The organism is Rhizobium sp. G21, from assembly GCF_014158035.1.
In the GTDB taxonomy this organism is placed as follows: domain Bacteria; phylum Pseudomonadota; class Alphaproteobacteria; order Rhizobiales; family Rhizobiaceae; genus Rhizobium_E.
The window spans coordinates 394,398-624,232 of sequence record NZ_JACFXW010000001.1; the positions used below are offsets into that span (position 1 = coordinate 394,398).

194 protein-coding genes, 12 tRNA genes, 30 pseudogenes and 1 riboswitch (2 of these 237 cut by a window edge) are annotated in these 229,835 nt (G+C 62.8%); of the genes and pseudogenes, 89 read left to right on the forward strand and 147 right to left on the reverse strand.

From position 1 onward, the window contains the following. The 3 genes from H2O14_RS27020 to H2O14_RS02065 all read right to left on the reverse strand — a co-directional run. Positions 1–87, reverse strand: partial view of a hypothetical protein gene (locus H2O14_RS27020; protein ID WP_246697271.1) — the 5' portion only. Its footprint begins 165 nt before the window's first position; the window shows 87 of its 252 coding nt (coding positions 1–87); it begins with the start codon at positions 85–87; the stop codon falls past the left edge of the window. Positions 88–236: 149 nt separating this feature from the next. Then, the gene (gene yidD / locus H2O14_RS02060) at positions 237–593 is read right to left on the reverse strand and encodes a membrane protein insertion efficiency factor YidD (protein ID WP_182826324.1); all 357 of its coding nucleotides are present in this window, start codon (positions 591–593) and stop codon (positions 237–239) included. Between the two features lie 50 nt (positions 594–643). After that, on the reverse strand, positions 644–1,336 hold the full coding sequence (locus tag H2O14_RS02065; protein WP_263822177.1) for a GntR family transcriptional regulator: 693 nt from the start codon (positions 1,334–1,336) through the stop codon (positions 644–646). An 81-nt stretch (positions 1,337–1,417) separates the two neighbouring features. Here H2O14_RS02065 and H2O14_RS02070 point away from each other — a divergent pair, with 81 nt between their 5' ends. The 8 genes from H2O14_RS02070 (at position 1,418) to H2O14_RS02105 (ending at position 9,523) form a co-directional block, all read left to right on the forward strand. Beyond that, positions 1,418–2,554 carry a mandelate racemase/muconate lactonizing enzyme family protein gene (locus tag H2O14_RS02070; RefSeq protein ID WP_182826325.1) on the forward strand — a complete coding sequence of 379 codons (1,137 nt, stop codon included), beginning with the start codon at positions 1,418–1,420 and terminating at the stop codon, positions 2,552–2,554. A 58-nt stretch (positions 2,555–2,612) separates the two neighbouring features. Beyond that, on the forward strand, positions 2,613–3,875 hold the full coding sequence (locus H2O14_RS02075) for an ABC transporter substrate-binding protein (protein WP_182826326.1): 1,263 nt from the start codon (positions 2,613–2,615) through the stop codon (positions 3,873–3,875). Positions 3,876–3,930: 55 nt separating this feature from the next. Then, positions 3,931–4,668 (forward strand): sugar ABC transporter permease, encoded by a 738-nt coding sequence (locus H2O14_RS27025; protein WP_312858535.1) that lies wholly within the window; start codon positions 3,931–3,933, stop codon positions 4,666–4,668. A 136-nt stretch (positions 4,669–4,804) separates the two neighbouring features. After that, complete coding sequence (locus tag H2O14_RS02085) at positions 4,805–5,638, forward strand: carbohydrate ABC transporter permease (RefSeq protein ID WP_182826327.1); 834 nt, start codon at positions 4,805–4,807, stop codon at positions 5,636–5,638. Positions 5,639–5,641: 3 nt separating this feature from the next. After that, positions 5,642–6,703, forward strand: coding sequence for an ABC transporter ATP-binding protein (locus H2O14_RS02090; protein WP_182826328.1), 1,062 nt, complete (start codon positions 5,642–5,644; stop codon positions 6,701–6,703). Position 6,704: 1 nt separating this feature from the next. Then, the gene (locus H2O14_RS02095) at positions 6,705–7,034 is read left to right on the forward strand and encodes an L-rhamnose mutarotase (RefSeq protein ID WP_182826329.1); all 330 of its coding nucleotides are present in this window, start codon (positions 6,705–6,707) and stop codon (positions 7,032–7,034) included. A gap of 11 nt (positions 7,035–7,045) precedes the next feature. Then, complete coding sequence (locus tag H2O14_RS02100; RefSeq protein ID WP_182826330.1) at positions 7,046–8,038, forward strand: aldo/keto reductase; 993 nt, start codon at positions 7,046–7,048, stop codon at positions 8,036–8,038. A gap of 264 nt (positions 8,039–8,302) precedes the next feature. Then, positions 8,303–9,523 (forward strand): calcium-binding protein, encoded by a 1,221-nt coding sequence (locus H2O14_RS02105; protein WP_182826331.1) that lies wholly within the window; start codon positions 8,303–8,305, stop codon positions 9,521–9,523. 12 nt (positions 9,524–9,535) lie between these two features. On the opposite strand, the gene H2O14_RS02110 is transcribed toward H2O14_RS02105, so the two are convergent. Then, positions 9,536–9,709, reverse strand: coding sequence for a hypothetical protein (locus H2O14_RS02110; protein WP_210275395.1), 174 nt, complete (start codon positions 9,707–9,709; stop codon positions 9,536–9,538). Between H2O14_RS02110 and H2O14_RS02115 the strand changes: the two genes are divergently transcribed. The 6 genes from H2O14_RS02115 (at position 9,708) to H2O14_RS02140 (ending at position 16,122) form a co-directional block, all read left to right on the forward strand. Beyond that, positions 9,708–10,868, forward strand: coding sequence for an ABC transporter substrate-binding protein (locus H2O14_RS02115; protein WP_182826333.1), 1,161 nt, complete (start codon positions 9,708–9,710; stop codon positions 10,866–10,868). The genes H2O14_RS02110 and H2O14_RS02115 overlap by 2 nt on opposite strands. Positions 10,869–10,988: 120 nt before the next feature. Then, positions 10,989–11,990, forward strand: coding sequence for an ABC transporter ATP-binding protein (locus tag H2O14_RS02120; protein ID WP_182826334.1), 1,002 nt, complete (start codon positions 10,989–10,991; stop codon positions 11,988–11,990). Between the two features lie 32 nt (positions 11,991–12,022). Beyond that, positions 12,023–12,928, forward strand: a complete 906-nt coding sequence (locus tag H2O14_RS02125) for an ABC transporter permease (protein ID WP_246697502.1) — start codon at positions 12,023–12,025, stop codon at positions 12,926–12,928. After that, positions 12,918–13,733 carry an ABC transporter permease gene (locus H2O14_RS02130; protein WP_182826336.1) on the forward strand — a complete coding sequence of 272 codons (816 nt, stop codon included), beginning with the start codon at positions 12,918–12,920 and terminating at the stop codon, positions 13,731–13,733. Before H2O14_RS02125 ends, H2O14_RS02130 begins: the two co-directional genes overlap by 11 nt. 25 nt (positions 13,734–13,758) lie before the next feature. Next, complete coding sequence (locus H2O14_RS02135) at positions 13,759–15,183, forward strand: gamma-aminobutyraldehyde dehydrogenase (protein ID WP_182826337.1); 1,425 nt, start codon at positions 13,759–13,761, stop codon at positions 15,181–15,183. Positions 15,184–15,237: 54 nt separating this feature from the next. Then, a complete protein-coding gene (locus H2O14_RS02140) occupies positions 15,238–16,122 on the forward strand; it encodes an MBL fold metallo-hydrolase (protein WP_182826338.1) in 885 nt (294 codons plus the stop codon). A 3-nt stretch (positions 16,123–16,125) separates the two neighbouring features. Here the strand turns inward: H2O14_RS02140 and H2O14_RS02145 are convergent, their stop codons facing one another. The 12 genes and pseudogenes from H2O14_RS02145 to H2O14_RS02200 all read right to left on the reverse strand — a co-directional run bounded on the left by H2O14_RS02145 (position 16,126) and on the right by H2O14_RS02200 (position 28,961). Further along, positions 16,126–17,247, reverse strand: a complete 1,122-nt coding sequence (locus tag H2O14_RS02145) for a fumarylacetoacetate hydrolase family protein (protein ID WP_182826339.1) — start codon at positions 17,245–17,247, stop codon at positions 16,126–16,128. Between the two features lie 26 nt (positions 17,248–17,273). After that, positions 17,274–18,046, reverse strand: a pseudogene (locus H2O14_RS02150) (enoyl-CoA hydratase/isomerase family protein). Then, on the reverse strand, positions 18,043–19,200 hold the full coding sequence (locus H2O14_RS02155; RefSeq protein ID WP_246697272.1) for an ABC transporter substrate-binding protein: 1,158 nt from the start codon (positions 19,198–19,200) through the stop codon (positions 18,043–18,045). The pseudogene H2O14_RS02150 and the gene H2O14_RS02155 overlap by 4 nt, the downstream one beginning before the upstream one ends. Next, positions 19,185–19,939, reverse strand: a pseudogene (locus H2O14_RS02160) (SDR family NAD(P)-dependent oxidoreductase). The gene H2O14_RS02155 and the pseudogene H2O14_RS02160 overlap by 16 nt, the downstream one beginning before the upstream one ends. Then, on the reverse strand, positions 19,936–21,117 hold the full coding sequence (locus H2O14_RS02165; RefSeq protein WP_182826340.1) for an aldose 1-epimerase family protein: 1,182 nt from the start codon (positions 21,115–21,117) through the stop codon (positions 19,936–19,938). The pseudogene H2O14_RS02160 and the gene H2O14_RS02165 overlap by 4 nt, the downstream one beginning before the upstream one ends. Positions 21,118–21,193: 76 nt before the next feature. Continuing rightward, positions 21,194–22,108: a sugar phosphate isomerase/epimerase family protein gene (locus H2O14_RS02170; protein ID WP_182826341.1), complete on the reverse strand. Its 915-nt coding sequence runs from the start codon at positions 22,106–22,108 to the stop codon at positions 21,194–21,196. A gap of 26 nt (positions 22,109–22,134) precedes the next feature. Next, entirely contained in the window at positions 22,135–23,226 is a 1,092-nt protein-coding gene (locus H2O14_RS02175) for a Gfo/Idh/MocA family protein (protein ID WP_182826342.1), read from the reverse strand. After that, complete coding sequence (locus H2O14_RS02180) at positions 23,145–24,293, reverse strand: ABC transporter ATP-binding protein (protein ID WP_182826343.1); 1,149 nt, start codon at positions 24,291–24,293, stop codon at positions 23,145–23,147. The genes H2O14_RS02175 and H2O14_RS02180 overlap by 82 nt, the downstream gene beginning before the upstream one ends. A gap of 2 nt (positions 24,294–24,295) precedes the next feature. Next, the gene (locus H2O14_RS02185; protein WP_182826344.1) at positions 24,296–25,384 is read right to left on the reverse strand and encodes an ABC transporter ATP-binding protein; all 1,089 of its coding nucleotides are present in this window, start codon (positions 25,382–25,384) and stop codon (positions 24,296–24,298) included. Next, positions 25,381–26,307, reverse strand: a complete 927-nt coding sequence (locus tag H2O14_RS02190) for a carbohydrate ABC transporter permease (RefSeq protein ID WP_246697504.1) — start codon at positions 26,305–26,307, stop codon at positions 25,381–25,383. Before H2O14_RS02190 ends, H2O14_RS02185 begins: the two co-directional genes overlap by 4 nt. A 35-nt stretch (positions 26,308–26,342) precedes the next feature. Continuing rightward, complete coding sequence (locus H2O14_RS02195) at positions 26,343–27,203, reverse strand: carbohydrate ABC transporter permease (protein WP_182826346.1); 861 nt, start codon at positions 27,201–27,203, stop codon at positions 26,343–26,345. A 72-nt stretch (positions 27,204–27,275) separates the two neighbouring features. Further along, on the reverse strand, positions 27,276–28,961 hold the full coding sequence (locus H2O14_RS02200; protein ID WP_182826347.1) for an extracellular solute-binding protein: 1,686 nt from the start codon (positions 28,959–28,961) through the stop codon (positions 27,276–27,278). Between the two features lie 209 nt (positions 28,962–29,170). On the opposite strand from H2O14_RS02200, the gene H2O14_RS02205 reads away from it, so the two are divergent. Then, positions 29,171–30,178 carry a LacI family DNA-binding transcriptional regulator gene (locus tag H2O14_RS02205; protein ID WP_182826348.1) on the forward strand — a complete coding sequence of 336 codons (1,008 nt, stop codon included), beginning with the start codon at positions 29,171–29,173 and terminating at the stop codon, positions 30,176–30,178. Between the two features lie 75 nt (positions 30,179–30,253). Beyond that, positions 30,254–30,499, forward strand: coding sequence for a hypothetical protein (locus tag H2O14_RS02210; protein ID WP_182826349.1), 246 nt, complete (start codon positions 30,254–30,256; stop codon positions 30,497–30,499). Positions 30,500–30,555: 56 nt separating this feature from the next. Here H2O14_RS02210 and H2O14_RS02215 read toward each other — a convergent pair whose 3' ends face one another. The 5 genes from H2O14_RS02215 to H2O14_RS02235 all read right to left on the reverse strand — a co-directional run bounded on the left by H2O14_RS02215 (position 30,556) and on the right by H2O14_RS02235 (position 34,106). Continuing rightward, a complete protein-coding gene (locus tag H2O14_RS02215; RefSeq protein ID WP_182826350.1) occupies positions 30,556–31,449 on the reverse strand; it encodes an NAD-dependent epimerase/dehydratase family protein in 894 nt (297 codons plus the stop codon). A gap of 127 nt (positions 31,450–31,576) precedes the next feature. Beyond that, positions 31,577–32,362, reverse strand: a complete 786-nt coding sequence (gene pdxY / locus H2O14_RS02220; protein ID WP_312858536.1) for a pyridoxal kinase PdxY — start codon at positions 32,360–32,362, stop codon at positions 31,577–31,579. A gap of 150 nt (positions 32,363–32,512) precedes the next feature. Continuing rightward, positions 32,513–33,688 carry an elongation factor Tu gene (tuf, locus tag H2O14_RS02225; RefSeq protein ID WP_182826351.1) on the reverse strand — a complete coding sequence of 392 codons (1,176 nt, stop codon included), beginning with the start codon at positions 33,686–33,688 and terminating at the stop codon, positions 32,513–32,515. Between the two features lie 240 nt (positions 33,689–33,928). Then, positions 33,929–34,002 (reverse strand) — tRNA-Gly (locus H2O14_RS02230). Positions 34,003–34,021: 19 nt separating this feature from the next. Then, a tRNA-Tyr gene (locus H2O14_RS02235) sits at positions 34,022–34,106 on the reverse strand. Between the two features lie 174 nt (positions 34,107–34,280). Here H2O14_RS02235 and rlmB point away from each other — a divergent pair. Continuing rightward, positions 34,281–35,144, forward strand: a complete 864-nt coding sequence (rlmB, locus tag H2O14_RS02240) for a 23S rRNA (guanosine(2251)-2'-O)-methyltransferase RlmB (RefSeq protein WP_182826352.1) — start codon at positions 34,281–34,283, stop codon at positions 35,142–35,144. 39 nt (positions 35,145–35,183) lie between these two features. Here rlmB and H2O14_RS02245 read toward each other — a convergent pair whose 3' ends face one another. Then, the gene (locus H2O14_RS02245; protein ID WP_182826353.1) at positions 35,184–35,753 is read right to left on the reverse strand and encodes a hypothetical protein; all 570 of its coding nucleotides are present in this window, start codon (positions 35,751–35,753) and stop codon (positions 35,184–35,186) included. Positions 35,754–36,361: 608 nt separating this feature from the next. Here H2O14_RS02245 and H2O14_RS02250 point away from each other — a divergent pair. The 4 genes from H2O14_RS02250 to H2O14_RS02265 all read left to right on the forward strand — a co-directional run bounded on the left by H2O14_RS02250 (position 36,362) and on the right by H2O14_RS02265 (position 38,136). After that, the gene (locus H2O14_RS02250; protein WP_182826354.1) at positions 36,362–37,285 is read left to right on the forward strand and encodes an alpha/beta hydrolase; all 924 of its coding nucleotides are present in this window, start codon (positions 36,362–36,364) and stop codon (positions 37,283–37,285) included. A gap of 73 nt (positions 37,286–37,358) precedes the next feature. Next, positions 37,359–37,434 (forward strand) — tRNA-Thr (locus H2O14_RS02255). Between the two features lie 206 nt (positions 37,435–37,640). After that, positions 37,641–37,976, forward strand: coding sequence for a hypothetical protein (locus tag H2O14_RS02260; RefSeq protein ID WP_182826355.1), 336 nt, complete (start codon positions 37,641–37,643; stop codon positions 37,974–37,976). Between the two features lie 10 nt (positions 37,977–37,986). Beyond that, positions 37,987–38,136, forward strand: a complete 150-nt coding sequence (locus H2O14_RS02265) for a hypothetical protein (RefSeq protein WP_182826356.1) — start codon at positions 37,987–37,989, stop codon at positions 38,134–38,136. 45 nt (positions 38,137–38,181) lie between these two features. Here the strand turns inward: H2O14_RS02265 and cobM are convergent, their stop codons facing one another. Continuing rightward, positions 38,182–38,946, reverse strand: coding sequence for a precorrin-4 C(11)-methyltransferase (cobM, locus tag H2O14_RS02270; RefSeq protein ID WP_182826357.1), 765 nt, complete (start codon positions 38,944–38,946; stop codon positions 38,182–38,184). Then, positions 38,943–40,190: a precorrin-6y C5,15-methyltransferase (decarboxylating) subunit CbiE gene (cbiE, locus tag H2O14_RS02275; protein WP_409526895.1), complete on the reverse strand. Its 1,248-nt coding sequence runs from the start codon at positions 40,188–40,190 to the stop codon at positions 38,943–38,945. The genes cobM and cbiE overlap by 4 nt, the downstream gene beginning before the upstream one ends. Between cbiE and H2O14_RS02280 the strand changes: the two genes are divergently transcribed. After that, complete coding sequence (locus H2O14_RS02280) at positions 40,189–40,947, forward strand: cobalt-precorrin-6A reductase (protein WP_182826359.1); 759 nt, start codon at positions 40,189–40,191, stop codon at positions 40,945–40,947. The genes cbiE and H2O14_RS02280 overlap by 2 nt on opposite strands. Here H2O14_RS02280 and H2O14_RS02285 read toward each other — a convergent pair. Genes H2O14_RS02285 through cobF form a run of 5 tightly spaced genes read right to left on the reverse strand, consistent with a single transcriptional unit; the run spans position 40,923 to position 45,280 of the window. Beyond that, positions 40,923–41,696: a precorrin-3B C(17)-methyltransferase gene (locus H2O14_RS02285; protein ID WP_182826360.1), complete on the reverse strand. Its 774-nt coding sequence runs from the start codon at positions 41,694–41,696 to the stop codon at positions 40,923–40,925. The two genes, H2O14_RS02280 and H2O14_RS02285, sit on opposite strands and share 25 nt — an antisense overlap. After that, on the reverse strand, positions 41,693–42,424 hold the full coding sequence (locus tag H2O14_RS02290) for a precorrin-2 C(20)-methyltransferase (RefSeq protein WP_182826361.1): 732 nt from the start codon (positions 42,422–42,424) through the stop codon (positions 41,693–41,695). Before H2O14_RS02290 ends, H2O14_RS02285 begins: the two co-directional genes overlap by 4 nt. After that, entirely contained in the window at positions 42,421–43,056 is a 636-nt protein-coding gene (locus tag H2O14_RS02295) for a precorrin-8X methylmutase (protein WP_182826362.1), read from the reverse strand. The genes H2O14_RS02290 and H2O14_RS02295 overlap by 4 nt, the downstream gene beginning before the upstream one ends. Beyond that, positions 43,053–44,447, reverse strand: coding sequence for a precorrin-3B synthase (cobG, locus tag H2O14_RS02300; protein WP_246697506.1), 1,395 nt, complete (start codon positions 44,445–44,447; stop codon positions 43,053–43,055). Before cobG ends, H2O14_RS02295 begins: the two co-directional genes overlap by 4 nt. 56 nt (positions 44,448–44,503) lie before the next feature. Further along, positions 44,504–45,280, reverse strand: a complete 777-nt coding sequence (gene cobF / locus H2O14_RS02305) for a precorrin-6A synthase (deacetylating) (protein ID WP_182826364.1) — start codon at positions 45,278–45,280, stop codon at positions 44,504–44,506. Positions 45,281–45,467: 187 nt separating this feature from the next. Here cobF and H2O14_RS02310 point away from each other — a divergent pair, with 187 nt between their 5' ends. Next, a complete protein-coding gene (locus H2O14_RS02310; protein WP_182826365.1) occupies positions 45,468–46,241 on the forward strand; it encodes an NAD kinase in 774 nt (257 codons plus the stop codon). Between the two features lie 146 nt (positions 46,242–46,387). Continuing rightward, positions 46,388–47,020 (forward strand): GntR family transcriptional regulator, encoded by a 633-nt coding sequence (locus H2O14_RS02315; protein WP_182826366.1) that lies wholly within the window; start codon positions 46,388–46,390, stop codon positions 47,018–47,020. 270 nt (positions 47,021–47,290) lie between these two features. On the opposite strand, the gene H2O14_RS02320 is transcribed toward H2O14_RS02315, so the two are convergent. The 4 genes from H2O14_RS02320 to H2O14_RS02335 form a co-directional block, all read right to left on the reverse strand. Beyond that, the gene (locus tag H2O14_RS02320) at positions 47,291–48,280 is read right to left on the reverse strand and encodes a hypothetical protein (RefSeq protein ID WP_182826367.1); all 990 of its coding nucleotides are present in this window, start codon (positions 48,278–48,280) and stop codon (positions 47,291–47,293) included. Further along, positions 48,253–48,891, reverse strand: coding sequence for a hypothetical protein (locus tag H2O14_RS02325; protein WP_182826368.1), 639 nt, complete (start codon positions 48,889–48,891; stop codon positions 48,253–48,255). The genes H2O14_RS02320 and H2O14_RS02325 overlap by 28 nt, the downstream gene beginning before the upstream one ends. A 48-nt stretch (positions 48,892–48,939) precedes the next feature. Next, a complete protein-coding gene (locus H2O14_RS02330) occupies positions 48,940–49,290 on the reverse strand; it encodes a DUF1491 family protein (RefSeq protein WP_182826369.1) in 351 nt (116 codons plus the stop codon). Positions 49,291–49,412: 122 nt separating this feature from the next. Next, positions 49,413–50,225 carry a ferredoxin--NADP reductase gene (locus H2O14_RS02335; protein ID WP_182826370.1) on the reverse strand — a complete coding sequence of 271 codons (813 nt, stop codon included), beginning with the start codon at positions 50,223–50,225 and terminating at the stop codon, positions 49,413–49,415. 290 nt (positions 50,226–50,515) lie between these two features. Here H2O14_RS02335 and H2O14_RS02340 point away from each other — a divergent pair, with 290 nt between their 5' ends. After that, entirely contained in the window at positions 50,516–52,498 is a 1,983-nt protein-coding gene (locus H2O14_RS02340) for a bifunctional 2',3'-cyclic-nucleotide 2'-phosphodiesterase/3'-nucleotidase (RefSeq protein ID WP_182826371.1), read from the forward strand. A gap of 106 nt (positions 52,499–52,604) precedes the next feature. Beyond that, the gene (locus H2O14_RS02345; RefSeq protein WP_182826372.1) at positions 52,605–53,366 is read left to right on the forward strand and encodes a class II aldolase and adducin N-terminal domain-containing protein; all 762 of its coding nucleotides are present in this window, start codon (positions 52,605–52,607) and stop codon (positions 53,364–53,366) included. Between the two features lie 87 nt (positions 53,367–53,453). Here the strand turns inward: H2O14_RS02345 and mfd are convergent. Together mfd and H2O14_RS02355 are read right to left on the reverse strand one after the other, a co-directional pair. Further along, positions 53,454–56,954, reverse strand: a pseudogene (gene mfd / locus H2O14_RS02350) (transcription-repair coupling factor). A gap of 99 nt (positions 56,955–57,053) precedes the next feature. Next, entirely contained in the window at positions 57,054–57,353 is a 300-nt protein-coding gene (locus H2O14_RS02355) for a succinate dehydrogenase assembly factor 2 (RefSeq protein WP_182826373.1), read from the reverse strand. A gap of 98 nt (positions 57,354–57,451) precedes the next feature. On the opposite strand from H2O14_RS02355, the gene recG reads away from it, so the two are divergent. Next, positions 57,452–59,557: an ATP-dependent DNA helicase RecG gene (gene recG, locus H2O14_RS02360; protein ID WP_182826374.1), complete on the forward strand. Its 2,106-nt coding sequence runs from the start codon at positions 57,452–57,454 to the stop codon at positions 59,555–59,557. Here recG and H2O14_RS02365 read toward each other — a convergent pair whose 3' ends face one another. The 9 genes and pseudogenes from H2O14_RS02365 to ytfQ form a co-directional block, all read right to left on the reverse strand. Beyond that, entirely contained in the window at positions 59,558–60,253 is a 696-nt protein-coding gene (locus H2O14_RS02365; protein ID WP_182826375.1) for a DUF502 domain-containing protein, read from the reverse strand. A 50-nt stretch (positions 60,254–60,303) separates the two neighbouring features. Next, a complete protein-coding gene (glmS, locus tag H2O14_RS02370; protein ID WP_182826376.1) occupies positions 60,304–62,130 on the reverse strand; it encodes a glutamine--fructose-6-phosphate transaminase (isomerizing) in 1,827 nt (608 codons plus the stop codon). Positions 62,131–62,574: 444 nt separating this feature from the next. Further along, positions 62,575–63,942, reverse strand: coding sequence for a bifunctional UDP-N-acetylglucosamine diphosphorylase/glucosamine-1-phosphate N-acetyltransferase GlmU (gene glmU, locus H2O14_RS02375; protein ID WP_182826377.1), 1,368 nt, complete (start codon positions 63,940–63,942; stop codon positions 62,575–62,577). Between the two features lie 106 nt (positions 63,943–64,048). Further along, on the reverse strand, positions 64,049–65,350 hold the full coding sequence (locus H2O14_RS02380) for a hemolysin family protein (protein WP_182826378.1): 1,302 nt from the start codon (positions 65,348–65,350) through the stop codon (positions 64,049–64,051). 57 nt (positions 65,351–65,407) lie between these two features. After that, a complete protein-coding gene (locus tag H2O14_RS02385) occupies positions 65,408–66,178 on the reverse strand; it encodes a FadR/GntR family transcriptional regulator (RefSeq protein ID WP_182826379.1) in 771 nt (256 codons plus the stop codon). Positions 66,179–66,188: 10 nt separating this feature from the next. Continuing rightward, entirely contained in the window at positions 66,189–67,154 is a 966-nt protein-coding gene (yjfF, locus tag H2O14_RS02390) for a galactofuranose ABC transporter, permease protein YjfF (RefSeq protein WP_182826380.1), read from the reverse strand. Further along, positions 67,151–68,135 (reverse strand): annotated as a pseudogene (locus H2O14_RS02395) (ABC transporter permease). The gene yjfF and the pseudogene H2O14_RS02395 overlap by 4 nt, the downstream one beginning before the upstream one ends. Next, positions 68,132–69,658, reverse strand: coding sequence for a galactofuranose ABC transporter, ATP-binding protein YtfR (ytfR, locus tag H2O14_RS02400; protein ID WP_182826381.1), 1,527 nt, complete (start codon positions 69,656–69,658; stop codon positions 68,132–68,134). The pseudogene H2O14_RS02395 and the gene ytfR overlap by 4 nt, the downstream one beginning before the upstream one ends. Positions 69,659–69,763: 105 nt before the next feature. After that, on the reverse strand, positions 69,764–70,726 hold the full coding sequence (gene ytfQ / locus H2O14_RS02405) for a galactofuranose ABC transporter, galactofuranose-binding protein YtfQ (protein WP_137156115.1): 963 nt from the start codon (positions 70,724–70,726) through the stop codon (positions 69,764–69,766). Between the two features lie 277 nt (positions 70,727–71,003). Between ytfQ and H2O14_RS02410 the strand changes: the two genes are divergently transcribed. The 5 genes and pseudogenes from H2O14_RS02410 to glp all read left to right on the forward strand — a co-directional run bounded on the left by H2O14_RS02410 (position 71,004) and on the right by glp (position 76,450). Further along, positions 71,004–72,890: a peptidylprolyl isomerase gene (locus tag H2O14_RS02410; protein WP_182826382.1), complete on the forward strand. Its 1,887-nt coding sequence runs from the start codon at positions 71,004–71,006 to the stop codon at positions 72,888–72,890. A gap of 14 nt (positions 72,891–72,904) precedes the next feature. Next, entirely contained in the window at positions 72,905–73,915 is a 1,011-nt protein-coding gene (trpD, locus tag H2O14_RS02415; RefSeq protein WP_182826383.1) for an anthranilate phosphoribosyltransferase, read from the forward strand. Positions 73,916–73,922: 7 nt separating this feature from the next. Next, positions 73,923–74,735 (forward strand): indole-3-glycerol phosphate synthase TrpC, encoded by an 813-nt coding sequence (gene trpC, locus H2O14_RS02420; RefSeq protein ID WP_182826384.1) that lies wholly within the window; start codon positions 73,923–73,925, stop codon positions 74,733–74,735. Position 74,736: 1 nt separating this feature from the next. Further along, positions 74,737–75,221: pseudogene (gene moaC / locus H2O14_RS02425) on the forward strand (cyclic pyranopterin monophosphate synthase MoaC). Position 75,222: 1 nt separating this feature from the next. Next, positions 75,223–76,450, forward strand: a pseudogene (glp, locus tag H2O14_RS02430) (gephyrin-like molybdotransferase Glp). A 3-nt stretch (positions 76,451–76,453) separates the two neighbouring features. Here the strand turns inward: glp and H2O14_RS02435 are convergent. Further along, the gene (locus H2O14_RS02435; RefSeq protein WP_210275396.1) at positions 76,454–78,844 is read right to left on the reverse strand and encodes a ComEC/Rec2 family competence protein; all 2,391 of its coding nucleotides are present in this window, start codon (positions 78,842–78,844) and stop codon (positions 76,454–76,456) included. A 281-nt stretch (positions 78,845–79,125) separates the two neighbouring features. Here H2O14_RS02435 and gltA point away from each other — a divergent pair, with 281 nt between their 5' ends. Next, the gene (gene gltA / locus H2O14_RS02440; protein WP_182826385.1) at positions 79,126–80,415 is read left to right on the forward strand and encodes a citrate synthase; all 1,290 of its coding nucleotides are present in this window, start codon (positions 79,126–79,128) and stop codon (positions 80,413–80,415) included. A 141-nt stretch (positions 80,416–80,556) separates the two neighbouring features. On the opposite strand, the gene H2O14_RS02445 is transcribed toward gltA, so the two are convergent. Together H2O14_RS02445 and cysE are read right to left on the reverse strand one after the other, a co-directional pair. Then, positions 80,557–80,760: a DUF3126 family protein gene (locus tag H2O14_RS02445; RefSeq protein WP_182826386.1), complete on the reverse strand. Its 204-nt coding sequence runs from the start codon at positions 80,758–80,760 to the stop codon at positions 80,557–80,559. A gap of 89 nt (positions 80,761–80,849) precedes the next feature. Beyond that, positions 80,850–81,629, reverse strand: coding sequence for a serine O-acetyltransferase (gene cysE / locus H2O14_RS02450; protein ID WP_246697507.1), 780 nt, complete (start codon positions 81,627–81,629; stop codon positions 80,850–80,852). Between the two features lie 122 nt (positions 81,630–81,751). Between cysE and H2O14_RS02455 the strand changes: the two genes are divergently transcribed. After that, positions 81,752–82,546, forward strand: coding sequence for an enoyl-CoA hydratase-related protein (locus H2O14_RS02455; RefSeq protein ID WP_182826388.1), 795 nt, complete (start codon positions 81,752–81,754; stop codon positions 82,544–82,546). 9 nt (positions 82,547–82,555) lie between these two features. Here the strand turns inward: H2O14_RS02455 and H2O14_RS02460 are convergent, their stop codons facing one another. Then, positions 82,556–83,338, reverse strand: coding sequence for an alpha/beta fold hydrolase (locus H2O14_RS02460; RefSeq protein ID WP_182826389.1), 783 nt, complete (start codon positions 83,336–83,338; stop codon positions 82,556–82,558). Positions 83,339–83,462: 124 nt separating this feature from the next. On the opposite strand from H2O14_RS02460, the gene H2O14_RS02465 reads away from it, so the two are divergent. From H2O14_RS02465 to H2O14_RS28720, 3 genes are read left to right on the forward strand one after another with little or no spacing between them, the layout of a single operon-like run. After that, positions 83,463–83,708, forward strand: a complete 246-nt coding sequence (locus tag H2O14_RS02465; RefSeq protein ID WP_182826390.1) for a zinc-finger domain-containing protein — start codon at positions 83,463–83,465, stop codon at positions 83,706–83,708. A gap of 50 nt (positions 83,709–83,758) precedes the next feature. After that, complete coding sequence (locus H2O14_RS28715) at positions 83,759–84,196, forward strand: FAD-dependent monooxygenase (protein ID WP_312858537.1); 438 nt, start codon at positions 83,759–83,761, stop codon at positions 84,194–84,196. Between the two features lie 41 nt (positions 84,197–84,237). Next, positions 84,238–84,912, forward strand: coding sequence for an FAD-dependent monooxygenase (locus H2O14_RS28720; RefSeq protein WP_312858652.1), 675 nt, complete (start codon positions 84,238–84,240; stop codon positions 84,910–84,912). A 19-nt stretch (positions 84,913–84,931) separates the two neighbouring features. Here the strand turns inward: H2O14_RS28720 and H2O14_RS02475 are convergent, their stop codons facing one another. After that, positions 84,932–86,116: a cystathionine beta-lyase gene (locus tag H2O14_RS02475; RefSeq protein WP_182826391.1), complete on the reverse strand. Its 1,185-nt coding sequence runs from the start codon at positions 86,114–86,116 to the stop codon at positions 84,932–84,934. Between the two features lie 331 nt (positions 86,117–86,447). On the opposite strand from H2O14_RS02475, the pseudogene H2O14_RS02480 reads away from it, so the two are divergent. The 5 genes and pseudogenes from H2O14_RS02480 to H2O14_RS02500 all read left to right on the forward strand — a co-directional run bounded on the left by H2O14_RS02480 (position 86,448) and on the right by H2O14_RS02500 (position 92,445). Further along, positions 86,448–87,472: pseudogene (locus tag H2O14_RS02480) on the forward strand (amino acid ABC transporter substrate-binding protein). A gap of 94 nt (positions 87,473–87,566) precedes the next feature. After that, positions 87,567–88,759 (forward strand): annotated as a pseudogene (locus H2O14_RS02485) (amino acid ABC transporter permease). A 1-nt stretch (position 88,760) separates the two neighbouring features. Then, positions 88,761–89,918 carry an amino acid ABC transporter permease gene (locus H2O14_RS02490; protein WP_182826392.1) on the forward strand — a complete coding sequence of 386 codons (1,158 nt, stop codon included), beginning with the start codon at positions 88,761–88,763 and terminating at the stop codon, positions 89,916–89,918. 13 nt (positions 89,919–89,931) lie between these two features. Beyond that, on the forward strand, positions 89,932–90,705 hold the full coding sequence (locus H2O14_RS02495) for an amino acid ABC transporter ATP-binding protein (RefSeq protein WP_182826393.1): 774 nt from the start codon (positions 89,932–89,934) through the stop codon (positions 90,703–90,705). Positions 90,706–90,900: 195 nt separating this feature from the next. After that, positions 90,901–92,445, forward strand: a complete 1,545-nt coding sequence (locus H2O14_RS02500; RefSeq protein ID WP_182826394.1) for a M10 family metallopeptidase — start codon at positions 90,901–90,903, stop codon at positions 92,443–92,445. A 60-nt stretch (positions 92,446–92,505) separates the two neighbouring features. Here the strand turns inward: H2O14_RS02500 and ilvD are convergent, their stop codons facing one another. The 8 genes and pseudogenes from ilvD to H2O14_RS02540 form a co-directional block, all read right to left on the reverse strand. Then, a complete protein-coding gene (gene ilvD / locus H2O14_RS02505) occupies positions 92,506–94,347 on the reverse strand; it encodes a dihydroxy-acid dehydratase (RefSeq protein WP_182826395.1) in 1,842 nt (613 codons plus the stop codon). Between the two features lie 154 nt (positions 94,348–94,501). Next, entirely contained in the window at positions 94,502–95,296 is a 795-nt protein-coding gene (gene exoR / locus H2O14_RS02510; protein WP_182826396.1) for an exopolysaccharide production regulator ExoR, read from the reverse strand. A gap of 362 nt (positions 95,297–95,658) precedes the next feature. After that, a pseudogene (locus tag H2O14_RS02515) lies at positions 95,659–98,485 on the reverse strand (valine--tRNA ligase). A gap of 122 nt (positions 98,486–98,607) precedes the next feature. Beyond that, positions 98,608–99,409: pseudogene (locus H2O14_RS28365) on the reverse strand (PopZ family protein). A gap of 166 nt (positions 99,410–99,575) precedes the next feature. Then, positions 99,576–100,904, reverse strand: a complete 1,329-nt coding sequence (locus H2O14_RS02525; RefSeq protein WP_182829249.1) for a TolC family outer membrane protein — start codon at positions 100,902–100,904, stop codon at positions 99,576–99,578. A gap of 307 nt (positions 100,905–101,211) precedes the next feature. Next, the gene (locus H2O14_RS02530; RefSeq protein ID WP_182826397.1) at positions 101,212–101,856 is read right to left on the reverse strand and encodes a protein-L-isoaspartate O-methyltransferase; all 645 of its coding nucleotides are present in this window, start codon (positions 101,854–101,856) and stop codon (positions 101,212–101,214) included. Between the two features lie 175 nt (positions 101,857–102,031). Further along, a tRNA-Asn gene (locus H2O14_RS02535) sits at positions 102,032–102,106 on the reverse strand. 44 nt (positions 102,107–102,150) lie between these two features. Continuing rightward, a tRNA-Asn gene (locus H2O14_RS02540) sits at positions 102,151–102,225 on the reverse strand. Positions 102,226–102,519: 294 nt separating this feature from the next. Between H2O14_RS02540 and H2O14_RS02545 the strand changes: the two genes are divergently transcribed. The 10 genes and pseudogenes from H2O14_RS02545 to H2O14_RS02590 all read left to right on the forward strand — a co-directional run bounded on the left by H2O14_RS02545 (position 102,520) and on the right by H2O14_RS02590 (position 110,399). Beyond that, a tRNA-Cys gene (locus H2O14_RS02545) sits at positions 102,520–102,593 on the forward strand. Positions 102,594–102,885: 292 nt separating this feature from the next. Next, complete coding sequence (locus H2O14_RS02550; RefSeq protein WP_182826398.1) at positions 102,886–103,068, forward strand: hypothetical protein; 183 nt, start codon at positions 102,886–102,888, stop codon at positions 103,066–103,068. Further along, on the forward strand, positions 103,065–103,364 hold the full coding sequence (locus H2O14_RS02555; RefSeq protein WP_182826399.1) for a hypothetical protein: 300 nt from the start codon (positions 103,065–103,067) through the stop codon (positions 103,362–103,364). Before H2O14_RS02550 ends, H2O14_RS02555 begins: the two co-directional genes overlap by 4 nt. A gap of 284 nt (positions 103,365–103,648) precedes the next feature. After that, positions 103,649–104,122: a BA14K family protein gene (locus H2O14_RS02560; RefSeq protein WP_182826400.1), complete on the forward strand. Its 474-nt coding sequence runs from the start codon at positions 103,649–103,651 to the stop codon at positions 104,120–104,122. A 122-nt stretch (positions 104,123–104,244) separates the two neighbouring features. After that, positions 104,245–105,715, forward strand: a pseudogene (locus H2O14_RS02565) (cryptochrome/photolyase family protein). 86 nt (positions 105,716–105,801) lie between these two features. Next, positions 105,802–107,055 carry an SAM-dependent methyltransferase gene (locus tag H2O14_RS02570; protein WP_182826401.1) on the forward strand — a complete coding sequence of 418 codons (1,254 nt, stop codon included), beginning with the start codon at positions 105,802–105,804 and terminating at the stop codon, positions 107,053–107,055. Between the two features lie 117 nt (positions 107,056–107,172). Further along, positions 107,173–108,212 (forward strand): annotated as a pseudogene (locus H2O14_RS02575) (cysteine synthase A). 7 nt (positions 108,213–108,219) lie between these two features. Beyond that, the gene (locus tag H2O14_RS02580; RefSeq protein WP_182826402.1) at positions 108,220–108,951 is read left to right on the forward strand and encodes an alanyl-tRNA editing protein; all 732 of its coding nucleotides are present in this window, start codon (positions 108,220–108,222) and stop codon (positions 108,949–108,951) included. 26 nt (positions 108,952–108,977) lie between these two features. Beyond that, on the forward strand, positions 108,978–109,832 hold the full coding sequence (gene sseA / locus H2O14_RS02585) for a 3-mercaptopyruvate sulfurtransferase (protein ID WP_182826403.1): 855 nt from the start codon (positions 108,978–108,980) through the stop codon (positions 109,830–109,832). A 58-nt stretch (positions 109,833–109,890) separates the two neighbouring features. Beyond that, positions 109,891–110,399 (forward strand): annotated as a pseudogene (locus H2O14_RS02590) (GNAT family N-acetyltransferase). 83 nt (positions 110,400–110,482) lie between these two features. Here the strand turns inward: H2O14_RS02590 and ald are convergent. Next, positions 110,483–111,598 (reverse strand): alanine dehydrogenase, encoded by a 1,116-nt coding sequence (ald, locus tag H2O14_RS02595; protein ID WP_182826404.1) that lies wholly within the window; start codon positions 111,596–111,598, stop codon positions 110,483–110,485. A gap of 155 nt (positions 111,599–111,753) precedes the next feature. Between ald and H2O14_RS02600 the strand changes: the two are divergent. After that, positions 111,754–112,214 (forward strand): annotated as a pseudogene (locus tag H2O14_RS02600) (Lrp/AsnC family transcriptional regulator). Between the two features lie 175 nt (positions 112,215–112,389). Here H2O14_RS02600 and H2O14_RS02605 read toward each other — a convergent pair. From H2O14_RS02605 to cysG, 4 genes are read right to left on the reverse strand one after another with little or no spacing between them, the layout of a single operon-like run. After that, on the reverse strand, positions 112,390–112,884 hold the full coding sequence (locus H2O14_RS02605; RefSeq protein WP_182826405.1) for a DUF934 domain-containing protein: 495 nt from the start codon (positions 112,882–112,884) through the stop codon (positions 112,390–112,392). A gap of 10 nt (positions 112,885–112,894) precedes the next feature. After that, on the reverse strand, positions 112,895–114,565 hold the full coding sequence (locus H2O14_RS02610; RefSeq protein ID WP_182826406.1) for a nitrite/sulfite reductase: 1,671 nt from the start codon (positions 114,563–114,565) through the stop codon (positions 112,895–112,897). A gap of 28 nt (positions 114,566–114,593) precedes the next feature. Further along, the gene (locus tag H2O14_RS02615; RefSeq protein ID WP_137156154.1) at positions 114,594–114,872 is read right to left on the reverse strand and encodes a DUF2849 domain-containing protein; all 279 of its coding nucleotides are present in this window, start codon (positions 114,870–114,872) and stop codon (positions 114,594–114,596) included. A 1-nt stretch (position 114,873) separates the two neighbouring features. Further along, positions 114,874–116,310, reverse strand: a complete 1,437-nt coding sequence (cysG, locus tag H2O14_RS02620) for a siroheme synthase CysG (protein ID WP_182826407.1) — start codon at positions 116,308–116,310, stop codon at positions 114,874–114,876. A 197-nt stretch (positions 116,311–116,507) separates the two neighbouring features. On the opposite strand from cysG, the gene H2O14_RS02625 reads away from it, so the two are divergent. The 4 genes and pseudogenes from H2O14_RS02625 (at position 116,508) to mazG (ending at position 118,501) form a co-directional block, all read left to right on the forward strand. Continuing rightward, on the forward strand, positions 116,508–116,702 hold the full coding sequence (locus H2O14_RS02625; RefSeq protein WP_182826408.1) for a hypothetical protein: 195 nt from the start codon (positions 116,508–116,510) through the stop codon (positions 116,700–116,702). Next, on the forward strand, positions 116,699–116,986 hold the full coding sequence (locus H2O14_RS02630; RefSeq protein ID WP_182826409.1) for a type II toxin-antitoxin system RelE/ParE family toxin: 288 nt from the start codon (positions 116,699–116,701) through the stop codon (positions 116,984–116,986). Before H2O14_RS02625 ends, H2O14_RS02630 begins: the two co-directional genes overlap by 4 nt. Positions 116,987–117,066: 80 nt before the next feature. Beyond that, a pseudogene (locus tag H2O14_RS02635) lies at positions 117,067–117,520 on the forward strand (deaminase); the annotation flags it as partial. Between the two features lie 147 nt (positions 117,521–117,667). Further along, complete coding sequence (gene mazG, locus H2O14_RS02640; protein ID WP_182826411.1) at positions 117,668–118,501, forward strand: nucleoside triphosphate pyrophosphohydrolase; 834 nt, start codon at positions 117,668–117,670, stop codon at positions 118,499–118,501. Here mazG and H2O14_RS02645 read toward each other — a convergent pair whose 3' ends face one another. The 9 genes and pseudogenes from H2O14_RS02645 to dusB all read right to left on the reverse strand — a co-directional run bounded on the left by H2O14_RS02645 (position 118,502) and on the right by dusB (position 129,879). Beyond that, entirely contained in the window at positions 118,502–119,758 is a 1,257-nt protein-coding gene (locus H2O14_RS02645; protein WP_182826412.1) for a diguanylate cyclase, read from the reverse strand. A 111-nt stretch (positions 119,759–119,869) separates the two neighbouring features. After that, positions 119,870–121,180, reverse strand: a complete 1,311-nt coding sequence (gene hflX / locus H2O14_RS02650; RefSeq protein ID WP_182829250.1) for a GTPase HflX — start codon at positions 121,178–121,180, stop codon at positions 119,870–119,872. A gap of 150 nt (positions 121,181–121,330) precedes the next feature. Then, positions 121,331–121,573 (reverse strand): RNA chaperone Hfq, encoded by a 243-nt coding sequence (gene hfq, locus H2O14_RS02655; protein WP_137156161.1) that lies wholly within the window; start codon positions 121,571–121,573, stop codon positions 121,331–121,333. 101 nt (positions 121,574–121,674) lie between these two features. Continuing rightward, positions 121,675–122,538: a D-amino-acid transaminase gene (locus H2O14_RS02660; protein ID WP_182826413.1), complete on the reverse strand. Its 864-nt coding sequence runs from the start codon at positions 122,536–122,538 to the stop codon at positions 121,675–121,677. Between the two features lie 20 nt (positions 122,539–122,558). After that, complete coding sequence (locus tag H2O14_RS02665; protein WP_182826414.1) at positions 122,559–123,923, reverse strand: sigma-54-dependent transcriptional regulator; 1,365 nt, start codon at positions 123,921–123,923, stop codon at positions 122,559–122,561. Beyond that, a pseudogene (locus tag H2O14_RS02670) lies at positions 123,913–126,152 on the reverse strand (ATP-binding protein). The gene H2O14_RS02665 and the pseudogene H2O14_RS02670 overlap by 11 nt, the downstream one beginning before the upstream one ends. 123 nt (positions 126,153–126,275) lie before the next feature. Further along, a complete protein-coding gene (gene ntrC, locus H2O14_RS02675; RefSeq protein WP_182826415.1) occupies positions 126,276–127,730 on the reverse strand; it encodes a nitrogen regulation protein NR(I) in 1,455 nt (484 codons plus the stop codon). 1 nt (position 127,731) lies between these two features. Further along, positions 127,732–128,826, reverse strand: coding sequence for a nitrogen regulation protein NR(II) (locus H2O14_RS02680; protein WP_182829251.1), 1,095 nt, complete (start codon positions 128,824–128,826; stop codon positions 127,732–127,734). A 51-nt stretch (positions 128,827–128,877) separates the two neighbouring features. Further along, positions 128,878–129,879 carry a tRNA dihydrouridine synthase DusB gene (gene dusB, locus H2O14_RS02685; RefSeq protein WP_182826416.1) on the reverse strand — a complete coding sequence of 334 codons (1,002 nt, stop codon included), beginning with the start codon at positions 129,877–129,879 and terminating at the stop codon, positions 128,878–128,880. A gap of 201 nt (positions 129,880–130,080) precedes the next feature. Between dusB and H2O14_RS02690 the strand changes: the two genes are divergently transcribed. Together H2O14_RS02690 and H2O14_RS02695 are read left to right on the forward strand one after the other, a co-directional pair. Beyond that, positions 130,081–131,268 (forward strand): bifunctional 2-C-methyl-D-erythritol 4-phosphate cytidylyltransferase/2-C-methyl-D-erythritol 2,4-cyclodiphosphate synthase, encoded by a 1,188-nt coding sequence (locus tag H2O14_RS02690; protein WP_246697273.1) that lies wholly within the window; start codon positions 130,081–130,083, stop codon positions 131,266–131,268. Continuing rightward, entirely contained in the window at positions 131,268–131,765 is a 498-nt protein-coding gene (locus H2O14_RS02695; RefSeq protein ID WP_182826418.1) for a CinA family protein, read from the forward strand. Before H2O14_RS02690 ends, H2O14_RS02695 begins: the two co-directional genes overlap by 1 nt. A 15-nt stretch (positions 131,766–131,780) precedes the next feature. On the opposite strand, the gene H2O14_RS02700 is transcribed toward H2O14_RS02695, so the two are convergent. The 4 genes and pseudogenes from H2O14_RS02700 to H2O14_RS02715 form a co-directional block, all read right to left on the reverse strand. After that, on the reverse strand, positions 131,781–132,233 hold the full coding sequence (locus H2O14_RS02700; RefSeq protein WP_182826419.1) for a type II toxin-antitoxin system RatA family toxin: 453 nt from the start codon (positions 132,231–132,233) through the stop codon (positions 131,781–131,783). Between the two features lie 173 nt (positions 132,234–132,406). Beyond that, positions 132,407–132,483: transfer RNA gene (locus H2O14_RS02705), tRNA-Asp, on the reverse strand. Between the two features lie 208 nt (positions 132,484–132,691). Then, positions 132,692–132,768 (reverse strand) — tRNA-Asp (locus H2O14_RS02710). Positions 132,769–132,927: 159 nt separating this feature from the next. Beyond that, positions 132,928–134,111: pseudogene (locus H2O14_RS02715) on the reverse strand (CaiB/BaiF CoA transferase family protein). A gap of 135 nt (positions 134,112–134,246) precedes the next feature. Between H2O14_RS02715 and H2O14_RS02720 the strand changes: the two are divergent. The 5 genes from H2O14_RS02720 (at position 134,247) to H2O14_RS02745 (ending at position 137,120) form a co-directional block, all read left to right on the forward strand. Next, positions 134,247–134,933 (forward strand): DUF1045 domain-containing protein, encoded by a 687-nt coding sequence (locus H2O14_RS02720; protein WP_182826420.1) that lies wholly within the window; start codon positions 134,247–134,249, stop codon positions 134,931–134,933. Positions 134,934–135,055: 122 nt separating this feature from the next. Then, positions 135,056–135,130, forward strand: a tRNA-Glu gene (locus tag H2O14_RS02725). Between the two features lie 1,393 nt (positions 135,131–136,523). Then, positions 136,524–136,598 (forward strand) — tRNA-Glu (locus H2O14_RS02735). Between the two features lie 144 nt (positions 136,599–136,742). Further along, positions 136,743–136,817, forward strand: a tRNA-Glu gene (locus tag H2O14_RS02740). A 108-nt stretch (positions 136,818–136,925) separates the two neighbouring features. After that, positions 136,926–137,120: a hypothetical protein gene (locus H2O14_RS02745; RefSeq protein WP_182826422.1), complete on the forward strand. Its 195-nt coding sequence runs from the start codon at positions 136,926–136,928 to the stop codon at positions 137,118–137,120. A gap of 3 nt (positions 137,121–137,123) precedes the next feature. Here H2O14_RS02745 and recJ read toward each other — a convergent pair. From recJ to H2O14_RS02765, 4 genes and pseudogenes are all read right to left on the reverse strand, one after another. Then, positions 137,124–138,922 (reverse strand): annotated as a pseudogene (gene recJ, locus H2O14_RS02750) (single-stranded-DNA-specific exonuclease RecJ). Between the two features lie 63 nt (positions 138,923–138,985). Continuing rightward, positions 138,986–140,308 carry a homoserine dehydrogenase gene (locus tag H2O14_RS02755; RefSeq protein WP_182826423.1) on the reverse strand — a complete coding sequence of 441 codons (1,323 nt, stop codon included), beginning with the start codon at positions 140,306–140,308 and terminating at the stop codon, positions 138,986–138,988. A 28-nt stretch (positions 140,309–140,336) separates the two neighbouring features. Next, a complete protein-coding gene (locus tag H2O14_RS02760; protein ID WP_182826424.1) occupies positions 140,337–141,560 on the reverse strand; it encodes an LL-diaminopimelate aminotransferase in 1,224 nt (407 codons plus the stop codon). Between the two features lie 138 nt (positions 141,561–141,698). Next, entirely contained in the window at positions 141,699–142,064 is a 366-nt protein-coding gene (locus tag H2O14_RS02765) for an SHOCT domain-containing protein (RefSeq protein WP_182826425.1), read from the reverse strand. A 108-nt stretch (positions 142,065–142,172) separates the two neighbouring features. On the opposite strand from H2O14_RS02765, the gene H2O14_RS02770 reads away from it, so the two are divergent. Continuing rightward, entirely contained in the window at positions 142,173–144,011 is a 1,839-nt protein-coding gene (locus H2O14_RS02770) for an alpha/beta hydrolase (protein WP_182826426.1), read from the forward strand. A 16-nt stretch (positions 144,012–144,027) separates the two neighbouring features. Here H2O14_RS02770 and H2O14_RS02775 read toward each other — a convergent pair whose 3' ends face one another. Beyond that, positions 144,028–145,104, reverse strand: coding sequence for a YeiH family protein (locus H2O14_RS02775; RefSeq protein ID WP_281410004.1), 1,077 nt, complete (start codon positions 145,102–145,104; stop codon positions 144,028–144,030). Positions 145,105–145,121: 17 nt separating this feature from the next. Between H2O14_RS02775 and H2O14_RS02780 the strand changes: the two genes are divergently transcribed. The 3 genes and pseudogenes from H2O14_RS02780 (at position 145,122) to radC (ending at position 147,761) form a co-directional block, all read left to right on the forward strand. Next, complete coding sequence (locus H2O14_RS02780) at positions 145,122–146,000, forward strand: LysR family transcriptional regulator (protein ID WP_182826428.1); 879 nt, start codon at positions 145,122–145,124, stop codon at positions 145,998–146,000. A 117-nt stretch (positions 146,001–146,117) separates the two neighbouring features. Next, positions 146,118–146,942 (forward strand): type I methionyl aminopeptidase, encoded by an 825-nt coding sequence (gene map / locus H2O14_RS02785; protein ID WP_182826429.1) that lies wholly within the window; start codon positions 146,118–146,120, stop codon positions 146,940–146,942. A 10-nt stretch (positions 146,943–146,952) separates the two neighbouring features. After that, positions 146,953–147,761: pseudogene (gene radC, locus H2O14_RS02790) on the forward strand (RadC family protein). Positions 147,762–147,782: 21 nt separating this feature from the next. Here the strand turns inward: radC and H2O14_RS02795 are convergent. From H2O14_RS02795 to H2O14_RS26725, 5 genes are all read right to left on the reverse strand, one after another. Next, on the reverse strand, positions 147,783–150,656 hold the full coding sequence (locus H2O14_RS02795; protein ID WP_182826430.1) for a patatin-like phospholipase family protein: 2,874 nt from the start codon (positions 150,654–150,656) through the stop codon (positions 147,783–147,785). A gap of 23 nt (positions 150,657–150,679) precedes the next feature. After that, complete coding sequence (locus H2O14_RS28725; protein ID WP_210275399.1) at positions 150,680–151,117, reverse strand: GMC oxidoreductase; 438 nt, start codon at positions 151,115–151,117, stop codon at positions 150,680–150,682. A 44-nt stretch (positions 151,118–151,161) separates the two neighbouring features. Further along, positions 151,162–152,595 carry a GMC family oxidoreductase gene (locus H2O14_RS02800; RefSeq protein WP_312858539.1) on the reverse strand — a complete coding sequence of 478 codons (1,434 nt, stop codon included), beginning with the start codon at positions 152,593–152,595 and terminating at the stop codon, positions 151,162–151,164. Positions 152,596–152,656: 61 nt separating this feature from the next. After that, on the reverse strand, positions 152,657–153,856 hold the full coding sequence (locus H2O14_RS26720) for a c-type cytochrome (protein ID WP_210275400.1): 1,200 nt from the start codon (positions 153,854–153,856) through the stop codon (positions 152,657–152,659). Continuing rightward, positions 153,808–155,109 (reverse strand): hypothetical protein, encoded by a 1,302-nt coding sequence (locus H2O14_RS26725; RefSeq protein WP_210275401.1) that lies wholly within the window; start codon positions 155,107–155,109, stop codon positions 153,808–153,810. Before H2O14_RS26725 ends, H2O14_RS26720 begins: the two co-directional genes overlap by 49 nt. A gap of 365 nt (positions 155,110–155,474) precedes the next feature. On the opposite strand from H2O14_RS26725, the gene H2O14_RS02810 reads away from it, so the two are divergent. The 3 genes from H2O14_RS02810 to H2O14_RS02820 all read left to right on the forward strand — a co-directional run bounded on the left by H2O14_RS02810 (position 155,475) and on the right by H2O14_RS02820 (position 158,436). After that, complete coding sequence (locus H2O14_RS02810) at positions 155,475–156,584, forward strand: hypothetical protein (RefSeq protein ID WP_182826431.1); 1,110 nt, start codon at positions 155,475–155,477, stop codon at positions 156,582–156,584. After that, positions 156,554–157,426: a DUF4198 domain-containing protein gene (locus H2O14_RS02815; protein ID WP_182826432.1), complete on the forward strand. Its 873-nt coding sequence runs from the start codon at positions 156,554–156,556 to the stop codon at positions 157,424–157,426. Before H2O14_RS02810 ends, H2O14_RS02815 begins: the two co-directional genes overlap by 31 nt. A 449-nt stretch (positions 157,427–157,875) precedes the next feature. Further along, positions 157,876–158,436, forward strand: coding sequence for a HupE/UreJ family protein (locus H2O14_RS02820; RefSeq protein ID WP_182826433.1), 561 nt, complete (start codon positions 157,876–157,878; stop codon positions 158,434–158,436). Between the two features lie 6 nt (positions 158,437–158,442). Here H2O14_RS02820 and H2O14_RS02825 read toward each other — a convergent pair whose 3' ends face one another. Together H2O14_RS02825 and H2O14_RS02830 are read right to left on the reverse strand one after the other, a co-directional pair. Then, positions 158,443–159,549 (reverse strand): hybrid-cluster NAD(P)-dependent oxidoreductase, encoded by a 1,107-nt coding sequence (locus H2O14_RS02825; RefSeq protein ID WP_182826434.1) that lies wholly within the window; start codon positions 159,547–159,549, stop codon positions 158,443–158,445. 16 nt (positions 159,550–159,565) lie between these two features. After that, entirely contained in the window at positions 159,566–160,813 is a 1,248-nt protein-coding gene (locus tag H2O14_RS02830) for an aromatic ring-hydroxylating oxygenase subunit alpha (protein ID WP_182826435.1), read from the reverse strand. Positions 160,814–160,931: 118 nt separating this feature from the next. Next, a riboswitch (cobalamin riboswitch) is annotated at positions 160,932–161,139 on the reverse strand. A 129-nt stretch (positions 161,140–161,268) separates the two neighbouring features. Here H2O14_RS02830 and H2O14_RS02835 point away from each other — a divergent pair. Then, positions 161,269–162,444, forward strand: a complete 1,176-nt coding sequence (locus H2O14_RS02835) for an NADH:flavin oxidoreductase/NADH oxidase (RefSeq protein WP_312858540.1) — start codon at positions 161,269–161,271, stop codon at positions 162,442–162,444. Between the two features lie 61 nt (positions 162,445–162,505). Here H2O14_RS02835 and H2O14_RS02840 read toward each other — a convergent pair. The 4 genes and pseudogenes from H2O14_RS02840 to H2O14_RS02855 all read right to left on the reverse strand — a co-directional run bounded on the left by H2O14_RS02840 (position 162,506) and on the right by H2O14_RS02855 (position 166,671). Further along, positions 162,506–164,133, reverse strand: a pseudogene (locus tag H2O14_RS02840) (CTP synthase). Between the two features lie 139 nt (positions 164,134–164,272). Then, complete coding sequence (gene secG / locus H2O14_RS02845) at positions 164,273–164,812, reverse strand: preprotein translocase subunit SecG (RefSeq protein WP_182826437.1); 540 nt, start codon at positions 164,810–164,812, stop codon at positions 164,273–164,275. A 131-nt stretch (positions 164,813–164,943) separates the two neighbouring features. Then, on the reverse strand, positions 164,944–165,711 hold the full coding sequence (gene tpiA, locus H2O14_RS02850; RefSeq protein ID WP_182826438.1) for a triose-phosphate isomerase: 768 nt from the start codon (positions 165,709–165,711) through the stop codon (positions 164,944–164,946). A gap of 79 nt (positions 165,712–165,790) precedes the next feature. Continuing rightward, positions 165,791–166,671, reverse strand: a pseudogene (locus H2O14_RS02855) (hypothetical protein). A gap of 140 nt (positions 166,672–166,811) precedes the next feature. On the opposite strand from H2O14_RS02855, the gene parE reads away from it, so the two are divergent. The 3 genes from parE to H2O14_RS02870 all read left to right on the forward strand — a co-directional run bounded on the left by parE (position 166,812) and on the right by H2O14_RS02870 (position 170,673). Continuing rightward, positions 166,812–168,845 carry a DNA topoisomerase IV subunit B gene (gene parE, locus H2O14_RS02860; RefSeq protein WP_182826439.1) on the forward strand — a complete coding sequence of 678 codons (2,034 nt, stop codon included), beginning with the start codon at positions 166,812–166,814 and terminating at the stop codon, positions 168,843–168,845. A 91-nt stretch (positions 168,846–168,936) separates the two neighbouring features. Next, entirely contained in the window at positions 168,937–169,539 is a 603-nt protein-coding gene (locus H2O14_RS02865; protein ID WP_246697275.1) for a PilZ domain-containing protein, read from the forward strand. 549 nt (positions 169,540–170,088) lie between these two features. Then, complete coding sequence (locus tag H2O14_RS02870; protein WP_409526938.1) at positions 170,089–170,673, forward strand: transglutaminase-like cysteine peptidase; 585 nt, start codon at positions 170,089–170,091, stop codon at positions 170,671–170,673. Positions 170,674–170,780: 107 nt separating this feature from the next. Here H2O14_RS02870 and H2O14_RS02875 read toward each other — a convergent pair whose 3' ends face one another. Then, positions 170,781–171,098, reverse strand: a complete 318-nt coding sequence (locus tag H2O14_RS02875; RefSeq protein WP_182826441.1) for a hypothetical protein — start codon at positions 171,096–171,098, stop codon at positions 170,781–170,783. Between the two features lie 142 nt (positions 171,099–171,240). Here H2O14_RS02875 and H2O14_RS02880 point away from each other — a divergent pair, with 142 nt between their 5' ends. The 3 genes from H2O14_RS02880 to H2O14_RS02890 all read left to right on the forward strand — a co-directional run bounded on the left by H2O14_RS02880 (position 171,241) and on the right by H2O14_RS02890 (position 173,981). After that, the gene (locus tag H2O14_RS02880) at positions 171,241–171,972 is read left to right on the forward strand and encodes a hypothetical protein (RefSeq protein ID WP_182826442.1); all 732 of its coding nucleotides are present in this window, start codon (positions 171,241–171,243) and stop codon (positions 171,970–171,972) included. Between the two features lie 251 nt (positions 171,973–172,223). Next, entirely contained in the window at positions 172,224–173,633 is a 1,410-nt protein-coding gene (locus tag H2O14_RS02885; protein WP_182826443.1) for a D-alanyl-D-alanine carboxypeptidase, read from the forward strand. An 81-nt stretch (positions 173,634–173,714) separates the two neighbouring features. Continuing rightward, entirely contained in the window at positions 173,715–173,981 is a 267-nt protein-coding gene (locus tag H2O14_RS02890; RefSeq protein ID WP_182826444.1) for a hypothetical protein, read from the forward strand. 58 nt (positions 173,982–174,039) lie between these two features. Here the strand turns inward: H2O14_RS02890 and H2O14_RS02895 are convergent, their stop codons facing one another. Together H2O14_RS02895 and H2O14_RS02900 are read right to left on the reverse strand one after the other, a co-directional pair. After that, on the reverse strand, positions 174,040–174,471 hold the full coding sequence (locus H2O14_RS02895; protein ID WP_182826445.1) for a DUF1489 family protein: 432 nt from the start codon (positions 174,469–174,471) through the stop codon (positions 174,040–174,042). Between the two features lie 85 nt (positions 174,472–174,556). Then, positions 174,557–175,957, reverse strand: a complete 1,401-nt coding sequence (locus H2O14_RS02900; RefSeq protein WP_182826446.1) for an L-serine ammonia-lyase — start codon at positions 175,955–175,957, stop codon at positions 174,557–174,559. Between the two features lie 179 nt (positions 175,958–176,136). On the opposite strand from H2O14_RS02900, the gene H2O14_RS02905 reads away from it, so the two are divergent. From H2O14_RS02905 to H2O14_RS02915, 3 genes are all read left to right on the forward strand, one after another. After that, on the forward strand, positions 176,137–176,829 hold the full coding sequence (locus H2O14_RS02905) for a DUF599 domain-containing protein (RefSeq protein WP_182826447.1): 693 nt from the start codon (positions 176,137–176,139) through the stop codon (positions 176,827–176,829). Then, a complete protein-coding gene (locus H2O14_RS02910) occupies positions 176,826–177,800 on the forward strand; it encodes a heparan-alpha-glucosaminide N-acetyltransferase (RefSeq protein WP_182826448.1) in 975 nt (324 codons plus the stop codon). Before H2O14_RS02905 ends, H2O14_RS02910 begins: the two co-directional genes overlap by 4 nt. 122 nt (positions 177,801–177,922) lie before the next feature. After that, positions 177,923–178,297 (forward strand): methyltransferase family protein, encoded by a 375-nt coding sequence (locus H2O14_RS02915; RefSeq protein ID WP_182826449.1) that lies wholly within the window; start codon positions 177,923–177,925, stop codon positions 178,295–178,297. A 35-nt stretch (positions 178,298–178,332) separates the two neighbouring features. Here H2O14_RS02915 and H2O14_RS02920 read toward each other — a convergent pair whose 3' ends face one another. Then, the gene (locus H2O14_RS02920; RefSeq protein ID WP_182826450.1) at positions 178,333–178,725 is read right to left on the reverse strand and encodes a MerR family DNA-binding transcriptional regulator; all 393 of its coding nucleotides are present in this window, start codon (positions 178,723–178,725) and stop codon (positions 178,333–178,335) included. Between the two features lie 63 nt (positions 178,726–178,788). Beyond that, positions 178,789–180,216, reverse strand: a complete 1,428-nt coding sequence (mgtE, locus tag H2O14_RS02925) for a magnesium transporter (protein ID WP_182826451.1) — start codon at positions 180,214–180,216, stop codon at positions 178,789–178,791. A 327-nt stretch (positions 180,217–180,543) separates the two neighbouring features. Between mgtE and H2O14_RS02930 the strand changes: the two genes are divergently transcribed. The 4 genes from H2O14_RS02930 to H2O14_RS02945 all read left to right on the forward strand — a co-directional run bounded on the left by H2O14_RS02930 (position 180,544) and on the right by H2O14_RS02945 (position 183,100). Beyond that, on the forward strand, positions 180,544–181,113 hold the full coding sequence (locus H2O14_RS02930) for a Spy/CpxP family protein refolding chaperone (protein ID WP_182826452.1): 570 nt from the start codon (positions 180,544–180,546) through the stop codon (positions 181,111–181,113). A gap of 24 nt (positions 181,114–181,137) precedes the next feature. Further along, positions 181,138–181,833, forward strand: a complete 696-nt coding sequence (locus H2O14_RS02935; RefSeq protein ID WP_182826453.1) for a response regulator — start codon at positions 181,138–181,140, stop codon at positions 181,831–181,833. A gap of 3 nt (positions 181,834–181,836) precedes the next feature. After that, the gene (locus tag H2O14_RS02940; protein ID WP_182826454.1) at positions 181,837–182,205 is read left to right on the forward strand and encodes a hypothetical protein; all 369 of its coding nucleotides are present in this window, start codon (positions 181,837–181,839) and stop codon (positions 182,203–182,205) included. Between the two features lie 181 nt (positions 182,206–182,386). After that, positions 182,387–183,100: an ATP-binding protein gene (locus H2O14_RS02945; protein ID WP_182826455.1), complete on the forward strand. Its 714-nt coding sequence runs from the start codon at positions 182,387–182,389 to the stop codon at positions 183,098–183,100. Here H2O14_RS02945 and H2O14_RS02950 read toward each other — a convergent pair. The 5 genes and pseudogenes from H2O14_RS02950 to H2O14_RS27040 all read right to left on the reverse strand — a co-directional run bounded on the left by H2O14_RS02950 (position 183,083) and on the right by H2O14_RS27040 (position 186,561). After that, positions 183,083–183,520, reverse strand: coding sequence for a hypothetical protein (locus H2O14_RS02950; protein ID WP_182826456.1), 438 nt, complete (start codon positions 183,518–183,520; stop codon positions 183,083–183,085). The genes H2O14_RS02945 and H2O14_RS02950 overlap by 18 nt on opposite strands. Next, positions 183,520–183,786, reverse strand: coding sequence for a hypothetical protein (locus tag H2O14_RS02955; RefSeq protein WP_182826457.1), 267 nt, complete (start codon positions 183,784–183,786; stop codon positions 183,520–183,522). Before H2O14_RS02955 ends, H2O14_RS02950 begins: the two co-directional genes overlap by 1 nt. Before the next feature lie 86 nt (positions 183,787–183,872). Continuing rightward, positions 183,873–184,810: pseudogene (locus tag H2O14_RS02960) on the reverse strand (DMT family transporter). A gap of 141 nt (positions 184,811–184,951) precedes the next feature. Continuing rightward, positions 184,952–185,689: a GMC oxidoreductase gene (locus tag H2O14_RS27035; protein WP_312858541.1), complete on the reverse strand. Its 738-nt coding sequence runs from the start codon at positions 185,687–185,689 to the stop codon at positions 184,952–184,954. Then, positions 185,614–186,561, reverse strand: a complete 948-nt coding sequence (locus H2O14_RS27040) for a GMC family oxidoreductase (RefSeq protein WP_246697276.1) — start codon at positions 186,559–186,561, stop codon at positions 185,614–185,616. The genes H2O14_RS27035 and H2O14_RS27040 overlap by 76 nt, the downstream gene beginning before the upstream one ends. 179 nt (positions 186,562–186,740) lie before the next feature. On the opposite strand from H2O14_RS27040, the gene H2O14_RS02970 reads away from it, so the two are divergent. Together H2O14_RS02970 and H2O14_RS02975 are read left to right on the forward strand one after the other, a co-directional pair. After that, complete coding sequence (locus tag H2O14_RS02970; RefSeq protein WP_182826458.1) at positions 186,741–187,868, forward strand: S-(hydroxymethyl)glutathione dehydrogenase/class III alcohol dehydrogenase; 1,128 nt, start codon at positions 186,741–186,743, stop codon at positions 187,866–187,868. A 2-nt stretch (positions 187,869–187,870) separates the two neighbouring features. Further along, positions 187,871–188,197, forward strand: coding sequence for a hypothetical protein (locus tag H2O14_RS02975; RefSeq protein ID WP_182826459.1), 327 nt, complete (start codon positions 187,871–187,873; stop codon positions 188,195–188,197). Between the two features lie 480 nt (positions 188,198–188,677). On the opposite strand, the gene H2O14_RS02980 is transcribed toward H2O14_RS02975, so the two are convergent. The 32 genes and pseudogenes from H2O14_RS02980 to rpsL form a co-directional block, all read right to left on the reverse strand. After that, positions 188,678–189,202, reverse strand: coding sequence for a GNAT family N-acetyltransferase (locus tag H2O14_RS02980; protein WP_182826460.1), 525 nt, complete (start codon positions 189,200–189,202; stop codon positions 188,678–188,680). Between the two features lie 70 nt (positions 189,203–189,272). Beyond that, complete coding sequence (gene rplQ, locus H2O14_RS02985) at positions 189,273–189,695, reverse strand: 50S ribosomal protein L17 (protein ID WP_182826461.1); 423 nt, start codon at positions 189,693–189,695, stop codon at positions 189,273–189,275. 116 nt (positions 189,696–189,811) lie between these two features. Continuing rightward, the gene (locus H2O14_RS02990; RefSeq protein WP_182826462.1) at positions 189,812–190,822 is read right to left on the reverse strand and encodes a DNA-directed RNA polymerase subunit alpha; all 1,011 of its coding nucleotides are present in this window, start codon (positions 190,820–190,822) and stop codon (positions 189,812–189,814) included. 97 nt (positions 190,823–190,919) lie between these two features. Then, positions 190,920–191,309: a 30S ribosomal protein S11 gene (gene rpsK / locus H2O14_RS02995; RefSeq protein ID WP_137156057.1), complete on the reverse strand. Its 390-nt coding sequence runs from the start codon at positions 191,307–191,309 to the stop codon at positions 190,920–190,922. A gap of 125 nt (positions 191,310–191,434) precedes the next feature. Beyond that, on the reverse strand, positions 191,435–191,803 hold the full coding sequence (rpsM, locus tag H2O14_RS03000; RefSeq protein WP_137156058.1) for a 30S ribosomal protein S13: 369 nt from the start codon (positions 191,801–191,803) through the stop codon (positions 191,435–191,437). Between the two features lie 229 nt (positions 191,804–192,032). After that, a complete protein-coding gene (locus tag H2O14_RS03005) occupies positions 192,033–192,683 on the reverse strand; it encodes an adenylate kinase (protein WP_182826463.1) in 651 nt (216 codons plus the stop codon). Beyond that, a pseudogene (gene secY / locus H2O14_RS03010) lies at positions 192,683–194,024 on the reverse strand (preprotein translocase subunit SecY). Before secY ends, H2O14_RS03005 begins: the two are co-directional and overlap by 1 nt. Positions 194,025–194,241: 217 nt before the next feature. Then, the gene (gene rplO, locus H2O14_RS03015; protein WP_182826464.1) at positions 194,242–194,718 is read right to left on the reverse strand and encodes a 50S ribosomal protein L15; all 477 of its coding nucleotides are present in this window, start codon (positions 194,716–194,718) and stop codon (positions 194,242–194,244) included. Positions 194,719–194,733: 15 nt separating this feature from the next. Beyond that, positions 194,734–194,928: a 50S ribosomal protein L30 gene (rpmD, locus tag H2O14_RS03020; protein ID WP_182826465.1), complete on the reverse strand. Its 195-nt coding sequence runs from the start codon at positions 194,926–194,928 to the stop codon at positions 194,734–194,736. A gap of 11 nt (positions 194,929–194,939) precedes the next feature. After that, positions 194,940–195,514: pseudogene (rpsE, locus tag H2O14_RS03025) on the reverse strand (30S ribosomal protein S5). Positions 195,515–195,647: 133 nt separating this feature from the next. Next, complete coding sequence (gene rplR, locus H2O14_RS03030) at positions 195,648–196,010, reverse strand: 50S ribosomal protein L18 (protein ID WP_137156064.1); 363 nt, start codon at positions 196,008–196,010, stop codon at positions 195,648–195,650. A 12-nt stretch (positions 196,011–196,022) separates the two neighbouring features. After that, a complete protein-coding gene (rplF, locus tag H2O14_RS03035; protein ID WP_182826466.1) occupies positions 196,023–196,556 on the reverse strand; it encodes a 50S ribosomal protein L6 in 534 nt (177 codons plus the stop codon). A gap of 42 nt (positions 196,557–196,598) precedes the next feature. Continuing rightward, a complete protein-coding gene (gene rpsH, locus H2O14_RS03040; RefSeq protein WP_182826467.1) occupies positions 196,599–196,997 on the reverse strand; it encodes a 30S ribosomal protein S8 in 399 nt (132 codons plus the stop codon). 12 nt (positions 196,998–197,009) lie between these two features. Further along, positions 197,010–197,315 carry a 30S ribosomal protein S14 gene (rpsN, locus tag H2O14_RS03045; protein WP_182826468.1) on the reverse strand — a complete coding sequence of 102 codons (306 nt, stop codon included), beginning with the start codon at positions 197,313–197,315 and terminating at the stop codon, positions 197,010–197,012. A gap of 32 nt (positions 197,316–197,347) precedes the next feature. Next, positions 197,348–197,904: pseudogene (gene rplE, locus H2O14_RS03050) on the reverse strand (50S ribosomal protein L5). Next, positions 197,897–198,208, reverse strand: a complete 312-nt coding sequence (gene rplX, locus H2O14_RS03055; RefSeq protein ID WP_182826469.1) for a 50S ribosomal protein L24 — start codon at positions 198,206–198,208, stop codon at positions 197,897–197,899. The pseudogene rplE and the gene rplX overlap by 8 nt, the downstream one beginning before the upstream one ends. 19 nt (positions 198,209–198,227) lie before the next feature. Beyond that, on the reverse strand, positions 198,228–198,596 hold the full coding sequence (gene rplN, locus H2O14_RS03060) for a 50S ribosomal protein L14 (protein ID WP_003536525.1): 369 nt from the start codon (positions 198,594–198,596) through the stop codon (positions 198,228–198,230). Between the two features lie 202 nt (positions 198,597–198,798). Then, positions 198,799–199,035: a 30S ribosomal protein S17 gene (gene rpsQ, locus H2O14_RS03065; protein ID WP_137156070.1), complete on the reverse strand. Its 237-nt coding sequence runs from the start codon at positions 199,033–199,035 to the stop codon at positions 198,799–198,801. Between the two features lie 11 nt (positions 199,036–199,046). Then, positions 199,047–199,247 (reverse strand): 50S ribosomal protein L29, encoded by a 201-nt coding sequence (rpmC, locus tag H2O14_RS03070; protein ID WP_137156071.1) that lies wholly within the window; start codon positions 199,245–199,247, stop codon positions 199,047–199,049. A gap of 11 nt (positions 199,248–199,258) precedes the next feature. Continuing rightward, a complete protein-coding gene (rplP, locus tag H2O14_RS03075; RefSeq protein WP_182826470.1) occupies positions 199,259–199,672 on the reverse strand; it encodes a 50S ribosomal protein L16 in 414 nt (137 codons plus the stop codon). A gap of 33 nt (positions 199,673–199,705) precedes the next feature. Beyond that, positions 199,706–200,416: a 30S ribosomal protein S3 gene (rpsC, locus tag H2O14_RS03080; RefSeq protein WP_182826471.1), complete on the reverse strand. Its 711-nt coding sequence runs from the start codon at positions 200,414–200,416 to the stop codon at positions 199,706–199,708. Next, the gene (gene rplV, locus H2O14_RS03085) at positions 200,416–200,805 is read right to left on the reverse strand and encodes a 50S ribosomal protein L22 (RefSeq protein WP_182826472.1); all 390 of its coding nucleotides are present in this window, start codon (positions 200,803–200,805) and stop codon (positions 200,416–200,418) included. Before rplV ends, rpsC begins: the two co-directional genes overlap by 1 nt. A gap of 2 nt (positions 200,806–200,807) precedes the next feature. Continuing rightward, positions 200,808–201,086, reverse strand: a complete 279-nt coding sequence (gene rpsS, locus H2O14_RS03090) for a 30S ribosomal protein S19 (RefSeq protein ID WP_137156075.1) — start codon at positions 201,084–201,086, stop codon at positions 200,808–200,810. 20 nt (positions 201,087–201,106) lie between these two features. After that, positions 201,107–201,938: pseudogene (rplB, locus tag H2O14_RS03095) on the reverse strand (50S ribosomal protein L2). An 11-nt stretch (positions 201,939–201,949) separates the two neighbouring features. Continuing rightward, positions 201,950–202,243: a 50S ribosomal protein L23 gene (locus H2O14_RS03100; protein ID WP_182826473.1), complete on the reverse strand. Its 294-nt coding sequence runs from the start codon at positions 202,241–202,243 to the stop codon at positions 201,950–201,952. After that, the gene (rplD, locus tag H2O14_RS03105; protein WP_182826474.1) at positions 202,240–202,860 is read right to left on the reverse strand and encodes a 50S ribosomal protein L4; all 621 of its coding nucleotides are present in this window, start codon (positions 202,858–202,860) and stop codon (positions 202,240–202,242) included. The genes H2O14_RS03100 and rplD overlap by 4 nt, the downstream gene beginning before the upstream one ends. 10 nt (positions 202,861–202,870) lie before the next feature. Beyond that, on the reverse strand, positions 202,871–203,548 hold the full coding sequence (gene rplC, locus H2O14_RS03110; protein ID WP_137156079.1) for a 50S ribosomal protein L3: 678 nt from the start codon (positions 203,546–203,548) through the stop codon (positions 202,871–202,873). Positions 203,549–203,704: 156 nt separating this feature from the next. Continuing rightward, complete coding sequence (rpsJ, locus tag H2O14_RS03115) at positions 203,705–204,013, reverse strand: 30S ribosomal protein S10 (RefSeq protein WP_137156080.1); 309 nt, start codon at positions 204,011–204,013, stop codon at positions 203,705–203,707. Positions 204,014–204,128: 115 nt separating this feature from the next. Further along, positions 204,129–205,304, reverse strand: coding sequence for an elongation factor Tu (gene tuf / locus H2O14_RS03120; RefSeq protein ID WP_182826351.1), 1,176 nt, complete (start codon positions 205,302–205,304; stop codon positions 204,129–204,131). A gap of 60 nt (positions 205,305–205,364) precedes the next feature. Further along, positions 205,365–207,463 (reverse strand): annotated as a pseudogene (gene fusA / locus H2O14_RS03125) (elongation factor G). A gap of 24 nt (positions 207,464–207,487) precedes the next feature. Continuing rightward, positions 207,488–207,958, reverse strand: coding sequence for a 30S ribosomal protein S7 (rpsG, locus tag H2O14_RS03130; protein WP_137153565.1), 471 nt, complete (start codon positions 207,956–207,958; stop codon positions 207,488–207,490). Positions 207,959–208,019: 61 nt separating this feature from the next. Continuing rightward, on the reverse strand, positions 208,020–208,391 hold the full coding sequence (rpsL, locus tag H2O14_RS03135) for a 30S ribosomal protein S12 (RefSeq protein WP_137153564.1): 372 nt from the start codon (positions 208,389–208,391) through the stop codon (positions 208,020–208,022). A 575-nt stretch (positions 208,392–208,966) separates the two neighbouring features. Between rpsL and H2O14_RS03140 the strand changes: the two genes are divergently transcribed. Further along, positions 208,967–209,257, forward strand: a complete 291-nt coding sequence (locus tag H2O14_RS03140) for a transcriptional regulator (protein ID WP_182826475.1) — start codon at positions 208,967–208,969, stop codon at positions 209,255–209,257. Here H2O14_RS03140 and H2O14_RS03145 read toward each other — a convergent pair. From H2O14_RS03145 to H2O14_RS03210, 14 genes and pseudogenes are all read right to left on the reverse strand, one after another. Beyond that, the gene (locus tag H2O14_RS03145) at positions 209,241–210,260 is read right to left on the reverse strand and encodes a calcium-binding protein (RefSeq protein WP_182826476.1); all 1,020 of its coding nucleotides are present in this window, start codon (positions 210,258–210,260) and stop codon (positions 209,241–209,243) included. The two genes, H2O14_RS03140 and H2O14_RS03145, sit on opposite strands and share 17 nt — an antisense overlap. Before the next feature lie 80 nt (positions 210,261–210,340). Next, the gene (locus H2O14_RS03150; RefSeq protein ID WP_182826477.1) at positions 210,341–210,766 is read right to left on the reverse strand and encodes a hypothetical protein; all 426 of its coding nucleotides are present in this window, start codon (positions 210,764–210,766) and stop codon (positions 210,341–210,343) included. 513 nt (positions 210,767–211,279) lie between these two features. Further along, positions 211,280–215,473: pseudogene (gene rpoC, locus H2O14_RS03155) on the reverse strand (DNA-directed RNA polymerase subunit beta'); the annotation flags it as partial. Positions 215,474–215,671: 198 nt separating this feature from the next. Continuing rightward, the gene (rpoB, locus tag H2O14_RS03160; protein WP_182826478.1) at positions 215,672–219,808 is read right to left on the reverse strand and encodes a DNA-directed RNA polymerase subunit beta; all 4,137 of its coding nucleotides are present in this window, start codon (positions 219,806–219,808) and stop codon (positions 215,672–215,674) included. A 194-nt stretch (positions 219,809–220,002) separates the two neighbouring features. Further along, positions 220,003–220,374, reverse strand: coding sequence for a 50S ribosomal protein L7/L12 (rplL, locus tag H2O14_RS03165; RefSeq protein WP_182826479.1), 372 nt, complete (start codon positions 220,372–220,374; stop codon positions 220,003–220,005). A gap of 59 nt (positions 220,375–220,433) precedes the next feature. Further along, positions 220,434–220,952 carry a 50S ribosomal protein L10 gene (gene rplJ / locus H2O14_RS03170; RefSeq protein WP_137153694.1) on the reverse strand — a complete coding sequence of 173 codons (519 nt, stop codon included), beginning with the start codon at positions 220,950–220,952 and terminating at the stop codon, positions 220,434–220,436. Between the two features lie 326 nt (positions 220,953–221,278). Further along, the gene (gene rplA, locus H2O14_RS03175) at positions 221,279–221,974 is read right to left on the reverse strand and encodes a 50S ribosomal protein L1 (protein WP_182826480.1); all 696 of its coding nucleotides are present in this window, start codon (positions 221,972–221,974) and stop codon (positions 221,279–221,281) included. Between the two features lie 3 nt (positions 221,975–221,977). Then, positions 221,978–222,406: a 50S ribosomal protein L11 gene (gene rplK / locus H2O14_RS03180; RefSeq protein ID WP_182826481.1), complete on the reverse strand. Its 429-nt coding sequence runs from the start codon at positions 222,404–222,406 to the stop codon at positions 221,978–221,980. Between the two features lie 184 nt (positions 222,407–222,590). Continuing rightward, positions 222,591–223,121 (reverse strand): transcription termination/antitermination protein NusG, encoded by a 531-nt coding sequence (gene nusG / locus H2O14_RS03185; protein WP_182826482.1) that lies wholly within the window; start codon positions 223,119–223,121, stop codon positions 222,591–222,593. Between the two features lie 19 nt (positions 223,122–223,140). Next, positions 223,141–223,332 (reverse strand): preprotein translocase subunit SecE, encoded by a 192-nt coding sequence (gene secE, locus H2O14_RS03190; RefSeq protein ID WP_182829253.1) that lies wholly within the window; start codon positions 223,330–223,332, stop codon positions 223,141–223,143. Positions 223,333–223,496: 164 nt separating this feature from the next. After that, positions 223,497–223,572 (reverse strand) — tRNA-Trp (locus tag H2O14_RS03195). Between the two features lie 220 nt (positions 223,573–223,792). Beyond that, a protein-coding gene (gene prfB / locus H2O14_RS03200; protein ID WP_182826483.1) for a peptide chain release factor 2 occupies positions 223,793–224,924 on the reverse strand; the annotation gives its coding sequence in 2 pieces (ribosomal slippage) (positions 223,793–224,854 and positions 224,856–224,924; 1,131 coding nt in all). Between the two features lie 99 nt (positions 224,925–225,023). Continuing rightward, positions 225,024–227,476 (reverse strand): annotated as a pseudogene (locus tag H2O14_RS03205) (penicillin-binding protein 1A). A 183-nt stretch (positions 227,477–227,659) separates the two neighbouring features. Then, positions 227,660–228,841 carry an N-acetylmuramoyl-L-alanine amidase gene (locus H2O14_RS03210; RefSeq protein WP_246697277.1) on the reverse strand — a complete coding sequence of 394 codons (1,182 nt, stop codon included), beginning with the start codon at positions 228,839–228,841 and terminating at the stop codon, positions 227,660–227,662. Positions 228,842–229,546: 705 nt separating this feature from the next. Here H2O14_RS03210 and H2O14_RS03215 point away from each other — a divergent pair. After that, a pseudogene (locus H2O14_RS03215) lies at positions 229,547–229,835 on the forward strand (ribonuclease E/G); it runs 2,683 nt beyond the window's last position.

Below are 229,835 nucleotides of genomic sequence, written 5' to 3' on the forward strand. Positions count from 1 at the left end.
AGCCGGAAAAGTAGGCCCCCGCGGAGCCGAACCGCTCGCCGCGCGCCACAGCCCCATGCCGGCGAGCCCGGCGCCCGCACCCAGCAAAAACCCTCTCTTCGTCGTTTTCGCCATCTTTCGCCCACTCCATCCGATTCGTTCCGCGGATGATGATCACGGAACGGTTGACGATGGGCAAATATTCATGAAAGGGCGGCCAATATTCGCGTCCGAAACGCTTGGGCCGTGCAAGAATGTCACCCCCTTCGCCAGTAGCTCCATGGTAGATACCAGCGCATGGCGGGCGTCAATTCTTGCGGAACCGGATCGACGCCCCAAGTGCCGCCCGGGCCGCATCGCGCGACGCGGAAAAGGGTGAGGAAGCCGCCGGCCCAGAGCCCGTGCCGGGCGACGGCCTCGTAGCCGAATTCCGAACACGTCGGCATGTGGCGGCAGGAATTGCCGATCAGGCTCGACAGCGTCAATTGATAGAGCCGGATGACGCCCATGCCGAAAAGCCTGCCCGGCGTCTTGCGAAACGGTCCATGCCAGTTGCGGCCACGGCGCGGACGCTCCTCGTCGTCGTCATCGAGATTGTCACAGTGCCGGCACATGCTGAGCCCCTTTCCGCCGCGATGTGGGGACGATACTGGCGCGGAGCAAGTCAGATCAGGCCGAGATTGCGGCTCATCGCCGCCTGAAAATGCGCGTCCAGCGCCTGTTCGGCCTTGTCCGCATCGCGCGCCCGGCAGGCTTCGATGATCTCGACATGCTCCTTCAGCGTCCGAAGCGCCACAGGCGCGGTCAGTTTGCGGTCGAGCCGCAGTAGCCGGAGATAATTGTGCATGCGGCGGTAGCTGCTGTCGATCAGCGGATTGCGGAACACGCCGATGACGGCGTTGTGCAGCATCTGCTCGAGAGCTTCCATTTCAATGAGTTCGGCGGCGCCGAGGCCTTCGGTCCCGATCGCCATCATCAGCCGCAGATGACGCTCCAGCATGGCGGTCACCAGAGCCTCGTCGCCCTGCTCGGCGAAAACCCGGATCGCAGCCTTTTCGATGATCGAACGGAATTGGTAGGTCGAGCGCGTCAGCTCCAGGCCGGGACGGACGAACTGGATGCCCGAGCGGGGATGGATGGTGAGGATGCCCTCCGCCTCCAGCACCCTCAACGCATCGCGCAGCGGCGCGACGGGCACGTCGACCAGATCGGACAATTCGCCTTGGGAAACGAAGGCGCCGGCCTGCACCTTGCGATCGAACAGTGCTTCGAGAATCCGTTCATAAGCGATGTCGCTCATGCGCTGGGCGCTGCCGTTTTCTTCCACCGGGTCTAGGTTTTTTGTTTTTCGGGCCACTTGCACGCCATCCTGTTTTGCCATATCAGATACGGCAACTGATAGATCAGTTCAACGATTTAATCGATCAGAGATTAGTTCATGACGCTTGTGGCCTTTCGCATCACCCGTTTTCAATTCGCCCGCGACCGCGTGATCGGCGACAGCCAGGTGCGGGCGGACGATGCTAATGTAGCAGCCCTCGAACTGATCTCCAAAAGCGGCGCGGTCGGTCTCGGCTTTATCCAGACCCTTTTTACGCCGCTTCCGGGCGAAGAGGAAATTTCCCGCGTCTTCGCGAGCGAAATCTGGCCGGTCATCGAAGGCCAGCCGGCGATCGCGCTGGCGCATCGGCAGAGCCGCCCGCGCGGCGGGAATCAGCGCGCCTTCTCTCTTCCGTTTCATGAAGCGCTGCAGGTGGCGCTCTGGGATCTCGCCGCCAAGGAAGCGGGCCTGCCGCTGCACAGGTTGCTCGGCGGCCGCCGCGACCGGGTGAAAGCTTACGCGAGCGGCCTCGACTATCACCTCTCCGACGACCAGTTTCAGTCGCTCTTCGCTTACGCCGCCTCGATCGGCTACCGCGCCTTCAAGATCAAGGTCGGTCATCCCGATTTCGAACGCGACCTGAATCGCATGAGGCTGCTGAAGGCCGTCGTTCCGGCAGGATCGGACATCATGATCGACGCCAACGAGGCCTGGAGCGCCAAGGAAGCGTTGATGAAGATCGAGTGGATTCAGAAGGACGGCCACGATCTGCTCTGGGTCGAAGATCCTATCCTGCGCAGCGATTTCGACGGCCTCAGGCTGTTGCGCCGCTCGGCTTCGCGCACCCAGATCAACACCGGCGAATATCTCGACCTCACCGGCAAGCGGCTACTTCTGGAAGCCGAGGCCGCCGACATGATCAATGTCCACGGCCAGGTCGGCGATGTCATGAAGATAGGCTGGCTGGCGGCCGAAAAGGCTGTGCCCGTCAGTCTTGGCAACACCTTTCTCGAGGTCGGCGTGCACATGGCCTGCGCCCTGCCCGAGGTCGAATGGCTCGAATATTCGTTCCAGAATTTCGATCATCTGGTCGACGAACCGGTGCGGATCGAGAATGGTTGGGCTTACGCGCCGGAGAGACCGGGCCATGGTCTCGTGCTCTCCGAAACAGCGCGGCGCGACTGGGCGCGGCCGTCGCTTCTGGCGCGGCAGGATCTCGGGCCGGCGCCGGCCAACCCCAGACTGCCGATTTGAATGCAATGACGTCATGCCGGCGCGGGAGGCGCGGCATCATCCTTGGGAGGAACTCGACATGCTGAAGACAATCAAGGCGCTTATGATGGGCGCGTCGCTGGCGGTGATCGCCGGCCACGCGCTCTCCGCCGAACTGACGGTGTGGGACTGGAAGTCCGGCGACCCCGCCACCGCGAGCTATTACCAGAAGGCCAAGGAGCTTTTCGAGGCCAAGCATCCGGATGTGACGGTCAATTACGTCATGCAGCCCAACGATCAGTATTACACGCTGCTCGGCACGGCGCTGTCGTCGAATTCAGGCCCGGACCTCTTCCTGATGAATGGCGGCGCGCAGGCCAAGGCCCGCTTCCCCGCTCTCGTCAAGCTCGACGACAAGGTGGCCGACATCAAGGCCGATCTGGTCGGTTGGGAAGAGTTCTCCGACGCGAGCGGCGTCTACGCCATCCCGCTCTCCATCCAGGGCTTCGTGGTCTATTACAACAAGAAGCTCTATCAGGACGCCGGCCTCGATCCCGCCAATCCTCCCAAGACCTGGGCCGATCTCTCCAAGATGTGCGAAGCCATCAAGACCAAGGGCGAAGTTCCCTGCTTCGCGATGGGCAACAAGGAAGGCTTCGGCATCGAATTCTGGTTCTCGGCGCTCGCCGCCACGCAGTGGACGGCGCTGGAGCAGGCCGATTTCGCGGCAGGCAAGGTCAAATGGTCGAGCGAGCCGGTGAAATCCATCCTGCAGGCCTGGGTCGACGCCAACAAGTCCGGCTGGTTCCCGCAGGGCGCCAATTCCACCTCCAAGTTCATGGACGAATATGAAGGCTTCATGCGCGGCGAAGCGGCGAACACCATCGGCCTGATCTCCGACGTCGCCCATTGGAAGCAGTTCGACGAGTTTCTGGGCCCCGAAAACGACGGCGTCTACATCATGCCCTCGCCCAAGGTCGCCTCGGACAAGACCGAGGGGCAGCCGAAATTCCCGCTGTCCGGCGGCATCGGCTATGGCGTCAACAAGGCCTCGCCCAATGTCGATCTCGCTCTGGAGTTCGCCAAGGTTCTCGCGTCAGCCGAGCCGGCGCAAATCTTCTTCAACGACGCCGGCGCGATTTCGTCCAACTCCAAGATCGACACCAAGGGTGTAAAAAGCCCGGCCGGTCTCGAAATCCTCGGCTGGATGGCCTCGTCGGGCGCTCCGACCGCCCACACCAATTCCTCCGCCAAGGAGCTCGAGGAAATCCATCGCGTCAGCCAGCTTCTCTTGAATGGCGAGACGACGGTGGATGAAGCAGCGGCCCGGATGGACGCCGTGCAGGCCGAGGCGCACAAATAAGCAGGACATTCGCGCCGGGGCGACCCCGGCGCCCGCATTGCAAGGGACGACACGCGTGGGCAGCGCCACAGAACGACGCATCGCTTATCTGTTCATCGCGCCGGCGATTCTGCTGGTCGCGCTGTTCAGGATTTTTCCGCTCATCTGGGGCTTCGTCCTGTCGTTCTTCGACACCGACGGCATGTCGACCTTCACCTTTGTCGGCGTCGACAATTATGTCGCCATCGCCTCCGATAGCGCCTTTCGCGACAGCGTCGAAAACACCCTTATCCTGATCGCCACTCTCCCTGTCTGGGTGGCGCTGCCGATGGTGCTCGCCATCCTCATCCATCAGGGCGTGCCGGGCGGCCGGTTCTTCCGCGCCGTCTATTTCCTGCCCGCCGTGCTGTCCTCCGTCATCGTCGGCTCGATCTTCAACATGGTGCTGCGCTATGACGGCAGCCTTAACGCCATGCTGAAAGCGGTCGGCCTTATCCCGGTCGATTGGCTCGGCTCGGGCTGGACGGCGCTGTTCTGCCTGTTCGCCGTGCAGCTCTGGTCGACCTTCGGCATGAGCCTGCTGATCTTCATGGCCGGCCTCTCCACCGTGCCCAAGGAACTCGTCGAAGCCGCTCGCCTCGATGGGGCAAAGCCGCTGCAGGTCTGGATCCACGTTATCATTCCGGCGCTGAAGCCGATCATCGAATTCGTCGGCGTCGTCACCACCATCGGTGCGCTGACCTCGATGTTCGGCCTCATCTATGTGCTGACCGCCGGGGGCCGGGCACGTCGACCGCGCTGCCGGAATTCCTGATCTGGCTGGAACAGGGCAAGATGAACCGTCCGGGTTATGCGGCGGCGATCTCCATGCTGCTGTTCTCGCTGATGGCGGGCCTCGCTTATATCCAGATCAAGATCATGTCCAAGAACGCCAACCTCTGAGGATCGCCATGGCCATTTCCGGAAAACGCGAAAAGACGCTGCTCCGGCTCGCGTCGATCCCGATGTGGGCCCTGGCGCTGACCTGCCTCTACCCGATCTATTTCGCCGTCAACAATGCGCTGAAAACCGACAAGGGCTATATTCTCAACCGCTTCTCGCTGGTCGACGATCCGACCTTCGTCAATTTCGTCAATGCGTGGAACCGGTCGAAGCTGTCCGAATACTTCCTCAATTCCGTCGTCACCACATTCGGCGCGGTGGCGCTGCTGCTGCTCGTCTCATCGCTCGCCGGCTTCGCCTTCGCCATGCTGCGCTTTCCCTATCGGAAACTGCTGTTCATGGTCGTGCTGGCCTCGCTGATGATCCCGGTGCAGGTGGTGCTGGTGCCGTTCTACCGCACCATCGTCGCGCTCGATCTGGTCAACACGCGCATCGGCCTGATCATCTCCTACACGGCTTTCTTCCTGCCGTTCTGCGTCTATCTGATGACCGCCTTCTATTCCGGCCTGCCGCGGGAATTGGTCGAGGCAGCGCGGATGGATGGCGCGAAACTCCTGCAGATCTGGTGGCATGTGATGCTGCCGCTCGGCCGTCCGGCGCTGATCACGCTCGGCATTCTCAATACGCTCTATTGCTGGAACGACGTGCTGATCTCGCTGCTCGTGCTGCAGAAGGAGCGGACGCTGATGGTCGGCATCGCGGCGCTGAAGGGCGAATACACCACCAATGTGCCGCTGCTGATGGCCGGCATCGTCATCGCCGCCGCCCCCATCGTTCTCATCTACCTCATTTTCCAGCGGCGCATCGTCAATGGCATCGCCACCGGCGCCGTGAAGGGTTGAACCATGCATCAGATCGAACTCGCCAACGTCACCAAGTCCTATGGCGCGGCTCACGTCATCCACGGCGTGTCCATGCAGATCGAGCGGGGCGAATTCACCGTCTTCGTCGGCCCGTCCGGCTGCGGCAAATCCACTCTGCTGCGCATGATCGCCGGGCTCGAGGAGATCACCGGCGGCGACCTGTTCATCGGCGGCGTCAGGATGAACGATACCGAGCCGTCCGAGCGCGGCGTCGCCATGGTCTTCCAGTCCTATGCGCTCTATCCGCATATGACGGTGGCCGAGAACATGAGTTTCGGCCTGCGCATGGCCAAAGCGCCGAAGGCGGAGATCGAGGAGAAGGTGGCGCGCGCCGCCAGCATCCTGCAACTGACGCCGTTGCTCGACCGCAAGCCCGCGGCGCTTTCCGGCGGCCAGCGCCAGCGCGTCGCCATCGGCCGGGCGATCGTGCGCAATCCCGATGTCTTCCTGTTCGACGAGCCTCTCTCCAATCTCGATGCGGAACTGCGCGTGCAGACGCGGGTGGAGATCGCCAAGCTGCATCAGACGCTCAAGAACACCATCATCTATGTCACCCACGACCAGACGGAAGCGATGACGCTCGCCGACAAGATCGTCGTGCTGCGCGCCGGCCGCGTCGAGCAGATCGGCTCGCCGGTGGCGCTCTATGAGGACCCCGACAACGCCTTCGTCGCCGGCTTCATCGGCTCGCCGCGGATGAATTTCCTGCAGGCGACGGTGTCGGCTGACGGCCAACGCCTCGAATTCGCCGCCATCTCCATGCCCTGCCCCGCTCTGTCGACGCCGCTTGCGCCGTCGTCGAAATTGCTGATCGGCCTGAGGCCGGAACATCTCGACGAGGGCGACGGCGTCGCATTTCCGGCGCAGGCGGATGTGGTCGAGCATCTCGGCGCCACCGCCTATGTGCACGCCGCGCTGCCGGACGGCGCCATCGTCGTGGCGGAAAAGCGCAAGACGGCAGCCCGCGTCGGCGACGCGATCGACATGCGCTTCGACCCGGCCAACGCCCGCTATTTCACCCTCGACGGCGCCCGGATCCGCTGACATGGCCAAGATGGGCATGGCCATCCGGCTGAAGCCGGAGATGGTGCAGACCTACAAGCAGCTTCACGCCCAGCCCTGGCCGGAGATGGACGCCGCGCTGAAAGCCGCCCATATTCGCGACTACTCCATCTTTCTCAAGGAGCCGGAGAACATTCTGTTCGGCGTCTGGGTTTACGTCGGAGACGACTTCGAAGGCGACATGAAACGGCTGGGCGATCTGGATGTCACCAGGCGATGGCTCGCCCTTACCGACGCCTGCCAAACGCCGTTCGACACGGCTGCGCCGGGCGAATGGTGGTCGTTTCTGCCCTGCGTCTATCATCTCGATTGAAAGGATACGCCATGAAGACCCGCCGCGTCGGAAAGACCTCGCTCCAGATCTCGGAAATCGGTTTCGGTTGCGCGCCGCTCGCGGGCCTTTACCGGCCCTGCTCGGATGAGCAGGCGCGCGAGGTGCTGCAGACCGCTTGGGACGCCGGCATTCGCTATTTCGATACCGCGCCGCATTACGGCGCGGGCCTGTCGGAAGAGCGCCTTGGCAAATTCCTCTCCGACAAGACGCGATCGGACGTCGTGATTTCCACCAAGGTCGGTCGCCTGTTCACCCCGGTCCCGCGAGAGGAAGCGCCGGATTACGGCTTCGTCGACGCCAATCCAGCCGTCATGCGCTACGACTACAGCCGCGACGGCATCCTTCGCAGCCTGGAGGAAAGCGGCAAGCGCATGGGCGTCGACCGCTTCGACGTCGTCTTCGTCCACGATATCGGCCCCTATACCCATCAGGAGCCGGAGAACTCCAGACATCTCGACGACTTCCGCCGCAGCGGCGGCGCAGCGCTGGAAGAGTTGAAGGCGCAGGGCGTGATCGACGCCTGGGGCGTCGGCGTCAACGAGACGGCGATTTGTATCGATCTGATGGGTGATTTCGACATCGACGTCATCCTGCTCGCAGGACGCTACACGCTGCTCGACCGATCTGCGGAGCGCGATCTCTTGCCGCTTTGCCGTAAGCGCGGCACGTCGCTCGTCATCGGCGGCGTGTTCAATTCCGGCATTCTGGCCACAGGCCCCTCGCCAGACGCGACCTTCGACTATGCGCCGGCCTCCGACGACATCCAAACCCGGGTCGGCGGCATGAAAGCGCTGGCCGAACGGCAGGGATTTGATCTGGCCACACTGGCGCTTCGATTCCCGCTGGCGGAATCATGCGTCGCGAGCGTGCTCATCGGCACCGCCAAATCGGCGAGTCTGATGCGGAATCTGCAAAGCCTGGATCGCGTGATCGGTCCGGAAGCCTATGCAGACTATGACACTTTCAGCCTGCGACCCTTCTGAGAGGGAAATGCTGATAAAAAATGTCATATTTAATGACGTCCAAGCCGTCGTAGATGTTGACTGAAATATTCATGTTTACTAGAACCACCGCCGGAGCCGCCGAGGGGTTGCTCCCGCGGCCTTTGCAGAGCGCGATCACGCGCTGAGATCCGCGCTTCACCCACACAAAAAGAGATTGAGCGGCCCGGCCATGCCGGCGCGCCGCCCCGATTCCCGCGCGCCGTCCGCGGACGGGGCGCTTTGTGGACGTGCAAGGAGAGAAAAATGGCAGACATGATCACCATCGATGCGAGCGCAATGTCCTCGATCGACTACAAGCAATTTATCTATGACTACTTCGCGACCACGGCGGTGGGCTCCACGGCCGGCGCATCCACCTATTACGGCGGCACGTATCAATCGCCCTACGGCTATTTCAACGGTTCTCAGGTGGGCTTCCGCTATGCGGGGACCGACAACGACGCGCAGGTGGTGATCGAAGGCGCCGACCTCGCTTATGATGGACTGCTCGGCCCAAGCTATGGCCACGGCATTTCCGGCTCCGTCTCGTCGATCTCTCTCGGCTCCTATGATGAAGGCACCACCTATACGCAGGACGACACGGCGGGAGTCCGCGGCGAACTCACCGGCGTTTTGCAGGGACTGGTGATCTCCGGGCTCGACTATTCCGCCGCAATCGGCGCCGGCACCGGTGAAGACAATCTCGTCTATCAGATCTACAACGCTTTGCGGAAGGCGAACTCGGTGCTCGACTTCGACGGCGACGGCGACAGCGGCTACGAATATATCGACTATCTCTACGACCTTCTCGACAACCAGGCCCAGCACTTCGTCGGCTCGGCCGGCGCCGACACCTATACCGGCACCGACTTCGCCGACCAGATCGACGGCAATAACGGCAACGATATCCTCAACGGCGGGGCCGGAGCGGACGTGATCGCCGGCGGCCTCGGCGGCGATGTGATGGATGGCGGCGACGGCGCCGACAAGCTCGACGGCGGCGCAGGCAACGACACGCTCGCCGGCAGCGCCGGCAACGACACATTGAGTGGCGGCAGCGGCAAGGACACCCTGTCGGGAGGCGAGGGACGCGACGTTCTCATCGGAGGCGGTTGGGCCGACATTCTCAACGGCGGCGCTGGCATCGATACGCTCACCGGCAATTCCGGGGCCGACACCTTCGTCTTCGCGCTCGGCGACAGTTCCGCAAACCGCGCCAGAGCAGACACGATCACCGACCTGAACGGCAAGCAGGGCGACGTGATCGATCTCAGCGGCATCGACGCCAACGAGACGAAGAAGGGCGATCAGGCCTTCTCCTTCATCGGCGACGATGCGTTTTCCGGCCATGCGGGTGAATTGCGCGCTTACACGTTTAAGGACGAACGCTATGTCGCCTTCGACAATGACGGCGACAGCAAGGCGGATTTCACGATCCATATCGACCGCAACGTCAACTTCAGGGCCGAGTTGTTCGACCTCTGAGCGGATCTCTGGCTACTCGAGTGTACGGGGACGGCGCTGCGCCGTCCCCGTTTTCGTTTCGGACAGGCGCGCGCGATAGAATTCGGTTTTTCCGATAGCGATATTCTTGATAATAAATTTGCGAATGCCGTAAAACTTTGGCTCAATGGAGACCGGGAACACAATCACAAACGGGAGAACGACCATGAAGACCTTCTTGAAGTCCACGACCGCTCTCATGCTTGGCCTGTCCGTCTCTGGACAGGCGATGGCCGCCGAAATGCTCAAGGAAATCGGACCTGGCGAAGGCGAAGTCTCGATCGTCGCTTGGGCCGGCTATGTCGAGCGCGGCGAGACCGACAAGAACTACGACTGGGTGACCGCTTTCGAAAAGGAGACCGGCTGCAAGGTTTCCGTCAAGACCGCCGCCACCTCCGACGAAATGGTCACCCTGATGAACCAGGGCGGCTTCGACCTCGTCACCGCCTCGGGCGACGCCTCGCTCCGCCTCATTGCCGGCGGCAAGGTGCAGCCGATCAATGTCGATCTGATCAAGAGCTGGTCGACCGTCGACGATCGACTCAAGGATGCGCCCTGGCACACGGTGGACGGCGCCCATTACGGCACGCCCTACCAGTGGGGCCCGAATGTGCTGATGTACAACACCAAGGTGTTCGGCGATAAGGCGCCGAAGAGCTGGTCGGTGGTGTTCGAGGAACAGAACCTGCCCGACGGCAAGACCAACAAGGGTCGCGTCCAGGCCTTCGACGGCCCGATCTACATTGCCGACGCTGCGCTCTACCTCAAGGCGCACAAGCCGGAACTCGGCATCAAGGATCCCTACGAGCTCAATGAAGAGCAATATGCCGCCGCGATTGCGCTCCTCAAGGGCCAGCGCTCGCTGATCGGCCGCTACTGGCACGACGCCATGGTGCAGATCGACGACTTCAAGAACGAAGGCGTCGTGGCGTCCGGTTCCTGGCCGTTCCAGGTCAACCTGCTGGCAGCGGACAATCAGCCCGTCGCCTCCGTCTTCCCCGAGGAAGGCGCGACCGGCTGGGCCGACACCACCATGCTGCATGCCGAAGCGGCGCATCCCAACTGCGCCTATATGTGGATGGAGCATTCGCTGTCGCCCAAGGTGCAGGGCGATCTCGCCGCCTGGTTCGGCTCGGTGCCTTCAGTTCCGGCCGCCTGCAAGGGCAATGCGCTGCTGACCGACGAAGGTTGCGCCACCAACGGCTTCGACAACTTCGAGAAGATCAGCTTCTGGAAGACGCCGACCGCAAAATGCGCCTCGCAGGACGCCTGCGTCCCCTATAGCCGCTGGACCTCGGACTATATCGAAGTGATGGGCGGCCAGTAATCCGCCCTCTCCCGCCGCCTCGCCGGCGGAGCGCCCTATTCCTCCGCCCCTTGCCGGGGCGGAGCAAGCGCAGGGCATGGCCGGCAAGGCCGCATTCCTTTCTATGACGGAGACTTCACTATGGTAGCGGCTGTATCCTTCCGCGCCGTGTCGCGCCATTTCGGCAGCGTCAAGGCGGTCGACGGGGTCGATCTCGACATTGCCGAGGGCGAATTCTTCGCCATGCTCGGCCCCTCCGGTTCAGGCAAGACCACATGTCTCCGACTGGTGGCCGGCTTCGAACAGCCGACCGGCGGCGAAATTTCCATCTTCGGCGAAAGCGCCAACGGCGTCCCGCCCTGGAAGCGTCAGGTCAACACCGTCTTCCAGGACTATGCGCTCTTCCCGCATATGACGATCCTCGACAATGTCGCCTATGGCTTGATGGTCAAGGGCGTCGACAAGGCGACGCGGCTGCGCGAAGCCGAAAAAGCGCTGGAGCTCGTGAAACTCGGCGGCTATGGCGCCCGCAAGACCGGCCAGCTCTCCGGCGGCCAGCGCCAGCGCGTGGCGCTCGCCCGCGCGCTCGTCAACAAGCCGAAGGTGCTGCTGCTCGACGAGCCGCTCGGCGCGCTGGATCTCAAGCTGCGTGAGGCCATGCAGGAAGAGTTGAAGGCGCTGCAGAAGAGCCTCGGCATCACCTTCATTTTCGTCACCCATGACCAGGGCGAAGCGCTGTCCATGGCCGATCGCGTCGCCGTGTTCAACAATGGCGGCATCGTCCAGGCCGGCACGCCCGAGGACATCTACCAGCGGCCCAAGGTGAAATTCGTCGCCGATTTCGTCGGCTCTTCCAATCTCCTGCCGCCGGCGACGACGGAGAAGCTGATCGGCCAGCGCCGCTGGTCGAGCCTGAGGCCCGAAATGATCGGCCTCGGCGACGCCGGCGTCGACCATGGCGTCCTCTCCGGCCGCCTCGCCAACCGCGCCTTTCTCGGCTCGGTGACCCGCATCGCGGTGGACACTGGCGATGTCAGGCTGCACGCCAATCTCGCCCCGGGCGCCGTCGTGCCGGGCGAAGGCGAAGCAGTGACGCTCAGCTTCCCGAAATCCGCCCTTCACCTTCTGGATGACGCGGCATGACCGGCGCGGCTGTCTCTCCATCCCAAGACGGAATGATCGGCAGGGCGACGGCGACGCTGTGGCGGCGGCCCAAGCTCTTGCTCGCGTTGATGCTCGCCCCGCCGCTGCTCTGGCTCGGCGTCATCTATATCGGCTCGCTGCTCACGCTGCTGCTGCAGAGTTTCTTCTCGCTCGACGATTTCACCGGCCAAGTGAAATACGAGCTGACGCTCTCGACCTATAAGGAACTGACCCGCGCCTCCAACATCGACATCATCCTCCGCACGGTGACGATGGCGGCGCTGGTGACCATCGCCTCGGCCATCATCGCCTTCCCGATCGCCTACTTCGCGGCGCGTTACGCCAAGGGCAAATGGAAGGCGCTGTTCTATCTCGGCGTGATGCTGCCGCTGTGGTCATCTTATCTGGTCAAGATCTACGCCTGGAAGATGATCCTCGCCAAGGAAGGCATCATAAGTTGGGCGCTCGAGAAGATCGGCCTGAGCTTTCTGCTCGACGCCTATCTGGCTTTGCCCGTGGTCGGCGGAACATCGCTGTCGATCAGCTTTACCGGCACGTTTCTAGTCTTTGTGTATATCTGGCTGCCCTATATGATCCTGCCGATCCAGGCGGCGCTCGAGCGCGTGCCGGGCAATCTGATCGAAGCCTCCTATGATCTCGGCGCGGCGCCGGGCAAGACCTTCCGCCATGTGCTGCTTCCGCTCGCTTTGCCCGGCATCGTCGCAGGCTCGATCTTCACCTTTTCGCTCACGCTCGGCGATTACATCATTCCCGGCATCATCGGCTCGTCCAGGCTGTTCATCGGCCAGGCGGTCTACACCCAGCAGGGCACGGCCGGAAACATTCCGCTCGCCGCCGCCTTCTCCGTCGTGCCGATCGTAATCATGGGAATCTATCTCTGGGTCGCCAAGAAGAAGGGAGCATTCGATGCGCTCTGATCGTCTCAACGCGGCCCCTGCCGGCCTCAAGATCGCCGCCGGCGCCGGCCTGCTCTTCCTGCAGCTTCCGATCCTGCTGATCTTCGTCTACGCGTTCACGACCGAAGAGAAGAGCTTCAAATGGCCGCCGCCGGGCTTCACCCTGCAATGGCTCGGCAAGGCCTGGGACCGGCCCGACGTCTGGGCGGCGCTGACGCTGTCGGTGCAGGTGGCGGCGATCGCCACGGCCATCGCGCTGGTGCTCGGCACGCTCTGCGCCGCTGCCGTGTCGCGGGCGAATTTCTTCGGCAAGGAGGCGATCTCGCTGCTCGTCATCCTGCCGATCGCCCTGCCCGGCATCGTCACCGGCATCGCGCTTCGCTCCGCCTTCGGCATCATGGAGATCCCCTTCTCCTTCTGGACCATCGTGCTGGGCCACGCCACATTCTGCGTCGTCGTGGTCTACAACAATGCCGTCGCCCGCTTCCGCCGCCTGTCGGGCTCGCTGATCGAGGCGTCCTACGATCTCGGCGCCAATTCCTTCCAGACCTTCCGCTATGTCATCCTGCCGAATATCGGCACGGCGCTGATGGCGGGCGGCATGCTGGCTTTCGCTTTGTCCTTTGACGAGGTGATCGTCACCACCTTCACCGCCGGCCAGCAGGAGACGCTGCCGATCTGGATGCTCGAAGAACTTATTCGTCCGCGCGAGCGGCCGGTCACCAATGTCGTCGCCATGTTCGTGGTGCTGGTGACATTCCTGCCCATCCTGGGCGCCTATTACCTGACCCGCGACGGCGCAGAAACCGCCGGCGCCGGCAAATAACCCGGCAATCAAGAGGGAGAACATCATGGATACCGAATTGCTGATCGGCGGAAAGTTCGAAGCCGGCACCGAGACGGAGGAGCAGATCCTCAACCCGCGCACCGGCGAAACCATCGTCGCCATTCCCGAGGCCTCGACCGCCCAGATCGACGCCGCCGTCGACGCGGCCGACAAGGCCTTCACGACATGGTCCGAGACGACGCCAGCCCAGCGCGCGTCCTATCTCCTCAAGATCGCCGACGCCATCGAGGCCGACGCGCTCGGCTTCGCCACACTCGAATCGCTGAATTGCGGCAAGCCGATCAATGCGGCGCTGAACGACGAGATCCCGGCCATCGGCGATTGCTTCCGCTTCTTCGCCGGCGCTGTCCGCAGCCAGCATGGCCCCGTGGCCGGCGAATATCTGCCCGGCTTCACCTCGATGATCCGCCGCGACCCGATCGGCGTCGTCGGCTCCATCGCGCCGTGGAACTATCCGCTGATGATGACCGCCTGGAAGCTCGCGCCCGCGCTCGCCGCCGGCAACACAGTGGTGTTCAAGCCCTCCGAGCAGACGCCGCTGACGGCGCTGAAGCTCGCCAAGGTATTGGCCGATATTCTCCCGGAAGGCGTGGTCAATGTCGTGCTCGGCCGCGGCGAAACCACCGGCAACCACCTCATAAACCACCCCAAGATCAAGATGGTGTCGATCACCGGCGATGTCGCCACCGGCAAGAAAGTGCTGGTCGCCGCCTCCAAGACGGTCAAGCGCACGCATCTGGAACTGGGCGGCAAGGCCCCGGTGATCATCTATGACGACGCCGATATCGACGCCGCCGTCGGCGCCATCAAGATCTTCGGCTACTACAATGCCGGCCAGGATTGCACCGCCGCCTGCCGCATCTATGCGCATGAGAAGATCTACGACAAATTCGTCGCCGATCTCGCCAGCGCCGTCTCCTCGATCAAGTACAATCTCGCCGACGACACCGAAAACGAGATCGGCCCGCTGATCTCCAAGCGCCAGCGCGACCGCGTCGCGAGCTTCGTCGAGCGCGCCGCCGAACTCGGCCATATGGAGATCGCCGCCGGCGGCAAGCTCGGCTCGGACCAAGGCTTCTTCTACCAGCCGACCGTGGTCGCCGGCGCGCGCCAGGATGACGAAATCGTCCGCCGCGAAGTGTTCGGTCCGGTCGTTTCCGTCACCCGCTTCGGCGGCGACGACGATGTGGTCGCCTGGGCCAACGACAGCGATTACGGCCTCGCCTCCTCCGTCTGGACCAAGGACGTCTCCAAGGCGCTGAAAGCGACCGCCAAGCTGCAATATGGCTGCACCTGGGTGAACACCCATTTCATGCTGACCAACGAAATGCCGCATGGCGGCGTCAAGCAATCCGGCTACGGCAAGGATATGTCGATGTATGCGCTTGAGGATTACACCGCCGTCCGCCATGTTATGATCGCTCACTGATCACAGCAGATCTCCCCGCATCCGCGCGGGGAGATCCCTTCCGCGGAGGCTCCCATGCCCGATCTTGCCGAGACCATGCGCGTGTTCGAGCCCTATCCGGGGCTTTTTGCATTTTATGACGGCCGCATCGCCGGCAAGCGGCTGCATTCGCAAGAAGAAAACTGGCTCGACGACGGCGCCTATGGACTGGGCATCGCGGCCTATGCGCTGGTCGACGGGACCGAGGCCATCGTCTATGACAGCCACACCAGTCTCGACCACGCCCGCTTCATGCGGCGGTATCTGGAAAACATGGGCGTGACCTCGATCCGTCTCGTGCTCAGCCACTGGCACACCGATCATGTCGCCGGCAACGAGGTCTTTTCAAATTGCGAGATCATCGCGCTCGGATTGACGGCGCAGGCCATGGAAGAGCATCGCGAGGAGTTGGAAGGCGGCTCGCCGCCGATTTCGCCGCTGGTGATGCCGACGCGCCTGTTCGACACGCGGCTCAACCTGACGCTGGGCGCCCGCCGCATCGAATTGCATCACTTCGACATTCACAGCGCCGATGGTTGCGTGCTGTGGCTGCCGGATGAAGGCCTGCTTCTGGCCGGCGACACGTTGGAAGACACCGTCACTTATGTCTCCGAGCCCGAGCATATCGACACGCATATCGCAGAACTGGCGCGCATGTCCCTATGGCCGATCCGCCGCATCCTGCCCAATCACGGCGATCCCAGGCGCATCGCCGAGGGCGGCTACAAGAAGGGCTTGATCGACGCCAACCGCGCCTATCTCGAACGGCTGATCGATCCGCTCGACCGCCGCATCGCGGCTTCGTCGCCGCTGGTCGATTTCGTCGCCGAGGATTGCGCCCGCGGCGCTATCGTCTATTTCGGGCCCTACGAGGCGGTCCACCGCCGCAATGTCGAGGCGGTGGAGAAGGTTCACGGCTGAGGTTTAGAGCAATCCGCGTGCGGCGAGATTGGCCATCAGGGCGCGGACGCCGAAAGTCCAGGGCTTGCATTCCGTCGACAGCCGGACGGTGTTGGTCAGGCTGCCGAGCTCGGGATTGGCGATGGTCACGACGTCGCCGAGCTTGTGGGTGAAGCCCTGGCCCTTGTGGTCGCGATCCTCGACAGGCGCGAACAGCGTGCCCATGAACAGCATGAAGCCATCCGGATATTGATGATGCCGGCCGATGGTCTGGCTGACGAGATCGAGCGGGTCGCGGCTGATCTCCTTCATCGAGCTCTTGCCGTCGAGCACATAACCGTCCTCGCCTTCCACCCGCAGCGTCAGGTCGGCATTGCGGACATGGTCGATCGTGTAAGTGGCGTCGAACAGACGGATGAACGGGCCGATCGAGCAGGATGCGTTGTTGTCCTTGGCCTTGCCGAGCAGCAGCGCCGAACGGCCTTCGACATCGCGCAGATTGACGTCATTGCCCAGCGTCGCGCCCTGCACCACGCCCTTGGAGTTGACCGCTAGCACGACTTCCGGCTCGGGATTGTTCCATTTGGAAATTGGATGCAGGCCGACCTCGGCGCCATAGCCGACAGAGGCCATCGGCTGCGCCTTGCTGAACACTTCGGCATCCGGGCCGATGCCAACTTCGAGATATTGCGACCAGACGCCTTCCTCGATCAGCGCCGCCTTGACCTTCATCGCCTCGTCCGAGCCGGCCTTCAGATTGCGGAGGCTGTCGCCGATGATCGACGTGACGCGTTCGCGGATCTTTTCGGCCAGCGCCGGATTGCCCGCCGCCTTCTCCTCGATCACACGCTCGACCATCGAACGGGCGAAGGTCACGCCGCAAGCCTTGACCGCCTGGAGATCGCAGGGCGCGAGAAGCAGGCCGCGACTGGCTGCATCCTCCAGCGACATCACCGGCGTCCCCGGATTGGCGGAAAGCCAGGCGACGGGATCGTCCATTTCCAGGAGATCGCGCATGGTCGGCGCCGCCTTCGAGGTCACGTCATGCAGCATGCCGTCGCGGAGAACCACGAGCGCCGGGCCATCGGCCGCTTCCAGCCAGATCCGCCCGACGAATGTTCCGCTCGCGAAATGTTTCGCAGTCAAATTCACAATCCTCACTCCCTGACGTCTCAGCGCCGCTTGAACACAGGCTGGCGCTTTTCCTTGAAGGCGGCGCGGCCCTCGGTCGCGTCAGCCGTGGCGAAGCAGATGGTCTGCAAATCGCGCTCATATTCGATAGCCTTTTCGACCGGCATGGAAAAGGCCGCTTTCAGATTGACCTTGGCCGTTTCCGCCGCGATCGGCGCCCGCGCAGCGATGGTTTTCGCCAGCGCCCTCGCCCGCGTCATCAATTCCGCCTGGCTCACGACTTCGCTGACGAGGCCCCAGCCGAGCGCGCGCTCGGCGCTGACCGGATCGCCGGTCATGATCATCAGCGCCGCGTTCGACGGGCCGACGGCATGGGCGAGATGAACGGCCATGCCGCCGCCGCCGATCCAGCCGAGCTTGATTTCCGGCGCGGCGAACTGGGCGTTGTCGGAGGCCAGCCGGATATCGCAGGACATCGCCGTCTCCAGCCCGCCGCCGAAGGCGTAGCCGTTGACGGCGGCGATCGAGGGCTTCAGCAGCGCCCTGATGGCGTCGCAGTAGTCCGGCCGGTTGCGAAACTGCCAGGGCGTTTCATACGCATCGAGCTCGCGGATATCGGAGCCGGCGCAAAAGGCGCGCGCTCGCCGGCGCCGGTGACGATGACGCAGCGGATCGTGTCGCTGTCATTGCATTCGGTCACCGCCGCCACGATGGCGTCTGCCATTTCGGGCGTCACCGCGTTGAGCTTCTGCGGACGATTGAGGGTGATGACGGCGATGTCGTCCTCGATCTCAAACAGGACGTCTTCAGTCATGGCGCGTAATCCTTTTCAGGCGCATGCTTTACAAACAGCGCATTCAGCGCGGCGATGGCGGCTTTTCCGTTGGTTTTGTTGGCGAAACAGTCGCGCAACAGCGCCGAGGCTTCGGTCTGGAAGCGGATATAGCCGTTGAAACGCGGCCGGACATAGGCGCTATCGAGCGTTGCGGCCGTGTTGCGATAGAACTGGCCCCAGCGCCCATTCACCGCCTCGTCGCTCCAGGCCGACCGGCGCGACGGCTGGCCCTCATGGTCGGGAATGAAGCGCGTCTGCGCCTCCTCTCCCATCAACCAAGTAAGATGTTCGACAAGCTCCGGCGTCACCTCGCAACGGCGGGACACGGCGATGCCGGTGCCGCCCAATGTCGATCCGGGCCGTACGCCGAGGCTCGCCACCGGCGCGTTATGAAAGCCGAGCGCGCGGCCGGCGTTCGGAGCGGCGTAATTGACATAGCCATAGATCAGCGGACACAACGCGACATCGTCATGCGCCGCCATATGGCCGAGAATGCCGATGGGATTGAGGCCGCGCGCGGATGCTGGGCTGCGGCTCGCGAGAAGGCTCATGAGATCATAGACGATCAATCCCGTTTCTTCCGTCACCAACTGGTGACCTTTGCGGCCGGCCTCTTCGCCATAGGCGGAGGCGATCGACAGGAAGCTTAGAATCGCATGCGGTCCCGCCAGCGACAGCGCCACCTTGCCGCCGGACCAGGAGAGATCCACCACCTCTTTCCAGGTCCGCGGCGGCTCATCCACGAGGTCGGGCCTGATCGCCATCACCTGCGTTGCGGCGTCCAACGGCAGCGCCCAGGTCTTTTCCTGGTAATGGTAACTCTCGAGGCACGGACCGATCGTCGCCGCGCCGATTTCCTCCAGCGCCACCGCGCCGAAAACCTCCTCCAGCGGACGCAGGCAGGTCTCCGCTACGGCCTCGCCGACATGGGGATGATCGAGCACAACGAGGTCGTAACGTGCGCAGAGATCGGCGATCGGATGGGATTCGAAGCCTTCGAGCGGCTGCTTGTCCCAGACGATGTCGACCAGTCCCTCGGCGCGCGCCTTATCCGCCGCGGCCGCCAAGGCGTTGTAACCCCGGGGATGATCCCAGGTCAGGGCGTGATAGCGCTTCATCACTGCATCACCCATCCGCCATCGACATTCAGCGTCTGGCCGGTGATGAAGCCGGCCCCGTCCGAGGCCAGGAACATCAGCGCATTGGCGATGTCGGCGGGCGAGCCGCGCCGTTTCACCGCCTGGTGATCGAGCACGTGGCGCGTATAGCCTTCGGGATCCGGATGGATCTTTTCGGCGTCGGTCGGAAAGGCGCCGGGGAAATCGCGTTGACGGTCACCCCATACGGGCCGAATTCCCGAGCCCAGGCGCGGGCTAGGCCCACCAGCGCGCCCTTGGATTGAACGTAAGGCGACAGCATCGCCCAGCCGCCGTAAAGGGTGATCGAGGCGATGTTGATGATCCGCCCCCATTGCCGCGCCTTCATGTGTGGCAGCGCCGATTGCACGCAGACGATCGCGGCGTCGACATTGACGCGCTGGACCAGCTGATGCTCCTCGATCGTGTAATCCTCGAAGGGCTTGGAGGGGTAGATCGCGGCGTTGTTGATCACCACGTCGAAACCGCCATGCTTCTCCTGCAGAAAATCGAGTTCGCGCTTCAGCCCAGAGAGATCGGCGAGATCGAAATCGCGCACCAGCAGCCGTTCGGCGTGATGCGCCTTGGCCGCCTCTTCCAGCGCCGCCATCTTGGCGGCGTCACGGTCGATCACCACAACGCGCGCCCCGGCGTCGAGGAAATGCATCGTCGTCTCGAGCCCCAGACCGCCGGCCCCGCCGGTATAGAGAATGGTCTTGCCGTTCATGTCGATCATGCGCGGCCTCCGATCGGCAGATGGTTTCCGGAAGGCAGCGGATAGTCCTCATCGGGCTGCGCGGCGATGGCGCGGATCCGGCCTTCGCTGGCCGCGATTTCCTCGGCGCTGGTGAGAATGCTGAAGGTGGATTGATAGGCGCGCTCGTCGCCATTTTCCAGCCAGATCAACTCGCCTTTCTCCCTCGCATAGCCCTTACCGAGCACGTGATTTGTGGAAGGCTCGATCCCCAGGGCATATTGTCCGGCTTGCAGGTTCTGCCATTCATATTGACAGGGAAACTGGTCCTTGCGCGTCGTCACCTGAAAGCCGAGGCCGAGCGCGTCGTTGACCAGCGCCACCGGAACTTCGCCTGCGGCGTCGGCGCCCAGTTCATGCTGCCAGACCTGCTCGTGAAAGCCCAGTTGCGGAGCGGGCATCGTGCGGTAACCGGCGGATTGCTTGCGGAAATCGTCGCCCGCATGCGCCGCCCAGACCACGTCCCTGATCGGCGCGATGTAACGCGAGCCCTCGGCCAGAACCGGATGCCCGACATTGATGTGATAGCAATACATATGCGGCGTGCGATAGAAGCCGCGATTGACGACCCGGTCGGAAATTCGGATATCGTTGGTTCCGGCGGTGATCTCGATGCGGCGGATGAGTTCCAGGTGTTCGCCGAAGACGGCGCCCTGGATCACCGAACCCTCGCACCACAACACCAACTCGTCACCGTCCCAGCGCTCGCCGTAACCGGTGAGCTTGCCCGGGATCGTGCCGATGCGGCCGTGAATGGAGTGGCTGACGGTCTTGCGCGGGCCGTAGACATAGTGATCCGCCGGCTCGTCATGCATGAACAGGATATGGTCGAGCCCGCAGGTCACCATCAGGCCGGAGAAGGAGCGCAGCCAGGCGAGCCCGCCCTCGCCTTCATATTCATGCAGGCCAGGATGGCGAAACCCGGCCGGCGAATGCCAACCCACCGCCATGCCGCGATAGTCGCAATCGGCGATGTCGAAGGCGCGGTCGATGAGCACGGTGAAGCGCAGCCCGGTGCCGCTGCGAAATTCCAGCATTCGGATGCCGCGTTCGACGCCGTCGCCCAGCGTCATCAGCCGCACGCCGGCGAATTGCCCAAACGATCCCGCATGCGCCGCGAGGTCACGGCGTGACCGCTGGCCGCCATAAAGTTCAACCATGTCTGCATTTCCTTCTTGTCTGTCGCCCTGGTCGGAGGCGACCGGCCGGATCGTCTCCGGCCGGTCCTGTCACTGATCAGAGACCTTGGGCCCTGAGCTTGCCGTCTAGGAATTTCTTGGCGCGCGGCACGTCCGATTCTTCAAGATGTTCGATAATCATCGGAATATTCGGATGCTTGCGCGAAAGAAGCTTCAGGTAAAGATCGTAGTTCAACGATCCCATGCCGGGAGCCGGCAGTTCGATCTCGCCGACGCCGCGGAAGGTGTGGCTTTCCAGCGCGTCCTCGTCACCGATATCGGCATGCTTTTCCGACTTGTCGTCGCCGGAGCGCTTGACGTCCTTGGCGTGGCCGATCTTGATCTTGTCCTGCAGCGTGTCGAACACCTGGTGAAGGATCTCGTCCATGCGATCGATATTGTGGGTCTCGAAATAGTTGGTCGGGTCCATCAGCAGTCCGAGGCCGGGATGATCGACCTGGGCGAACATCTTCACCGTCTCTTCGACAGAGCCGACGACATTGTTCACATAGGTTTCGAGCAGGAAGACGGCGCCGTGATCGTAAGCGAACTGCGACAGATCGGCGATGACCTTGCGGCACTCCTCGAAGCCTTCCTCCGTCTTGTTCTTGGGGTGATGCACCCAGTCGGATTCGGTGTTGAAGGTGCCGGTTTCGGAAATCACATAGGGCGTGCCGAGATATTGCGCATGCGCGATGATCTCCTTGAGATAGCCCACGCGCTTTTCGCGCTCTGCCTTGTCGGGATGGATAATGTTGGTGTAGCCCGAAATGCAGCAGATCGGCAGATTGTGATCGCGGAACGTCTCGCGGATCGTCACGCATTTGTCCTTGGTGATCTGCCCGGCCGACAGGTCGATGTCCTTGAAATGCATGTCGAGCTGGACGGTGTTGAAGCCGATGTCGCGGATCTTCTTGGCGGTTTCGTCGAGGCCGTAGGGGAAATAGCCGGTGAAAATACCTGTTTGCATCATGATGGTGATCCTCCCTTTTCTGATGGTCAGTCGATTGAGATTTCGGCGAGCTTGACGGCCCGGCCTTCATCCATGGAGCGATAGCCGGCTTCGACCAGCGCCATGGTTTTCACATTGTCGGCGACGTTGAGCGCCGGTGGTTCTCCGGTTTTGACGGCGTATTGCAGTTGCTCCATCACGCCGATAAAGGCGTGCGGGAACCACATCGTGTCCCAGGTCGGGGTCACCCATTGGCCGCCGGTGGTGGTCTTCGAGGCGTAGGTCAGCGTCGAGGCCGAACCGTCGGGCCAGCCGATCGTGCCTTGGGCTACGCCATCCGTGCCTTCGACACGCCATTTGATGTAGAAGTCACTGTCGAAGCCTTCTTCGCGCGGACCGGCCCAGACATCCTCCATCGACACCGCCAGCACATTATCGGGGAACTTGATGGTGGAGACGGTGATGCCGTCCTTATGGGCGAATTGCGTGCGCGGGTCGGATCGCGTCGCGGTGTAGATTTCTTCCGGGTCGCCAAACAGGAAGCGCAGCACGTCGAGATGATGGACGCTCATATTGGCGAGCGTCAGCCGGTCCAGACCTTCGAGGAATGTCTGCCAATGCGGGATGGCGCGCATGTCGATCGTGGCCAGCACCACCTTGCCGAGTTCGCCCTTGTCGAGGATCTGCTTGAGCACCCGCATCGACTGGTCGTAGCGCATGTTCTGGTTGACCGAGAGGATCTTGCCGGCGGCTTTCGCCTCGTCGCGCAGCTTGCGCGCCTCGTCGAGCGACAGCGCTAAGGGCTTCTGCGCCAGGATCGCCTTGATATGCGGCTCCTTCAGCGCCGCGCGGATCAGCGCCGGCTGCTGGTCGGGCGGATAGGCGATGTCGAGGATCTCGACATCGGTATCCTTGATCAGCGCTTCCGGCGTGTCGTGTACCTTGGGAATACCCCAACGGCTGGCGACGCCTTCGGCGCGGGATTTAGTCCGCGAAGCGATGGCCGCCACTTGAAAGCCGGCTTCCTTGTAAGCGGCCAGATGGCATTCGGCCATGATCATGCCGGCGCCGATCGCGCCGATCCTGTAGTCTTTGACCCGGACCTCCACATCCGGTTTGAAACCCTTGGCGTCAGCCATGTTCTCCTCCCATCATGCGCCGGCGGGGGCGAGCGAGCGCCCGTCCGGACCAAAAAGTGAATGCGGCGCGGGTCGCAGCTGAGTGCGACGGCGCTGTCGATTTCGATGCTGGGTTGGCCGCGCAACAGGGCCCGCAAACGGCCCTCCCCGACGGCAAATGTCACCACCGTGTAGCCGCCGAGCGGCTCGACCTCGAAGACCCTGGCCGGGCGGCCGGGTTTCTCGTTGCTCCAGGGTTCGGGACGCAGGTCCTCGGGCCGAATGCCGACGCTCGACGCGGCAGGCGGCGCGAGCCCGGCGAGAGCGATGGCGCCGGAGGCTGCGGAACCGGCTTCGATCGGCAGGATGTTCATCGCCGGCGAGCCGAGCAGGCGCGCGACATAATCGCTGGCCGGCCGGTCATAGATCTCCGAGGGCGCGCCCATCTGGCGGATCGCGCCGTTCTCCATGATCGCCATGCGGTCGGCGATCGACATCGCCTCTTCCTGGTCATGGGTGACATAGAGGAGCGTGTGGCCGAGTTCGCGCTGGATACGTTTCAGCTCGACGCGGGTCTCTTCGCGCAGCCGCGCATCGAGCGCCGAAATCGGATCGTCCATCAGATAGGCGGCGGGATCGCGCACCAGCGCACGGGCGATGGCGACGCGCTGGCGTTCGCCGCCGGAGAGCTGCGCCGGCGGCTTGTGCAGGAGATGGCCGATATGGAGCTTCGCCGCCACCGCCGCCACGCGCGCCTTGATCTTGTCTTCCGGCACGCGCCGCTCGACCAGCGGAAGGCGGACATTCTCCTCCGCCGACATATGCGGAAACAGCGCCAGGTTCTGGAACACCATGGCGACATTGCGCTCGGCCGGAGACAGCGCATTGGCGAGTTTGCCGCCGATCAGAATCTCTCCCGCATCCGGCGCCTCCAGCCCGAGGATGAGCTTCAGGATGGTCGATTTGCCAGACAGCGGCGGCCCGAAGAAGCAGAAAAACTCGTTGTCGGCGATCTCGAAGGAGACATTGTCGACCGCGACCGTATTGCCGAACCGCTTGGTGACATTGCGAAATGCGATGCTGGCCATGATCACGCCTCCCTGATTGCGAGACCGGTCTCGCCGTCGAACAGGCGAACCGAACCGGGATTGACCGTAAGCCGCGCCGTCTGGCCGACTTCGAAACCGGCGTCGTTGCCGAGCACGAGCTTGATCACGGCGCCCTCGCCTCCCAGATGGACGATGGTGCGCGAGCCGATCCGCTCGACGAAGAACACCGGCAAGCCCGATGACGACGCCTCGAGTTGCGCCTGTTCCGGCCGGAAGCCATAACTGACGTTGCGGGTCCTGCCCGCTTTCGCCGCTCGCGCCAGAGACGGCTCCAGCGCCTCCGAAAGGCCAAAGGCGCCAAGATCGACATGCAGCGCATCGGCGCGGTCGACGAGTTCGCCGCGGATCAGGTTCATGCCCGGCGATCCCAGAAAGCCGGCGACGAACGTGCTGCTCGGATTGTTGTAGACATCGACGGGCGAACCGCTCTGCAGCAGCACGCCATGATCCATCACCGCGATCCGGTCGGCCATGGTCATGGCTTCCAGCTGGTCGTGGGTGACATAGACCATGGTCTGTTTGAACTGGCGTTGGAGATGTTTGAGTTCTGTGCGCATCACCGCGCGGAACGCGGCGTCGACATTCGACAAGGGCTCGTCGAGCAGGAAAATCGCCGGCTCGACGATCGCCGAACGGCCGATCGCCAGCCGCTGCAGGATGTTGACCGATAGTTTCGCCGAAGGCTGCGTCAGCAACGGCCCCAATTGCAGGAACTCGGCCATCTGCTTGACGCGACGGTCGATCTCCGCCGCCGGCAGCTTGCGCATGCGCAAGCCGTAAGCGAGATTGTCGTAGACGCTCATATGGGTGAAGATCGCATAATTCTGGAACACGAAGCCTACGCCGCGCCGGCCCATAGCGACGCCGTTCATGTCGCGATCGTCGAACAGGATGGAGCCGCTGGTCGGGTCTTCCATGCCGGCGATCATGTTCATCGTCGTCGACTTGCCGCAGCCGGAAGGACCGAGCAGCGCGACGAACTCGCCGTCCTCGATCTTCAGGTCCATGGTCTTCAGCGCCTGGAATGCGCCGAAACTCTTGGTCAATTGCTTGAGGTGAATGGAGGTCATGCCGCGCTCCCCACGTTGCGCGCCCGGTTCATGCGCGAGATGGCGAAATTGGCGGCGACCGACAGCACGATCAGGATGGCGAGCGCGATGGCCGCGACATAGCCCCAGATCAGATCGTTCTGGGTGACCTTGTAGATGTAGACGGAGATGGTTTCGGTCGCGACGCCGGGGCCGCCGCCGGTCATGATGTAGAGCGTGTCAAAGATCTTGAAGTTCTCGATCACCCGGATCGCCAGCGCGATGATGATGATCGTCTTCATCTTCGGCAGGATGATGGTGCGGAATTTCTGCGGCCAGGAGGCGCCGAGCAATGTGGCCGCCTTCAGCTGGTCATCAGGCACGCCGGCGAGGCCCGCCAGCAGGATCAAAAACATCAGCGGCGTCCATTGCCAGATGTCGGCGATCATCACCGCCACCAGCGCCCATTGCGGGCTCGACAGCCAGGCGAGCGAAAAAGGCTGGCCGATGAGGCTTGAGATAATGTCGTTCACCGGCCCGCCCGACTGGAACAGCATGAAGAACATGTAGCCGGCGACTGCGGGCACCACCATCATCGGCATCAGCATGATCGAATAGAACAGCCGCTTGCCCCTGAAATCATCCATGAACAGCAGCGCCAGCCCGAAGCCGAGCAGGAATTCCGCCGGCACGCAGACGGCCATCACCAGAAGCGTGCGGCCGACCGCATCCCAGAAGCGCGTGTCGATGGCGAGATCGGTGTAGTTGGCGAAGGTGTTCCAGCTTTCCCAGGCCATCCACCAGGGCACGCCATCGAGCGGCGACCAATCGGTGAGGCTGATATAGAGCTGCATCAACAGCGGAAAGACGGAGATGAACAGGACGAGGATCTGCGCGGGCAGCGTCAGGCGGAAGCCCAGCCGGCCGCTTTCGACGTCCTTGCGGGTGGTGTCGGTGGTCTTCATGGCGATGAGGTCCGTCGAGGAAGCGAGCGCGTCGGTCATTGCTTCAGCGCCCCGAAGGTCAGGCCGCGCACCAGATGTTTCTGGATGGCGATGCCCATGATCACCGGCGGCACGGCGGCGATGAGGCCGAGCGCGGCCTTCGCGCCATAGAGCTGGCCGGTCATCGAGGACGACAGCGACGCCATATAGACCGGGATCGTCACCCATTCGCGCGTCGTCAGCAGCAGGCCGATCAGATAATCCGACCAGTTGAGAATGAAGACGAACAGAGCGGAGCTGGCGAGCGGCGCGCGCATCATCGGCAGGGTGATGCGGGTGAAGACGCGGAAGCGCGAGCAGCCCTCGACGCGGGCGGCGTCTTCGATTTCGCGCGGCATGTCGTCGAAAAACGTCTTCATCAGCCAGAAGGCGAAGGGCAGCGTGACGATGCCATAGATCAGCGCCAGGCCCCACCAGGTATCGACCAAACCAAGAAACGCCCACATGATCATCACAGGGATCATCACCGCCATGGGCGGAAAAAGCCGGAGCTGGATGAGAGCCAGCGGCAGATTCTGCCCGGAACCGAAGCGCGACAGGCCGTAAGCGGCGGATGTGCCGGCGATCATGGCGATCAGCGTGCCGAACACGGCCGAGAGCAGCGACGACAGGATGGGTTTCGTCGCCGTGCGGTCGAGCGCCACGATCAGGTCGCTGGACGAGGTGCCGAAGATGAAACGGAAATTGTCGAGTGTCGGCTCTTTCGGCCACCAGGTGAGATCGGCGCCGGCGGCCGACCATTCGGCGATCGGCTTGAAGGCCATCGAGGCCATCCAGAGAATGGGCACGAGCGTGATGGCCACCGCCAGAAGAATGGCGCCATAGCGGAACAGCTCGAAAACGAGGGAACGGGACATGGATAAATCACATAATTTTCGGGCGCGATGAAGAGAGGCGCATCAAGCGCCTCTCCCCGGCTCGTTGATGCCTCAGGCGGCGTCGGTGATGGTCGGCCAGGCCGCCTTGTTGGCCTTGATCGCCTCGATCAACTTGTCCTCGCCGGTGCGGCGGGCGATGCGCTTCCACTGTTTCTCGGTGTCGGCCATCGCCTGTTCCGGGCTCTTGGCCTTGGTCAGCGCCGCCATGAGGTTTTCGTCGAGCGCATTGTGGAAGGCGGTGGCGCCGGGATAGTTGATGGTCGGCACGGTCCGCGCCACGCTCTCCCTCACGATGTCCATATGATAATCGTGATAGGTCTCGCGCACGAGCGGATCGGAGAAGTTGGCGAGCTGGAACGGATCGAAATAGCCGCCCGGATTGGCCGTCATCCAGGAATAGATGCGGCTGGAGCCGAGCCATTGCAGCAGCAGATAGCAGGCTTCCGGATTCTTGCTCTGTGAGGACACCGAGGCCGACAGATTGAGCCAGAGCACGGTGCGCTGGATCAGCTTGCCGTCCACCTCGCGGCCGGGCGGCAGCATCGAGCCGACCTTGCCGGTAACCTTCGAGCCGGTGTTGCCGGCATTGTCGAGGAATTTCGGCAGGTTGGAGAAGGCGCAGGTCATGGCGGCGCCGGCATTGGCGAAGTTGCCATACTGCTCCGGCCAACCCCAGGAGATCGCATCCGGCGAATGATGCGAGAGCGAGTCGACATATTCGAGCGTGGCGGCGACGCCGGCGTCCGAATTGATCAGCGGCGCGCCGCTTTCGTCGAACAGATACTGGTTGGGATTGCCCATCGACACATAGCGCTGATACCAGTTGGTGTAGCCCCAGCCCTGATTGCGCAGGTCGGTCGAGCCGAACAGACCCTTGTCCGGACGATGGAAGAAGGCGGCGATCTCGGAATGCTGTTTCCAGGTCTTCGGCGGCGCGAGCTCATAGCCGTGCTTGTCGGAAAAGGCCTTCTTTTCCGCTTCGTCGTTGAACAGGTCGGTGCGATAGTTCCAGGTCTGGAAGTCGCCGTCCAGTGACACGCCATAGGTCTGGCCGCGATACTGGTTGAGCAGCGACACGCCGGCCTGGCCGCCGACATAACCGCGCTCGGGATCGTCCCATTCAGGCTTGTGGGCCGCGACATAGTCGTCGAGCGCGATGATGCCGCCGGTTTCGGCGAGATCGCCCAGACGGTTCCATTCCACCGCATAGATGTCGAAGGCTCCGCCCTTGGTGGAGATGTCCTGCATCGTCTTGGTGAATTCCTGGCCGTTGGGAACGCCGACGATTTCCAGCGTGATGCCGGTCTCCTTTTCCCAGAGTTCCTTGATCGACGGCGCGCCCTTGGGAAACGGCTGCGTCAGCTGGCCGATCGAACCGTCGGATAGGCCGAGCACGATCTTGGCCGGCGCCTTGCCCGCGCCCTTCAGCGCTTTGGCCGCCTCGATCGCCCTGCCCTCGGGCGTGTCGGGACCATATTGGTAGCGCTCGGCGCCGGCGAAGCCGGTCGGGCCGCCGATCATGCCGGGGGCCAACGCATCCGCCGCGAACGCGCGGCCGGGTCGAATGAATTGCGGGGCGATGCCGATGGCGGCGGTGACGCCGGCCAGTCGTGAGGACGCGCTCAGAAGCCGCGTCGCGACACGCGAAACGAAGTGGACATATTTTCCTCCCTTTGCAACGGACCTCCCATCCGCTGCGTGATGGATATTGATTTTATCATGAGGCGATGTCAACATCAAAAAACATCATTGGCTTCCGTTGGCAAATCATTCTCCATCATAAACGACGCCACAGCGATTACGGAACCGCGCAACGTGTTGAATAGATGAAGAAATATGATGGCGTGCTTTCGGTGGAGAATCTGCGCGTCCTGCAAAATCACTTGCGTGGCGCCGAGAACGGATTACATCATTTTACATCATCATCGCTGACGGGAATCATGGGCTTGCGATCGACACTCTTTGATATTGCGCGGGAATCGGGCGTCTCTACCGCCACCGTCGACCGCGTGCTCAACAATCGTTCCGGGGTCAGCGAGCGCACCCGCTCGATCGTGATGGAAACCGCCAAACGCCTGGGTTATTTCGGCGGCGGCGACGCCTCGTCCGAGCGCATCAGGCTCGATTTCGTGCTGCCCCAGGGCACCAATTCGTTCATCAAGACGCTCAAAGCGCAGATCGAGCGGCAATGCGCGGCGCAGGAAATCATCGACTGTCGTATCCATGAGGTCGAGGGTTTCAACCCGATCACATTGGCCGACACGCTGATGGGCCTTCGCGGCGAAAGTCAGGGCGTCGGCCTCATCGCGCTCGACCACCCCGCCGTGCGCGAAGCCATGCGCATGCTCGCCGATGCCGGTGTGGCCGTTGTGACGCTGGTGTCGGATATCCTGCATGTGCCGCGCACCGGCTATGTCGGCATCGACAATCGCGCCGCCGGTCGCTTAGCCGGCTATCTATTGGGGCGTTTCCTGCCGCCCGGAGAGAATCGTAAAGTCGCGCTGTTTGCCGGCTCGCTCTCCTATCGTGGCCATGAAGAGCGCGAGATGGGCTTCCGACATATCCTGACGGAAGAATTTCCGCACCTGCAGGTGGTCGAATTGCGGGAAGTCCGCGACGACCGGCAGCGCGCCTATGAGGAAGCTGCGGCGCTGCTGGCGCGCCATCCCGATCTGGTCGGCATCTACAATATCGGCGCCGGCAATGCCGGCATCGGCCAGGCGATCGCCGAGGCGGGCCGGCCTAAATCCATCATCTTCATCGGCCACGAACTGACCGAATCCTCGAAACTGCTGCTGCTTTCAGGCGCGATGGACGCGGTCATCGACCAGAATCCGCGCGTCGAGGCGCGCGAGGCCATCGCCATGCTCAGCCATGCCGTGCTTGGAAAGCGCTTCGACTATCACGCGCCGCGGCTGCAGGTGGTGTTCCGCGAAAACATCCCGGAGCTCTGACTTCTCCCCAGCGCGCTCCATCTTGCCTCATCCGAGGAAAAGCATTACACACTTATTAACCATGGGGTGACTGACATGCAGCATGAACGGGCCGAAAGCGCTGGTGTGGCGGGCGATGGCGACGCCGCCAACAACAACGACGCCGTGAACGCAAGACTGGTCGAAATTCTCAAGGCCAACACAGTGCGCGCCAGCGGCGCGGCCGATGCAGCGCTGTTGCCCAAGCGCGGAATCTTCTCACAGATCTTCGCCATGATCGGCCTCGTCGGCCTGATGGCGGTCGCTTACGTCTATGGTCTCGTGGTCGGCAAGGACGCCTGATTCCCACACATTGCCGAATGTTGAAAAGGGCTCCTCGTGGAGCCCTTTTGGCTATTTCAGACCGTCACATATTTCCGCCAGTCATGCTCTTCCTTGAAACCGAGAACCTCACGGATCTTGCGGTTGGAAAGCAGGCTTTCGAATTCGCCGATTTCACGGGTGAACGGCACATTCGGATAGTAGCGCGCCGCCAGCTCGCGGCTCGGCGTATCGGCCGACACCGTGTCGTTGACGGCATTGAACACCTGATAGCCCATGCCGTCCTTGCCGATGCAGAGATGAACGATCTGCCCGAGGTCGCGCGCGTCGATATAGGACCAGGCGATCCGCTTGCGAATTTCAGGATTGGCGAAATAGCGCGGAAAGTCCGCATATTCATGCGGCTCGATCACATTGCCGATCCGAAGCGCATAAATGTCGGCGCCCGAGCGTTCGGCGAAGGCGCGCGCGGTCTTCTCGTTGACCACCTTCGACAGACCATAGGAGTCCATCGGGTTGACGTCGTAGTCTTCGTCGAGCGGAAACTGATGGAAGTCGCGATGTCCCTCGGCGAAGCAGACGCCATAGGTGGTTTCCGACGACGCCACGATGATCTTGCGCACGCCGAGTTTCACGGCCGCTTCGACGACATTGTAGGTGCCCATGGTGTTGACGCGGAAGGTCTCGTTGTCGGGCTTGATGAGAATGCGCGGGACGGCGGCGAAATGCACCACGGCGTCATAGGGCTGAACGCCCCGACCGTGATCGAGGTCCGGGAAATCGCGATGCATCGACAGCGCGTTGAACACCTGGCCGGAATCGGTGATGTCGACGATGAGGTTGGTCACCCCGGGGCTGTCGAGCGGCGCGAGATCGAGATTGTGGACCTCATAGCCGGCATTGATCAGCCATGGCACGACATGACGGCCGGCTTTTCCGGCGCCGCCGGTGAACAGAACACGTTTTTTCAAAACAATCCTCCCCTGATCCGCCTCCAACAGGCGAACGTGATGTCAGGCAGGAGTGATACGCGCGAAAACCGAATTCGTTCAAGCCCGAAGGGCGAAAGCCGTAGCTTTCACCCTCGGCTTTTACGCTTCAGAGCAGGGTCACGTCGAGCGCGGCGGGATTGGCGAAGTCGTCCTGGGCGGCGATCAGGTGCAGTTCGCGCCGTCCCGCCTTCATCGTCTTGTCGAACAGCGCGAAGATGCTGGACGCCGTGCGCGACAGGCTGTCGGCGAGCGAGGCGCCGGAAAGCCGATGCGCGAGAAACAGCGCCGAGGTGCAGTCGCCCGCGCCGTTCGGGGCCGGATCGATCGCCAGTCGCGGCGTCGACACCAACGCCTGCTCGCCCGAGCAGTGCGAGGCCAGCATCTGGATCTGGTCATCCCCGGTCTTGTCGTGAATCAGCGAGGTCAAGAGCACGATCTCGGGACCCATCTCATGCGCCGAACGGCAGGCGGCTCGCGCCTCTTCGAGCGTCGTGATCGTCCGCCCGGTCAAAAATTCGAGTTCGAACTGGTTCGGCGTGATGATCCCGGCGCGCGGCAGCGCCCGGTCGCGGAAAAATTCGGGAATGCCGGGACGCACGAAGAAGCCGCGGCCGACATCGCCCATGACGGGATCGCAGAGCCAGAGCGCATTTTCCGGCAAGCGGTCGAGAAGCGACAAAATGATTTCGCCGATCGCGGGATCGCCGAGATAGCCGGTCAGCAGCGCGTCGGCGGTCGCCAGCGCGCCGCGCTTGTCGAGCCCCTCGACGATCGCCTCGATATGGGCGGGCGCAAACACGTCGCCGGTCCATTCGCCATAGCCGGTATGGTTGGAAAACTGCACCGTGTTGATGGCCGTCACTTCATGGCCGAGCCGTTGCAGCGGAAACACCGGGCGCGATTTCCGACATAGCCATAGGCGACATGGGATTGGATGGACAGGATCTGCTTCATGGGGGCATCCGGGCAAAGGCGGGAGGGACGTCAAAACGAAAAACCCCGCTGTCTCCAGCGGGGTTTCACAATCAGTCTCGTCGAGACATTACTCGATGATCGAGGCGACGATGCCGGCGCCGACGGTGCGGCCGCCTTCGCGGATGGCGAAGCGCAGCTTTTCTTCCATCGCGATCGGAACGATCAGCTCGACTTCGACGGTGATGTTGTCGCCCGGCATGACCATTTCGGTGCCTTCCGGCAGCGACACGATGCCCGTCACGTCCGTCGTGCGGAAGTAGAACTGCGGACGGTAGTTGGTGAAGAACGGCGTATGACGGCCGCCTTCTTCCTTGGTCAGGATGTAGGCTTCGGCCATGAACTTCTTGTGCGGCTTGACCGAGCCCGGCTTGCACAGGATCTGGCCGCGCTCAACGCCGTCGCGCTGGACGCCGCGCAGCAGCGCGCCGATATTGTCGCCGGCCTGGCCCTGGTCGAGCAGCTTGCGGAACATTTCGACGCCGGTGCAGGTCGTCTTGGCGGTGGCGCGGATGCCGACGATTTCGACTTCTTCGCCGACCTTGACGATGCCGCGCTCGACGCGACCGGTCACCACGGTGCCGCGGCCGGAGATCGAGAACACGTCTTCGATCGGCATCAGGAAGGGCTGGTCGATCGGACGTTCCGGGGTCGGGATGTAGGCGTCGACGGCGGCCATCAGTTCGCGGATCGCGTCTTCACCGATCTTCTTGTCGGAATCTTCGAGGGCGGCTAGAGCCGAACCCTTGATGATCGGGATATCGTCGCCCGGGAAGTCGTAGGACGACAGAAGTTCGCGGACTTCGAGCTCGACGAGTTCGAGAAGCTCGGCGTCGTCGACCTGGTCGACCTTGTTGAGGAACACGACGATGGCGGGGACGCCGACCTGACGGGCGAGCAGGATGTGCTCGCGGGTCTGCGGCATCGGGCCGTCGGCGGCCGAGCAGACGAGGATCGCGCCGTCCATCTGGGCGGCGCCGGTGATCATGTTCTTGACGTAGTCGGCGTGGCCGGGGCAGTCGACGTGGGCATAGTGACGGTTGGCCGTCTCATATTCGACGTGCGCGGTCGAGATGGTGATGCCGCGGGCCTTTTCTTCCGGAGCGGCGTCGATCTGGTCATACGCCTTGAACTCGCCGAAATACTTGGTGATCGCAGCCGTCAGCGACGTCTTGCCGTGGTCGACGTGACCGATCGTGCCAATGTTCACGTGCGGCTTATTCCGCTCAAACTTACCTTTTGCCATTCTTGCTTCCTCGAGATCAAAGGACGGGCCTGCCAGCGCATGGGTCCACGCCGGATTGCGCAGCCGTTTAGAGGTTTCGACGCAGGAGCGCAAGCAAAATCGTTGAGAAAGGATGAAGGGCCGGTCAGACCGATTCGCTGCGTTTGGATCGCCGAACCGGGGAAAAAACCGCGATGCGAAAAAACCCGCCGCGGCCAAGCAGTTACACACGGGAATTCAAGACATGCATGAAGAAGAAACTGGAGCGGGTAGCGGGAATCGAACCCGCGTATTCAGCTTGGAAGGCTGCTGCTCTACCATTGAGCTATACCCGCCTCGCGATCCGATGACGAATGGTGGAGAGAGTTGGATTTGAACCAACGTAGGCTGAGCCAACGGATTTACAGTCCGTCCCCTTTAACCACTCGGGCATCTCTCCGTTTTTCGTCGTCCGGATCAAGCGACCAAGCATTCTCGAAAGCAGTTGTTCGCTGCGTTCGTGGGGGTATATGACCGCCCAACCGAAAACTGTCAACATGGCTTTCCAAATTTTTTGTCGGCTATTCACAAAACCGGCATACGACGCGGCGCCTCCCAAAAAGACTGTGATTTCATGAGCAAAGACACCAAGACCCCGAAAGATACGCATTACGCAAACCTCCGGCGCGCCGTGCGGGACCAGAAGCGCGAGCGCGGCGAACTGCCACCCGCCCCGGCTTTCAAGCGCAAGGGGCCTGTGGATAAAAAGCCGGCCTCGCCGGGCGGCGACCTCGTCTGGCTCTACGGCATACACACCGTGCGCGCGGCCCTCGACAATCCCGCACGCAAACTCCTCTCTCTCAAGGCGACGAAGAATGCGCTGGCCAGGCTGGAGATCAGCGACGTCGAGGCGCAGCCTTTTCCGATCGAGATCGTCAGCCCGCAGGATATCGACAAATTGCTGGGCGACGACGCGATCCATCAAGGCGTGCTGTTGGAAACGCGCCCTCTCCCGGTGCGCAAGCTCGATTCGCTCAAGGAGCGGCCGCTGATTCTGGTGCTCGATCAGGTCACCGATCCGCACAATGTCGGGGCGATCCTGCGCTCGGCCGTCGCCTTCGACGCGGCCGCCGTCGTCACCACGGAGAGACATTCGCCGGCGGAATCGGGTGTGATGGCGAAGTCGGCTTCCGGCGCGCTCGAACTCATCCCCTATATCCAGATCACCAATCTGGCCGACGCGCTGGAAGAGCTGCACCGCCTCGGCTTCGAGACGATCGGTCTCGATTCGGAGGGGCCCCAGCCGCTCGAACAGACTTTTTCCAAGGAAAAGGTGGCGCTGGTGCTGGGCGCGGAGGGCAAGGGCCTGCGCCAGAAGACGCGCAACACCTGCACCGCGCTTGCCCGGCTGGATATGCCCGGCGCGATCAAGTCGCTGAACGTCTCGAACGCCGCGGCCATCTCGCTTTATGCGGCGCGGACGCATCTCATGAAATAAAGCCGGCGCGCCCGGCCGCAACGGACGGGCGCAATCTCCTCACGACGCCAGATGGCAGACGGTAGATCCCGCTTCGGGCGTAATGGTCGCCGCCGCGCCGTCCCAGACCAGCTTGGCCTTGTAGGTCACCACGCTCGGGACCTTGTCGATCTCGGCGGCGGCGTCCGGATTGGCCTGTTTCTCCTGATCATACTCCGCCTTGCAATCCGGAATCGGCGCGACCTCGCCGAGACCCGTGGCGCGTTTGACCTCGCCCAGGCAGGTCGCGTCGCCGGAATAGAGCGAGCAGGAGGCGGAATAGACGCGGTCGAAGGTCAGCGTGATCTTGTCGCCATCCACCGCGATGTCATAAAAATCCTGGCCGGCGAAGGCGTCTTCGAACAGCCGCTTCATCGCCGACTGATCATAGACCACGAAAGGCAGGCCGCCGTTGACGCTGTCGGGCGCCTGGAAAAACACGAATTTGCCTTTCGAACCGAGAAAATAACCGGCGGTCTCGTCTTTGACCGGCTTTTCGTCCTTGCCCGCGTCTTTCTTGCACGCCGCGGTTTGCGGCGCGATGGACAGGCTTTCGGCGCCCTTTTCGCCCAGATCGACTTCCTTGACCATATAGCCCGGGAATCGATAGCAGTTGACCTGCGGCTGTATGTCCGGATTTGCCTTGTCGGCGGGAAGCGGTTCGGTGTCGATGAACAGCGGCGCATCGAATTTCGACGGCGGCCGTCATCCTTGATGTCGCAGGCCACCGGCGCCTTCTTGCCTGTGGTGAAGCTCAGCGTCTCCTCGTCGCCCGCCAGCGTATAGGCGCCGTTGGTGAAGGAAAACCCCTCTTCGGTCTCGGCTTCCGGCAGACTGACCTTCTTTCCGTCCGGCAGGGTGAGGTCGACGCCGGCCTCGGTGAACACGCCATGAAGCTCGGTTCCGTCCTGGCAGGAGATGGTGACGATGTCGGCGACATCCATCGGTTCCTGGGCCTGATCGTCTGACGGTTGTTCCTGAGCGAAAGCAGGCCCGGTCGCGAGCATCAGGCTTGCGGCCAGCGTCAGCCCGCCCTTGCGTGAGAGTGTTCCGAATCGATGCAGAAACGTCATGTCTCATCCTCTCCCGAAACCCGATCGCAACCAGTTTCAAAGGTCTCGGTTGCGATGGGCGCGCATCTTACCTCTACTGAGGATGGGATAGCGCATGACGCGCAAGTTGAACATGGATTATCGAGCATGACCCCTTATCGCTTCGCACGCATTTTCGGCGCTGTGGCCTTTTTGCTGGCTGCGCCGCTCGTCCTTCGAGCTCCCGCGATCGCCGCCTCGACCAACCCTCTTCTCGATTTCCAATCCGATCCGCTGACGCAGTCCTTTCGCGACGGCTACCAGGGCGTGTCGGGCGCGACGGTGAATGTCGATGTTCCCTATGGTCTCGACGACGACCAGAAATACGACGTCTATCTTCCCGAATCGCGATCCTCGGCGCCGGTGATCGTCATGGTGCATGGCGGCGACTGGTCGGGCGGCGACAAGCAGGAGTCCGCCGTCGCAGGCGCCAAAGCCGGCTACTGGGTCGCGAAAGGCTATGTCTTCGTCTCGATCAATTATCGGCTGCTCCCCAAGAAAGATCCCTTGATCCAGGCCGCCGACGTGGCGCTCGCGCTCGCTTCTGTGCAGAAGAACGCAGCCAGCTGGTCCGCCGACGCCGGCAAGATCGTGCTGATGGGCGCCGGGGCCGGCGGCCACCTGACCGCCCTTCTCTCCTCCAATCCCTCCCTCGCCGCCGACCAGGGAGCCAAGCCCTGGACTGCGGCGGTGGTGCTGGAAACGCCGGCGCTCGACATTCCGGCAATCATGCAATCGAACCATTCCGCCGTCTATGCCACCGCCTTCGGCTCCAATCTCGAATATTGGGAGGATTCCTCGCCGACCGACCTTTTGGCGACGAGCGGCTTGCCGATGATGGTCGTATGCTCCGCCGAAAGCGCCAGCGATTCCTGCGGCAAGGCGCGAGCATTCGCGTCTGCGGCGGAACGGAAGGGCGTCTCCGTGACGGTCTCGCCTCAGAGTGTCTCCTCGGGCGACGTCAACGCCCAACTCGGCGTGGCCACCAGCTACACGGCGATGGTCGACGACTTCATCCAGTCCGTTCTCTGACGGCGCAGGCCGGCGCGACGGAGACGATTTTCTGCTTTACACGAAGAGTGAATCTGCTATTCCGAGCGCGGATGCCCTTATAGCTCAGTTGGTAGAGCACCTGATTTGTAATCAGGGGGTCGCGAGTTCGAGTCTTGCTGGGGGCACCACCGAATTCAAGCAGTCGAGGCGGGTCTCCCGATATGGGTAGCCCGCCTTCTTCGTTCTTAGCTCGAATTCGCGTGAGAACCCACGAATTCCGGTGCTTTACTTGCGGCGATTCGCTCCCTCTTACGTTTCGATCGCGATTTTCCGAAATTTTCTCGGAACCACCTTCAGGCCTCCGCGTTGATCCGGGGAACAAACGAGGTGGATCATGAAGGACGATACTTTGTCGAATGGCCGACAGGCCCTGGAGCAACAACTCGCCACGCTCCGCGAGCAGATTTCCGATATTTCGGAAGCTCTGTCGGGGATGACGAGCGATGCGGCGGATGCAGCGCGACCGCGCCTGCGCTCGGCGTCGAAACAGGCGCGTCGCGCCGCCCACACGCTGCGTGTTCAGGGCGAAGACGCGATGGAAACAGTCCGCGCGCACCCGGGCACGGCGACGTCCATCGCGGTCACGGCAGGCCTGATCGGCGCAGCCATCGGCTATCTCGCAGGCGCGGCAAGCGCTTCCGAGCCGCCGCGCTCGAAATGGCGTTTCTGAGGGAGCGCTCATGAGCAGGAACAATGCGCTTTATCTGATTATCGGCGCACTCGTCGTCGCGGTGATCGGATTTTCGGTCTACGCCTATCGCGAGGAAAGCAAACCCGAAGGCGTCGAGCTGAAGCTCAACGAAAACGGCGTCTCGGTCGAAAGCAATTGATCTGAAGGGCCGGCCTCGCGCCGGCCCTTTCGATTCTCTCGCCGGTCAAAATCCGTCGCGGCCACGAAAGCGACGCTGGTAATCTGGATCGTAAAGCGAACTCTCGCGAAAATCCTCCGCCGCCAGCCCCGGCCCCACGAAAATCAGCGCCGTGCGGTCGATCGGATCTTCCTGCACCAAGGCCTCGATGGTCGAGAGCGTGCCCCTGACGATTCGCTGGTCCGGCCAGCTGGCCTTGACGACGATGGCGACCGGGCATTCGGGGCCATAGAGCGGCATCAGTTCCGCCATCACCTGCGGCAAAGCGTGGATGGCGAGATGGATGGCCATTGTCGCGCCGCTTTGGCCGAAGACCTCCAGCCTCTCCTTGCCCGGCATCGGCGAAGCGCGGCCCGACACGCGGGTCAGCACCAGGCTTTGCGCCACCGAGGGAATGGTCAGTTCACGGCCGAGCGCGGCGGCGGCGGCGGCGAAAGACGGCACGCCCGGCGTGAGCGTATAGGCGATGCGGTGCCGATCCAGCCGGCGCATCTGTTCGGCGACCGCGCTCCAGACCGAGAGATCGCCGGAATGCAGCCGCGCCACATCCTGGCCCGCGGCCTCGGCCTTGAGATATTCCGCTTCGATCTCGTCCAGCGACATCGGCGCCGTGTCGACGATGCGCGCGCCCTGAGGGCAATAGGACAACAGTTCCGGCGACACGATCGAGCCGGCATAGAGGCAGACGGGGCATTCGCCGATCAGGCGCGCTCCGCGCAAAGTGATGAGATCGGCTGCGCCAGGGCCGGCGCCGATGAAATGTACCGTCATGTCTCGTCTTTCCAATTGTTCGGCTTCACCCAGCGCCATTGCGTGAGCGGCATCGCCGGCCGCCAGCCGGTCATCGCGCCCACGGGCGAGGCGCGCGACAATTCGATCCGCGTCAGCGATCCGCTGCGTTTGGCGTGTTCCGCCAAGAGGACCGCATCCATTTCCAAGGTCACCGAATTGGCGACCAGTGTCCCGCCGGCTCTGAGCGCTGCGAGCGCCGCATCCATCACGCCCGGTTCCGAGCCGCCGCCGCCGATGAAGATCGCGTCCGGCGTCGGCAGGCCCGAAAGCGCAATGGGCGCCTGTCCCTCGACCGTCACCAGACCGGGGACGCCGAAGGCGGCCGCATTGCGGCGGATGCGGGCGGCGCGCTCGGGATGTCCTTCGATAGCGATGGCGCGCATGGCGGGATGGCGCAGCATCCATTCGATGCCGATCGAGCCTGAGCCCGCGCCGATGTCCCACAGCAACTCGCCCTTGAGCGGCGTCAGGGCCGACAATGTCAAAGCGCGCGCCTCGCGCTTGGTGATCTGTCCGTCATGCTCGAACAGCGAATCGTCTAGGCCCGGCGCGAGCGGCAGCACGCGCGCGCGCTCGCCCGCCTCCACCTCGACCGCGCAGATATTGAGCGGGTTCACGGATGTGAGCGCATAAGCGTCGGCGCGCATCGCCGTCACCCGTTCGCTGCCGCCGCCCAATGCTTCGAGCACGAACAGCCGGGAGGCGCCGAAGCCGCTTTCGGTCAGAAGCGACGCGAGTTCAGCAGGCCCTTTTTCATCGGAGGTCAGCGCGAGAATGCGGGCGCAGGGCTGCAGATGCGGGCGGATGAGATCGATCGGACGACCATGCAGCGACACCAGCGCGAGATCCTGCAGCGGCCAGCCAAGTCGCGACGCCGCGAGGCTGAAGGCGCTCGGATGCGGGATCACCCGCATCTCACGGGCTTCGATGCTGCGTGAGAGCGTCGCGCCCATGCCGAAAAAGAAGGGGTCGCCGGAGGCGAGCACGCACACGCGGCGGCCCCGCAGGCCCTTGATGTCCTGAACCGAGAGGTCGATGGGCGAAGCCCAGCGCCGGCCCTCGCCCCTGATCAGCGTTGCGGCGAGCTCGAGATGGCGGGCGCCGCCATAGACGATTTCGGCCGCTGCTATCAGGCGCTTGGCCTCGTCGCCGAGCCCGGCTATACCGTCCTCGCCAAGGCCGATAATATCGAGCCAGGGCGTCGAAAGGATGTTTTCAGACATGGCGGCCTCCAAAATCCTCATTCTCGGCGGCACGACGGAAGCGCGCAAATTGGCCGAAGCGCTGGCGCCGCGCAAGGATCTCGACGTCACCGTGTCGCTGGCCGGCCGCACGCAGGAGCCGAGGCCGCTGCCGGTCAATACCCGTCACGGCGGATTCGGCGGCGTCGAGGGACTGGCGGCTCATCTGCGAGCCAACGACATCGATCTCGTGATCGACGCCACACATCCCTTCGCCCAGCGCATGACGCCCAACGCCATTGCGGCGGCTGGTCTGGTCGGAACGCCGCTGGTCTGCCTCAGCCGTCCCGGCTGGTCGGCGGAACCGGGCGACGACTGGCGCATGGCCAAATCGACCGAAGACGCGGTCGACAAGCTCGGCGTCGCGCCGCGACGGGTCTTCCTCGCCATCGGCCGGCAGGAGGCGCATCTGTTCTCGCGCGCGCCGCAGCATTTCTATCTCGCCCGCAGCGTCGATCCCATCGATCCGCCGATCGCGGCGCCGGATTGCCGCTACATTCTCGCGACCGGTCCCTTCTCGCTGGATGATGAAATAAAGCTGCTCACCGAACACGCCATCGATGTGGTCGTGTCGAAAAATTCCGGCGGCGCGGCGACCTACGCCAAGATCGAGGCGGCGCGGCGTCTCGGGCTTCCTGTGGTCATGGTCGAGCGCAAGCGCGTGGATGGCGCAGCCTGCGTCGCTACGGTCGAGGGCGCGCTGGCCTTCATCGATCACGCTTTGGCCCCAGCGAAATAGCGCGGCGAATAGACGAGATCGGCTTTGCCCGGCCGAGTGATGACGCGGGTTTCCGGCGAGCCGATGATCACGCAGGTCGCCATGTCGGCCATGCCGGCTTCGGCCTCCGACAGCGGCCTGACCACGATCTTTTCATCCGGGCGGCCGGCGGCGCGGCCGAAAATGATCGGCGTCGTCGGCGGCAGAATCTCGGCCAGCAGCGTGAAGGCTTCGCCCAGCTGCCAGGGCCGCGCCTTGCTGATCGGATTGTAGAGCGCGATCACGAAGCCGGCTTCGGCGGCGAGACGCAGCCTCCGGGTGATGACGTCCCAAGGCTTGAGATTGTCCGACAGCGACATGCAGCAGAAATCATGGCCGAGCGGCGCGCCGGAACGGGCTGCCACGGCCAGCATCGCCGTGACGCCGGGCGTGACGACGAGATCGATCTCGCGCCAGTCTTCAGGCCCCTTTTCAATCGCTTCGCAGACGGCGGCGGCCATGGCGAAGACGCCGGGATCGCCGCCCGAAACGACCGCGACATCGACGCCGGCGGCTGCGCGTGTCAGCGCCGCATTGGCGCGGTCGAGCTCCTCGCGATTGTCGGAGGCGACGCGGATCTGGTCAGCGCGGAGCGACAGACGGTCGATATAGGGGAAATAGCCGAAGAATTCCGTCGCCTTCTCCACCGCCGCCACGGCTTCGGGCGTCATCTGCTCGGGCGAGCCGGGGCCGGTGCCGATCACATAGAGCGTGCCCTTGGCGTCGGTCATGGCTTGTCCTTCCAGCCCGGCACGAGCACGATCGAGAAATAGGGCGCCGCGTCGTCCTGCTTCTGGGCGAGCGGAACCATCTGGGTGTTGGCCATGGTGCCGCGCTCGACATAAACGGCCTGGTTGATTCGGCCGGTCTCCGCCAGCGCCCGGCGGATCTTCGGCAGGTTGCGGCCCACCTTCATGATCACCGCCGCTTCGGTGTCGTTTAGCCGACGAACCAATTCCTGCTCAGCCATCGTACCCGGCAAAACAGACAGCACGTCGTCGCCCTGGACGATCGGCACGCCGGCCTGCGACCAGCAGCCCGACATGGCGGTGACGCCCGGAATGACCTCGGTCGGATAGCGATGGGCCAGCCGCACATGCAGATGCATGTAGGAGCCGTAAAACAGCGGATCGCCTTCGCTCAGCACCGCCACAGTGCGGCCGGCGTCGAGATGTTCGGCGACGCGGATGGCCGACTCTTCGTAGAAGTTCGTGATCTGGCTGATATAGCCGTCTTCGTATTTCTCGATCTCGGTGGTGACAGGGTAATAGAGCGGCAGTTCGATGATGTCGTCGCGGACGATGCCGTCGACGATGCCGCGGCCATTGCCGCGCCGTCCGGCCTTGGCGAAATAGGCCATGACATCGGCCGACGCGAGCGCCTTCACCGCTTTGACGGTCATCAGGTCGGGGTCGCCGGGGCCGGTGCCGACACCGATCAGTCGTCCCGGCGCGCTCACAGGCCCGGCCTCGCCAGCGAGTTCAGCGCCGCAGCCGTCATGGCGCTGCCGCCGAGGCGGCCGCGCACGATGGCGAACGGCACGCCATAGGAGTTTTCCGCCAGCGCATCCTTGGATTCGCGCGCGCCGACAAAGCCCACGGGCATGCCGACGATGGCGGCAGGCTTGGGCACGGCGCCGTCGCGCAGGAGTTCGAGCAGATAGAACAGCGCGGTCGGCGCATTGCCGATCGCGACCACGGAGCCGGCCATGCGCTCGCCCCAGAGCTGGATCGCCGCCGCCGAGCGGGTGTTGCCGATCTCCTTGGCGATCTCGGCGGTGCGCGGATCGCGCAACGTACAGATCACGTCGTTATTGGCCGGCAATCGGGCTGCGGTCACGCCGCGCGCCACCATTTCCGCGTCGCAAAAGATCGGCGCTCCGGATTTCAGCGCGTCGCGGGCGGCGTCGACGAATCCAGGCGAAAAATGAAAATGTTCGACCGCCTCCACCATGCCGGCGGCATGGATCATGCGCACGGCGAGATCGGCCTCGGCTTCGGAGAAACGCGTGAGATCCGCCTCGCGACGGATGATGGCGAAGGACTGCTCGTAAATGGCGTTCCCGTCGCGGATATAGTCGTATTCGGTCATGTCCCGTCCAATTGCAGAGCCGAGGCGATGCGCCGCGCTCCGAGCCGTGTAAGGCACTGAGCGGCCGATTCGCCATCCTCTCTGCTGTCCCGCACCATGGACGCCAGGCGTCCAAATGCGCTCCCAATGTCGTTTTCAGCACTATAGGCGGATGGCGAGGCCGAAGCCGCCCCATTTACGACAAGCCCATAGCCTGTTGACGCACCCACCAGCGTCAATACAGAAGCGGCTGGATGCGCACAACCCTTGGCGCAGCCCGACAAATGCAGGGTGAACGAGCCGTCGAGCAACTCCTGCGCAATGGCGACGAGGCGATCGGCGAGCGCCCGCGTGTCGAAATAGGCCGAGGCGCAGCCGGTCGCGCCCGCGCAGAGCGCGATCGCCCGGCGCAAATCGGCGGAGTCGGTCCAGAAGCCGAGGTCGGCGGCGGCCTGCCGCAAGGCGCGCGCGACCTCCTGCGAGGGGCACAGCGCAAAGAAACCGTGATCGGGAGTCAATCGCAGATCGGCAATGCCGAGTGCTCGGGCGCGTTCGGCGAGCGCTCGCAGGGCCGGAGCCTGCGCCTGAACATAGGCAAACGACAGGCCAAGCGCCACGCCGCCGTCTTCGATAGGATGAAGGCCGAGAAGCAGCGGCGCCTGCGTCGACAGCTCGATCGCCCGGAGATCGATCCGCGTCGTGTAATGCGTGGAAAGTGCATCGTCCGGCAGGTCGCGTCCGCGCGCGCCCGGCCCCATCGCATGCAACATTGTCAGGAGATGGAGCGCGGCGTCGACCGCCTGCCCTTCCTCGACGATGGCCAGACGCCGGGCTTTCGCCGCCGTGCCGCCGCAGGACACGACGAAGCGGATCTGCCCGCCCGAATCGCGGAACGCCGTCAGTCTGATATCCGCCGTCACCGCGCCCAGATGAAACCGTCCGCCGCCGTCGATGGTCACGGCCAGCTTGGCCGCCAGCGCGAGAGGCGGCTCATGGGCTGCGACACGGCCGCGCAGTTCGGCGGCGATCGGCCTGACATCGATGAGCTCATCCGGATCGAGCCCGGCGAGCGGCGGCGTCTCGACGCCGAGCCCGCGTGTCGGGATGACGCCAGACGCCAGCACCGCCGCCTCGAAATCCGCCACCGTTTCCGGCTTCAGGCCTCTCGCCTGCAGGCTGCCGCGGGCGGTGATCTCGATCAGGCCATTGCCGAAACGCTTTGTCGCCTCCGCGAGCGCGGCGAGCTGGTAAAAGGTCAGCGCAGAATTCACCGGTCTGAGACGCGCCAGCAGACCGTCGCCGGTCGGCATCGGCTGAGACAGCGTCGGACATTCGCCGCGCCGGATCGGCGGCAGGGGAAAATGCTGTGCGGCGTTCGGCGAGAGCGCGAGGATCATGGCGTCATCCATCATGGGCACGAGTTAAACGCCTTTTCTAAATGCCGGGCAAGGGAGCGCCTTGCGCGAGGTCAAGCCTCGTCATCGAAATCCGCGCCCTTGCGCAGCAGATAGATGTCCATGATCCAGCCATGCTCGGCGCGAGCCGCGGCCCGGGTCTTCAGGATCTCCTGCTTCTTCTCCTGAAGATTGCCGGAAATAATGATTTCCTGCTCGGAGCCGAGATAGGCGCCCCAGAAAATTTCCACCTCGGGATCGTCGATCTTCGCGAAGGCCTGTTCGCCGTCGAGCATCGCCACCGACGCCTGGCTTTTTGCGGGAAAGCTCTCCGCCAGACGCCGTCCGGTGGTAATCTCCACCGGCTTGCCGACCAGGTTGAGCGGAATGCGATGCGCCGCGCACAGCGCCTGGATCGAGGTGATGCCGGCGATCACCTTCACATCGAAGGCTGCCCGGCCCGCCGCGCGCACCCGTTCGAGAATGCGCAGCGTCGAATCATAGAGCATCGGGTCGCCCCAGACGAGAAAGGCGCCGACGCCATCCTCGCCGAGTTCGGAGAGGAACAGATCTTCATAGATGCGGGTGATGGCGGCGTGCCAGTCGTCGACGCCGCGCTGATAGCTGGGTTCAGTGGCGTCGCGCACCGGCAGCGCGTAATCGACGCTGCGGATCGTGGGATTGGTGACATAGCGGCGAATGATCTCGCGCCTCGTCTCGGCAAGATCGGCCTTCCTGCCGCCCTTGGTCGGAATGAACAGCACATCGGCGCTGTTCAGCGCGTTGATCGCTTCGATGGTCACATGTTCCGGATTGCCGGTTCCGATGCCGATCACGAGTATTTTGCGCATCCGCGTCTCCTTGTCCCGCCATGATAGGCGGTCGCGTGGCGGTTCTTTTGCTGAAAGCGACGCCGCGCGTCAAACGCCGCATCGAGAAAATTGCGACGTTTGGGCTGAAACTCTGGAATTTCAAGGCCTTTTGATCCCGCCCGATTTCATGTAGCAATTTCTTCCCGATCCCGTTTTTGAGCGCATCATGCCCCGAAACTTCAAGTCCATCGCCTTTGCCGCCTCTACTACGGACGAGGCCGAAGCGGCTCGGGCCGAACTCGCCGCGCTCTATGATCACGTGCCGATGGAGCAAGCCGATGTCGTGGTGGCGCTCGGCGGCGACGGCTTCATGCTGCAGACGCTGCACGCCATCATGGACACGGGCAAAATGGCCTATGGCATGAATCGCGGTTCGGTCGGCTTCCTGATGAACTCCTATACCAAGGACGGATTGATCGAGCGGATCGAGAAGGCCGTGTGCAACGAGATCCGGCCGCTGAAAATGCAGACGATCAACGCCGATGGCGGCAAATCGCTCGCTTACGCCATCAACGAAGTCTCGCTGTTTCGGCAATCCTATCAGGCGGCCAAGTTCAAAGTGACGGTGGATGGGCGCGAGCGGCTGGCGGAGCTGATCTGCGACGGACTACTGCTATCGACGCCAGCCGGCTCCACCGCCTATAATTTCTCCGCCCATGGGCCGATCTTGCCGCTCGAAGCGCCGCTGATCGCCATGACGCCGGTCAGCGCCTTCCGTCCCCGCCGTTGGCGCGGCGCGCTGCTGCCGGAAAAACTGACCGTCGACATTACCGTGCTCGAGCCGGACAAGCGTCCCGTCAATGCGGTCGCCGACAACACCGAGGTCAAATCGGTGATTTCCGTGCGCGTCACCCAGTCCGAAGGTCGGACGACGCGGCTCCTTTCGGACCCCGATCATTCCTGGTCCGACCGGATCCTCGCCGAGCAATTCGTCGACTGATCAATTTTATTGAACATCGGCGAAACCGCACGCCGGCGGCGGTCGCCATCACCTGAATATTTTCCTAACATCATTGATATATCAGCTGGTTTGACATTCGCCGTCCGATGTGCGACCGATCTGATATATCAAATTGGAAGCCAGCCATGCCCGACGAGCCCGTATCATCGACGCCGTCCCAGAGCCGTCTCGCCTATCTCAAGCTCGAGAGCCTGATCGTGACGCTGCGGTTGGCTCCAGGCTCGCTGGTGACGGAAAAGCAGTTGATCACCGAGCTCGGCCTCGGCCGCACGCCGGTGCGCGAGGCGATCCAGAAGCTCGAATGGCAGGGGCTGATCAGTATAAAACCGCGGGCGGGACTTCAGATCGCGGCGCTCAATGCGAATCATCCGGCGATGGTGCTGCAGACAAGACGGCAACTCGAACCGCTGGCGGCGAAGCTGATGGCGGATGTCATCACGCCTGAAGCACGACAACGGCTGATCGATTGCGCCAAGGCCATGACAGAATGCGCGGTGACCGGCGACAAGGACGGTTTTCTCGCGGCCGACAAAGTGTTCGACGAGGTGTTGGAAGACACCTGCCCCAATCCATTTTTATCGCAGGCGCTCGGCGCGTTGCAGACCCATTCGCGGCGCTACTGGTATCACAGCGCCAATCAGGCTTCGCTCGACCTCTCGGTCAGCCTGCATGTGCGGGTGATCAGGGCGCTGCTGAACGGCGATGCGAGCGAGGCCGAACGCGCGATGGGCGATCTGATCGACGGACTGCGGATCTGAAAACCGCGTTCCGACGGGGCGTTTCGACTTTTGAAAACGACCTGCGCCTCCGATCGCCAAAATTTGCTTCAGATCAATATGTCCGGCGCGAAAGCGACTTATAGAATCATCATGGCAGGCAACGCATGCGCCATCTCGGCGGCGACCGAAAGCGTAGAGGGCATACCTGTTGATGGCGCGGTTTGTTGGCGGACCAGCCGCGCCACATCCCATCACTGGGGCGCTGTGCGGCGCGCGGGGAAAACATTCCCGCGCGCCGCACATGCATGGTCACAAGAGAAAATCAGCCTTGTGCAGTTCACCTGATCTGATCGATTGCAGCGTGATCCCATCTCCGCCGTCGGCAGCGATCACCACATCGTCGCCATGCGCGATCATGTGGCTTTTGAGATCCGCATAGGAAGAGAAGTCGCCCGCGCCGCTCAGGTCGATCCTGTCGCGGCCGGGATCGAAATCCGTCACCGCATCGTGACCGAAGCCGCTCTCGAACACGAAGACGTCGTCGCCGCCTTTGCCTGTCAACTGATTGTCGCCGCGATTTCCGGCGATTCGATTGGCGAGACTGTTGCCGGTTCCATCGGCGGCAGCCGAACCTGTCAGCTCCAGATTTTCGACATTGGCGCCGAGCGCGTGGGAATAGGAGATCTGCACGGTATCGATTCCCTCGCCCTTGCGTTCCACGATGCGCACCGATCCGCCCAGGGCATAGACGTCATCGCCGCCGCCGCCATGAACCTTGCCTTTCACCTCGCCCGTGAGACTGCTGAACCAGTCGTCGCCCCCGCCCAGTTTCACGTCGCCGTCGATCGTCCCGGTGTTGAGAATTTTCTCGATTCCCGCGCCGGCCTGGATGGCCACGCCGGAGGCTGCGGTGATGTTGGCGGCGTTGGTGATGGCGGTGACGCCTGTCGAAGTCATCCGGATTGCGGCGTCGGTGGTCGAGGCGCCGCGGATGATGTTTTCGTTGGTGATCACGGCGCCGTCGCCGACGACAAGCAGCGCCACCTTTCCCGACAGTGTGGCGGAGGTGGTCAGCACGGCGTCGTCCCCCATCAGTGCGACGCCGGTCTTCGCACCGCTGATGGTCTTTTGATTGGTGAGGACGACATCGTCGCCGGAGGAATACACGCCATAAGTCGCGCCCGCCATTCTCTCGGTGTTGGTGATGGTCGCATCGTCGCCTGTGGAGCGAATGGCGGCGGCGCGGCCGACGACCACGCCGTCATTGGAGATCAGCGCGCCGGCGGCGCTCGAAAACACGCCATCGCTGTCGGCGGAAATTTTGCCGTGGTTGACGATCTCGGCGGCCCTGCCCGTCGAGGCGACGCCTCGGCCGTGTGAGGATGTGATCCCCCCGAATTGATCAGGTCGGCGTCGCTGCCCGAGGATGAGATGGCGTCGCCGAAAGCTTTGATCGACCCGTTGTTGTTGATCGAAGCGTCAGCGGCGCGGCTGAGGATCGCGCACGCACGGGTCGAGACGAGCGTCGCATCATTGGTGACCGTCGCGTCGACGCCACGAAGGTCGAGGGCGACGCCCTTGGCCGCAATCGCGCCGGCATTGCCCAAGGTCAGCCCGCCGCTCAGGACCGACAAACCAACCCCGCCGCTGTTCAGCACACCCGTACTTTCGATCTTGATATCGTCGCCGGCGTCTCCGCCGGATTGAGAGGCTGCGCCCAGCGTCCAGAGCGGACCATGGGTCGAGGACAAGGTTCCCTGTATCTTGAACACGCGTCCGCCGGCGGACGAGGAGGCGTCGATCGCCAGGCCGGACGTCGCGATGGTCACGCCCGTCGACAGGATCCATTCCTCGCCGCTTATATTGGCGACCAGAGTGGTTTTCATATTTTTCGTGATGGCAATCGTCATGATCGTCCCCGGATGGGACGACAATACCGGCGCGCCGCTTATGAGAGGTTAATGCGCCGGGTCGTGATCCACAGTGAGCAGCCCTTCGACACTGTCTGTCTCCAGCTCGACCAGCCAGAGATCCGGATCGAATTTCGCCTCTCGGGCGATGACGGCTTCGACATCGGCCCCCTCGCCGTTGCGGACGCGGATCTCGAAGCGGCGGTCGCCGGACGTCTCGGCGTCGAACAGACTTTGCGGCGCCGGACCGTAGAGCGTCTCCCGTCCATCACGACCGCGGGTGCGGATGAAAATCGCCCCGGCTTCCGCCGCACCCTTGCGCTCCACGGCCGCAAAGCCGCCCGAGGAGAAGACGCGGCGGATCAGGGCGGAAACGAAGAATTCGGATGTGACGCGCATGGCGGTGTCTTAAGATCAATGCCGCCAGCTGTCAAAACAGCCGACGACGATGTCGGGCGGCGGCCTGCGGTCGTCGACGCTCGCCATCTCGTGGATCGCGTCGCCCGCGCCGCGGCTCGGCGTTAATCGACGAAGGCGCGTTCGATGACGAATTCGCCCGGCTTGTTGTTGGCGCCTTCGTTAAGGCCCGCATCGATCAGCAACTGCTTGGTTTCCTTCAACATGGCGGCAGAGCCGCAGATCATACCGCGATCGATGGCCGGGTCGATCGGCGGCACGCCGAGATCGGCGAACATCTTGCCCGACCGGATATTGTCGGTGATGCGGCCCTGAAAGGGATAGTCCTCGCGGGTCACGGTGACATAATGCTTGAGCTTGTCGCCGACGATCTCGCTCAGGAATTCGTGGTTCCTGATCTCCTCGATCAAGTCGAAGCCGTATTTCAATTCCGCCACCTCACGCGTCGTGTGGCAGAGGATGACTTCCTCGAACTTTTCATAGGTCTCCGGATCGCGGATCAGGCTGGCGAAAGGCGCAATGCCGGTGCCGGTCGAGAACATATAGACCCGCTTGCCCGGAAGCAGCGCATCGTTGACCAGCGTGCCGGTGGATTTCTTGCGCATCAGCACCGTATCGCCGACCTGCACGTTTTGCAGATGCTGGGTGAGCGGGCCGTCCGGCACCTTGATCGAGAAGAATTCCAGTTCCTCATCCCAGGCCGGGCTGGCGATCGAATAGGCGCGATAGACGGGCTTGCCTTCGACCATCAGGCCGATCATCGCGAATTCGCCCGAGCGGAAACGGAAATCCTGCGGCCGCGTCATGCGGAAGCGGAACAGCCGGTCGGTGTAATGCTGAACGGCGGTGACCGTCTCGGCATAGACGCCCGCCGGAATGGCGGAAACGATCTCGGGATTGGTGGCGGGCGCGTTCATGGAGCTTCGATCCTCGGACGTATTTTCTAACTCTGGCGGGGCTAATAGACCATTCAAAGCGGAACTTGAAGGTAGGGATTTCCACCAGAACCGGCTCACAGGGAAAAGGCTTTCAATCTCGCCAATCCCGAGCCTCGCTCGGCCTATACCGCCTTCCGCCTTGTTTCGCCAGAGGGCGGCGCCTGCGTCTTTTCGCTGCGGCGAGATAATACCGTCACAATAGCGGCGTAGCCCGTTCAGGCTCTCGTTTCCAACGAGCCTTACCGATGATGGTCACAAAGGATAAGCCGATGCTGTTCAAAGATCCCTTTCTCGCCAATCGCCGTAGCGTGCTCGCCGGCATCGCCTCCAGCGCGGCCTTGGTGATGCTGCATCCCTTCGCCGCCCGCGCCGCCGCCAACCAGGCGCATCTCCGGCTGATGGAAACGACCGACATCCATGTCGCACTTTACCCTTACGACTATTACGCAGACGGTCCCGACGACAAACAGGGCCTTGCCCGCACCGCCTCGATCATCGACGCCATCCGCGCCGAGGCCGGCAATTCCATGCTGATCGACAATGGCGACTTCCTGCAGGGCAATCCGCTCGGCGATTACATCGCCTATGAGCGCGGCATGAACGACGGCCAGGTCCATCCGGTGATCAAGGCCATGAACCTGCTCGGCTATGACTGCGGCACGCTCGGCAATCACGAATTCAATTACGGCCTCGATTATCTCTTCGCCACCGTCAAAGGCGCCAACTTCCCTTACGTCTGCGCCAACCTCACCAAGGGTCAATTGGCGTCCGATCCCCTGAAGGACGAACTGTTCTTCCCGCCCTATCGGATCATCGAGAAAACGATCAAGGACGGCGCCGGCAAGAGCGCCACTATCAAGGTCGGCTTTATCGGATTCGTGCCGCCGCAGATCATGGTCTGGGATTCCAAGAATCTCGAGGGAAAGGCTAATACCCGCGACATCGTCCAGGCCGCCCGCGCCTGGGTTCCCCGGATGAAGGAAGACGGCGCCGACATCGTCGTGGCGCTGTCGCATTCCGGCATCGACGCGACCGGCCAGAAAGAGCGGATGGAGAACGCATCGCTTTATCTCGCCGGCGTCGAGGGCGTCGACGCGATTTTCACCGGCCATCAGCATCTCGTCTTCCCCGGCCCGAAGACCTGGGACGGCATGGCGGGCGTCGATCCCGTCAAAGGCGCGCTCCAGGGCAAGCCGGCGGTCATGGGCGGCTTCTGGGGTTCGCATCTCGGGCTGATCGATCTCCTGATCGAACAGGACGGCGGCAAATGGAAGATCGTCGACTTCACCTGCGAAGCCCGCCCTATCTATCATCGCGAGGACAAGAAAGTCATAGCCGACGTCAAGGACAAGCCGGAGATCATCGAAGCGGTCAAACCCGAGCATGAGGCGACACTGGCTTATGTGCGTCGTCCGGTCGGCAAGACATCGGCGCCGCTCTTCTCCTATTTCGCGCTGGTGGCCGACGATCCCTCGGTGCAGATCGTCAACAACGCCCAGATGTGGTATGTGAAGGATCTCCTGAAGGACGGCGAATTCAAGGATCTGCCGCTCCTGTCGGCGGCGGCGCCGTTCAAGTCGGGCGGGCGCGGCGGCCCAGACTATTACACCAATGTCGCGGCCGGCGACATCGCCATCAAGAACGTCGCCGACCTCTATCTCTATCCCAACACGCTGCGGGTGGTGGCGATCACCGGCGAGCAGGTGAAGAACTGGCTGGAGATGTCGGCCGGCATCTTCAACCGCGTCGAGCCCGGCGCCGAGGATGTCGATCTGATCAATCCGGATTTCCCGTCCTACAATTTCGACGTCATCGACGGCGTCACCTATGAGATCGATGTCAGCCAGCCGGCGAAATACGATCACGACGGCAATGTCGTGCACGCCGAGGCCAGCCGCATCAAGAACCTCTCCTTCGGCGGCAAGCCGATCGAGCCCGCGCAGAAATTCGCTGTCGCCACCAACAATTACCGCGCCGGCGGCGGCGGCAATTTCCCCGACATCAAGGACGACAAGGTGATCCTCGCCGCGCCCGACACCAACAGGGACGTGCTGGTGCGCTACATCATGCGGGAAGGCGCGATCAACCCGACTGCCGACGGAAACTGGCGCTTCGCACCCGTCGCGGGCGCGACCGCCGTGTTCGAAACCGGCCCGAAGGCGCGCGATTTCCTGGCCAGCGTCGAGGACGTCAAGATCGAACCGGCCGGCGACGGCAAGGACGGTTACGCAAAATTCCGGCTGGTGCTCTGACCCATAATTCTTTGCGCGAGAGCCGGCGGTTTCGGCCGCCGGCTTCGTTGACGCGAGCGCGGCTTAAGTTCATTCTTTTTGTCGAGAAAAACAAAGGGAACTCGCCATGTCCGCCACTCTCGCGACTGTCAGCCGCCACGACAATCTGCCCTTCTATGAAGAGCGCGTCGATCTCGCCTGCGCCTTCCGCTGGACCGCCCGGCTCAACATGCACGAGGCGGTGGCCAACCACTTCTCGCTCGCCGTCAACGATGACGGCAGCCAGTTTCTGATGAATCCCAACCAGAAGCATTTCTCGCTGATCTCCGCCTCCAGCATGCTTTTGCTCGACGCCAACGATCCCTCGACCATGGACCGTCCGGATGCGCCGGATCCGACCGCCTGGGGTCTGCACGGCTCGATCCATCGCCTGTTGCCGCATGCGCGCTGCGTCATGCATGTGCATTCGATCTATTCGACCGTGCTCGCCTCGCTCGCCGACAGCCGTCTGCTGCCGATCGACCAGAACTGCGCGACCTTCTTCAACCGCTATGTGATCGACAATGATTACGGCGGGCTGGCCTTCGAAGACGAAGGCGCGCGCTGCGCCCGGCTGATGCAGAACCCCAAGCATCGCGTGATGATCATGGGCAATCACGGCGTGCTGGTGATCGGCGACAGCGTCGCCGACACGTTCAACCGCATGTATTATTTCGAACGCGCCGCCGAAACCTATATCAAGGCGCTGCAGACCGGCCAGAAATTGCGCGTGCTCTCCGACGACGTCGCCGAAAAGGTCGCCGAGGAAATCGAGGATTATCCCGGCCAGTCCGAACGGCATTTCGAGGATCTCAAGACCCTGCTGTCCCGCCAGGAGCCCGACTTCTGAATTGAGCGCATCTTGCCGCGCTCATGAGAACAGCCGCCGGATCGGCCAATCCGGCGGCTGTTTTCGTTTGACCGTTTGGGTCTCCGCTTACTTGCCCTGTCCGGCGATCTCTGCGAGCTGCGTCATCAGCATGGCGGCGGCAGCCATGCGCTTTTCGGGCTTTGGCAGATCGCGGGCCAGGAACAGCGAATGATCAGGGCGGATCTTGGCGAGCGTGCCCTGCCGTGAGATGAACTGCACGAGGCCGGCCGGATTGGGGAAGATCTTGTCGCGGAACACCACGACCAGGCCCTTCGGCCCCGCTTCCACCTTCTCGACATTGGCGATGCGGCACAGCGTCTTGATATAGACGATCTTGAGCAGATGTTCGGTTTCGGCCGGCATCTGGCCGAAGCGGTCGATCATCTCGGCGCCGAAGCTGTCGATTTCCTTGAGATCGCTGAGTTCGCCGAGGCGGCGATAGAGCTGCATGCGCAGATGCAGATCCGGCACATAGCTCTCGGGGATCATCACGGAGACGCCGGTGACGATTTGCGGCGACCAGCCGCTGTCGCTCACCTGCTCCTCGCCCTTGATCTCCAGCACCGCCTCTTCGAGCATCTGCTGATAGAGTTCGAAGCCGACTTCCTTGATATGGCCGGACTGTTCGTCGCCGAGCAGGTTGCCCGCGCCGCGGAGGTCGAGGTCATGGCTGGCGAGCTGGAAGCCCGCGCCGAGCGTGTCGAGCGACTGCAGCACTTTCAGCCGCTTGTCGGCCATCGTGGTCAGCGTCTTGTTGACCGGCAGCGTGAACAGCGCGAAGGCGCGCACCTTGGACCGGCCGACGCGACCGCGGATCTGGTAGAGCTGGGCGAGACCGAACATATCGGCGCGATGCACGATCAGCGTGTTGGCTGTGGGCACGTCGAGACCCGATTCGACGATCGTCGTCGACAACAGCACGTCATATTTGCCGTCATAGAAGGCATTCATGATGTCGTCGAGTTCGCCCGGCGGCATCTGGCCATGCGCCACTGCGAGCTTCAGTTCCGGCACCGCCTCGCGCAGGAAGGTCTGGATCTCCTCGAGATCGGAGATGCGCGGGCAGACATAGAAGCTCTGGCCGCCGCGATAATGCTCGCGCATCAGCGTCTCGCGGATCACCAGGGGATCGAAGGGCGAAATAAAGGTGCGCACCGCCATGCGGTCAACCGGCGGCGTGGTGATCAGCGACAGTTCGCGCACGCCCGTCAGCGCCAGCTGCAAGGTGCGCGGGATCGGCGTGGCCGAAAGCGTCAGCACATGCACGTCGGATTTCAGCTCCTTCAGCCGCTCTTTGTGCTTCACGCCGAAATGCTGCTCTTCGTCGACGATCAACAGGCCGAGATTGGCGAATTTGACGCCTGCTCCCAAAAGCGCATGCGTGCCGACCACGACGTCGATCTTGCCTTCCGCCAGCTCCTTCTTGGTCTCGTTCAGCTCCTTGGCCGTCACCAGCCGCGAGGCCTGCCGCACCTTGAGCGGGAAGCCCTTCAGACGTTCGGAGAAGGTCTTGAAATGCTGCCGCGCCAGAAGCGTCGTCGGCACCACGACGGCCACCTGCGCCCCGTTCATGGCGGCGATGAAGGCGGCGCGCAGCGCCACTTCGGTCTTGCCGAAGCCGACGTCGCCGCAGACGAGACGATCCATCGGCCGGCCCGCGCCGAGATCGTCGCGCACGCTGTCGATCGCGCCGGCCTGATCCTCGGTCTCGTCATAGGGGAAGCGGGCGGCGAATTCGTCATAGATGCCGTCGGGCGCGATCAGCGGCGGCGCCTGGCGCATCTGCCGCTCGGCGGCGATGCGGATCAGACCGCCCGCCATGTCGAGCAGCCGCTTCTTGAGCTTGGCCTTGCGCGCCTGCCAGGCGACGCCGCCCAGTTTGTCGAGTTGCGCTTCGGTCTGCTCCGAGCCGTAGCGCGACAGGAGCTCGATGTTTTCGACCGGCAGGAACAGCTTGTCGCCGCCGGCATATTCGAGCTGCAGGCATTCATGCGGCGCGCCGGCCGCCTCGATGGTCACCAGCCCGATAAACCGGCCGATGCCGTGTTCGGCATGCACGACGATCGAGCCCTCGTCGATCGACGAGGCCTCGGTGATGAAATCGGCGTTGCGCTTGCGGCGTTTTCCCCGCCGCACGAGGCGGTCGCCCAGAATGTCCTGCTCGCCGATGACGATCAGTTTGCCGCATTCGAAGCCGCTTTCGAGCGAAAGCACCGTCGCGCCGGCTTCGCCCGGCTTCAGCTTCATCGCGGCATCGAGGGTCGCAACGGGAACGACGCGCTCCAGCCCATGCTCCTGCAGCACCTGCAACAGACGGTCGAGCGAGCCCTCGGTCCAGGCGGAGACCACCACCTTGTCGCCCTTGGCGCGGTGATCGGCGATATGGCGCACGGCGGCGTCGAACACGTTGATGCGCTCCTCGCCCTCCTGCTCGCCGGCGCGCGCCCAGCGCATGCCGGGACGGGCTGAGAGCGCACGACCTTGCGCGCCTCGCCCTCATGCTCGTTGAACGGCGTGATGCGGATCGCGCCATGGCCCCGCAACTCCAGCATCACCTGTTCACCGGAGAGATAGAGCTGGTCGGGCGGCACGGGCTTATAGGGCGCGCCCTGGCTCAACCCCTTCTTGCCGGAGCCGGCGTCGAGCCTTGCTTCATAATAGTCGGTGATCAGCGTGAAGCGCTCATTGACCGATTCCTGCAACGTGTGATCGACGGTCAGGCGGAAGCCGGCGAGATAGTCGAACAGCGTTTCGAGCGTGTCATAGAACAGCGGCAGCCAATGCTCCATGCCGGCGAACCGCCGCCCCTCCGAGATCGCCTGATAGAGCGCATCGTCGCGCGTGGCCGCGCCGAACATCGTGAGATAAGCCTTGCGGAAGCGGCTGATCATATCCGGCGTCAGCGACACTTCGCTCATCGGGTTGAGCGAAATCTGCTTCACCTGCCCGGTGGTGCGCTGGCTGGCCGGATCGAGTGCGGATCGTCTCCAGCGTGTCGCCGAAGAAATCCAGCCGCATCGGTTCGGTCTCGCCGGGCATGAAGAGATCGAGAATGCCGCCGCGCACGGCGAATTCGCCGACTTCGCGCACCGTCGCCACCCGTTCGAAACCGTTTTTCTCCAGCCGGATGGCGATCTCGTCCATCTTCAGAATCTGGCCGGGCTTGGCGGAAAAGCCCATGGCCGAGATGGCGTCGCGCGGCGGCAATTTCTGCACCAGCGCATTGGCCGTCGTCAGCACGATGGCCGGATGCGGCTTGGCCTGATGTTGGATCAACCCCGCGAGCGCCGCCAGTCTCCGGGCGGAGACATCGGTTCCCGGCGACACCCGGTCGTAGGGCAGGCAGTCCCAGCCGGGCAGCACCAGCACAGGGATCTCCGGGGCGTGAAAGGCGAGCATTTGTTCGAGATCGGCGATCTTCTGGCCATCGGAGAGGACATAGGCGATCGATCCTCCGGCGCGGGCGAGTTCTGCCAGCACCAGCGCCTCCATGCCCGGCGGCACATGGCCGATCGAAAAGCTCTTCTCGTCCGCGAGAATTTTCCGGGGATCGAAATCCGGGATCATGCAGATGTCCTTGAGAGTGCCCCGGCGACTGAGATCGCTATCGGGCTGGAGAGATGGCGGAGCGGCATAGAAAACAAGACGACGGGCCGAAAACCGTCGTCACACCACGGGCTTGAAGGCTTCCTCGGGACGGAAGGCCAGAATGCGCTCGAACAGCGGCGTCTTGAGACGCTCAGGCATCGGCTTTTCTCCGGAAATCCACTTGAACAGATCATTGTCGTCTTCGCCGAGAACGCGCTCGAACTCGGCGAGTTCCTCGCCCTGAAGCGTCTTGAGTTCGGTGTCGGCGAACTGGCCGAGGATCAGATCCATCTCGCGGATGCCGCGATGCCAGGCGCGAAACAGGATGCGACGGCGATGGGGATCGAGATCGGCGGTGGTCAGGGTCGTGCCAGTCATCGGCGTGGTGATCCTCTCATGATACGAGGCCGTCTATATCCCTTGGAAACTTGCTTGTCAGCCTTGCAAATCCACCTTCGACAGCCGAAATTGTGTGCATGCGTCCCTCCATCCTCGATCCCTTGTTCGCCCCCCTCGCCTCGCTGCCCGGCATCGGGGCAAAGACGGGTGAACTCTATGCCCGGCTGCTCGGCCGCGAGAGCCTGGAGGACTGCCGGATCATCGATCTCCTGTTCCATGTGCCGCACAGCCTGATCGACCGTCGCAAGCAGCCCGGCATCGCGCTTGCGCCCCAGGGCGCCATCGTCACCGTCACCGCCCGCGTCGACCGCCACCAGCCGCCGCCCAAGGGACAGTCGAACCAGCCCTATCGGGTGTTCCTGCAGGATGATACGGGCGAACTCGCGCTGGTGTTCTTTCGCGCCAAAGGAAATTGGCTGGAAAAATCCCTGCCCATCGACGAGACCGTGATGGTCAGCGGCAAGGTCGACTGGTTCAACGGCCGGCCCTCCATGGTCCATCCCGATCACATGGCGCGCTTGTCGGAGGGCGAGAAACTGCCGCTGGTGGAGCCGGTCTATGGCCTCACCGCTGGCCTGTCGCCCAAAGTTCTGCGCAAGACCATAGAAGCCGCCATTTCGCGCGTGCCCACTCTGCCAGAATGGCTCGACGAGTCTCTGATCCAGAAACAGGGCTTTCTGCAGACCGCGGACGCGCTCCGCCTGATCCATCATCCGCGCGACGAGCACGACATCGATCCGCAGGCGCCGGTCAGGCGCAGGCTCGCTTATGACGAATTCCTGGCCGGCCAGGTGTCGCTGGCGCTGGTGCGCTCGAAGCTCCGGAAAGCGCCGGGCGTGCCGGTCAAGCCGACCGGCCTTCTGTCGGCCCAAGTGCTCAAGGCCCTGCCCTTTTCGCTGACCGGCAGCCAGACCGCGGCGATCGCCGACGTCCTCAGGGACATGGCCGGCGAAGACCGCATGCTCCGGTTGCTGCAGGGCGATGTCGGCTCGGGCAAGACCGTGGTCGCGCTGATGTCGATGTTGGCCGCAGTCGAGGCCGGCGGCCAGGCGGTGCTGATGGCGCCGACGGAAATTCTCGCCCGCCAGCATCACGCCACGATCAGCCAGATGGCGCGCATGACCGGCCTCACCATCGAAATCCTCACCGGCCGCACCAAGGGCCGCGAACGCGAAGAGATCCTCGCCCGCATCGCATCCGGTGAGGCGCAGATCGTCATCGGCACGCATGCGCTGTTCCAGGATACGGTCAATTACGCCAATCTGCTGCTCGCGGTCGTCGACGAGCAGCACCGTTTCGGCGTCCATCAGCGTCTCCGGCTCACCGCCAAGGGCGTGTCGCCGCATATGCTGGTGATGACCGCGACGCCCATTCCCCGCACGCTGGTGCTCGCCGCCTTTGGCGATATGGACGTCTCCAAGCTCACCGACAAGCCGGCCGGCCGCAAGCCGATCCAGACGGTGATCGTGCCGGGCGAACGGATCGGCGACATCATCGCCCGCATGCGCGCCGCCGTCGCCGAGGGCAAGAAGATCTACTGGATCTGCCCGCTGGTAGAAGAAGACGAAGAGAGCGAGCTGATGAGCGTCGAGGAGCGCCACGCCGTGCTCGCGAAAAGCTTCGGCGCGCAGGCGGCGCTGATCCATGGCCGCATGAGTGGGCCGGAGAAAGACGCGGTGATGATGGGCTTCAAGAATGGCGAGACCCGGCTTCTGGTGGCCACCACCGTCATCGAAGTCGGCGTCGACGTGCCGGATGCGACGATCATGGTGATCGAACATGCCGAGCGTTTCGGGCTGGCGCAATTGCACCAGCTGCGCGGCCGTGTCGGACGCGGATCGGAGGCGTCGAGCTGCATCCTCGTCTACAAGGGCAAGCTCAGCCAGAATGGCGAGGCGCGGCTGAAGATCATGCGCGAGACCGAAGACGGCTTCATCATCGCCGAAGAGGATCTGCGCCTGCGCGGCGAAGGCGAATTGCTCGGCACCCGCCAATCGGGAACGCCCGGCTTCGCCATCGCCAGCCTGGAGGCGCATGGCGACCTGCTCGAAATCGCCCGCAAGGACGCGCATTATTTGCTCGACCGAGATCCGGAACTGTCGTCGCCGCGCGGCGAGGCTATCCGCACACTGCTCTATCTCTTCCGGCGCGACGAAGCGATCCGCTTCCTCCATGCCGGCTGATCAGCTCTCCAGGACATCGCCCTTCGGCTTCCAGTCCGGCGCGATCAGGCCGGCCGAGATCAGCATCTTGGCGGCGTCTTCCGGGCTCATGTCGAGTTCGATGATTTTGGACCGCTCTACAAAGATCAGAAAGCCCGCGGTGGGGACCGGGGTCGGCGGCAGGAACACCGCCACCATGTCGTTGAACCCCTTCTCTTGGAATCGATGTTCGAGTTCGCCGCCGCGCACATCGGCGGCGATGAACACCATCGACCAGCTTCCCGGCCCCGGAAATTCGATCATGCCGACTTTCTTGAACGAGGTGCTGCGCTCGGCGAACACCGTCTCGAACAACTGCTTCAGCGCCTTGTAGAGCGAGCGAACCAGCGGCGTGCGATCCATGATCGATTCGCCGAATTCGACGATCGAGCGGCCGATCAGGTTCTTGGCGAAGGTGCCGATCAGCGTGATCATGAGCACCGCGATCAGCAGGCCAAAGCCTGGAATGGCGAATTTGATGTAGTTTTCAGGGTTATAGCGATAGGGAATATAGGGTTTGACCCAGCTGTCGGCCCAATGGATCAGCGTCCAGGTCAGCCAGATCGTGATCGCGATCGGCGCGCAGATAATCAGGCCCGTCAGAAAATTGTTGCGGAGCCGTACGCCGAAAGTCGGCTTATGCGGCGCGGTGTCTGGCGTGTGAGGATCCTGGGTCATCAGGCTCCCTGTTTAACGCGACTTTTCCGCGCCGCACAAGATTTTTATGATCACTCGACCGTGACCGACTTGGCGAGGTTTCGCGGCTGGTCGACATCGGTGCCCATGAACATGGCGGTGTGATAGGCGAGAAGCTGGATCGGCAGCGAAAAGATCATCGGATGGATGGCCTCGTCCATATCCGGCAGCACGATCGTCGCCATGGTCTTGAGGTCGCTGGCTTTGGCGCCCTTCTCGTCGGTGACGAAAATGATCTTGCCGCCGCGCGCCGCCACTTCCTGCATGTTCGACACGGTCTTTTCGAAGAAGCGGTCATGCGGGGCGATCACGATCACCGGCATGGTCTCGTCGATCAGCGCGATCGGACCATGCTTGAGTTCGCCCGCCGCATAGCCTTCGGCATGGATATAGGAGATTTCCTTGAGCTTCAGCGCGCCTTCGAGCGCGATCGGATAGCTGGTGCCGCGGCCGAGATAGAGCACATGCTTGAATTTGGAGAGATCGCGCGACAGCGCCTCGATCTCCGGCTGGATACGGTTGAGCACCGCGCTCATGATGCGCGGCATTTCAGTGAGATGGCCGACCAGCGCCTTCTCCTCCGTCTCCGTCAGCGTGCCGCGTTGGCGACCGGCGCGGATGGCGAGCGCGGCCAGCGCCGTCAGCTGGCAGGTAAAGGCCTTGGTGGAGGCGACGCCGATCTCGGGGCCGGCGAGGATCGGGAACACCGCATCCGCTTCGCGCGCGATGGTCGATTCCTTGGCATTGACGACCGCGCCGATGGATAGGCCTTGCTCCTTGCAGTAGCGCAAGCATGCGAGCGTATCCGCCGTCTCGCCCGATTGTGAGATGAACAGCGCGGCCGATCCCTTGGCGAGCGGCGCGTCGCGATAGCGGAATTCCGAGGCGACGTCGATTTCCACCGGCAGCCGCGCATAGCGCTCGAACCAGTATTTCGACGTCAGGCCCGCGAGATAGGCGGTGCCGCAGGCGGTGATCGCCAGGCTGTCGAGCTTGGCGAAGTCTATGCCGTCGTTCAGTTCCCGCACGCCGCCTTCTGTGAAATCGACATAATGGCCGAGCGCATGCGACACGGCTTCCGGCTGCTCGTAGATTTCCTTTTCCATGAAGTGACGGTGATTGCCCTTGTCGATCAGATAGGCGCTCGCTGACGAAATGCGGATCGGCCGCGACACCGGATTGCCGTCGAGATCGAAGATATGCGCGCCGCCTGCGCCCAGCACCGCCCAGTCGCCGTCTTCGAGATAGGCGATGCGATTGGTGAAGGGCGACAGCGCAATGGCGTCCGAACCCAGGAACATCTCCTTGTCGCCATAGCCGATGGCGAGCGGCGGCCCAGAACGCGCCGCCATGATGGTCGAGGGATCGTCCTGAAAGATCACCGCCAGCGCATAGGCGCCGGTCACCCGGCGCAGCATCGCGTGCATCGCTTCCCGGCGGCCCAGGCCTTCGCGGCGGAACTTCGCCAGCAATTGCGCCACGACTTCCGTGTCGGTCTGGGTGGTGAAACTCACGCCGTCTGCGGCAAGCTCCTTCTTGATCTCGGAAAAATTCTCGATGATGCCGTTGTGAACCACGGCAACGCCGTCGACGAAATGCGGATGCGCATTGGTTTCCGTCGGCGCGCCATGCGTCGCCCAGCGGGTATGCGCGATACCGATCTTGCCGGCCAGCGGCTCGGCGGCGAGCTTCTGTTCAAGATTGACGAGCTTGCCTTCCGCGCGGCGGCGTTCCAGCCTGTTGTCATGGATCGTTGCGACGCCGGCGGAATCATAGCCGCGATATTCCAGCCGCTTCAGCGCATCCACCAGTCGCGCCGCCACCGGCTCCACGCCCACGATCCCGACAATCCCGCACATAATCCGCTCCCGCTCAGTCTTGGCTGAAATTGGTCTCTACCAATTTCCGATGTCTTGCCGCGTCTTGTGGCTGGAATTTCGGCGCGCGGCAACGGGCAGCGCATCAAATTCGGTTTCGTGCGTTAACAGGCGAGCGGATCTGTATTGCAACCAGTGCGATTATGCGATTGATTTATGAATGTTTGCGGCGGCGGAAGCAGCAGCGCCTGGACCAGGGGCGTGACCGGGGAGACGGGCTCCCCGGCTGTGGCGAAAGCCTCGCCGTCCAATCGGAGGTTATGCCATGAGGCGATTGCCATACAGCATAACGCTTACTCTTAGAAGAAGCCGGAGCGGCTGGTCCTTGTCTCTCCGGATCTCATATAGGAAGTGAGTCCCGGCAGGCGGAGTTAGCGCTCCGCCTGCCACTCCTGAAAATACGCGACTTCAGCCCTGGTTGCAAGGTCAGCCCTTGCTCGCCGCCTTCTTCGCCTTCTTGATCGCCTCGTTGCGCGCCATGATCTCGCGGCCGTAACCTTCCTTGGTCACCTGCCGGGCGCGGCCGAAAGCGGCGGCGCCATCGGGGACGTTTTCAGTGATGACGCTTCCCGAGGCGGTCAGTGCGCCCTCGCCCACACTCACGGGCGCCACCAGCGAACTGTTGGAGCCGATGAAGGCGTCGGCGCCGATGCGGGTTTCGTATTTGTTGAAGCCGTCGTAATTGCAGGTGATCGTTCCCGCGCCGATATTGGCCCGCGCGCCGACCACGGCGTCGCCGATATAGCTCAGGTGATTGACCTTGGCCCCCTCGCCGATCTCGGCCTTCTTCACCTCGCAGAAATTACCGACCTTGGCGTTGGCGAGCAGCTTCGCCTCGGGCCGCAGCCGCGCGAAGGGACCAACGGAGGCGCCGGAGGAGACATAGGCGCCTTCGATATGCGAGAAGGCGTGGATAACCACATACGGCTCCACCGTCACGCCCGGTCCGAAGATGACATTCGGCTCGATCGTCACATCCTGGCCGATCACCGTGTCATAGGAGAGAAACACCGTTTCGGGCGCAATCATCGTCACGCCCGACACCATCAGTTCCCGCCGCTTGCGCTTCTGCCAGATGGCTTCGAGTTCGGCGAGTTCGGCCCTATTGTTGCAGCCTGCAGCCATTTCGAAAGACGCTTCGACGGTGGCCGACCGGCCGCCCTCGGCGCGGACGATCTCGACGAGGTCGGTGAGATAATATTCACCCTTCACATTGTTGTTGCCGATCTTGCGCAACAGCGACGCCGCCTTCGCGCCGTTGATCGCCATCAGGCCGGAATTGCAGAAATCGATCCGCCGCTCGTTGTCGTTGGCGTCCTTCTCCTCGCGGATGGCGACGAGTTCGCCGTCTCTTTCGAGCAATCGTCCATACCCGGTCGGCGACGGCGTCCGGAAGCCGATCACGGCGAGGTCATATCCCTCATCCAGCTTTGCGCGGGCTGCGGCCAAGGGGCCCGCCTCGATCAGCGGCGCATCGCCATAGGCCACCAGCACCGCATCATAGCCGGTTTCGATTTCACTCGCCGCCATCAGCACGGCGTGTCCGGTGCCGAGACGCTCGGTTTGTTCGAACACGATCACCGGCAGTTTGCCGGTCGAGGCCGCCGCCGCGACCGCATCGCCGTCACGCCCGACGATGAGGGCGATCTTGTCGGCGCCGCTTTCGTCCAGCGCTGCCACCACATGCGAGATCATCGGTCGGTTGCCGATCGTGTGCAGCACCTTCGACTTGGTCGATTTCATCCGCGTGCTGTCGCCCGCCGCCAGAACCACGGCCAGAACCTTTCCCGACATTCCGAATCTCCCTCTGAAATTTTGCGCCATAGCAAGCGCATTCCCGCGCTCTAGGCAAGCCGAGCGTGACAACCCGGCTGCGCGGATATCGCCGGAAGATCAAAGCTCAGCCGATGGATGGATCGTCCCTGCGGCTCATCAGGATCTTGTCGATACGGCGTCCGTCCATGTCGATGACTTCGAAGCGGTAGCCATAGGCTTCGAAATGGTCGCCTTCCTCGGGGCTCTTGCGCAGGCCCTGAACGACGAAGCCGGCGATGGTCTCGTAGCCGTCTTCCGTCGAGAGATTGTCCAGCCCGAAGGTCAGCTGCATTTCATGGATCGGCGTGCGGCCGTCGATCAGCCAGGAGCCGTCCTCGCGCTCGCGCACCAGAATGTCGTCGATGTCGTCGTAATTCGACGGCAGGATGCCGATGATGGCTTCAAGCAGGTCCGACGAGGTGATGATGCCTTCGGTGGAGCCATATTCGTCGACGATGATCGCCATGTGGATGTTGGCCGCCTTGAAGATCTCGAAGGCCTTCAGGCAGGTCGTCATTTCCGGGATCGTCGGAATCTCCTGCACATAGGTCTGCATCTGGAAGGCCTTCGGATTTTGGGCGGCCGCAAGCACGTCCTTGGTGCGCACGGCGCCGATGATGATGCCGTCATTTTCCTCGTCAATGACGGGATAGCGCGAATGGCCGGAGTCCCGAACCAGCTCCACCACATCCTCGAAGCTGGCTTTCAGATCGATGCCGACGATCTCGGTGCGATGCGTCATGATCGATTTCACCGAGCGGTCGGCGAGGCTGATGATCCGGCGCAGCATTTCATGCTCGGACTTTTCGAACACGCCGCTTTCGGCGCCTTCGGCCAAGACCGCCTGCACCTCGGCTTCGGTCACCTCGTCGCTGTCCTTGGCCGTCACACCCAAGATCTTCATCAACAATCGCGCCGACGCCTCGAAAAGATAGACGATCGGCGCGGCGATCCTCGACAACACGGTCATGGGGCCGGCGACGAAGATCGCAATCGACTCGGCATGTCGCAACGCGAATTGCTTGGGAATGAGCTCGCCGATGATCACCGACAGATAGGTGATCAGCGCCACGACGATGAGCCCCGCCACCAGGTGGCCGTAAGGCGCGATCGCCGGGATCACGTCGAGTTCGGGACCGAGTTTCTCGGTGATCGACGCGCCGCCATAGGTGCCGGCCAGGATGCCCACCAGGGTGATCCCGACTTGAACGGTAGAGAGAAAAGTACCGGAATTCTCCGCAAGGCCGAGCGCGCGGGCGGCGCCGGGATGACCCTGTTTGGCTTTCTGTCGGAGCAAGGGCTTGCTGGCGGAAACGATCGCCATCTCGGACATGGCGAAAAACGCGTTGATCACGAGAAGGAGTAGAATGATGAGAATTTCGGTCACTAGGGGCGCCAGGGCAATTTCAATTGCGGCCCAACCTAAAGCTTCGCCCTGTCATCTTCAAGATGCGGGGGCGAATTCTGCCAGAGGCTCGGCGCCAGTCACCTTGTGGCTGATCCTGTCGCGGCCCACGATGATCACGCGGCGCATGGCTTCGGCGGCGCCTGCGGCGTCGCGGGCGGCGATGGCGTCGACGATCAGCGTGTGCGACGCCGAGACTTCCGCGCCGCGCTCGTCTCCCGGGGCCGGAGACGACAATTTGAAGATGCCGACCAGAGCCGCCTCTATCAGGCTTCCGACGGTGCGCATGAACGGATTTTTGGACGCTTCGGATACGGCGAGGTGAAAACGCAGATCGGCAAGCGCAAGCGTCTCGGGCGTCAGCCCCTCGGCGCCCATGTCGCGCGCCAGTTGATACAGCGCCTTGATATCCGCCTCGGTGGCGTTCTCGGCGGCGAGCGCCGCGCCGTGCGGCTCGAACGCCATTCGGATCTCGCTGAGATGGGTGAGGAAATCACCATCGACGCCCATCTGGAAATGCCAGGTCAGCACGTCGGAGTCGAACAGGTTCCACTGGTTCCTCGGCGTCACCTTGGTGCCGATGCGCGCCCGCGGCACGATCAGCCCTTTGGCCGCCAGGGTCTTCATCGCCTCGCGAAGAACCGTCCGCGACACCTTGAAGCGCTGGGCGAGTTCGGGGTCGCCCGGCAGCGTCGCTCCCACCGGATAATCGCCGGAGATGATCGAACGGCCGATTTCATCCACCACCTGGGCATGGCTGGTTCTCGTTTTCTTGCCGCTGAACACGGCCTCCAGCACTCCCCTTCGCACGACGAACTCCTCACCCTTTGTTGTCGACTTTCGAGACCAGCAATATGCCTTTTTGCATAAGTATGAAGCCGAATAGCAAGAGCCCGATCACGATTTTCGTCCACCAGCTCGACAGTGTCCCGTCGAAAGTGATGTAGGTCTGGATCAAGCCCTGGATCAGGACGCCGATCAGCGTTCCGGCGACGAAGCCGGCCCCGCCGGTCAACAATGTCCCGCCGATCACCACCGCCGCGATCGCATCGAGTTCGACGCCCACCGTGGCGAGCGAATAGCCGGCGGACGTATAAAGAGAGTAGACCACGCCTGACAGGCCGGCCAGAAAGCCCGACAGCGCATAGATGCCGATCGTGGTCGAGGCCACCGGAGCGCCCATCAGCCGCGCGGTCGCCACGCCGCCGCCGAGCGCATAGACATTGGCGCCGAAGCGGGTCTTGTGCGCGATCACGATGCCTGCGACGAAAACCAGCAGCATGAGCCCGCCGATCACCGTGAACCTGCCGCCGCCCGGCATCTTCCAATAGAAGCTCTTGAGCGCCTTGTAGAACGGATGATCGATGGGAATGGAGTCGATCGTGAGCACGAAGGACATGCCGCGGGCGAGAAACATGCCGGCGAGTGTGACGATGAAAGGCGGCATTTCGAGATAATGGATGATCGACCCCATGGCTGCGCCGAAAGCCGTGCTGACGCCGAGCGCAATGGCGAAGACGAGCAGCGGATGCAGATCGGTGTTCTTGAGCAGCACGGCGATCAGGACGCCGGTGAAGGCGATCACCGAGCCAATCGACAGGTCGATGCCGCCCGACAGGATCACGAAGGTCATGCCGACCGCGGCGATGCCCAGGAAAGCGTTGTCGGTGAACAGGTTTCCGATCACTCGGGTCGACAGGATGTTGGGAAACTGCAATGCGCAGATCGCATAAGCGGCCAGGAAAATCAGCGTGGTCGCCGCCAGCGGCAGATACTTCGCTCTCATCCGCGCGTCTCCGACTTGCGGGTCCTGACAAGAGCGGCGAGATCGGCGAGCCGCGGCGATTGAACGATCAGGATGATCACGATCAGTCCAGCCTTGATGATGAGATTGTATTCCGGGGGAAGCCCGAGGTGAGAATGCCGGTATTGATCGCCTGAATGATCATGGCGCCCAGCAACGACCCGAGAATGGAAAAGCGGCCGCCGAGCAGCGAATTGCCGCCGACAACCACCGCCAGGATGGCGTCGAGCTCCAGCCACAGGCCGGCATTGTTGGCGTCCGCCCCTTGATGTCGGCGGCGACGATCAGCCCGGCGATGGCGGCGCAGAGACCGGAGAGCGCGTAGACCAGCACCACGAGCGCAGTCGTCTTGACGCCTGAGAGCCGGCTGGCGCGCAGGTTGACGCCGATCGCCTCGATCAGCAGGCCGAGCGCCGTGCGCCTGGCGAGCAACGCCACCGCCGCGCCGAACAGAACCCAGATCACCACCGGCATCGGCAGGCCGAAGGCCGATCCGCTGCCGATGAAGATCAGACCGGGCTCGTTGAACGTCAGGATCGCGCCTTCCGTGATCAACTGCGCCACCCCACGGCCGGCGACCATCAGCACGAGCGTGGCGATGATCGGCTGGATGTTGAGAATGGAGACCAGAACCCCGTTCCACATCCCGCAGATCAAGCCGACGCCAAGCGCCAGAGCCAGCGTCACCAGAAGCGGGTAGCCGCTGGTGACGGCGGCGGCGGCGGCCGCGCCGCAGATGGCGACGACCGCGCCGACCGAGAGGTCGATGCCCTTGGTCGCGATGACCAGCGTCATGCCGACTGCAACCAGCGCCACGGGCGCGCCGCGATTGAGCACGTCGATGATGCTGCCATAGAGACGGCCGTTCTGGAACGTCACGTTAAAGAAGTCGGGAAACAGGATCACGTTGAGCGCGAGCACGATGCCGAGCGTGATGATCTGGGGAAGTATGCGACGGATCATGACGCCAGACCCTTTTCGTTATGCACGCCGGCGATCGCGTCGACGATGCCGCTGGCGCTCATCTGCTCGCCGGTCAGTTCGCAGACATGTTCATGATCGCGCAACACGCGGATGCGCTGACTATACGCGATGAGTTCGTCGATTTCCGACGAGATGACGGCGAGCGCCATGCCCTTCTGGCAGAGATCCCGGATCAGCTTGATGATTTCGGCATGGGCGCCGACATCGATGCCGCGGGTCGGCTCGTCGAGGATCAGCAGTTGCGGATTGGTCGCCAGCCAGCGGGCGAGGATCGCCTTTTGCTGATTGCCGCCCGACAAGAGCTTGATCGGCTTCTCGCGTCCGTCGGTGCGGATGTCGAGCGCCTGAATATAGTGATCGGCGAGCGCGTTCTGTTCGGACCGAGACAGGGGCCTGGCCCAGCCGCGCCGGGCCTGCAGCGCCAGCACGATGTTTTCGCGCACGGAGAGATCGCCGATGATGCCGTCGGTCTTGCGATCTTCCGGGCAGAAACCGAAGCCCTGGGCAATCGCATCTTCGGGCGATGCGATGGTCGCGGGTTTGCCGTCGATTTCGACCTCGCCCTGGTCGGCGCGGCGGATGCCGAACATCACTTCGGCGGTCTCGGTGCGGCCGGAGCCGAGAAGCCCGGCGAGCCCGACGACTTCGCCGCGGCCGATGTCGAGATCGAAGGGCTTGATGTCGCCGCGACGTCCCAACCTCATGAAGCGGAAGCGCGCCTCGATATCCGGCTTGCGCTCCGGCGCGTGATGACTGGTCTCCTCGGTCAATTCGCGGCCGAGCATCATCGCCACGAGGTCCTTGCGCGGCAAATCCGCCAGGCGGCGCGCGCCGACCAGCTTGCCGTTGCGCAGCACGGTGACGCGGTCGCTGAGCGTATAGACCTGTTCGAGGAAGTGGGTGATGAAGACGATGCCAAGGCCCTTGCGGCGGAGATCGTCGACGATGCGGAACAGCACCTCGACCTCCTGCGCGTCGAGGCTGGCGGTCGGCTCGTCGAGGATCAGCACCTTGCCGGAGAGGTCCACGGCGCGGGCGATGGCGACGATCTGCTGCACGGCGACCGAAAAGCTCGACAATGGCTGCCGCACGTCGATATCGAGGCCATAATCGGCCAGAAGGGCGCGGGAACGCTCGTTCATCGCCCGGCCGTCGATCAGGCCGAAGCGGCGCGGTTGTCGATTGAGGAACATGTTCTCGGCGACCGTCAGATTCGGCAGGAGATTGACCTCCTGATATACGGTGCCGACGCCCAGGCTCTGGGCCTCGAATGTATCGCGGGGATCGATCGACACCCCGTCGAGAAGAATGTCGCCCGCGTCGCGTCGATAGGCGCCGGTCAGGCATTTCACGAGGGTGGATTTTCCGGCGCCGTTTTCACCGAGCAGCGCCATGACCTCGCCTCCCATCAGGGAGAAATCAACAGCGTCGAGCGCCTTGGCGCCCAGGAATGTCTTGGTCATGCCGCGCGCCGAAAGCAGCGGCTTCATCTCTGCAGTCATGCGGAATGCTCCGGCCGGCCGCGCCATCCGCCGAATTCGGCCGATGGCGGGCGTGCTCGATTGAGACCGCGCCGCCGGACGCAAATCCGGCGGCGCGGCGGCAGATCAATAGCCGAGGTCTTTCTTGGATTCGTAGACCTTCTGCGGATCGTCGGCCTGGGTGTAGAGCTTGGATTCCGTCTGGATCCACTTCGGCGGCTCTTTCTTGTCCTTGAGATAGGCGTCGAGCGCGTCGAAGGCCGGGCCGGCCATGTTCGGGGTCAGTTCGACCGTGGCGTTGGCTTCGCCGGCGGCCATGGCCTTGAAGATGTCCGGAACCGCGTCGATCGACACGACGAGGATGTCGGTCCCCGGCTTCAGGCCGGCTTCCTTGATGGCTTCGATGGCGCCGACGGCCATGTCGTCATTATGCGCATAGAGAGCGCAAATGTTCTTGCCGCCGTTTTCGGCCTTCAGGAAGCTTTCCATCACTTCCTTGCCCTTGGTGCGGGTGAAGTCGCCGGTCTGGCTGCGGATGATCTTCAGGTTGTCATGGCCAGCGATGGCCTGCTCGAAGCCCTTCTTGCGGTCGATGGCCGGCGACGAACCGGTCGTGCCCTGGAGTTCGACGATGTTGCAGGGCTTGTCCTTGGCGGTGTCGGCCAGCCACTTGCCGGCGACCGAACCTTCATGGACGAGGTCCGAGGTCACGGCGGTCAAGTAGAGGCTCTTGTCGCTGTCGACGGTGCGGTCGAGCAGGATCACCGGGATATTGGCGTCCTTGGCTTCGGACAGCACGTCGTCCCAGCCGGTCGCGACGACGGGCGCCACGAAGATGGCGTCGACGCCCTGGGCGATGAAGGAGCGGATCGCCTTGATCTGGTTTTCCTGCTTCTGCTGCGCATCGGCGAATTTCAGATCAACGCCGCGCTTTTCGGCTTCCTGCTTGGTCACCGTCGTTTCGGCAGCGCGCCAACCGGATTCAGATCCGATCTGCGAGAACCCCACCGTCAGAGCCATGGCCTGACCAGCGGCGAAAAACGAGACAGCAAGAGCCGTGGCGCTCGCAAGCGCTTTGAACTTATTCATGATTTCCTCCCAAATGATGGCTGCTCCACCAGCCGCGATCAAAAAATCATACAATAATATTTTTGTAAAGCAGCAGTTATCTCTAATTCGCGCTGCAAGCCACAGATGTATAAAAATGCTCAGCTTTTTTGCTTTGGCGAGCGCGCCGCGCCGCCTGTCGCCGCCATTTTAACGCTTGCCACGCCGCCCGACGCATGAGTAAAAGCCTAAACCTTCGTCCGGCCGCCGCACGGACGCGCCTTTCTGAGGCGACAAGAATAACAATTTGGGACGCCCGATGCTCGAACTTCTGCGTAAAGCCGCGAAAACCTGGGTCGCAAAGGCCCTGCTTATCCTCCTTGTCGCCTCCTTCGGCATCTGGGGCGTCCACAGTTCGATGTTTTCGGGCGCAAACGACGCCGTCGTGACCGTCGGCGACCAGAAAGTGTCCAATTCGGAATTCCAGTTCACGTTCAACAGCGTTTTCAGCCAGATGCAGCGGAGCATTCCGGGCCTGACGCTGGAGCAGGCGAAGATGTTCGGCCTCGAGAACACGGTCTATGGCCAGCTGGCGTCCGCCGCGGCGCTCGACCAGCTCGCCTCCGACATGAAGCTCGGCATGTCCGAGAGCCGCCTGTTGCAGCTCATCCAGGAAGAGCCGGCCTTCAAGGACGCTTCCGGCGCCTTCAGCCGTCAGCTGATGGAGCGTCGTCTCTACGACGCCCGCATCCGCGCCGAGGACTACATCAAGAACAAGGAGCGCGAGGCGGTGCGCGTGCAGATCGCCGATGCGGTCGCCAACGGCTTCACCCCGCCGGCCACGCTGACCAAGGCGCTCGAGGACTTCAGCAACGAACGCCGCACGATCGATTATCTGATCCTCACCAACGCCAATATCGATCCGGTCGGAGCGCCGACCGACGCCGCGCTCGCCAAGTGGTTCGAGGACAACAAGGGCAAATATCGCGCTCCCGAATATCGCAAGATCACCTATGTGAAGCTCGAGCCCGCTGACATCGCCGACGTGACCGCCGTCACCGACGAGGACGTGAAGGCCGATTACGACAGGCATATCGACGCCTACAGCACGCCGGAGACGCGCACGATCGAGCAACTGACCTTCGCCGACAAGGCGCAGGCCGACGCGGCGGCCGCCAAGCTCGTGGCCGGAACCACCTTCGACCAGCTCGTGACGGAGCAGGGCAAGACCGCGACCGACGTGCTGCTCGGCGATTTCAGCCGCGACAAGGTTCCGACGCCCGCGATGGCGGAAGCGGCGTTTGCGGTGAAGACCGAGGGCGGCGTGACGCCGGTGACCGACGGCCTGCTCGGCCCCGTCATCCTGCGCGTGACCAACATCAAACCTGAGGTCGTCAAGCCGCTCGATGCCGTCAAGGAGGACATCCGCAAGCAGCTCGCGCTCGTGCGGGCCAATGACGAGATCCAGGGCGTGCATGACCGTTTCGAGGACACGCGGGCGTCGGGCGCTTCACTGGCCGAGTCCGCGAACCAGCTGCAGCTGAAGTCGGTGACGATCGACGCCGTCGACGCCAGCGGCCGCGATCCCTCCGACAAGGACGTCGCCGGCCTGCCGGAACAGGCGCGCCTGCTCACCGAGGCCTTCAAGACCGACGAAGGCGTCGAGCCCCTGCCGCTCGATCTCAGCAATGGCGGCTATGTCTGGTTCGAGATCAACGGCGTGACCCCGGAGCGCGACCGCAAGCTCGAAGAAGTGCGCGAAAAAGTCGTCGCGGACTGGACGCGCGAGCAACAGCAGCTGGCCCTCGCCAAGAAAGCGGAGGAGCTCTCCAAGCAGATCCGCGAAGGCGCCAAGATCGCCGATATCGCCGCGACGCTGAAGATCGCCGTCGAATCGAAGGCCGACATCAAGCGCGGCGCGGACGACGCCGTTCTCGGCGCCGCCGCGATCAATGCCGCATTCGGCGGGCCGGAAGGCCATGTGTCGGCCTCGGCCGGCGCGGATGGCCAGAGCCAGATCGTTATGCAGGTCACCGACGTCCAGAACACGCCGACCGCCGATGCGCTCGACAACAGCGCCGAGCAGATCAAGCAGGCCGCGGCGCGCGCCGGCGACGACTTCCTCGACCAGCTCGTCAGCGAGTTGCAGTCGGATTTCGGCGTCTCGGTCAATCGCACGCTCGCCAATCAGTTGATGGTCCGCTAAGCCGGGGAACTGCCATGGCCGATCTGAAACCCTTTCTCGCCAAGGTGGCCGCCTCGCAGCCTCTGTCGACGGACGAGGCGCGATCCGCCTTCGACATCATCATGTCGGGCGGCGCCACTCCCAGCCAGATCGGCGCTTTCCTGATGGGCCTGCGCGTGCGCGGGGAAACCGTGGACGAGATCCAGGGCGCCGTCAGCACGATGCGCGACAAGATGCTGACGGTTGAGGCGCCTGAAAACGCGATCGACATCGTCGGCACCGGCGGCGACGGCGCACACACCTACAATATTTCCACCCTCGCCTCGATCATCACCGCAGGCGCGGGCGTGCCGGTGGCCAAGCACGGCAACCGCGCCCAGAGCTCCAAATCCGGCACCGCCGACGCGCTGTCGGCGCTCGGCGTCAAGCTCGACATCACGCCCGAGGTGACGGCGCGCTGCATTTCGGAGGCCGGCATAGGCTTCATGTTCGCCCAGCAGCATCATTCCGCCATGCGATTCGTGGGGCCGACCCGTGTCGAGCTCGGCACCCGGACGATCTTCAACCTGCTCGGACCTCTCTCCAATCCCGCCGGCGTCAAGCGGCAGTTGCTCGGCGTCTACGCGCCGCAATGGCTGCGTCCGGTCGCCGAAGCCCTGAAGGGGCTCGGCTCGACCGATGTCTGGGTGGTGCATGGCGACGGTCTCGACGAGATCACGCTGACGGGCGAAACCCAGGTCGTCGCGTTGCAAAACGGCGAGATCCGCGAGTTCACGCTGACGCCTTCCGATTTCGGCATGCAGCCGATCACGCTCGACGAGATCCGTGGCGGCGACGGCGAACACAATGCCGGCGCTTTGCGCGCGATTCTCGATGGCGCGACCAACGCCTATCGCAATATTTCCGTCGCCAACGCCGCCGCCGCCCTCGTGGTCGCCGGCAAGGCCAAGGATATCGCCGAAGGCGTTACGCTGGCAGAGACGTCGCTGTCGTCGGGCTCGGCGCGCGCCGCGCTCGACCGGCTGATAACCGTATCCAATTCGTGAGGCTGACATGGCCGATATCCTGAGAAAGATCGAACTCTACAAGCGCAAGGAAATCGACGCCGCCATGGCGACGGTCTCCCTCGACGACCTCAAGGCGAAGATCGCCGGCGTGGACGCCCCGCGCGGTTTCCTAGCCGCGCTCGAGAAGAAGCGCGACGCCGGCCTCTACGGCCTGATCGCCGAAATCAAGAAAGCCAGCCCGTCCAAGGGCCTGATCCGCGCCGATTTCGATCCGCCGGCGCTGGCCAAGGCCTATGAGCAGGGCGGCGCGGCCTGCCTGTCGGTGCTGACCGACGGGCCCAGCTTCCAGGGCGCGCCGGAGTTTCTCACCGCCGCCCGCGCGGCCTGCGCTTTGCCGGCGCTGCGCAAAGATTTTCTCTTCGTGCCGTATCAGGTCTATGAAGCGCGCGCCTGGGGCGCCGATTGCATCCTGATCATCATGGCGTCGCTGACCGACGACGAGGCCAAAGCGCTTGAGGATACGGCGTTCGCGCTCGGCATGGACGTGCTGATCGAGGTGCATGACGAAGCCGAGATGGAGCGGGCGCTCAGGCTCACGTCGCGGATGATCGGCGTCAACAACCGCAATCTTCGCACCTTCGAGGTCGATCTCGCCACCTCCGAGCGGCTCGCAGGCATGGTTCCCGCCGACCGCCTGCTGGTCGGTGAAAGCGGTATCTTCACGCTTGAGGATTGCGATCGGCTCAAGGCCTCGGGCATCTCGACCTTCCTGGTCGGCGAAAGCCTGATGCGAAAGGCCGACGTGACCGCAGCCACCCGCGAGCTCCTCGGTCTCGCCTCGCCTTCGGCAGCCGCGTGACATGAGCGAAAGCCTCACCCATATCGGCGCATCCGGCGAGGCTCATATGGTCGATGTCGGCGACAAGACCGAGACGGTCCGCATTGCAATCGCCGAGGGCGCGGTTCGGATGCGGCCGGAGACGCTTGCTCTCATTCTCTCCGGAGACGCCAAAAGGGCGACGTGCTGGGCACAGCCCGGCTCGCCGGCATCATGGCCGCCAAAAAAACCTCCGATCTCATCCCGCTCTGCCATCCGCTGATGATCAGCAAGGTGACTGTCGACATCACGCCGGACGCCGAGCTGCCCGGCCTGCGCGTCGAGGCCATGGTCAAGCTGACCGGCAAAACCGGCGTCGAGATGGAAGCGCTGACGGCGGTGTCCGTCGCCTGCCTGACCATCTATGACATGGCCAAGGCCGCCGACAAGGCGATGGAGATCATAGACATCAAGCTGAAGAGCAAGTCCGGCGGCAAGTCCGGCGACTTCATTCGGGACGCCGGCTGAGATGGCCGGGCCGCTGATCCCGGTCGAAGAGGCGCAGGCCCGTCTGCTCGCCGCCGCCCGCCCGATCGAAACGCGTGAAACCCTGCCGATCTGGGCCGCTGACCAGCGCGTGCTGGCCGAACCGGTGATCTCGCGCCTGACGCAGCCGCCTTTCGACGCCTCGGCCATGGATGGCTACGCCTTTCGGCGCGGCGACGTCGCGGAGATCGGCGACCGCCTTGACGTGATTGGTGAATCGGCGGCCGGCCATTCTTTTTCGGGAGAGGTCGGAGCCGGCCAAACGGTGCGCATTTTCACCGGAGCGCCCGTGCCCAAAGGCGCAGACACCGTGCTGTTGCAGGAAGACGCGATCCGCCGCGACGATGGCCAGATCGAACTGACCTTCCTGCCGGATCTCGGCCGTCATATCCGTCCGCGCGGACAAGATTTCGCAGAAGGCGAAGCCGTGCTGGCGGAAGGACTGCTGCTCGATCCCGGCCGGCTGATGCTGGCCGCCGCCTCCAATCATGCCGACGTCAGCGTCTACGAGCGTCCGTTGGTCGGCGTCATCGCCACCGGCGACGAGTTGCGCAAACCCGGAAGCACACTCGGACCGGATCAGATCGTCGCCTCCAGCGTCTTCGCCATCGCGGCGCTGGGCGCGCCGGGCTGGCGCTGATGTCGAGAATTTTGGCATCGTCGCCGACGATCCCAAAGCGATCGTCGAAGCGGTCGAGCGCGCCAAAGCGCGCGGCGTCGATGTCATCGTCACCCTCGGCGGCGCGTCCGTCGGCGATCACGATCTCGTCCAGTCGACGCTGATCGGTCTCGGCATGCGGCTCGATTTCTGGCGCATCGCCATGCGGCCGGGCAAGCCGCTGATGGTCGGCGCGCTCGGCGACATCCAGGTGCTCGGCCTGCCCGGCAATCCCGTCTCCAGCATGGTCTGCGGCCTGTTGTTTCTCGAACCGCTGCTGGCCAAGCTGGCGCGAAGGTCGCCGCCGAACCGAATGGCGACGGCCGTCACCGAAACCGAGCTCGCGGCCAATGACCATCGGCAGGATTATCTGCGCGCCCGGCTGACGCGCGCCGAAGACGGACAGCTGCATGTCCGCTCCTTCGGCAAGCAGGACTCCTCGCAGATGAAGATCTTCGCCAATTCCGAGGCGTTGATCATTCGTCCGCCCCACGCGGCGGCGGTCAAGGCGAAAGAGCCCTGCCGGATCCTCATGCTCCGCGACGGCGTGTAAACCTCATTCGAGGAATTTGTCCTGCCGCCAGTCATAAGCGCGGTGGCGTTGCCAGGAGCGACTTATCGAGGACAGCGCCGGTGTTTCGCTCAGCGCCTCTCCTTCAACAGCGAGCTCCAAGGTTCCCGTGCGACGAAGGCTCGCCAATGTCACCAGGCGGGCGCCGGAGCGGCATTCTTCGAAATTCAACCTGACGGGCTCGACCACGATCTCGAAGAGGTCACAGGCCGCGCCGGCGAAGGCGGCTCTCGCAATGACGACCACGGTCACGCCGTCCATGACGCGTCCGGCGCAGAAACCGTTCTTCTCGCAGAGAAACCGGTCCAAGGGCAGCGCAGATTTCATGGCGCGCATCCTCTCCCGTACAGCGCCGGGATCGACCGGCGGCGCATCGCGGCCGGGCCGCGGCAGCGCGAGCAGGTCGGTGACCTCCGGCTTGACGATCTCATCCTTGCGGAGCGCGCGCCGCCATTGATCGACGATGAAGGCTTCCGGCTTCTGCTCGCTGACCGCAAGTCCATTCCCCGTCGTCAGGCCGAGCAGCCGACCGCCTTCATGGATGATCAGGCGCGGCGGCGATCTTCCCGGCAAGGCGGCCAGCGCCAGGCCGGCCGCGAGGCAGACCGCAAAGCCGATCATCCGCAGCCGGCTCCGCAACAGCGCCAGGATCAGAAGGCCGCCGACAGAACAGCCGAAAAACCAGCCCGGCAATCGCCCGGTCACCCAGTCGCCGCCCAGCGAGGCGGTCCAGTGCGCGACGCCGATGACCCAGCCGAGACCCCAGCCCATGATCTCCAGCGGCAGCCAATCGAGGCCGAGCGGCATCAGCAGCAGCGCCGCCAATCCGCACGGCATGACGACGAAGGAGATCACCGGCATGGCGAGCAGATTGGCCAGCAGTCCCCAGGCGGCGAGACGGTGGAAATGTTCGGCCGAGAACAGCGCCGTCGACAGCCCGCCGATCAGCGAGGTCGCGAAGACGGCGGCGAAGAAGCGCCAGACGGGCGCGATCGGGCGCAAGAGCGGCATGACCTCGACCAGAGGCGGTCCCTCGCCGCGCCGGGACCAACTGGCGTAGCCGACCACCAGCGCGATCGTCGCCGCGTAGGACATCTGGAAGCCCGGCCCCAGCACGGCGGAGGGCGTTACGGCGAGGATGATCATCGCCGACAGCGCCACATTGCGCAGGCTGATCGCACGACGTCCGGCGATCGCCGCGATCAGCATGATCGCCATCATCACATAGGCGCGTTCGGCGGACACGGCGAAGCCGGAGATCAGATAATAACCGGTCACGGTGATCAGCGCGCCCACGGCCGCGATGCGCTTCACGGGCCAGAGATGGGCGATCCGCTGCGACAGGCTGAGCGCCATGCGCATCCCGACGAAAAACAGGCCGGCGGCCAGCGCCATGTTCAATCCGGAAATCGCCACGATGTGGGCGAGTCCGGACAGTCGGAGCGCCTCGGCCGTCTCTTTCGAAATCGCCCGTCGGTCATCCGTCACCATCGACGCCGCAAAGGCGCCGGCGTCGCCCGGCAGCACCGAGCGGATCCGCGCGCTGATCGCCAGCCGCAACGGCTCGATCCAGCCGCGCGCCCGCGCGGACACATCGGTCTGGAAAGCCGATGTCGGCGGCTCCCAGGCGTTCGGCGCGCCATAGAAAAATCCTTGCGCGCCGACCCCTGAAAAATAGGCGTCGAAGGCGAAATCGTTCAGGCCGCGAAGAGCGGGGCCGGAGGGTGGCGTCAGCCGCGCCCTGCCCTCGATCCCTTCTCCGAGCCCGATCGGCATGCCGCGCCCGCCGGTCACCGCCACGATGTCGGGTGGACGCTTGAGCCGGGGCTCTTCGGTCTCCAGGAGGCGAATGCGGTAGCGCCATCGTCCGGTCCCGTCCGCTTCCCGCGTCTCCACCAGTCCACGGATCGTCGTCGTCACCGGACTGTCGAGCAGCACCGAGTGGACGCGCCGGCTCTCCCACTCGGCGGAGACCGCGCCCGCCGCCAGAAGAAGAGTTGACGCCGCCAGCCGTCTTAGGTCTGGTCGCCCGGCGCCCGCCAGCAGAGCCGCCGCCCCGGAGACGACCAGGAGCAAGACGACGGACGCCAGCGCCGGGGTCTCGCTGACTGAAAACCACCACGCCGCCCCCGCGCCGAACAGAACCGGCGCCCAGAGAAAGATGTGGCCGTAATCGGCTTCGTCGCGGAGGCCGAGGCGAATTCGATCGAGATGTCCGTGTCTTGCCGCCCAAGGGTCGACCGACGCCGCCGGCCTTTCCGGCGCAAGCTCTCCGGGCTTCGCGACCGCGCCCGGCAACAGGCGCGAGTCGACGTCGGGATCATCGGAGACGATCCATCGCGCCGCCTGTTTTTCCGCTTCGCCTGCTTGCGCCATCTCGCCGGCCCCCGGCAGAGATTGCAACTGATGTTTGCAAATTTCAACGTTAAAACGTCATGGCCGCAATTTGGTCAAACTTGAACGAAGTGTGAACCGATTTAATCCATTCTCACAAATATTTTCTTTGATTTCCGGGTTTTGCAGTGCCAAAACCTCAACTGCAACGCAGCAATACCTCTTTGGTATGGTTGGCTTTGCTCAAGAAATCAGATAGCAAAAGCGCGCATTCAAATTGTGGCGGCTTTGTGGCTGCATCCCTATCCTGAACGGAGGATATTATGGCTGATAAGAAAGCGGTTATTTCGCTCGACGGCAAACAGGTTGAGCTCAACGTGCGATCGGGATCGATCGGACCCGACGTCGTCGACATCGCGCCGCTCTACAAAGCTGCTAACGCCTTCACCTACGATCCCGGCTTTACCTCCACGGCGTCCTGCGAATCCAAGATCACCTATATCGACGGCGACGAGGGCGTGCTGCTGCATCGCGGCTACCCTATCGACCAGCTCGCCGAACAGGGCGATTTCCTCGAAGTCTGCTACCTCCTGCTCTACGGCGACCTGCCGACGGCGGCCCAGAAGAAGGATTTCGACAATCGCGTCACGCGCCACACCATGGTGCATGAGCAGATGAGCCGCTTCTTCACCGGCTATCGTCGCGACGCCCACCCGATGGCGGTCATGTGCGGCACGGTCGGCGCTCTCTCGGCCTTCTATCACGACTCCACCGACATCACCGATCCGCATCAGCGCATGGTCGCGTCGCTGCGCATGATCGCCAAGATGCCGACGATCGCCGCCATGGCCTACAAGTACCATATCGGCCAGCCTTTCGTGTATCCGAAGAACGATCTCGATTACGCCGCCAACTTCCTGCACATGTGCTTCGCCGTTCCCTGCGAGGAGTACAAGGTGAACCCGGTTCTGGCCCGCGCCATGGACCGCATCTTCATCCTGCACGCCGACCATGAGCAGAACGCATCGACCTCGACGGTTCGTCTGGCCGGCTCGTCGGGCGCCAACCCCTTCGCCTGCATCGCCGCCGGCATCGCCTGCCTCTGGGGCCCCGCCCATGGCGGCGCCAACGAAGCCGCGCTCAACATGCTGGCCGAGATCGGTTCCGTGGAGCGCATCCCGCAATATGTGGCCAAGGCCAAGGACAAGAACGATCCGTTCCGCCTGATGGGCTTCGGTCACCGCGTCTACAAGAACTACGACCCGCGCGCCAAGATCATGCAGAAGACCTGCCATGAAGTGCTCGGCGAACTCGGCGTCAAGGACGATCCGTTGCTCGAAGTGGCGATGGAGCTCGAGCGCATCGCGCTGTCGGACGAGTATTTCATCGAAAAGAAGCTCTACCCGAATATCGACTTCTATTCGGGCATCACGCTGAAGGCGATGGGCTTCCCCACCGAGATGTTCACCGTGCTGTTCGCGCTCGCCCGCACCGTCGGTTGGGTCGCACAGTGGAACGAAATGATCGAGGATCCGCAGCAGCGCATCGGTCGTCCGCGCCAGCTCTATGTCGGCGCGCCGCTCCGCGACTACGTGCCGGTCTCCAAGCGCTGAACTGGCGCTGCAGGATTGAAGCCAGCCGGGTCCTTCGGGACCCGGTTTTTTTATGTCCGGAAAGATCCCGCGCAAAACAAAAGCCCGCGCCGGCCAGATCGGCGGCGCGGGCTCGCTGTGGAAAGCGTGTTCAGGCTGAGATCAGAGATCGACGTCGAGGATCGCCATGGAGAAATTGTAGGACAGGTCGCCGTCCTCGTCGTCCTTGTAGACCACGCCCAGGAATTCATCGCCCATATAGACTTCGGCCGAGTCGTCCTTGCGCGGACGAGCCTTGACCGTGATCGCCGGGTTCAGGGTCTTCTTGAAATAGGCGTCGAGTTTCTTGAGTTCTTCAGCTTTCAAAGCTCTTGCTCCATATTCGCGATCGGATCGTCGCGCTTGTGCCACGCCATGGCGTGAGCCGCAAGCGAGACGGTCGCCTTGTCACGGCTTTATTCGAAACTGGTCAGCAGATGATCCATGGAGCGCGAGGGTTCCGAGCAGCCGGCTTCGCCGATCACCCGCGCCGGCACCCCGGCCACGGTTGTCTTCGGCGGAACGGGCTTCAGCACCACAGAACCCGCGGCGATGCGCGAGCAATGGCCGATCTGGATGTTGCCGAGCACCTTGGCGCCGGCCCCGATCAGGACGCCGTCGGAGACCTTGGGATGGCGGTCGCCGCTTTCCTTGCCGGTGCCGCCGAGCGTCACGCCCTGCAGGATCGAGACGTTGTCGCCGATGACGGCCGTTTCGCCGACCACGAGGCCGGTAGCGTGATCGAGGAAGAAACCCTTGCCGATCCGGGCTGCCGGATTGATGTCGGTCTGGAACACGCTGGAAGACCGGCTCTGCAGATAAAGCGCAAAATCCTTGCGGCCTTTCTTCATCAGCCAATGCGCCAGCCGATGGGTCTGGATGGCGTGGAAGCCCTTGAAATAGAGAACAGGCTCGATGAACCGCGTGCAGACCGGATCGCGGTCGTAATAGGCCTGGATGTCGACGCGAATGATGCGCGACCATTCCGGCCAATCCGTAAGCATTTCCTCGAAGGCGGCGCGCAACAGCACCGAAGGAATGTCGGCGTGATCCAATCGCTCGCTGATGCGGTAGATCACGCAATCTTCGAGCGTCTTGTGATTGATGATCGTCGAATAGAGAAACGTGCCGAGGACCGGATCATTCTCGGCCGCGAACCGCGCCTCCTGGCGCAGCGCGTCCCAGATCGGGTCCATGCTCTTGACCGAGTCGTTGGCTCGGAATTCGGATGTGGCGGCCACTTCAGGCTCTCCTTGAGCTTCCTCAATGCCAGCAATATAGGTCATCTCCGCGTCTATTGAAATGGGGGCCGGGTGGAATGGAATTGCAGTTTGCAGAGGGTAAAATCCGCCTCGGAATCGACGCCGGCGTGGCGCATCTGCGCATCGCCCAACCGGCCCGGCTCAACGCCCTGACCCTGGCCATGTGGCGGGCGGTTCCGGAGGCCTTCGCCTCGGCGGTTCACCGTGACGCCCGCGTGATCCTGCTCGCCGGCGAAGGCGCGCATTTCTCCGCCGGCGCCGATATTTCGGAGTTTGCCGACGTCAGGAAGGACGCGGAAAGCGCCCGTCGCTACGAGAACGTCAATGTCGCCGCCTTCGATGCGGTGCGTCAATCGCCGATCCCGGTCGTGGCGCTGATTTCTGGCGCCTGCCATGGCGGCGGCTTCGGCCTGGCAGCAGCCGCCGATCTTCGCTTGGCGACGGAAGACGCCCGTTTCTCCGTGCCGCCCGCGCGGCTCGGGCTCGCCTATCCGGCGTCGGCGATGCGCGACATCGCGCTCGCGCTGGGGCAGCAGCAGGCGCGGCGACTGCTGTTCACCGGACAAACCAACAGCGCCGCGGACATGCTGGCCGCAGGCTTTCTCCTCTCCGTCCATCCGGATCTCGCTGCGCTCGAGGCTGCGGCCGAATCGCTGGCCGAAAGCATCGTCGCCAATGCGCCCCTGTCGATCCGCGCCGCCAAACTGGCCTTGCGCGCGGCAGCGGAGGACGACGCCGGACTCGAGCGCGAGGCGGACGCTCTCGGCGCCTCCACGTTCGAGAGCGAGGATTACGCCGAAGGACGACGCGCCTTCGCGGAAAAACGCCGTCCCGTCTTCACCGGCCGTTGAGGCGGCGCCTCAGTGGTCGAGATCCCGATAGAAATCCAGCGCCGCCTGCTTGAACACACGGTCGCCGACGGCCAGCATGTGGTCGCGTCCGGGAATGTCGATGGCGCGGCCGTCGGGCAGGAGCGAGGCGAGCCTGTGCGGATCGCCGGCGATGTCGTCCTTCGTGCCGACCGCGATCAGCACCGGCTGGAGAAGGCGGGCCACCTCCGCTTCCGTGACCAGCACGCGGTTGGACGAGATGCAGGCGGCAAGCGCGACGCGGTCGCTGCCGGTCTTGTCGGCGAAGGCGCGGAACATCCGGCCGCGTTCATGGGTGACGTCGTCGAGCGAGGGCGCAAGCAGGGCCTCCGCGATCGGATCCCAGTCTCCGACGCCCTCGACGAGACCGTAGCCGAGCCCGCCCCAGACCAGCGACCGCACCCGTTCGGGATGGTTGAGCGCCAGGAAACTCGAAATCCGCGCGCCCATCGAGTACCCCATCACATCGGCTTCGGGAATTTCGAGATGATCGAGCAGCGCCGCCGAATCGTCCGCCATCAAGGTCGGATGATAGGCGGCGGGATCATGCGGCTTGGCGCTGGCGCCATGGCCGCGATTGTCGATGGCGATCACCCGCCTGCCGGCCTTGAGAAGCGTTTGAACCCACCCGGGATGAACCCAATTGACCAGCGCCGAGGAGGCGAAACCGTGGATCAGCAGCACGGGCGCCGCGTCGCGGGGACCGACATCGAAATAGGCGAAGTCCAGATCGGAGTGACGGAAGCGGGAGAAATCGGGAATGGTCTGGTGCATGACGGGCTTTGTCTCGGCTTGAATTTTATGCCCCTTCGGGCCTGTTGCGGCTTTTTGACCCTACACATTTGCCGTCCGAACGTTTATGTTGCAGCACGACATAAAATTGCCTTCGGAGACATGCATGGCTGGGCACAGCATTCCGCACTTCCAGAATGACGGCGGATACAAGACGATCAATATCGGGGTCAAGGAATTCATGTGCACCGGCGCGTCCGCGCCGTATGACCATCCGCATATCTTCATCGACATGGGCGACGAGAACGAGAAGATCTGTCCCTATTGCTCGACCATGTATCGCTACGACCCGTCGCTCAAGGCCAACCAGTCCAATCCGGCCGGTTGCGTCTATATCGAGCGCGCTGCGTAACGCTTTATCGCGTCCGCTTCTGGGATGCGAAGACAGGATCATCAGAAACAATGAAAACCGTCGCTATCGTCGGCGCCGGCATCGCTGGACTTGTGAGCGCCCTCGCCTTCGCGCGTAAGGGCGTCTCTTCCGTGGTTGTCGAAAAAGCCTCCCGTCTTCAGGAAGTCGGCGCCGGGCTCCAGCTCTCCCCCAACGCCACTTACATTCTCGGCCAACTCGGCCTCGAAGAAAAATTGCGCCCGGTCTGGCGCGAGCCAGACAATATCTGTCTGGTGTCCGGCTCGACGCTCGCGCCGCTCACCGCGATTTCGGCCAAGCAGCTGGCCGCCAGCCGATGGGGCTCGCCCTATGCCGCCATTCACCGCGCGACGCTGCAGAAAATGCTGCTCGAGGCGGTGGAAAGCGAGCCTTTGGTGGATCTGCGCCTGTCGGCGGGCTACGACACGCCCGAGACGCTGGCTCGGGCCTTGGGCGGCGCCCCGATCTGACCATCGGCGCCGATGGCGTCTGGTCGCGATTTCGCGCCGCGATTCCCGCCGCCGGCAAGCCGGAATTTTCCGGCATGGTCGCCTGGCGCTTCATCATTCCGGAAAAGGACGCGCCGTCCTTTCTCAATCCGCGCAACGTGACCGCCTTCGTCGGCCCGCGCGCCCATATCGTCGCCTATCCGCTGCGCGACGCCGGCGCTTTCAACGTCGTCGCCCTGTCGAGCGGCGCAAATCCGGGCGAGACCTGGGCCGCCGACTGCAATCCCACCCATCGCAACGAAATGACGACGCAATTCGCCGGATGGCACAGGGATATCCGGACGCTGCTTTCCTATGCGCCGAAACCCACCTGGTGGCCGCTGTTCGGGGTCTCCGACGGCCGCTGGACCGATGGCCAGGACAAGGTGCTGATCGGCGACGCCGCGCATGCGATGACGCCCTTTGCGGCGCAAGGCGCGGCGATGGCGATCGAGGACGCCTATGAACTGGCGGGCGTCGCCTCGGCGAATGTCGACCTCGCCGACGCGCTCGCCTTCTTCGAACGCAGCCGGCAGGCGCGCGTCGCGCGCGTCCGGTCGCGCGGGGCCTTCAACAAATTCGCCTATCACGCCCGCGGTCCGGTCCGCGTCGCCCGCGACATGGTGCTGAGACTGCGCAAGCCGGAAAGCGTGGCCGCCGATCTCGACTGGCTCTACGGGTACAAGGCGCCGGGCTGATCGCCCGGCTCCCGCTCATTCAGAGACCTGAAGCGGCGCGGAAGCCGTTCTCCAGATCGCGCTGGAGATCGGCGACATCCTCGAGGCCGATCTGCAGGCGGATGAGCGCGCCTCCATCCGGCGCCTTGCGGATCTTGCGATCGCCGAGATTGACCGGCACCGCCAGGCTCTCATACCCGCCCCAGGAATAGCCCAGGCCGAACAGTTTCAGCGTGTCGAGAAAGGCGTGCGCCCTCTCCCGGGCCTTGGTCGCCTCGGACTTCAGCACGAAGGAAAACACCCCGGACGCGCCCTTGAAATCCCGCTTCCAGATGGCGTGACCCGGAAAGCTCGGCAGCGCCGGATGCAGCACGGAGGCGACGTCGTCGCGCGCCTCCAGCCATTGCGCGACTTTCAGGGCGCTTTCCTGGTGACGCTCCAGCCTGACGCCCATGGTGCGAAGGCCGCGCAGGATCTGATAGGCGTCGTCGCCGCCGACGCAGAGCCCCATCACCATGTTCATCTCGTCGATCGCCGGCCACCATTGGTCATTGGCCGACACCGTGCCCATCAGCACGTCGGAATGACCGGACGGATATTTGGTGGCGGCGTGGATGGAAATGTCGACCCCGAAATCCAGCGGCTTGAAATAAAGCGGCGTCGCCCAGGTGTTGTCCATCGACACGATGGCGCCCGCGGCATGGGCGGCATCGGCGATGACGCGCACATCCTGCATCTCGAATGTGTTGGAGCCGGGCGCCTCGAGATGAACCAGACGCGTATTGGGGCGGATCAGGTCGGATATGCCGGCGCCGATCTCGGGATCGTAATATTCCGTCTCGACGCCCATGCGCGCCAGAATGGTCCCGCAGAAGCGCCGCGTCGGGAAATAGACGGAATCGACCACGAGGATGTGATCGCCGGGCCTGAGCACGGCGAGGAACGGCACCGTGATCGCCGCGAGACCGGACGGCAACAGGATCGTGCCGGCCGACCCCTCGAGCTCGTTCAACGCCGCGCAGAGGGCGTCCGTCGTCGGCGTGCCATGGGTGCCGTAGGTATAAGGCTGGCCGCTGGTCTCCAGCGTCCTGGCGTCGGGAAACAGCACGGTGGAGGCGTGAACGACGGGCGGATTGACGAATCCGTGATAATCGCGCGGGCTGTAACCCTGATGGGCGAGCCGCGTATTGACGCCCAATTCATCCTCGCCGACGTTCTTGACCATGCTCTTTCTCCATCACTGTCAAAGCCGGATTTCCACAGGCCGGGCTTTTCGGTCAAGCACGGCGCCTCGTCTTTTCGCGGCTTATTTCCATACCAGCCAGAAAACGCAAAAAAATTCGCCTTTTGGCCTCTTTTTTAGGTCCGGATCTGCACATTTTTCCGCAAACTCGGAGGTTCTGGCACAAATATACGCAAAAGCCTCGGCAACACTTGACTAACGCAGCGTTTACGATTGTCTTAGAGCGACGTCCACCGGAAAGGGAAACCGATGGACGACCGTTTTCGCCCTGGCGAGAAACGGCGGGGAAACAACAAACAAGAAGGTACGTAACATGACGAAACAGCTTTTGACCGGCGTCCTCGGAGCAGCGATCGTGGCGCTCGGCGCCGCCGCTTCTCAGGCGGGAACGCTCGATGACGTCAAAGCCAAGGGCTTCGTCCAGTGCGGCGTCAACGCCAACTTGGCCGGCTTCGGCTCGCAGGACGCCAGCGGCAATTTCACCGGCTTCGACGTCGATTATTGCCGCGGCATCGCCGCCGCCGTGTTCGGCGACGCCACCAAGGTGAAGTTCACCGCCCTGTCCGCGAAGGACCGCTTCCCGGCCCTGCAGTCCGGCGAAATCGACGTGCTGGCCCGCAACACCACCTGGACCGCCAGCCGTGACTCGCAGTTGGGCTTCGACTTCCGCGCCGTCAATTATTACGACGGCCAGGGCTTCATGGTGCGCAAGGACATCGGCGTGAAGAGCGCGCTGGAACTGTCCGGCGCCGCCGTCTGCGTCCAGTCCGGCACCACCACCGAACTCAACCTCGCCGACTATTTCCGCGCCAACAAGCTGGAATACAAGCCGGTGGTGTTCGAGAAGCAGGAAGAAGTCGACGCCGCCTATAACGCCGGCCGTTGCGACGTCTACACCACCGACCAGTCGGGCCTGTATTCGATCCGCCTGTCGCTCGCCAACCCGGCCGATCACGTCATCCTTCCGGAAATCATTTCCAAGGAGCCGCTCGGCCCGGCCGTGCGCCAGAACGACTCCAAGTGGTTCGACGTCGTCTCCTACGTCCACTTCGCCATGGTCACCGGCGAGGAATTCGGCATTACCCAGGCCAATCTCGACGAGATGACGAAGTCCACCAATCCGGACATCAAGCGCTTCCTCGGCGAAGAAAAGACCAGACGATCGGCAAGGATCTGGGTCTCGACGAGAAGTGGGCCTACAACGTGCTCAAGGCCGTCGGCAATTACGGCGAATCCTTCGAGCGCAATGTCGGCCAGGGCTCCAACCTCAAGATCGCGCGCGGCCTGAACGCCCTGTGGTCGAAGGGCGGCCTGCAATACGCTCCGCCGATCCGCTAAACCGATGCTCCGGGAGGCGCGCCGCCTCCCGATTTCGCCTAGAACATATCTGAATAAGCTCTCTTAAGAGAGCGGCGAAAAACGGGGAAAATGCATGGCAGCAGACGCCGCAACGCGCGTCGCGGACGACCGTCCGTCGCAATCACTTTTATATAACCCGGAAGTCCGCGGTTACGTCTATCAGGCGGTGACGGTGATCGTCGTCATCGCTTTCATCTACACCGCCGTCACCAACGCGGCGGAAAACCTGGCTCGCGCCAATATGACGGCGGGCTTCGACTTTCTCGGCAACCGCGCCGGCTTCGACGTCGGACAGAGCCTGATCGCCTACACCAGCGATTCCACCTATTTCCGCGCTCTGCTCGTCGGCCTGGTCAATACGCTTGTCGTCGCCTTTTTGGCATAATTACGGCGTCGATCCTCGGCCTGCTGGTCGGTGTCGGCCGGTTGTCCCACAACTGGTTGATCGCTCGGCTCTGCACGGTTTACGTCGAGTTTTTCCGCAATATTCCGCCGCTGCTGGTCATCTTCTTCTGGTACAAGCTGGTTCTCGACATTCTGCCCGGGGTGAAGGAATCGTTCGAACTGCCGTTTTCGGTCTATCTCAACAATCGCGGCGTCTTCATGCCCGCGCCGATGTTCGGGGATGGTTCGAGCCTGATCATCGTCGCGCTTTTGCTCGGCATAGCGCTGGCCTTCGGCTTCAGCCGCTGGGCCAATGCGAAGCAGATGGCGACGGGCAAGCAATATCCCACCATCACCATCGGTCTGGCCTCGGTGATCGGCCTGCCCCTGCTGGCCTTTATCGCGCTCGGCGCGCCGCTGAGCTTCGATACGCCGGTGCTCGGCAAGTTCAATCTGAACGGCGGCATGGTGGTCGGCCCGGAATTTCTGTCGCTCTATCTGGCGCTGTCCTTCTACACGGCGTCCTTCATCGCCGAGATCGTCCGTGCCGGCATTCGCGGCGTGCCGAAGGGTCAGAGCGAGGCGGCGGAGGCCCTCGGCATCCGCCATGGCCTGACGACGCGGCTGGTCGTCCTGCCGCAAGCGCTCAGGATCATCATTCCGCCGCTCACCTCGCAATATCTCAACCTCACCAAGAACTCGTCGCTCGCCATCGCCGTCGGTTACGCCGATCTCGTGGCGGTGGGCGGAACGATCCTCAACCAGTCGGGCCGTTCGATCGAGATCATCGCGATCTGGATGGTGATGTATGTGTCGATCAGTCTGATCACCTCGCTGTTCATGAACTGGTTCAACGCGAAGATGGCATTGGTGGAGCGCTGAGATGGCAAACGATTACGCTTACGTCCGCCAGACGTTCCTCACGCCGGACAAGCCGCCTGCGGGCGAGGCGACGTCAGCCGGCTGGGTGCGCCGCAACCTGTTTGCGACGCCGTTGGATTCGCTTTTGACCGTCGCTTTCGGCGCGCTCGTCGTCTGGTTCCTCTATCACGCGGTCAACTGGCTGGTGATCCAGGCGGTATGGACCGGATCGGACCGCACCGTCTGCGCCACGCCCGCCCAGGGCGGCATCCAGCCCGAAGGCTGGTCCGGCGCCTGCTGGGCCTATGTCGGCAACTACTTCACGCAGTTCATGGTCGGATCCTATCCGCGCGACCTGCTGTGGCGGCCGATCCTGGTCGCCATCCTGTTCGTCGGCCTGCTGGTTCCGTTCCTGATCCCGAAGGTTCCTTTCAAGGGCTGGAACGCGATCGCGCTGCTCGTCGTGCTGCCGATCGTCGCCTATGTGCTGCTGCTCGGCGGCTGGTTCGGCCTGACCCATGTCGAAACGGCCCGCTGGGGCGGCCTGATGGTCACGCTGATCCTGTCCTTCGTCGGCATCGTCGTGTCGCTGCCGGTCGGCATCCTCCTGGCGCTCGGTCGTCGTTCGACGCTGCCGATCGTCAAGGGCTTCTGCGTCGCCTTCATCGAACTGATCCGCGGCGTGCCGCTGATCACCGTCCTGTTCATGGCCAGCGTGCTGCTGCCGCTGTTCCTCGAGCCGGGCGATACTCCGATGGACAAGTTCCTGCGCGCCCTGATCGGCGTGTCGATCTTCGCCTCGGCCTATATGGCGGAAGTCATCCGCGGCGGCTTGCAGGCCATTCCGAAGGGACAGTATGAAGGCGCGGATTCGCTGGGGCTGAACTATTTCCAGAAGATCACCTTCATCATCATGCCGCAGGCGATCAAGCTGGTCATTCCCGGCATCGTCAACACCTTCATCGGCATGTTCAAGGACACGTCGCTGGTGTCGATCATCAATATGTTCGACCTGCTCGGCGTGGTGAAGAACAGTTTCGGCGACACGACCTGGCTGACGCCGGTGACGCCGCTCACGGGCCTGATCTTCGCCGGCTTCGTGTTCTGGCTGTTCTGCTTCGGCATGTCGCGTTATTCCAGTTTCATCGAGCGCCGTCTCGATACTGGGCACAAGAGATAAAGGGGAAAACACAATGGCAACCGACGCCGCACAGAAACTGAACGTGTCCTCGACCGATGTCGCCGTCGAACTGATCGGCATGAACAAGTGGTATGGCGAATTCCACGTTCTCCGCGACATCAACCTCAAGGTCATGAAGGGCGAGCGCATCGTCATCGCCGGTCCCTCCGGCTCCGGCAAATCGACGATGATCCGCTGCATCAACCGTCTGGAGGAGCACCAGAAGGGCACCATCGTCGTCGACGGCATCGAACTGACCAACGACCTCAAGCGCATCGACGAAGTGCGCCGCGAAGTCGGCATGGTTTTCCAGCACTTCAACCTGTTCCCGCATCTGACGATCCTGGAAAACTGCACGCTCGCGCCGATCTGGGTGCGCAAGATGCCCAAGAAGCAGGCCGAGGAAGTGGCCATGCATTTCCTCACCCGCGTCAAGATCCCCGATCAGGCGCATAAATATCCGGGCCAGCTGTCGGGCGGCCAGCAACAGCGCGTCGCCATTGCGCGGGCGCTGTGCATGAAGCCCAAGATCATGCTGTTCGACGAGCCGACCTCGGCGCTCGATCCGGAAATGGTCAAGGAAGTGCTCGACACCATGGTCGGCCTCGCTGAAGAGGGCATGACCATGCTCTGCGTCACCCATGAAATGGGCTTCGCCCGCCAGGTCGCCAACCGGGTGATCTTCATGGACCAGGGCCAGATCGTCGAGCAGAACGAGCCGGGCGCCTTCTTCGACAATCCGCAGCATGAGCGCACCAAGCTGTTCCTGAGCCAGATCCTGCACTGAACAGCCGACGATAGTCTCGGAGAGCCGGCGATCAGCCGGCTCTTTTCGTTTGTAGAGCCCGTATTGCGGATGAATAAGATTCGTCCCGTTTCAGCCTCGGATATTTAACCTCGTCCATTAGCGCGATCGCAAATACCCTGTGTCACTCTCCGAAATCATCGCGGCAGGCCAGCGCCGTCATAAGGGGATAACAAGATGACAGGGACAGCAAAGACCATTACTGCGGTTTCCGCGACGGGCAATTCCATGATCGACGGCGTGCTCTACGGCTATGCTTGGAGCGGCGCGATCACCTACGCCTTTCCCACCAAGGCGGCCGACTATAGCTACACGACCGAATCGAGCCGGAACTTCGCCGCAGCGACCACGCAGCAGAAGAACGCCGCGCTCTTCGCCGTCGAACAGTCTTTCGGAACGGCGGCCAATGACGGCTTTTCGATCGAAGGCTTCACCAACGCGACCTTCTCTTCGGCGGCGACCACCTCGGCCACGCTGCGTTTCGCCCAGTCGGACGCTCCATCGACCGCCTACGCCTATATGCCCGGCAACTACGCCCAGGCCGGCGACATGTGGTTCGGACGCAATTACGACTACACCAATGCGCAGGCCGGAAATTACGCCTGGCACACCGTGCTGCACGAGATCGGCCATGCGCTGGGCCTCAAGCACGGCCATGAGTCTGAAGGCAATTTCGCCGCCCTGCCCGCAGACTACGATTCGCTCGAATACAGCGTGATGACCTACCGCACCTATACCGGCGGCGATACAAGCGGCTACACATATTCGCAGTGGTCGGCGCCGCAGACCTATATGATGGCGGATATCGCGGCGCTGCAGAAGATGTATGGCGCCGACTATACGACCAACAAGACGAATACGACCTACAAATGGTCGGCGGCGGACGGCGACACCTATGTCAACGGCAAAGTCGGCGTCGACGCCGGCGGGTCGCAGATCTTCGCCACCATCTGGGACGGCGGCGGCACGGATACCTATGACCTCAAGTCCTACACGACCAGTCTGTCGATCGACCTGCGCGCCGGCGGTCATTCGACGTTCAATTCGTCGCAGCTGGCGAGCCTCGGCAATGGCCATTCCGCCAGCGGCAACATCTACAACGCGCTGATGTTCAACAACAACACCGCGTCGCTGATCGAGAACGCCATCGGCGGATCCGGCGCCGACACCATCTATGGCAACGAAGCCAAGAATGTGCTGACCGGCAATGACGGCAACGACACGCTCTACGGCCTCACCGGCGATGACCAGCTGCTCGGCGGCAATGGCGACGACCGGCTCTATCTGGGCGACGGCGCCAATCGCGCCGATGGCGGCGCAGGCAACGACACCATCGCGTCCGACGGCGGCAAGGACAATCTGGTCGGCGGGACCGGCAACGACACGATCTCTTCCGGCGCCGGCATCGATATCGTCAATGGCGGAACCGGAACGGACCGGATCGACGGCGGCGTCGACGCCGACACGCTGACGGGCGGAACCGATGCCGACACTTTCGTCTTCGAAGACAATGACGGCCTCGACAGGATCACCGATTTCCAAAACGGCTTCGACAAGCTGGAGCTCGACGGTTTCTCATACGGCTCGACGTCCCAGGTCGTCGCCTTGGCCAAACAGGTCGGGTCCAACGTGGTGTTGACCATCGATACCGACCAGACCGTCACGCTCGCCAACATCAAGCTCGCCGTCATCGATGCAAGCGACTTTCTGCTGGTGGCCTGACCCGACAAAAAAGCGCGCGACGTTTCCGCCGCGCGCTTTTTGCAGTCGATTGTAATCGTCTCAGCCGAACTGGCCGAGATCGCGCACTGCGCCCTTGTCGGCGCTGGTGGCGAAGGCCGCGTAAGCCTTGAGCGCAGTGGTCACGTTGCGCTTGCGCGGATGCTCCGGCTTCCAGCCCTTGGCGTCCTGTTCCGCGCGGCGCGTGGCGAGCACGTCTTCGGAAACACGCAGTTCGATCGTGCGGTTGGGAATGTCGATATCGATCATGTCGCCTTCGCGCACCAGACCGATCGCGCCGCCATTGGCCGCTTCGGGCGACGCATGGCCGATCGACAGGCCGGAGGTGCCGCCGGAGAAGCGGCCGTCGGTGATGAGCGCGCAAGCCTTGCCCAGACCCTTCGACTTCAGATAGCTGGTCGGATAGAGCATTTCCTGCATTCCGGGGCCGCCCTTGGGGCCTTCGTAGCGGATGACCACGACGTCGCCGGCCTTCACCTCGTTGGAAAGGATCGCCTTCACAGCCGCATCCTGGCTTTCATAGACCTTCGCGGGGCCCGAGAATTTCAGGATCGATTCGTCGACGCCCGCCGTCTTCACGATGCAGCCGTCCAGCGCCAGGTTGCCCTTCAGGACGGCCAGGCCGCCATCCTTGGAGAAGGGATGCTCGACCGAGCGGATGACGCCGTTTTCACGGTCCATGTCCAGCTCTTCCCAACGGGCCGACTGGCTGAAGGCGGTCTGGGTCGGAACGCCGCCCGGCGCGGCCTTGAAGAAGTCGCGCACGGTCTCGCTGTTGGTGCGGGTGATGTCCCAACGGTCGAGCGCATCGCCGATCGTGGCGGCATGCACCGTCGGGCAATCGCGGTTGATCAGCCCGCCCTTGTCGAGTTCGCCGAGGATCGACATGATGCCGCCGGCGCGGTGAACGTCTTCCATATGCACGTCGTTCTTGGCCGGCGCGACCTTGGAGAGGCATGGCACCTTGCGCGACAAGCGGTCGATGTCGTCCATGGTGAAATCGACATTGCCTTCATGGGCGGCGGCGAGAATGTGCAGCACGGTGTTGGTCGAACCGCCCATGGCGATGTCGAGCGCCATGGCGTTCTCGAAGGCCTGCTTGGAGGCGACGTTGCGCGGCAGCACGCTTTCATCGTCCTGTTCGTAATAGCGGCGCGCAATGTCGACCACCAGGTGGCCGGCCTCGACGAACAGACGCTTGCGGTCGGAATGGGTGGCGAGCGTCGAGCCGTTGCCAGGCAGCGACAGGCCGAGCGCTTCCGTCAGACAGTTCATCGAATTGGCGGTGAACATGCCCGAGCAGGAGCCGCAGGTCGGGCAGGCGTTCTGCTCGATCGCCTTGACGTCCTCGTCGGACATGCTTTCGTCGGCGGCCGCCACCATGGCGTCGACCAGGTCAAGCGCGTGCTTCTTGCCGTGCAGCACCACCTTGCCGGCTTCCATCGGGCCGCCGGACACGAAGACGGCCGGGATATTGAGCCGGAGCGCCGCCATCAGCATGCCGGGCGTGATCTTGTCGCAGTTGGAGATGCAGACCATGGCGTCGGCGCAATGGGCGTTGACCATATATTCGACGCTGTCGGCGATAAGTTCGCGCGACGGCAGCGAATAGAGCATGCCGTCATGGCCCATGGCGATGCCGTCATCGACGGCGATCGTGTTGAATTCCTTGGCGACGCCGCCGGCGGCTTCGATCTCGCGGGCCACCAGCTGGCCGAGATCCTTGAGATGCACATGGCCGGGCACGAATTGGGTGAAGGAGTTGACCACCGCGATGATCGGCTTGCCGAAATCGCCGTCCTTCATGCCAGTGGCGCGCCAAAGACCGCGCGCGCCCGCCATATTGCGGCCATGGGTGGTGGTTCTCGAACGATAAACGGGCATGGAAGAATCCTCGATTGCGACGGCGCGCCGGCGAGAGGCGAGCCGATCCGGTCGTCAGGCGCGTTTGGTAGATCAATTCTAAATGCAAGTCACTACCGATCCAAGCGGAAGCGGTACGCCCGACGGCAAATTGCCGTGATCGGCAAACGTCCGCTTATTCGGTGGAGCGGCCGATGCTGGCGGACATTTCGATCGCCTTGCGGCGATCCTTCTCGCTGACCAGGGAGAAGGCCTGCTCCTGCATCGCCTGCAACCAGTCGCGGTCGCTCGGCTTGCAGGTGTCGAGGGCGGCGGTCATATAGGCCAGTCCGCGGACCGTCTGTCCTTCCTGGAACAGCACATTGCCGAACACGCCCATGGCGCCGATATGGCCCTCCTTGCGGGCCCGGTTCAACCACTTCTTGGCCTGACGGATATTGGGCTCGCCGCCCTCGCCCGTCAGCAGCATCTTGGCAAGCCGGAACTGCGCCTCGGTGTCGCCGAAGGCCGAGGCCGCCTGGAAGTAGAGCTGGCGCGCCTGGCTGAGATCCGGACGGACCGGACTCTTCGGGATGCCGCGCTGGTAATATTCGGCCAGCGCCATCAGGGCGTTGACGAAAAAGCCGGTGTCGTTCGAGCCGGGCTCCACGCCCTGGGTCGCGATCTCGGAATACATCTTGAAGGCTTCGAAATCGTTCTTCGTGACGCCGTCGCCATCGGCATACATCGTGGCCAGGGCCCAGCGAGATCCGGTATGGCCCTTTTCCGCCGCGTAGCGATAGGCTTCCACCGCGTCCTGCTTGTTGCCCTGCTGGTAAGACTTGAAACCGAACTTGAACAGGTCGAACGGTCCCGATTCCGGAGACACCGCCGAATTGGGATCCAACGCCCAAGCGCCGCCGCCGGAACACAGCGCCAGCGCCGCTCCGATCATCATACCCTTCAAGCCTGCAAATGCGTACTGTAGCATATCTTACTCGGTCGTCCCGTCGAGGACTGCGTTGGCCCGGCTGAAGGGAAAACGCGGACACGGGTCATAGTCTTGGCGATTCCCCTCGCCAGCCGTGTTCGGCAACCATGACTGAATGTCCTCTGCGTACGTCTTCATTCCAACCTTATTGCGCGAATGACCAGATCCGCGCTGTTCTGGCCACATTCGTAGCGCCCGTTTTGTGGCAGGAAATGGACGAGCTTTCCAGACCTCCCGGGCGACGGCAAGAATAACGAAAAAGTGTTGCCAAATCGTCACAAAACGGGAATGTCGAAAAAGAAACGCCGCCCTCGGGAACTTTCCCGAGGGCGGCGTATTATCTTTGGTTTTGCTTCGGAAGCTTAGGCGTCGGAGATCCGCGCCAGCGCCGCGAGCAGGCTCGCCTTCTGCTGTTCGAGTTCCGCCTGCTTTTCGCGCTCGGCCTCGACGAGTTCCGGCTTGGCGTTGGCGACGAATTTCTCGTTCGACAGTTTGGCGGCGATGCGGTCGATTTCGCCTTGCGTCTTCGCGAGGGCCTTTTCGAGCCGGGCCTTTTCGGCTCCGAGATCGATCAAGCTGCCGAGCGGAAGGCAGGCGATCGCCTCGCCCGTGACGACCTGCGCCGACGCCTTGGGCGCCTCATCTGCGAACGACACGGCTTCGATGCGGGCCAGCCGCTTGAGCGCCGCCTCATTGCGCTCAACGCGCTCGCGGGTCAGCGCATTCGCCCCCACCATCACCAGCGGCGCAGTGGCGCCCGGCGGCACGTTCATTTCGGACCGCGCCGAACGGATGCCGCCGACCAGGTCGACCAGCCAGTTGATCTCTTCCGCCGCGGTGTCGTCGCGGAAAGTCGGAGCCGGCCATGCGGCATGGCAGAGCAGGCTGTCGCGGCTGGCCGTATGCTCCCAAAGCTCTTCGGTCATGAACGGCATGAAGGGATGCAGGAGCTTGTAGGTTTCCTCCAGCACATACGCCGCGCAGGCCTGCGCCTCCTTCTTGGCCGCCTCGTCCTCGCCGGAAAACACCGGCTTCAGCAGTTCGAGATACCAGTCGCAGAACTGATTCCACACGAAGCGATAGAGCGAACCCGCCGCCTCGTTGAACTTGAACTGTTCGACGCCGCTGGTGACGTCGGCCACCGTCTTGGCGAGTTCGGTCAGGATCCAGCGGTTGATGCTCAGCGTCGCCTTTTCCGGAGCGAAGTCGGGATCGCGGCTGACGCCGTTCATCTCGGCGAAGCGCGTGGCGTTCCAGAGCTTGGTGCCGAAATTGCGGTAGCCGGCGATGCGGGCCGGATCGAGCTTCACGTCGCGTCCCTGCGCCGCCATGATGGCGAGCGTGAAGCGCAGCGCGTCGGCGCCATATTCGTCGATCAGGTTGAGCGGATCGATGACGTTGCCCTTGGACTTCGACATCTTCTGGCCGTTCTTGTCGCGAACCAGCGCATGCACATAGACCGTATGGAACGGCTCGATTGGCGCGCCGTCGTCATCTTTCATGAAGTGCAGGCCCATCATCATCATCCGGGCGACCCAGAAGAAGATGATGTCGAAACCGGTCACCAGCACGTCGGTCTGGTAATAGCGGTCGAGCTGAGGCGTCTTGTCGGGCCAACCGAGCGTCGAGAACGGCCAGAGCGCCGAAGAGAACCATGTGTCGAGCACGTCCTCGTCGCGGGTGAGGATCTCCCCGGCTTCAACTCTTCGAGCTTTTCCTCGACCCAGGCCTTCCACGGGCCTTCATGGGCGATGTAATACTGGATGGCGGCGTGCAGCGCCTCTTCCTCGGTCTTCTCGACGAAGACGGTGCCATCGGGACCATACCAGGCCGGGATCTGATGACCCCACCACAGCTGGCGCGACACGCACCAGGGCTGGATGTTTTCCATCCATTCGTAATAGGTCTTTTCCCAGTTCTTCGGGACGAACTTGGTCCGGCCTTCGCGCACTGAGGCGATCGCGGGCTTCGCGAGCGTCGCGGCGTCGACATACCATTGTTCGGTGAGACGCGGCTCGATCGGCACGCCGCCGCGGTCGCCATGCGGCACCATATGCGTTGCGGCTCGATCTTCTCGAGCAGTTCCCAGCCCTCGAACATTTCGACGATCTTCTTGCGGGCGGCGAAGCGCTCGACGCCGTCGAGCTCGGCGATCAGGTGAGCGAGCGCATCCGTTCGGTTCAGGTCTTCGAGGAAGTCGTCATTGTCGGCGAGCGTGATCTTGCCGTCCACAGTCATGATGTTGATCATGCGCAGACCGGCGCGTTTTCCCACCTCGAAGTCGTTGAAGTCATGCGCGGGCGTCATCTTCACCGCGCCCGTGCCGGCTTCCGGATCGGGATATTCGTCGGCGACGATCGGGATGCGGCGGCCGACGCCCGGCAGCACGACATTCTTGCCGATCAGACCGGCATAACGGACATCCGAGGGATGAACGGCGATGCCGGTGTCGCCGAGATAGGTTTCCGGCCGGGTCGTGGCGACGACGAGATAGTTGCGCGTCTCCCATTCCGTCGGCTTGCCGTCTTCGTCGAAGGCGACCGGATGGTCATAGGTCAGCCCATCTTCGAGCGGATAGCGCAAATGCCAGAGATTGCCCTTGATCTCGACCTGCTCGACTTCGAGGTCGGAGATCGCAGTCAGCAGCTTCGGGTCCCAGTTGACCAGCCGCTTGTCCTTGTAGATCAGGCCTTCCTTGTAGAGCCGAACGAACACTTCGAGGACGGCCTCGGACAGGCCCTCGTCCATGGTGAAGCGTTCGCGCGACCAGTCGCAGGAGGCGCCGAGGCGCTTCAACTGGTTGAAGATCATGCCGCCCGACTCGCCCTTCCACTGCCAGACGCGGTCGATGAAGGCGTCGCGGCCCATGTCCCGGCGCGAGGGCTCCTTGCGCTCGGCGAGCTGGCGCTCGACCACCATCTGGGTCGCGATGCCGGCATGGTCCATGCCCGGCTGCCAGAGCACGTCCTTGCCGCGCATCCGCTCGAAGCGGATCATGATGTCCTGCAGCGTGTTGTTGAGCGCGTGGCCCATATGCAGCGAGCCGGTCACGTTCGGCGGCGGGATCACAATGCAGAAGGAGTCCTCGCCCGGCTTGGCGTTGGCGCCGGCGGCGAAGGCGTCGGCCTCTTCCCACTTCTTGGCGATCCTCGGTTCGATGGACGCCGAATCATAGGTTTTTTCGAGCATGATGATACCGTTTCTGGTCTGAATGTCGGTTTTCCGTAAAGGCAAGGCCGCGTGCAAGTCAATCGCGACAACGCAAAAAGCCGCCCCGTTGGAGCGGCCCTGCATTGGCGCGGGAGGAATGATCAGCGACGCGGACCGCGCACGACCCGTTCGATTTCCTCACGCACCAACCGCTCTACGAGCGTCGGCAGATTGTCGTCGAGCCATTCCTGCAGCATCGGCTTGAGCATTTCCTCCGCGATCTCGTCGAGCGAACGGCGCTCGGCTTCGACCAACGCCGATTGAAGATCCTGGAAAGATTGCGCCACCTTCTCCACGGTGACGGTCGAGACGAGCGAGGCGATCGCCGCCAAGGGCGCGTCTTGTTTGTCCCGCCTCGGCCTTTTGTTCGACGGGCGCAGGGTCGGAGACCTCGGAGGTCACGGCCGGTTCTTCCTCGATCTCCGGCTCGGCCGCCGTTACGGCGATGGCGCTGGCGTAAACGGGCGGTTCGACGACCGGGGTCGGCTGCGGCTGGATGGCGAGCGGGGTCTCGCGCAGAGGGGCTCCACGCTCGGAGGCGGCGCGCACGCGGGCGGCGACATCGGCGAGAGACAGAGATTTCGATTCCGGCGCCTGCGGCTTGGCCGGGGTCGCTTCGTTGGCGGCCACCAGCTGCGGGGCGCGATAATCGGTCGGCGCGGCCATCGCGGCTGGCGCGGAATCATGAACATGCGCCGAGCCTTCATAGGCATCGAAGGAGCCGTCCACGGTCAGCGGCACGTCTTCGACGTCGTCGTTGGCCGCTTCGCTCTGGAAACCATCGAGATCGCCGAGCGCCGCGAGCCGCGCTTCGGTGGCCGGCTCGTTGCTTTCGATGATCCGGCGGATGGAAGCCAGAATTTCGTCCATCGACGGTTCGCGCGCTGCATTCGGCTGAGCCATGGTGATCCTCGATTGTCTTTCCGCATGTTCGCCGCGCTCTCGCATGGCGACGATCAGATTAAGGCATGGCGGCGATCGAAAAAACCGCCGCGAATCAAACAACTATGATCATGCACAGATTTGTTGCGGAGGTAAAACCGTTCAACTCCCGCAATTTTCCGACGCCTCAGCGTCCGTCGACGGTCCGCAGGCCGAACCACTTGTCCTTGACCTTGCCGTAATGTTCTTCCGGCTCGTAACGGGCCACCTTGAGGCCGACCGTATCGATGGTCAGATGTCCCATCGCCGCCACCGCGCCGAAGCTCGCCACCACCGCGTCGCGATTGGCGCTGGCGAGGCCCTCGCGGGCGTTGAGCACGCGGGCCTGATAGTCGAGAACGTCGAGCGTCGTGGCCTGGCCGACCTTGCGCTCCTCGAGCACGCCGTCCAGCGCCTGTTGCGCCGCCTGCAATTGCACATTGCCGGCCTCGATCATCGCCTTGGCCGCATCGAACTGGGCGATGGCCGAAACGATCGTGCGCTGCACCTCCAGACGCACCGAGTCGAGCTGGATCTGCTGCTGCCCCAGCCGCTCCTTCGCCTGGCGGATCTCGCCATATTCCGCGCCGCCCTGGTAAATCGGCACGTTGAGGCGCGCGGTGATCGAGGAGGAGTCGTAATTGTTGAGCGACGAGAAATCCGAATTGCCGCGATTGGCCGCGACCTGCCCCTGCACCACCACGCCCGGCAACAGCGCTCCTTCAGCCGTCTTGACCTGGAAGCCGGCGGAATCGATCGCATACATCGCCGCGATCACCGCTGGGTGCTCTCTCCAGCCGACCGCCACCGCATCGTCGATGGATTTGGGCATGGTCTTGGTCAACGGCTTCGCCTGGCGGATCGCCCTCGGCGTTTCGCCGACGATCTGCACATAGACGGCTCGACTCTGCTTCAGCTGGAATTCCGCATTCGCCAATGCGCCTTCCGCCTGGGCGAGTTCGGCCTGGGCGAGACTGACGTCGGTCCTCGTGCCCTCGCCCACCTCCAGTCGCGAGTCGGCGGCGTTGACCTGCTCGCGCAGGAAGGCGAGGTTCTGCTTGCGGATCGACACGATCTCCTGATCGCGAGCGATGTTGGCGTAGGATTGCGCCGCCGATAGCAGCGTCTGGATCTCCGACGCCTTCAGGTTCGCGCGCTCCGAATAGACGTTCGATTCGGCGGCGCGCACGCGATTGAGCGTCTGGAAGCCGTCGAAGATCTGCTGCGTCACGGTCAGCCCGACGGATTTGCTGATGAATTCCGGATCGGCGGTGGTGGGTTCCTTGACGCTGTATCGGGTTTTCGACCACTGCGCGAAGCCCGAGACCTGTGGCCGCCACCCTGCTTTGGCGATGGTCACGCCTTCGTCGGTCGCGCGAAGGCCGGCGCGGGCGGCGTTGAGGTCGGGATTGTTTTCATAGGCCTTGGCCATGGCGTCGAAAATGCTCTCGGCCCAGGCCGCGCTCGACATGGCCATGATGGCCGGCGCCAGAACGGCGGCCAGCAAGGCTTTTCTGAATTTCAACACGGTACCCACCCTGCGCAAGTCGCCTTCTTATCGACGCCTTCCGCGACACGTCATGTGTCGTCCGCCGGAGCGCCGAGCGAAGCATGCTTCGCGAGCCGCACTATGCGGACAGATGTCGCCCGCGGCAACCAATTAACAAAGATTTAGGACATTCAATCTGTGGACACGTTGCGAGCCGGCAACAATTCCGCATCCGCTCAAAAACAAAAGGGCGACAAACGCCGCCCTTTGGAAGTTTTCATCGGGTAGTAAGACTTCAGAATACGAATTCCTGAACCTTTTCGAAACCCGGCAGTTTGCGGACCGAGGTGTTGAAGCCGAAGCGCTCCGACACCGCGCCTGCTTCGCGCACGAACATGCGGGCGCTCGAGGACAGGCCTTCGCCGATGACGGCGACCAGGCGACCGCCTTCCCTGAGCTGGTCGAACAGCGCCTGCGGCAATTCCTCGACCGCGCCGTTGACGAAGATCGCGTCATACGGTCCCTTGGACGGACAGCCGGCGGACAGCTTGCCGCTGACCAGCGTGACGTTCTCGACTCCGTCGAGAGCGCTCTTGGCGAGATCTGCGGCGACGGCCGATTCTTCCACCGTCGTGACGACGGCGCCTATATGCGCCATCAGCGCCGCGGAATAGCCGCTCGCTCCGCCGATCTCGAGCACGCGCTCGCCGGCGCGCAGATCGAGCAACTGCAGCATCTTCGCGAGGGGCGACGGCTCCATCATGAAGCGGCCGTCGCCGACACTGATATCGGTGTCGATGTAGGAAAGCGCCTTGAGGTGCTCAGGCGTGAACTTTTCGCGCGGAATCGCGAGGAACGCCGCGAGCACCGTCCGGGACGTCACGTCCGTCGTGCGAATCTGATTGTCGACCATTTTGGCGCGCTGCGCTGCGTAATCCATTGTCGGAGGCCCCATCGTAAAGCTTTAAGAACCGCTTGCCTGCGAGCGGTCTTAGTCCGGCTGCGCCGCGCTTTCAAGACGGGGCGCGCCGCAACGCAAAAAAGAACGGAAAGATCGAACGAAAAAGCCGATCGCGCGGGGCGATCGGCTCTCATGCGGCGGATACCGCCAAATATGGCTCCTCGGGCCGGATTCGAACCGGCGACCTGTCGATTAACAGTCGAATGCTCTACCGCTGAGCTACCAAGGATCAACGCGACTTTTTCTTACAGCTTTCACACTGCTTCTGCAGAGTGGCTCCCCGGGCCGGATTCGAACCGGCGACCTGTCGATTAACAGTCGAATGCTCTACCGCTGAGCTACCAGGGAATAACTGCGTCTTCCGCGTCGTTGGGCGGCGTAATACAAACGCTTTTCCATTTTGCCAAGCGATTTTTTCGAATTTCCCACTTTTTCGCTGGTCTCCGGCCGCAACCCGCTGGAGAACTTGGCGGCGTGCGCCCCGTCCTTATTATCCCTGCAAAATCTCGCCGAACTTATTCAAATCCGTCTTGCGGAGCGCAAACCTTCCTGTTAGAAGCCCCGCCAACCGCCGGGATGGTGAAACAAACATCCCTGATACATGCGCGTCCGACCTCAAAAATCAGGCGTCGCATCACGAGAGGCCTCGTGGCGGAGTGGTGACGCAGAGGACTGCAAATCCTTGTACCCCGGTTCAATTCCGGGCGAGGCCTCCAAAATCTCTTCCAGAATTCTCAGGGCGTCAATCGCGCTTTTGGACTGGCGCCGGAGATACTCCGCAGCGTCATCAGGCAATTCCTCCGCTGCCGACAGCACCACCGCGACATTCTTGCCGCCGCAGCGGCTGCAGACGAGGCGCGGCGCGAGGTCGGGCGGAAGCGCGCTCTGGTCTTCGCCCAGCCGCTCGATCATGGCGGAAAGATCGAGCCTCGAGCTCCAGTGACAGCCGGGATTGTTGCAATAGGCGTGTAGATGCAGCCCCGCGTCCCGCAAGGCCCCGAGCGTCCGATGTCTGACGGCGATCAGTTTTTCCCGCATGTCGCCTCCGCCCGTCAACATGGCGCGCGAAGGAAGAAAAGAAAAGACGCTCCAGAGCGAAACAGAAAATTCGCCGCGCTTCTCTATATTTTAACGATCGCTTGTAAAGGTGCTGCGATCGTCGAAGATGCGGGTCGAGGAGGACGCCGTTGAAAAGTCGCTTCACACTGCAACTCGACCAGATCGAATTCGGCATCCGCCGCGTCAATTCGGTCTCCGCGCGAAAATTTCTCGCCACGGCCCAGGCGCTGCTCGGCGAACTGGGGCAGCAGAGCGAACAGACGCCGGAACTCATCGACGACATCGCGGCACTCGACAAGGCGCTTTGCCTGCTTGCGAGCCATGCCGCGGCTCAGTCCATCGACGCGAAGGCTCCGGCGCTGCTCGCGCAGGCGAGGCGGAAAGCCCTCAACGACCTCGAGCGGCTTCACACGAGGCTCACGACATAGACGGCCGGCGGCCGCCATCTCCGGGAACGTTTTGCGCCCTGCCGGATTGGGTGACAGGATGAAGGCGGCAAGGGGTTTGCGTCGGAACGGAAGAGATCGGGAAACGTGATAGTTCAATGAAAATCGCGGGCGTCCGAGCGTCGGTCCCCGAGCATCGTTTCGCCCGGGCGCAGCCTCACCATGCCAATCGGCATGGCGACGAGGGCCGCATCGACCGTGCGGGGACGGAACAATTTCCGCATTTCGAGCCTTTATGAGCATCAGCAAAAGAAGAGGTGCTCAACATGGCTCGATTTTCCACGTCACTCGCCGCAATCGGATTGGGCGCGGTCATGGCCTTCACCGGCATTTCGCCAGTGACCGCCCAGCCCCTGCCGATGCCCCGGCCGCAGGCCGAAGCCGGCACGGACCTGGTGCAGGTCCGAGATCAAGGTCGCAGGATCATTCGCGAACGTCATCGCGGCTGGCGCGCCGATCGCGGCTGGCGCAACCATCACAGCTGGCGCGGTCACCGTGGCTATCGCTCCTACCGCCACGGCTATCGCCGCCACTCGGACGGCTTCTGGTATCCCCTGGCCGCCTTCTCGGCCGGCGCGATCATCGGCGGCGCCATCGCGGCCCCGCGCGTCCGGGTTCGCACCACCAATCCGCACCGGAGCTGGTGCCGCGCGCAGTACCGTTCCTACCGGTCCTACGACAATACGTTCCAGCCCTATAACGGTCCGCGTCGCCAGTGCATCTCGCCTTACGGCGGCTGATAGATCTCGAGAAGGGGGCGGCGACCCGCCGCCCCATCCTGTCGTGCCCCGATGCCTTTCCTGTTGATCCCGAAGCGAAAACGGCGCGTAGATTGTCTTGGAGACAACAGGGATGCGATAGAGTGACACAGAAGAAAACAGAAACCGGCGCCTCCATCGTCTGGTTTCGTCGCGACTTGAGGATCAACGACAATCTGGCCCTCGCCGCCGCCCTCGACGCTGGCGGAGACGTCGTCTGCGTCTATATTCGCGAACCTCGGGACGCCTTTGCGGGCGCGCATGGCGCGGCGCAGGCCTGGTGGCTGAACGAGTCGCTCGAAAAGCTCGATGCGGCGCTGCGCGCTCGCGGCAATCGGCTCGTGCTCATGACGGGTCGCCCGCAGGATGTCCTCGACACCCTCATCGAAAAGACCGGCGCACGCGCGGTATTCTGGAACCGCCGCTACGACAAAGCGTCGAGAGACGCCGATGCCGCAATCAAGCAGGATCTCAAGGCCCGCGGCGTCGATGCGAGGAGCTTCGAAGGTTTTCTTCTGCACGATCCGATGACGCTGACAACCGGACAGGGCAAGCGCTACTCCGTCTATTCACCGTTCTGGCGCGCCTTCGAGGCGCGTTACACGCCGCCCGACGCCATCGATGCGCCGAAAAAATCCGCGCCTGCGCAGCGGCGCCCGACGGCGAGGACCTGACGAGCTGGGGGCTCCTGCCGACCAAGCCGGATTGGGCCGGCGGATTTCGCGAGGCCTGGAACCCGGGCGAAGACGGCGCCGTCGCGGCGCTGGAAACGTTTCTCGACGACGCCGTGAAGGGCTACAAAAAAATCGCGACATTCCCGGCCACAAGACCACGTCGCGTCTGTCACCGCATCTGGCCTTCGGCGAAATCTCGCCTCATCGGGTCTGGCGCGCGACGGAAGGGCTGGGCGATACGATCCCCGTTGAGGACGTCATCCATTTCCGCAAGGAGCTGGCATGGCGGGAATTCTCCTGGCACCTGCTCTTTCACGTTCCGGACCTGCCGAGAGAGAATCTCAACAAGAAATTCGACGCCTTTCCCTGGGCCGACGATCGCGAGGGTCTGTCGCTTTGGACCCGCGGGCTGACCGGCTATCCCATCGTCGACGCCGGCATGCGCGAATTGTGGCGCACCGGCTGGATGCACAATCGCGTCCGTATGATCGTCGCCTCCTTCCTGATCAAGGACCTTTTGCTGCATTGGACCGAAGGCGAAGCCTGGTTCCGCGACACGCTCGTGGATGTCGATCTCGCCAGCAATGCCGCCAGCTGGCAATGGGTCGCGGGTTGCGGCGCCGACGCCGCACCCTATTTCCGCATTTTCAACCCGATCAGGCAGGGCGAAACTTTCGATCCGGACGGAACGTATGTCAGGCGATACTGCCCGGAACTGGCGCGCCTGCCGGATCGTTATATCCACAAGCCGTGGGAGGCGCCCCGCGAGGTGTTGTCGCAGGCCGGCGTACGGCTCGGCGACACCTATCCCAAGCCGATGGTCGATCATGACAGGGCGCGCAAGGCGGCGCTCGCCGCCTATTCCGAGATCACCGGGTCAAACCCGGGGGACGAGACGTGACGAAACGATGTTTATGCTCGACAATCGCCTAAAATTTTGCGGAACTGGGGCTTGCGGGACAGGGATCAAGAGGGGATCGACATAGTATGGGACAACAGAGCTTTACCGCCGACGAAACCGCGATCGCCGAGCCCCTCGACGCATCCAATCTCGCACGGTTCAACAAGGGGCTGCCGCTGACCGTGCAGATGATCTTCAAGGGGCTGGTCAACATCGACATCGGCTCGCTGACGATCCGCACGCCGGAGGGACGGCTCGTCCATATTTCCGGGCAAAAGCCCGGACCGAACGCCGTCATCACGCTGAGGAACTGGAACCTCTTCTCGCGCTCGATCACCGGCGGCGCCATCGCGGCGGCGGAATCCTATATCGACGGCGATTGGGACAGCGCCGATATCGGCCAGTTCCTCGAGCTTTTCCTCGTCAATCAGCATGTCGGCGGCAGGTTCGCCAATGGCGCGCGCGGGCTGCTGCGCATTGTCGAGCGCTTCCGGCACTGGATGAACGCCAACACCAAGACGGGATCGAAGCGCAACATTTCGGCCCATTACGATCTCGGCAACGAGTTCTACAAGGCCTGGCTCGACCCTACCATGACCTATTCCTCGGCGCTTTACTCCACCGGCGCCAACGACCTCCCCTCCGCCCAGCGCGCCAAATATCGCGCTTTGGCGGATGCTACCGGCATTCAGCCCGGCGACCGCGTGCTGGAGATCGGCTGCGGCTGGGGCGGTTTCGCCGAATTCGCCGCAAGCGAGATCGGCTGCCAGGTGACGGGCCTCACCATCTCCCGCGAACAGCTCAAATTCGCTTCCGAGCGCATGCAGCGCCAAGGCCTGTCGGACAAGGTCGATCTCAAATTCCAGGATTATCGCGACGAGACAGGGGTCTATGACAAGATCGTCTCGATCGAAATGTTCGAGGCGGTCGGCGAGCGCTATTGGCCGGTCTATTTCGGCAAGCTGCGCGAATGTCTGAAGCCCGGCGGCCGCGCCGGCCTGCAGGTCATCACCATCGATGAAAAGGCCTATGCCGATTACAAGGCCAATCCCGATTTCATCCAGAAATATATTTTCCCCGGCGGCATGCTGCCGACCCCGCGTCACCTCGCCGAGCATGGCGCAAAAGCCGGCCTGTCGCTGGTCAGCAGCTTCGGCTTCGGCCATGATTACGCGCGCACCTTGGCCGAATGGCGGGTGAAATTCTGGGACACCTGGGAGCGGCTGCAGCCGCTCGGCTTCGACAACAGGTTCAAGCGGCTCTGGGAATTCTACTTCTTTTATTGCGAGGCCGGCTTCCGCTCGCGCAATATCGACGTGCGGCAGGTGGTCTACGCCTGAGGTTGAAATCCTTTTCGCCGCCGGGCCTGTCCTCCGCAACTTAATTCCTTGCGCAACAGGGGTCGGGCGTGAAAAACACCGCCTCCTGAACTCAAGGAAAAACAGGCGGACAGGATCATGGCTGCGCAGCACACCGTTCTCGATCTCATCGGCAATACGCCGCTCATCACGCTCAAGCGCGCCAGCGAGGAAACCGGCTGCACCATTCTCGGCAAGGCCGAGTTTCTCAATCCAGGCCAGTCGGTCAAGGATCGCGCCGCGCTCTACATCATCCGCGACGCCGAGCGTAAAGGCCTGTTGCAGCCCGGGGCGTCATCGTCGAAGGCACAGCCGGCAATACCGGCATCGGGCTGACCATGGTCGCCAAGGCGCTGGGCTATCGCACCGTCATCGTCATTCCCGAAACGCAAAGCCAGGAGAAGAAGGACGCGCTGAAGCTGCTCGGCGCCGAACTCGTCGAAGTGCCGGCCGTTCCCTACAAGAACCCCAACAATTACGTGAAGCTCTCGGGCCGTCTGGCCGCGGAACTGGCCGAGACGGAGCCCAACGGCGCGATCTGGGCCAACCAGTTCGATAATGTCGCCAACCGCCAGGCCCATATCGAGACGACCGCGCCTGAAATCTGGGCGCAGACCGACGGCAAGGTCGACGGCTTCATCTGCGCCGTCGGTTCGGGCGGCACGCTGGCCGGCGTGGCGGCGGGCCTGAAGAGCGTCAATCCGGACATCAGGATCGGCCTCGCCGATCCCGAAGGCGCGGCGCTCTACAATTTCTACGCCCATGGCGAATTCAAATCCACGGGCGGTTCGATCACCGAAGGAATCGGCCAGGGCCGCATCACCGCCAATCTCGAAGGCTTCGCCCCCGACTTTCAGTATCAGATCCCCGATTCGGAGGCGCTGCCGATCGTCTTCGATCTGGTGGAAAACGAAGGCCTCTGCCTCGGCGGCTCCTCGGGCATCAACATCGCCGGCGCCATCCGCCTTGCAAAAGATCTGGGGCCGGGCCATACAATCGTGACCATTCTCTGCGATTACGGCAACCGGTACCAGTCCAAGCTCTTCAACCCCGCCTTCCTGTCTGAAAAGGGCCTGCCCCTTCCGACCTGGCTCACGAAGACCTCTGGCGTCCGGCCGCCCTTTGAACCTGTCGAGTGACTGAACCATGCCCGTGACCCCTCTCTTCCGCGACGATTTCTATCTTTCGACGGCGGAGGGAGTGGTCACTGCGGTGCATGACGACGGCTCGATCGAACTCGACCAGACCTGCTTCTACGCGACGTCGGGCGGCCAGCCCGGCGACACCGGCTTTCTCGAACGCGCCGACGGCAGCCGCATCGAGCTCGGCGTCACCGTCAACGGGGCCGACAAATCGATCATCCTGCACAAGCCGCTGGACGGCCAACCTCGCCCGGAGATCGGAGAAAAGCTCGTTCTCCATATCGACTGGGCGCGGCGCTACAAGCTCATGCGCATGCACACCGCCTGCCACATCCTCTCCGTTGTCTGTCAGTTCCCGATCACCGGCGCCGCCGTCGGCGAGGACGAAAGCCGCGTCGATTTCGACATGAGCGAGACGATCGACAAGGACGAGGTGACGGCGAGGATGATGGACATCGTCGCCGCCAATCACCCCGTCTATCTGCAATGGATCACCGACGAAGAGCTGGCGGCCAATCCCGGCATCGTGAAATCCAAGAATGTCCGGCCGCCCATGGGGCTCGGTCGCGTCAGCCTGGTCTGCATCGGTGAAAACGCTGCAATCGACAGCCAGCCCTGCGGCGGCACGCATGTGTCCGAAACCCAGGAAGTCGGCGAGATCCACATCGCCAAGATCGAAAAGAAGGGCAAGGAAAACAGGCGCTTCCGCATCAAGTTCGGCGCGCCTGAAGCCTGAGCCCGCATTCCCGAGGGAGAATCACGATGAGCGTCGACAAGAGTCCCTTTGTGGTGACATCGGATTGGGTGGAGAAGAATTTGGGCGCGCCGGCCTTCCGGATCGTCGACGCCTCCTGGTATCTCCCGGCGCAGAACCGCATCGGCGCGGAAGAATACGCCTCGGGCCACATTCCCGGCGCGGTGTTCTTCGATCAGGACGCCATCGCCGATCACTCCACCGGTCTTCCCCACACCGTCCCCTCGCCTGCGCAGTTCGCCGACGCCGTCGGCAAGATGGGAATTTCGGCGACGGACGAAATCGTCGTCTATGACGGCCCGGGCTTCTTCTCCGCCCCGCGCGTCTGGTGGCTGTTCCGGCTGATGGGCGCGGACAAGGTCTATGTGCTCGACGGCGGTCTGGACGGCTGGAAGGCCGAGGGCCGTCCGCTCGAAACCGACCTGCCGGAACCCGCGCCGGCCGTCTTCACCGTCAATTATCAAGGCCGGATGATCACCTCGCTGGACTCGATGCGCGGCATCGTCGACGCCGGCCTCCGCCAGATCGCCGACGCCCGCAGCCCAGGCCGATTCGCGGCGATCGATCCCGAACCCCGCGCCGGCCTGCGCGGCGGCCATATGCCGGGCGCCAAAAACCTGCCGGCCGGCGTCTTCGCCGAAGGCGGGCGCTTCAAGAGCATGGAGGCGCTACGCGCCGAGTTCGACAAGGCCGGCATCGATCTCACGCGTCCCGTCACCACCAGCTGCGGTTCGGGCGTGACGGCGGCTGTCATTTCGCTGGCGCTTGCCTCCGTGGGACACGCCGACCACACGCTCTATGACGGCTCCTGGTCGGAATGGGGCTCCCTGTCCGACACGCCCGTCGTCACCGGCAAGGATTGATCCATGGCCACCCGCCCGAAAAAGCCGAGCGCTCAAAGCCCATATCACCCAGCTCGAAATGACCACGCCGCCGCGCCAGAGCCTGCCGCTGCCGGTCAACCTGCATACGGCGCTGATGCGCACGCCCAACATCCCCTGCCTTTCTACCGTTTCCTCTACAGCCAGGTCGGCCGGCGCTGGAACTGGGTCGATCGGCTCCGGATGCCGGACGACAAGCTCGCGGCGATCCTGCACGACAAGCGCACCCACATCACCGTCCTCTATGTCAACGGCGCCCCCGCCGGCTTCTATGAGCTGTTTCACGAGTCGGACGACGTGATCGAGCTCTGTCATTTCGGCCTGATCGAACACGCGCTCGGCCTCGGCGTCGGCAAATGGTTCCTGCTTCAGGCGCTGCACACCGCCTGGGGGCTGGAGCCGCAGAAGCTCACCGTCACCACCAACAATCTCGACCATCCCCGCGCCTTGCAGCTCTACCAGATGTTCGGCTTCAACCCGGTCTCGACCTCGGACGCGCTTGTGCGGCCGCTCAGCGACGAGGAATGGTCCGAACTGGCCAAGCGGTGATCTCTCAAAACATATCGCTGAACGCAAAACGCCGGCCCGAAATCTCGGGCCGGCGTTCTGTTTCCCCGCTTTTTTGACGCGACTTACGCCGCGAGTGCGGATTCGGGAGCATGCAGCTCGTAGCCGAGCGCTTCGGCGACGGCGGCGTTGGTGATCTTGCCCTTGTGGACGTTGAGGCCGTTGCGCAGATGCTTGTCGGCGAGGATGGCGGCGACGCCCTTGTCGGCGAGCGCCAGGCCATGGCCGATCGTGGCGTTGTTCAGCGCATGCGCCGACGTCACCGGCACGGCGCCGGGCATATTGGCGACGCAGTAATGGATGATGCCGTCGACTTCATAGGTCGGGTCGGAATGGGTGGTGGCGTGCGACGTCTCGAAGCAGCCGCCCTGGTCGATGGCGACGTCGACGATGACGGCGCCCTTCTTCATGCCGCCGAGCATCTTGCGGGTGACGAGCTTCGGAGCTGCAGCACCCGGGATCAGCACCGCGCCGATCACCAGATCCGCCTGGAAGACTTCGCTTTCCAGCGCGTCGATCGAGGAGAAGCGGGTGTGGACATGGCCGTTGAAGATATCGTCGAGCTGGCGCAGACGCGGCAGCGAGCGGTCGAGAATGGTCACATCGGCGCCGAGGCCGACCGCCATGCGGGCGGCATGCAGGCCGACGACGCCGCCGCCGATCACCACGACCTTGCCCGGCAGCACGCCCGGCACGCCGCCGAGCAGCACGCCGCGGCCGCCATTGGCCTTCTGCAGCGAGAAGGCGCCGGCCTGGATCGACAGGCGACCGGCCACTTCCGACATCGGCGCGAGCAGCGGCAGGCCGCCGCGCTCGTCGGTGACGGTTTCATAGGCGACAGCGGTGACGCCGGAGGCGATGAGGCCCTTGGTCTGTTCCGGATCCGGAGCCAGGTGCAGATAGGTATAGAGGATCTGGCCTTCACGGAGCTGCGCCCACTCCGACGGCTGCGGCTCCTTCACCTTCACGATCATGTCGGAATTGGCGAAGACGTCGGCAGCCGTGGCGGCGATCTTGGCGCCGGCGGCCTGATAATCCGCGTCGCTTGCGCCGATGCCCGCGCCGGCATTGGTTTCCACCAGCACGCTATGGCCATGCGCGACATATTCGCGGACCGAAGCCGGCGTGAGGCCGACGCGATATTCGTGATTCTTGATTTCCTTGGGGCAGCCGACGCGCATGTGTAGTTCCCTTATTGCTTGAAGCGTGGAGCGGTTTTCGAATGCGCGAGATTTGACAGGATCATCCGGGAAATGTCCTTGCAAAATGGCGGCCCGCCGATCAATTCTGTCGAAGAATATTCTGTTCAACAGATCATTTTTCGAAGGAATCTCCGATGGAGAAACTCGACGGCACCGATCATTCGATTTTGCGGGTGCTAGAGCGCAATGGACGAATCTCCAACGCCGAACTCGCCGAGCGCGTCGGCCTCTCCCCTCCGCCTGTTCGCGGCGTCTGGACATCCTGGAAAAGTCGGGGGTGATCAGCGGCTATTACGCCCAGGTGTCGCATAAGGCGCTGGACTACAAGATGATGGTGATCGTCCACATCTCGCTGTCCGGCCAGTTCGCCAAAACGCTCAGCGAATTCGAGGCGGCGGTCAAACTCTGCCCGAATGTGCTGGTCTGTTATCTGATGTCGGGAGAATACGACTACATCCTGCGCGTCGCCTGCAAGGATCTGGAGGACTACGAACGCGTCCACCGTGACTGGCTCTCGGCGCTGCCGCATGTGGTGAAGATCAATTCGAGCTTTGCGCTCCGGGAGATTATCGATCGGCCGAATGTGGGGATATGAGGTGATGGAGGATGGGCTTACCCCTCTGTCCTGCCGGACATCTCCCCACAAGGGGGGGAGAGGACTCTCGGCGCCCAAATGCCTCCATTGGGGCGCCGGCGGAGCGGCAAATTAAGCCCCTCCCCTTGTGGGAAGGGGTTTGGGGCGGGGTCATCATCCAGCGCCGCTGAGCGACTCAGTTCACCCGCCGCCAGCTATACCCGCCCTCTTTATCCGCGGGCCTTGCCGTCGGCTGATAATGATTGCGAATCCCCGGCAACCGCCCTTCCGACAGCCGCTGAATCGCCGTCGCATTGGTCACCGCAAAGCTCGTGACCCCACAGCGCAGCATCAGCGGCAGTGGATCGATCAGCACGTCGCCGACCGCGCGGATCTCGCCTTCATAGCCGAGCCGGCGCAGCAGCGACGCATGGCTGAAGCCGCGGCCGTCGCTATAGGCCGGGAAAGACACGGCGATCAGCGCGATCCTGTCGAAATGCGGCGCGAGCGCCTTCACATCGTCCGCCGGCGCGATCAGCACGCCGAGACCGGTTTCGCCCGCTTCGGCCTTTTCGAGAAAATCCGCCAGCGGCAGGATCGGTTTTTCATTCGAGCCGGCCTTGGTTTCCTCGGTCTCGATCACCCAGGGATCGTCGCTGACAAAGCCGTTTTCGTTCCAGATCTTGGTCATCGGACTCTCCTCAGGCGGCTTCGGCGCTGGCGCCGTAAAGCGCGGTCTTGAAGGGCTGCGGGCCGACGCGGCGATAGGCGTCGATGAAGGTCTCCTCCTTCGACAGGCGCAGGCCGAGATAGGTGTTGACCACCACTTCGATCGCGTCCGTCACCTTCTCCGGCTCGAAACCGCGGCCGATGATTTCGCCGATCGAGGTGTTCTCGTCGGCGGAGCCGCCCAGCGTGATCTGGTAGAGTTCGGCGCCCTTCTTTTCCACGCCCAGCAGGCCGATATGGCCGACATGGTGGTGGCCGCAGGCATTGATGCAGCCGGAAATCTTGATCTTGAGTTCGCCGATCTCCGCCTGGCGCTCGGGCGAGCCGAAACGCGTCGAGATTTCCTGGGCAACGGGGATAGAGCGGGCATTGGCGAGCGCGCAATAATCCAGTCCCGGACAGGCGATGATGTCGGTGATCAGATTGCTGTTGGCGGTGGCGAGACCCGCGCCTGAAAGCGCGCGATAAAGCGGCTCGAGATCGGCCAGCGCCACATGCGGGAAGATGATGTTCTGCTCATGGCTGATGCGGATCTCGTCGAAGGCGTATTCTTCGGCGAGATCGGCGACCAGGTCCATCTGCGCGTCGGTGGCGTCGCCCGGAATGCCGCCGATCGGCTTCAGCGAGATCGTCACCATGCCGTAATCGGGGTTCTTGTGCGGCTGAACGTTCTGGTCCACCCAGCGAGCGAAATCGGCGTCCGCCTTCTTCCAGGCGGCGAGATTGGCCCAACCTTCGGCGCGGGCCGGGAGGTCCGGCAGCTTGAAATAGGTGTTGATCGCCGCGACATCGGCCTCGGGCAGCTTCAGCTCGGAGTTCTTCAGCTCGTTAAACTCAGCCTCGATCTCCGCCGAGAGCTTCTCGACGCCGGTCTCATGCACGAGGATCTTGATGCGCGCCTTGTACTTGTTGTCGCGGCGACCATAGAGATTGTACACGCGCAGGATCGCGGTAGTGTAGGACAACAGATCCTCTTCCGGCAGGAAGTCGCGGATCTTCTTGGCCACCATCGGTGTGCGGCCCTGGCCGCCGCCGACATAGACGTCGAAACCAATCTCGCCTCTGTCGTTCTTCCGCATATGCAGGCCGATGTCGTGCACTTGAATGGCGGCGCGGTCGCGCTCGGCTCCGGTCACGGCGATCTTGAACTTGCGCGGCAGGAAGGAGAATTCCGGATGCACCGACGACCACTGGCGCAGGATTTCCGCATAAGGACGGGGATCGACGGCCTCGTCGGCGGCGGCGCCGGCGAAATGGTCGGCGGTCACATTGCGGATGCAGTTGCCCGAGGTCTGGATGGCGTGCATTTCGACGCTTGCGAGATCCGCGAGAATGTCGGGACAATCCTCCAGCTTCGGCCAGTTATACTGGATGTTCTGCCGCGTGGTGAAATGGCCGTAGCCGCGGTCATATTTGCGCGCGATATGGGCGAGCATCCGCATCTGCTTGGAATTCAGCGTGCCATAGGGAATGGCCACGCGCAGCATATAGGCGTGCAGCTGCAGATAGACGCCATTCATCAGGCGCAGCGGCTTGAATGCGTCCTCGGCGAGCTGGCCGGAAAGGCGGCGCTCCACCTGATCGCGGAACTGCGCGACGCGATCGGCCACGAAGGCGTGATCGAATTCATCGTAACGATACATGCTGATATCCCTAAGCTCGGAAGGCCGTTCAGGCGGCGTAGTCGATGGTCGGGCCTTCGGCCCGGATGCGTTCGCGCAGGCGCAGCGGACGAATGGCCCCATCGACTTCTTCGATGTCGATCAGGTTGACGTCCACCACCAAATTGGCCGCGAAAGCCTGCTTGCCGATGGCCTCGAGCCGGGCGGCGGTCTCCTTGTCGCGGGCGATCTCGGCGCGCTCTATCGTCAGGCTCCACTGACCGTCGACATCATACCAGACGACGACGCCGTCGGTCAGGCGGTTGGCGGTCAAAATCTGCAAACTCATCTCATGCTCCCACACGTTCGGCCAGATGCCGCTCTCTGGAAAGGAGCGGCGTCGAATTGTCAAGATTGGCGCCGGCCACGGCGTCGCCGATGATCACCATCACCGGTCCCGTCAGATCGTCGCGGCTGTCGAGCGACGGCAGGTCGGCCAGCACGCCATGCATCAGGCGCCGGTCGCGGCGGCTGGCGTTTTCGATCACCGCAACGGTCGTCTCTGCGGGAATGCCGGCGACCATCAGCCGTTCGGCGACGGAAGCCGCCACGCTGCGGCCCATATAGACGGCGATCGTCGCGCCCGAAACCGCGAGCCGCGCCCAATCGGGCAGCACGTCGCCGGCGAGATCATGGCCAGTGGTGAAAATCAGCGAGGAGGCGACGCCGCGCAGCGTCAGCGGCAGTTCGAAATCGGCGGCGGCGGCGAAGGCCGAGGTGATGCCCGGCACGATCTCGTAGGACACGCCCGCTTCTCTCAAAGCCGCCATTTCCTCGCCCGCACGGCCATAGACCAGCGGATCGCCGGATTTCAGCCGCACCACGCGCTTGCCCGCACGACCCAATTCGACCAGCAGGTCGTTGATCTCTTTCTGGGATTTCGAATGACAGCCCTTGCGCTTGCCCACGGAAATGCGCTCGGCGTCGCGCCGGCCCATATCGACGACGGCCTGCGGCACCAGCGCGTCATAGACCAGAACATCGGCTTCCATCATCACCCGCTGGGCCCGCAGCGTCAGCAGATCTTCGGCGCCAGGGCCCGCGCCCACCAGCCAGACATGGCCGCCGATGCCGTCGATGCTTTTCAGCAGACGCTTGGCTTCGCGCTTCGCCTGTGAGACTTCGCCATTCTGCATGGCGTCGGCGACATCGCCGGAGAAGAACCGCTTCCAGAACATCCGCCGCGGCGAACCCTTGGGCAGCACATGCTCGACGACACCGCGATAGACCATGGCGAGCCGCGCCAACCGCCCGAGTGATGGCGACAGCATCTGATCGACCTGGGCGCGGATCATCTGGCCGAGCACGGGGCCTGCGCCCTCCGTGCCGATCGCCACCGCCACAGGCGCGCGGTTGACGAGCGCCGGCGTATAGAAATCGCATTGATCCGGCTGGTCCACGGCGTTCGCCGGGATCTTCAGCGCCCGCGCCGCCGCCACGATGGCCCGATCCTCGGCCGCATCGCCTGTCGCCCCGAACACCAGCGTCGCGCCTTCGATCAGCGACGGCTCGAAAGCCTGGGCGACATGCCGGACGCCGTTGGCGCGGACGAGCTCCATAAGCTCGGCCTCGGGCGCATCCGCAATCAGCGTGATCTTCGCGCGCGTATTCAGCAGCAGGCGCACTTTCGCCAGCGTCTCGTCGCCATTGCCGACAACGGCCACGTCGCGATCCTCTACGCGGAAGAACGCCGGAAACACCCCGAGCTGATCGTCGCGATCCTTCATCTGCCCACCCTTCTCAAGAGCCTGCACTATCCTTCGCAAACCGGCAAAAGAAAAGGAACATAAATCCCGTGAGGGCCAATCGGCCACATTCTTTTCCTCGCATTTCCAACAGGCTGAGCATTTCCGTTCACGCGGCTGAACCCAGCCGGTTGCAAACCGGCAAAACCGGCCTATCCTGAGGGGAAAGGATGAAGGCCATGGACACTCCGGAAGCAAAGCCCGCAGAGGCGGAAGAAAGCTACGACGCCTGGTTCCGCCGCAAGGTGCAGGAGGCGCTCGACATCGCCGAAAGCCCGGATGCGGTGTGGATCCCTCATGAGGAGGTCGAGAGGGATTGGGCGGCCCAGCGGGCGGAAATTCTGTCCTTAATGCAGCCGAAGCGGGCAAAATGAAACTGATCTGGCTCGCGCAAGCCCGTCGTGAGCGCCAGAACCAGATGACCTATCTTGCCCATCGAAATCCTCAGGCTGCGGCTGACGTCGGCGACCGCCTGATGCGCGCAGTGCGAATGCTCACCCTCTTTCCCGAAAGCGGACGGATAGGACGGCTGCGCCACACCCGAGAACTCGTCGTCCCACAAACGCCGTTCATCGTCATCTACCGGCTGTCGCCGTCCGGTGACGAGATCCACATCCTTCGCCTGCTCCACTCTGCCCAGAAATGGCCCCCGGAATAATCTGTTCGTGAGGCCTCCGGGCAACTTCCCTTTGCGTCTGCGAACCGCTAAAGTTCCCGGGAAACCTTCTGGAGCGCTTCATGTTCGGCTACGATCCCACCGCCCTCGCCTCTCGCCTGCTGTCCGTGATGGAAAACGACATCATTCCGCTAACGCGACGTGGTGTGGAGGCTGGCAACAAGGTGTTTGGCGCGGCGCTTCTGCGCAAGTCCGACCTGTCGCTGGTGCTGGCCGAGACCAACAACGAGACGGAAAACCCGCTCTGGCACGGCGAAGTCCACACACTGAAGCGCTTCTATGAAATGGCGGAGCGGCCAAACACGAAGGACCTGATCTTCCTCTCCACCCATGAGCCCTGCAGCATGTGCATGTCGGCGATCACCTGGGCGGGCTTTGACAATTTCACCTATTTCTTCAGCTATGAAGACAGCCGCGACGCCTTCGCCATTCCCCATGATTTGAAGATCCTCAAGGAGGTGTTCGGGCTGGAGCCGGGCGGATATCGCAAGTCCAACGCCTTCTGGAATTGCTTCTCCCTGCCCGAAATGGCGGCTGCCGAAGAAAACCCCGACGAGAAGGCTGGCTTCTTCGCCCGCATCGACGCGATCAAGGCGAGCTATGCCGAACTCTCCGACATCTATCAGGCCTCCAAGGCCGACAACGACATCCCGCTGAACTGACATGACCCCGTCCAAGGATATCGACCGCCTGCTGGAGATCATGGCGGCGCTCAGAACCCCGGTCACCGGCTGCCCCTGGGATCTCGAACAGGATTTCGACAGCATCAAGCCTTACACGCTGGAAGAGGCCTATGAGGTCGCCGACGCCATCGAGCGCAAGGATCTCGATGATCTGCGCGATGAACTCGGCGATCTCCTGCTGCAGGTCGTCTTTCACGCCCGCATGGCCGAGGAGCTCGGCGAATTTTCCTTCGGCGACGTGGTCGAGGCCATCACCTCCAAGATGATCCGCCGCCACCCGCATGTCTTCGCCGTCTCCGAGGCCGACAATCCCCAGAAGGTCAAGAAACAGTGGGACGAGATCAAGGCTGAGGAAAAGCGCGAAAAAGCGGCCCGCCGCGCCCGCCGCGGCATCGTCGAGGATTTCAAGGCCGGGCTGCTCGGCCAAGTCGACCGCGCCCAGCCTGCTCTCACCGAAGCCTTGAAACTGCAGAAACAGGCGGCGAAGGTCGGCTTCGACTGGTCCGACGCCGAGCCGATCCTCGACAAGATCGAGGAGGAGATCGGCGAGTTACGCGAGGCGATCAAGGCGGGCCGGCGCGACAGGATCGCCGATGAACTCGGCGACCTGATCTTCGCCGTCGTCAATATCGGCCGCCATGTCGACACCGATCCGGAAATGGCGTTGCGCGGCACCAACACGAAATTCCGCCGCCGCTTCCGCCATATCGAAACCAGCCTGGAGCAGGCCGCCGAAAGCCTGGAGGACGCGAGCCTCGAGCGGATGGAAGAGCTCTGGGTCGAGGCGAAACGCCAGGAAAAAGCCGGGGACTGATCAGGCGGTTCGCGGCACGCCGTCGACCTGGTTGCGGCCGTTGGCCTTGGCCCGATACAGGCCCTGGTCGGCGGTGTCGATGAGCGAGCGCAACGAGTCCCCGCCCGCAGGCGCCGAGGCGACGCCGATGCTGATGGATACGGGCGCTCCTCCCGCAGTGACCTGCGCCTCGACGCGCTGCCGGAGGCGCTCTGCCGCATTGAGAGCGGCGTCTTCGCCGATACCCGGCATGAGGATCAGGAACTCTTCGCCGCCGAAGCGGAAAAGCTGGTCGACATCGTTGCGCAATCCGGATTTCAAGGCTTGCGCAATCGCCTTCAGCACCGCGTCGCCCTCGAGATGACCCAGGCGGTCATTGATCAGTTTGAAATGATCGACGTCGGCGATCAGCAGCGAGAGGTCCGCCGACATGTGCAGATGGCGCTGAATGAGAGACGGGCCGACTTCCTCGAGTCGCCCACGGTTCATCACCCCGGTCAGTGTATCCACGCCGCTTCGAGCCAGCAGCGCATCGTAGCGCTCCCGATAGGTGAGATCGGCGAAGACATCGGACGGAAAGCGTTTCTCCGTGGCGACCCCACTGGCGAAAAACCGGAAATACACCGCTGCCAACACCGCATAAACACTTGCGAAAAAGCACTTGCCGAACAGGGTGGCCCAGAAGACGGACGCCGGCGCGTCGTAAAGGATGTGGAGCGCCGCATAAAATCCAATCTGGTCGAACGCGAGCGCGAGCACGCTGGCGACCCACAGCCGGGGCGCGGGCGAACGCCCCATCCAGCGACCGAGCGCCTCGTAGAGAAGGATGACGCCCACGGCCTCGATATAGAGCAGCGCCGTGCCCCACACCATCAGGACGCCCATCTGATCGAGAAAGTCATTGTCCGGCATCGCGCCCGGCGCAAGGCCGTGCCCGGGATGGAGGCGCAGGATGAAGGCGAACAGCAGACAGATGAAATTGCCGCCGAGCAATCCGTAGATGAGCTGCCTGACGGTCGCGGCGTCCTCGCGGACATAGATCATCAGAATCATCGCCAGCTTGCCGCTGTAAAACAGGATGGAGCCCGGCGAGGCCATGCCGAACGGCGTCGTCACGTAAAATCGGGCGGCGAGATAGGTCTCCAGAAAGTGCGCGACGCCGAGCACGGTCATCAGCACCCCTATCCCCAATCTCGCTCTCCAATGAAGGAGGCAGACAAGCAGCCCGAAATAGAGGCATGCCTCGAAAACCAGGATAAGCAGGTTCAGGACGTCCATGAAAATGGCCTACGAATGCATGTTGTCTCGCCGCAGCGATCCAAAAGAATCAGTCAATTGCCGGCAGTATCGATGCGCCGCAAAATAATTTAAATGTGAAACAGTCAAATTTTAGTAATTTTCGTCGTCGAGGCGCTTCTGGAACAGCCCCAGCTGCCGATCGAGCAACGCGGCCTCGTTTTCAGACAGCCGAACATCGAGGCTGACCGTGCCGTCCTCATTGTCTTCGCGACCATCGACGATGGCGTTCTGATAGAGCCAGGGCAGGAGAGACAATTTGTCGACCGGCAGCACAACGGTGACTTCGGTCAGCACGCCGGAAAGGCGCTCGGAAATCATCGCCAGCAGGGCGTCCACACCCTCGCCGGTGACGGCCGATACGGCGTGGACATTCCGCGTGCTGTCGGCCTTGGATCTCAAAGCGTCATGGGTCTCGGGATCGAGCCTGTCGATCTTGTTCCAGACCTCGATGATACGCTTTTCCTGTTCGCTTTCCTCGATGCCGAGATCGGTCAGGATCCGCAAAACATCGGTCGCCTGCGCGCCGTTGTCGGGGTCGGACATGTCGCGCACATGCAGGATGAGATCGGCTTCGAGCACTTCCTCGAGCGTCGCCCGGAACGCCGCCACCAAATGGGTCGGCAGATCGGATATGAAGCCGACGGTGTCGGACATGATGATCATGCGTCCCTGCGGCAAACGAATGCGCCGAAGCGTCGGATCGAGGGTCGCGAACAGCATATCCTCGGCCAGCACGCCCGCGCCGGTCAACCGGTTGAACAGTGTCGATTTGCCTGCATTGGTGTAGCCTGCCAGCGCCACGATCGGATGCGGAACCTTCTTGCGCTTGGCGCGGTGCAATTGCCGCGTCCGGCGAACCTGCTCCAGTTCGCGCTCCAGCTTGACGATCTTGTCCTGCAGGATCCGGCGGTCGGCTTCGATCTGGGTTTCGCCGGGACCGCCGAGAAAGCCCGCGCCGCCGCGCTGGCGTTCGAGATGGGTCCAGCTGCGCACCAGCCGGCCCTTCTGATAGTTGAGATGGGCGAGTTCGACCTGCAGCGAGCCTTCCTTGGTGGAGGCGCGGCGGCCGAAGATTTCCAGAATGAGCCCTGTGCGGTCGATGACCTTGGCGTTCCATTCCTTTTCGAGATTGCGCTGCTGCACGGGCGTCAGCGGATGATCGACGATCACCAAGCCCGCATTGCCATCATCCAGAAGCGTTCCGATTTCCTCGATCTTGCCGGAGCCGATCAGCGTCGCCGGCCGGGGCTGCGACACGGTGACCACCGCCGAGCCGGCGATGGTCAGATCGATCGCGCGGGCGAGGCCCATCGCTTCTTCGAGACGACCCTCGCCGGTGCGCACGATCGCGCCGTCGCGCTCCGTGGATTTCAGCACCGGGACCACCACGACGCATCGCATCTGGTCGCGGCGCTTTTCCAGCTCCGGCCCCAGGGATTCGTGATTCACTTCGCGCTCGTTGATGTCGGTATCTCCGGAAATTCTGTCTGAAACGACAAGAAGGAGCGCAGGTTCCAACCAGGCTCCTTGTCGCGGATAATGCGGCCTTCGTCAGCCGGCGTGTTCTTCGCCTTCGAACATCTGCACGGGAGAGCCCGGCATGATCGTCGAGATCGCATGCTTGTAGACGAGCTGGGAATGACCGTCACGACGCAGCAACACACAGAAATTGTCGAAAGACGTCACCACACCCGTCAGCTTGACGCCATTGATCAAAAAGATTGTCAGGGAAATTTTCTGCTTGCGGACCGTATTGAGAAACAAATCCTGCAGATTTTGAGAACGTTCAGCCATTGCGCCCGCCGTTTCTTCGGTTTTTGCCGGCGACTTCGCCGGAATTATTGTTCATGCCTCCCGGCGGGACTCCCATCGCCCCAACCTTGCATAGACAGCTATCAAATCGATGTCTTTTCCGCAATGTCGAAAAAAGCTTCGCGAATTTTTTGCGACATCGAGCCTGGATGACCGTTGCCGACGGTCTGCCCGTCGATTTCCACGATCGGAAAACAGATGCTCGTCGCCGCCGTGATGAACACTTCGCGTGAGGCCTTCATCTCTTCGGCGCTGAATTTGCGCTCGCGGATTTCGATGCCCAGCCGCGCCGCGACATCCTGCAAGGTTGTGCGGGTGATCCCGCGCAAAATGCCTGTTTCCGCCGGTCGGGTGACGAGCGCCCCGTCCGCGTCGACCATCCACACATTGGTGGCCGCGCCCTCGGTCACATTGCCGTCGCGATCGACATAGATCGCTTCCTGGGCGCCATTCTCCTTGGCCGCCTGCCGCGCCATGGCGTTCGGCAACAGGCCGACGCTCTTGATATCGACCCGCTCCCAGCGATTGTCGGCAACGGTGATCGCCTTGAGACCCTTGGCGTTCTTGGCGGCGATGATCTTCGGATCGGTGCTCTTGGCGGTCACGACGATCGAGGGCCGCGTGCCCGCCTTGGGAAACACATGGTCGCGCTTGGCGACGCCGCGGGTCACCTGCAGATAGAACATGCCGTTGGTCACACGGTTCAAACGCGCCACGCGGCGGATCACCTGCGTCAGCGCCGCCCGGCTCATCGGCCAGTCGATGCGCAATTCGCCGAGCGAGCGACCGAGACGATCGAGATGGCGGGTAAGATCCACGATCACGCCATGGCGGATCTCGCAGACCTCATAGACCCCGTCGGCGAACTGGTAGCCGCGGTCCTCCACATGCACCATCGCGTCCGAATGCGGAACATAGGCGCCGTTCACATAGGCAATTCTCGACATGGCTTGTCCTGTGGTCGAAATCAGACGCCGAGCGTCTTCAATTTGCGGTGCAGCGCGGAGCGTTCCATCCCCACGAATTCCGCCGTTCTGGAAATATTGCCGCCGAAACGATTGATCTGGGCGATCAGATAATCGCGCTCGAACATTTCCCGCGCCTCGCGGAGCGGCAGCGTCATGATGTGCTGGTCGCCGGTCGACGAGACCTTCGGCATGGCGTCGAGCACGTCTGCCGGCAACATGTCCGCCGTGACGGGCGTATCCGGTCCGTCGCTGCGGGCGAGAATCAGCAGGCGCTCGATATTGTTGCGCAATTGACGCAGGTTGCCGGGCCAATCATGCGCCTGCAGGATGGCGAGCGCGTCGTCGCCGATCTTGCGCGGACGGATGCCGGCATGTTCGCAGATCTGGCGCATGAAGAGATCGACGAGGAAGGGAATGTCCTCGCGCCGATCCGACAGCGGCGGCACCTTGACCGGCACCACCGACAGACGGTGGTAGAGGTCTTCCCGGAACCGCCCCTGGCCGATCATCTGTTCGAGATCATAGGCCGTCGAGGAGATGATCCGCACATCGACCTTCACGCGCTTGGAGCCGCCGACGCGTTCGAACTGCTGGTCGACGAGAACGCGGAGAATCTTGTTCTGCGTTTCGCGCGGCATTTCGCCGATTTCGTCGAGATAGAGCACGCCCCGATGGGCCTCTTCGAGCGCGCCGGTCTTGCGCGGCTGGCCGGGCGTGCCCTCGGTGCCGAACAGCGCGATCTCCATCTTCTCCGGCGTGATCGCGGCGGCGTTCAACGCCACGAACGGGCCTTCGGCGCGCGAGGATTTACGGTGGATGATGCGCGCCACCAATTCCTTGCCCGAACCCGAGGGGCCCATGATCATGATGCGGCTGTTGGTGGGGGCGATCTTCTCGATATTCTGCCGGAGCTGCGACACCGCCACCGAGGTGCCGATCAGCTCCGCCGTGTCGCCGGACCGCTTCTTGAGGTCGCGCACTTCACGCTTGAGCTTGGAGGTTTCCAGAGCCCGTTCCGCGATGAGAATCAGCCGGTCCGCCTTGAACGGCTTTTCGATGAAGTCATAAGCGCCGCGCCTGATGGCGTTGACGGCCATTTCGATATTGCCGTGGCCGGAGATCATCACCACCGGGATCTCGGGATAGCGAGTCTTGATTTCATCCAGCAGCGCAAGCCCGTCCAGGCGACTGCCCTGCATCCAGACGTCGAGGAAGACGAGCCGGGGGACGCGGTCCGAAATGGCGGCGAGCGCGCTGTCGGCGTCGTGCGCCGTGCGCGTTTCATGTCCCTCGTCCGACAGGATGCCGGAGACGATCTCGCGGATGTCCTGTTCGTCGTCCACAACCAGAATATCAGACGCCATGAGCACTCACCTTCTCGTCGATTTTGCCTGCGGCTTCGTCGGCCAGCGGCAGTATCACCCTGAACATCGCGCCGAAACCGTGATCGAAATCCGGCGGCGCGTCGTGAATTTCCAAATGCCCGCCATGCTCCTCGATGATCTTCTTGACGATGGGCAGGCCGAGGCCGGTGCCCTTGTCGCGCATCGTCATGTAAGGCTCCAGGATGCGATGACGGTTTTCCTGTGGCAGGCCTTTGCCGTTGTCGATGATTTCCACGACGAGACGGTCGCCGCGCGCATCGGGCTTCGCCCGCACCATGATCTTGTATTCCTCTCGCGTCTGCCCCGAGGGAATGGCCTCGATCGCTTCGACCGCGTTCTTGATGAGGTTCGAAAACGCCTGGCCGAGCATGCGCGAATCGAAGGCGCCCGTTAGCGGCGCTTCGCCCCATTCGCGAATGAAGCGGATATGATTGTTGCCCATCTCGCGCAGGAAGACGGCGTCCTTCAGGATGGCCCGCAGATCGCTGGTCTCCTTCGACGGCTTCGGCATGCGCGCGAAAGACGAGAACTCGTCGACCATCCGGCCGATATCCTCGACCTGCCGCACGATCGTGTCGGTGCACTGGTCGAAAACCGCGCGGTCATCCTCGGCGATGTGGCGTCCATAACGACGTTTCAACCGTTCCGCCGACAACTGAATCGGCGTCAGCGGATTCTTGATTTCATGGGCGATGCGCCTGGCGACGTCGGACCAGGCGGTCGAACGCTGCGCGATCATCAGATCGGTGATGTCGTCCATGGTGATGACGTAGGATTCCTTGCCGGCATGCGATTCCTCGCGGGTGATCTGCACATTGAGGTTTCGCTCCTTGCCGCCCTGGATCATGGCGATCTCGCCGCGAAAATCCTTGCGCGACCGGCCGGCGGCTTCCGACAGCAGCCCATCGATTTCCGGCGCCACCTCGCTCAACTGCCGCCCCGGCAGCGTGTCCTGGTCCTGCCCCAGCAGCAATCCCGCGGAAGGATTGGCGATGGTGATGGTGCGGTCTTCTTCCACCCCGATCACCGCGGCGGTCACGCCGGACAGCACCGCTTCGATGAATCGCCGGCGATCGTCGACCTCGTCGCGAGCGACGATCAACTCGTCGCGCTGGCTGCGCAATTCCGAGATCATCTTGTTGAAGGTCCGCGAGAGGGAGCCGACATCGCCGTCGATGGCCCTGACGGGCACGATCACGTTGAGATTGCCGCCGGCCACATTGTCGGCGGCGTTGATCAGAAGGCGAATCGGGCGGACGATCCGGTCGGCGACCGCAATCGCCGCCCAGATGGCGGCGAGCAGCACGACCAGCGCGAAGCCTAGAAAGATCACGCCATAAGCGATCTGCGTCGTAACCTTGCCCTCGTCCATCACACGATATTCGGTGGCGTTGGCCTCCATCAGATTGGCGGCCGAGAGCACGCGCGGGTCGACGGCGCGGATCGTGTAGAGATAAGCGTCGAGCTGGTCCAGATTGATGATCGCGCCGACGAGATTGGTCTTGCCCGGCGGGATCAGCACCGGCTTGCCCGACACCGCCGATTTCATCGCCTCCGCCGGCAAAGCCGGCAGCGGCTTGTCGCTGTCCACCTCGGATTTGGCGATCACCGACCCGTCGCTGTTCATCAGGAAGGACGCCAGCAGCCCCCTTCCCTTGGTCTGGCGGGTCAGCAACTGCTCGAAACCCGAGCGATCCAGCACGAAGAGCTGGCGGTTGCGTTCGAGGTCGTTGCCCATCGACACGGTCTGGCCCAAAAGATAGCTGGCGTTGTCGTTGAGATAGGCCTGCGCCACGTTCATCGCCGAATAGACGATTTCCTTGGTGCGCACGGAAAACCAGCGGTCGAGGCCGACATTCAGGGTCAGCGAGGCGATGACGGCCACGAGGATGGCCGGCGCGATCGCGACGCCGGAAAACAGGGAGACGATGCGGATATGCAGCCTGGCCGCAGCGCGGCGCGGGCGCGGGCCTTAAACAGCCGGTAAAGCTCGTAGCCGACCAGCGTCAGGAGGCCGAGCACGAACAGAACATTGACGACCACCGAGGCGATGACGACTTTCGGTTCCGGCTGGATGGGCGTAACGCCGAGCAGGATGGCCAGCGTGATCAGCGCCGCCAGAAGCGACCCGCCGGCGACGGCCACGCCGGTGGTCGTAGAAATACGGCGCGGATCGATGCCCACCGCCGTCGTCTGGTCCTGGCTCATCGCCATCCGGTCCCCCGTTCGCCTCGACCGGATCTGGTCCGCTCGAATCGTCTTCCCACTCTCGCAATGCGTTGCGTTAAAGCAACGCATTGTGGCGGAAATGCAACGGAAAAATGACGCCGCTTACGCCGATCGTGCGCTGCGATAGACGGTGACGCCGAGCTCGCGGATCTTCTTGCGGAGCGTGTTGCGGTTCAGTCCGAGCAGGTCCGCCGCCTTGATCTGATTGCCGCGCGTGGCGGTCAGCGCCGCGAGAATCAGCGGATATTCCATCTCCGCCAGCACCCGGTCGTAGAGGCCCGGCGGCGGCAGCTGGTCGCCGAATTCGGCGAAGTAAGAGCGCATATTCTCTTCCACCGCTTGCGCGATGGACACGACGCCGGAGGCGGAGCCGGGCTTTTCAGCCGGTCCCGAGGCGATGTCGGGCTTGAGCTCGCTGTCGGCGATCTCGCGGGTGATGACGTCCTGCGGATAGAGCGCCGTGAGACGGCGGACGAAATTTTCGAGCTCGCGCACATTGCCGGGCCAGGGATAGGCCTTCATCACGTCGAGCGCCTCATTGTCGAAGCGCTTGGGCGCCATGCCCTCCTTCTCCGTCAGCTGTACGAAATGGCGCACGAGATCGGCGATGTCCTCCGAACGTTCGCGCAACGGGGGCAATCTGAGCGGCACGACGTTGAGACGATAATAGAGGTCTTCGCGGAACAGGCCCTGATTGATCGCCTGTTTGAGATCCTTGTTGGTGGCGGCGACGATGCGGACATCGGTGCGGATCGGGGTGCGGCCGCCGACTGTGGTGTATTCGCCCTGCTGCAACACGCGCAACAGCCGCGTCTGGGCGTCCATCGGCATGTCGCCGATTTCGTCGAGGAACAGGGTGCCGCCTTCCGCCTGCTCGAAACGGCCGGTCGAGCGCGCCTGCGCGCCGGTGAAGGCGCCCTTCTCATGGCCGAACAGTTCCGACTCGATCAGGTCGCGCGGGATCGCTGCCATGTTGATGGCGACGAAGGGTCCGTTGCGGCGCTTGCCGTAATCGTGCAGCGCCCGGGCCACCAGCTCCTTGCCGGTGCCCGATTCGCCGGTGATCATTAGCGTCAGGTCGGTCTGCATCAGGCGCGCCAGCACCCGATAGATTTCCTGCATCGCCGGCGAACGGCCGACCAGCGGCATGCCGTCCTGGCTGTCGTCGTCGATGCGCTGCGGCTTGCGCTTCGGCTCGGCCAGCGCGCGTCCGACGATGGCGATCAGTTCGGTCAGGTCGAAGGGCTTGGGCAGATAGTCATAGGCGCCCTTCTCCGACGCCTTGATCGCCGTCATGAAGGTGTTTTGCGCGCTCATCACCAGCACCGGAAGATCCGGGCGGATGCGCTTGATGCGCGGCAAGAGATCGAATGCGTTCTCATCCGGCATCACCACGTCGGTGATGACGAGATCGCCGTCGCCCGCCGAAATCCAGCGCCAGAGGGTGGCGGCGTTGGAGGTGATGCGCACATCGTAGCCGGCGCGGCTGAGCGCCTGGTTGAGCACCGTCCTGATCGCGGCGTCGTCGTCGGCGACAAGAATCGTGGCATTGCTCATGTCAGTTTCCCTGCGTCTTGGCGTCCGTCGGTTCGCCCGCGTTTCCGCGCGACGCCGGCAGGAGCACCCTGAATATCGTCTTGTTGTTCTGGCGGTCGCATTCGACGATGCCGCCGTGACCGCCGATGATCTTGGCGACCAGCGCCAGCCCCAGGCCGGAGCCGTTTGTCTTGGTGGTGATGAACGGATCGAAGAGATGCGGCACGAGGTCTTCGGGCACGCCCGGCCCATTGTCGACGACGCAGAATTCCAGCGGCAGCGAGATCTTTTCGCGCGTGCCCGCCACCGACATGCGGATGCCCGGCCGATAGGCGGTGGTCAGCGTGATCTCCGCGTCGGGTCGCTCGCCCACCGCCTCGGTGGCGTTCTTGATCAGGTTGAGGAACACTTGGATCAACTGGTCGCGATTGGCGTGCACCGGCGGCAGCGACGGATCGTAATTCTCGCTGATCTTGACGTTCCGCGCGAAGCCGGCCTTGGCGACCGCCTTCACATGATCAAGAATCGAATGAATGTTGACCGGCGCGCGATCGACCGGACGTTCGTCGGAGAACACTTCCATGCGGTCGACCAGAGAGACGATTCGGTCGGTTTCCTCGCAGATCAACTGGGTAAGCGCCCGGTCCTCGTCGGTCACCGAAGTCTCGAGAAGCTGGGCGGCGCCGCGAATGCCCGACAGCGGATTCTTGATCTCATGCGCCAGCATCGACGCCAGCCCCGTCACAGAGCGCGCGGCGGCTCGATGCGTCAGCTGACGGTCGATCTTGTCGGCCATGGTGCGCTCCTGGAACACGATCACCACGGAGCCGGCCTCGGTCAGAACCGGGGCGACATAGATGTCCACGAGCTTGTCCGAGCCGAGCCGGGGTGAACTCAGGTCGACGCGATATTCGTTGACCGGCGCGCGCCGCTCGCGCACCTGCTCGATGAGCGCCAAAAGCGGACTGCCGAAGGGGATATAGGCGTAGATCGTGTGTCGGGCCAGATAGGAGGCGCTGGCGCCGAAAAAGGCTTCGGCCTCCCAATTGGCGAAGCGGATATAACCGTCCTCATCGACCAGGATCACGGCGTTCTGGATCGCGTTGAGCACCGCCATGGCGATTTCGTTCGCAGGCGTCACGCTCTTTTTTCTTGCCGTCGCCCGTCATCACGCCGCCTCCGGGGTTTGCATGGACCAATCGCCATCGAAGGCGGCGTCCATCAGCGCCGCCGCCTCTTCGGGAGACCGGGAGGTGAGGATTTGCTGGCGCAGCGCCGCCGGCGTGTGCGGCGCGGCGCCGTCGAGATACCAGCCCAGATGCTTGCGCGCATGGCGCAGGCCAGGCTCGCGGCCATAAAAATCGAGCATCATCGCGTAATGCCGCGCGAAGATCGTCTTGATCTCGGCGATGTCGGGCTCGGCGCGCGCGCCGGCCAGCACGCCCGGCAGCCAAGGCCGTCCCTGCGCGCCGCGGCCGATCATCACCGCATCCGCACCGGACGCCGCGAGAATGCCGGCGATGTCTTCGCGCGAGCGGACATCGCCATTGGCGACCAGCGGAATCGAGATAGCCTCGCGGACGCGGGCGATCTTGCCCCAATCGGCGCGACCTTCATAAAACTGCATGCGCGTGCGCCCATGCACGGTGATCATGCGGACGCCGAGCTCCTGGGCTTCCCGCGCCAGTTCCGGCGCATTCAGCGATTGTTCGTCCCAACCGAGCCGCATCTTGACGCTGACCGGAACCTCAACCGCCCCCACCACCGCCTCGATGATGGCGAGCGCCAGAGCCGGCTCGCGCATCAGCGCCGAGCCCGAGAGACCGCCGATCACCTTCTTGGCCGGGCAGCCCATGTTGATGTCGATCATGTCGGCGCCATGCGCCTCGGCGATCCGCGCGCCTTCCGCCATATAATGCGGATCCCGGCCCGCGAGCTGCACGATATGCGGTGAGATGCCGGAATTCTGGAGCCGCGACCAGGATTCGGCGGCGTTCTGCACCAGTTCCCGGCTCGCCACCATTTCCGTCACCACGAAGCCGGCGCCGAATTCATGGGCGAGTTGGCGGAACGGCAAATCGGTGACGCCAGACATCGGCGCCAGCGCAATTCGGTTTCGAAAGGCGACGGGGCCGATCTGAAGAGGCGTGGAGATCACGTCTTTCGTCAAATGATTATCTTTCGGGCATGGCCATTGTTTGCTTGATTTTTAGCCATATTGCGGCAACTTGCCAAGAGAAATCGACTCGCGCCCAAAAATTATGCGCCGGTTGCGCAAGGGGTCTATATGGCGAGCGCGCGAGCGCCTATACACCGCGCAATGCGACTATCCAATGACATCAGCTGAAACAATATGAGGCAGACGCAATCGATGACTTTAGGCGTGCTGATCGTGGCGGCGGGCCGCGGCGAACGGGCTGGCGGAGCGGGCGAAGGGCCCAAGCAATATCGCCCGATCGGCGGCCGCCCTATCCTCGCCCATACGATCGACGCCTTCCTGTCCTGGCCGGGTTGCGGTCCGGTGATGGTGGTCATCCATCCCGACGATATCGATCTCTATGAGGCCGTCGCGAGAACGACTGCAGATCCCGCTCGTTTGAATCGGACTTTCGGCGCCGCGACGCGGCAGACATCGGTGCTGGCGGGCCTCGAAGCAATGTCCGAACTCGGCGTCGGCTATGTGATGATTCAGGACGGCGTTCGCCCCTTCGTCGGCCATGGCCTGCTCGACCGGATCGCCGCCGCGCTGGTGGCCGGCAGCCGCGCCGTCCTGCCGGCCACGCAGGTCGCCGATACGCTCAAGCGCGGCAGCGCCGACGGTTTCGTGGCCGACACCGTCTCGCGGGACGGGCTCTACGCCGCCCAGACGCCGCAGAGCTTCGACTACGACTTCATCCTCGACGCCCACCGCCGCGCCTCTCAGGCCGGCGTGACCACGCTGACCGACGACGCGGCGATCGCCGAATGGGCCGGCGCGCCGGTGCGGCTGGTCGAAGGCGATCGCGGCAATGTGAAACTCACGCTGAAAGCGGATATAGCCATGGCGGACAGAATGCTCGCGCAGACCTCGCTTCCCGACATACGCACCGGCAACGGTTACGATGTCCACCAACTCATTCCGGGCGACGGCGTGACGCTGTGCGGAATCACCATCCCGCACGATTTCACGCTGAAAGGCCATTCCGACGCCGACGTCGCGCTGCATGCGCTGACCGATGCGCTGCTCGCCACATGCGGCGCCGGCGACATCGGCGACCATTTCCCGCCCTCCGATCCGCAATGGCGCGGCGCGGCTTCGCGGATCTTTCTCGAACATGCCGCGAACATCGTCCGCGAGCATGGCGGGACCATCATGAACGCCGATATTTCGCTGATCGCCGAAGCGCCCAAGATAGGTCCGCACAGGCAAGCCATGCGACAATTCCTGTCGGACTGTCTCGGCATCGAGCTGGAGCGCTGCTCGGTCAAGGCGACCACCAATGAAAAAATCGGGTTTATCGGCCGTGGCGAAGGCATCGCGGCCATCGCCACGGCCACCGTGGCTTTCGGGAGACGATAATGTTCGAAAAGGAAATTCTGGCGCTGGCCCGCGATGTCGTCGAGCTCTGCACCGAAAAGAATGTGATGGTGTCCACCGCCGAATCCTGCACCGGCGGTCTGGTGGCCGCCGCGATCACGGCGATTCCCGGCTCGTCGCAGGTCATGGAGCGCGGCTTCGTCACCTATTCCGACAAGGCCAAATGCGAAATGCTCGGCGTCATGCCGATCACGCTTCGTCAATACGGCGCGGTGTCCAAGGATGTGGCGCTGGAAATGGCCCACGGCGCCATGTCGCGTTCGGAGGGCGGCATCGCGATCTCCACGACCGGAATCGCCGGCCCCGACGGCGGCTCGACGGGCAAGCCGGTCGGGCTCGTGCATTTCGGCGGTCGTCACTACAAGGGCAAGATGATCCATCGCGAAATGCGCTTCGGCGATATCGGCCGCGAAGAGATTCGCCTGGCTTCCGTGGAAGTGGCGCTGGAGATGATCGTCGAACTCGCCAAGCTCGGCTGAACCTCACCGAAAAGCTCAGGCGCGCGGATAGATCTGGTCCGCGCGCTTCTCAAAGGCTTCCGCGAACATGCGGAAGGCGCGGTCGAACATCGACCCCATCAGCGCGCCGAGAATCCGGCTCTTGAATTCGTAATCGATGAAGAACTTCACCTCGCAGCGGCCGCCGTCGAGATCGAAGAAGCGCCAGACATTGTCGAGATATTTGAACGGCCCATCGATATATTTCACCTCGATCGCCAGCTCTTCGGGCTTCAGCAGCACCTGTGTGGTGAAGGTCTCGCGGATCGCCTTGTAGCCCACTGTCATGTCGGCGACCAGCAGCGTCTTGCCGTCGCGTTCCTTGCGGCTGCGCACCGACAGCGAGTCGCAGAGCGGCAGGAACTGGGGATAGGTTTCCACATCCGCGACCAGAGCGAACATTTCCTGAGCGGTATGATGAACAGTGCGGGTGGTTTCGAATTGGGGCATGTGGCTGGGTTCGTCATGTTGTGTCGCGCATGCCGGAACGATATGCGAGACCGTCAGCGGGATTTAAGCCCGCGACATTCGCCGCACAAGCCCTGCATCACCCATCGACGGCAATAATCTCACCGGCGCGCCGCCCGCAAGGCGGTCTTCAAGCATCCATGTCCAAGGGAAAATGGCGCGAGTGACGGGGCTCGAACCCGCGACCTCCGGCGTGACAGGCCGGCACTCTAACCGACTGAGCTACACCCGCGCTTTGTTCCGTTCGGCTGTGCGCCGTTCGTGAGGCGGTGTCTAAGGCCCGGAAGGCGAAGTGTCAAGCGCGACATCGAAGTTTTTTGGCCGATCCGGCATTTTTCCAAACTGCTTGAGAAAAGCCCGCCAAGACGCTGATTCCAAAACGACAAAAGACGCCGCGAGGGCGTCTCTTAAAGTCACTGAATTCATTTTCTGGAATGAAATGGCGCGAGTGACGGGGCTCGAACCCGCGACCTCCGGCGTGACAGGCCGGCACTCTAACCGACTGAGCTACACCCGCGCTTTGTTCCGTTCGGCGTGTTGTCCGCCGTTCGTGAGGCGGTGTCTAAGGCGAGGCGCGTCCAGTGTCAAGCAGCTTTTGTGACAAAATGACGGCAGCCGCCGGACCGCCTGAATCTCCCGGCGCGGCCTTCGTGGACGCCTGCCCGCCCCGCCTCGCTCAGCGCTGGTCCAGCCGCGATTTGACCGAATCCGTATCGGCGCCGAGTCGCGGCGCTCCCTTTTCCAACGTCAATTCCGAGCGCGAAAAGCGGATCGGCGTCCGGATTCCCGGCGCGCCCTCCGGCTCGATCTTCATGCCGCGATGGATGAATTGCGGATCGGAGAACACGTCGGCGACGCTGTTGATGGGACCTGCCGGCACGCCTTCTTTCTCCAGCAGCGCCAGCAGATCGTCGCGGCGGAAGGTCAGCGTTTTCTCCTCCATGATCCGGCTGAGCTCGATGCGGTTGCCGACGCGGGCGGCATTGGTGGCGAAGCGGGAATCGCCCGCCAGCTCCGTCAATCCCAGAATCGCCGCCAGCCGCCCGAACTGGGAATCATTGCCGCAGGCGACGATCAGATGCCCATCCGCCACGGGAAATGTCTGGTAAGGCGCGATATTGGGATGCGCATTGCCCATGCGGCGCGGCGAAACGCCGGAGGCGAGAAAATTCATCGCCTGATTCGCGAGCACCCCGGTCATGCAGTCGAACAGCGCCATGTCGATATGCTGGCCCTCGCCGGTGCGCTGCCGCTCGATCAGCGCCGCCTGGATCGCCACCACCGAGTAGAGCCCGGTGAAGATATCGGCGAAGGCGACGCCGATCTTCTGTGGCTCTCCATCCGGCGCGCCGGTCAGGTCCATAATGCCGCCCATGCCCTGGATCATGAAGTCATAGCCGGCGCGCGGCGCATAGGGCCCGTCCTGCCCGAAGCCGGTGATCGAGCAATAGATGAGCTTCGGATTGATCGCCTTGAGGCTCTCATAGTCCAGACCATATTTTTGAGCCCGCCGAGCTTGAAATTCTCGATCAGCACATCGGCGTCCTTGGCGAGCGCGATCACGAAGTCGCGACCTTCCTCGGTGGTGAAATCCGCCGTCACCGATTGCTTGCCGCGATTGGCGGCGTGGAAATAGGCCGCCGCTTTCTCCCCGTCCTTTTCGATATAGGGCGGTCCCCAGCGGCGGGTGTCGTCGCCTTCGGGGCTTTCCACCTTCACCACCTCGGCGCCGAGATCGGCGAGCGTCTGGCCGCACCAGGGGCCGGCGAGGATTCGGGCGAGTTCGAGCACCTTGACGCCGTGAAGCGGGCTGTTTGCGGTCATGCGAGCATCCTGTCTGTCGTTTTCTTGCGCCATCATCTCCCCACGCGCGCGAGCCCGCCACCGATTCTTTCTCCGGCGGCCATCAGTTTTTTCGATAGCGGCGTCACGCTTGTGTCATCCCCGGTTCTAGGGCAGGTTTCCCGCCCGCGTCCCAGAATGAGGAATTGAGCCATGCGTTACGCCATTTATTTCGCCCCCGCGCTGGACCATCCGCTGACCCGGCTGGCCAATGCCTGGCTCGGCCGCGACGCGGCCACCGGCGAGGACCTGCCGCAAGTCGCCGTGGACGGCCTCGACGCCGAAGATTTCGCCGCGCTCACCGCCAATCCGCGCCGCTACGGCTTTCACGCCACGCTGAAAGCGCCGTTCGAACTCAAGGATGGGACCGCCGAGTATCATCTGATCGACGCTTTCGAGAATTTCGTCTCGGAACGACAGGCCTTCACCCTGCCCCGCATCACGCTCGGCCAACTCGGCCCCTTCTTCGCGCTGATACCCGCCGACGATTCGGAAGCGCTCGATTCCCTCGCCGCCGATTGCGTCCGCGCCTTCGAGCCGTTCCGCGCGCCGCTCAGCGAAGCCGACATCCTCCGCCGCAAGCCGGAGAAGCTCAGCCCCAGCGAACGTCACAATCTGCAGGCTTGGGGCTACCCTTACGTCTTCGAGGATTTTCGATTCCACATGACACTGACCGGCCCCACTTTCGACGCGCAGCGCGATGTGCTGAAGACCGCGATCGACGGCCATTTCGCCGAAATCCTCGATCGCCCGCTCGCGATCGATCACCTGGCGCTCTTCATCGAAACCGAACGCGGCGCGCCCTTCAGCGTGCTCCGCATCGCGCCGTTCCCCCGCTAAGCCTCTGTTCTCGAACGCATATTGCCATCGGATCCGGCAATTTCGCATTTTTGTGACAAAATCCGGCGAAGGGGCTTGCGAAGCCAAAAGCCTCCGTCTATATACCGCCTCGCAAGCGCAGTGCGCCCTTCGTCTATCGGTTAGGACACCAGATTTTCATTCTGGGAAGAGGGGTTCGACTCCCCTAGGGCGTGCCACTTGCTCCTCAAGAAAGCCGCCTTCGGGCGGTTTTTTTGCGCCTTGCGATCAGCCGCGTTGATATCGCTTCCGTACATGGAACGGGTTCGCCTGAGACATGTTCAAAACACCAAGCGCAGGAAGACTCGCATAAATTTACCTCACAAAATCAGCGCGTTAAGCCAATTCGAACATGAGCTTTTCATAGGGATTTGCAGCGCGTCTGCAGATCTAGACTGCTGTAATCTCACCAGTTAGGCATCTGGCGTAATCTCCGAACGTCTTCAATGTGCCGAACGACATAAAACGCGATAGGATCCAGAAACGACTCTCGAACCTTGCTACGGGGAGCCGACCCGGAGCTACGACTGCAGCGAAAAATACGAAGGGGTGAGGGTTCGCACGAACATAGGGAGCTAATTCCGTAGACGGTCGGATTCGCGCCGTATCTATGCCTTCCTTTCGAAGCGCCGCGCAAATCCCTACGAATGCGCCGGCAGCCATACAAACTGCTCCCAAAGAGCCCCGCTTTTCCAGTTGCGGCAAAGGCGCACGCTCGGCGATAAACTGACAAACATCTAATAATTTTCGTTTTCTACTGGGTTGAAGAACGGCTTTCCATTCTGAATCACTCGCAGCAATTCCCCATTCCTCGTTCAATGCACGACCAAGCGCGCGCCAACGTCGGAGATCGCACGCATCACGCCAATCGGCGACCGTGGAATTTATATCGAGGACAATGTCGGGCTCGGCCTCGGGATCGCTCACTATTTGATGGCGATGCCCATCGCGATAAACCTGAAGTATATGTTCAGCACTGACTTTCCTCAAAGGCAATTCTTTCCGCATCATCCATGCTCCTCCATAAATAAACTAGCATCGCACGTGGAAATAGGCACAGCATCATACGCCAGAATTTCCGCACATATTTACGACGTAGATCAAGCGATAACTATCAAAGGATAGCGCTATACACAAAAGAGGATGTCGCCTACGTCTAATTCTAATGGTTTTCATGTTGAGTTCGGGGGCTGCATGACCAAAACAACTTAGCTGCTTGGTGCTCGGAGCTCCCCGCACTCCAAATGCCTCCGCAATCGGCTCAATCTGCAAGACGATAAGTGATAGAGGGCACAGTTTGCAAGGCATACGAGTGGATTGATTACAACGCTTGGCGCCCACTTCTCACCGCTGCCTCCCTGCACCGGCGCGAGAAATTTGCACCACCAAAACCTGGGATCAAACATTCAGACGCCAACCTCCTGCCAATCTCCCCCTTTGAGGGGGAGATGTCCGGCAGGACAGAGGGGGTGGCTCCGACCTGAACATTCCCTCATTTTTCTTGTCCACACCCGCAAAAAACCTCTTGCGCGAAATCCGTCCTCTGCCTATAAGCCCGCTCGCAAGCGCTGCGCGCCCTTCGTCTATCGGTTAGGACACCAGATTTTCATTCTGGGAAGAGGGGTTCGACTCCCCTAGGGCGTGCCACTTGCTCTCTCGAAAGCCGCCCTCCGGGCGGTTTTTTCGTTTCCGGATCACGCCTCTCATCTCGTTGAAAAAAATCGCGAAAAGCCGAAAAAACCGCTTGCGGGAATCGTCGCCGCTCCCTAGAAAGCCCTCACCGAAGCGCACGCGCCCTTCGTCTATCGGTTAGGACACCAGATTTTCATTCTGGGAAGAGGGGTTCGACTCCCCTAGGGCGTGCCATCTTCCTGCACTGGTTGTTTCACCATCCTTACAGAGACATGGGTTGTATTGGCCCGGCAGGGAACTTTTTGACGCGCGAAGCGATTCACCTCCGAAAGGAGATCGCCGATGTCATTTCATTTCAGCGCGCATGAGATCCTCGAGGCCCTTGGCCTCGTTCAGAAACAAGCTGAACAACATGCTTTGCCACCTCAGCTGAACGACGAGGAAGAATTGCTTCTCGCATGCTACCGATCGGGACAGATCGGCGAATGGGCTTGGTCTCAGCATGTGGCGGAACATCCGGCGCTCGCGTCTCGCTGAAGTCTACGCCTTCGCCGCATCCAGGATCCGAAACTGGATCCGCCGCGTCCCTTGCCAGAAATCGCCCGAGAGCGTACCCGCCACATGCAGATTGTCGCCGCGCGAACCGGTCAGCAGGCGGCCGAGATCGGTGTCGCCCGCGCGGAACGCCATGGCGTCGAGCCGGCCGCCGTCCAGCCCCTCCAGCGTCACCTTGATATGATTGGTCCCGACGAATCGGCTGTCCTTCACCCGGTGCATCGGCAGCGCGAAAATCGGCTGCGAATGACCGGAGCCATATGGGCCCGCCGCCTCGAGCTGATCGACCAGATCGAAGGTCGCCCCGCTCGCCCCAAGCGCGCCGTCGATCTTGAGCACCCGAGTGGCGGTCAGCGTCGACACGGTGTCCCGGGCTGCATCTTCGAAAAACGCCCGGAGCGCGCCCAGCCGCGACCGCTCCACCGTCAGCCCCGCCGCCATGGCGTGGCCGCCGCCCTTGACGAGCAGGCCCTGGTCGACGGCGGCGCGCACCATCTTGCCCATGTCGAAGCCATTGATCGAGCGACCGGAACCGGTGCCCTTGCCCGAGGGATCGAGCGCGATGGCAAAGGCGGGCCGATTGAACTTCTCCTTCAGCCGCGCCGCGATCAGTCCGACAATTCCCGGATGCCAGTTCTCGCGCGCGGTGACGATGACGGGCGTCCCCTCGCCCGTCCCATATTCGGCCATCGCCTCGGCTTCCGCTTCGACCAGCATCGCCTGCTCCATCGCCTGGCGTTCGCGGTTGAGGTCGTCGAGCTTGGCGGCGATCTCCGTGGCGTGGCCGGCGTCTTCGAGCGTCAGCAGGCGCGATCCGAGCGCCGCATCGCCGATTCGGCCGCCGGCATTGATGCGCGGCCCGATGAGGAAGCCGAGATGGTAGGGGTGACGGGACCGCCGACGCCCGCTTTGACGAACAGCGCCGCCAGCCCGGGGTTTTGCTGGTGTCGGGCGGCGATCAGCCCTTTGACCACATAGGCGCGATTGAGCCCCTTGAGCGGCACCACGTCGCAGACCGTGGCGAGCGCCACGAGATCGAGCAGCGCCAGAAGATCGAGGCTCGCGGCGCGGGGATCGCGGCGCTCGCGCATCAGCCGATGCAGCCCCGCCATGACGAGGAAGACCACGCCCGCAGCACAGAGATGGCCCTGCCCCGACAGATCGTCCTCGCGGTTGGGATTGACCAGCGCATGACACTCCGGCAACGCATGCCCCACTTGGTGATGATCGATCACCACCACGTCGATGCCGCGCTCATGCGCGACCTTCAGCGCCTCGTTGCTGGTCGAGCCGCAATCCACGGTAACGATGAGATTGGCGCCGTCGTCGATCAACTTGCCGATCGCGCCGGGATTGGGGCCATAGCCTTCGAAAATTCGGTCCGGAATATAGATGGTCGCATCGATGCCGAAGTGGAACAGCACCCGATGCATCAGCGCCGCCGAGGCCGCGCCGTCGACGTCGTAATCGCCGAAGATGGCCACGTGTTCCCGCAATTCGATCGCGCGGGCGATGCGCTCGGCCGCCGGCCGGCAATCTGTCAGCGTGAAGGGATCGGGCATCAGCGAGCGGATGGTCGGCTGCAGAAAGGCCGGCGCATCGTCGACCCCGACGCCGCGTCCGGCCAACACCCGGCAGATCAGTTCCGGAATGCCGTGCTGCTGGCTCATCGCCAGCGCGCGGTTGAGCCCGGCCTGGTCGAGCCTGGACGCCCAGCGTTGACCGCTCACGGAGCGCTCGACGCCAAGAAAGGCGCGGTCGACGGGATCAACGGGCTCGAACATCGTCACATCATTCCCTTGCGCATCACAGGAGCAGGCGCAAGGGATGTCGAGGGCATCCCGGCGTCACGCCGCCTTCGGCCGTTCGATGCGGATCACCTGCGGCTTACCGATCAGATAGCCCTCGGTCTCGATCGTATCAACCGCCTTGCGCACCGAAGATTCGGTGGTGGCGTGGGTCACGAGGATGATCGTCTTGCGATCATCGCCCTCCGCCGCCGCCTGCGGCCGCTGCACGATCGATTCCAGCGAGATGGCGTTTTCGGCCATGCGGGTGGCGATGCTGGCGAACACGCCGGCGCGATCCTCCACCGTCAGGCGAATGAAATAGCCGCCCTCATGACTCTGCATCTCGCCGCGGATATAGGCGTCGAGCATCGTCGCCGGCCGTCCGAGGCTCGGCACGAGCTGCGAACCCGGCCGGCTCTTGGCGATATCGGCGATATCGCCCATCACGGCGGAGGCGGTGGCGTTGCCGCCGGCGCCGGGGCCGACCATCAGCAGTTCGCCGAGCACGTCGGATTCGATCGCCACCGCATTGGTGACGCCGTCGACCTGGGCGATCACCGAATCCTGCGGCACCATGGTCGGATGCACGCGTTGCTCGATGCCGGAAGCCGTCTTCTGCGCCACGCCGAGCAGCTTGATCCGGTAGCCGAGATCGCGCGCCGCCAGAATGTCCTCGAGCGAAATATTGGTGATGCCTTCGAGATAGATGTCGTCTGCGGCGATCTTGGTGCCGAAGGCCAGCGTCGTCAGGATCGACAGCTTGTGCGCCGTGTCGTTGCCCTCGATGTCGAACGCCGGATCGGCCTCGGCGTAACCGAGGCGCTGCGCTTCCTTGAGGCAGGCCTCAAACGACAGGCCTTCCTTCTCCATCCGGGTCAGGATGTAGTTGCAGGTGCCGTTCATGATGCCATAGACGCGGCTGACCGTATTGCCGGTCAGGGATTCGCGCAGCGCCTTGATCACCGGAATGCCGCCGGCCACCGCCGCCTCGAAATTCAGGATCACGCCCTTTTCTTCGGCGAGTGCTGCGAGTTCGACGCCATGCTTGGCGAGCAACGCCTTGTTGGCGGTCACCACATGGAGACCGCGATTGAGCGCGGTCTTGACCGCCGTATAGGCCGGATCGCCCGCGCCGCCCATCAGTTCGACGAAGACGTCGATATCGGCCTCATCCGCCATGGTCACGGCGTTGTCGAACCAGGTCGTCCCGGTGATGTCGATGCCGCGATCGGCGCTGCGGTTGCGCGCCGACACCGCAGTGACGCGAATATCGCGGCCGCAGGCCACCGACAACATGTTGTGGCGCTCGCCGAGAATACGATAAAGCGAAGCGCCGACGGTTCCCAGTCCTGCAATGCCGATCTTCAGGGCATCAGCCATACTATCATTCCTGTCTTGTCTTGATCATTCAGCCGGTGGTTTTGAGCGCCACCACATTGTGCAGCGTCTCGTCGGCCGTGCCGAGAAACTTCTTGATGCTGCGGGCCGCCTGGCGGATGCGGTGTTCGTTCTCCACCAGCGCCAGACGCACATAGTCGTCGCCATGCTCGCCGAAGCCCACGCCGGGAGCGACCGCCACATCCGCCTTTTCGATCAGCAGCTTGGCGAATTCAAGGCTGCCGAGATGGCGGAATTTTTCCGGCACCGGCGCCCAGGCGAACATCGAGGCTGAAGGCGGCGGGATTTCCCAGCCGGCGCGGCCGAAGCTTTCCACCATCACGTCGCGGCGACGCTTATAGGTCTGGCGCACCTCGTCGATATGCTGGTCGAGATCGGGATCGTTGAGCGCCGCGGCGGCGGCCACCTGGATCGGCGTAAACGCGCCGTAATCGAGATAGGACTTCACCCGCGTCAGCGCCGAAATCAGCCGGTCGTTGCCGACGGCGAAACCCATGCGCCAGCCGGCCATGGAGAAGGTCTTGGACATCGAGGTGAATTCGACCGCGACATCCATCGCGCCCGGCACCTGCAGCACCGACGGCGTCGGCTTGCCGTCGAAATAGATTTCCGAATAAGCGAGGTCGGACAACACATAGACGCCGTGCTTCTTGGCGAAGGCCACCACGTCCTTGTAGAAATCCAGCTCCACCACCGTCGCCGTCGGGTTGGACGGATAGCAGAGGATCATCGCGATCGGCTTGGGGATGGAATGCGCCACGGCGCGTTCGAGCGCCCGGAAGAATTCCTCGTTCGGCTCGACCGGAATCGAGCGGATCACGCCGCCCACCATCAGGAAGCCGAAGGCGTGGATCGGATAGGACGGGTTCGGGCACAGCACCACGTCGCCGGGCGCCGTGATCGCCTGCGCCATATTGGCGAAGCCTTCCTTGGAGCCGAGCGTGGCGACGACCTGCGTGTCGGGATTGAGTTTCACGCCGAAACGGCGTTCGTAATAATTGGCCTGGGCGCGGCGCAGGCCGGGAATGCCCTTCGACGACGAATAGCCATGCGTGTCGGGCCGCTGCACGGTCTCGATCAGCTTGTCGACGATGAATTTGTTGGTCGGAAGATCCGGGTTGCCCATGCCGAGATCGACAATGTCGGCGCCGCCGGCTCGGGCCGCCGCCTTGAGGCGATTGACCTGTTCGAACACGTAGGGCGGAAGGCGCCGGACCTTGTGAAACTCTTCCATGGTTGTCCTCTTGACGAAAATGCGGCCACGTCATGCCGCAAATCACGCTTTGCGACCAAATGCCGAGAAACGCAAGCGCAAAAGCCCGCTCGCCGGCCTGCGATTTCCGCGATCGGACCGGCTGGCGCGCGCGCAGCGTCAGTTGGTCGCCGTGGCCTTGCCCAGAGCCCGCAACTCCTCGACGCGGCGGAGATATTCGGCTTCGCTGATCGCGCCGGCGCGACGCTGGCCGGCCAACGCCGTGAGCTGTGTCTCCATCTTCTTGGCGTCTTCGTCGCTCATCTGCTCCATGGCGGAGTTGAGCGGACGCGAAAAATCCGGATAGGGGCCGGGATCGACGGGAATCGCGCGCGCTTCGTCGCTGACCTTGGAGGCGCAACCGGAACCGACCGCCGTCAGCACCGTGAGGGCGACCACCGCCAGCGTCTTCAAGCCGCCATTCACCATTCGCATATCCGCCATCCCCATATTGGTCTTGCGCGCAGGCTTCGCCTGCGACAACACGGGCCTAGTTCTTTGTGCGGAGTAGTGGGCCGAAACGCTGGAAATTGCAATCCGGTTCATGCACAGTGGTCTGCAAGCAAAAGACGATGCATCAGGGAGCGAGGCGCGATGAGCAATGACGGCGCAACTCAGGATAAGGAACGCCGCGCCATTCCCGGCCTCGATCCGGCCGATCTCGAGCCGTTCATCATCAAGAATCCCGAAGCGCTGACCGTCAATCTCGCGCGTTCGCTGGAGAATCTCGGCAAGGCGGCGTCCGAATGGCTCGGCCCTCGCGAAAGCGGCGAAAAGCAGGATCTGATCGCCGAACCGGTCACCGATCTCGTCCGCACGCTCGGAAAAGTCGTGGAATATTGGGTCGCGGATCCAAACCGCGCGCTTCAGGCGCAAACGCTGCTGTTTTCCACCTACGCCCAGATCTGGATGTCGTCGCTGCAGAAGGCGGCCGGCGAATCTCCCGCTCCCGTCGTGCGCGACGACAAGCGTTTCGCCGACGCGGAATGGAAGAAAAATCCGTTCTTCGACTTCCTGCGCCAGGTTTACACCGTCACCGCCGATTGGGCCGACAAGCTGGTCACCCAGGCCGACGGGCTGGACGACCACACCCGCCACAAGGCGGCCTTTTACGTGAAGCAGATCACCGCCGCGCTGTCGCCGGCCAATTTCGTGCTCACCAACCCCGTGCTCTACAAGGAGACCGTGGCGCAGAACGGCGCCAATCTCGTCGAGGGCATGAAGAAGCTCGCCGAAGACATTCAGTCCGGCCGCGGCGACCTGCGCATCCGCCAGACCGACATGACCAAGTTCAAGGTCGGCGAGAACATGGCCGTCACCCCCGGCAAGGTCATCGCCGAGGACGAAATCTGCCAGATCATCCAGTATGAACCGACGACGGAGACCGTGCTCAAGCGCCCTCTCCTCATCTGCCCGCCCTGGATCAACAAATTCTATGTGCTCGATCTCAATCCGCAGAAGAGCTTCATCAAATGGTGCGTCGACCAGGGCCACACCGTCTTCGTAATCTCCTGGGTCAATCCCGACGAACGCCATGCGGACAAGGATTGGGGCGATTACGCCCGCGAAGGCGTGGATTTCGCGCTGGAGACGATCAAGAAAGCGACCGGCGAGGACAAGGTCAACGCCATCGGCTATTGCGTCGGCGGCACGCTGCTGGCCGCCACGCTCGCCCGGCATGCCTTGGAAAAGGACAAGCGCATCGCCTCGGCCACGCTGTTCACCACGCAGGTGGATTTCACCTATGCCGGCGATCTCAAGGTCTTCGCCGACGAAGAGCAGATCCGCACCATCGAAAAGAGCATGGAAGCCGAGGGCTATCTCGACGGCACGAAGATGGCGCTCGCCTTCAACATGCTGCGCGCTTCCGAACTGATCTGGCCGTATTTCGTCAACAACTATCTCAAGGGGCAGGAGCCGATGGCCTTCGACCTGCTCTATTGGAACGCCGATTCCACCCGCATGCCGGCCGCCAATCACTCCTTCTATCTGCGCAACTGCTATCTCAACAACACGCTGGCGCGCGGCGAAATGGTGCTCGACGGCAAAAAGCTCGATCTCAAGAAGGTTAAGATCCCGATATACAACCTCGCCGCCCGCGAAGACCATATCGCGCCGGCGAAATCGGTGTTCACAGGCTCGAAACTGTTCGGCGGCGACGTCAAGCTGGTAGTCTCCGGCTCCGGCCATATCGCCGGCGTCGTCAATCCGCCCGACAAGAAGAAGTACCAGTTCTGGACCAACGGCAAGGTCGAAGGCGAATACGAGGACTGGCTGGCGAGCGCCGAGGAAACGCCGGGCTCCTGGTGGCCAAACTGGCATGGCTGGATCCTCGACCAGGACGCCCGCACCGTGGCCCCGCGCAAACCCGGCGGCGACCAGCTGAACCCGATCGAAGAAGCGCCTGGCGCCTTCGTGCGCGTGCGGGTGTGATAGATAGCGCTTACGGTTAGGCGCGGACAACCACCAGCGCCACGATAGCCGAGATCGCGATCAGCATCAGCGCCGAGACCACGCCGGCGGCGGCGATGCGTCCGCCGGACCGCGCCAGTTCGCGCAAGTCCACCGACAGTCCCAGCGCCGCCATGGCGACCACCGGCAGCACCGCCGCTGTGAACCGACAGAGCGTCACGGCCTGTTCGGGCAGAGCGCCGGCGAGATTGAAAGCCATCATCACGAAGAAGCCGAGGATGTACCAGGGCGCAATCCGCGACAGCGAAGCGGGCTTTGCGCCCTCGACCGAAAAAAACCGCCCGAGGATCATCAGCGCAGGACCGAGCGTCAGCACCCGCACGAGCTTCACCACCGCGCCGATCTCGCCGCTGACCGGGCCCATGAACGACGTCGCCGCCATCACCTGCGGCACGGCGTAAACCGTCATGCCGGCGAAGACGCCGAAATGCAGTGCGCCGAAGCCCAGCGCAGAGCCGAAGGCCGGCAGCACGGCGATCACCAAGATGCTCAGCGAGGCGGTAAAGGCGATGGCGCGGCTGGTCTCGTCGGCGCGCGCGCCGATCGCCGGCCCCACCGCCATGATCGCCGAATTGCCGCAGATGGAATTGCCCGACGCCACCAGCGCAGACAGCCTCGGCTCCAACCCGAGCATCCGACCCGCCGCATAAGAGGCGGCGATCGAGGCGGCGACGGCGGCGAAGACCACCAAAGGCAGCGTCGCGCCCATGGACGCGATGGTGGCGGCGCTGATCGTCGCGCCCATGGCGGCGATGGCGATTTCAATGGTCTGCGCGCCATCGCCCGGATGCCGGCGTCGAAACCCGCCAGCGGCAGGCCGGCGCTGCGCAGCACCACCCCCGCCAGCATCGCCAGCATCATGGGATCGAGACCGAAAGCGCGAGCCTGCGGAAACAGATGCTCCGCAGCGAGTGAGGTGACGGCGAGCGTGACGCACAGGCCGGCGCCGGGCAATAAAGAGGTTTTGTGGGCGATGGACAGCATGATCAACTCCTGCGCCCAAATATCCCTTTGCCAACAATCCAAATCCATCGAATAATGTTGCCAATATCATGCAATAGGATTTCACGATTGACGCTCGAACAGCTCACCATCTTTCTCGCCGTCGCCGAGGCGCAGCATGTCACCCGCGCCGCCGAGAGGCTCGGCCTCACGCCGTCTGCCGTCAGCGCCTCGATCAAGGCGCTGGAGCGGTTCTACAATGTCGCGCTGTTTTCCCGGGTCGGCCGCGGCATCGAACTGACGGAAGCGGGGCGGCTGTTCGTCGAGGAGGCCCGCGCCACGCTGGCCCGCGCCCAGGCCGCAGCGCTGGCGCTGAGCGATCTCGGCGGCTTGAAGCGCGGCGTGCTCCGGCTCTCGGCCAGCCAGACCACCGCCAGCCACTGGCTGCCGCCCCGGCTGATGCGCTTCCGCATGCTCTATCCGGGCGTCGAAGTGGATCTGACGGTGGGCAACACCTCCACCGTCGCCCGCGACGTGCTCTCGGGCGCCAGCGAAATCGGCCTGATCGAAGGCGAGATCGACGAGCCGGCGCTGGCCTCCCAGCGCGTGGCGCGCGACGAACTGGTCATCCTCTGCGCGCCGCGCCATCCGCTCGCCTCCGCAAAAGCGGCGGAGGTCGACGATCTCCTGCGCGAGACGGGCTGGGTCATGCGCGAACAGGGCTCGGGCACCCGCGCCGCGCTCAAGGCGGCGCTCGCCCGCCGCGCCATCGACCCGGACGCCATCCGCATCGCGCTCGTCCTGCCCTCGAATGAAGCGGTGATCTCGGCGCTCATCGACAGCGATTGCGCCTCCTGCCTGTCCCGCGCCGCTGCGGCGCCCTATCTCGCCCTCGGCCGCCTCAGCGTCGCCCCCGTCTCGCTCGCCGCCCGCGACTTCACCTTCCTGCGCCACAAGGAACGGGGCCTCAGCCCCGCCGGCCGCGAATTCTCCAGGCTGTGTGATTAGCCGCGTCTCGTTTTCCAAAACCTATACGCGCACTGTGGGCGGCGCAGTTCTTGATGGACGAAGCGCCCATGGCTGTTTTATGAAGGGAGCCGGAAATGAAGTGGAAAGCAGCCCTCTATGGTGAATTATATTGAAGCCGCCGCCGCGCCGATGAAGAACACCGGCGTGATCAGACTGTATGGCCCCGACGCCTTCGAAGGCATGCGCCGGGCCTGCCAGCTGACGGCGCGCTGCCTCGACGCGCTCTGGCCGATGGTCAAGCCGGGCGTCACCACCAATGAGATCGACCAGTTCGTTCTGGAATTCGGCCTCGCCCATGGCGCGCTGCCGGCGACGCTGAACTACCGCGGCTATCGCAAGGTCTCCTGCACCTCGATCAACCACGTGGTCTGTCATGGGATTCCCGACGACAAGCCGCTGCGCGACGGCGACATCGTCAATATCGACGTCACCTTCATCCTTGACGGCTGGCATGGCGACGCCAGCCGCATGTATCCGGTCGGCGAGGTCAAGCGCGCCGCCGAACGGCTGATGGAAGTCACCTATGAATGCCTGCTGCTCGGCATCGCCGCGGTCAAGCCCGGCGCGCGCATCGGCGCGATCGGCGAGGCCATCCAGACTTACGCCGAAAAGGAGCGCTGCTCGGTGGTGCGCGATTTCTGCGGCCACGGCGTCGGCGCGCTGTTCCATGACGCGCCCAATATCCTGCATTACGGCTCGGCCAAGGACGGCCCGGAAATCAAGGAAGGCATGATCTTCACCATCGAGCCGATGATCAATCTCGGACGCCCGCATGTGAAGGTGTTGTCCGACGGCTGGACCGCCGTCACCCGCGACCGCTCGCTCTCGGCCCAATACGAACACACGGTGGGGGTCACCAAGGACGGCTGCGAAGTCTTCACGCTGTCGCCCACCGGCCTCGACAGACCCGGCCTCATATAAGGGACCTCCCATGGCGCTTCCGATCGACCCCGAGACTGGACGCGACCTCAACGACACGGGCGACGGCGACCCGCCCGACGAGCGGGGCTTCTTTTTCGAAAGCGCGCCGCGCTCTCAGGCGCGGCCGCCCGGGCCTCCGCAACCGGCGCCCGCCCATTACCACGGCCATCGCGATCGGCTCCGCGCAAAATTTCGCGACCTGGGCGACGGCGCGCTCGCCGATTACGAAATCCTCGAACTCTTCCTCTTCCGCCTCATCCCCCGCCGCGACACAAAACCGATCGCCAAGGCGCTGATCGAGCGCTTCGGCACGCTCGCCGGCGTTTTCGGCGCGCCCGCCCATCTCCTTCAGGAAGTGAAGGGCGTCGGCGAAGCGGTCGCCACCGACATCAAACTGGTCGGCGCCATCGCGCACGCTCGCTGCGCAGCGAGATCAAGGGCCGCGCCATTCTCGGCTCCTGGTCCTCGGTCATCGATTACTGCCGCGCCGCCATGGCGCATGAGACGACGGAGCAGTTTCGCATTCTCTTTCTCGACAAGCGCAATCAACTGATCGCCGACGAGGTGCAGCAGCGCGGCACGGTCGACCACACGCCCGTCTACCCGCGCGAGGTGGTCAAGCGGGCGCTGGAGCTCTCGGCCACCGCCATCATCCTCGTCCACAATCATCCCTCCGGCGATCCGACCCCGTCGCGCGCCGATATCGACATGACCCAGACGATCATCCAGACGGCCAAGCCGCTGGGGATCACCATCCATGACCATATCATCATCGGCAAGGACGGCCACGCCAGCCTGAAGGGGCTTCGCCTCATATAATCAATGTGTTAATTATATTTCTTAACCTTGAGAAACAGCATCCTCACGCACAACATGAGCAGCTTCGCTCCGCGGCTCTTCCGTCCCGGCCTTGCCGAAGCAGTGCTCCGTTTTCAACACGTGGCGCATGATGTCGTAGCCCAGCGCGCGGTAGCTCTCGAACTGCGATTCCGTGAACCACTGATCGGTGGTCGGCTCGTGCGGAAAGGCTGGATTGGCGTTGGCATAGGCTTTGACGCCGGCGCTCTCGCCGTCGTTGTGGAAGCTCGCCTTGACATAGACGAGAATGCCGTCGGGCGCGTCTTTTCCATCGGCGGCCGAATAATCGATCCGGGCGACGGCGTGATAGGGCGCTTCGATCGTGACGCCCAGCGCCGACGGTCTCGGCTTTAGCGCCTGCAGATCGTCGAAGACGATGGGCACGCCGAAGTCGATCTCGATCTTGCGGATGCTGTCGCCGAGATCGGAATAGGTGAAATCGGGATCGCAGCTCGCATCGATCACCAGGATGCATCGGCATCGCCGCCTGACCATTTCATACAGGCCGAGATTCTCGAAATGCCCGCCGTCCGACAGGCTGACATTGGGACGGCGATCGGTGGTCAGTCCGAAGGCGTCCATGATCAGCGGAAAGGCGGCGTGGCGCGGGCCGTTGTGGCGCCAGGAATGCTCGCCCGCAGGCCCCGGATTGCCCAGCCACCAGCCGAGCCGGACATTGAACAGCGTCAACAGCAACGAGACGGTCGGCGACGAGTGATACCCCATGCTCGGATTGACCGCGGCGCCCGATATCGCCATGGCCGTGCCGAGCGAGATCCCCGATTTCTCCGCCTCCTTCTCCGTGCGCTTGTTCCAGCGCCAACGGCTCAGATCCGAGCCGCCATATTCATCCGAGCGGCGATAGGCGCCGCGATAGGCCGTCACCAGCCCTCCCGGCTCGTCGCGCAGGCCGCTCAGCGCCCCCGAGCCGCTATGCAGCGGCGAGACCGTGAAGGACAGCGCCTTGCGCTGCTGCCAGGCGAGATTGCGCGTCGATACGATATTGAGCGCCATGTTGAGCACGTGGAACGGTCGCCAGTTTACGCCCCGAGGAATCTCGCCGGCATCGGGCCAGAGTTCGGCCATGTCGGGGTTGTCGTCGCGGTCGAAACCGGTGAAGCGATCCGGCTTGCGACCGAGATGCGAGGCGCCGAGAAAGGCGCGGATCAAGCGGTTGCGATAGAGGCCATGCAACGAGAATCGGTTGATGTTGACGAAGGTCGAGCCGATATAGCCGATCACGGCGAGGATCACGGCGGCCGTCAGCAATGTGCGCACGCCGGCGGGCAGTTCGCTCACCGCAATCTTGCTCTGTCCCCAATCGGCGGCGAAGCCTTGCTCGAACAGCGGATAGTCGTCGAAGGAGACGAGATAGGCGAACAAGGATTTGCCGAGCACGAGATGATCGATCACCGCCGAGCCGAGCGTGATCAGCAGCAGGAAGAACAACGGCGCCGACAGCTTGGCGGCCACATCATAAGCGATCGACATGAACCGCGACTGATATTTACCCAGCGCCGAACTCTTGCTGCTGGCGCCCGTGACGACGCCGATCACCGCGCTGATCCCGCCGGCGGCGGCGATCCAGTCGATCAAGCGGTCGAAGCCTTCGTCCGCCTTGCCGACCAACAGCGAGCCGAACAGCGCCAACCCGACCACCACGATCCAGAAAACGCCCGCGGCGATGCACCAGCCGGCGGCGCGGGCGAACCATTCCCGTTGCTCGTCGGAATTCGGGCTGGCGCTGGTCAGCGCCACATAGGCGGTCTCGGCCGTCACCTGCGCCAGCAGAAGCCAGGGCGGTCCGAACACCAGCAGCAGCACGAGCCGCAGCGCCGAGTCGCTGCCCGCGCCGAGCAGATGCGCCCCCACCGCCAACACCGCGCCATAGACGAGGCCGGACAGCACCCAGCCCCAGACACGCTTGTCTTTGAGCTTGCTCCAGTTGCCGGTCGAAAGCGCCACCGTCACCAGCCGCGCCGTGGTCAGCAGCGTCAGCAATTGCGCGAACGCGTAGACGAGAAGGCCGGCGAGCGCCCCGATCACCACGAGATCGCCGAGCGAAAAGACGATCAGGGTCCGATAGGCCAGCACCGTGTGCAGCATCCCTGTCCAGGCGACGCCGCCGAGGAAGAGCGGAATGAGATTGCCGCGCAGGTAGTCGTTCTGGGTCGGGCTGGCCGGCCCGCTCAGCGATTGCTCCTTGAGCGTGAACCGCAAGGCCAGCAGCACGAGCGCCAGAGAAGCCCCGCCGAGCACGAAAAGCGCCAGCCCCGTCGATTGCGACCCGAAGGAATGCGGCAGCCAGGCGACCCCGATGGTGAGGAATTTGAGCGCGATCACGGCGAGCAGCAGGATCGGCAGCAGCACGATCCAGTTCAGCGCCATGTTCCTGAGCACCATCGACAGCGCCGCCCAGGTGTCGGCCGAGAGCAGGCCCACTTTGGGCGTCAGGTAATTGCTGTCGCGGCGCAGGTCGCCGATCGGCGTCGGCTCTATGGCGTTGATCCGCGCGGTCCGCCCCGTCAATTGCCGTCGCACCCTTTGGTAAGGTTGCCGCGACAGCCAGGCGGTGAGCCAGGCCCCGATGAAGCCGCCGCCCGAAACGGTGGAAAGAAAATGAAAGCGCGACAGCAGGTCACCTTCGGCGTCCTCGTGATCCGCCAGCGCCTGGATGACGCCGAGCGAAAAGACCGCGCTGCGCACCCCGCCGCCGGACAGGCAGAGCGCCCTCGACTCCAGCTGGTTGAGGCCGACGGCGAGTCGGGCGTCCTCGTAGTCGTCGAGCGCATGCTCGCCGTGGATCCGGCAGGCTTCTTCTCTGAGAATGTCGGTGGTGCTGAGCGGAAGGGACATGGGAGCCTCCGTGATATCGGGCGTCAGGAGCGGGAATTGAGGATGACGTCGGCGGCTTTTTCGCCGATCATGTAGACCGAGCTGACGATGAAGAAGCCCGGAATGCGCGGGAAGACCGAGGCGTCGACGACCCGCAGATTTTTGACGCCATGCACCCGGAAGTCGGAGGACACAACGCCGCCGTCATATTCGCCGCCGATCGGGCATGTGCAGGAAGCATGGTGGCCCCAGGCCTGGCTGCGCACGAAGTCCATCAGCTCTTCGTCGCTCTGGACCTGATCGCCCGGCAGCAGTTCCTGCTTGGCGATGCCCTTTTCATAGAGCGCCCTGGTCGCCTTGCGCACGAACTTGATCCCGTCGACCACGCTTTTCAGATCCTGGCCATCTGGGTCGCTGTCCTCGTCGAAATAGCGAAAATCGATGTCGGGCGGGTCGCGCGGATCGGCGCTTTTCAGCGTCACCGTCCCGGCCCGATTGAGGGTGTGCGCCTTCAGGATAGCCCAGGTCAGGATGTCGTGGCGCTCTGGAAACAGCCTGGAATAGCCGGGGAAATACCCCTGAACTCCCCGAGCAGCGCGAAGCAGAAGAGATCCGGCAAGGGGCGCTCCAACGCCGAGCGGCTGATGGAAGCCAGCACGGCGCCATTGGTGGTGTAGACGCCCTCGCGCGCCGACGCCCAGACCTTGTATTGCGGATCGCCCTTGGCGAATTTGGCGCCTTTCAGCACTTCCCAATCCTGGGTCATCTCGGTGACGACGCCGACCTCGTAGCGGTCCTGCAGGTTTTTGCCGACGCCGGGCAGATGATGGACGACCGGAATATCGAATTTGGCGAGATCCGTCCGGTCGCCGATCCCGGACAGCATCAGCAGCTGCGGCGTATTGAAGGCGCCGCCCGAGAGGATGACTTCCTTGCGGGCGTAGACCTGCCGCAACTCGCCCTCGCTCCGCGCCTGGAGCCCGGAAACGCGATAGAGCCGTTCGCCCTTGAGAAACTCGACGCCGATCGCCGTCTTGCCGTCGAACAGCACCCGGGTCGCCAAGGCGTCGAGCTCGATATGCAGCCGTTCCGGATGTTTGTCGCGCGTCTCCAGCAGTCGCTCGCGCGCGCCCAGCCGCGCATGGTTGCGATTGGTCAGCGGCGGGTAACGCAGCCCCGTCGCCTCGGCTTCGACGAGCCGCCAGTCGTTGGGGTCGCCCTGGCTTTCGAACAGCCATTCGACCGTCTCGTCGGCATTGGGATCGCCGCGCAGGATTTCGCCTGCGCTGTCGAGCAGCGTCGCGACCAGCGCCCGGTCCTTGAAGGCGCTGAGCGGAAGGGCTTTCTGCGTCGTCAGCCAGCCGCCGAATCCATGACCGCTCGGATTGAAGAGACCCGCCGTCAGCAGAAACAGCAGCCGGTAAGGCCAGCGGTAATCGCAATTCTCCAGCCGGCGGAACAGCGCCCGCATCCGCTTGGCGCTCCAGCTGGCGTCGCCGGTGAGATCGGCGATGAAATCCCAGTCCTGATTGTGCGGATAGACCAAGATCTGAGCGTTGTGCGCCGTGCAGCCGCCGAGCGTGCCCGAGCGAGGATAGAGAATGCCGTCGACCGTGCGGCCCTGAAATTCGCGGACATATTTGGGGTCTTTCGCGGCGTCCGTCTCTTCTTCATAGTGACGCACGAAGAAATCCCAGCGCATCGCCTCGTTCTCCGAGGCGAAGGGATGGAAGGCGGGCACGTCGTAGTCATCCGGCAGACGGTTTTCGACCGGATAAGCGGGATCGCCGCCGCTGAGTTTGTGCGGATCTCCGCCCGCCTCCAGAACCAGAACTTTCTGGCCGCCCTCGGCGAGCCTCGCGGCCACCGTGCCGCCGCCCGCGCCCGAGCCGACGACGATATAGTCGTAGTCGGCGTCCCACGATCCGGACTTTTGTCGTCTTGCGTCTGTCATGAGCATGCCCTTCTTCTTGCACATGAAGATGGAGACGCCGGCGGGCGTGAGCGCCGGCGAGGCGAGGTCAGAACGTCTTCAAAAATTCGATCAGCGCCTTCTTGTCGTCGTCTGTGAGCGCCGTGGTCCCGGCGACCTTGCCGGTTCCGAAATAGTGGCCGCGATTGACCTCGAAATCCGGGCATTTGCTGAGATCGAGCAGAGGCATGGCCAGGTTGGCGAAAGCCTTCTTCGCCTCCTCGTCGCCGGCATTGGCGGGCAGGGATTTAAGATCCTTGAGCGCCGTCTTCAGCAGGCTGATCAGTTCGGCGTAGCGCGGCAGGTTTTCGGCCAGCGTCACGTCGTCCTTGTAGAGCTCCGTGTTGGAGAGCAGGTTGACCGGCGTGCCCTTGGGGATCGGGCCGATGCGCAACTCGCCCTCGCCGAAGATCGACGGCAGCCAGCGACTGAGCGGATCGATCAGCGCCCGCAGACCGTCCGGCAAGAAGCCGCCGGGCACGATGAGATAGCTGGAAACCGTGGTGCGGTCGATCAGGAACACCCCGCCCTTGCCGAACTCGCTGTCACGCATGCGCCTTTCGGGCCAGAGCATCTGCTCGATCGACGCGTCGAAGGCCTTCATGCGACCCGCGACCGAGGGATCGCCGGTGAACGGCCCCACCGAATTGTTGACCAGGTAGGGCGCGGTCGACCAGAGCGCGATCAGCGAGGGCACACGGGTATAGCCGCGCCCGCCCGCCGGCATCTTGAATTTTTTCTCCTTGCCGTTGAAGGGGTCGCGCACCCTGATCTCGCCGACCGACGGAAGGTCCTTGTAGGATTGCGATGAGAAGTTGTCCCAGACATTGCCGGCGATGGCGTTGGTGGCGAGCGGGCTGCAGGCATTGGTCTCCAGCAGCGTCACCGGCACCCGCATATCGGTCGAGAGATAGTTTCCGTCCAGGAAATCCGGAGCCTTGACGATCTCCACCATCTGGGACTTGAAGTCGGGCGTCTGCGCCCAGCGCCAATATTCGTTCCAGCAATCCAGATAGCCCGAGCCGTTGCAGGCGTTGAGATCGATGCTCGCCGGCAGCGGCGGCGCCTTGCTGGAATGGCAGGCGGCGCAGTTTTCGGCGAACAGCTCCTTGCCCTTGTCCAGCGTCGCCGGGTCGGTCGTCTGATGCGCGGCGCCCTCCGGCGCATCCGCCAGCCTATGGCCGGCCTGCACTTTCGGGTTCAGGAAATAGGCCGCGAGATAGGGCGTCTGCGCCTCGGTCGCCCCCAATAGCTGGAATTTTTGCGACCGACGTCGATTTCGATCGCGGTGTTGGGCTTGCCGCCGAACAGCGGGTTGAAATGCCTCAGCCATTCCTCGCTGAACAGGCCGATATTGATGAAGACGCGGTTGAGCGCGCCCAGCGCCCCGACGCTGTCGGCCCCGTCTTTCAGCACGCGCGGCGTAAACACCGTGTTCGGCGGGTCGAAATAGTCGGGCAGCTGCTTGTTGTTGACTTCGCCGCCCGCCAGCGTCTCCCGCCCGCGCTGCTTGGCGACGCCCAGCCGCGCCCCGAGCGCATAGACGGCGTTCATGGTGCGGGGGTTGTTGATGTAATCGGTCGACACCAGCGACGTGTCGAGCGCGCCGGGCCGCGACGTGTGCACCAGCTGGATCAGATAGTTCTTTTCGTTCTCCTCCCAGCGCTTGCGATCCTTTTCGCCGCCGTAGTTCCAGCCGAAAATTCGGTCGATCCAGAAATATTGCGCGCCGACCACGCCGCTGAGATTGTCCCAGGTGGGATTTTCGGGATCGAGCGGCGGCCGCACCGGGTCGGGTCCGACATGGCAGAAGCCGCAGGCCATGCCGACGCGATAGGGCCGCACCAGGTCCTTGTCGTTGTAATAGCTGGGATCGGTGTAATAGCGGTCGGCGTCCCAGCGCGCTTTCGCCTTCTCGTCGAAATCGGGATTGGGAAACAGTCTGAGGCCGACGACGCCCGTCGCTTCGCCGTAATAGGAGCCGACCGGCACGGCGCCGCCGCGCGCGCCGATTTTCACCCCCGGATACTTGTTCGCATCGGCGAAGGGATCCGGCGCGTCGCAGGCGGGATCGCCCTTGCGACGCACATCCAGCCACAGGCCGAATTTATCGTTCGCGCCTTTCGTCGGCGCCTGGTAGCACGGCTCGTTGATCAAACCCAACTCGCGGAAACGATTGCTGCGGCCGAAGGCCAGCGAGGGATGGCTGGAGACCGTCTTCAGCAGATCGAAATTGCCGAAGGCGCTGCGGGTGATCTCGTTCCAGAATCGATCGTTGCCCGCCGTCCAGACCAGCCAGTTGTTGCGGCCGATCACTTCGTCGCGGCTGAGCTCGACGCCGCCGTCCATGCCCTTGAAGTAATCTTCCGCCGCCGCCGGAAAGGTCGCGGCCGAGCGGCCGGCCTTCTTGGCCTCGTCCACCACGACATCGTCACCGCACGCCGTCAGAAAAAGACAAGCCGCCGCCATCGCGACGACGCTTCCGCGTCCATCACGCCACATGCCACACCCCTCTACATTCTAGGAGTTGTATCGAGTTGCTACTTGAGATTTATTTCCAATGCAACACAACCTATTATTGATTTTTCCAAAACACAAGACATAATCGCAGTCGAAAAGATGGGACCAAATATTCATCAAGATGTTCGGCGCGGGAAGGCAGTCGTCTCGCGGAGCATATTCTCATGACCGAAACACAGATCCTCACACCGAAGACAGAAAGCGGTTTTCACGGGAGACATGCGATGTACAGTGATGAAGACTCCGACCGACGGACATCTTTCAGCGGTCGGTCACCGATTTTTGCAAATCGGTCGACATGGAGATTTTTCTCGGCGCCAAATTCACGTCTGGCGCTTCTCCTGGTTTTGCTGCTTTGGCTGGGCGTCTCCACAACCAATACGATTGCTTCCGATCACGCGGACCCCACGCGCCTGCTAGCTCCGGAAAGCAACATCACCGACCTGTTCCTATTCCCCGACGGCGACCGCATGACGCTGATCTTCAACGTCAGGCGCGCGCTTCTCAATCCACCGCCCTACAATCTCGCGAGTTTCGTCTACCGGGTGGATTTCGACCTGAAAACGCCGGTTTCCTTCGAGGACGCCGCCAACCGCGCCCGCTATGGCGGCACGGTGCTGACGACGGACAGCATCGCGCCCACCGCCTCCGTCGTCCTGCGACTGAAGAACGACGCCACGATCGACAAGGTAGAGTTCCCCGGCTTCACCGCGCCGGAAACCATTCGCTACGAAGCGATGGTCCGCGACGATCCCTTCAATTTCCCACGCTTCTACAAGAGGAACGCCGTCACCATGGTGTTGAGCATTCCCCGCGCCGCCTTTCCGGGCAATCCCTCCGACTTCATTCTCTGGGGCGGAACCTATCGCAACGGCGAGAAGATCGACCATGTCGGCCGATCGATCCGCACCCAGCTGCCGCGCTTCGGCTTTCTCAACACGCTGGAGCCCAAGGCTCAGAAAGCGGCGCTGGAAGACCGAAAGGGCACGCTGGACGACATCTACAATTTCCTGAGGGGCAACCGCGAATGGTGGTCGCAGGCGCTTGCCGAATTCATGGAGTTCACCGTGCTCCTGCGCAAATACGACGTCGAGCCCGACGTGATGATCTATTCGGACCGCTTTCCGGTCGGCTATCCCAACGGACGGTTGCTGACGGACGACGTGGTGGCGCAGACCTGCGCCTTCGGCGACTGCCTGCTGCAGGAATTGTCCTTCATAGAGGGCGACTTTCCACGCTCGACCACCAACGACAAACCGTTCCTGAGCGCATGGCCTTATGAGGCGCCGCCTTGGCCGTCGGCGAAGGAAACGCCGCCGACCGGCAGCATCTGGCCCTATGCCATCGGCCTGCTCGTCGTCATCGGCCTCGTCTTCTGGCTGATCGGCGAAGCCCTGCGCTTCCTCATCAAACGTCTCTGGCGGCTATGGACGCGTTTCGTCATCTCCGCCCATTGAGCCGGCTGGCCGCCCTGCCCCTTGTCCTGTTCGCAGCCCCGGTCCACGGGCATGATTTCTGGCTGGAGCCGCATGAGACGAAACCGCTCGCCGGCACGGTCATGCCCGTCGGCCTCGCGGTCGGCGAGCGTTTCATCGGCGACCCGCTGCCGCGGCCGGCCAGAGGCGTCGACCGGTTCGAATTCCTGTATCCCGGCGGCGTCAGCAGAGTGACGGGCGGCGCGGGCGAGGTTCCCGCCGGCATCGTCGTTGTTCCGTCTCCAGCCACGGGGCTGCTCGTCTATGTTGGCGGCGGCGCATCGGTCGAGCTATCGCTCGCCGATTTCCACCGCTATGCCGACGCCTACGGCCTCAGAGAAGCGATCGAGGCGCAAGGCGGCTGGAGCGAGCCGGGACCGTTTCGCGAATGCTTCTATCGCTACGCCAAAAGCGCGATCGGCGGAGCCGATGCAGGCCATTTGTCGGCCGCAGCGCAGGACTGGGCGTTCGAGATCACGCTCTCGACGCTTCCGAATGCGAAGAGCGGCGTCGTCGGCGGCAGGCTTCTGTCACGAGGAGAACCGGTCGCCGGCGCGCTGGTGCGCCTCTATCGCAAGGGCGATTCGAGGCTCGACCTGAAAGCGCGCAGCAACGCAGACGGCGGCTTCGCCGTCCCTCTCCCCGGCCCCGGCCTCTGGGGGTCATGGCGGTCACCATCAACCGCGCCGGCTTCTTTTCCTCCTGCGATTGGGAAAGCCGCTGGGCTTCCTTCACCTTCGATTGGCGGAGCAAGACGCCATGATCCGCCTCTTCCTGATCTTCCTGACGCTGATGATCGGCGCGTCTCATCTCTCCGCACATGAAATCGGCACGACCCGCGTTCGCCTGGACATCTCGACCGAAGGCCGATGGCGGGCGCTGATCGCCACGCCGCCTTCCGCCCTCATCGCCCGTCTCGCCGCACGGATGCCGGACGTCGAACGCCGCGCCGACATCGACGCCTATCGCCCGGCGCTCGAAGCCGCCATCAGCCTCGCGGTCGGCGGCCACCCATCGCAAACGAGGCTGCTCGGCGTGGTTCGGCACGAGGCCGAAGACAAGGATCGTCCCGCCGTGATCGAGATCCTCGCCGAGGGCCTTCTGCCGGCGGAGGCGACGGATGCGACCTGGCGATTCGATCTCGTCGCCAGCGCCTATTCGCTCTCCATCCATCGTCCCGGTCGGACCGAGCCGTCCCTCCTCTGGGTGGACGGCGATACGGCGAGCCCGCCTTTCTCACTCACGGCGGCGGAGGAAAGGGCTCGCAGAAACGGTGGCGGATTACATTCGCCTCGGCTTCACCCATGTCCTGCCGCTCGGGCTCGACCACATCCTGTTCATCCTGGCGCTCTGCCTCTACGCGCCGCGTCTCGGTCCCTTGTTGTGGCAGGCCAGCGCCTTCACGCTCGCCCATTCCTTTACTCTGGCGCTGACTATGACGTCCGTCATCCGCCCGCCGTCGAGCCTGGTGGAAATTATGATCGCCGTGTCGATCGCCTATGTGGCGGTCGAAAACCTCGCCCAGCCGCGCGCAACGGCAAGGCGTCCGCTGATCGTCTTCGCTTTCGGTCTGTTGCACGGCATGGGGTTCGCCGGCGCGCTGCGCGAGGCGGCGCCCGAGCCGGGCGATCTCGCGCCGGCGCTGATCGGCTTCAACATCGGCGTGGAGGTGGGGCAGATGGCGGTGATCGGCCTCTATATCCTGCTGGTCGGCGTCTGGACCCGCAGCCGGCGCTGGTATCGCGCCTGTGTCGCGATCCCGCTGTCGCTCGCGATCGCCGTGGCCGGCGCCGCCTGGACGTGGGAGCGTCTCCAGGCGGCGGGCTATATATAAAGCGCCTCAGGCCTCGATCTCGACCCGGCTCAAAGGCCGCGAACAGCAGGCGAGCACATAGCCTTCGGCGATCTCGGCCTCGCTGATGCCGCCATTGTGGCTCATCGCCACCTCGCCGGCCCGCTTCTTCACCTTGCAGGTGCCGCACAGCCCCGATTCGCAGGCCGCCGGAATGCGCACGCCCACCGAGCGCGCGCCTTGCAGGATCGTCTGGCCCGGTTGGCAGGAGGCGGTCTCGCCCGTGCCGACGAAAGCGACGTCCAGCGCAGCTTCGTCCCGCCCGGAAGCCTCGCCATCGTCATTGGCCGGCTTCTGCGCGATGTCGGTCACGGCAGCCGCGCCAAAGCTTTCCTGGTGATAGCGGTTCATGTCGTAGCCTTCGCCGCGCACCATGTCGCTGACCAGCTTCATGAACGGATCCGGTCCGCAGCAGAAGATGTCGCGCTTCAGGAAATCGGGCGCCAGCATTTCGAGCTTGCGCATGTCGATGCGGCCCATCAGCCCCGCCCAGGGCGCGGCGCCGGAGCGATGCTCCGGCAGGAAGGCGAGCTTGAGATTCGGCATGCGGGTGGCGAGAAGTTCGAGTTCTTCCCGGAAGATGATCTCTTCGGGTCGCCGGGCGCTGTTGACGAAGACGACATCCGTGCCCGGCGCGCAATCGGCCAGCCAGCGCAGCATCGACATCATCGGGGTCACGCCGGAGCCGGCCGAGACGAACAGGAATTTCCGCCCGAGATCGCGCCCGAGCGTGAAATGACCGCTCGGACCGTAAGCCCGGACGCGCGAGCCGGGCTTCACGTTTTCGAACATCCAGCGCGTGCCAATGCTGTTCGGCTGCGCTTTCACGGTGATCGAGATCGCGTAGGGACGCGAGGGCGATGACGAGATGGTGTAGGTGCGGTGCAGATCCCCGCCCTCGGCGCGCAGCTCGACCGTGACGAACTGGCCGGGCTGGTAGCGGAACCAGCCGCCGCCCTCCACCGCGAAGGTGAAGGTCTTCACATCCGGCGCCTCGTCGGTCACGCCGGTGCAGACCAGCATCTGGCGGGCGGAGTTCCAGGGCTTCAGCTCGTCGAGCGGAAGCGGGGTCGGGGTGGCGCCCATCAGCATCATCGCGCGCTCCTCTCGATCAGGCCACGGAACGCAGCGCGGGCTTGCCCGCGTCGGTCAGCCGCTTTTCCATGAAATTGGCGTACCATTCCACGAATTGCGCCACGCCGCCCTCATGCATCTCCGAATAGGGTCCGGGCTCGTAAGCCGGCGAATGAATGCCGAAGGCGTTTTCCTCGACGATCTGCCGGTCCTGGTCGTTGGTCTCGGTCCAGACATGGGTGAGTTCGTCGAGACGATAGTCGATGCCTTCGACCGCATCCTTGTGCACCAGCCATTTGGTGGTGACGGCGGTCTCGGTGGCGCTGATCGGCATGACGCGGAAGGTCACGGCGTGGTCGCTCAGCACGTGATTCCAGGTGGTCGGGTAATGGAACAGCAGCAGCGTGCCGATCCGGTCCATGTTGACATTGTCCGACAGACGCATCTGAACCGCCTTGCGGCCGGAGATCGTGTAGCTGACCGCGTCGCGAAGCAGCGGCATGCGGGCGGTGCGGAACTGGCCGTCGCCGTCGATCACGAATTTGCTCGGCAGTCCGATGCTTTCGCATTTCGCCCAGTGCTCGGTGATCTCCGGATCATCCTCGGCGCCGCTGACGCCCGAGGCTGTCGGCGCTTCCGGATAGGTCTTGCAGAGTTCGGGATGATTGCCGGCGCAGTGATAGCATTCGCGGTTGTTTTCCCAGACGAGCTTCCAGTTGCCCTTTTCGATGATGGTGCTCTCGAAGGCCACCTTGGCGTCGCGCAGGCGATGCGGCAGGAAATAGGGCTCCATCATCGCCCTAAACGGTGCGAAATCCATCGGCTGGTCCGCGAGACAAATGAAGATGTAACCACCCGCGGTTTCGCAGGCCACGGGCTTCAGGCCGAAATTGGTGGTGTCGAAATTCTCGCCCATCTGGCGCGCAAAGGCCAGCGAGCCGTCGAGTTCATAGGTCCACTGGTGATAGGGACAGACGAGCTTGTTGGATTGGCCGCGCTCCTTGGTGCAGACGCGGCTGCCGCGATGGCGGCAGGAATTGTGGAAGGCGTTGATGCGACCGTCCTCGCCGCGCACGATCACCACGGGATAGGCGCCGACCTGTACGGTCATATAGGCGCCGGTCGCGGTCAGTTCACAGTCATGGCCGATGAACAGCCAGTCGCGATACCAGATCTGCTCGAGATCGAGCTTGAAATAGTCGGGATCGATATAAAAGGGTTGATCCAGACTGTAACCGGGTTTGCGGGCGCGGAGTCTGGAGAGCATGTCGGCGCGAATATCCATGGTCGATCCTCGTCAATTCAAGGGCTGGGCATGGTGGACGCGCGCGGAATACCGCCAAACGCCGCGCGCGAAAGCGCGGACGATCCGCCGGTCTTCCTTTGATCGCCCACCGCGATCAGTCGGGTTATGTCGTCGAGGTTGGTGTCCGGGCTCAGACGCCGTCCCTTCCAGGACTTTCGCGATCTCCTTCCCAGGCCTATGGCCCAGTGGCTCCCGTCGCGAATTCAGCGTCTTTACCGTTGCGGGGGCAGCGCCGGGTTCGAACACCGGCTTCCCATTTAACCCCTTGGCCTAGACCGCGAGGCGCCTCGATGTCCGGATATCACCACGGCTCATGCGACACGGCGAGTTCGTTTGCGACATTGTCTTGCTCGGCGCGGATAAAATCCGACGGCGTCCACATTTAAGCGCCTTGCATTCTTCGACCATGGCGCCGATATGCCGGGGGCCGCGCCGTGGTCTCGGACCGAAAGGGGCGCGGAGCTTTACAAGGATCTTCCGATGAGCATGCTTTTTCTCCTTTCCAGGCGCGCGGTCTGACGCTCAAGAACCGCCTCATGGTTGCTCCGATGTGCCAATATACGGCCATCGACGGCGCGGCCAACGACTGGCATTTCGCCCATCTCGCCCGCTTCGCCATCGGCGGTTTCGGCTTGGTCATGGTCGAGGCGACCGCGGTGTCGCCCGAGGGACGTATTTCCTACGCCGATCTCGGCCTGTGGTCGGATTTCCAGATCACGCCGCTGGAGCGCATCGTCGCCTTCATCCATAGCCAGGGCGCAGCCGCCGCCATTCAATTGGCCCATGCCGGTCGCAAGGCCTCGTCTCCCGTGCCGTTCCGTCCCGAGGTCAGGGACGAAGACAAGCTGTCGATCGGTTACGAGGATTGGGAGCCGATCGCGCCGAGCCCGGTCATCCATTCCGAGTCCGCCCGGGGCTATAAGACGCCGCGCGAAATGACGCTGGAGGACATCCAGAGCTTCAAGGAAGCCTATGTCGCCGCCGTCGGCCGGGCCGAGGAAGCCGGCTTCGACGTGGTCGAAATCCACGCCGCGCACGGCTATCTTCTCAACCAGTTCCTTTCGCCGCTCGCCAACAAGCGGACGGACGAGTATGGCGGCTCGCGCGAAAACCGCATGCGCCTGCTGCTCGAACTGGCTCAGGCCGTCCGCGCCGCCTGGCCGGCGTCCAAGCCGCTGTTCTGCCGCATCTCCGCCACCGACTGGCATCCGGACGGCTGGACGATCGAGGACAGCATCGTGCTCGCCCGCGAACTCGAGGCGCGCGGCGTCGATGTGATCGACGTCTCCTCAGGCGGCTTCGACGGCGCGTCGATCAAGCCCGGCCCGCTCTACCAGGCCGATCTCGCCGCCCGCATCCGCACTGAATCGGACATTCCCACCGCCGCCGTCGGCCTGATCACCGAAGCACGCGAGGCCGAAGCCCTGCTGACCGAAGGCAAGGCCGATCTCGTGGCGCTGGCGCGCGAAGCGCTCGACGATCCCAATTTCGCCGTCCACGCCAAAGTCGCGCTCGACCCGAGCGACGGAGCCTATGACCTGCATGCGCCGCAGGCCGTTTACGCCGTGCGCGCCAAGGACAAGGTCCTGCGCAAGGGCGCCTACGCCTGATGCAAAACGAAAGGCCCGGAAGCATCGCTTCCGGGCCTTTTTTAATTCTGCTCTTGGACGATCAGACCAGTCGGCTCTGCACCAGCGCCGCCTCGACGAAGCTCGCAAACAGCGGATGCGGCTCGAACGGCCGGCTCTTGAGTTCGGGGTGATACTGCACGCCGATGAACCAGGGGTGATCGGGATATTCGACGGTCTCGGGCAGCACGCCATCCGGCGACATGCCGGAGAACACCAGACCGCAATTTTCCAGACGATCCTTGTAATCGACATTCACTTCATAGCGATGGCGATGACGCTCGGAAATCTCGGTCGAACCATAGATGTCGGCGATCTTGGTGCCCTTCTTGAGCGCGGCGCGATAGGCGCCCAGGCGCATCGTGCCGCCGAGATCGCCCGAGGCCGTGCGTTCTGAAGCTCGTTGCCCTTGACCCATTCGGTCATCAGGCCGACCACCGGCTCGGCCGTCTTGCCGAATTCCGTGGAGGACGCGTGCTCGATGCCGGCGAGATTGCGGGCGGCTTCCACCACCGCCATCTGCATGCCGAAGCAGATGCCGAAATACGGCACCTTGCGCTCACGGGCGAATTGCGCCGCGCGGATCTTGCCTTCCGAACCACGCTCGCCGAAGCCGCCCGGCACCAGAATGCCGTGAACCTTTTCGAGATAGGGCGCCGGATCTTCCTTCTCGAAGACTTCGGACTCGATCCATTCCAGGTTCACCTTCACCTGGTTGGCGATGCCGCCGTGATAGAGCGACTCGATCAGAGACTTATAAGCGTCTTTCAGGCCGGTATATTTGCCGACGATGGCGATGGTGACCGCGCCCTCCGGATTGTGGATGCGGCGGGAGACTTCTTCCCAGGCGTCCATGCGCGGCTGCGGCGCAGGCTCGATGCCGAAGGCGGCCAGCACTTCGTCGTCGAGGCCTTCCTTGTGATAGGCGATCGGAACGTCATAGATCGAGGCGACGTCCAGCGCCTGGATGACGGCGGAGGCGCGCACATTGCAGAACAGCGACAGCTTGCGGCGTTCGGCTTCCGGGATCTCGCGATCGGCGCGGACCAGCAGGATGTCGGGATGGATGCCGAGCGCCTGCAATTCCTTGACCGAATGCTGGGTCGGCTTGGTCTTGAGTTCGCCGGCGGCCGGAATATAGGGCATCAGCGTCAGATGCACATAGACGGCGGTGCCGCGCGGCAGGTCGTTGCCGAGCTGGCGGATGGCTTCCATGAACGGCATCGCCTCGATATCGCCCACCGTGCCGCCGATCTCGCAGATCACGAAATCATAGCCGTCATTGCCGCTGACGACGAAATCCTTGATCTCGTTGGTGACGTGCGGAATGACCTGCACGGTCGCGCCGAGATAGTCGCCGCGGCGTTCCTTGTCGATGATGTTCTTGTAGATGCGGCCGGTGGTGATGTTGTCGGCCTTGTTGGCTGAACGACCGGTGAAGCGCTCGTAATGGCCGAGGTCGAGATCGGTTTCCGCGCCGTCGTCGGTCACGAAGACTTCGCCGTGCTGGGTCGGGCTCATCGTGCCCGGGTCGACGTTGAGATAGGGGTCGAGCTTGCGAAGCCGGACTCTGTAGCCCCGCGCCTGTAGCAACGCCGCCAGTGCTGCGGCCGCGATCCCCTTGCCGAGAGAGGATACCACACCGCCAGTGATGAAAACATATCGCGCCATGGGCTTTATCCGTTACTGCGTCCCGGCTGATTCCGCCAGTCCTGATTTCAACTTCATGCGAAATTGGAACTGCTCGCGCATTCCCAACAAAAAACCGGCAGGTCCAGCCTGCCGGTTCTGTCAGCCATCGAAGGCCTCGTTATTGCGCGGGCGTCTGCTGCCCGCCGGCGGCCGGCGCGGTGGCCGCGCCCGAAGGCTGGGCCGGGGTCGCGGCAGGCTCGGCGGGCGTCGCCGCGGGCTGGGCCGGGGCCGCCGCCGGCTGGGCCGGAGTGACGGCGGGAGCCGCAGCGCCGTTCTGGGCGGGCGTCGCCGCATTGGTGTTGTCGCCGCCGGTCGGGATGGCGTTGGGATCAGCGGGCTTGGCTTCCGGCTTGTTGCCGCCGAGCGAGTCGAGCAAGCCGTTCGGGTTGGAGCCCGAGGTGCTGGTCGGCAGCTGGTTCAGGATGTCGGTCGGCTTGGCCTCATACCGGGCCAGCAGGCCGAGACCGAGCGACGTGATGAAGAACAGCGCGGCGAGAATCGCCGTGGTGCGGGTCAGCGCGTTGGCCGCGCCGCGGGCGCTCATGAAGCCCGAGCCGCCGCCGATGCCGAGGCCGCCGCCTTCGGAACGCTGGATGAGCACCACGCCGACAAGCGCCAGCACGATCATCAGATGGATCACGATCAATACGGTCTGCATAAGTCCTATCCTGTTTGGGCTCTTTCCGGAAAAAGCCCAGTTTCGCGGGCGCTCTTACACGAGCGCACGCCGATTTGAAAGCCCCCGGCGAGCGAAATGCGGGGATCGCCCCGCGATCAGGCAGATGCGGATCAGGAGATCAGCGTCTCATACACGCCGCAAATGGCGAGGAAGTCGGATGATTTCAAGCTCGCCCCGCCGATCAGCGCGCCGTCGACATTGTCGACCGCCATCAGTTCCGCGGCGTTGGACGGCTTGACCGAGCCGCCATAGAGAATGCGCATCTTGCCGCCCTCGTCGCCGAAGCGCGCGACGAGCTCCTTGCGCATGAAGGCGTGCGCCTCGGCGACGTCAGCCGCCGTCGGCGTCAACCCGGTGCCGATCGCCCAGACGGGCTCATAGGCGATCACGGTGTTCTCGGCGGTCGCCGCATCCGGCACGGAGCCGGCGAGCTGCGTTTCCAGCACGTCGAGCGTCTGGCCGCCCTTGCGCTCGGCTTCGGTCTCGCCGATGCAGACGATGGCCGTGAGATCGGCCGCATGCGCCGCTTCCGCCTTGGCGCGCACCAGCGCGTCGTTTTCGCCATGCAGCGTGCGGCGTTCGGAATGGCCGACGATCACATGCGTGCCGAAGCAATCGGCGATCATGTCTGCGGAAATGTCGCCGGTATAGGCGCCGGATTGCGCGGTGTGGCAATCCTGGGCGCCGATTTCCAGCGGGCTGTCGGTCAAAAGCGCGGTCGCGACATAGAGGAGCGTGGCCGGCGGGCAGATCAGCATGTCGATCTTGCCGGAAAGGGCCAGCGCGCCCTCGCCCATGGCCTTGAGTTCGTTGAGCTGCTCGCGCTGCCCGTTCATCTTCCAATTGCCCGCCACGAGCGGCCGAACGTCCGGTGTCATCTCGTCTCTCCCGAAATTGTCCCCGCCGCTCTATCAGAGGCGGGGAAAACCCGGCAAGCGAATTGTGGCAAGAGGGATGTCAGCGCGCGAAGATCCAGTTCAGGCTGTCGCGCCAGTCGGTCATGCGCACCGGCGTGCCATGCGAGCCGGTCTGAAAAAGCACAAAGCGAGTGGGATAACCTTCCTTCTTCAGCGCCTTATAGGCCGCGACCTGCTGCTGCGCCGCATAAACGCTGTCGCGCGAGCCATGGCTGAAGAACAGCGGCAATTTCGCCTGATGCGCGGCGCTTGCCTTGTAATCGGCATCGGTCACGCCGCCCATCACCATCATGCCGCTCAACTCAGCCACCGTCCGCGCATCCCGCGCGATGTTCCAGCAGACGAAGCTGCCCATCGAGGCGCAAGACAGCACAATCCGCGCTTTCGGCGCATTTGCCCGGACAGTCCCGATCAGCGCGACGAAATCTCTGCGGCGCCATCGGCGTCGAAGCTCTTCACCGACGGCGCGATATAGACGCCGCCATTGTCGACGGCGAGATTCTTCAGCCGGTTGAAATTGCCGCCGAAGCGCTTGTCGTTGGCCCCGAGCTTTCGATCGCCGCCGCGGCCATGGATGAAGATCACCGCGAATGCCGCATTCTTCAGCTTGCCGGCGCGGAAAATCTCAACGTCGCGGCCGCCGGCCTCGATCGTCTCGAAATCCTGTTTCCAGCGCACGCCGAGCGAGACATAGTCGCCCTTCACCTCGCGCTCGGGCACGCGATCGCGGCCGTTGATGTCGCGCATCTCCTGATAATCGACGGTGACGAAGTCGCCATCGTCCTCGGAAGCGAGGATTGCGGGATAAGCGAACAACGCGTCCTTGAACGGCTTCAGTTCCAGCGCAGAGGCCGATCCTGTCGCAAAAACCGTGAAGATCGCAGCGATTGCGACGCTTTTCAGCAACTGAACTGTGGACATTGCCTTCCCCCTCGCCTGCATTTCGCATGCGCGCTTGCCTTTCGGCGCTTTCGGACGCAAATCTCGGCCGATCGCGCCTGTCCGCGGCTTCTGGCAGAATCTGCTGATTCGCGGAACCAATCACTTCCGAACAGGACACTATGAGCCAAGCCCTGAACCTATTCGACGACATGCCCGAGAGCCCGAAGCCGGAGCGGCCCGCCGCTGCGCCGCCAAAAGCCGCGCCGCAGGAGCCTGCAGCCAAGTCCGGCGACGACTACGGCGCCTCGGCCATCCGCGTGCTCGAAGGGCTGGAGCCGGTGCGCATGCGTCCCGGCATGTATATCGGCGGCACGGATGAGAAGGCGCTGCATCACCTCTTCGCCGAAGTCATCGACAATTCGATGGACGAGGCGGTGGCCGGCCACGCCAATTTCATCGATGTGCATCTCGACGCCGAAGGCTTCCTCACCGTCAGCGACAATGGCCGCGGCATCCCGGTCGAGAACCATCCGCAGGTTCCAGGCAAGTCGACGCTCGAAGTGATCATGACCAAGCTGCATGCCGGCGGCAAGTTCGACGGCAAGGCTTACGAGACCTCGGGCGGTCTGCACGGCGTCGGCGTCTCGGTGGTCAATGCGCTCTCGGATTTCGTCGAAGTCGAGGTCGCCCGCAATCGCAAGCTCTACCGCCAGCGCTTCTCGCGCGGCATTCCGCAGGGGCCGTTGGAAGAACTGGGCGATGTCCACAATCGCCGCGGCACGCGCGTGCGCTTCCATCCCGATCCGCAGATCTTCGGCGCCCACGCCAAGTTCGATCCCGGCCGCATCTACCGGATGTCGCGCTCGAAAGCCTATCTGTTCGGCGGCGTCGAGATCCGCTGGTCCTGCGCGCCCGAACTCGTGGCCGGCACGGAATATGAAGACAAGGCCGTCTTCCACTTCCCGGGCGGCCTCAAGGATTACCTCGCCGCCCAGATCGGCAAGGATTTCACCGTCACCCGCGACATCTTCGCCGGCAAGACCGAGCGGACGGGCCATGGCTCCGTCGAATGGGCGGTCACCTGGTATGGCGGCGACGCCATGCTGCATTCCTATTGCAACACCATCCCGACGCCCGAAGGCGGCACGCATGAGGCGGGCCTGCGCATTGCGCTCACCAAGGGCCTCAAGGCCTATGCCGAACTGACCAACAACAAGCGCGCCGCCAATATCAGCACCGACGACGTGATGATCTCGGCCGCCGGCATGCTCTCGGTCTTCATCCGCGAGCCGGAATTCGTCGGCCAGACCAAGGATCGCCTCGCCACCGTCGAAGCGCAGCGCATCGTCGAGAACGTCATCCGCGACCCCTTCGACCATTATCTCGCCGACAATCCCAACGAAGCCGACAAGCTGCTCGAATGGGTGATCGAACGCTCGGAAGAGCGCATGCGCCGGCGCAAGGAAAAGGAAGTCAGCCGCAAGACGGCGGTCCGCAAGCTGCGCCTGCCCGGCAAGCTCGCCGACTGCTCGCAGAATTCCGCCGAAGGCGCTGAACTGTTCATCGTCGAAGGCGACTCGGCCGGCGGTTCGGCCAAACAGGCGCGCAACCGCGCCAACCAGGCCATCCTGCCGCTCAAGGGCAAGATCCTCAACGTCGCCAGCGCCGGCAAGGAAAAACTCGGCGCCAACCAGACCATCGCCGATCTCATCCAGGCGCTCGGCTGCGGCACGCGCACGAAATATCGCGAGGAAGACCTGCGCTACGAACGCGTCGTCATCATGACCGACGCCGACGTCGACGGCGCGCATATCGCCTCGCTGCTCATCACCTTCTTCTATCAGGAAATGCCGGATATGATCCGCAAGGGACATCTGTTCCTCGCCGTGCCGCCGCTCTATCGCATTTCCCAGGGCGCCAAGGTGCTCTACGCCCGCGACGACGCCCATCGCATGGCGCTGATGGAGACGGAATTCACCGGCCGCGGCAAGATCGAGATCAGCCGATTCAAGGGCCTCGGCGAAATGTCGCCGCCGCAGTTGAAGGAGACCACCATGGATCCGTCGACGCGGACATTGTTGCGCGTCGATATCGACGAGGTGGATTTCGAAGGAACCCGCGGCGCGGTCGACGCTCTCATGGGCACAAAGCCCGAAGCGCGTTTCCGCTTCATCCAGGAGCGGGCGCAATTCGCAGAAAATCTGGACATTTAATCAGATTGCCCATTCTCGTGAGCCGCACCGACACAGATTGTTAAGGTGCGGGAGGCTATTCTTCTCGCTTCAAGAACGATTGGGTTTCAGAATGCCAGCTTCGCAAACCGCCGTATCACCGGTTACGATCGACGCACGCTCGTTTCAGCGCGTGGTCGTGAGCCTGGCCGGCCGCCTGATGCTGCCGGACTATACCGAGCTCGAATGCAGAGCCGTCGATATGTCGCCGGGCGATATTCATTTCCATTGCGCCGCGCTGCCGAAGATCGGCGACCGGATCATCGCTTATGTCGATCATATCGGCCGGATCGAAGGCTCGGTCATCAAACTCGTCGATCATGGTTTCGTCACCACCATCAACGCCACCGACCGCAAGCGCGAGAAACTCGCCGCGCAGCTGACCTGGCTCGCCAACAAGACCGCGCTCGGCCTGCCCGAAGATCGCCGCCATGAGCGCATCACGCCGCGATCGGCCCGTTCGGAACTGGCCCTGGACGACGGCCGTTCCTATCCCTGCCGCATCATCGACCTGTCGATGTCCGGCTGCGCCATCGAAATCGAGGTGCGTCCGGCGCTCGGGACGCCTGTCCGGCTCGGCACCATGCGCGGCAAGGTCGTGCGCCAGTTTCAGGAAGGCGTGGCGATCGAATTCGCGAGCATGTTGAGCCGCGAGCATTTCGAGTCCTACCGGTAAGAACCCAGATCAGACGGATTTTCGCAAGGCCGGGCCAGACGCCCGGCCTTTCTCGTTGCCGTCGCGCCCTCGCCGGATGACCGCGCCCCGAATCGTTCGAGGCGCGTTTTTTTCGCCTCCAAAAAAGAAAAATTATTTTTTCGCCACTTGCCGGTCAGATCTCGAGCGGGAGGCGCCGGTCGGTCCAGAAAACGCCCCTGCCCCAGAGCGGGACAGATTGTTTCGTCCTGGCACAGCAACGCCATCGAGGCGACAATGCTCTTCCAGTGAACGTTGAGCCAGGAAATTTTTTCGTCTTTTCAAAAGCCTAAGACAGGTTCACTAAAATTTTCGGCGCATTTTGCGCGAATTCGCCGCTTATTTTCGTTTAAATCTCTTCGTATTTTATTCAAGTATACATCAAATAACAACTTGATTTTCCTTGAATTGAATTCTCTCTTTTACTCGTTTTTACATCGAATTCATCTGCGTATATTCGCGAGCGATAAAAATGCTTGTGCCATTGTCTTCTCAACACGGGGAGACAAAAACATGTTCGACACAAGAAGCATCAAAACGATCATCACCGCCGCGGCGATCACGGCGGCGGCGGGCGCGGCTCTGGCCTATTCGCCGAACATGGTGACGCTCGGAAAGACCAATCCGCCGATCGGCCATTACGAATTCTGTCGCGACAACCCCAACGCCTGCTCCGCGAAGCAGGACGACGCCGGACCGATGCAATTGACCGAGGCGGCGTGGAAGACGATCCTGAAGGTGAATTACGACGTCAACACGAAGGTCCAGCCGCTGACCGACCAGGAAATCTATGGCGTCGAAGAGAAGTGGGCCTATCCCACCGACGTCGGCGATTGCGAAGACTATGTGCTTCTGAAGCAGCGACTGCTGATCAAGAAGGGCTTTTCGCCGGCCGACCTGCTGATCACCGTCGTGCTGCAGCCGAATGGCGAAGGCCATGCCGTGCTGACGGTCCGCACGGACCGCGGCGACTTCGTGCTCGACAATATGCGCAACAAGGTCCTTCTCTGGGCAGATACCGAATATACCTATCTCAAGCGCCAATCGACGCTGAGCGCCGCCAAATGGGTGAAGATCGAGGACGATCGCGCACCGGTGGTCGGCAGCTTGAACTGATTGCGGCCAACGCCGCAGAATGACCCTCCAAGGGCCGGTCACGTCCCCAATCCCCGTCCGACCGAGCCCAATTTGCCGGTCCCGTTGTCCCCGGGACCGGCTTTTTCTTATCCATGAACCTGCCTGAGCAATCCGAGCAGCGCCAGGCCGTAGAGCCAGGACCAGGCGAGGACGGCGGCGATCGACAGACCGATCTGGCCGCCGCGCAGCCCGCCGGAGCGGATCTCCATGATGATCCGCTCGCCGAAAAGAGCGGGACCCGCCACCAGCGCCAGGAGAAGACGAAACAGGCGGCCGGATCGGCCCGCCCCCGTCTCCTGCTCGGGACGCGGTCCGTCGAAGATCAGCCGACTTGAATCCACGATCGCCAGAGGCGTCGCCAATCCGATGATCAGGTTGACGACGACGTCGCTCGCTTCCAACATGTGCCACTTCCATCCATCGCAGACGCTTTCCCAGACCGGCAGCAATTTCCGGGCCAGACGCCGCATCCAGCCAGGCGCAGGGCTGCGGCGCTAGCACACGGTCCGAGACTTGGCGTGATCCGCCAGCGCCTGGAGAGACCCTATGCGTGACGACAATTCGGACGCTGACGAAGCCCCGCTTCTGTCGACCTCGTTCCTGTGGAAAGTCGTCGGCGCGCTTGCGGCGCTGTCGGTCGCGTCTCTCGTGCTGTCATATGGGGCAGCCCGTTATGGAGCCTGGCTCGCCCAGGATGGCCGCACCGACTCCGAGGAGCGTCTCGCGGTGACGATCGGCCAGGATACGCTGGCGCTTCCAGCCAACATGTTTCGTTTCCCGGAACAACGGAAAAGCGGCGACGCCGATCAGGTCGACATCGTCGTCGCCTGGCCGGAGATGGCGGGCTATTCGGCGGCGATCGCCGACCGTTTCAACCAGGCCGACGACGGCGGCAACCTTCTTTTCCTGCAATATAGCCAAAGCGTGATGTCGCGGGACATGTCCGGCCGGCTCGAACCGATCTACAGGCGGCTGTTTTCGGGCGAGCCGCAACCCGGCCCGGGCGGGCTTTCGCTGCACCGGCTCGATCCCAACGCCGGCTATGGCGCCGAGGTCATCCTGACCGGCGACGAAACGAGCCCGATGCCGTTCGTCACCCGCTGCATTCTTCCTCAAAACGCCGGCGACGCGACGTCCAGCGATTGCCAGCGCGACATCCATGTCGGACGCGATCTCACGCTTCTTTACCGGTTCTCCTCGAGACTGCTGCCCGAATGGCGCAACCTCGACCGCGCCGTCAGGGATTTCTCCGATCGCCGGCTCGATCCGTCGCCTTGAACCCGGCCGAAAACCGGACTCTCGCAAATGTTCACGAAACGTCCCAAAATGCGGCGTTTCTCGCGTTCGGACCCGGTTTCGAACAACGCGTCAACGGTTTGGTAACGCTAACGACCTATCTTGCGGTTTCGAACTCTCGGCCTTTTCAGGTCAGCGCAACAGAAGCAAAGAGTAGCCTAGTGTCGAAGCCCACATTCTCGTTGCCCTCCCTCAGGGGGAAATGCGTCCTTCTCGCAAAAACCGTTTGCTCAATGGCTCTGGCGGCAACCCTCGTTTTCGCCAACGCCTCTGAAACCGTCGCCGGCCCCAAGCCGGCCTCGATCGTGATCGACGCCCGCAACGGCAAGGTCATGCATCAGGAAGACCCCGATGGTCTGCGCTACCCTGCGTCCCTGACCAAGATGATGACGCTCTACATGGTGTTCGATGCGCTGGAATCCGGCCGCATCTCGCTGAAGACCAAGATCACCATGTCCAAGCACGCCGCGTCGCAGTCGCCGACCAAGCTCGGCATCGGCGCCGGCCGCTCGTTTACGGTCGAACAGGGCATCCTGTCGCTGGTGACCCTGTCGGCCAACGACTGCGCCACCGCATTCGCCGAATTCCTCGGCGGCAGCGAGCCGCGCTTCGGCAAGATGATGACCGCCAAGGCCCGCGGCCTCGGCATGAGCCGCACCATCTATGTCAACGCCAACGGCCTGCCGGACTCCCGCCAGGTGACCACCGCCCGCGACCAGGCGCGTCTCAGCCTGGCGCTGCGCAAGCATTTCCCGCAATATTACGGTTACTTCCAGACCCGCAGCTTCACCTATGGCAAGCGCGTGATCGGCAATCATAACCGTCTGCTCGGCGTGGTCCGCGGCGTCGACGGCATCAAGACCGGCTTCACCCGCGCCGCCGGCTTCAACCTCGCCACCTCGGCGCAGCTCGACGGCCGTTCCATCGTCGGCGTCGTGCTCGGCAGCCCCTCGGGCGGCGCCCGCAACGCCAAAATGCGCCGTCTGGTGGAAGCCTATCTGCCCAAGGCCTCGCGCAAGGGCAATGGCGAAGCCTTCGTGTCGATGGCGTCGAAGAACGCCGTGGAGACCGCCTACGCCGCTTCGTCCTCGGACGATGCGCCGGCCATGCAGGTCGCTTCGGCCGATCACAGCCTCGACCTGCCGCACAGAGGCCCGGTGCCACAGGCCCGATACGACGACGGCGCCCAGGCGCAGGAACTGCAGGCCGACGCCGCCGACACCGTGCCGGTGATCCGCGCCAAGACCGTCAAGATCACCAAGACCGCTTCGCTCGACAGCTCCGTCGGCGCCCCCGACACCAGCGGCCTCTCGGAGATTCCGCAGCGTCCGGTCGCCGAAGCGCAGAAGGTCGACACCGTGACCACCGCCTCCACCGGCCCGTCCGAATCCTATGCGAAGGGTTGGGTCATTCAGGTCGGAACCGCGTCCGAACGCCAGGAAGCCATGAACATCCTCGATCGCGTCAAGGACAAGGGCGGTCGCTCGCTCCGCGCCGCCACCCCCTTCGCCATGGCCTTCTCGAACGGCGGCGCACAGGTCTATCGCGCCCGGTTCGGCGGCTTCGCCGACCAGGACGCCGCCGTCAACGCCTGCAAGGCGCTGAAGCGCAAGGGCGTCAGCTGCTGGGCGGCCATGCAATAAGCTTGAAGAATTCGGCCGCGGCGTGCGTTTTCGCCGCGGTCGCACGGAAACCTCGATTTTGTATTGCGTACGAGGCCCCTCATGTCCAACACGCCGCATTCAGACCTGCGCGACGAAACGCAACGGAAAGCCTATGGCAAGAGCCTCGGTCTTCTGCCGCTGCACGAAGCCGCGCTCAAGCTCGCCGGCATGGGATTGAACCGATCCCATGACAAGACCAAGGATCTGGTGGCGATGCTGCTCAGCCACGGCGCCCGCGCCTGGCGCGCCAACCAACCGCATGTGGCCCTGCACCTGCATGTGCGCTCGCCGCGCGGCAAAGCGCCGGTCAGGTTGCGAATGCGCTGACTGGAAAACATGGATCGACCAGACATGGCGGGGCCGCGAGGCTCCGCCTTTTTCGATTTTAAAGAAGGCCCAGTTCCGCCAGTTCGCGCTTGAGATCCGCCGGCATCTCACCTTGGCCGCCGGCCAGCAGATCGGCCGGCGCATCCTTGGTTTCGAGATAGCGCCACCCCTGGAAGGGCCGCTTCGGCTGCGGCATGGTTTCGATCACCTCGGGCGCGAGCAGCAGGCGGCAGCGGCCGATGCCGTCGGCGTCGGTGAATTCCTCGATGCCGAGCAGCTGCTGGCGGGCCGACAGCACGCCCTTGATCACCCAATAGAGCGAACCGCCGTCCAGCAGGTCCGCCATGCGTTTGGGAACCATGCGCGTGACATGGGCGGAATGGGGTTCCAGGCCGGCGGAGACGGCGAGGCGGGCGCGCTCGTCCACCCATTCGCGGAGATCGTCGATCGATTCGGCGCCGACGCAGAGTTTGATGAGATGAAGAGCCATGGCCCCTTCTCCGTCAGCAAGGCCGCCGCGTCAATGGCGGGACGCGGAGCATCAACAACCGCGTCCGCCGGACTGCATGGTCGGATCAGCACTCGACCACGTTGACGGCGAGGCCGCCGGTCGAGGTTTCCTTGTATTTCTCGCTCATGTCGTGCCCGGTCTGGCGCATGGTCTCGATACAGGCGTCGAGCGGCACGAAATGCTGGCCGTCGCCCTTGAGCGCCAGCGACGCCGCGGTGACGGCCTTGACCGCGCCGAGCGCATTGCGCTCGATGCAGGGCACCTGCACCAGGCCGGCGACGGGATCGCAGGTCATGCCGAGATGGTGTTCGAGCGCGATTTCGGCGGCGTTTTCCACCTGCTCGGGCGTGGCCCCCATCACGGCGGCGAGACCGGCGGCCGCCATGGCGGCTGCGGAGCCGACTTCGCCCTGACAGCCGACTTCGGCGCCGGAGATCGAGGCGTTGTGCTTGATGATGCCGCCGACCGCGGCGGCCGTCAGAAGATAGTCGCGGATGCCGTCCTGATCCCAGTCCTCATGGAAATGCTCGTAATAGCGGATGGTGGCGGGAATGACGCCCGCCGCGCCGTTGGTCGGCGCGGTGACGATGCGGCCGCCGGCGGCGTTTTCTTCGTTCACCGCCATGGCGTAGACCGACAGCCAGTCATTGGCCAGCAGCGGATTGGCCTTGTTGGAGCGCCACTCCTCCTGCAGCTTGTCGTGGATCTGCCTGGCGCGGCGGCGCACCTTCAGCCCGCCGGGCATGATGCCGTCCACCTGCAGGCCGCGTTCGATGCACGAGCGCATGGCGTCCCAGATCCGGTCGAGTCCGGCGTCCAACGCCTCGCGGCTCATCGTCGCTTCTTCGTTGGCGCGCTTCATCTGGGCGATGGTGAGGCCAGATCGGGCCGCCATGTCGAGCATCTGCTTGGCGGTGGCGAAGGGATAGGGAACCGTGATCGCCTCAGGCTTCTTGGCGGCGGCGCGCATCTTCTCGAGCTCGAGATCGGTGACGACGAAACCGCCGCCGATCGAATAGTATATCTGCTTCAGCAGCAACCGGCCCGAGCCGTCGAAGGCCTGGAACAACATGCCGTTGGCGTGCCCGGTGAGCGGCGTCTTCTTGTCGAGCACGAGGTCGTCCTTGGGACGGAAAGCGTAGCCTTCATGTCCCGGCGGCGAAATCCGGCCCGAGGTCTCGACTTCGGCGACGAGCGCGTCCATTCTGTCGGGGTCGACGCTGGCGGCCTTCGCCCCGGTCAGGCCGAGGATCACGGCGCGATCGGAACCATGGCCGATACCGGTGTGAGCGAGCGACCCGTGCAGGCTGACCTTGATCGCGGCGACCTTCGCGCCGGTCGGGCGCGGCCAGTCGGGCGACAGGATGAGATCGAGAAACAGATTGGCCGCGGTCATCGGCCCCATCGTATGCGAGCTCGACGGACCGATGCCGATCTTGAAAACGTCGAATACCGAAAGAAACATGAATAATCGCCTTCCGCCTGTCATGAGCTTTATGCTGGACATTAGTATGGTTTTGACGTTTGTCGCCTCCGAACTTCCGCCAGTCACTGGCACGGGGGCGACATGACGTCGTTTCATGCGCCGGCGCCGCCAGCCATGACGCGGCATGATTTCCAGACTTCGAAGGCAGACGCCGCCCTATGACCCATCTTGATTACATCGCGATCGCTTATTTCGTGCTGCTTTGGGCGCTGTTCAATTGGCTGACCGGCGTTTCGCGCAATTTCAGCCGTATGAGCGTCACGCGCGGCATGGCTATCCACCGCGCCAACTGGATCCGCAATTCGCTCAATCGCGACCTCAAGATGATCGACACCCAGATCATGGCGGGATTGCAGAACGGCACAGGCTTTTTCGCTTCGACCTCCATTCTGGCGCTCGGCGGCTGTTTCGCCCTGCTCGGCCAGACAGAACAGGTGCAGGCCATCTTCGCCGACCTTCCCGCCGTATTTCACAGCAGCCGCGCCGCATTCGAGATGAAGGTCGGCGGGCTCGCCGCGATGTTCGCCTATTCCTTCTTCAAGTTCGGCTGGTCCTACCGGCTGTTCAATTATTGCTCGATCATGTTCGGCGGCCTGCCGATGCACTCCGAGGCCGAGAAGGATCCGGAGGGCGCGCGCCGCGCCGCCGAGGCGGTCATCGCCATGAACGTGATCGCCGCGAAGAACTTCAACGCCGGGCTGCGCGCCATATTTCTGTCGATCGGTTACCTAGGATGGTTCGTCAACGCCTATGCCTTCATGGCCATGAGCACCTTCGTCATCTTCGTTCTCATCCGCCGTCAGTTCTTCTCCGAAGCGCGCGACGCCATTGTCCGAGGCATTGAATCTTGAATCCAGACACGTTTCATGAAGCCGCGCCGCCGAAAAGACGGCAGGCCTGGCTCGACATCGCCCGCGGCCTGGCGCTGTTTCCGATGGCGAGCTATCACTTCATGTGGGACCTCGCCGATTTCGGCTATCTCGCGGCAGACTTTCCCACCTCCGGCTGGCCGAAGATCTACGCGCGCGCCATCGCCTCCACATTCCTGTTTCTCGCCGGTTATTCGCTCTATCTGGCGCATGGCTCCGGCTTCAAGGCGACGAATTTCCTGAAGCGCCTCGGCGTGATCGGCCTCGCCGCCGGCGCGGTCTCTCTGGGCACCTATCTCTGGATGCCGGGCGGTTTCATCTATTTCGGCATATTGCACGCCATGGCGACCGCGAGCATCTTCGGCCTGGCGTTTCTTCGCGCGCCCGTGGCGTTGACGCTCGCGGCCGCCGCCGCCTTCTTCGCCGCCCCGCATGTCATCCCATTGGGAGGAGTCTTCAACCAGCCCTGGCTGTGGTGGCTGGGGCTTGCCGACCAGAACCGGCCCTCTTTCGACTTCGTGCCCATGCTGCCCTGGCTGGCGCCGTTTCTGACCGGGCTGGCCGCCAGCAAATTCGTCAGTTCCCGCGGATGGACGCCGGCGATTAATCTGGGGAAAACTCGCGAAAACCGTTGGAAAACCTATCTGGCCGCAATCGGGCGACACAGTCTCGTCTTTTATCTGGCGCACCAACCGGTGCTGATTGCGATTCTCTATGGGATCAGTCTCGTCGCCCCACCCCCGGCGGTGGATGCGCGCGAGGCCTATATTCAGAATTGCCGACCCAGTTGCGAACGAAACCAGACGCCCGGCTTTTGCCAGTCCTTTTGCGACTGCACGCTGGAACAGCTTTCAAAGACGGATTTGCTGTCGCGATTCCAGTCTGGCGCAATCTCGGTCAGCGATGATCGGATCAAGGATATCGCATTCCAGTGCAGCATTCGCTCCGAATAGGGGCACAATGGCGGGTGGACGAGATGAATGTATATCGCGCAAGACCGGTGACCTATCCGTGGCCGACTGCGTTTTTCCTGATAATCCTTCCACTCTCCATGCTGTGTTACAAGTTTGCCCCCATGCATATGCTGAACGGGGTCCCGCTGCTGCGCATCGCCGCGTCGAGCCTGATGATCGGAGCCGGCCTGTTCCTGGCGATCTGGGCCATCGTGGCGCTCAAGAGCCACCACACGGCGCTCGGCTCGATGAAGAACACCTCGCGACTGGTGACGTCGGGACCATTCAGACTGACGCGCAATCCAATATATCTGGGTTACATGATCGCCGCGCTCGGCGTTGCGCTGGCCGCCAACAATCTCTGGACGGCGGGTCTGGCGGTCTGCGCCGCCGTGGCCACCCATCTCTGGGTCATCAAGCGCGAGGAGCAATTCCTGCAGGCGCGATTCGGCTACGAGTTCGAACGCTACCGCCGGCGCACCCGCCCCTGGCTCTGATCGCCGCGAACGACTTCGAACAACTTGATTGAAAATCAGGTGGAAACGCCGATTTCCGCCAAACGGTTGAGGCAGGACTCCTCGATGCTGTCGAGTTCGGCGATGGTCTCGTCGATATCGCGGCGTTTTTGCCGGAGATCGTCGCGCTTGTCGTCGACCTTTCGCATCAGCAGCTTCAACTGCCCGATCTCTCCCGGCGGCTCCTTGTAGACATGAATGATCTCGCGAATCTCGGCGATGGTGAAGCCGATGCGGCGGCCACGCAGGATCTGCGCGATCAGATGCCGGTCCGCCTGACGGTAGAGCCGGGTGCGGCCGCGCCGTTCCGGATGAATGAGACCTTCATCCTCGTAGAACCTGAGCGTGCGCGTGGAAATATCGAATTCCCGCGTCAACTCGGTTATACTGTAAAACTTGTTCACTGCCATGCTCGCCGCCAGATTCAGGATCGGCGCGAGATTAATTGACCTTGACGTAAAAGTCAATTTTTCTTAGCGCATGCTGAACCAGAGCGTCGCGAGGCCAAGGAAGCCGAAGAAGCCGGTGAGATCGGTGATCATGGTGACGAAGACCGACGACGCCACGGCCGGATCGGCCCCGAACCGGTTGAGCAGCAGCGGCACGAGATTGCCCGCCATCGCGGCGGCGAGGAAATTGATGAACAGCGCCGTGGCGATCACCAGTCCCAGATGGATGTCGTGATACATGAAGCCCGCGACGAGCCCGACCAGGATCGCGAAGATCAGGCCGTTGGTCGTGCCCACTCCCAATTCGCGGCGGATGATGCGGCCGGCGTTGTAAATGTCGAGATCTCGTGTGGCGAGCGCCCGCACCGTTACCGTCATCGTCTGCGTGCCGGCATTGCCGCCCATCGAGGCGACGATCGGCATCAGCACCGCCAGCGCCACCATCTGTTCGATCGTGGCGTCGAACAGGCCGATGACGGTCGAGGACAGGAATGCGGTGCCGAAATTGATGAACAGCCAGAGAAAGCGTGACCGCACGGTCGACAGCACATTGTCGGACAGTTCTTCGTCGCCGACGCCCGCCAGGCGTTTTATGTCCTCTTCCGCTTCCTCGTGAATGACGTCAACCACGTCGTCGATGGTCAGCACGCCCACCAGCCGGTCGTTCTCGTCGACGACGGCGGCGGACAAGAGGTCATACTGCTGGAAGAGCTGCGCCGCTTCCTCCTGGTCCATGTCGGCCGGGATAGAGTGACTGGTCTCGCGCATGATCTCGTCGATCTTGACGCCGCGCTGGGTGCGCAGGATGCGGTCGAGATCGACAGCCCCCAACAGCTTGAAGGTGGGATCGATGACGAAGATCTGTGTGAAGGTCTCGGGAAGATCTTCCTCCTCCCGCATATAGTCGATGCATTGACCGACGGTCCAGAAAGGCGGCACGGCCACGAATTCCGACTGCATGCGCCGGCCGGCCGAACTTTCCGGATAGTCCAGCGCCCGGCGCAGCCGCACGCGCTCGGTGAACGGCAGCTTGGCGAGAATCTCTTCCCGGTCTTCCTGGTCGAGGTCTTCGAGAATATAGACCGCATCGTCCGAATCGAGATCGCCGATGGCCGCGGCGATGGCGTCGTTGGGGATCTGCTCCACGATTTCGAGGCGGATCGCTTCATCGACCTCGGTCAGGGCCGCGAGATCGAAATCGTCGCCGAGCAGCTGGATCAGCGCGATGCGCTGTTCCGGCATCATCGCCTCGAGCACGTCGCCGAGTTCGGAGATATGCAGGCGGCCGACATGACGACGGAGAAAGATGACGTCGCGATCGGCGATCGCCGCGCCGACAAGCGCGAGAAAATCGTGCCGCACCGAGCCGTCTTCAGTGTAGATGTCGGAGAGTTCCGGGCGTTCCGCCGGTTCGAGGGCGTCCAAAACGTCCTGTTCGCTGTCTTTCGACATCGCTCCGCCCCCTTCCCCTTGTCCTGTCCTTCTTCACCCGCGCGCGCCTTCCGGCGCACAGGAGCTGTTGAGCATGAACGGTTTCTCTTTCCGACAAATCCATGGCCGCCCAACGGTGCTAGACGAATTCGCAAGCGCGGTCCACCGAAAATCCCGTCGGGAACATTAGTCGAGGCTGCGTTAATTTTCCGTGCGAAATCAAATTGATGCCGCTTATCTTCGCGCCCTGCCGCCAACTTTACATTTCTTCATGCGCCGGCAAAAACCGCGCAACATCCGCCGTTCATTCTGGCTCCATCGAAAACAGAGCGAAGAAAGGACCAAGCCATGACGCAAGACCTCGAGACGGGCATCGTGGAAGCGCCGAAATCGAATTGGCTTCGCCGCATCGTCATCATCGGCTCCACCACGGCCGTCGTGCTCGGCGCGGGCGCGCTGGCCTTCGCCGACGGCAAGGACGGCTTCGGGCCCGGCGGCATGCGCCAACGGCTCATGCACGGCTACATGGAGTATCGCATGGACCGAATGCTGGACGACGCCGGGGCCGACGACGCGCAAAAGGCCAAGATCAAGACGATCCTGAAGACGGCGATGGATCAGGTTCGCCCCGACCGACAGGAACGTCGCGCCATGCGCGACGGCGCTCTCGACCTGCTGGAAGCCCCGACCATCGACCGCGCCGCGATCGAATCCTTCCGGGCGCAGCAGATCGAAAAGCTCGACGCCAAGTCGAAAATCATTGCCAAGGCCGTCGCCGATGCCGCAGATGTGCTGAACCCCGACCAGCGCAAGAAACTCGTCGACGAGCTCGACGAGATGGGCTTCGGCCGCGGACGCGGCATGGACGGCGACCATCCGCCCGGCATGATGGACGACATGACGCCGAAAGCTCCCTGAACGAGCAAACAGCAGGACGACGACATGGCGGATGAAATTCTGGTGATCGACGACGACACACGGTTGTCCGCCATGTTGTCGGACTATCTGGGATCGGCAGGCTATGCCGTACGGACGGCGGCGACGGGCGCTTCGGGCCTCCAGGAGATCGCCCGCCGCCCGCCGGACGCCGTCGTGCTCGACGTGATGCTGCCCGACACCGACGGCTTCGACGTCTGCCGCAAGATCCGCGCCCGCTCCAACCTCCCCATCCTCATGCTCACCGCGCGTGGCGAAGAGACCGACCGCATCGTCGGGCTGGAAATCGGCGCCGACGACTATCTCGGCAAACCCTTCAGCCCGCGCGAACTGGCGGCGCGGCTGAAGGCGCTGCTGCGCCGCGCCCGCTCGTCCGTCCAGCAGATGGAGTTGCTGCGTTTCGGCGGACTGGAGATCGACCGCGACCGCCGGATCGCCACCATCGACGGCCAGGAAACGGCGCTGACCGGCTATCAGTTTTCATTGCTCGTCGTTCTCGCCGAAAACGCGGGACGCGTGCTCAGCCGCGATCGGCTGATGGAGATGGTCAAGGGCGAGGAACTCGAAGCCTTCGATCGCTCCATCGACGTGCATATCTCCCGCATCCGGGCGGCGATCGAGAAAGACCCGAAAAATCCGCGTCGCATTCTCACCTTGCGCGGCTCGGGCTATCTCTTCGCCCGTAATCAGGACGAGGGTTGAACCTTGGTCGCCTCCCGCCTGTTTCTCAAGATCTATCTGACCGTGCTCGGCTGCCTGGCGCTGGTGGTGGTGACGCTCAGCGCGCTGGCCTTTCTCGGCCGGCTCGACGCCAATCGCGGCCCGCTCGAACAGAGCGTCAGCAAGCTCGCCGCTTCGGTGCTGAGCGCCGATGTGCCGCTTGCCCAGCGCCAGGCCATGCTCGATCGCCTCGCCCGCGCCTTCGACGCCGATATCGCCATCTTCGACGCCGGGGACGCTTCGTCCAGGGGGCTGGCGAGCGCATCGCCGGGCTCGACTCCGATGACGCCTGGAGCCGAAAGACCGACCGTTTCCGGGCCTTCCGGATCGAATTGCCCGAGGGCGCAACGCTGATCGCCTATGTGCCCCGCCGCTTCGCGCCGCCGCGCGGCCATCTCGTCGGGCTGTTTCTGTTGACCGCCCTGCTGGTCGGACTCGGCGCCTATCCCGTCGTCCGTCACCTGACCCGCAGGCTCGACCACCTCAGGGGCAGCATGGACGCTGGGGCAATGGCGACCTATCCGTCCGCGCGCCGGTGCATGGCCGCGACGAGGTCGCCGCCGTCGCCCGCACCTTCAATCTCGCCGCCGATCGCATCGAGGCGCTGGTGACGTCGCAAAAGAGCCTGCTCGCCAACGCCAGCCACGAGCTGCGCTCGCCGCTCGCCCGTCTCCGGCTCGCGGTCGAGATGCAGGAGCTGGCGCGAACCGAAAAGACCCGCGACGAGATCATCCGCAATCTGGCCGAACTCGACGACATCGTCGAGGAAATCCTGCTGAAGAGTCGTCTCGGCGGCGAGCGCCCGCCGCCGCTCGACCAATCGGTCGATCTCCTGGCGCTGGTCAGCGAAGAAGCGGCCGTGACGGGCGCCGCCGTGGAAGGCGACGCCGGGATTGTCATAGGCAACGAGAAACTTCTGCGCCGGCTGATCCGCAACCTGCTGCAGAATGCCGAACGCCATGGCGCTTCGCCGGTGTCGGTGACGCTCGGCGTCGAAGGCAACGCCGCAATCCTGCGGGTTCGCGATCATGGATCCGGCATCGCGCCCGAAGATCGCGCCAGGGTGTTCGAACCTTTCTATCGCCCATCCGGCCGCAGCGAGGCGGATGGCGGCTGGGGCCTCGGCCTGTCGCTGGTCTGGGAAATCGCCCGGCTGCATCGCGGATCGGTGACGATCGAGGATGTCGACGGACCCGGCGTCTGTTTCCGCGTCGCGATCGACAAGGGCCAATCAGGCCGCGTCCTCTAGGATGAGATCGTCGGTCGGCGCAACGCGAAGCCAGCCGCGGTCCGCCCGCCTGTCGTCGTCGCTCAAGACGAGGCTGTCGACGAGGCGACGCCAGCCCGGATGATTGATCCGGCCGCGAACGACGGCGTCGATCCGGCTCATGGCCGCGGCTTCACGCTCCGTCATGCAAAGACGGCCGCGCTCCAGCCTGTCTCTCACGATGCGGTAGACGAAGTCGAGGTCATCGACCGATATGCCGCTGCGCTTGGCTGAGCGCTGCGCGGCGTAAGCGCCCTCGCCGGTTTCCAACGCCAGGCGCAACTGGTCGAGCGCAAGCGCCGCCAAGCTATCCGCACGAGCGCCGGCGAGTTCCATCGTATGCAGCAGAAGATCGAGTTCGTCGGCGTCGCCGATCACGCCTTCCGGCGCGATCATCGCCATCAGGAAGTCGGCGCGGTCGGCGTCGGGATTGCGGCGGAAATCGCCGCCTCGCGTAAAAATCCGGCCATGACCTCAACGAACCATCGGCTCCAATCGAGGCTCTTCTCCTGGGCGGAGCGGTGAATCAACAATATGCGCCAGGCGTCCGTCTCGCTCTGGAGGCCTGCCGGAAACATCCATCTGCGCAGCATCTGCACATCGTCTCGCGTCAGCCGCGGTTTCCCGGCGAGCGCCGAGGCGGGATAACGCAACGTCAACTCCAACATCGAAGCAGCTCCCGCTTCATCATGAAGCGCGAGCAATCTCGCAGCCTAAGGTAAATTTGAACCCAATCGAAAGGGTGAACCTTCGGTTAATCCTGAACCGCCACCCGGATCTCGTCGCGTCGCGCGCTCCAGATGATGTAGAGGCCCGATCCGATGATCACGGCGACGCCGAGCCATTTGGAGAGATTGGGAAAATCCCCGAACAGCAGATAACCGAGCGCGGTGGCCGAGATGATTTCGAAATATTGAAAGGGCGCCAGCACCGATACCGGCGCCAGCCGAAAGGCCTTGACGACCAGCAGATGGCCATAGCCCGACAGTCCCCGAGCAGGAGTAGAATCCCGAAACTGAACAGCCCATCCGGCAGCGCCATCTGAAAATCGCCCCAGCCGGCGGTGTCCCCGAGCACGAGCACGGCCCCCATGAACAACGAGCCTCCGACGCCTGACAGCGTCTGCATGGTGAGCGGCGGATCAGCCTCGCCGATCGCGCGGTTGAGGAACAGATAGAGCGCGAAGAGGAACGCGCAGGCGACCGGCAGCAGGGCCGTCAAGCCGAACAAACGGAAACTGGGCTGGATGACGATCATAGCGCCCCCGAAGCCGATCAGGATTGCGACCCAACGCTTCCAGCCGACCTTCTCGCCGAGGATCCAGGCCGACATCGCCGTCAGCATAAAGGGCTCGACGAAATAGATCGCGAAGACGTCGGCGAGCGGCATATATTTGACCGCGGTGAAAAACAGAAGCGTCGCCGCCGCATGCAGCGCCCCGCGCAGCAGGTTCATCCAGGGACGCTTGGCGACAAAGGCCCCGCGACCGGCCACCGTCACCAGAAGCGGCAGCGTCAGCGCCGTCTGGAAGAAGAAGCGGTAGAAGGTCACCTGTCCCGGCGACATGGCCTGCACATTGGCCATATATTTGGCGATGGCGTCCATGCAGGGCAGGATCATCATGGCCCCGGCCATGATGAGAAGCCCGCGGATGAGGGAGGAGTTTGGCGGCGACGATGTGATGGAGGTCATGAGGGACTCGAACCGGATTCGTGCGCGCAATCTAGCGAAGGCCGTGGCCTGACACACGCGATAAAAGCGGTCTGGCGTTGAATAGTCTTCAATCTCAGAACCAGCCGACCTTCATCACGCCCTGACGACCGCCGCCCCGCCTCACCTCCCCGCCGCGATCCGCGCCGCCATGCGGTCGGCCATCATGATCGTGGGCGCATTGGTGTTGCCGCCGATCAGCGTCGGCATGACCGAGGCGTCGATGACGCGCAGCCGCTCCATACCCCTGACCTTCATTGCCTCGGGATCGACGACCGACAGCGCGTCGACGCCCATTCGGCAGGTTCCGACCGGGTGATAAATCGTGTCCGCCCGCGCCCGGATCTGTCTGAGGATCTCCGCATCGCTCAGTTCGGCAAAGGGATGGAGATCGCGGCCCCTGACGGCGTCGAGCGCCGGCTTGGACATGATGTCGAGCATCCGGCGAATGCCGGTGATCAGCAGCGCCTCGTCGCGGGCGTCGCTCAGATAGCGCGGATCGATCCTGGGCGGCAGTCTGGCATCGGGACCATGCAGCCCCACCTCGCCGCGGCTGAACGGCCGGAGCACGCAGACATGGCCGGAATAGCCCCGCGGCAGATGCAGCTTGCGGGCGTGATTTTCCAAGAGGCCGATGACGAAATGGAGTTGCAGGTCGGGAATGGCGACCTTGGACGACGAGCGGAAGAAGGCGCCCACTTCGGCGACCGGCGAGGCGCAGAGCCCGGCACCATCCTTCCGCCAGCGCAGCATTTCCCTGGCGATCGTCATCAACCCTGACGGCGTCAGCCCCACCGTGTCGGCCCCGTTGGAGCGGGTGGCGTGGACATAGTCGAGATGATCCTGAAGGTTTTCGCCCACGCCCGGCAGGTCATGCGCGACCTCGACCCCCGCCCCTTGAGCTTGGCCCCAGGGCCAATGCCGGACAGCAGCAACAGATGCGGCGAGCCGAAGGCGCCGGAGCACAGGATCACCTCGCGCCGCGCCCTCACTTCGTGTCTCTGGCCACCGCGCCTGACGACCACGCCGCGTGCGGTTCGTCCTTCGAGGAGCAATCGTTCGGCATGCGAGCCCGTGAGCACCTCGAGATTGGGCCGTCCCATGACAGGATGCAGATAGGCCGCCGCCGCCGAGCAGCGTTCGCCCTTTTTCGGCCCTTCCCAGAACTGCGTCACCTGATAGAGGCCGGCGCCCTCCTGCTCCGGCCCGTTGAAATCGTCTTTGAGCGGCAGGCCCGCCTGGCGGCAGGCTTCGATGAAGCGGGCGGAGACCTGTCGCGGCGTCTGCTGTTCGCCCACCTGCAGAGGACCTGAGCCGCCATGCAGCCGGCTGTCGCCGCGCTGATTGCCCTCCGTCTTCACGAACCAGGGCAGCACCTCGCGCCAGGACCAGCCGGCGCAGCCGAGCTGCGCCCAGCGATCGTAATCGCTCGGATGGCCGCGGACATATAGCATGGCGTTGATGGCGCTCGATCCGCCGAGCGCCTTGCCGCGCGGCTGGAAGCCGCGCCGACCATTCAGCTTCTCCTGTGGTTCGGTGAACAGCGCCCAATTGTTGTATTTCGGCTTGCCGCTGATCATGGCGACGATGCCGAGCGGCATGCGGATGGCGAGATCGCGGCCCTCGCCGCCAGCCTCGATCAGGCAGACGGTCACCTCAGGCCTCTCGCTCAACCGCGCCGCAAGCACGGAACCCGCCGATCCTCCACCGACGATGACATAGTCGAACTCCATGACGTGATCCTCCCCGACCCTAGAATTGTTCTCGCTTACGTAAAGGTCAACCGCTTCTTGACAGCGTTACGACGGCGGCGTCAGACGCGCCGTTATTTTACGCTTTCAGGCTTGCCCCGCCGGCCTCCGATATGTTCTCTAGCCGCAAAACAATTGTCATCCGCCAATGGAGGATTCCCATGGACGTTCGCGCCGCCGTGGCCGTGCAAGCCGGCAAACCGCTCGAAATCATGACCGTTCAGCTCGAAGGCCCGCGCGCCGGCGAAGTGCTGATCGAGGTCAAGGCGACCGGAATCTGCCACACCGACGACTTCACGCTGTCGGGCGCCGATCCCGAAGGCCTGTTCCCCGCTATCCTCGGCCATGAAGGCGCCGGCGTCGTCGTCGATGTCGGCCCGGGCGTGACCTCGGTGAAGAAGGGCGATCACGTGATCCCGCTCTACACGCCGGAATGCCGCTCCTGCCCGTCCTGTCTCAGCCGCAAGACCAATCTCTGCACCGCGATTCGCTCGACCCAGGGCCAGGGCGTGATGCCCGACGGCACCAGTCGCTTCTCGATCGGTAAGGACAAGATCCATCACTATATGGGCTGCTCCACCTTCGCCAATTACACCGTGCTGCCGGAAATCGCCGTGGCCAAGGTGCGCGAAGACGCGCCCTTCGACAAGATCTGCTATATCGGTTGCGGCGTCACCACCGGCATTGGCGCGGTCATCAACACCGCGCAGGTGGAGATGGGCGCAACCGCCATCGTCTTCGGTCTCGGCGGCATCGGCCTCAACGTCATCCAGGGCCTGCGCCTCGCCGGCGCCGACATGATCATCGGCGTCGACATCAACAATGACAAGAAGGCCTGGGGCGAGCGCTTCGGCATGACCCACTTCGTCAATCCGAAGGAAGTCGAGGGCGACATCGTCCCCTATCTCGTCAACATGACCAAGCGCGGCGCGGACCAGATCGGCGGCGCCGACTACACTTTCGACTGCACCGGCAACACCAAGGTGATGCGCCAGGCGCTCGAAGCGTCGCATCGCGGCTGGGGCAAATCGGTCGTCATCGGCGTCGCCGGCGCCGGCCAGGAAATCTCCACCCGTCCGTTCCAGCTGGTCACCGGCCGCAGCTGGATGGGCACCGCCTTCGGCGGCGCGCGCGGCCGCACCGACGTGCCGAAGATCGTCGACTGGTACATGGACGGCAAGATCCAGATCGATCCGATGATCACCCACACCATGCCGCTCGAAGACATCAACAAGGGTTTCGACCTGATGCACTCAGGCGAAAGCGTGCGCGGAGTCGTGGTTTACTGATCATGCTGGGCTTCCTGAAAGATTGGAAGCTGAAGCTGAGATACGGAAGGCTGAAAACGGCCTTCCGGCACTTTACCGTGATTGCCGATGGACTGATTGTCGAGAGCAACAGCGATTTCGGCACAGAGAAAGACATGGCAGCCGTTTTCTCCATGAAGGTCTGGGCTACCGACACCGAAGAAGCCATCCAAATGGCGAAAGTGATCGGTTGGGACGTCGGCTTTAACATGGCAGGAAAATGCGAAGTGTACACCACTGCGCCGGAACAGCCGCCGGGCGATAATCCGCATGGCTATGATCTGAAATTCTTTCCCTATATCGGCGACTAAGCGAATCATTGGGTAATGACGACGCGCCCACATCCCGCACGGAGAAATCCGCCGGGGTGATGAAGGAGAGCCGCGCGAAAGCGGGCATTCCTGGTAGTCTGTAGTCAGGCTTTGCTTCCGCGCGGCCTCGAAGCATGAACCGTGTTGGGAACCGGTTCACCTGACGCAGCCGACGCCGCCAGCAGAGGCGTCGATCGATTCGGAATCGTCTCGGCTTTGGCGAGGACCCGCCGAAACGACCGCTTCGTTTCCGCCTGCCCGCAAAGTCTCGCGAAACACTCCGGTGGCGGAACGGATAGAGGATAATTGAGCTTGGAAGTGCGGGGATGAAGTTTTTCGAAAATGAGACAGTAACCGACTTGGAACAGGCCAGTCTCCGCGGTTGCGGCACCGAAGGCCACAGTCGGCAGTAAAAATCCTGCCGCCAAGCCCCGACGGTAAAGCGGCTCCAACGGATATCACGACCTGGACGGTTCTGGGTTATTGCGGATGTCGGATCCTGTGGAAAAGCGCGAGTTCGACACCGTGATAGTCGTTCCGGCCGAATTCCACAAAGCCGAGCTTTTGAGCCAACGCAATCGACGGCGTATTGATGGGGTCGATCATGCAGACCACACGGTTTCCTTCCGGGCGTTTGTCCATCCAGGCCAGCGCCGCCTGTTTGGCTTCGCGCGCAAGCCCCTGTCCCTGTAAACCGTTGGCGATCTTCCACATCGCTTCGGGCGCCTGATCGAAAAGCGGTCCGTGACCACGTTTGAAATAGGCGAAACCCACTTCGCCGCAGATTGCGCTCGTCTCACGATCCACGGCCACAAACGGGCCGAAACCAAAGCACTGCCAATGGCCTATCCATCGCAACAACCGGGCGAACACCTGTTCTTCGTTCAGCACCGGCAGCGGCGATTTGATGTCGCCGCTCATCGATTGCGTCAGCCACATCGGCGCATAGGCGTCGAAATCCTCGAGCGCATGCGGTCGCAGCACGAGCCGTTCGGTGGCGATCATCATCCGTCTCCATCAACGACAAAAGCCGGGCATGAGGCCCGGCTTTCGAATGACGCCAGTCCAAAACCGATCAAGCGGCTTCGGCGGCCTTTTCGTTTTCGACGCGCTGCAGGTCAGCGGCGCCCTTGGCCGAAATGTCGCGATCGACGAATTCGATCACGGCCAGCGGCGCGTTGTCGCCGTGGCGGAAGCCGGCCTTCATGATGCGAAGGTAGCCGCCGTTGCGGTTGGCGTAGCGCGGAGCGATCGCGGCGAAGAGCTTGGCGACGAGTTCCGAGCTGCCGATCTGCGAGATGGCCTGACGACGAGCGTGCAGGTCGCCCTTCTTGCCGAGCGTCACCAGCTTTTCCACGATCGGGCGAATTTCCTTCGCCTTCGGCAGGGTGGTGACGATCTGTTCGTGTTCGATCAGCGAAGCCGCCATGTTGGCGAACATCGCCTTGCGGTGGCTGGCGGTTCTGTTGAGCTTGCGGCCCGAATTTCCGTGGCGCATGGCTATACTCCTTTAAGCGCAGGTCTCAGATCTTGCGAGCCTGCCGTTTCCTGGCACAAGCAGGAACAAGTCCTGCCGTTTGTCTGGGAAAGGCAAGCGAGCCTGCCTTTTGTTTTTCAGTACTGGTCTTCGTAGCGCTTGGCGAGCTCTTCGATGTTCTCCGGCGGCCATGCAGGCACTTCCATGCCGAGATGCAGGCCCATGGAGGCGAGAACTTCCTTGATCTCGTTCAGCGACTTGCGACCGAAGTTCGGAGTGCGGAGCATCTCGGCTTCGGTCTTCTGGATGAGATCGCCGATATAGACGATGTTGTCGTTCTTGAGGCAGTTCGCCGAACGCACCGACAGTTCGAGCTCGTCGACCTTCTTGAGGAGGGCCGGGTTGAACGCGAGTTCGGTGATCGCCTCTTCTTCGGCTTCCTTCTGCGGCTCGTCGAAGTTGACGAACACGGAGAGCTGGTCCTGAAGAATGCGAGCCGCAAAAGCGACGGCGTCCTCACCGGTGACGGAACCATCGGTCTCGATGGTCATGGTCAGCTTGTCATAGTCGAGAACCTGGCCTTCGCGGGTGTTTTCCACCTTGTAGGACACTTTCTTGACCGGAGAGAACAGGCTGTCCACCGGGATGAGGCCGATCGGCGCATCTTCCGCACGGTTGCGATCGGCGGGAACATAGCCCTTGCCGTTGGCGACCGTGAATTCCATGCGGATCTCCGCGCCCTCGTCGAGAGTGCAGATCGGATGGTTCGGATTGAGGATCTCGATGTCGCCGACCGTCTGGATATCTCCAGCGGTGACCACGCCCGGACCCTGCTTGCGCACGACCATACGCTTGGGATCGTCGCCATCCATCTTGATGGCGATTTCCTTGATGTTGAGCACGATGTCCGTGACGTCTTCGCGAACGCCGGGAATCGAGGAGAATTCATGCAGCACGCCGTCGATCTGCACCGCCGTGACGGCGGCGCCGCGCAGCGACGACAGCAGGATGCGGCGGAGCGCATTGCCGAGCGTCAGGCCGTAACCACGCTCGAGCGGCTCGGCGACCAGGGTCGCCTTGATCCGGCTCGAGGAGGTGAACTCGACCTTGTTCGGCTTGATGAGTTCCTGCCAGTTCTTCTGAATCATGTGGTTTGACCTTCCATTCGCGCCACCATCCAATCGTGGCGATCGACATCGAGGAAAACCGGCCCGGGCCAAAACCCGAACCGGCCGTTATTGATGATCAGACGCGGCGCTTCTTGCGCGGACGGCAGCCATTGTGCGGGATCGGCGTGACGTCGCGAATCGAAGTGATGGTGAAACCGGCGGCCTGCAGGGCGCGCAGCGCGGATTCACGGCCCGAACCGGGGCCGCAGACTTCGACTTCCAGCGACTTCATGCCGTGTTCCTGGGCCTTCTTGGCGCAGTCTTCAGCGGCGACCTGAGCGGCGAACGGGGTCGACTTGCGCGAACCCTTGAAACCCTTCGCGCCGGCAGACGACCAGGCGATCGCGTTGCCCTGGGCATCGGTGATCGTGATCATCGTGTTGTTGAAGGTGGAGTTCACGTGGGCGACGCCCGACGAAATGTTCTTGCGTTCCCTACGGCGAACGCGAGCGGCTTCCTTGGCCATTTTTAGTCCTTTCGTTGATCTCTTCACCGCCGTAACACCAGCGGCTACACCATCCTCGCCATAGCATTTAGGCGGTGGACGCCGGGAACCGGCATCCGCCGCCTATTGGCTGCGGCAAGGAGGAATTACTTCTTCTTGCCGGCGATCGCCTTGGCCGGACCCTTGCGGGTGCGGGCGTTGGTGTGCGTGCGCTGACCGCGCACCGGCAGGGAGCGGCGATGACGCAGGCCGCGATAGCAGCCGAGGTCCATCAGACGCTTGATGTTCATCGAGGTCTCGCGACGCAGGTCGCCTTCGACCTGGTAGTCGCGGTCGATCGTCTCACGGATCTGCAGGACTTCCGCATCAGTGAGCTGATGCACGCGACGGTCGGCAGCGATGCCGGCCTTCTCGATGATTTCCTGAGCAAATTTCGGACCGATCCCGTGAATATAGGTCAGCGCGATGACGACGCGCTTCTGAGTCGGGATGTTGACGCCAGCGATACGGGCCACACCTATTCTCCTTGCATTCCGCTTGCCATCCGGCAATCGGTTGTTGTTTCACGACCGCGTACGGCCGCCTGTTGCCTTTTATCCGGTTCGCTTCATGTCAAAAACGACCGCAACGGGTTTTCCCACTTCAGGGGAAATCCGCGCCGATCGCTTTAAATCTTTCGCGAGTTGGCGCGTCATTAGCGGAAAAGCCTTAAAAAGGCAACCTTCCGCTAAAAGTTTTTGGATGTCACACGCGCGAAAGAATCGTTTCGATCGCTGCCGTTACTTCATCGATCGGAGCCATGCCGTCAACCGGCTTGAGCAATCCCTTGGCGTGATAATAGCCGATGAGCGGCGACGTCTTCTTGTAATAGTCCTGAAGACGGGTGGTCATGGTCTCGGCGTTGTCGTCGGGGCGACGTTTGAAGGAATGGCCGCCGCACTTGTCGCAGACGCCCTCCACCTTCGGCTGGTGATTCTTGTCGTGATAGCCCGCGCCGCAGGTGGCGCAGGTGTAACGACCAGACACGCGCTCGACGAGCACCGTGTCATCCACCTGCATCTCGATGACGACATCGAGCTTCATGCCCTTGGCCGACAACATCGCATCGACGGAATCGGCCTGAACCAGCGTGCGCGGATAACCGTCGAGGATGAAACCCCTGGCGCAATCGGCCTGGTCGATCCTCTCCGAAACGATGGCGTTGACGATATCGTCCGACACCAGATTGCCGGCGTCCATCACAGCCTTTGCGCGCTTGCCGACTTCGGTCCCCTGAACGACGGCCGCCCGCAACATGTCCCCCGTCGAAAGCTGCGGGATGCCGTGCTTTTCGACGATACGCTGGGCCTGGGTGCCTTTGCCGGCCCCCGGAGGCCCCAACAGAATAAGCCTCATTATCCCCTCTTCCCTCCCCGGAGTTTCGATTTCTTGATGAGCCCCTCATACTGGGTCGCGATGAGGTGGCCCTGGATCTGCGCAACCGTATCCAGAGTAACACTAACCACGATCAAAAGCGAAGTACCACCAAGGTAGAACGGGACGCCGGTTTGAGCGATCAGAATTTCGGGCAGCAGAAAGACAGACGATGATCAAATAGGCCGCGCCGATCACCGTGATGCGGGTCAGCACATAATCGATATATTCGGCGGTCCGCTCACCCGGACGGATGCCCGGAATGAAGCCGCCATGCTTCTTGAGATTGTCGGCCGTGTCTTTCGGATTGAAGACGATCGCGGTGTAGAAGAAGGCGAAGAAGCCGATCAGGGCCGCATAGAGCAGCATATAGAGAGGCTGGCCGTGGCCGAGCGCGGCGACGATCGCCGTCGCCCAGTCCGGCAGCGCGCTGGAGCCGGAGAAGCCGGCAAGCGTGGCTGGCAAGAGCAGAAGCGACGAGGCGAAGATCGCCGGAATGACGCCGGCCGTGTTGAGCTTGAGCGGCAGATGCGAAGTATCGCCCTGGAACATCCGGTTGCCGACCTGCCGCTTCGGATACTGGATCAACAGCCTGCGCTGGGCGCGCTCGAAGAAGACGATCATGGCGATCGCGGCAATCGCGACCACGATGACGACCAGGATGATCGCCGTGGACAGCGTGCCCGTGCGGCCGAGTTCAAGCGTGTTGGCCAGCGCATGCGGAAGAGCCGCGACGATGCCGGCGAAGATGATCAGCGAAATGCCGTTGCCGATGCCGCGCGAGGTGATCTGCTCGCCCAGCCACATCAGGAACATGGTGCCGCCGAGAAGCGTGACGACCGTGGAAATGCGGAAGAACCAGCTCGGATCGGCGACGATCCCCTGCCCGGCTTCCATCGACACCGCGATGCCGTAGGCCTGCAGCGCGCCGAGAATCACCGTGCCGTAGCGGGTGTACTGGTTGATCATCTTACGGCCCTGCTCGCCCTCTTTCTTGAGCTGCTCGAGCGCAGGCACGACGGAGGTCATCAGCTGGACGATGATCGAAGCGGAGATATAGGGCATGATGCCCAGGGCGAAGATCGCCATGCGGCTGACGGCGCCGCCGGAGAACATGTTGAAGAGGCCGAGAATGCCGCCCGCCTGCGACTGGAAGGCGTTTGCGAAGGCGTCGGGATTGATGCCTGGCAGCGGGATATAGGTGCCGAGGCGATACACGAGAAGTGCGCCAAGGGTGAACCAAATACGCTTTTTAAGTTCTTCAGCTTTCGAAAATGTCGAAAAGCTCAGATTGGACGCAAGCTGTTCCGCTGCAGAAGCCATAACTCTCTCCGCAAAACCAAACTCCCGCGGCGAAAACCGGGGACTGGCGGGGTCTTTCCTGTCGAATGAACCGGAAGCGGGCGGCGATGGACATCAACACGGCCTCACCTCTGGCGAATGGCCCGGACCGTCTCAAAAGACGGAATCCGGTCGTGAGGCATTCATATAGAAGCAAAAACGCCCGGTGTGAAGCACACCGGGCGTCTTATTCATCAACTTACTCGGCGGCGGCTGCTTCGCCGAGGATCTTGACCGAACCGCCGGCCTTTTCGACCTTCTCGACGGCCGGCTTGGAAACGCCGGACACTTCGAAGGAGACCTTCGCGGTCAGTTCGCCGTCGGACAGGAGGCGGACGCCGTCCTTAATGCGGCGGATCACGCCGGCGGCCTTGAGAGCGGCGGCGTCGACGGTCTTGGAGACGTCGAGCTTGCCGGCGTCAACAGCCTGCTGCACCCGGCCGAGCGACACGATGACGTAGTCGGCGGCGAAGATGTTGGTGAAGCCGCGCTTCGGCAGGCGGCGATAGATCGGCATCTGGCCGCCTTCGAAACCGTTGATGGCGACGCCCGAACGGGCCTTCTGACCCTTCACGCCGCGACCGCCGGTCTTGCCGGTGCCGGAACCGATACCACGGCCAACGCGCTTGCGCGACTTCAGCGCGCCTTCATTGTCCTTGACTTCGTTCAGTTTCATTGTCGTGTCTCCGTCTTACTTATCGTCGACGATGCGCACGAGGTGGCTGACCTTGGCAATCATGCCACGGACAGACGGCGTGTCTTCGAGCGTACGGGTGCGGTGCATCTTGTTGAGACCGAGGCCGATCAGGGTCTTTTCCTGACGGTCGGGACGACGGATCGGCGAACCGATCTGCTCAACGGTGATCGTCTTCTTTGCTTCAGCCATCTTGCGAATCCTTATTCTTCGGAAGCAGCGGCGGCGCCGATGGACGCGCGACGGTTCTGAAGCGTCGCGTACTTGATGCCGCGCTGAGCAGCGATGTCCTTCGGGTGAACCTGGTTCTTCAGGGCGTCGAAGGTGGCGCGAACCATGTTGTAGGGGTTCGACGAACCGGTCGACTTGGCGACGACGTCATGAACGCCGAGCGTTTCGAAGACGGCGCGCATCGGGCCGCCGGCGATGATGCCGGTACCGGCCTTGGCCGAACGCAGCAGAACCTTGCCGGCGCCATGGCGACCGTTGACGTCGTGATGCAGCGTGCGACCGTCGCGCAGCGGCACGAAAATCAGATCGCGCTTGGCGGCTTCGGTGGCCTTGCGGATGGCTTCCGGCACTTCGCGCGCCTTGCCATGACCAAAGCCGACGCGGCCCTTCTGGGTCGCCGACGACGACGAGCGGCAAAGCCGAAACGACGGCCGCCCTTCACCACCTTGGCGACGCGATTGATGGCGACCAGCTTGTCGACGAACTCGCTGTCGCGCTCTTCACGGTTCGAACGCTCGTCGCGCGAACCACGCTTTTCCTGTGCCATTGTCCTTTTCCTTTTTCTTTTCCGGGTGCAAACGGCAGTTTACATAAAAGCCCTGGGTCCTCGAAAAGGCTCCAGGGCCGGTTCAATGAAGCTGGGCTTCAAAGGGGAAGAGCCCGGCGGACCGGGCTCGACATCAGAAGTTCAGACCACCTTCGCGGGCTGCATCGGCGAGAGCCTTGATGCGGCCGTGATAGATGAAGGCGCCGCGGTCGAAGACCACGTCCTTCACGCCCGCTGCAACGGCGCGCTCGGCGACGAGCTTGCCCACAGCGGCGGCGGCGGAAACATCGGCGCCCGTCTTCAGCGAAGAACGGAGACCGGCGTCGAGCGTCGAAGCGGCGGCGAGAGTGCGGCCGGCCACGTCGTCGATGATCTGCGCGTAGATGTTCTTGGAAGAACGATGCACGGACAGACGCGGACGACCATTGGCGACAGCCTTGATCTGACGGCGGACGCGGCTTGCGCGCTGCACGAGCTTTTCTTTAGTGCTAGCCATTTTGCGTCTTCCTTACTTCTTCTTGCCTTCCTTGCGGACAATGCGCTCCCCGGCGTATTTCACGCCCTTGCCCTTATAGGGCTCGGGACCGCGATATTCGCGGATCTCGGCAGCGACCTGACCGACCACCTGCTTGTTGATGCCCGTGACGACGATTTCCGTCGGCTTGGGGCAAGCAAGCGAGATGCCTTCCGGCGGCTGATAGATCACATCGTGGGAGAAGCCGAGCTGAAGCTGCAGGTTCTTGCCCTGCATCGCGGCGCGGTAACCGACGCCGGTGATTTCGAGCTTCTTCTCATAGCCGTCCTTCACACCCTTGAACAGATTTTCGATCATGGTGCGGGACATGCCCCACTTTGCGCGGGCGTCCTTCGATTCGTTGGCCGGAGCCACCGCAACCGTGTTGTTTTCATAGGACAGAACGACTTCGTCATTCGCGACGAAAACGAGTTCGCCCTTCGGGCCCTTTGCCGTTACCTTCTGTCCTTCGACAGTGGCGGTCACGCCTGCAGGCACCTGAACGGGCTTTTTACCGATACGAGACATTTTTCTTACCTGTCTGTTCGTTACGCGAAACCGTCGGCTCGATCAGAAGATCGAGCAGAGCAGTTCGCCGCCAACATTCTGTTCACGAGCCTGGTGATCGGCCATCACACCCTTCGGAGTCGAAAGGATGGTGATGCCGAGACCGTTCGCGACCTGCGGAATGGACTTGACCGAGACATAGACCCGGCGGCCCGGCTTGGACACGCGGTCGATCTTGCGGATCACCGGCGCGCCTTCGTAGTACTTCAGCTCGATGTTGAGCTCGGACTTGCCGTTCTCGAAATCGACCTTGCTGTAGCCACGGATGTAGCCTTCCGCCTGCATCACGTCGAGGACGCGAGCGCGGAGGTTGGAGGCCGGCGTGGAAACCGACGACTTGCGACGGGCAACGCCGTTGCGGATACGGGTGAGCATATCACCCAAGGGATCAGACATGGACATCGCTTGCCCTCCTTACCAGCTGGACTTCACAATGCCGGGGATCTGCCCGAAGTTGCCGAGCTGGCGCAGAGCCACACGCGACATCTTGAGCTTCCGGTAGAATGCGCGCGGACGACCAGTCACTTCGCAACGATTGCGAATGCGGGTCTTGGAGCCGTTGCGCGGCATTTCGGCCAGCTTGAGGGTAGCCCGGAACCGGTCTTCGATCGGAAGCTCGCGATTCTGGATGATTGCCTTCAGCTTGGCCCGCTTGTTGGCCTGCTGGGCAACCAGCTTACGGCGGCGCTTGTTTTTCTCAACTGCGCTCGTTTTCGCCATTGGTTTTTCCTTTTCTACGCTCGTCGTTACGGTTACTGACGGAACGGGAAGTTGAACTCTTTCAACAGAGCCCGAGCTTCGTCGTCGGTCTTCGCCGTCGTGCAAACGATGATGTCCATGCCCCACATCTGATCAACCTTGTCGTAGTTGATTTCCGGGAACACGATGTGCTCCTTGATGCCCATGGCGAAATTGCCGCGACCATCAAAGCTCTTCGGATTCAGGCCGCGGAAGTCGCGAACGCGCGGCAGCGCGATGTTGACCAGGCGATCCATGAATTCAAACATGCGGGCGCCGCGCAGGGTGACCTTCGCGCCGATCGGCATGCCTTCGCGGACCTTGAAGCCTGCAATCGAATTGCGGGCCCGCGTGACGACGGCCTTCTGGCCGGCGATCGCCGAGAGGTCCTGGGCGGCCACGGTCGGCTTCTTCGAGTCAGCCGTCGCTTCGCCGACGCCCATGTTGATGACGATCTTGTCCAGACGGGGATCATCATTTCATTGGCGTAGTTGAACTGCTCCTGCAACGCCTTGCGGATGCGGGAGACGTATTCCGTCTTGAGCCGGGGCTCGTACTTAGCTTCAGCCATCGATGGACACTCCCGAACGCTTGGCAACGCGGACCTTCTTGTCGCCTTCGACCTTGAAACCGACGCGGGTCGGCTTGCCGTCCTTGGGGTCGGCGATCGCGATGTTCGACAGATGGATCGGAGCTTCCTTGGTGATGATGCCGGCTTCCTGCGAAGCGCTCTGGCGCTGGTGGCGCTTGACGACATTGATCCCGCGGACGATGGCGCGATCTTCCTTGGGAATGACCTGGAGGACTTCGCCGGAACGGCCCTTGTCCTTGCCGGTCAGAATGACGACCTTGTCGCCCTTACGAATTTTTTGCATCTCAGTCGTTCCTCGATAATTACAAAACTTCAGGAGCCAGCGAGATGATCTTCATGTGGTTCTTGGCGCGGAGTTCGCGCGGAACCGGTCCGAAGATACGGGTGCCGATCGGCTCTTTCTTGTTGTCGATGAGAACGGCTGCATTCGTGTCGAAGCGGATCACGCTGCCGTCGGCGCGGCGGATGTCCTTGGCGGTCCGAACCACCACGGCCTTCATCACGTCGCCCTTCTTCACGCGCCCACGCGGGATGGCTTCCTTGATCGAGACGACGATGATGTCGCCGATCGAAGCGTATTTACGCTTGGAGCCGCCCAGCACTTTGATGCACATGACACGACGGGCGCCGGAATTGTCCGCCACGTCGAGGTTTGTTTGCATCTGAATCATGTCAGGTCGCCTTCTTGTTATGACCGGAACGGTTGGACAGGACCCGAAGGTCGAATCCCCTGATCCGGCTTGTCGATCCAAGTTTCACTGGAATGGGCGCGTCTTATAGAAAACACGCCCGAAATCAAGTCTTTTTCAAAAAGACTTCACGCCCGGACGTTATTTCCGGGCGCGATGTTCAAAAGCATCAGGCTGAAACGGCTCAATTGTGAACCGTGACGACCTTCCAGCACTTGTCCTTGGAGATCGGCGCGCATTCCTCGATGGAAACGACGTCGCCCGTCTTCACGGTGTTGTTTTCGTCATGGGCCTTGTACTTCTTGGAACGGCGGACCGTCTTCTGAAGCAGCGGGTGGGCAAAGCGACGCTCGACGCGGACCACGACGGTCTTGTCGTTCTTGTCGCTGACGACGGTGCCCTGAAGAATGCGTTTCGGCATTTTTTATTCCTTCAAGCCTTGGCTTCGGCCGCCTTCTGGCGGGCGATGGTTTTGATGCGAGCAATATCCTTGCGCACTTCATCGATGCGGGCGGTCTTTTCGAGCTGACCGGTCGCCTTCTGGAAGCGAAGGTTGAACTGCTCTTTCTTGAGCTTGGCAAGCTCGTCGTTCAGCTGGTCGGCGCTCAACGCGCGAACATCAGACGCTTTCATTCGTCTTCTCCTTATTCGGCGATGCGCTGGACGAAGCGCGTCTTGACGGAGAGCTTCGCGGCGCCCAGGCGAAGGGCTTCGCGGGCAAGCTCTTCGCTCACGCCGTCGATCTCAAACATGATACGGCCGGGCTTGACGCGGCAAGCCCAGTATTCCACCGAACCCTTACCCTTACCCATGCGGACTTCGGTCGGCTTGGCGGTCACCGGAACGTCCGGGAACACGCGGATCCAGACGCGGCCGGCGCGCTTCATGTGGCGGGTGATCGCGCGGCGGGCCGCTTCGATCTGGCGGGCATTGACGCGATCCGGCTCCTGGGCCTTCAGGCCGTATTGACCGAAGGCGAGGTCAGAGCCACCCTTGGCGACGCCATGGATGCGGCCCTTGAACTGCTTGCGGTACTTCGTACGCTTTGGCTGCAACATTTTCTATTCTCCAACTCTGCCGTTACGCGTCAATTACGCGTTTTCGCGGCGGCGGTTGTTGTTGCCGCCCTGGTTGTCACCTTCCAGCGCACGACGCTCGGAGGCCATGGGATCATGCTCGAGGATTTCGCCCTTGAAGATCCAGACCTTGATGCCGCAGACGCCGAAAGCCGTATGGGCTTCAGCGACGCCGTAATCGATGTCGGCGCGCAGCGTATGCAGCGGCACGCGACCTTCGCGATACCATTCCGTGCGAGCGATTTCCGCGCCGCCGAGACGGCCGGCGCAGGTGATCTTGATGCCTTCGGCGCCAAGACGCATCGCGGACTGAACGGCGCGCTTCATGGCGCGGCGGAAAGCCACGCGGCGCTCGAGCTGCTGGGCGATCGACTGCGCGACGAGCGTGGAGTCGATTTCCGGCTTGCGCACTTCAACGATGTTGAGATGCGTCTCGGAGGACGTCATGTCCGAGATCTTCTTGCGAAGCTTCTCGATGTCGGCGCCCTTCTTGCCGATGATGAGACCCGGGCGAGCCGAGTGGATCGTGACGCGGCACTTCTTGTGCGGACGCTCGATGACCACCTTGGCGATGCCGGCGGACTTCAGTTCGTTCATCAGATAGGTCCGGATCGCCAGGTCTTCGTGAAGAAGCTGGCCGTATTCGGCGTTGTCTGCGAACCAGCGGCTGTCCCAGGTCCGGTTGATGCCGAGACGGAAGCCGATCGGATTGATTTTCTGACCCATTATGCAGCCTCCTCAGTGTCGGCAACTTCCCGGACGACGATCGTCAGGTGCGAAAACGGACGCTCGATGCGGGAAGCGCGGCCGCGGCCACGGGCGTGGAAGCGCTTCATCACCATCGACTTGCCGACATAGGCCTCGGAGACGACGAGCGAGTCGACATCGAGATCATGGTTGTTTTCGGCGTTGGCGATCGCCGATTCGAGGGTCTTCTTGACCGTCGAGGCGATGCGCTTGCGGGAGAATTCGAGCTCGGCGAGAGCGCGATCGACCTTCTTGCCGCGGATGAGCGCGGCAACCAGGTTGAGCTTCTGCGGGCTGACGCGGATCGTGCGGGCGACTGCCTGCGCTTCGTTGTCCTTGAGCCGGCGTTCGGTTTTAGCCTTGCCCATGATTACTTCCTCTTCGCCTTCTTGTCCGCGCCGTGACCGTAATAGGTCCGGGTCGGAGAAAATTCGCCGAACTTGTGTCCGACCATTTCTTCCGTGACCAGCACCGGAACGTGCTTGGCGCCGTTGTAGACCCCGAAGGTCAGACCAACGAACTGCGGGAGAATGGTGGAGCGACGGCTCCACATCTTGATGACTTCACTGCGGCCGCCTGCGCGCACCTTCTCAGCCTTCTTGAGAAGATATCCGTCGACAAACGGGCCTTTCCAAACTGAACGAGCCATTTAATGACTTCCTCTCTCAATTAGCGCTTGTGGCGCGAGCGCATGATGAACTTGTCGGTCGACTTGTTCGACCGGGTCCGCTTGCCCTTGGTGGGCTTGCCCCACGGGCTGACCGGGTGACGGCCGCCCGAAGTGCGACCTTCACCACCGCCGTGCGGGTGGTCGACCGGGTTCATCGCGACGCCGCGAACATGCGGACGCTTGCCCTTCCAGATCGAACGACCGGCCTTGCCGTCGTTCGTGTTGCCGTGGTCGGGGTTCGACACCGCGCCGATCGTGGCGAGGCAGGAACCATGCACCAGGCGCTGTTCGCCGGAGTTCAGGCGAAGGATCGCCATGCCCTGGTCGCGGCCGACCAGCTGCACATAGGCGCCGGCCGAACGAGCGATCTGGCCGCCCTTTGCCGGCTTCATTTCCACATTGTGGACGATGGTGCCGACCGGGATGGACTGAAGCGGCATGGTGTTGCCGGGCTTCACGTCCGCGCCCTTCAGAGAAGAGATCACCTTGTCGCCGGCAGCGAGACGCTGCGGGGCGATGATGTAGCTCAGCTCGCCGTCGTCATACTTGATGAGCGCGATGAAGGCGGTGCGGTTCGGGTCGTATTCCAGACGCTCGACGGTCGCTTCGACGTCGAACTTGCGACGCTTGAAGTCCACCAGGCGGTAGGAACGCTTGTGACCGCCGCCCTGGAAGCGCGCGGTGACGCGGCCGAGGTTGTTGCGGCCGCCCTTGGAGTGCAGGCCTTCGGTCAGCGACTTGACCGGCTTTGCCCTTGTGCAGGCCGGACCGGTCGACGATGACCAGCTGGCGCAGGCTCGGGGTGATCGGATTGAATGTTTTCAATGCCATTGTTCTATTCCTCAGAGGCCGGTGGTCACGTCGATGGACTGGCCTTCGACCAGCGTGACGATGGCCTTCTTGACGTCCTGCTGCTTGCCGATCGTGGCCTTGAAGCGCTTGACCTTGCCCTTGCGGATCAGGGTGTTCACGGCCTTGACCTTGACGCCGAAGAGAGCTTCGACGGCGGCCTTGATCTGCGGCTTGGAAGCGTCCTTCGCGACGTTGAAAACAACCTGGTTGTTTTCGGAGACGAGAGTGGACTTTTCCGTGATCGACGGGGTGCGGATCACATCATAGTGGCGAAGGTCAGTCATTTGAACCGCTCCTCGAGGGCTTCGACTGCAGCCTTGGACAGCACGAGCGTGTTGCGGCGCAGGATGTCGTAAACGTTGATGCCCTGAACCGGCAGCACATCCACGTTCGGAATGTTCTGAGCGGCGAGCTTGAAGTTGCTGTCCAGCTCGGCGCCGCCGATGAACAGCGCGTTGCTGAGGCCGAGACCGGCGAACGCATTGACGAGAACCTTGGTCTTGGCTTCGGCCGCCACCAGATTGTCGAGAACGATCAGGGTCTCGGACTTCGCCTTGGCCGAAAGGGCGTGGCGGAGCGCGAGAGCGCGGATCTTCTTGGGCAGGTCATGGGCATGGCTGCGGGTGACCGGACCATGGGCGCGACCACCGCCGCGGAACTGCGGAGCGCGAGCCGAATGGTGACGAGCGCGACCCGTACCCTTCTGCTTGTACATCTTCTTGCCCGTGCGAGAAATTTCGGCGCGGGTCTTGGTCTGATGCGTGCCCTGGCGCTTCTTGGCGAGCTGGTAGCGCACCATGCGCGCGATCAGGTCTTCGCGGGGCTCGAGGCCGAAAATGGCGTCGGAGACCGAGAGAGTGCCGGCGTCCTTGCCTTCGAGAGTCTTAACTACGAGATCCATATCGGCCCCCTTACTTCGCGCGGACGCCAGCCGGACGCGGAGCGTCAGCCGGTACGCCAGCCTTGACCGCGTCGCGGACCAGGATCCAGGAGCCCTTGGAGCCGGGAACGGCGCCGCGAACCAGGATCAGACCACGATCGTCATCGGTCGAAACCACTTCGAGATTCTGCGTGGTCACGCGGGTCGCGCCCATGTGGCCGGCCATCTTCTTGTTCTTGAAGACGCGGCCCGGATCCTGGCGGTTACCGGTAGAACCATGCGAACGGTGAGAGACGGACACGCCGTGCGTGGCGCGGAGACCGCCGAAATTGTGGCGCTTCATGGCGCCGGCGAAGCCCTTACCGATCGAAGTGCCGGTCACGTCGACCAGCTGTCCCGGAACGAAGTGGCTCGCGGCCAGTTCGGTGCCGACATCGAGAAGGTTCTCGGCGGACACGCGGAATTCTGCGAGCTTTGCCTTCGGCTCCACCTGCGCGAGAGCGAAGTTGCCGCGCATGGCCTTGGAAACATTCTTCACCTTGGCGACGCCCGCGCCAAGCTGAACGGCGGTGTAGCCGTTCTTGTCTTCGGTACGCTGGGCGACCACCTGGCAGCCTTCCATGCGCAAAACTGTGACGGGAACATGTTCGCCGGCATCTGTGTAGATGCGGGTCATTCCCACTTTCTGTGCAATTACACCTGAACGCATCGGTTCGTCCTCTTGAGAGTCCCTGACGGGGCAAGCCCCCTCACGCCTCTTTGTTTAAAGATTCCGTGAGGCCTCTCGGCCTTACGGTTTCCCGTTGTTGGAAGCCGTTGGCGGGACCCGCCACGTACCTTCCTTGTTATTCGGCTTTCGCCAGTCTCAGAGCTTGATTTCGACGTCGACGCCTGCGGCCAAATCGAGTTTCATCAGCGCGTCGACCGTTTGCGGTGTCGGATCGACAATGTCAAGTAGGCGCTTGTGCGTGCGCATCTCAAATTGTTCGCGGCTCTTCTTGTCCACGTGCGGAGAGCGGTTGACCGTGAAGCGCTCGATCCGGGTCGGAAGAGGAACCGGGCCGCGAACCTGGGCTCCCGTGCGCTTGGCCGTCGAGACGATTTCGCGCGTGGAGGCATCGAGGATCCGATGATCAAACGCCTTGAGGCGGATGCGGATATTCTGGCCGTTCATTCGACTAGTCCTTAATAAATGTCCGCGATCCGGACACTGTTCTTGTTTCTTATTGAAGGAGGACAGGGGCTTTGAAGGCCCCTGCCCTCGCTCCGTAAACCGTGATGGTTAACGATTACTCGATGATCGAGGCGACGATGCCGGCGCCGACGGTGCGGCCGCCTTCGCGGATGGCGAAGCGCAGCTTTTCTTCCATCGCGATCGGAACGATCAGCTCGACTTCGACGGTGATGTTGTCGCCCGGCATGACCATTTCGGTGCCTTCCGGCAGCGACACGATGCCCGTCACGTCCGTCGTGCGGAAGTAGAACTGCGGACGGTAGTTGGTGAAGAACGGCGTATGACGGCCGCCTTCTTCCTTGGTCAGGATGTAGGCTTCGGCCATGAACTTCTTGTGCGGCTTGACCGAGCCCGGCTTGCACAGGATCTGGCCACGCTCAACGCCATCGCGCTGGACGCCGCGCAGCAGCGCGCCGATGTTGTCGCCGGCCTGGCCCTGGTCGAGCAGCTTGCGGAACATTTCGACGCCGGTGCAGGTCGTCTTGGCGGTGGCGCGGATGCCGACGATTTCGACTTCTTCGCCGACCTTGACGATGCCGCGCTCGACGCGACCGGTCACCACGGTGCCGCGGCCGGAGATCGAGAACACGTCTTCGATCGGCATCAGGAAGGGCTGGTCGATCGGACGTTCCGGGGTCGGGATGTAGGCGTCGACGGCGGCCATCAGTTCGCGGATCGCGTCTTCACCGATCTTCTTGTCGGAATCTTCGAGGGCGGCCAGAGCCGAACCCTTGATGATCGGGATATCGTCGCCCGGGAAGTCGTAGGACGACAGAAGTTCGCGGACTTCGAGCTCGACGAGTTCGAGAAGCTCGGCGTCGTCGACCTGGTCGACCTTGTTGAGGAACACGACGATGGCGGGAACGCCGACCTGACGGGCGAGCAGGATGTGCTCGCGGGTCTGCGGCATCGGGCCGTCGGCGGCCGAGCAGACGAGGATCGCGCCGTCCATCTGGGCGGCGCCCGTGATCATGTTCTTGACGTAGTCGGCGTGGCCGGGGCAGTCGACGTGGGCATAGTGACGGTTGGCCGTCTCATATTCGACGTGCGCGGTCGAGATGGTGATGCCGCGGGCCTTTTCTTCCGGAGCGGCGTCGATCTGGTCATACGCCTTGAACTCGCCGAAATACTTGGTGATCGCAGCCGTCAGCGACGTCTTGCCGTGGTCGACGTGACCGATCGTGCCAATGTTCACGTGCGGCTTATTCCGCTCAAACTTACCTTTTGCCATAGTAGGCTCTCCATTCTCTCGCCCGAAGGCGTAACTTCAAAATCGGGTGGTGTATTCCGGTCAACGCTGACCGGAATACTTAGCCTGGATTTCCTGGGCGACGTTGGCCGGAACCGGCGCGTAATGGTCGAACACCATCGAGTACTGAGCGCGGCCCTGAGACATCGAACGCAGCTTGTCGACATATTTGAACATGTTGGCGAGCGGCACGTGGGCGTTGATCACCACGGACACGCCGCGGCTTTCCTGCCCCTGGATCTGACCGCGACGCGCGTTCAGGTCGCCGATGCAATCGCCGACATAGTCTTCCGGCGTAACGACTTCGACCTTCATCATCGGCTCGAGCAGCTGCGCGCCGGCCTTCTTGGCGGCTTCGCGGAAGCAGGCGCGCGAGGCGATTTCGAAGGCGAGGACCGAGGAGTCGACGTCGTGGAAGGCGCCGTCGATCAGCGTCGCATGAACGCCGAGCATCGGGAAGCCGGCGAGCGGACCGGAGCTCATGACGCTCTGGATGCCCTTTTCAACGCCGGGGATGTATTCCTTCGGAACCGCGCCGCCGACGATCTTGGACTCGAACTTGAACTCTTCGCCATCCGGGTTCGGCTTGAACACCAGCTTGACGCGGGCGAACTGACCGGTGCCGCCGGACTGCTTCTTGTGCGTGTAGTCCTCGGTGTGCTCGCGGGTGATGGTTTCGCGATAGGCCACCTGCGGCTCGCCGACGGTGGCTTCGACCTTGAATTCGCGACGCATGCGGTCGACGAGGATGTCGAGGTGGAGTTCACCCATGCCGGCGATGATGGTCTGGCCCGATTCTTCGTCGGTCTTGACGCGGAAGGACGGATCTTCGGCCGCCAGACGGTTGAGCGCGAGGCCCATCTTTTCCTGGTCGCCCTTGGACTTCGGCTCGATGGCGATCTGGATGACCGGCTCGGGGAATTCCATGCGTTCCAGGATGACCGGCTTCAGCGGGTCGCAGAGCGTGTCGCCCGTGGTCGCGTCCTTCAGACCGGCGAGAGCCACGATGTCGCCCGCAAAGGCTTCTTCATGTCTTCACGGCTGTTGGAGTGCATCTGCAGCATGCGGCCGACGCGCTCGCGCTTGTCCTTGACCGTGTTCATGACCGACGAGCCCTTTTCGAGCTTGCCGGAATAGATGCGGCAGAAGGTGAGCGAACCGACGAAGGGGTCGTTCATGATCTTGAACGCCAGCATCGAGAGCGGCTCGCTGTCGTCGGCGTGACGCTCGATTTCCGCTTCGGTCTTGGCGTCGATGCCCTTGATCGCCGGAATGTCGATCGGCGACGGCAGGAAGTCGACGACGGCGTCGAGCAGCGGCTGAACGCCCTTGTTCTTGAAGGCCGAACCGCAGAAGAACGGGAAGAACTTGACGTCGATCGTGCCGCGGCGGATCAGCGCGCGGATCTGGTCGTTGTCGGGCATGTTGCCTTCGAGATAGGCTTCCATCGCGGCTTCGTCGATTTCGACAACGGTCTCGATGAGCTTCTCGCGGAACTCTTCAGCCTTTTCCTTCAGGTCGTCCGGAATCTCGACGACGTCCCACTGGGCGCCGAGCGATTCGTCGCGCCACACCAGAGCGTTCATCTCGATCAGGTCGACGACGCCCTTGAAATCGCTTTCGGCGCCGATCGGCAGCTGGCAGACGACCGGGGTCGCGCCAAGACGGGTCTTGATCATTTCGACGGAGCGGTAGAAGTCCGCGCCGGTCTTGTCCATCTTGTTGCAGAATATCATCCGCGGGACGTTGTACTTGTCGGCCTGGCGCCAGACAGTTTCCGTCTGCGGCTCAACGCCGGCGTTGGCGTCGAGCAGGGCGACCGCGCCGTCGAGCACGCGCAGCGAACGCTCGACTTCGATGGTGAAGTCGACGTGGCCTGGGGTGTCGATGATGTTGAAGCGGCGCTGCTTGCCGTCGCGACCCTTCCAGAAGGTCGTGGTGGCGGCGGACGTGATGGTGATGCCGCGTTCCTGCTCCTGCTCCATCCAGTCCATCGTGGCAGCGCCGTCATGGACTTCGCCGATCTTGTGGGACTTACCGGTGTAGTAGAGGATACGTTCGGTGGTCGTCGTCTTGCCGGCGTCGATGTGGGCCATGATGCCGAAATTGCGGTAGTCTTCGATCTTGTATTCGCGAGCCATTGGAGACTGCCTTTCTCTCGATGATTACCAGCGATAGTGCGAGAACGCGCGGTTGGCTTCCGCCATCTTGTGCGTGTCTTCGCGCTTCTTGACGGCGGAGCCGCGGTTGTTGGCGGCGTCCAGCAGCTCGCCGCACAGACGATCGACCATGGTCGTTTCGTTGCGCTTGCGGGCGGCGGTGATCAGCCAGCGGATGGCGAGGGCCTGACGGCGCTCGGGACGGACGTCGACCGGAACCTGGTAGGTCGCGCCGCCGACGCGGCGGGAGCGAACTTCCACGTGCGGGGCGATGTTGTCGAGCGCCTGATGGAACAGAGCGATCGGCTCCGCCTTCGCCTTCGCTTGGGCGGCGTCGAAGGCGCCGTAAACGATGCGCTCGGCGACGGACTTCTTGCCATCATACATGATGGCGTTCATGAACTTGGTCACAACCAGATCGCCGAACTTCGGATCCGGATTGATCTCGCGCTTTTCTGCACTATGACGACGGGACATATTTTTCGTCTCTCAACTTGATCAGGGAGCCGCCGCGCGCAAGGCGCGGAGGCGGCCAATATTACTTCGGACGCTTCGCGCCGTACTTGGAGCGGCGCTGCTTGCGGTTCTTGACGCCCTGGGTGTCGAGAACGCCGCGGATGATGTGGTAACGCACGCCCGGCAAGTCCTTGACGCGGCCGCCGCGGATCATCACCACGGAGTGTTCCTGAAGGTTGTGGCCTTCACCCGGGATGTAGCCGATGACTTCGAAGCCGTTCACCAGGCGGATCTTGGCAACCTTACGCAGAGCCGAGTTCGGCTTCTTCGGCGTGGTCGTGTACACGCGGGTGCAAACACCACGCTTCTGGGGGTTTTCCTGCAGAGCAGGAACCTTGTTGCGCTTGACCTGTGCCTGACGCGGCTTGCGGATCAGCTGGTTTACGGTAGGCATGTAACCATCCCTTTAGAAACTGTTTTCCTGGACCCTTTCGGGCACTCGTTACGCCGTCTCCGGCTCTCAAGCATGTCGATGTTTCATGCGCAAAAATCGGATGCACCGCCATAGTGAGCGTGTGGATCCGATGAAACAGAGGATTCCTCCGCAAAAAGAGGAATCATGCGTGCAGCAATCGCAAAACAACGTGCTATGATGAACCTTGTTTGGGACGAACTCCAGGACGCGTCGTCCCGAACCAGCCAGCCCCACATCGGCTCTGATGGTCGGCGTACTAGATGCATTCCCCTTCACAGTCAAGGGGCGGCGCCGTTTTTACGGCAACCGGGTGGAAACCGCGGGTTTGGAGCCGATATGAGCCGAAACCGCACACAGGCGCAAGAATTCGACAACCTTAATCAAGGGTAAAAACCCGCCGCGTCGCTACAATATATTTGTGCCGACCGGCCGGAGTCGATAGATTCGCGTCAACGGCGCCGTTCTCGCGCTTCGCATCCACAGGTGATTCCTCAGGAATCGGTTCGGCAACCGGGGCGACCCGCCCTCTCCCAGACAAAAAGAAAGCGTCACATATGGAAGATCCCGTCAACGACAACGCGCCGAAGGACGGCTTTGTCTTCATCATCATCGGCAAGGCCTATCTCGAAGATGACGAAGACGGCGTCGATGTCCATATCATGCTGCGGGCTCCCGATGACGACACCGCCGTCCGCGAGGCGCTGAACGCGCTGACGGAAGAAGGTTTCCACGAAGCCGACCTCGATCAGATCGGTACGATCATGGGAGAACCCGACGAGGAGCCGCACGCCTCCGCCTATCAGGGCGCGCTCGAAGGCGACGTCTCGATCATCCGGTTTTCCTGACGCTCTTTTGATGCGGATGAGGAGCCCGGCCGCCCAAACCGCGAGGCCGGGCTTTTCTCTCAGAGGATGAAGTCGCTGGCCACGAGCGCGATCTTCCCGCCGAGCATGATCTGAACGTCGGTTTTCCTGTCGCCGTCAAGATCAGTCGAGAGCAGGGTGTTGTCACTTGATACTGTGTAGCGGATCTCGCCTTCCGCGCCGGAAAAGGCGCCCTTCCCTTTGAAGACCAGGTCTCCCACCCCTGCAGGTCGATACGATCGCCCTGAGAATGGGAGAAGTCGTCGATGAAGTCGCGGGCGCTCGGGCCGACGCCGAGCGCCTTGAACGAGGCGAAAACGAACCTGTCGGCCCCCGCGCCGCCACCGAACCATTGCTGGCCGACGCCTGCGGTCAGGCGGTCGTTCCCGTCGTCACCCCAGGCCCAGCCATTGCTGGCGCCGAGCGAGATCTTATCGGCAAATTGAGAGCCGCCGACGGCCTCGATATTCTTCACCGTTTCGATATTGCCGAAGCCGTCGTCGATGATCTGGCCCTTTGACTTCGATAGATCGACGATAGCTCCGTGCTGTTTCAGATCTTCCCACCAGCGGAAGCTGATCTCGTCAATGCCGCCCTTACCGTCGAAACTGTCGGTCCCCGAGATTCCCCGGAACATGTTGTTCTTGCCGTCTCCGACGAACGTGTCGTTGTGATAGGCGCCATAGACGTCTTCGAAGTTCTTGACGGTGTCGACATTGCCGAAGCCGTCCTTTACCGTTCCCTTGGAGAGATCGGCGACGATGCCCTTTTGGCCGTCAAATCGATCGTCGCGGTGATAGCGCAGCGTGTCCTTTCCGCCGCCGCCATCGATGACGTCATTACCCTTCATGCCCATGAAGGATTCATCTTCGGCGCTGCCCGTCATCTTGTCGGCATAAACGGAGCCGCGCAGTTCCTCGAAACCCTCTATCTTATCGGTGTCGCCCCAGCTGTCGGTGACGATGCCCGTCTTCGTGTTAAGCACGATGCCCTTCCTGTCGTCGCTACGCCAATAGGTCTCTTCGTAGCTGAGCGTGTCGAACTCGTCCTTGCCGTCCCCGCCGGTCAGGACATCATCCCCCTCGAGCCGGCGATATAGTCGCCCCCGACCCCACCGATCATCGTGTCGTTGCCGTTGTTGTCGCCGAAGTTCAGGCTGTCGGCACCCTTTCCACCAATGAATTTGTCGTCGCCTTTGGTGAGTTCGGTCATCAGGCCCCAGAGATTTGCGTCGTTGATGTAGCCGGACAAGCTTTTGCCGGAATAGGAGTCCTTCGACACGCTGATGAGCCTGGCGCCATTCTCGTCAAGCAAGTAGACGCCCGTGACCACGCCTGCGACGATCTCTCCGGACCTGAAGGCGAGACCGCTTCCCGCCAGCACGATCTCGGCGCCATTCTTATCCTCGAAGACTGCCTTGGTCGTTGACTTGGTCTTCAGGCTGAGGCTGGACGCGTTGTAGAAATCCTCGAACCAACCAAAGTCCGGCATCCCACTTTCAATTCGGATGGTCGCCATGGATGTCCCCCTGTCGCGTGGGTCCGCGTTGAACTGCGCCATTTCTTAACGGCAAGAATGATCATCGAAGACAACCGCCCGAACAACCCCCAATTGAGTGGCGAACTGTCAATTCAGAACCTAATGATGAAATATGGCGTGTGGAGACGACGGCGGCCGACGGGAGCCTTTAAGTCAGCCCGTGACACTCTACTAAACTCATGCTCGCACGCCCCCGCGGCCGACGCGGGTTTGACTTCCGCCACGATTGATCCGGTCCGTATTGCCAGCGTCTATCATCATGCCTCAACGCAGACGGACGCCATATCTCGCTTAGCCAGACCGCCCATGTCACCAATCGGGGACAAATACGCTACAGAAGGCTCAGCAAGCGCAAACGGGCAAAGGACCATGTCACCGAACGGAGACCCAGGCGGCGATAAAAAAACGCCGGAGGTTTCCCCGGCGTTCCGCATATGGCAGACCGTTACGATCACTCGGCGGCGGAGCGGCCTCGCCGGCCAGATCCTGCAGCATCGGGGTCGCGGCGTCGGCGCCGGAGCTCCGCTTGCGCTCTTTGAGGATCATCTCGTCGCGCGCCGTGGCGATGCGACGGATCTGGGTCATGGTGCCGCCGGTGCCGGCCGGGATGAGACGGCCGACGATGACGTTTTCCTTGAGTCCCTGCAGCGTGTCGCGCTTGCCGGCGATCGCAGCTTCCGTGAGCACCTTGGTCGTTTCCTGGAAGGACGCGGCCGAGATGAAGGACGGAGTCTGCAGCGACGCCTTGGTGATGCCGAGCAGCACGGGCTCGCCGTAAGCAGGCTTCTTGCCTTCTTCGATGAGACGCTCGTTGACCTCGTCCAGCTCGATCCGGTCGACATTGTCGCCCGGGATATAGCTGGAGTCGCCCTGCTCGGTGATCTCGACCTTCTGCAGCATCTGACGCACGATGACTTCGATGTGCTTGTCGTTGATCAACACGCCCTGCAGACGATAGACTTCCTGGATTTCGTTCACAAGGTAGGAAGCCAGAGCCTCCACGCCCTTGATCGCCAGAATGTCGTGCGGCGCCGGGTTGCCGTCGAGGATGTAGTCGCCCTTCTCGATGAAGTCGCCGTCCTGAAGATGGAACGGCTTGCCCTTCGGGATCAGGTATTCGACCGGCTCGACGCCGTCTTCCGCAGGCTCGATGATGACGCGACGCTTGTTCTTGTAGTCGCGGCCCAGACGGATCGTGCCATCGATCTCGGCGATGATGGCGTGATCCTTCGGACGGCGCGCTTCGAACAGTTCGGCCACGCGCGGCAGACCACCGGTGATGTCCTTGGTCTTGGCGCTTTCCATCGGCGAACGCGCAAGCACGTCGCCCTGGCTGACCTTCGTGCCCGGCTCGACCGACAGAATGGCCTCGACCGACAGGAAGTAACGGGCGTCGCCGCCGCGCGCGAGCTTCAGAATGTTGCCCATTTCGTCCTTGAGGACGATGGCGGGCTTCAGATCCGAACCACGCGGGGTCGAACGCCAGTCGATGACCTGACGCTTGGTGATGCCGGTGGATTCGTCGGTCGATTCCGTGACAGACAGACCATCGACCACATCTTCGAACTCGATCCGGCCGGCCACTTCCGTGAGCATCGGGCGGGTATAGGGGTCCCACTCGGCGAGGCGCTGACCGCGCTTCACCTTGTCGCCGTCGTCGACCAGGATCTTCGAACCGTAGGCGACGCGCTGCGACGACCGCTCCACGCCACGCTCGTCGAGAATGGTGATGGACATGTTGCGGCCCATGGCGACGAGATTGCCGTCGGAGTTGCGCAGCAGGTTGCGGTTCTTGAGCTGGATCGTGCCTTCATAGGACGCTTCGAGGAACGAGCTGTCGACCACGGTGGCGGTGCCGCCAAGGTGGAAGGTGCGCATCGTCAGCTGCGTGCCCGGCTCGCCGATCGACTGCGCGGCGATGACGCCGACAGCTTCGCCGATATTGACGGGCGTGCCCCGCGCCAGGTCGCGGCCATAGCAGACGCCGCAGACGCCGGTGCGGATTTCGCAGGTCAGGGCCGAGCGGATGCGAACCGACTGGATGCCGCACTTCTCGATCGCGATCACGTCATACTCGTTGATCATGCGACCCGCCTCGACGATGCGCTCGCCGGTCAACGGATTGTCGATGTCGTCGAGCGCCGTACGGCCGAGGATGCGCGTGCCGATGGAGGCCACGACCTGACCGGCGTCGATGATCGCCGTCATGGTCAGACCCGTATCGGTGCCGCAATCGACATGCGTCACGATGCAGTCCTGCGCCACGTCGACGAGACGCCGGGTCAGGTAACCCGAGTTCGCGGTCTTCAGCGCGGTGTCGGCCAGACCCTTGCGGGCGCCGTGGGTCGAGTTGAAGTACTCGTTGACGGTGAGGCCTTCCTTAAAGTTCGACGTGATCGGCGTTTCGATGATCGAACCGTCCGGACGGGCCATCAGGCCGCGCATGCCGCCGAGCTGCGACATCTGCTTGGGCGAACCGCGGGCCCCCGAATGGCTCATCATATAGATCGAGTTCATCTGCTTCTGACGACCGTCGTCCTTGAATTCGACGGCCTTCAGGCGCTTCATCATCTCGTCGGCGACCTTTTCCGTGGCCTTGCCCCAGGCGTCGACGACCTTGTTGTACTTTTCGCCCTGCGTGATCAGGCCGTCATTGTACTGCTGCTCGTATTCCTTGACGAGGTTTTCGGTCTCGTCGACGATCGTGTATTTCGACGCCGGGATGACCATGTCGTCCTTGCCGAAGGAAATGCCGGCGCGGCAGGCATGGGCGAAGCCCAACTGCATGATGCGGTCGCAGAAGATGACCGTGTCCTTCTGTCCGCAGTGGCGGTAGACCGTGTCGATCATCTTCGAGATGTTCTTCTTGGTCAGTTCCTGGTTGCAGACATCGAAGGGAACCATCGGGTTCTTCGGCAGGAGTTCGCCGACGATCATGCGGCCCGGGGTCGTCTCATAGATCTTCGAGGTCGGCTTGCCTTCGGCGTCGACGCTCTTGAAACGGCCCTTGATCTTGGTGTGCAGGGTCACCGTCTTGGTTTCGAGCGCGTGCTGCAGCTCGCCCATGTCGGAGAACACCATGCCCTGGCCGGGCTCGTTCTCAGCCACGATCGAGAGATAGTAGAGACCGAGAACCATGTCCTGCGACGGCACGATGATCGGCGCGCCGTTGGCCGGATGCAGGATGTTGTTAGTCGACATCATCAGCACGCGGGCTTCGAGCTGCGCTTCCAGTGACAGCGGCACGTGCACGGCCATCTGGTCGCCGTCGAAGTCGGCGTTGAAGGCGGTGCAGACGAGCGGATGCAGCTGGATGGCCTTGCCTTCGACCAGCGTGGGTTCGAAGGCCTGGATGCCCAGGCGGTGCAGGGTCGGCGCGCGGTTCAGGAGAACCGGATGCTCGCGGATGACCTCGTCGAGGATATCCCAGACTTCCGGCTTTTCCTTTTCGACCAGCTTCTTGGCCTGCTTGACGGTCGAGGAGAAACCCTTGGCGTCGAGGCGGGCGTAGATGAACGGCTTGAACAGTTCCAGCGCCATCTTCTTCGGCAGGCCGCATTGGTGCAGCTTGAGTTCCGGACCGGTCACGATGACCGAACGGCCCGAATAGTCGACGCGCTTGCCGAGCAGGTTCTGGCGGAAGCGGCCTTGCTTGCCCTTGAGCATGTCGGAGAGCGACTTCAGCGGACGCTTGTTGGCGCCGGTGATGACGCGGCCGCGACGGCCGTTGTCGAACAGCGCGTCCACAGCTTCCTGCAGCATGCGCTTTTCGTTGCGGATGATGATGCCCGGCGCGCGCAGTTCGATCAGGCGCTTGAGGCGGTTGTTACGGTTGATGACGCGGCGGTACAGATCGTTCAGATCCGACGTCGCGAAACGGCCGCCGTCGAGCGGCACGAGCGGACGCAGATCCGGCGGGATCACCGGCACGACCTTCATGATCATCCATTCCGGACGGTTGCCGGATTCGATGAAGTTCTCGACGATCTTCAAGCGCTTCATCAGCTTCTTCTGCTTGAGATCCGAGGTGGTGTCGGCCAGTTCCGAACGCAGTTCGCCGGCGATGCGCTCGAGCTCGAGGCTCGCGAGCATTTCATAGATGGCTTCGGCGCCGATCATGGCGGTGAACTGGTCTTCGCCGTATTCGTCCACGGCAAGCATATATTCTTCTTCCGTCAGGAGCTGACGCTCCTTGAGCGCGGTCAGGCCCGGCTCGGTGACGATGTAATGTTCGAAATAGAGAACGCGCTCGACATCCTTCAGCGTCATGTCGAGCAGCGTCGAGATGCGCGAGGGAAGCGACTTCAGGAACCAGATATGGGCGACGGGCGCGGCGAGCTCGATATGGCCCATGCGCTCGCGGCGAACGCGCGACAGCGTGACTTCCACGCCGCACTTCTCGCAGATGATACCCTTGTACTTCATGCGCTTGTACTTGCCGCACAAGCATTCGTAATCCTTGATCGGCCCGAAGATGCGCGCGCAGAACAGACCGTCGCGCTCCGGCTTGAAGGTGCGGTAGTTGATGGTCTCCGGCTTCTTGATTTCGCCGTAGGACCAGGAAAGAATCTTCTCGGGCGAGGCGATCGAAATCCTGATGGAATCGAAGACCTGTGCCGGTGCCTGCGGGTTGAAAAGATTCATGACCTCTTGGTTCATGCCTGTCTCCTTGGGGGCGCCAAACCCTGAAATGGAAGCGCTGACGATTCTTGTCGACGAAAATCGTCGCTTCCTAAAAATGGAAAACCGCGGCCTGCGCCGCGCTCCACACCCTCGTCCGACTCAACGCTATGACATGCGAAACGGACCAAAGCGTGACGCGGCGCGCGGGAAAATCCGCGCGCCGCCTCTATGATTTTATTCCGCCGCGTCCGGAAGCTCTCCGGCCGTCTCTTCGACCACCGAGTTTTCGAGCTCCACCGACAGGCCGAGCGACCGCATTTCCTTGACGAGAACGTTGAAGCTCTCGGGAATGCCCGCTTCGAACGTGTCGTCGCCGCGCACGATCGCTTCGTACACCTTGGTGCGGCCGGCCACGTCGTCCGACTTCACCGTCAGCATTTCCTGCAGGGTGTAGGCGGCGCCGTAAGCTTCCAGAGCCCAGACTTCCATTTCCCCGAAGCGCTGACCGCCGAACTGCGCCTTGCCGCCCAGCGGCTGCTGGGTCACGAGCGAGTATGGGCCGATCGAACGGGCGTGGATCTTGTCGTCCACGAGGTGGTTCAGCTTCAGCATGTAGATGTAGCCGACGGTCACCGGGCGGTCGAAAGGCTCGCCCGTACGACCATCATAGAGCTGAGACTGGCCGGTCTCGGAAAGACCCGCTTCCTTCAGCATCACATTGATGTCGGCCTCATGCGCGCCGTCGAACACCGGAGTGGCGATGGAGACGCCCTTCTTGGACTGTTCGGCGAGGCGCACCAGCGACTCGTCGTCGAGATCCTTCACGGGTTCAGCCTTGGGGCCCTGGCCCATCAGCTCATCCATGGTGATCCGCAGCGGTTCGATATTGCCGCCTTCGCGATAGGCTTCGATCATCGCGCCGATCTTCTTGCCCATGCCGGCGCAAGCCCAGCCGAGATGGGTTTCGAGGATCTGGCCGACATTCATGCGCGAGGGCACGCCGAGCGGGTTCAGCACCACGTCGACGGACGTGCCGTCTTCGAGGAACGGCATGTCTTCGACGGGAACGATGCGAGACACCACGCCCTTGTTGCCGTGACGGCCGGCCATCTTGTCGCCCGGCTGGATCTTGCGCTTCACAGCGACGAAGACCTTGACCATCTTCATGACGCCCGGAGGCATTTCGTCGCCGCGCTGGACCTTCTCGACCTTGTCCATGAAGCGCTGTTCGAGCAGCGACTTGGACTCGTCATACTGACCACGGAGCGCTTCGAGTTCGCTCTGCGCCTTTTCGTCTTCGACGGCGAACATCCACCACTGCGAACGCGGATATTCCGCGATCAGGGAATGGGTCAGTTCGGCGCCCTTCTTGAAGCTCTTGGGGCCGGCTATGCCGACATGGCCCTTGAGCATCTCGATCAGACGACCATAGACGTTGCGGTCCAGAATGGCCTGTTCGTCGTCACGGTCCTTGGCGAGGCGTTCGATTTCCTCGCGCTCGATCGCCATGGCGCGTTCGTCCTTTTCGACGCCGTGACGGTTGAACACGCGCACTTCCACGACGGTGCCGTAGGTGCCCGGGGGCATGCGCATGGACGTGTCGCGAACGTCGGAGGCTTTTTCACCGAAGATGGCGCGCAGGAGCTTCTCTTCCGGCGTCATCGGGCTTTCGCCCTTCGGGGTGATCTTGCCGACCAGGATATCGCCCGGCTGAACTTCGGCGCCGATATAGACGATGCCGGCTTCGTCGAGATTCTTCAGCGCTTCTTCCGACACGTTCGGAATGTCGCGGGTGATTTCTTCCGGACCAAGCTTGGTGTCGCGCGCCATCACTTCGAATTCTTCGATGTGGATGGAGGTGAACACGTCGTCCGACACGATGCGCTCGGACAGCAGGATCGAGTCTTCGTAGTTGTAGCCGTTCCAGGGCATGAACGCGACGAGCGCGTTGCGGCCGAGCGCCAGATCGCCGAGATCCGTCGACGGGCCGTCGGCGATGATGTCGCCGCGGTTGACCACGTCGCCCACGGTGACCAGCGGACGCTGGTTGACGCAGGTGTTCTGGTTCGAACGCTGGAACTTCTGCAGGCGGTAGATATCGACGCCGGACTTGCCGGCTTCGAGGCCTTCCGTGGCGCGGATGACGATACGCGTCGCATCGACCTGGTCGACCACGCCGGCGCGGCGGGCGCCGATTGCGGCGCCGGAGTCGCGGGCCACGATCGGCTCCATGCCGGTGCCGACGAACGGCGCTTCGGCGCGCAAGAGCGGCACGGCCTGACGCTGCATGTTCGAGCCCATGAGAGCGCGGTTGGCGTCGTCGTTTTCAAGGAACGGAATGAGCGCGGCGGCGACCGAAACGACCTGCTTGGGCGAAACGTCCATCAGGTTGATCGTGTCGCGCGGCGCGAGCATCACGTCGCCGGCGTGACGGCAGACGACGAACTCTTCCGAGAACGACTGGTCTTCGCCGAGCACGGCATTCGCCTGGGCGATGTAGTACTTGGCTTCTTCCATCGCCGAGAGGTAGATCACGTCGCTTGTGACCTTGCCGTCCACGATCTTGCGATACGGGCTTTCGATGAAGCCGTATTTGTTGACGCGGGCGAAGGTCGCGAGCGAGTTGATGAGACCGATGTTCGGACCTTCCGGCGTTTCGATCGGGCAGATGCGGCCATAGTGGGTCGGATGCACGTCGCGGACTTCGAAGCCCGCGCGCTCGCGGGTCAGACCACCCGGGCCGAGCGCCGACAGACGGCGCTTGTGGGTGATTTCCGACAGCGGGTTCACCTGGTCCATGAACTGCGACAGCTGCGACGAGCCGAAGAATTCGCGGACGGCGGCGGCGGCCGGCTTGGCGTTGATCAGATCCTGCGGCATGACCGTGTCGATCTCGATCGAGGACATGCGTTCCTTGATCGCGCGCTCCATGCGGAGCAGGCCGAGACGATACTGATTTTCCATCAGTTCGCCGACCGAGCGGACGCGGCGGTTGCCGAGGTTGTCAATGTCGTCGATTTCGCCCTTGCCGTCGCGCAGGTCGACCAGCATCTTCACCACGGCGAGGATGTCGTCCTTGCGCAGCACGCGCACGGTGTCGGCCACGTCGAGGTCGAGGCGCATGTTCATCTTCACGCGGCCGACGGCCGAGAGGTCGTAGCGCTCGGCGTCGAAGAACAGCGACTGGAACATGGCCTCGGCCGATTCCATGGTCGGCGGCTCACCCGGACGCATGACGCGATAGATGTCAAACAGGGCGTCCTGACGATTCTGGTTCTTGTCGACATGCAGCGTGTTGCGGATATAGGCGCCCACGTTGATATGGTCGATGTCGAGAACCGGGATTTCGTCGAAACCGGTGTCGAGAATGACCGGAAGCGTCTTCTCGTCGATTTCGTCGCCGGCTTCGAGATAGATCTCACCCGTGTTCGGGTTGACGATGTCCTCGGCGAGGAAGTTGCCGTAGAGATCGTCGTCGGAGGCGCGGAGAGCCTTGAGGCCCTTTTCGGTCAACTGGCGCAGCAGGCGCGGCGTGAGCTTCTTGCCGGCTTCCACCACGACTTCGCCGGTGTCGGCGTCGATGAGGTCGGCGATGACCTTCTGACCCTTCAGCGTGTCGGGCTGGAACGGCACGCGCCATCCCTTGCCGTCGCGCTGGTAGAGCGACTGGGTGTAGAAGGTCGACAGGATGTCTTCGCCGTCCATGCCGAGCGCCATGAGCAGCGACGACACGGGGATCTTGCGGCGACGGTCGATGCGCGCATAGACGATGTCCTTGGCGTCGAACTCGATGTCGAGCCAGGAACCGCGATAGGGGATGACGCGGGCGGCGAACAGCAGCTTGCCCGAAGAATGGCTCTTGCCCTTGTCATGGTCGAAGAACACGCCCGGCGAACGGTGCATCTGGGAGACGATGACGCGCTCGGTGCCGTTGACGATGAAGGTGCCGTTGTTGGTCATGAGCGGCATGTCGCCCATGTAGACGGACTGTTCCTTGATGTCCTTGATCGACTTGGAGCCGGTGTCCTCGTCGATATCGAACACGATCAGGCGCAGCGTCACCTTGAGCGGCGCTGCGTAGGTCAGATCGCGCTGACGGCATTCATCCACGTCAAACTTCGGCGGCTCGAATTCGTAGGACACGAATTCGAGCATAGCCGCGCCGGAAAAATCGGTGATCGGGAACACGGACTTGAATACGGCGTTTAGTCCCTCGTCGGGACGTCCGCCTTCAGGTTCTTCCACCATCAGGAACTGGTCGTAGGACGCCTTCTGAACCTCGATGAGGTTCGGCATCTCCGCCACTTCCGGGATCTTTCCGAAAAACTTGCGTACGCGCCTACGACCATTGAAAGACAGGGTCTGAGCCATCGTCGCTCCTTATCGCTTATAGCATTCGGGCCTGCAACAGACGGAGGGCCGCTGGCCACACGGCTCCGTCATATATCGGGGAACTCTTATCTTTAGAACCCAATACCCAAAAGCCTGGTCCAGGCTTTTGGGTAACAGGTTCACAGCAACGGAAAGAAGAGCGGCCCGAACCGAGCCGCTCTCCACCGTCTGAATTACTTCAGCTCGATCTTGGCGCCAGCCGCTTCGAGCTTCTTCTTCATGTCTTCGGCTTCGGCCTTGGACACGGCTTCCTTGACGGGCTTCGGAGCGCCGTCGACCAGGTCCTTGGCTTCCTTGAGGCCCAGGCCGGTGATGGCGCGGACTTCCTTGATGACGTTGATCTTGTTCGCGCCGGCGTCGGCGAGGATCACGTCGAACTCGGTCTTCTCTTCGACAGCGGCGGCCGGAGCAGCGGCAGCGGCGGCGACAGCCACCGGAGCAGCGGCGGAAACGCCCCACTTTTCTTCGAGCATCTTGGAGAGTTCGGCGGCTTCCAGGACGGTCAGGGCCGAGAGGTCTTCAACGATCTTTGCGAGATCAGCCATTTTTGTATTCCTTATTTAGGTTCGATCTTGGTTGGTTCAAGTGACAGCGAAGTACCGCCTTATGCGGCTTCGCTCTTCTCGGCATATGCGTTGAAAACGCGGGCCAGCTGGCCAGCCGGGGCCTGAAGAACGCCAGCAATGCGGGTGGCCGGGGTCTGAATCATACCCACAAGCTTCGCACGCAGTTCATCAAGCGACGGCAGGGTCGCAAGCGCCTTGACGCCTTCAGCGTTCAGCGCAGTCGCGCCCATCGCACCGCCAATGATGACCAGCTTGTCGTTGGTCTTGGCGAATTCGGACGCGATCTTCGGAGCCACGATCGGGTCTTCGCTGAAGCAAATCAGCGTTTGACCCTTGAACAGATCACCGATCTGTTCGGACTCAGTGCCTTGAAGAGCGATCTTGGCCAGGCGGTTCTTCGCGACCTTTACGGTGCCGCCGGCAGCGCGCATTTTCGAACGAAGATCGTTCATCTGCGCGACCGTGACGCCGGAATAGCTCGCCACGACGACTGAGCCCGAAGCCTTGAAGACTCCGTTCAGTTCGGAGACGAATTCGCGTTTTTCCGCTCTATCCACTGTCTCACTCCAGTAGGTGACGCCGCGAGAATGCAGAGTCACCGGGTTGCCTTTTGCCGCATGGGAGCGATCCCAAGCGACGCTTGAGGATCCTGTCCCCTCGCGCGCATCCCCTCGGGGATACAGCACAAGGCATCCAAGGTTCGAACCGTTCTTTGCGGACATTCATCCGCGGAAATCGGATCTTACCCGTCTCATGCAGGCCAATTGATTAAGGTAGGCCCACCTGCAATCTCGGACAGGAACTTTGCCGGCGAACCGGCAATTTCCAGCCCGAAGGCTGGAAACCATGCTCGGCGCCCGAACGCTCGGGCGCCGGAATTCCATCAGGCGGTCAGCGACGACGGATCGACCTTGACGCCAGCGCCCTGGGTCGAGGAGATCGCGATCTTCTTGACATAGTTGCCCTTGGCGCCGGCCGGCTTGGCCTTGACCACGGCGTCGGCGAACGCCTTGATGTTTTCTTCGAGCGCCTTGGCGTCGAAAGAGGCCTTGCCAACGCCGGCATGCACGATGCCGGCCTTTTCAACGCGGAATTCGACCGCGCCGCCCTTGGACGCCTTGACGGCGCCGGCGACGTCGACGGTCACGGTGCCGACCTTCGGGTTCGGCATCATGCCGCGCGGGCCGAGAACCTTGCCGAGACGGCCGACGAGCGGCATCATGTCGGGGGTCGCGATGCAGCGATCGAAGTCGATCTTGCCGCCCATGACGGTTTCGAGCAGGTCTTCCGCGCCGACGATGTCGGCGCCGGCGGCCTTGGCTTCGTCAGCCTTGGCGCCGCGCGCGAAGACCGCGACGCGGACATTCTTGCCCGTGCCGTTCGGCAGGTTGACCACGCCGCGGACCATCTGGTCGGCATGGCGCGGATCAACGCCGAGATTCATCGAAATTTCGATGGTTTCGTCGAACTTGGCGACAGCGCGTTCCTTGACCATCGAAATGGCGTCGGAAACGACATAGGCCTTGTTCGGGTCGATGCCTTCGGTAATCTTCTGCAGACGCTTTGCAAGCTTCGCCATCTATCAGCCCTCCACTACCAGGCCCATGGCGCGGGCGGAGCCCTCGATCATGCGCATCGCGCCGTCGATATCGGCGGCGTTCAGATCTTTCATCTTGGCTTCGGCGATCTTGCGCACCTGGTCGGCGGTGATCGAACCGGCCTTGGCCTTGCCCGGCGTCTTGGAGCCGGAGGTGATCTTGGCTTCCTTCTTGAGGAAGTAAGACACCGGCGGCTGCTTCATCGCGTAGGTGAAGGACTTGTCCTGGTAATAGGTGATGACGACCGGGATCGGCATACCCTTTTCCATTTCCTGCGTAGCCGCGTTGAACGACTTGCAGAATTCCATGATGTTGATGCCGCGCTGACCGAGCGCAGGACCAATCGGCGGCGACGGGTTCGCCGAGCCGGCCTTGACCTGCAGCTTGAGCTGGCCTGCAACTTTCTTAGCCATTTCTCTGCCTTTTTCACACAAGGTTCAGATCGACATGCGACCATGAACCGACTGGACCGGTTGCCCGGCCTGTTTGCCGATTCGTCAGAACCGGCGGCTGCGGTTGCGTGGTGCGGCGTTCAGAAGGATCCGGCTAGAGATCCGCGCCTTCCACGCGAGACGCCGGCAAGCCGGCGTCCGGAGATCAGACCTTTTCGACCTGACCGTATTCGAGCTCGACCGGAGTGGCGCGCCCGAAAATCGATACTTCCACCTTGAGGCGGGAGCGCTCCTCGTCGACATCCTGAACGATGCCGTTGAAGGAGGCGAAGGGACCGTCCGCGACGCGAACCTGCTCGCCGATCTCGAACGAGACCGTCGGCTTGGGATGCTCGACGCCGTCCTGCACCTGGTTGAGGATGCGGTCGGCTTCGGAGTCGGGTATCGGAACCGGCTTGGACTCGGAGCCAAGGAAGCCGGTGACCTTCGGCGTATTCTTGATGAGATGGTAGGCCTCGTCGGTGAGGTTCGCGCGAACCATCACATAGCCCGGGAAGAACTTGCGCTCGGAATCGACCTTCCGGCCGCGGCGCACTTCAACCACCTTCTCGGTCGGAACCACGATCTTTTCGAACAGATGGCTCAAGCCCTTCTGGCGAGCCTTGTCCTCGATCGATTCGGCGACCTTCTTCTCGAAATTCGAATAAGCGTGAACAATATACCAGCGCGCAGCCATCAGAAATTCTCCGAACCGATCAACCGAGGATAAGGGAGATGGCATAACCCATCACCCAATCGGCGGCAAAGAAGAACACCGCGGCAACGCCGGCCATGACGAACACCATCATGGTCGAGATCATCGTCTCGCGCCGCGTAGGCCAAGTAACTTTCGACGTCTCGGAGCGGACCTGCTGCAGAAACGTGAATGGATTGGTTTTCGATGCCATTGACTGCTCACGCCATTTCGGCGCGTAAAGCCGGTTTTCCAGCCCCACGCGCCGCGTGTCTGTTTGAACCCTACATAACCGCCGATTCCCTTTTTCACAAGAGGGAAAATACGGCGTCTTCCGCATTCTTAATTTGCGTTTACGCTTTCAGGAATGCGGTGAACTGGCAGGGGCAGAGGGGCTCGAACCCCCGGCCTACGGTTTTGGAGACCGTCGCTCTACCAACTGAGCTATACCCCTACTCGCCTTCGACGTCGTTCGCTGAGAAGCGCCCTTCGTCTCGGACAGCGGCTGATTATTCAATTCGTTCTGAAAACACAAGCGCTTTTTTACAGGTCGGGGATCACAATTCACAAATGTCCCTCGCCTGCTCGGGCGCTCGCGGACTTCGAGCGACAGAAGAAAAAGCCCGGGCGCGTCGCCGCGGCCCGGGCTTTGTTCGTCGTAAGGGGCCGGTCTGTCAGCCGAGATCGTCGACCACGGCGTCGCCCTTGCCGCTGATGCGGTGGGCAAGGGCGGCTTCCATGAACGGGCTGATCGCGCCGTCGAGCACGTCGGACGGGGCCGAACTCTCGACGCCGGTGCGCAGGTCCTTCACCATCTGGTAGGGTTGCAGCACATAGGAGCGAATCTGGTGGCCCCAGCCGATATCGGTCTTGGACGCCGCCTCGGCATTCGCCGCCGCTTCGCGTTTTTCGAGTTCGACCTCGTAGAGTCGCGACCGCAGCATGTCCCAGGCCTTGGCCTTGTTCTTGTGCTGTGAGCGCTCCTGCTGGCACGCCACCGCGATTCCCGAGGGAATATGGGTGATGCGCACCGCCGAATCGGTGGTGTTGATGTGCTGGCCGCCCGAGCCCGACGCGCGGTAGGTGTCGATGCGGCAGTCGCTTTCGTTGATCTCGATATTGATCGAGTCGTCGACGACCGGGTAGACCCAGACAGACGAGAACGAGGTGTGGCGACGCGCGTTCGAATCATAAGGAGAGATTCGCACGAGGCGGTGCACGCCCGATTCGGTTTTCAGCCAGCCATAGGCGTTGTGGCCCTTGACCAGAATCGTCGCCGACTTGATGCCGGCTTCTTCGCCGTCATGCATTTCCAGCACTTCGACCTTGAAGCCCTGGCGCTCGGCCCAGCGGGTGTACATGCGCAGCAGCATGTTGGCCCAGTCCTGGCTCTCGGTGCCGCCGGCGCCGGAATGGACTTCCAGATAGGTGTCGTTGCCGTCGGCTTCACCCGACAGCATCGCCTCGACCTGGCGCCGGTTGGCTTCCGCGAGCATGTCCTTGAGGGAGGCTTCCGCCACCTGCACGATCTCGTCGTCGTCCTCCATCTCGCCGAGCTCGATGAGGTCGATGTTCTCCTGCAGGCTCGCCTCGAACTTGCGGACGCTGGTGATGCTGTCGTCCAGCTGCTGGCGCTCGCGCATCAGTTTCTGGGCTTCGGAGGGGTCGTTCCAGAGATTGGGATCTTCGGCCTTGTTGTTCAGCCAATCCAGACGTCTTACGGCCTGATCCCAGTCAAAGATGCCTCCTCAGCAGGCTTATGGCCTGCTTGATTTCGTCGATGACATTGATTGTTTCGTTGCGCATGTGCGGATGTCTTCCTTCCCACGAATTGAGCGGCTGTGCTTTAGAGCGCCCGGCGGGCCTTGTAAACCCGCCTTCCCGGTCGCCGTCGGGCGTGGATCGTCAGAACAGGCCGCCGGATCCGTTGACGATCGCGTCCTTGGCCTGCTGCGAGGAGTTGAGGATCTCCTCGGGCGAGGCATAGCCCTCGGCGCCGATGACCGAATAGACGTCGGCCGGGCCGGTGCCGGGCTTGAAGGCCTCGACGATGGTGTCCGGATCGCCTTCCACCGCCATCATGCCGGTCTTGCGGTTGACCGGTATGAGCTTCATGCCTTCGGGCATGATGAATTTCTCCGGCTTGTGGCCCTTGAGGGCCGCCTGCATGAACTCGTTGAACAAGGGCGCCGACAAAGAGCCGCCCGTGCCCCCACGGCCCATCGGCTTGGATCGTCGAAACCCATATAGACGCCGGCGACCAGATTGGGCGTGTAGCCGACGAACCAGGCGTCCTTTTCGTCATTGGTGGTGCCGGTTTTGCCGGCGACGTCGCTGTCGAGCTTGATCTTGCCCGCGGCGGTGCCGCGCAGGATCACGCCCTGCATGATCGAGGTGATCTGATAGGCGGTCATGGGATCGAGAACCTGCTCGCGATTGTCGAGCACGTCGGGTTCGTTCTGGCTGTCCCATTCGCGCGCATTACAGGTCTGGCAGACCCGCTCCTCATGCTTGAAGATCGTCTTGCCGTAACGGTCCTGCACGCGGTCGATCAAGGTCGGCTTGATCTGCTTGCCGCCGTTGGCCAGCACGGAATAGGCCGACACCATGCGCAGCACCGTGGTTTCCCCGGAGCCGAGCGACATTGCGAGCACCGGGTTCATCTTGTCGTAGATGCCGAAACGCTCGGCATATTCGGCGACGATGCCCATGCCCATGTCGTTGGCCAGGCGGACGGTCATCAAGTTGCGCGACTTTTCGATGCCGAGGCGCAGCGTCGACGGGCCGGCCGATCCGCCGCCGTAGTTCTGCGGCCGCCAGACCTGGCCGCCGGAGACGATTTCGATCGGCGCGTCGAGAATGACTGAGGCGGGCGTATAGCCGTTGTCGAGCGCCGCCGCATAGACGAAGGGCTTGAACGACGACCCCGGCTGGCGCATCGCCTGGGTGGCGCGATTGAATTCGGACTGGGCGAAGGAGAAGCCGCCGGCCATGGCGAGCACGCGGCCGGTATTGGGGTCCATCGCGACGAAACCGCCCTGCACTCTCGGCGTCTGCCGCAGACGGTAGGCGCCCTCCTTGCCGTCGAGGGGCTGGACATAGACCACGTCGCCCGTATTCAACACGCCCGTGGGGTTTTTTGCCGTCGCCCGGTCGCCGGCAGCCGAACGGTAAGCCCAACGCATGTCCTCGGCGGCGATGCGACCGGTGGTGCGGGCCTCCTCGATGCGGCCGGCCGCGTCGACCTCGGGCCGGATGCCGATATCGACGCCGGACTTGTCGGCGGCGAGCACCACGGCGAGCCGCCACTCGGGAACATCGCGAAGCGGCGTGATCTTCGACAGTGGAACGCCCCAGTCGGAACCGATCTCGATCTTGTCGACGAGGCCGTGGAATCCGCGGACCTGATCGTAGCTGATCAGGCCGTCCTGCAACGCCTTGCGGGCATAGAGCTGCATCGCCGGATCGAGAGAGGTGCGCACCGACAGGCCGCCTTCATAGAGCGCGTCCTTGCCGTATTTCTCGATCAGCTGGCGGCGCACTTCGCTGGCGAAATAGTCGGAAGCGAACAGATAGCTGTTGTTCTTCGTGGCGCTGACGCCGAGGTCTTCCTTTTTGGCCGCCTCGCCGTCGTCACGGGAGACATAGCCGTTTTCGACCATACGGTCGATTACCCAGTTGCGGCGCTCGATCGCGGCGTCGTGCTTGCGGAACGGATGATAATTGGCCGGGCCTTTGGGGAGTGCGGCGAGATAGGCGGCCTGGGCGATGGTCAGTTCGGTGACCGGCTTGTCGAAATAGGTCAGCGCGGCGCTGGCCAGACCATAGGAATTCAGCCCGAAGAAGATCTCGTTGAGATAGAGTTCGAGGATCTTGTCCTTGGAATAGGCCTGCTCGATGCGGAAAGCGAGAATCGCTTCCTTGACCTTGCGGTCGATCGTCTGGTCTGCGGTCAACAGGAAGTTCTTGGCCACCTGCTGGGTGATGGTGGAGGCGCCCATCGGCCGGCGGCCGGAGCCGACATTCTGGATGTTGACCGCGAGCGCGCGCAGGAGACCCTGAAAATCGACGCCGGCATGCTGGTAGAAATTCTTGTCTTCGGCGGAGAGGAACGCGGCCTTGACGCGGTCGGGAATGGCCTGGATCGGCAGGAACAGACGGCGTTCATGCGCATATTCGGCGATCAGCGCGCCGTTGTCGGCATGCACGCGGGTGGTCACCGGCGGCTGGTAATTGGCGAGCACTTCGTAGTCGGGCAGATCCCGGGTCACTTCGTCGAGATAGAGAGACACCACCATCGCCGCTGCGAGGAACAGCATCGTTCCCAAGCCGAAGAAATAGCCGATAAGTCTGATCATGGAATTCTTTCCGCGCATTGATCGACCGCCGAACGCGCGACGCGCCGGGACATGTTTTACCCGATGCGCGGCCTCGACGCCAGCATCGGCTCATACAGTCGCGAATGTGAGGAAAATAGGGCTCCGCCCGCTTTCAGGGGCGCAAGGCTCGCCCACACACAGATTTTTACGGCCGACTGCGCCCTATCCGCCACGCAAAACGCCGTTCGCCTTGAAATAGGTGACGGCGCCGTCCGCAATGAGGCCCGCGACCTTGTCCCGCCAGGCCTTGCTGGTCAGCAGTTTTTCGTCCTCGGCGTTGGACAGGAAACCGAGCTCCAGCAGAACGGAGGGAACGTCCGGCGCCTGCAGCACGCGGAAGCCGGCATGCCGGAGCGGATTGTTGATGAGCTCGATCTGGCCCTCGAAGGACTTCACCACATGTTCGGCGAGCTGGATCGAAAAGGCCTGCGTCTCACGCCGCGTCAGGTCGATGAGGATGTCGGCGACTTCCTCCGGCTCGTCCTTCACCTCGATCCCGGCGATGTCGTCCGACAGGTTTTCGCGCACCGCGAGGCTCTCGGCGAGCTTGTCGGAGGCGCGGTCGGAAATCGTGTAGACGGTCGCGCCGCGAATCCCCTTCTGGCGCAGCGTGTCGGCATGCAACGAAATGAACAGCCGCGCCTTGCCCTGACGGGCGATGGTCACGCGTTCGGGCAGCGATACGAATGTGTCGTCGCTGCGGGTGAGGAAGGCGCGGAAGCCGGGCTTGGCGTTGAGCTTGTCGGCCAACGTCTTGGCGAAGGACAGGGTCACGTCCTTTTCCAGCGTCTTGCCGGAGGCGCCGAGAGCGCCGGTGTCGATGCCGCCGTGGCCGGCGTCGATGGCGATGATGATGTCGCTGCTTTCCTGAGGGGTCGCCGGCGCGACGCGCGGGGTCTTGCCGCCGGCGATCTTTTCGCGATCCCAACTCTGATTCTTGACGAGCGCCGAAAACTCCTCGGCGCTGGTCATTTCGCAATCAAGGACGAGGCGATAGCCCTTGCCGGCTTCGTTTTCCCGCGCTTCGGCCAGAACTGCCTTGAACGGGCGCTTCGCCGTCAGGACGAGACGCGAGGACCCCTGCCCCATTCGGCCGTAGCGGATGTCGGTGAAGAGCCCCTTCGGCGCGAGATCGCCTTCCCCGAAACCGAACGCGGTTTCGTCGAGATCGACGATCAGGCGCGCGGGCGACGCGGTGTAATGCAGACGGAAGGCGGGCTCTCGGTCGAAATCGATGACGATGCGGGCGCGGGAATCGTCGCCGGCGATCCGCGCGGCGTAGGCGATGAGCGGCTGCTGCGGCGACGGATCTTCGGCGCCGCGCGCCGCTTCGCATCCGATCATCAGGCGATCGCCGCCAGCCATGCCATCAAAATTTTATGCATGCTTTGTGCCGTCCCGCCTTCGGCGCCGCGCGCCACCTGTCGCAAAATAGGCCTGATTTCTTAGCGAAACCCTGATTCGGCCGGCCGAAACATAGATTTTCGCGACCCCCGGCGCCAACACCCAGAAATTGGCTCGCAAGAAAATTCAATGATTTCCGACAAAGAGTGAATTCGATGGGTCAATAATGTGACGGATTTGCGTCACCCCTTGATATTCGCATGGATAAACCATAGAAGGTATGTGAGTGAATAGTGAAAGCTGGATCGCATTGCCCGGGAGGCTGCCAGGAGGATGGCGCCACGCCAGGGGTAATATCCGACGCTGATGCGCATTCACCGAGGCTCTATCCGGTCATGCGACGTTTCCGCATGGAATTTCAGGCGGTTGGCCGCCACACGCTCGTGAAGTTCGGGCACATTCATTGGACCGCAAGGTCTTGGGCATAGACATTCTCGCTCGGTAAGACATTGACGCAAGCGATCTTATTCTCGACGGCAACGACAGATCATGCGGCTCCGCCGCGTCTCCGCCGCGCCCTCAGGATCGCGTCACGCCCCAACCGACGGGAAACATCATCCGGCAATCGGCGCGTCTCGCGCCCGGCACTCCCCTTCCTGGCGGACCTTTGCGCCAAAGCCTCGATTGCCGAGGAGTTACAGATACATGGCAGACAAGATGCTTATCGACGCGTCTCACGCTGAGGAGACGCGCGTTGTAGTCGTACGCGGCAACCGCATTGAAGAATTCGACTTCGAGTCGCAGCATAAGAAGCAGTTGCGAGGAAATATCTACCTCGCCAAGGTTACCCGGGTCGAACCTTCGCTTCAGGCCGCTTTCGTGGATTACGGCGGCAATCGACACGGTTTCCTCGCTTTCGCGGAAATCCACCCAGATTATTACCAGATCCCCCTCGCCGATCGTCAGGCTCTTCTGAGAGCCGAGGCCGAAGAAC

What these genes read in the sequence shown, in the direction of transcription:
- yidD (WP_182826324.1), bottom strand. Translation starts at nt 593, where the DNA reads ATGTGCCGGCACTGTGACAATCTCGATGACGACGACGAGGAGCGTCCG.
- H2O14_RS02070 (WP_182826325.1), top strand. Translation starts at nt 1,418, where the DNA reads ATGACGCTTGTGGCCTTTCGCATCACCCGTTTTCAATTCGCCCGCGAC.
- H2O14_RS02075 (WP_182826326.1), top strand. Translation starts at nt 2,613, where the DNA reads ATGCTGAAGACAATCAAGGCGCTTATGATGGGCGCGTCGCTGGCGGTG.
- H2O14_RS02085 (WP_182826327.1), top strand. Translation starts at nt 4,805, where the DNA reads ATGGCCATTTCCGGAAAACGCGAAAAGACGCTGCTCCGGCTCGCGTCG.
- H2O14_RS02090 (WP_182826328.1), top strand. Translation starts at nt 5,642, where the DNA reads ATGCATCAGATCGAACTCGCCAACGTCACCAAGTCCTATGGCGCGGCT.
- H2O14_RS02095 (WP_182826329.1), top strand. Translation starts at nt 6,705, where the DNA reads ATGGCCAAGATGGGCATGGCCATCCGGCTGAAGCCGGAGATGGTGCAG.
- H2O14_RS02100 (WP_182826330.1), top strand. Translation starts at nt 7,046, where the DNA reads ATGAAGACCCGCCGCGTCGGAAAGACCTCGCTCCAGATCTCGGAAATC.
- H2O14_RS02105 (WP_182826331.1), top strand. Translation starts at nt 8,303, where the DNA reads ATGGCAGACATGATCACCATCGATGCGAGCGCAATGTCCTCGATCGAC.
- H2O14_RS02115 (WP_182826333.1), top strand. Translation starts at nt 9,708, where the DNA reads ATGAAGACCTTCTTGAAGTCCACGACCGCTCTCATGCTTGGCCTGTCC.
- H2O14_RS02110 (WP_210275395.1), bottom strand. Translation starts at nt 9,709, where the DNA reads ATGGTCGTTCTCCCGTTTGTGATTGTGTTCCCGGTCTCCATTGAGCCA.
- H2O14_RS02120 (WP_182826334.1), top strand. Translation starts at nt 10,989, where the DNA reads ATGGTAGCGGCTGTATCCTTCCGCGCCGTGTCGCGCCATTTCGGCAGC.
- H2O14_RS02125 (WP_246697502.1), top strand. Translation starts at nt 12,023, where the DNA reads ATGATCGGCAGGGCGACGGCGACGCTGTGGCGGCGGCCCAAGCTCTTG.
- H2O14_RS02130 (WP_182826336.1), top strand. Translation starts at nt 12,918, where the DNA reads ATGCGCTCTGATCGTCTCAACGCGGCCCCTGCCGGCCTCAAGATCGCC.
- H2O14_RS02135 (WP_182826337.1), top strand. Translation starts at nt 13,759, where the DNA reads ATGGATACCGAATTGCTGATCGGCGGAAAGTTCGAAGCCGGCACCGAG.
- H2O14_RS02140 (WP_182826338.1), top strand. Translation starts at nt 15,238, where the DNA reads ATGCCCGATCTTGCCGAGACCATGCGCGTGTTCGAGCCCTATCCGGGG.
- H2O14_RS02155 (WP_246697272.1), bottom strand. Translation starts at nt 19,200, where the DNA reads ATGGGTGATGCAGTGATGAAGCGCTATCACGCCCTGACCTGGGATCAT.
- H2O14_RS02165 (WP_182826340.1), bottom strand. Translation starts at nt 21,117, where the DNA reads ATGGTTGAACTTTATGGCGGCCAGCGGTCACGCCGTGACCTCGCGGCG.
- H2O14_RS02170 (WP_182826341.1), bottom strand. Translation starts at nt 22,108, where the DNA reads ATGATGCAAACAGGTATTTTCACCGGCTATTTCCCCTACGGCCTCGAC.
- H2O14_RS02175 (WP_182826342.1), bottom strand. Translation starts at nt 23,226, where the DNA reads ATGGCTGACGCCAAGGGTTTCAAACCGGATGTGGAGGTCCGGGTCAAA.
- H2O14_RS02180 (WP_182826343.1), bottom strand. Translation starts at nt 24,293, where the DNA reads ATGGCCAGCATCGCATTTCGCAATGTCACCAAGCGGTTCGGCAATACG.
- H2O14_RS02185 (WP_182826344.1), bottom strand. Translation starts at nt 25,384, where the DNA reads ATGACCTCCATTCACCTCAAGCAATTGACCAAGAGTTTCGGCGCATTC.
- H2O14_RS02190 (WP_246697504.1), bottom strand. Translation starts at nt 26,307, where the DNA reads ATGAAGACCACCGACACCACCCGCAAGGACGTCGAAAGCGGCCGGCTG.
- H2O14_RS02195 (WP_182826346.1), bottom strand. Translation starts at nt 27,203, where the DNA reads ATGTCCCGTTCCCTCGTTTTCGAGCTGTTCCGCTATGGCGCCATTCTT.
- H2O14_RS02200 (WP_182826347.1), bottom strand. Translation starts at nt 28,961, where the DNA reads ATGTTGACATCGCCTCATGATAAAATCAATATCCATCACGCAGCGGAT.
- H2O14_RS02210 (WP_182826349.1), top strand. Translation starts at nt 30,254, where the DNA reads ATGCAGCATGAACGGGCCGAAAGCGCTGGTGTGGCGGGCGATGGCGAC.
- tuf (WP_182826351.1), bottom strand. Translation starts at nt 33,688, where the DNA reads ATGGCAAAAGGTAAGTTTGAGCGGAATAAGCCGCACGTGAACATTGGC.
- rlmB (WP_182826352.1), top strand. Translation starts at nt 34,281, where the DNA reads ATGAGCAAAGACACCAAGACCCCGAAAGATACGCATTACGCAAACCTC.
- H2O14_RS02245 (WP_182826353.1), bottom strand. Translation starts at nt 35,753, where the DNA reads ATGGTCAAGGAAGTCGATCTGGGCGAAAAGGGCGCCGAAAGCCTGTCC.
- H2O14_RS02250 (WP_182826354.1), top strand. Translation starts at nt 36,362, where the DNA reads ATGACCCCTTATCGCTTCGCACGCATTTTCGGCGCTGTGGCCTTTTTG.
- H2O14_RS02260 (WP_182826355.1), top strand. Translation starts at nt 37,641, where the DNA reads ATGAAGGACGATACTTTGTCGAATGGCCGACAGGCCCTGGAGCAACAA.
- H2O14_RS02265 (WP_182826356.1), top strand. Translation starts at nt 37,987, where the DNA reads ATGAGCAGGAACAATGCGCTTTATCTGATTATCGGCGCACTCGTCGTC.
- cobM (WP_182826357.1), bottom strand. Translation starts at nt 38,946, where the DNA reads ATGACGGTACATTTCATCGGCGCCGGCCCTGGCGCAGCCGATCTCATC.
- H2O14_RS02280 (WP_182826359.1), top strand. Translation starts at nt 40,189, where the DNA reads ATGGCGGCCTCCAAAATCCTCATTCTCGGCGGCACGACGGAAGCGCGC.
- cbiE (WP_409526895.1), bottom strand. Translation starts at nt 40,190, where the DNA reads ATGTCTGAAAACATCCTTTCGACGCCCTGGCTCGATATTATCGGCCTT.
- H2O14_RS02285 (WP_182826360.1), bottom strand. Translation starts at nt 41,696, where the DNA reads ATGACCGACGCCAAGGGCACGCTCTATGTGATCGGCACCGGCCCCGGC.
- H2O14_RS02295 (WP_182826362.1), bottom strand. Translation starts at nt 43,056, where the DNA reads ATGACCGAATACGACTATATCCGCGACGGGAACGCCATTTACGAGCAG.
- cobG (WP_246697506.1), bottom strand. Translation starts at nt 44,447, where the DNA reads ATGATGGATGACGCCATGATCCTCGCGCTCTCGCCGAACGCCGCACAG.
- cobF (WP_182826364.1), bottom strand. Translation starts at nt 45,280, where the DNA reads ATGCGCAAAATACTCGTGATCGGCATCGGAACCGGCAATCCGGAACAT.
- H2O14_RS02310 (WP_182826365.1), top strand. Translation starts at nt 45,468, where the DNA reads ATGCCCCGAAACTTCAAGTCCATCGCCTTTGCCGCCTCTACTACGGAC.
- H2O14_RS02315 (WP_182826366.1), top strand. Translation starts at nt 46,388, where the DNA reads ATGCCCGACGAGCCCGTATCATCGACGCCGTCCCAGAGCCGTCTCGCC.
- H2O14_RS02325 (WP_182826368.1), bottom strand. Translation starts at nt 48,891, where the DNA reads ATGACGATTGCCATCACGAAAAATATGAAAACCACTCTGGTCGCCAAT.
- H2O14_RS02330 (WP_182826369.1), bottom strand. Translation starts at nt 49,290, where the DNA reads ATGCGCGTCACATCCGAATTCTTCGTTTCCGCCCTGATCCGCCGCGTC.
- H2O14_RS02335 (WP_182826370.1), bottom strand. Translation starts at nt 50,225, where the DNA reads ATGAACGCGCCCGCCACCAATCCCGAGATCGTTTCCGCCATTCCGGCG.
- H2O14_RS02340 (WP_182826371.1), top strand. Translation starts at nt 50,516, where the DNA reads ATGCTGTTCAAAGATCCCTTTCTCGCCAATCGCCGTAGCGTGCTCGCC.
- H2O14_RS02345 (WP_182826372.1), top strand. Translation starts at nt 52,605, where the DNA reads ATGTCCGCCACTCTCGCGACTGTCAGCCGCCACGACAATCTGCCCTTC.
- H2O14_RS02355 (WP_182826373.1), bottom strand. Translation starts at nt 57,353, where the DNA reads ATGACTGGCACGACCCTGACCACCGCCGATCTCGATCCCCATCGCCGT.
- recG (WP_182826374.1), top strand. Translation starts at nt 57,452, where the DNA reads ATGCGTCCCTCCATCCTCGATCCCTTGTTCGCCCCCCTCGCCTCGCTG.
- H2O14_RS02365 (WP_182826375.1), bottom strand. Translation starts at nt 60,253, where the DNA reads ATGACCCAGGATCCTCACACGCCAGACACCGCGCCGCATAAGCCGACT.
- glmS (WP_182826376.1), bottom strand. Translation starts at nt 62,130, where the DNA reads ATGTGCGGGATTGTCGGGATCGTGGGCGTGGAGCCGGTGGCGGCGCGA.
- glmU (WP_182826377.1), bottom strand. Translation starts at nt 63,942, where the DNA reads ATGTCGGGAAAGGTTCTGGCCGTGGTTCTGGCGGCGGGCGACAGCACG.
- yjfF (WP_182826380.1), bottom strand. Translation starts at nt 67,154, where the DNA reads ATGAGAGCGAAGTATCTGCCGCTGGCGGCGACCACGCTGATTTTCCTG.
- ytfR (WP_182826381.1), bottom strand. Translation starts at nt 69,658, where the DNA reads ATGACTGCAGAGATGAAGCCGCTGCTTTCGGCGCGCGGCATGACCAAG.
- ytfQ (WP_137156115.1), bottom strand. Translation starts at nt 70,726, where the DNA reads ATGAATAAGTTCAAAGCGCTTGCGAGCGCCACGGCTCTTGCTGTCTCG.
- H2O14_RS02410 (WP_182826382.1), top strand. Translation starts at nt 71,004, where the DNA reads ATGCTCGAACTTCTGCGTAAAGCCGCGAAAACCTGGGTCGCAAAGGCC.
- trpD (WP_182826383.1), top strand. Translation starts at nt 72,905, where the DNA reads ATGGCCGATCTGAAACCCTTTCTCGCCAAGGTGGCCGCCTCGCAGCCT.
- trpC (WP_182826384.1), top strand. Translation starts at nt 73,923, where the DNA reads ATGGCCGATATCCTGAGAAAGATCGAACTCTACAAGCGCAAGGAAATC.
- H2O14_RS02435 (WP_210275396.1), bottom strand. Translation starts at nt 78,844, where the DNA reads ATGGCGCAAGCAGGCGAAGCGGAAAAACAGGCGGCGCGATGGATCGTC.
- gltA (WP_182826385.1), top strand. Translation starts at nt 79,126, where the DNA reads ATGGCTGATAAGAAAGCGGTTATTTCGCTCGACGGCAAACAGGTTGAG.
- cysE (WP_246697507.1), bottom strand. Translation starts at nt 81,629, where the DNA reads ATGGACCCGATCTGGGACGCGCTGCGCCAGGAGGCGCGGTTCGCGGCC.
- H2O14_RS02455 (WP_182826388.1), top strand. Translation starts at nt 81,752, where the DNA reads ATGGAATTGCAGTTTGCAGAGGGTAAAATCCGCCTCGGAATCGACGCC.
- H2O14_RS02460 (WP_182826389.1), bottom strand. Translation starts at nt 83,338, where the DNA reads ATGCACCAGACCATTCCCGATTTCTCCCGCTTCCGTCACTCCGATCTG.
- H2O14_RS02465 (WP_182826390.1), top strand. Translation starts at nt 83,463, where the DNA reads ATGGCTGGGCACAGCATTCCGCACTTCCAGAATGACGGCGGATACAAG.
- H2O14_RS28715 (WP_312858537.1), top strand. Translation starts at nt 83,759, where the DNA reads ATGAAAACCGTCGCTATCGTCGGCGCCGGCATCGCTGGACTTGTGAGC.
- H2O14_RS02475 (WP_182826391.1), bottom strand. Translation starts at nt 86,116, where the DNA reads ATGGTCAAGAACGTCGGCGAGGATGAATTGGGCGTCAATACGCGGCTC.
- H2O14_RS02490 (WP_182826392.1), top strand. Translation starts at nt 88,761, where the DNA reads ATGGCAAACGATTACGCTTACGTCCGCCAGACGTTCCTCACGCCGGAC.
- H2O14_RS02495 (WP_182826393.1), top strand. Translation starts at nt 89,932, where the DNA reads ATGGCAACCGACGCCGCACAGAAACTGAACGTGTCCTCGACCGATGTC.
- H2O14_RS02500 (WP_182826394.1), top strand. Translation starts at nt 90,901, where the DNA reads ATGACAGGGACAGCAAAGACCATTACTGCGGTTTCCGCGACGGGCAAT.
- ilvD (WP_182826395.1), bottom strand. Translation starts at nt 94,347, where the DNA reads ATGCCCGTTTATCGTTCGAGAACCACCACCCATGGCCGCAATATGGCG.
- exoR (WP_182826396.1), bottom strand. Translation starts at nt 95,296, where the DNA reads ATGCTACAGTACGCATTTGCAGGCTTGAAGGGTATGATGATCGGAGCG.
- H2O14_RS02525 (WP_182829249.1), bottom strand. Translation starts at nt 100,904, where the DNA reads ATGGCCATGTCGAGCGCGGCCTGGGCCGAGAGCATTTTCGACGCCATG.
- H2O14_RS02530 (WP_182826397.1), bottom strand. Translation starts at nt 101,856, where the DNA reads ATGGATTACGCAGCGCAGCGCGCCAAAATGGTCGACAATCAGATTCGC.
- H2O14_RS02550 (WP_182826398.1), top strand. Translation starts at nt 102,886, where the DNA reads ATGTCTGACGGCGATCAGTTTTTCCCGCATGTCGCCTCCGCCCGTCAA.
- H2O14_RS02560 (WP_182826400.1), top strand. Translation starts at nt 103,649, where the DNA reads ATGGCTCGATTTTCCACGTCACTCGCCGCAATCGGATTGGGCGCGGTC.
- H2O14_RS02570 (WP_182826401.1), top strand. Translation starts at nt 105,802, where the DNA reads ATGGGACAACAGAGCTTTACCGCCGACGAAACCGCGATCGCCGAGCCC.
- H2O14_RS02580 (WP_182826402.1), top strand. Translation starts at nt 108,220, where the DNA reads ATGCCCGTGACCCCTCTCTTCCGCGACGATTTCTATCTTTCGACGGCG.
- sseA (WP_182826403.1), top strand. Translation starts at nt 108,978, where the DNA reads ATGAGCGTCGACAAGAGTCCCTTTGTGGTGACATCGGATTGGGTGGAG.
- ald (WP_182826404.1), bottom strand. Translation starts at nt 111,598, where the DNA reads ATGCGCGTCGGCTGCCCCAAGGAAATCAAGAATCACGAATATCGCGTC.
- H2O14_RS02605 (WP_182826405.1), bottom strand. Translation starts at nt 112,884, where the DNA reads ATGACCAAGATCTGGAACGAAAACGGCTTTGTCAGCGACGATCCCTGG.
- H2O14_RS02610 (WP_182826406.1), bottom strand. Translation starts at nt 114,565, where the DNA reads ATGTATCGTTACGATGAATTCGATCACGCCTTCGTGGCCGATCGCGTC.
- H2O14_RS02615 (WP_137156154.1), bottom strand. Translation starts at nt 114,872, where the DNA reads ATGAGTTTGCAGATTTTGACCGCCAACCGCCTGACCGACGGCGTCGTC.
- cysG (WP_182826407.1), bottom strand. Translation starts at nt 116,310, where the DNA reads ATGAAGGATCGCGACGATCAGCTCGGGGTGTTTCCGGCGTTCTTCCGC.
- H2O14_RS02625 (WP_182826408.1), top strand. Translation starts at nt 116,508, where the DNA reads ATGGACACTCCGGAAGCAAAGCCCGCAGAGGCGGAAGAAAGCTACGAC.
- H2O14_RS02630 (WP_182826409.1), top strand. Translation starts at nt 116,699, where the DNA reads ATGAAACTGATCTGGCTCGCGCAAGCCCGTCGTGAGCGCCAGAACCAG.
- mazG (WP_182826411.1), top strand. Translation starts at nt 117,668, where the DNA reads ATGACCCCGTCCAAGGATATCGACCGCCTGCTGGAGATCATGGCGGCG.
- H2O14_RS02645 (WP_182826412.1), bottom strand. Translation starts at nt 119,758, where the DNA reads ATGGACGTCCTGAACCTGCTTATCCTGGTTTTCGAGGCATGCCTCTAT.
- hflX (WP_182829250.1), bottom strand. Translation starts at nt 121,180, where the DNA reads ATGCGATGCGTCGTGGTGGTCCCGGTGCTGAAATCCACGGAGCGCGAC.
- hfq (WP_137156161.1), bottom strand. Translation starts at nt 121,573, where the DNA reads ATGGCTGAACGTTCTCAAAATCTGCAGGATTTGTTTCTCAATACGGTC.
- H2O14_RS02660 (WP_182826413.1), bottom strand. Translation starts at nt 122,538, where the DNA reads ATGTCGAGAATTGCCTATGTGAACGGCGCCTATGTTCCGCATTCGGAC.
- H2O14_RS02665 (WP_182826414.1), bottom strand. Translation starts at nt 123,923, where the DNA reads ATGGCGTCTGATATTCTGGTTGTGGACGACGAACAGGACATCCGCGAG.
- ntrC (WP_182826415.1), bottom strand. Translation starts at nt 127,730, where the DNA reads ATGAGCAATGCCACGATTCTTGTCGCCGACGACGACGCCGCGATCAGG.
- H2O14_RS02680 (WP_182829251.1), bottom strand. Translation starts at nt 128,826, where the DNA reads ATGGCGGTGCTCAACGCGATCCAGAACGCCGTGATCCTGGTCGATGAG.
- H2O14_RS02690 (WP_246697273.1), top strand. Translation starts at nt 130,081, where the DNA reads ATGACTTTAGGCGTGCTGATCGTGGCGGCGGGCCGCGGCGAACGGGCT.
- H2O14_RS02695 (WP_182826418.1), top strand. Translation starts at nt 131,268, where the DNA reads ATGTTCGAAAAGGAAATTCTGGCGCTGGCCCGCGATGTCGTCGAGCTC.
- H2O14_RS02700 (WP_182826419.1), bottom strand. Translation starts at nt 132,233, where the DNA reads ATGCCCCAATTCGAAACCACCCGCACTGTTCATCATACCGCTCAGGAA.
- H2O14_RS02720 (WP_182826420.1), top strand. Translation starts at nt 134,247, where the DNA reads ATGCGTTACGCCATTTATTTCGCCCCCGCGCTGGACCATCCGCTGACC.
- H2O14_RS02745 (WP_182826422.1), top strand. Translation starts at nt 136,926, where the DNA reads ATGTCATTTCATTTCAGCGCGCATGAGATCCTCGAGGCCCTTGGCCTC.
- H2O14_RS02755 (WP_182826423.1), bottom strand. Translation starts at nt 140,308, where the DNA reads ATGGCTGATGCCCTGAAGATCGGCATTGCAGGACTGGGAACCGTCGGC.
- H2O14_RS02760 (WP_182826424.1), bottom strand. Translation starts at nt 141,560, where the DNA reads ATGGAAGAGTTTCACAAGGTCCGGCGCCTTCCGCCCTACGTGTTCGAA.
- H2O14_RS02770 (WP_182826426.1), top strand. Translation starts at nt 142,173, where the DNA reads ATGAGCAATGACGGCGCAACTCAGGATAAGGAACGCCGCGCCATTCCC.
- H2O14_RS02775 (WP_281410004.1), bottom strand. Translation starts at nt 145,104, where the DNA reads ATGATATTGGCAACATTATTCGATGGATTTGGATTGTTGGCAAAGGGA.
- map (WP_182826429.1), top strand. Translation starts at nt 146,118, where the DNA reads ATGGTGAATTATATTGAAGCCGCCGCCGCGCCGATGAAGAACACCGGC.
- H2O14_RS02795 (WP_182826430.1), bottom strand. Translation starts at nt 150,656, where the DNA reads ATGTCCCTTCCGCTCAGCACCACCGACATTCTCAGAGAAGAAGCCTGC.
- H2O14_RS02800 (WP_312858539.1), bottom strand. Translation starts at nt 152,595, where the DNA reads ATGCTCATGACAGACGCAAGACGACAAAAGTCCGGATCGTGGGACGCC.
- H2O14_RS26725 (WP_210275401.1), bottom strand. Translation starts at nt 155,109, where the DNA reads ATGTGGCGTGATGGACGCGGAAGCGTCGTCGCGATGGCGGCGGCTTGT.
- H2O14_RS02815 (WP_182826432.1), top strand. Translation starts at nt 156,554, where the DNA reads ATGGACGCGTTTCGTCATCTCCGCCCATTGAGCCGGCTGGCCGCCCTG.
- H2O14_RS02825 (WP_182826434.1), bottom strand. Translation starts at nt 159,549, where the DNA reads ATGATGCTGATGGGCGCCACCCCGACCCCGCTTCCGCTCGACGAGCTG.
- H2O14_RS02830 (WP_182826435.1), bottom strand. Translation starts at nt 160,813, where the DNA reads ATGGATATTCGCGCCGACATGCTCTCCAGACTCCGCGCCCGCAAACCC.
- secG (WP_182826437.1), bottom strand. Translation starts at nt 164,812, where the DNA reads ATGCAGACCGTATTGATCGTGATCCATCTGATGATCGTGCTGGCGCTT.
- tpiA (WP_182826438.1), bottom strand. Translation starts at nt 165,711, where the DNA reads ATGACACCGGACGTTCGGCCGCTCGTGGCGGGCAATTGGAAGATGAAC.
- parE (WP_182826439.1), top strand. Translation starts at nt 166,812, where the DNA reads ATGAGCCAAGCCCTGAACCTATTCGACGACATGCCCGAGAGCCCGAAG.
- H2O14_RS02865 (WP_246697275.1), top strand. Translation starts at nt 168,937, where the DNA reads ATGCCAGCTTCGCAAACCGCCGTATCACCGGTTACGATCGACGCACGC.
- H2O14_RS02875 (WP_182826441.1), bottom strand. Translation starts at nt 171,098, where the DNA reads ATGTTGGAAGCGAGCGACGTCGTCGTCAACCTGATCATCGGATTGGCG.
- H2O14_RS02880 (WP_182826442.1), top strand. Translation starts at nt 171,241, where the DNA reads ATGCGTGACGACAATTCGGACGCTGACGAAGCCCCGCTTCTGTCGACC.
- H2O14_RS02885 (WP_182826443.1), top strand. Translation starts at nt 172,224, where the DNA reads ATGGCTCTGGCGGCAACCCTCGTTTTCGCCAACGCCTCTGAAACCGTC.
- H2O14_RS02890 (WP_182826444.1), top strand. Translation starts at nt 173,715, where the DNA reads ATGTCCAACACGCCGCATTCAGACCTGCGCGACGAAACGCAACGGAAA.
- H2O14_RS02895 (WP_182826445.1), bottom strand. Translation starts at nt 174,471, where the DNA reads ATGGCTCTTCATCTCATCAAACTCTGCGTCGGCGCCGAATCGATCGAC.
- H2O14_RS02900 (WP_182826446.1), bottom strand. Translation starts at nt 175,957, where the DNA reads ATGTTTCTTTCGGTATTCGACGTTTTCAAGATCGGCATCGGTCCGTCG.
- H2O14_RS02905 (WP_182826447.1), top strand. Translation starts at nt 176,137, where the DNA reads ATGACCCATCTTGATTACATCGCGATCGCTTATTTCGTGCTGCTTTGG.
- H2O14_RS02915 (WP_182826449.1), top strand. Translation starts at nt 177,923, where the DNA reads ATGCATATGCTGAACGGGGTCCCGCTGCTGCGCATCGCCGCGTCGAGC.
- H2O14_RS02920 (WP_182826450.1), bottom strand. Translation starts at nt 178,725, where the DNA reads ATGGCAGTGAACAAGTTTTACAGTATAACCGAGTTGACGCGGGAATTC.
- mgtE (WP_182826451.1), bottom strand. Translation starts at nt 180,216, where the DNA reads ATGTCGAAAGACAGCGAACAGGACGTTTTGGACGCCCTCGAACCGGCG.
- H2O14_RS02930 (WP_182826452.1), top strand. Translation starts at nt 180,544, where the DNA reads ATGACGCAAGACCTCGAGACGGGCATCGTGGAAGCGCCGAAATCGAAT.
- H2O14_RS02935 (WP_182826453.1), top strand. Translation starts at nt 181,138, where the DNA reads ATGGCGGATGAAATTCTGGTGATCGACGACGACACACGGTTGTCCGCC.
- H2O14_RS02950 (WP_182826456.1), bottom strand. Translation starts at nt 183,520, where the DNA reads ATGGCGATGATCGCGCCGGAAGGCGTGATCGGCGACGCCGACGAACTC.
- H2O14_RS02955 (WP_182826457.1), bottom strand. Translation starts at nt 183,786, where the DNA reads ATGTTGGAGTTGACGTTGCGTTATCCCGCCTCGGCGCTCGCCGGGAAA.
- H2O14_RS27040 (WP_246697276.1), bottom strand. Translation starts at nt 186,561, where the DNA reads ATGGAGTTCGACTATGTCATCGTCGGTGGAGGATCGGCGGGTTCCGTG.
- H2O14_RS02970 (WP_182826458.1), top strand. Translation starts at nt 186,741, where the DNA reads ATGGACGTTCGCGCCGCCGTGGCCGTGCAAGCCGGCAAACCGCTCGAA.
- H2O14_RS02975 (WP_182826459.1), top strand. Translation starts at nt 187,871, where the DNA reads ATGCTGGGCTTCCTGAAAGATTGGAAGCTGAAGCTGAGATACGGAAGG.
- H2O14_RS02980 (WP_182826460.1), bottom strand. Translation starts at nt 189,202, where the DNA reads ATGATCGCCACCGAACGGCTCGTGCTGCGACCGCATGCGCTCGAGGAT.
- rplQ (WP_182826461.1), bottom strand. Translation starts at nt 189,695, where the DNA reads ATGCGCCACGGAAATTCGGGCCGCAAGCTCAACAGAACCGCCAGCCAC.
- H2O14_RS02990 (WP_182826462.1), bottom strand. Translation starts at nt 190,822, where the DNA reads ATGATTCAGAAGAACTGGCAGGAACTCATCAAGCCGAACAAGGTCGAG.
- rpsK (WP_137156057.1), bottom strand. Translation starts at nt 191,309, where the DNA reads ATGGCCAAGGAAGCCGCTCGCGTTCGCCGTAGGGAACGCAAGAACATT.
- H2O14_RS03005 (WP_182826463.1), bottom strand. Translation starts at nt 192,683, where the DNA reads ATGAGGCTTATTCTGTTGGGGCCTCCGGGGGCCGGCAAAGGCACCCAG.
- rplO (WP_182826464.1), bottom strand. Translation starts at nt 194,718, where the DNA reads ATGAAACTGAACGAAGTCAAGGACAATGAAGGCGCGCTGAAGTCGCGC.
- rpmD (WP_182826465.1), bottom strand. Translation starts at nt 194,928, where the DNA reads ATGGCTGAAGCAAAGAAGACGATCACCGTTGAGCAGATCGGTTCGCCG.
- rplR (WP_137156064.1), bottom strand. Translation starts at nt 196,010, where the DNA reads ATGGCTAGCACTAAAGAAAAGCTCGTGCAGCGCGCAAGCCGCGTCCGC.
- rplF (WP_182826466.1), bottom strand. Translation starts at nt 196,556, where the DNA reads ATGTCTCGTATCGGTAAAAAGCCCGTTCAGGTGCCTGCAGGCGTGACC.
- rpsH (WP_182826467.1), bottom strand. Translation starts at nt 196,997, where the DNA reads ATGTCCATGTCTGATCCCTTGGGTGATATGCTCACCCGTATCCGCAAC.
- rpsN (WP_182826468.1), bottom strand. Translation starts at nt 197,315, where the DNA reads ATGGCGAAAACGAGCGCAGTTGAGAAAAACAAGCGCCGCCGTAAGCTG.
- rplX (WP_182826469.1), bottom strand. Translation starts at nt 198,208, where the DNA reads ATGCAAAAAATTCGTAAGGGCGACAAGGTCGTCATTCTGACCGGCAAG.
- rplN (WP_003536525.1), bottom strand. Translation starts at nt 198,596, where the DNA reads ATGATTCAGATGCAAACAAACCTCGACGTGGCGGACAATTCCGGCGCC.
- rpsQ (WP_137156070.1), bottom strand. Translation starts at nt 199,035, where the DNA reads ATGCCGAAACGCATTCTTCAGGGCACCGTCGTCAGCGACAAGAACGAC.
- rpmC (WP_137156071.1), bottom strand. Translation starts at nt 199,247, where the DNA reads ATGAAAGCGTCTGATGTTCGCGCGTTGAGCGCCGACCAGCTGAACGAC.
- rplP (WP_182826470.1), bottom strand. Translation starts at nt 199,672, where the DNA reads ATGTTGCAGCCAAAGCGTACGAAGTACCGCAAGCAGTTCAAGGGCCGC.
- rpsC (WP_182826471.1), bottom strand. Translation starts at nt 200,416, where the DNA reads ATGGGTCAGAAAATCAATCCGATCGGCTTCCGTCTCGGCATCAACCGG.
- rplV (WP_182826472.1), bottom strand. Translation starts at nt 200,805, where the DNA reads ATGGGCAAGGCTAAAACCGAACGCCGGCTCAAGGACAACGAAGCGCAG.
- rpsS (WP_137156075.1), bottom strand. Translation starts at nt 201,086, where the DNA reads ATGGCTCGTTCAGTTTGGAAAGGCCCGTTTGTCGACGGATATCTTCTC.
- H2O14_RS03100 (WP_182826473.1), bottom strand. Translation starts at nt 202,243, where the DNA reads ATGACTGACCTTCGCCACTATGATGTGATCCGCACCCCGTCGATCACG.
- rplD (WP_182826474.1), bottom strand. Translation starts at nt 202,860, where the DNA reads ATGGATCTCGTAGTTAAGACTCTCGAAGGCAAGGACGCCGGCACTCTC.
- rplC (WP_137156079.1), bottom strand. Translation starts at nt 203,548, where the DNA reads ATGCGTTCAGGTGTAATTGCACAGAAAGTGGGAATGACCCGCATCTAC.
- rpsJ (WP_137156080.1), bottom strand. Translation starts at nt 204,013, where the DNA reads ATGAACGGCCAGAATATCCGCATCCGCCTCAAGGCGTTTGATCATCGG.
- tuf (WP_182826351.1), bottom strand. Translation starts at nt 205,304, where the DNA reads ATGGCAAAAGGTAAGTTTGAGCGGAATAAGCCGCACGTGAACATTGGC.
- rpsG (WP_137153565.1), bottom strand. Translation starts at nt 207,958, where the DNA reads ATGTCCCGTCGTCATAGTGCAGAAAAGCGCGAGATCAATCCGGATCCG.
- rpsL (WP_137153564.1), bottom strand. Translation starts at nt 208,391, where the DNA reads ATGCCTACCGTAAACCAGCTGATCCGCAAGCCGCGTCAGGCACAGGTC.
- H2O14_RS03140 (WP_182826475.1), top strand. Translation starts at nt 208,967, where the DNA reads ATGGAAGATCCCGTCAACGACAACGCGCCGAAGGACGGCTTTGTCTTC.
- H2O14_RS03150 (WP_182826477.1), bottom strand. Translation starts at nt 210,766, where the DNA reads ATGCCGGACTTTGGTTGGTTCGAGGATTTCTACAACGCGTCCAGCCTC.
- rpoB (WP_182826478.1), bottom strand. Translation starts at nt 219,808, where the DNA reads ATGGCTCAGACCCTGTCTTTCAATGGTCGTAGGCGCGTACGCAAGTTT.
- rplL (WP_182826479.1), bottom strand. Translation starts at nt 220,374, where the DNA reads ATGGCTGATCTCGCAAAGATCGTTGAAGACCTCTCGGCCCTGACCGTC.
- rplA (WP_182826480.1), bottom strand. Translation starts at nt 221,974, where the DNA reads ATGGCGAAGCTTGCAAAGCGTCTGCAGAAGATTACCGAAGGCATCGAC.
- rplK (WP_182826481.1), bottom strand. Translation starts at nt 222,406, where the DNA reads ATGGCTAAGAAAGTTGCAGGCCAGCTCAAGCTGCAGGTCAAGGCCGGC.
- nusG (WP_182826482.1), bottom strand. Translation starts at nt 223,121, where the DNA reads ATGGCTGCGCGCTGGTATATTGTTCACGCTTATTCGAATTTCGAGAAG.
- secE (WP_182829253.1), bottom strand. Translation starts at nt 223,332, where the DNA reads ATGGCATCGAAAACCAATCCATTCACGTTTCTGCAGCAGGTCCGCTCC.
- H2O14_RS03210 (WP_246697277.1), bottom strand. Translation starts at nt 228,841, where the DNA reads ATGATCGGATGCGAAGCGGCGCGCGGCGCCGAAGATCCGTCGCCGCAG.